Genomic DNA, 227,031 nt, shown 5'->3' with positions numbered 1-227,031 from the left:
CGGAGAGGGCTCGCATCGGGCGGTGAACGCCCTGCGCGGCGCGGCGGACGTCGGCCAGGGAGCGTTCCTGGACTACCTGGACGTGCTGTACGAACGGCAGCCGGACGAGTCGACGGACACCTTCGCCGACCCCGACTTCCTGCTGGACGCCGCCGGCGAGGTGCCGGGGCTGCGCGGCGCCGACTTCGACCACGTCGTGCGCGGGTTCACCCATCGGGCCTGGGTGGACCGGGTACAGGCGGACTTCGCCGAATCCGGGGTGACCGGCACCCCGACCGTACTGCGCGACGGCACCCCGCTGACCGTCCTGGACGCCTCGGGCAAGCCCCTGCGCCCGAAGGTGTTCCTGGCCCAACTGCACTGACCGCGCGCGGTGTTCGACCGGCCGAAACCTCGTGGGCGCGGCCTCCGGAGAGGGCGCGCCCACGAGGTTTCGGTGGTGCGGGAGGTCAGACGCCGACCGGGACCTTCGGGGCCGGGGTCTCCGTCGCCGCCTGCGCACGAGCGCGCGGGATCAGCGCGGCGGTGACCGAGCCGACACCGGCGAGGGCGACGCCGACCCACAGCGCCGGGACGAGGCCGTCGACGAAGCTCCGGGGCGAGGCGAAGCCGCCGTTGGAGCTGAAGACCGAGGCGAGCACCGCCACGCCGAGGACGCCGCCGAGTTCGCGCAGCGCGTTGTTGGCGCCGGAGGCGACGCCCTGCTGGTCCGTACGGACCACGGACATCAGCAGGCTCGCGGTGGGGATGAAGTACAGCGACATGCCCAGCCCGCACAGGATCAGGGCCGGGATCTGCTGCGCGTAGGTGACGTCGGTCGACGCGGTGAGCGCGAACCAGGCCAGACCCGCCGCGCTGAGGGCGAGACCCGCGACGACCAGCGGCCGGCCGCCGATCCGGGCGGACAGCGGGCCGGCGAGCGGGGCGATGACCACGGGCATCATCGTCCACGGCAGGATCCGCAGACCCGCGTCGAGCGGCGAGTAGCCCTGGACACCCTGGAGGTACTGGGTGAGCAGGAAGATCGAGCCGAAGACGCCGGCGAACATGAGCAGCCCGGAGAAGGTCAGGGCGGTGAAGGCACGGTTGCGGAACATCGTCATGGGCAGCATGGGCTGTGCGGCGCGGCGTTCGTAGCCGACGAAGACGGCGATCAGGGCGGCGCCGACGGCCATCGGGGCGATGACGCCGACGCTGGACCAGCCGTGGCCCTCACCGCGGACAAGCCCGAAGACGAGGCCGAGCAGGCCGAGGCTGACCAGGACGGTGCCGACCAGGTCGAGGCGGCTGTTGGGGCCGTGGCTCTCGTCCACCTTGCGCAGCGTGAGCGGGACCAGGACCAGGCCGAGCGGGACGTTCAGCCAGAAGATCCACTGCCAGGAGCCGTGTTCGACGACGGCGCCGCCGACCAGCGGGCCCAGGGCCACCGCGAGCCCGTTGATGCCGCCCCACAGCCCCAGGGCCATCGGACGTTTCTCGGGGGCGACGGCGCGGGTCAGGATGGTGAGACTGAGCGGGAGGATCGCGGCGGCCCCGGCACCCTGGAGGGCGCGGGCGACGATCAGCGTCTCGGAGTTCGGGGCGATCGCGGCGATCGCGGAGGCGACGGTGAAGATCCCGATGCCGGTCGCGAACATCCGGCGGCGGCCGAACCGGTCGCCCAGCGCGGCGCCCAGCATGAGCAGCACCGCGAAGCTGAGGGTGTAGGCGTTCACGGTCCATTCGAGCTCGGATATCCCGGCGTCGAGGTCCTCGCGGATGGACGGCAGCGCGGTGGTGACGACGAGGTTGTCGAGCGAGGCCATGAAGAGGGCGAAGCTGGAGGCGAGGAAGGTCCACAGGACGGTGCGCGATCCGGTCGCGGGTCGCGCCTGCTGCTGGCTCATGGGATCCCTTGGGTCGAGGTTCCGGATGTAGTGATCGATGACTAACTTTGACGCTCAGGATTAGTTATTGATTACTAACTATTGCGGGCAGGGCTCTGCTCTTCGGCGCCGGGGCGGACGGAGAAGGGCCCGCGCGTGGTGCGGGCGGGTCGGGTGGGGGGTGGGTCAGTCGGACGGTGCGGACGCGGGCGACTCGGGGGCGGGCGGCTCGGGCGCGGGCAGCTCGCCGAACCGCTCGGAGTCCTCGCACAGATCGCAGTGGAGCAACTTGCCGTCCGCGGAGAGAACGTTGTCGAAGTACCGGGTGCGGGGCAGGTCGAGTGAGGCGATGACGTTGCAGAGCATGCCGCGCGCGAAGAAGTTGGTCAGCTCCTCGCCGTCGACCCCGGTGACCTCCCGGGCGAACGCGTCCAGCCGGTTCCAGAACCCGCGGATCTCGGACCGCAGTTCGGCGTCCTCGGCCGCGGCGTAGGCCTGCAACTGGATGCGCAGCAGATCGGTGTCGGTGTCGAGGAAGTCGTGGTAGGCGTGCGCCATCGCATGCATCGCCGGGTAACCGGTGAGGCCTTCGGTGGCCCGGCGGAAGCGCTCCTCGACCCGATCGAAGGCGTACTCCACGGTGGCGAGAAAGAGCGCCTTCTTGTCGTCGAACAGACGGAACAGGTACGGCTGCGAAACGCCGACACGCTTCGCGATCGCCGAGGTGGAGGTGCCGTTCAGACCGCCCTTGGCAAACTCGGTCACGGCGGCACGAATCACCGCAACGCGACGCTCGTCCGCACTCATCCGAACAGTGCCGGCCACACGACTGGTAGGAGCTGCCATGCCAAGTAAGTTATTACTCAATAACTACGCCGTCAACCCCCCGCCGGCTTTGATGCCCGCCGTCCTGGTCGGCCTGCTCGATCTCGGGCGCACCGCTTTCGCAGCCGCACAGGCTCCCGGCGGGGGCCGGGATGTGCCATCCGTCCGCCGCGAGCGCCGCGAGCCACCCGGCGTACCGTCCCTGAACGTCGAGGTCGGTGCCCACCCACATGACCGTCGTCAGGTGGGCGGCACGCGGACCGAACGGCAGCACCCACAGGCGCACGACCCCGGGCCGTTCCTCGGTCCATTCCCTGATGATCGACACCATCGACCCGCCGGGGCACATCTCCGTATCGAACACGCCACCGCCCTCCGGGTGGACGAGCACGTCTCGGAGGTACACCCCGCTCGGTGGCCTGACCTCGAACTGCCCGCCGGACACGTCCCTGATCGCGTCATCCAGGCGCCGGAAGGTCTGCTCCCGTGTCTCCGTCACCGGTTCACCCATCGTCCGCGTCCGGCGTTGACGAGCCGGGTCAATGCCCGGGGCGAACAGAAGCGAGCCGGTTCCGCTTCCGCCACGGAGACGACCCACCACGGGCTCGTACGCTCCGGCGTGTACCGATCGGGCGCGGGGAGCAACATGGGCCGGGGAGCCGGCTCCACCGTCGTCAACGGCACGCGCCAACGGCGGCCCACGGAGCAGGACACGAGAGCGGTGAACGTGTCGTCGTCGCGCCGGTTCGTCCTCGGCCGATAGAACATCGGCCCGTCGATCACCGCCGTGAGATGGTTCGCGAACTCGCCCAACAGCCGACTCCCGAGGGCGGCGTGCACGGCCCCTGCCGGGAAGGTCACGGCGGAGAACACCCTCCCGGGCGTGAACCACCCGTCCCCGGCGTGGGCCCACTCCGCGCGCGCCTGCGGCGCCACTGGTGCCGCGTCCAGCAGCCACGCCCACGGCTCACCCCCTCGCGGCGGCACGTCCGAAGGGACAACAGGGTCAAGGGACATCGTGGATTCCTTCACGACCGGGGCGGAGTGCTTCGTCATGCGGTGGCGCGCTGCTCCAGGTAGGCGCGGATGTGCGATTCGAGCCGGCGGATACGCGGCTCGCAGCCGTGGAACAGGTCACTTCGGCCCACACCCGCTTGCCGACGGGCAACGGCTCCACCCCCCACCGGCCTTCGGACAACGCGTCCACCAGGGTCAGACCCCGCCCGTCGACGGAACCGGTGTCCGCACGCCGGACCATCGGCATGTCGTCCGACCGGTCCACCACGAACACCCGCACCACCCGCGGCCCCATCCGCCGCACGCCGACGCGGATCGTCGGCGTAGCGGCGTGACGGTGGGCGTTCGACATCAACTCGGTGACGACAACGACCGCCCGGCCGTCGTCGACGAGCCCCCACCCGGCCAAGGCGGACGTCACCAACCGACGCGCCTCCCGAGCGGATTCCGGCAGGGACGGCAACGACCTCGTGTAGACCCGACAGCCGACGGCGCGAGGGGCGCTCGCCGTCGACGGGCCGTTCCTCACCAAAGCGGTGGTCTCGCCGGTCGGCTGCGCGGTCCGGCGGACCGGGCCAACTTGCCGAGCTTCAGCGCCCCCCCGACCCGCAGGACGCCTAAAGCCCTGTCGGTGTGCCTCGCGGGGGTGGCGGGGGATACGCCACCGATCGTGTTCGGGACGTGCGGCATCGCAGCTCCAGGCGGTGATCGCTCACCCGGCCGGCGACCCATGGTGCCCGGCCAGGTCAAAAAGGGAGGAGGGACGGCCGACGAGACGGTGCAGGCCGTCGGCCGGACAGCGCTCGCGACACGTCGGGGGTCGCGGGGGACGGAACGGTTACTACTCAGGCGCAACCAGGAAGGCCGACATCTCCCCGTGGCCGAGGTCCCGGCGTCCGCCCGATCCACACCGCGTCGCAGTACCGGCCCGCGACGACTTCCGCCGGTTCGAGGGCGGCCGAGGGAACACGATCGAAGGGTGATGTGGCGTCATGCCTCCAGCATCAATGCCGCAGAGCTACCGTGACCAGTGGTCGACCCGGCACAGTGCGTGCACACGTGATCCGGGGTCCGGCCGCACGCGGAACATCCCTCCACGCCGCCGACACCGCACCGATACGCGGTGAGACGGCCCTGATACAGGAGGGGACGCCGCTGGCACAGGGGAGGTACATCACGTGACAGCAGAGAACAGGGACATCGCGGCCCAGATGCTGGGCGCGCAGATGCAAGCTCTGCGCGAAGATCTCGGCTTGAGCCGTCTTCAAGTCGCCGACTACATCGGCAACTCGGAGTCCACGGTCAGGTCATGGGAGAGAGGAGCACGGTTCCCGGACGCTCGGACGTTCGCCGAACTGGACACCCTGCTCAAAGCCAGAGGCGTGGTGTCGGCGGCGGCGGAGAAGTTGAGGTCACATCCCAAGATCTCGCCCCGCTTGTTCGGCGAGTACGCCGCCAAGGAGGCGGACTGCCTGAGTCTTTGCTCGTACAACACCATGGTTCTCCCCGGACTGCTGCAGACCGAGGAGTACGCCAGGGCCACGCTCGACGCGTTCGTCCCGCCGCACGACGACACACAGGTGGACAAGTGGACGGCAAAGCGGTTGGCTCGGCAGCCGCTGCTCACCCGGCGCAATCCCCCCGAACTGTCGTTCGTGATCGAGGAACACGTCCTGCGCCGGCCGCTCGGCGGTAAGCCGGCATTGCGACGTCAGCTTGAACACATCGTCGAGTGTGCCAAGTTGCGGTACCTGTCGCTCCAGGTGATGCCGCAGGGAACAGAGGAGCACAGCGGCCTCGAAGGGCCCATGATTCTCCTGAGGACGTGCGACGGGCAGGATCTCGGCTACATGGAAGGGCAGGGTGGTGACCAGTGGATCAGCGAGCCCGAGCACGTCGCCATCCTGGCCCAGCGCTACGGGCGAATCAGGTCTCAGGCGTTGTGGAAGGACCAGAGCGTCGAATTGATCGAAGGGATTGCCAAGAGTCTATGAACGAGCAGCAGCAGATGGGGATATGGCGTAAGAGCTCCCACAGCGGAGGATCCGGCGGCGAATGCGTCGAGGTTGCGCACCTGACCAATGTGGTCGGTGTTCGAGACAGCAAGATCCCCGAGTCGCCCGTGATCACCCCCGGCGCCCAGGCATGGTCCGCGTTCCTGGCAGCCACTGCCCACTAGACGGCAACCGCCCCGCCCTCAGATCCGCCAGGGGCGGGGCGGTCGCTTGTCCGGACCCATCCCTCATGCCCGCCCGCAACGACACAAGCGGGCGGGTTGCGCGCATCGGGCCCGTCGGGTGATCGAGCCGCGTTTGCCGGGCCTACATTGACCAATGTGCCCACGCACGGCAACCGTCCGCGTCCGACCTCGCGCGCACGGTCAGGCGAGCCACGGAAGAACAGCCGCCTCCACATCTGGTGCGGTCCGGACGTGATCCAACGGCCTTGGCCTGGCTGGGACTTGCGGGATTCGGGCCTGTTCGTGCCGGCCGCCGGTTCAGACCGCCGGGCGGGCGTCGGCGAGTTCGCGTAGGGACTTTTTGAGGACCTTGTCGAGGGTGCCGAGGGGGAAGGTGTCTACGAAGTAGATTGCGCGGGGGACCTTGTAGTCGGACAGGCGTTCTCGGCAGGCCGACAGGATGGTTTTTTCCAGGGTGTTCTCGTCCGGGGCGTTTGCCGCGCGGATTACGAAGGCCACCACGACCTCGCTGAGGAAGTCGTGTTGTTTGCCGACCACGGCGACCGAGGTGACGCCTGGGATCGCGCCGATGACGTCCTCGACCTCGCGGGCCGAGACGTTTTCGCCGCCGACCTTGAGCAGGTCCTTGTCGCGTTCGCGGTAGAACACGTTGCCGCCGGCGCCGAGTAGGACCATGTCGCCGGTGCGGAACCAGTCGCCGACGAACGCGGCCTCGGTGGCCTCTGGATCGCCGTGGTACTCCAGGAACAGCTGCACGCCGCGTTGGCCGCGCAGCCACAGCTCGCCCACCTCGCCCTCGGCGCATTCCCGGCCGGTTTCGGGGTCGACCACGGCGCAGGCGTACCCGGGTGCGGGGCGGCCCATCGAGCGGGCGGGCAGGTACTCGGTGGGTTTGCCGGTGATCGCGTGGGTGACCGTCTCGGTCATGCCGAACGCGGCGTACACGCGCAGTCCGAGCATCGTGTCCAGGGCCGGGGCGACCTGGCCGAACACGCCCACCCGCAGGGCGGTTTCCGGGCGGTTCGGGGCGGCGAGTACGCCGAAGCAGAACGGCATCAGCGACATGTGGGTGATCCCGTGCCGGCCGACCACGTCCCAGAACCGGCTGGTCGACCACTTGGGCGTCAGGACGGCGGTCGCACCCACGCCGAGTACCGAGAAGAACGACCAACTCTGCGCGTTGACATGGAAAAAGGGCAGGTGGATCAGGTAACGGTCGTCGGGGCCCAGGTCGATGCCGCGCGGACCCGAGCGGCTTGCCCAGATCGCGTTGGCATGCGTGTGTACGACGGCCTTGGGGCGGCTGGTGGTGCCGGAGGTGAACATGATCCCGAACGGGAGCAGCGGTTCGATCGGGCGTCCGGTCCAGGTCGCGGCGTCGCCGTACAGGTCGGCGAAGGGGACCGTGTCCGGGGCGGTGCCGTCGATGACCGCGACCCATTCCAACGTGGCGCCGGACTGTGCCAGCGGAGCCGCCAGGTGGGGTTGGGTGACGGCGGCCACGCACCCGGCGCGTTCGACGAAGTAGGCGATCTCGGCGGGGGTCGCGCGGGTGTTCGTGGTCACCGCCACCGCGCCGACGGTCGCGCAGGCCAGCCAGGCCAGCACCATCTCGGGGCAGTTCTCGCTGTGGACCAGGACCTTGGCGCCGCGGCCGATGCCGCGTCCGGTCAGGCCGGCGGCCAATCGTTCGGTGTCGCGCAGCAGTTCGGCGTAGGTCCAGGTGCGGCCGGTGCCGTCGGCGGGCTCCCAGACCAGGGCCGGATGTTCGGGGCGGTGCTCGGCCCAGTGCCGGAGCAGCCAGGGGATGTCCTGTCCGTGCACCTGGAATCCGTCGATCGTGCCGCCCGCCATGGTGATCCCCTCGTGCCTCGTCGTCCGCGCGACCCGCGTCGGCACGGGAACGATAGGCAAGGGTTTTTGACGACGTCAAGGATATGGCGAAAACAGGTTCTCGTGGAGGGCGTGCCCGCCTCCTTCTTTCGGGAGGATTTACCGACCGCCCTCGCCCGTGCGCAGATCCGCGAAGTCGTCCCCTGGGTCGCGTCGCGCCGGCATGCCGGCTGGTGCCGAGGGTGGGGAGCGGGTCCCGGTGGAGGCTGACGCGCGTGCCGTGGTGGTGGGGATCGGCCGGTTGGATGCGGTCGGTTCGGATGGGTGCGGAGGGTACGGAGGGGGCGCGCCGGCTTGGGCGGAGGCTGCCGCGGCGCTCACCCGGCTCGGGTATCGCACGACGGAGGTCCATACCGGCGTTCGGGGTGCGGAGTCGGGCAGCGGTGTGGCGGATACGATCGCCGCCGCCCGGGTGGTCTACGTCACCGACCACGGGCGGATCGGGCCCGGTGTCGCGGTCGGGCCGTGGATCGCCGATGCGGAACGGAGTGACGCGCCGACGCTTTTTCTGCTGGATTTGTGGTGGGCCGATGCGGCTGCGCTGCGGGCGTTGGTGGATCGTTCGGAAACGTCCGCGCGGGTGTGGGTGATTGCCGCCGGCGTGGGGGAGCCGGGTGTGTGCGACGGGGGGTTCGGGCGAGTCCTCGGCCGGGTTTTCGACGAGGTCGCGCGTACCGGACTGGATGCCGACCCGGCGCGCCCGCACGTCGCCTTCTCCGTGGCGGCCCGGCGGATCCGGCAGGCGATGGGGGAATTGCCCGGTCGCGGCCTTCCCGTGTACAGCACGGCGACGCCTTCGGCCTGTGCCACGGTCGCCGGCCGGCCGGTCGTGGTCACCGGCGGGCAGGGCGACCGGATCCGGATCCGCCGCCTCGACATCCCCGACCCGATCGACGCCACCCTGGCCGAACCCGTCTGGTGGGTGCACGCGATCGCCTGCACCACCGTGCGCGGCCGGCCGATCGCGGCCACCGGGTCCCGCGACAACGCGGTCCGGCTCTGGGACCTGACCGGTCGGGCCCGACTCGGCGAGCCGCTGACCGGACACACCGGGTGGGTGACCGCGTTGGCGTGCACCACGCTGCACGGCCGGCCGATCGTGGTCAGCGGCTCCGCCGACGCCACGATCCGGATGTGGGACCCGCTCACGGGCCGGCCGATCGGGACGTCCCCGACCGGCCACACCGGACCCGTGCACGCGCCGGCCTGCACCGTCCTCGACGGCCGCCCCGTCGTGGTCAGCGGCTCCGCCGACGGCACCGTTCGGGTGTGGGACCCCGCCGAGGGTCGGCCCGTCGGCGCGCCGATGACCGGCCACACAGGCGTGGTGCACGCGCTCGCCTGTACGACCGTGCGCGGCCGTCCCGTCGTGGTCGGCGCCGCCGGCGACGCCACCGCGCGGGTGTGGGATCCGCGCGCCGGCACCCCGCTCGGCCGGCCGCTGACCGGTCACGCGGACAGCGTGCACGCCGTCGCGTGCGGCACGGTCGGCGGCCGATCCGTCGCGGCCACCGGCGCCGACGACCACACCGCGCGAATCTGGGACCTCGACGCCGGCCGCCTCCTGGACCGCGTCCTCCTCCCGGCCCCGTCCCGCGCGCTCACCTTCACCCGCGAGGTCTGCTGATCGCCTTCGACATGGACCTCGGCCTGTGGGCCCGACAGCCCGCCGACACCTCGGGTCGGCGCGGCGCCGGGGGCGTCCCGTAGCGTCGGGGGTGCGAGGCCGCAGTGGGTGCGGCCGGTGCCGTGGATGTCGGCGGCGATACTCTACATAGGTGTAGAAAGCCCAGAGACGCAGAAAGCACGTAGGCGCAGAAAGCTCGGAGCACGGACGTGGAACGGCGGCGCGGCGCCACCTCGGCCCAACCTCGCCACCCCGGCGCCACATCACCACCACCCGGCACCACCTCACCACCACCCCGGCACAATCCGCAGCACGACTCCCGGAGGCGATATGACGGTCCGTCCAAATCCCGGCAAACCGTCGGCGCGTGGGGTGCGGCGTGGCCCGGGGGAACTGGAGTCGGAGGTGCTGGCGCTGCTGTGGGTCGCGCGTGGACCGCGGACCGCGGCCTGGGTCCAGGCCGAACTGGCCGGTGACCTCGCCTACACCACGGTGGTGACCATCCTGTCCCGCCTGCACGACAAGGGACTGCTCGCCCGGGCCCGCTCCGGACGGGCGTACGCCTACACCCCGGTCACCGACGAGGCCGGCATCGTGGCCCGCCGGATGCGCGCGCTCCTCGACCACGAGGCCGACCGCCAGGCGGTGCTGGCCAGCTTCGTCTCCGAACTCTCGGCCGCCGACGAGTCGATCCTGCGCGCCCTGCTCGGCGCCGCCGGACCGGCCGAGAGCCGGGGGTGAGCATGCCGCTCGCGCTCTACCTGCCACTGCTGCTGCCGCTCACCGCCTTCCCGGTGGCCCGTCTGGCCGGCGACCACCTGCACCCGCGCACCGCCACCCGGCTGCTCACCGTCGTCTCGGTGGTCCTGTCCGTGTGCAGCACCCTGTGCCTGGCACTGCTGGTCGTGGTCGGCACGGCCCAACTGCCCGGCAATCCGCTGCCCGACGGCTGGTCGGACACGGAGGTACGCGACGCCATCCCGCACGTCAGCCTGTTCGGGATCCTGGCCATCCCCACCTTCCTGGCCATCCTGATCGCCGTCGCCGTCACCCACCGGCGCGACCGGGTCGAGCACCGCCTGGCGCTGAACGCCGTCGCGGGAGCGCCCGCCGGCGGCGAACTGACCGTGCTGCCCGACCCGACGCCCTACGCCTACGCCCTGCGCGGACCGCCCGACCGCATCGTGGTCTCCACCGGCATGCTGCTCCCGCTCGACGACGAGGAGCGCCGCGCGCTGATCGCCCACGAGCGGGCCCACCTGAGGGGCCGACACCACCTCGCGCTCGCCGCCACCCGACTCGCGGCCTGCGCCCATCCGCTGCTGCGCCCGATCCACACCACCGTCGCCTACACGGTCGAACGCTGGGCCGACGAGGACGCCGCCGAAGCCCTCGGCGACCGGCGCACGATAGCCCGCGCGGTGGGCAAGGCGGCGCTGGCCGCCAAGGGCCGCCCGCCGTTTGCCGCACCCGCGTTCGCCGCGCCCGGCCCGGTGCCGCGTCGGGTCGCCGCCCTGCTCGGTCCACCGCCGCCGACCGCGTGGCCCACGCCCCGCTCCCGCGCCGGCGTCGCGGCCCTGGTCGCCGCGACGGGAACCACGGTGTCCGTACTGGCCTCGCTCAACGCCGCGGTCGCCCTGGTCCTGCTCCTGATCGCGGCGACGCCGTTGTAGCGCGTGTCTCCACGACACGCGCTCGGCCCAAAACCGGCGGCCCCGCCGACCGCGCGCTACTCGTGCGCCACGCGCTCGCGGGTGGCCGCGGAGGCGCGGTACATCCGGCGCCGTTGCCCGTCGACCGTCCGGTGCTCGGACACGAGCGTGCCGTCGCCCTCCATGCGGCGCAGCATCGCGTACAACCGCTCGGCGGCGACCTCGAACCCCTGCCGCCGCACCTCGTCGAGCAGCCACGGCCCACAAAACTCCCGCTCGACCGCGACGCGAACGATCTGCCGCCACATGGCACCTCGCTGAGCCCTACCCACCGCGCCCGAGCCTCCTTCCGCGAGTTCCGCGACTTCCGCGACTTCCGTGACCAAAACTTCTACAACGATGTAGAAACCATACAGCTCGCCTCCCGACCCCCATCACCCCGGTCGCGGAACGCGCGGCCGTTTCGGGCCGAGACACGCGGGGTGGGAAAGTGACTCCGGGCGGGGTGGGTAACGGAGAATGACGGGGTGCTTCCAGATGACGATTACCTGTTGAAGATCGGCCGACTGACCTATTCCGTGACGCTCGTCGAGGGGCTTGTGCTCTCCGAACTGTCCCGCCTGACCGGCCTGCCGCCCGGCCTGCGGGCGCGCAAGTTGACCGGACGTTCGGCCGGGGCGATCGGCAAGGCGCTCCAGGATCCGGGCAACATCGGCCACGTCACCGACCCCGCAGTGCGCGAGTGGTTGCGGGTGGCGGGCGAGGAACTCGCGGCGGTGGCCCGACTGAGCCACGCGCTGCTGCACGCGCGCCCCGCCGAGGCCGGCGAGGAACCGCGCCTGCATCGGTGGCCGGCCGAGGTGGGGGAGAGCTTCGACATCACCCACGCGTGGCTGGACACCGCGCAGTCGACCGTCGACGACGCGATCCGCCAGGTCGACCGCTCCCGCGTACCCAGCCGGGTCTGACCCGCCCGCCGCGCTCCCGACCTTCCGGCCGGCGGATCCGGCCCCGCGCCACCCGCCGGCCCATCCAGTCCCTCCGGGCCCGCCACCACGCCCGCCGCGCGCCCCGCCTCGTCGCGCCCGGCCCCGCGTCGCCCGGGTTTCCCGTTACCCGGGGACAATTCGCCCCCCCCGGCCTGCTGCCCGAGCCCACGACGCCGGCCGCACCCCCTCCGCCCGCGGACCCCATTACCCGCGCCTCGGTGGTCTCCGCTCATGCCGAGACGGCCGGCCGCACCCGGGTGAATGCCGGCGTGGCGCCGGGATGTTGACGGGTTCCGTCGCGAACGGGCTTTGGGGGTCCGGGGTGTTGTTTCGGGTGTGACGGTCACTCGTTTGGGTGCCGTGCTTTCGGGGCGGGTGGAGGCGGGCCCGCTTCCGTGGTGGGGGCCTCCTGGTGCGGTGACCGGTGGTTTCGTGGGAAAGCGCGTGCCGGCGGGGTGGGTTCGGGGCGGGTGGCCGGGGCCGGTGGGCCGGTCGGCGGTCGACTGAATGGGTGTCGACCCGGGTACACGCGGGCGTCCGACACGGAGGACGCGTTCGACGGAACGCGTGTCGGCACGGTCCCACCCGTCGACTTGGAGAACGCGTCATGGCAATCCCGTCCAACCCGCATGCGGTGGCGTCGCCCCGTACCCACCTCGATCCTCCCTCGTCCCCGATCCCCGATCCCGCCGCCGCCTCCTCGACCGTGCCGGCGACGAGAGATGGCGGTCCGGCCGACGAACTCCTGCGGTTGGCGGTGGTGAACCGGCCGATTCCGGACGTGGCCCGCGTCCTGGCGATCCTCAAGGACTGCTCGGACGTGAACGCCGACAACGCCCTGCGCGAGGTGGCGATCAAGCGGCCGATCAGCGATCTGGTGCTGTTGGCCGAGCTGTTGAACGATCCGGTCCATGCCGCACAGGGCCCGCGGCCCGCCTCCGATCGCCGCCCCGACGCACGGGGTGCGCGGCGGGCGCGGGTCGCGTCGGGGGCCTCCGGCCCCGGGCGCGGCGGCGGGGCGCGGGAGGCGGCCGGTGCGGCGCTGCGGTGGCCGACGGCCGCCGGGCTGGCCGTCTCGGGCCTGGCGTTGGCGAGCCTGATCCCGGACAGCCTGCGCCGACCGCCCTACGCCGCCACCTGGTTGGCCCTGCTCGGCATGGCCTGCCTGTTCCTGGCCGGCGTGATGGTCGTCGGCGCCGGCGTGGTGGCGTTCCGGGTCGCACTCGGCGCGGGCGCGGCGACGGTCGGCACGTTCCTGTTGCCGCGCCTCGTCGACCTCGCGGGTGGCGGCTCGCTCGGATGGCTCGACCCGCAGGGCCTGATCGTGCTCGGCGCGGGTCTGCTCACCTCGGCCTGTGCGGCGTACTACCTGCGGCGCCCGATCGCCCGCCCCCGACCATGGCCCGCCGTCCCGGTCGGACAGGCGCCCCTGGTGCCCGGCCGTCGCGCCGCCGACACCGGCGGCCTCTTCGGCTGACCCGACCCCGCCCCACACGACCAGGCCGACGCCCGTCGCCGGAAGCCCCGGCGACCGGCGTCGGCCGTCGCACACTCCCCAGACGGGTGCCTCAGGCCGCCATCGGCGCCGCCACCCCCGCCAGCCGCCCGGTCAGATGAGCGATGCGCGCCGACGCGAGCCCGTCCCCATACGGACTGGCCGTCTCGGCCAACCGAGCCAGCCGCTCCCCGGAGTCGGCCAGCCACGACCGCGCCGTGTCGCCCAACTCCGGGCCCGGCCGGACCAGCGCGGCGAAGCCCGCGTCGATCGCCTCCGGACGCTCGGTCGAGCGACGCACCACCAGCAGCGGCCGGCCAAGCACCGTGCACTCCTCCTGGATGCCGCCCGAGTCGGAGACCAGCAGCGCGGCATGCCGGGCCAGGGCCAGGAACTCGCCGTAGCCCACCGGCTCGACGGCGGTGATCCGCCCGAGCAGCGCGGCCAGGCCGAACCGGTCGACGGCGGCGCGGGTGCGCGGGTGCATCGGGAACAGCACCGGCGTGCCGGCCCGGGCGATGGCGTCCAACTCGGTCAGCACGGCCCGCAGCGCCTCGGCGGTGTCGGTGTTCTCGGGGCGGTGCACGGTGGCCAGGACGTAGCCGTCGGGCCGCAGACCGTACCCGGCGAGCAGCGCGGCCCGCGCGGTCCGGTCGGGGAGTCGGCGCCGGACCACCTCGACCACGGTGTTGCCGGTGACCTCGATGCGGCTCTCGTCTACCGACTCGGCGCGCAGGTTGGCCGCGTTGGTGGCGGTGGCGGCGCACAGGACGTCGGCGACGTGGTCGACCATGACCCGGTTGTGCTCCTCGGGCATCGCCCGGTCGAAGCTGCGCAGCCCGGCCTCGACGTGGACGAGCGGGATGTCGCGGGCGTTGGCCGCCAGCGCGCCGGCGAGGGTGGCGTTGGTGTCGCCCTGGACGATCACCGCGACCGGCCGCCGCTCGGCGAAGGCGTCGTCGAGCTGGTCGAGCGAGTGGGCGATCTGCCCGGCGCGCGGACGCCCGCCGACACCGGTCAGCAGTTCGGGGCGGGGCAGGTCCAGATCGCGCAGGAACCGCCCGGACATCGCCTCGTCCCAGTGCTGGCCGGTGTGCACCAGCCGGGCGGCGGGGCCGAGTTCGTGGATCAGCGGGGCGAGCTTGACCAGTTCGGGGCGGGTGCCGAGGACGACGGCGACACTGGCGGCGGGCAGGTGGGGCACGTTCACGTACGGATCTCCGAGCCGGGGGGCGGGCGGTGGCAAAGAATCGGGGTCAGGCTTCGAGCGCGGTGGGTACGCCCGCGAGCTCGATCTCGGCGTTGCGCCGGGTCTTCGCCCAACCGTTGCGGCCGCGCGCGAGCCGGAAGGCGGCCCGGCAGGCGACCACGAACAGGTGGTAGGTGTACAGCCACATCAGGACGCCCCAACCGAGTCCGGTGAGCCATCCGCGGTCGGCGTGCACCCGTTTGCGATAGGCCAGACCCCACGCCACCATCGGCACCGCGGCGAGTACGAACGCGGCGGCCATCACCGGCCCGAAGCGGAACTGGAAGTCGGCCGTCTCGTCGGGGAACACGATCAACCCGACCCCGGTGATCGCCAGGGACAGTGGCGTGAGCAGCACCAGCAGGACGCACACCAGCGGCTGGAGGAAGGTGTAGAGCACCTCGGCCTTGCCCGACCAGCGGTAGTGGGGGGACGCCAGCACCCGCCGCGTGTAGCGCAGGCACTGGAGGTTGCCCTGGGCCCAGCGGGTGCGCTGGGCCAGGAAGCGGCGGGAGGAGGGCAGGCCCTCCTGGGAGACCTGCGCCTCGGCGACGTGGGTGAGCCGCCAGCCCGCCAGGCGCAGTTCGAGGCCGGATTCGTAGTCCTCCAGCAACGCGCGCTCGGGCCATGGCCGACCGTCGTCGCCCGCGAGCGAGTCGAGGGCACTGAGCCGGACGAACTGACCGTTGCCGCCCAGTCCGACACTGCCGGTACGCCGGCGCAGCAGCTGCATGCCGGTGTTGTTGGCGCGGAACTCGATGTCCTGCATGCGGACCAGGAGCCGGGCCCGGGCGTTGGCGAACCGGCCGCGCTCGGGCAGCGGGCGCGGGTCGTCGACGTTGCGCATGCGTACGCCGATCTGTACGGCGCCGGTGTCGGGGCGGCCCATCGCCTTGTCGGTGCAGACCATCGCGAGGGCGCCGGGGTCGAGCCGGCCGTCGGCGTCGATCACGCCGACGATCATCCGCGCGGGATCGGCGTCGGCGGGGAGCCAGGCGCGGATCTCGCGGTAGGCGGCGTTGAGCGCGGCGCCCTTGCCTATGCGCGCGTCCGGGCGCCGGCGGTTGACCAGGTGCACCCGCTCGTCGTGCTCGGCGGCGGCCAGAACCAGCTCCGCGGTGCGGTCGTCGCTGTGGTCGTCGACGATCCACAGGTGCGCGTGGGGGGCGGAGCGACGCAGGCCGGCGAGGGTCTGCGCGACCACGGCCTCCTCGTCGCGGCAGGGGACGACCAGGTGCCACGCGAAGGCGGTCGGATCGCCGGGATCGGCCGGGCGGTTGTGCCGGAAGGCGTGCCGGGTGCCGGCCCAATAGATCAGGAAGCGGCCGAACACCAGCAGCATGTAGACGAGCAGGCCGAGGGACAGCGCGGTGGCCGCCCAGAGAATGCCGGTCTGGTGGGCCAGGACGTACTCACGCACAGCGCCGGGGATGAAACTACCTCCAGTTCGAATCCAAGGCACATGTGCTCACGTAGTTGTTATTTGGTGCACAAAACGCCTCATGCACCATTGAATCTAAGGCAAATTCGGACAATTTCCAACCCGGAAGCCACGTGGCGCGCCTCACCCCCGACCGACACGCAGGTGCCGACAGCCGCACCGGCACCCGCCCGACGGGTTAGTTTCGTCCCATGAGACGACCCGTCGGGTCCGGTTCACATCCCATGGTTCGGCGAGACGCCTCGGTGCCCCCGCGCCTCGGACCGGCCGCGGCGTGGGTGCGGTGGGGATGGCTCGGGGAGCGACGGCGGATCGTCGGATGGACCCTCGCCTGCGCGTGCTCGATCGCCGTATATCTGTATGTGCGCCACCTCAGCCACCCGTCCATGGTCGACCTCGTCGTCTACCGCGCCGAGGGTCTGGCGGTGCGCGACGGGATCGACCTGTACGGCCCGCTGAACACGCCGCACGGCCTGCGCGCCACCTATCCGCCGTTCGCCGCGCTGCTGTTCGTGCCGTTCACCTACCTGCCCCTGCGGGTGCTGCTCGGGGTCGGCGTCGCGGTGAACCTGGTGCTCGTCGCGGTCGTGGTGCGCCTGTCGATGCGGCTGGTGGATCCCGAGGGGCGTCGGCTCGGGCCGGCGGTGGTGCCGGCGGCCACGACGTTCGCCATCTGGTTCGAGCCGGTGTTCACGACCATGCGGTACGGGCAGGTCAACCTCGCCGTGGCGGCCATGGTCCTGTGGGACTTCACCCGGCCGCGCGGGGCCGCGCTGCGCGGGGTGGTGCTCGGGATCGCGACCGGGATCAAGGTCACCCCGGCGGTGTTCGTGGTGTACCTCCTCCTCACCGGGCGGCGCCGGGAGGCGGGCACGGCGCTGGCGACGGCGGCGGCGACCGTGGCGTTCTCGGCGATGGTGCTGCCGGGGGTCACCCGACGGTTCTGGACCGACCTGGTCTTCGATCCGGAGCGGGTCGGGCGGCTGGAGAACGCCGCGAACCAGTCGATCCGCGGCCTGCTCACCCGGCTCGCCGGCACCCGGGACCTCGGCCTCGGCTGGACCGCGGTGATCGTCGTGCTGAGCCTGCTCGGCCTGGGCTGCACGCTGATCGCGTACCGGCGGCGCGGGGACGCGTGGGGCCTGCCCGCGTGCGCGGTGACCGGGCTCCTTGCCAGCCCGATCTCGTGGAGCCACCACTGGGTGTGGTGCGTACCCATCGCCCTGCTGCTGTGGACCACGCTGCACGGCCCGCACGCCCGGGCGCACACCGCGCTGTTCGCCGCTCTCCTGGTCTTTCCGAGCTTCCTGGTCTGGTCGGTGCCACACCTGCCCGACCAGGAGTGGCACATGACGGATTTCGAATTGTTCCGCTCGTCCTGCTATGTGGCCTACGGCCTGGCCTTCGTGCTGGTGGCCGCCCACCCGGGTCACGTACGGCCGGCGCGCGGCTACACCATTGCGAGCACCGTCAGGCCGGCGGACGGCACGAGGGCGCAGAGCGCGCCGACGCGGCCGGCGCGGCGGGCGTCGGGCCGGTCGGCGACGGTGCTCAGGTGCGCCCGGGCGGCCAGGGCGAAGCCGAGGCCGCCGGCGAGGAACCACGGCCCCCACAGGTAGGTGTACCAGCGCCTGACGCTCCGCAGGTCGGGGTCGGCGGAGATGACGTCGGCCTCCACGAGCACGCCGTGTACCACGAACTCCATGCCGTGCCAGGCGAGCAGGAACACCGCGCCCCACACGAGGAATCGCAGCACCCGTTCGCGGCGACGCCCTCTCCGGCGACGAACTCATGGGAGGGGTCTGCTGGAGCCGCCGAACCCCGCCCCAGGGGGGCACGGTCGGCGGATCCAACCCGTGCCCGCGCGTATGCCGCGCTCTGGGGCCGAGTTGACTGCCGGGTTTCGGCAATGACCCGTGCGGGAGCGCACCCTAGGCTCGGCGGATGATCGTCGGGCCGGTTCCCGGGGGGAATCGGTCGAGGTACGGAGGACGCATGGGCAGGATCCGCATACGCTCGGTGGCCGTCGCCGCGTTGGCGCTCGGAGTGGCCGCCGTCGGGTGTTCCACGTCGGAGGACGAATCCGGCGGCACCCCCACCCGGGTGAACACGGCGATGGGCGCGACCACGTTCCACGCCAAGGGGTCGACCACGGCGGTGGCCGGCGGCACCCAGGAGATCTGGTCCGACCCCCACCAGGGGCTGCACATCGTGATCACGATCGGTGGGACCGAACGGGCCGGCGAGATGTTCTGCCACGGCACGGACCTGTACATGAGCACCGACCTCGCGGTGGAATCGCTGCGCAAGGCGGGCGGTGCGGCCTACGACGTACCCGCGGATCTGAAGCAGTCCTTTGTGCGGGGACCCGCCAGGGACGGGTGCGGCATGTTCTACGAGGTCGCCTCCTCGGCCAAGGAGGACAAGAAGCTCGCCGCCACCGTCGCCGGCGTGCCGACCACCGCGATCGTCGCCCACCAGGGCACCACCACCGACACCTACTTCATCGCCGCCAAGGACAAGCCCTACGTGCTGCGCCTGGACTCCAACCGCGCCGGCCACGTCTCCACCACGACCTACGACTCCTTCGGCGCCCCGGTGACCATGCAACTGCCGACCGAGGACCGGATCGTCTCCATGAAGGACTTCCAAACGAAGGTGACCGCCCTCCCCCGATGACCCCACGCCCCCCGCTGCCTCGTTGTCGGGGTGAGGGTCGGGGGGTGGGGGCGCATTAGGGTGGCGGCATGGTGAAGCGTGGCCCGTATGGGAAGGGTGAGGCGAAGCGGCGGGAGATTCTTCGGGTCGCGCTGGAAGTTTTCGCCGAAGAGGGATACCGGGGAACCTCGCTGCGCAAGGTGGCGGCGCGGTGTGACCTGAGCCTGCCGGGGCTGATGCACTACTTCGCGTCCAAGGAAGACCTGTTGACGCAGGTGCTTCGGGCTCGGGACGAGGAGAACGGGCGGCTCTGGAACGAGTACCAGGGGCCCGATCCGCATCTGGAGATCGTGCGCGCGGGGGCGCGGGCGGCCGGGTTGATCGAGTTGTTCGTGTCGATGGCGGCGGCCGGCAGCGATCCGGAGCATCCGGCGCATGCGTTCTTCGCCGAGCGGTATCCGCGGGTGCGCGGGCAGATCCGGGAGCTGTTGGCCCGGCAGGCGCGCAACGGCGTGATCGAGAGCACGATTCCGCCGGAGCGGCTGGCGTCGTTGGTGCTCGCGGTGGCCGACGGCATCCAGTTGCAGTGGCTCAACGATCGTTCCGTGGACATGGAACAGGCGCTCGAAGACCTGTTGGAACTGATCGCGCCGCCACGCCCCGACTAGGCCCTGTTCCCGGGCAAGGGTGGGCGGGGAGCCCACGGGGAAGGGGTCCCCGCCCACCCGACTCGCCGCGCTCAGCCGACGGGGGCGGCCACGCGGTCGGCGAGTTCCGCGAGTTGGTCGTGGGGGATGATGCCGCCGGCGAAGTCGGCGATCACCTCCAGCGGCACGCCCTGCGCGGCGCGCAGCAACATCGGGTCGTCCGCCAGGCGCGAGGCGATCGCATGCTCCGTCGCGGCCAGGCACTCCAGGAGCAGCGGGCCGCCGACGGGGTGGGCCAGCCATTCGCCGAGCGTGCTGCGCAGGTCCAGGCCGGTGCGCGAGGAGTCCTCGACGTCGACCTCGACGGTCAGGCGCACGTCCCGCAAGGACGCCGCCGCCTCGATCCGGTAGGTGCCGCCCTCCACCCGCCAACCGTCCTCGCGCACGCTGTAGTAGGCGAGGTCGGTCCGGGCGAAGGACACCGCGACCTCGCGGCTCTCGCCCGCCTCCAGCCGCACCGAGGCGAAGCCGCGCAACTCGCGGACCGGACGCTCCACGCGGGACCCCGCCGGGGCGGCCGAGTAGATCTGTACGACCTCGCGCCCCGCCCGGTCGCCGATGTTGGTCACGGTGACCCGGACCGTGAACCCGGCGCCCTCGTCGGTGCTCTCCACGCGCAGGTCGCCGTAGTCGAACGTGGTGTAGGACAGGCCGTGCCCGAACGGGAAGGCGACCTCGCGGCGGGCGGCGTCGTAGCCCCGGTAGCCGACGAAGATGCCCTCGGCGTAGCGCACATGACCCTCGGAGCCGGGGAAGGACAGGAAGCTCGGCGCGTCCTCCAGGCGCAGCGGCACGGTCTCGGCGAGCTTGCCGGAGGGGTTGACCACGCCGAACAGCACCCGGGCGAGGGCGCCGCCGCCGGCCTGGCCGAGCAGGAAACCCTCGACCAGCGCGGGTACCCGGTCGTGCCAGGGGGCGGTGCGCACCACGCCGCCGTTGGACAGCACCACCACCACCTGCGGATTGACCGTCAAAACCCGCTCCAGCAAAGCGAGTTGGTCTGCGGGCAGGTCGATGTGCCCGCGGTCGAAGCCCTCCGACTCGTCCTGGCGGGCCAGGCCGAGGAAGAGGACGACGGTGTCGCTCGCGGCGGCCACGCGCACCGCTTCGTCGGCCAACATGGCTGGATCGGCGTCGGGTTCGGGACCGTCCGGCAGCGGGTATCCGGCCGCGAACTCGACCCGGGCGCCGTCAGCCAGCGCGCGCAGCCGGTCCAGCGGTACGTCCACCCGGGTCGGCGTCACCTGGGAGCTGCCGCCGCCCTGGAAGCGCGGGGTGCGGGCCAGTTCGCCGAGCACGGCGATCCGCCCGGCGGTCGGGTCCAGGGGCAGCAGGCCGCCGTCGTTGCGCAGCAACACCACGCAGTTGTCGGCGGCTTCGCCGGCGAGGCGGTGGTGGTCGTCGTAGGGCGCGGTCGAGCCGTCGCCGGCCGGCCGGGCGCCCCGGTGGGCGAAGCGGATCAGCCTGGCGACCGAGCGGTCCAGTACGGCCTCGTCCAACTCGCCGGAGTCGACGGCGGCGACCACCTCGCGGTCGGTACGGCCGCCGGTCGGAGGCATCTCCAGGTCGAGGCCGGCGCGCAGCGCGGCGACCCGGTCGCGGACCGCTCCCCAGTCGGACATCACCAGGCCCTCGTAGCCCCATTCGGCGCGCAGGATGTCGGTGAGCAGCCGGGTGTTCTCGGACAGGGTCACGCCGTTGACGCCGTTGTACGCGCACATCACCGCCCACGGATCGTCGTCGCGGACGATGCGTTCGAAGGCGCGCAGGTAGATCTCGCGCAGCGGGCGCTCGTCGATGTCCGCGCTGACCCGCATGCGTTCGGTTTCCTGGTTGTTGGCCGCGTAGTGCTTCAGGGTGGCCCCGACGCCGGCGTCCTGGAGGCCCCGCACCATCGCGCCGCCGAGCGCGGCGGAGTGCACGGGGTCCTCGGAGAAGTACTCGAAGTTGCGTCCGCACAGCGGCGATCGTTTGATGTTGATGCCGGGTCCCAGGAGTACACCGATGCCGTGCGCGGCGGCCTCGACGGCGATCGCGCCGGCGACGCGGTGGGCGAGTTCGACGTCCCAGCTGCTGCCGAGGGCGACGGCGGGTGGATAGCACGTCGCGGGTGCGGCGGGGCGCAGGTCGAGCTGGCCGTTCTGCGGGTCCTCGCTCTGGAGCCGCAGTCCGTGCGGGCCGTCGGACATGGTGACCGACGGGATGCCGGCAGCGTCGAGCCCCTTGGTGGTCATCTGTCCCGCACCGCTGGTCAGCGCGGCCTTGTCGGCGAGGGTGAGGTCGTGCTCCACCAGGCGACTCCGATCGATGGCTCCGTGGGCGGGCCGGGGAGGGCACCGCCCGGTTCGAAAACCATAAGGTGATCGGTTTTCATGGTCAAGGGTGCCCGAAGGGCGTCAGATCCTGGTGACCTCGGATTCGGCGACGTGTGGTTGATTCGTCAAACAAGCGGCGGTGACGGGACCGGGACCGGTCCCGTCGTCGGGCCGGTCCCGGGAAGCGCCGTTCCTCGTATTCCCCGGTGGTGCCGTTCCGTAGGGTTGCTATTCCTCGATGACGCGGAGCGCGCCGGAGGGGCACAGGTCGGCAGCCTGGCGGGCGGCACGGTGGGCGCGGGGTTCGGGGTGCGGCGTCAGTACGGTGACGAGGCCGTCGTCGTCCTGGTCGAAGAGTTCGGGTGCGCTCAGCGCGCACAGGCCCGCGCCGACGCAGACGCTCCGGTCGCCGATCACCCGCAGCGCGACACGTTCGGGGGCGGTCACCACGTCACCGGGAGTTCGTTGACCCCCTGGATCGAGGCGCCCGGCCGCAGTTTCACGTCCTCGACCGGGACGGCGAGTCGCAGCGTCGGTACCCGGTCGAACAACGCGGCGATGATCACTTCGAGTTCGAGGCGGGCCAGGTTCTGGCCGAGGCACTGATGGATGCCGTAGCCGAAGGCGAGGTGGTGACGAGCCGAGCGCCGGATGTCGAAAGTGTCCGGATCCTCGAAGACCGAACCGTCCCGGTTGACAATGGAGTTGGCCACGATCACGCCGTCGCCCGCGCGGATCAGTTGCCCGTCGATCTCGATGTCGGCGACGGCCACGCGCCCGCCCGCGATGTCGGCGATGGCGAGGTAGCGCAACAACTCCTCGACCGCGCCCGGGATCAGGGTCGGATCGGCACGCAAGGCGGCGTGTTGCTCGGGGTGTTCGAGGAGGGTGATCACGCCGAGCGAGGTCATCGACGCGGTGGTCTCGTGGCCGGCCACGAGCAACAGGACGGCGGTGTCGACCAGTTCTTGGCGGTCGAGCGCGCCCTTGGCCACATACTCCGTCACCATGTGGGACAGCAGGCCCGGACCGGGGTCTAGTTCGAGTCGGGCGATCAGGCCGCCGAGGTAGTCCTCCAGCAGGTCGCGCGCGGCCACCGCATCCGGCCCGTCCACGGCCTGGAGCAGGCGCCTGCTCGCGTCCTGGAACAGGTCGTGGTCGGCGTACGGGACGCCGAGCAACTCGCAGATCACCATGGAGGGCACCGGTAAGGCGAGCCGGGTGACGAGGTCGGCGGGCGGACCGTCGGCGATCAGGTCATCGATCGCGGCGTGCACGATGCGTTCCACATCCGGGCGCATGCCCTTGATCCGCCGGACGGTGAACTCGCTGATGGTCATCCGCCGTCGCGGCCCGTGCTCGGGCGGGTCCAGGGCGAGGAAGCCGGGCCTGCGGTTGCGCAGCGCGTACAGGCGGGGCGAGGTCAGGGGGAAGTCGGGGTTCGCGCGATTCGAGGACAGCCGGGGGTCGGCCAGGAGTTTCCGGGCCGCCTCGTACCGGGTCACCACCCACGCCGGGCGGCCGTCGTACAGGGTCACCCGACGCAGCGAACTCGGCGCGTCGCGTAGCGTGTTGTAGGTGTCGGGCAGTCGGTAGGGGCAGGTGCGGTCGCTCGGGAAGGCGGGAGCCTCGTCGGGGCCGGCCCCGGTCGGGAAGGTCGGGGTCTCGTCGGTGGGGAAGGTCGCAGCGGTCTCGGTCATCGATCCCCTCGCAGCCTTGATCTGATAGAGAACGAGTGGTTCTCTGCTTGGGAGGCTAGGCTCATCCCACAGAGAACGCAACGATCTCTCGATAACTTTGAGGAGTTGACCTGTCACCGAATGTCGGCCCGGTCGAGGTGAGTGTCGACCATCGCAAGGGGCCACGACGCCGCGGCGAGGAGCTGGAGAACGCCATCCTGACGGCGACGCTGGCCGAACTGATGGATTTCGGCTACGCCGGACTGACCATGGAGCGGGTGGCCGCCCGCGCTCGCACCGGTAAGGCCACGCTCTATCGGCGCTGGCCCAGTCGCGCGGAACTGGCCATGGACGCCTGCAAGTTGATCGGCGTGGGCGAGGGCGAACCACCCGACACCGGGGACCTGCGCGCGGACATGCTCGCGCTGTTGCGGGAGATGGCGGCCAAGCTGGCCGGTCCGCTCGGCGGCATCCTGCGCGGCCTGCTCGCCGAGACCACGCACGACCCCGAACTCGCCCGCCTGGTCCGGGAGCGGATGCATACGGTCGGCCCGGAACGGACCCGTCGGGTGCTCGAACGCGCCGTCGAGCGGGGTGAGATCGACCCCGCGGTGCCGACCTCGCGCCGTGCGGGCGTGGCCACCGACCTGCTGCGCAACGAATTCCTGCTGTTCGGGGCGCCGATCGCGGACGAGGTGGTGATCGACATCGTGGACGAGGTCTACCTGCCGCTGTTGCGGATGCGTTCGGCTCCGGCCGTCGGGCCCGAGCCGGGGGCGTGAGGGCGGGCGTCGACGCGGGTCCGGCCGGCGGATCGCGGCCTTGTCGGGCACCGCCCGGATCCGCCGGACATCAGGCCCGGCCGGGTCGGTTCGGGGACCGGCCGACGATCGAGCGGACCTCGGCGATCAGGCGGGCGACCAGCGGCTCGGGCGCACGTTCGGTCCACACCACGGCCAGGACCGACGGTGCCGCGTCCACGACCGGGATCCAGCGCACGCCGGCGGCCGGCGCCCAGCGGCCGATCGGTTCCGGGGCGAGCCAGACCGCGCGGCCGCGGGCGACGGTGAGCAGGGCATCCTCGATCTGGGCCACCACCTGACCGCGCGGCGCGGGCGAGCCGTCGGGGCGCGGGTCGGCGATCCAGTGCCGCTCGGCCTCGGCGGAGGTGAACACGTCCGGGCAGACCACCGGTTCCTCCGCCAGGTCGGCCAGGCTCACCGTGTCGCGCCCGGCGAGCCGGTGGGTCGGCGCCACCGCGACGACGCGCCCGTCGGTACGCACCTCCGCGTACCGCAGGCCGACCTCGCCGATCGGCAGCCACATGAACGCGATGTCGGCCGATCCCGCGTCCAGGAGCACCAGTTCCTCGCGGGGCGTGCGAACGGTGGTCAACTCCACGGTCAGCCCCGGCACCGCCGCCTCCAGCGCGCCGGCCACCTCGCCGGCGAACAGGGACGTGGCGTAGGGGCAACACGCCAGGTGCAGGGTGCCGCTCTGCCCCCGGGCCACCCGCTGCACCCGCTCGATCAGGCCACCCAGTTCGGCGACCACCGCCTTGCCGCCGGCCGCCAGTTCGTCGCCGGCGGAGGTGAGCAGGACACCCCGGTGGGTGCGGACGAGCAGATCGACCCGCAGGGCCCGCTCCAACTGCCGGATGTGGCCGGAGACCGCCTGCTGGGTCAGGTGCAACCGGGCGGCGGCGCGGGTGATGTTCAACTCCTGTGCGACGGCGATGAAGGACTCCAGGAGCCGCACATCCAGATCGATCATCACGTAAGCATACGGACGGCTTTGTCCGGGACGGATCGGGGCGGGTCGCAGCGGGGTGGGGCGGAACGGACCGGCGACGCGGGCCGGGTCGGGTGTGAGCGCGGCGGCGCGGGTGTGTGTCACAACGGGTCGTTGTGGCGGCCGTCGCAGTCGTTGTTTCCGCCGGTGTGGCCCCTGCGGGAAGGTGGGGGAGACACGGCGACGGCCGTGCCGTCCCCGCGAGCCGATCCGCACGCGAACCCCCCTCCGACACCACCCGTGGTGTCGCCCTGCCCGGCATCACCCTTGCCGGCAGCACCCTGACCGGAAAGCGCACCTGTGAGCACCGAAGCCCGCGCCGCCACGCCTGCCGTCCTCCACGCCGAAACCGGACCCGTCGGCGGCACCACCGGCGAGGCCGAACCCGTCGACGCGGCGCCCGAGCGTGTCCCCCGCAAACGCTGGTTCGCCGTTGCCGCGGTGGCGGTCGGTACGTTCTCCGTGGTCACCGCCGAACAACTGCCCGTCGGCCTGCTCACCTCCGTCGGCGGCGACCTCGGCGTCTCCGAGGGCACGGCGGGCCTGATGATCACCGTGCCGGGCCTGGTGGCCTCGGCCACCGCACCGCTGCTGCCGGTGCTGATCGGCCGGCTGGATCGCCGCGTCGTGCTGCTCGGGCTGATCACACTGATGGTGGTCGCCAACATCGTCTCGGCCACCGCGCCGAACTTCCCCGTGCTGATCGCCTCGCGCTTCCTGGTCGGCGTCAGCATCGGCGGATTCTGGTCGCTGGCGGCCGGGTTGGCCGTCCGCATGGTCCCCGAGCGGTACGTGCCCCGGGCCACCGCGATCGCCTTCGGCGGGGCCACCGCCGCCAACGTGCTCGGCGTCCCGGCCGGCACCCTGATCGGCGGACTCACCGACTGGCGCATCGCGTTCGTCGCCCTGGGCGGTCTGGGACTGGTGGTCGTGGTCGCGCTGGTCCTCCTGCTGCCGCCGATGCCCGCGTCACAACCGGTGCGACTGCGCACCCTCGGCGAGCAGTTCCGCAACCCGATCGTGCGCGCCGGCGTGCTGGCCACCTTCCTCCTGGTGAGCGGCCACTTCGCGGCGTTCACCTTCGTCAGCCCGATCCTGCAGGACCGGTCCGGGATCGACGAGAACCTGATCGGCCCGGTCCTGCTGGCCTTCGGCCTGGCCGGGATCGTCGGCAACTTCCTCGCCGGCGCCGCCGCCGGCCGCAACGTACGCGGCACCATCATCACCATCAGCCTCGCGCTCGCCGCGCTGTTGGCCCTGTTCCCGCTCGCGGGCGGCACGCGGTTCACCGGCGTCGCACTGCTCGTCCTGTGGGGCCTGGCCTTCGGCGGTGTCCCCGTCGGCGTACAGACCTGGATCCTCAAGGCCGCGCCCGACGCCACCGAGGCGGCCACGGCGCTGAACACCTCGATGTTCAACCTGGCGATCGCGCTCGGCGCCCTGTTCGGCGGCATCCTGGTCAACACCGTCTCCACCGCCGGCGTACTGCTCTTCGGCGCCGCCCTGAGCGTGCTCACCTCGCTCGCCGTGTGGGGAACCCGCCGGATCTGAGCCGGACCTGCCCCGGCCGGAACACGCGCCCCCGACCCGGAACGGCCATTACCCGCAGGGAATTGTCGGCCCCGGACGCCGGACGGAAGATTGTCGTCACGGGCCGCCGCACCGGCGGGCCGCAACCCCCCCCACACCCCCTGGAGGTTCGCCATGTCCGCAGTCAAGTCGACGGCCGAAGTCATCGCGCGGTTCAACGACGCGTTCACCAAGCACGACCCGACGCTGATCGAGGGCCTGGTCGGCGAGGGTTGTGTGATGGTCACGGTCCAGCCCGCGCCGGACGGGACCCGCTACGAGGGGCTGGAGGCGTGCGAGACCTTCTGGAAGGAACTGGCGGCCGACCCGAACGTCAGCTTCCAACCCGAGGACGTCTACGTCTTCGACGACCGCGCGGTGATCAAGTGGCGGGTGACATTCGCGTCGGGCGAGGTGAACGAGGTGTTCGGCGAGGCGCACGCCGAGTCCACCACCGTGGCGGGCGTCAACCTCATGCAGGTGCGCGACGGGCGCATCGTCGAGGGGCTGGGGTACAGCAAGACGCCGTGATCCGTGGCGGGCCCGACACGGGGCGGGCCCGCCACGGGGAGGCCGTCGACCCCGGGCGAACGGGGTCGACGGCCTGCGACACCCACCCGGCAGAATTCCGGTATGACCCCCACCGCGCCGCGCTATCTGACCCCGGCCGAGACGGCCGAGCGCTCCGGCTTCAGCCTGGACACACTGCGCTACTACGAACGCATCGGCCTGCTCTCCGACGTGGGCCGCGCGCCCAGCGGGCATCGCCGGTTCACCGAGCAGGACCTGCAATGGCTCGGCATCCTGCGCTGCCTGCGGGACACCGGGATGCCGATCGCGGACATGCGCCGCTACGCCGAACTGGCCCGCACGGGCGACCGGGAGTCGCTGACCGAGCGGATCGCCCTCCTGGAACGGCACGACGCCGCGGTGGAGGAGCAGATCGCGCTGCTGCGGGCGCAGCAGGGGCACCTGCGGGGCAAGATCGACTACTACCGGTCGGTGCTGCCGGACTGATCCCGAAAGCGGCCGGCCCGGAGGGGTCGTGTGTGCTCCCGGCGGACGACGGATGACCGCGCGGCGTTCGATGGCGGAACAATCCGTGTCGACAGCTCCGAAACCGGGCGCGACGGTGTGCTCTCCCGATATGGATGTACGGGCACGGGTACGGCTGCCGGAGCACTCCGGCCCGTCCGGACGCCGGGACAGGAGAGGGTCGCCATGACCGATACCCACACCGATACCGCCACCGACGACTTCGACGGTGACCGGTTGCCGCCGACCGTCGCCGCCGACCACGCGACGACGCTCCTGGAATACCGCCGCGCCCGCGGCCGGCAGCACGTCCGGGATTGGTACGCCGGTCTGCGGATCAAGAAGTTTCCCGAGGACCTGCGTGTGTTCGAGCACGTGCTGTGGTCCTCGCGGACACAGGTGGTGGTGGAACTGGGTACCCATCTGGGCGGCTCGGCCCTGTGGTTCCGCGACCGACTGCGCACCCTGGCCGGCTACGGCCGCGTCCCCGAGGCGATCCGGGTGATCTCGGTCGACCTGGACCAGTCGCGCGCGGCGGCGCTGCTCGGCTCCGCCGATCCGCACTTCGCGCGCGACATCACCCTCGTCGCGGGCGACGTCCGCGACCCGGGGCTCGCCGAACGGGTCGAGCGGGCGATCCCGCCCGGCGCGCGCTGTCTGGTCGTCGAGGACACCCTGCACGAGTACGACACGACCGCCGCCGCGCTGCGCAACTTCGCCCATCTTGTGCCCGACGGCGGCTTCTTCGTCGTCGAGGACGGCATCGTGGACGACCCCGACCTGTGTCCGCCCGACATGCCGGGCGGCGTGGTCCCGGCGATCGGCGACTGGCTGGCCGGCGACCAGGGCAGCGCCTTCACCACCCGCCGCGACCTGGAACTCTACGGCGTCACCAGCCACCCCCACGGCTGGCTGCAACGGGTCCGGCGCCACTCGGCACCGTAACGGCCAAGTGCGCGGCCGGTTGCGCGGGCCGGGTGCGCGGGAAAAGCGTTTGCGGGGGACGGGTGTTGTTCGGTAGAAAGTGCGGCCGGACCCCCGGCGGCAGATCGCCCCGGGGGACGTGACGACGAGAGGAGGGACACGCGATGTACGCAGTCATCACCACGCCCGTGTCCTCCCGGGGAACCGACCGAGTCTGACCCCGGAACGGGACGGGCGCTCTTCACCGGAGTGTGCCACGGCGTCGACGGTGTCCCGGCGGCGGAGCGCCCGGAGTTCGCGGCGCGCCTGGTGCGCACCGCGTTGTCCGACATCCTGCCCGCCGGAACCCGCCCGCCGGAATACACCCGCTTCGTCCCGCCCGACTGGCGCGAGGACACGCTCGTCGGCCCGGCCGTCCGGGCCCGCATGACGGCGCTGGAAAGCCTCGGCGCCCGGCTGCTCGTGGAGCGGTTGCGGTTGGAATGGCGCCCCGGGACGCCGATTCCGGAGCCGCGCGGCCGGCTGACGTTCCGTCCGGTGCACGATGCCGACGAACTGGTGGCACTGATGACCGGCGTCCTGGCGGGGACGTTGGACGCGCACGGGCGGGACGAGCTGACCCGAATGACCGCGCGCGAATCGGCGGTCGCCCAGTACGACGACGAACTGGCCCGCTATGCCGGCCCGAAGGAGTGGTGGCGCGTCGCGACGCTGCCGGACGGGGAGCCGCTGGGATTCGTGATCCCGGCGCACAACGGCTACAACCCCGTCATCGCCTACATCGCGGTCCTGCCCGCGTATCGCGGCAACGGCTACGTCGACGACATCCTGGCCGAGGGCACCCGTGTGCCGGCCGCACAGGACGTGCCCCGGATCCGCGCGGCGACGGATCTCGGCAACGTCCCAATGGCGAACGCGTTTCGGCGGGCGGGGTATGTCAACTTCGAGCGTGAGATCAACATGACCTGGCGCTGACGGGCCGGCGGGCGGGGACGCCGAACACGTCGTCCCCGCCCGCCCGTTCCGCCGGGTCCCGGTCGCCCGGACGATCCGCCGCCCGGGATCCGGCTCAGTGCACGTTGTCCAGCCGGGCGCGCTGATCCGGCGTCAGTTCCAGGTCCACGGCCGCCAGGTTCTCCGCCAACTGCGCGACGGAGGAGGCACCGGCGAGCGGGATGATCGGGAACGCCCCGCCGATCTGCCAGGCGAGCACGACCTGGTTCACCGTCGCCCCGACTTCCTGCGCGACCTCGCGCAACACCGCCAGCCTGGCGGGCGTGCCCGGGTGGTCGTAGTCCGGCGGCAGCGGCTTGTCCGGCCGCGCGTACGCACCGCCGAGGAGCGGCGAATAGGCGACCAGGGTCAGATCCGGCTCGGCGCGCAGGTAGCTCAGCAGCTCCGGACCGGCGTGACCGAGGCTGCCCTCGGGGAAGAGCGCGTCGGGTATGTCGTAGCGCGGGCGCAGATGGCTGTGCTGATACTGGAGCACCTCGTACCCCGGCACCCCCGCCGCCGCGGCGAGCGAACGGGCCCGCTCCACACGCCACATGGCGTGATTGCTCGCGCCCAACAGGCCGACCGTACCCTCGGTCACCAACTCGCCGAATGCCTCCACGGTTTCCCGCGGCGGCACGGTCCGGTCCTCGATGTGCGCGTAGAGCAGATCCAGCCGCTCCACCCCCAGCCGCTCCCGGCTCCGCTCCGCCGCCTCGCGAATCGCCTTCGCGGACAGGCCCTCGGGGTTGTCGATGTAGCCGGTGCCCGCCGCCAGCGGCGCCGCGCCCAGTTTGGTGGCGATGACGATCTCGTCCCCGACGCCGCGGCTGCGCCGCCACCGTCCGAGCAACTCCTCGCTCTGCCCGCCGAGTCCTCCGTCGACCCAGAAGGCGTAGTTGTCGGAGGTGTCGATGAACGTGCCCCCGGCCTCGACAAAACGATCCAACACCGCGTAGGAGGTCTTCTCGTCGGTCACCGACCCGAACAACATCGCCCCCAGCGCAAGCACACTCACCTCCCGACGCGTGCCCGAATCGACCCCGATGGTGCGGTACTTCATGGTGACCCCCAACGCCGCGGCCCGTGATGTCCCGGGCCCGAGGGCACGAGTCAACAACCTGGACCGCGCTCCAGGTCAACCCGCCGGTGCCGGGGGAATGGCGAATCGCAGTTCCGGGCGTTCCCAGTCGACCCTCGGGGGCGACGGGGCGATCGTGCCCACGCGCGTCGCGCCCAGCCGCCGGTAGAAGGCCTCGGCCGGGGGATGGGCGACCACACGCACGGCGGTGAGACCGGCTCGGCCGGCCTCGCCGATCATGTGCTCGATCAGGAGCCGGCCGACGCCCGATCCCTGCGCGTCGTCCGCCACGAAGGCCAGATCCAACTCCGGCGGATCCAGCACGAGGGCGTAGAAGCCCAGCGGCTCGTCGCCCGCGCCGACGGCCGCGAAGACCCGATGCCGGGCGATGTACTCGGCCGTGACCCGATATCCGGCGATGATCGACGCGTAGTGCCCGCGATAGGCGCCGGACCGGCCGACCAGCGACGTGAGCCGGTCCGCGTCCGAGGCGACGGCCCGCCTGATGGTGATCGACTGCATCCGTCGAAGCCTACCGGGCACCGAGTCGCCGACCGCGAGGTCGGTCGGGTCGGGGCCCGCGTCGGTCGGTTGACCGACCCGGGACCGAACCGACCGCCTCGCGGGTGGTGCGTCAGTCGACCCGGAAGCCGTGTTGGCCGGCCAGGCGGGTCAGCGATCGTTGGCCGGGGATGCCGTTGGCGTCCTGGCCGGAGTAGCCGAGACGGCGTTGGTAGGCGGCGTAGGCGTGGATCGTGGCGGTCCCGAAGGAGCCGTCGACGTAGGCGGACGCGAGCAGGCCCTCGGCCTGGAGCGCCTGCTCGACCAGGAGCACGTCGGTGCGGTGCGCCGCCGAGCCCTGGGGCGCGGGTGGGTCGAGGTGCGCGGAGTCGAGGATGTTGGCCAGGCTGACGGTCGGGATCCCGTCGCCCCCGGACGTACCGCGCGGATCGTGCGGATCGGCGGTGGGTGGGCAGCCGTCGGGGAAGCGCGGGGCCAGATAGCCGGTCACCCGCGCGTCGGTGCGCCTGAACGTATGCGAGTAGACGCCGTTGCCCTGGCCGCCGTCGCCGCCGGTCGGGATCGTGTTGCCGCCCTTGGTGTACACGTGGACGTCGTCGAAACGGACCACGATCTCGGTGTGCGCGCCGTTGCCGAAGTCGACCCAGGCGCCCCAACTCGGGTATTCCGACCACTGGTCGTGCGCGCGGGCCCAGTTCGCGAACGCGGTGACGTTGTCGACCTTGGGCACGATGTCCGCGAGGCCGACGTCGTTGTACATGCACCAGTCGAAGATGACGCACCACGGCACGCCGTCCTCGCCGAACTCCCGTCCCCACTTGGTGCGGTTGTCGTAACCGTCACGGGGGTTCCAGCTCTCGTATACGCCTTCCGGTACAGCTTGCAGATGTGCGATCAGGTCGTCCCATGTAGCCATGGGCGGCCCCCATTTCACGCCGGGTGGAACGTATCTCGATGGCCGGGGTGGGAGGTCCCGTTCCGGTGGACCCGAGTACACCCCGGGCGCGTTTCGCGGCCGCGGCACGAAACGCGCACTGACGTCGATCGGGGCATACCCACTGACCTGCGACGTGTACCACGAGTATTTGTTCGATAACGTGGCGTAGTCATATGGTCGTATCATCGGACTACGAGAACGATCACGAGAATTGCTACCGCGCGGCGGAGTCCTCGATCAACTTCAGGGCCAACGCGCGCAATTCGGCGTCCGCCCGCTCCGGGCTGCCGGTGTCGTACGGCGGATCCGGGTCGTACTCGACCGCCAACTGCGCGGCCTGGGCCACCCGATCGTTCGTCAACCGGGAGGTGAGGTGCAGGGCCATGTCGATGCCGGCCGAGACACCCGCCGCCGTGATGATCTTCCCGGCCTCGACGAACCGCCCCGGGGTGTAGGTGGCGCCGAATGCGGCCAGTTGCCCGCGCGAGGCCCAGTAGGTCGTGGCAGGCAGGCCGCGCAGCAGACCGGCGGCGCCCAGGATCAGGGCTCCGGTACACACCGACGTGGTCCACGTGGTGGTGCGGTGCATCCGGCGGATCCAGTCGAGGGTCTCGGCGTCCTTGCTCGCCGCCACCATGCCGGGGCCGCCGCCCGGCACGAGCACTACGTCGGCGCCGCGCACCTCGCGTAACGACCGTTCGGCGATCAACGCCACCTGCCCGGTGTCGGTGTGAATCCGCCCGGCCCGGCGCGCGACCATGGTCACCCGGGCGCCCGGAACCCGGCACAGGACCTCGTACGGACCGATCGCATCCAGCGCGGTGACCCCCTCGTAGAGCAACACGGCGATCCGCACCCGCCCCGGGCCGCGGTCGGCGCCGTCCGCGGCCTCCGGCAGCCATTCCTCCGAGGCCCGGGCCGTCCCCGACGCCCCGGCTGCGAGCAACCCCGCTCCCACGGCGGCGACGACCGCACCCCTCAGAACCCCACGACGACCCTCGTCCCGCTCGTCGTTCACCATCAGGACACCTCTCACTCGGCACGTGCTCGGCGTTCCCCCGTCGCCCATCAGTCGGCCGGCGAGCCGGCGAAGTTCCCGCGGACAGTGGGCGGTTCGCCGCTCCGGTCCCCGAATACCCCCCAGAAATCTGGGATTTCGCCGCACCGTGCACAGTCGCGAGGATGGCGACAGTGCGGTGCACGCGAGCGCGACCGCGCGGTCCGGGCGGCGACCGGACCGGGTGTGTCGCCCGCGCGCGGGCACGGGGGTTGCCGAAGCGGCGACCTGGGGGCGGAAGTGGCGCGCGCGCCGACGAGGTCGGCGTCGTATCGAACGCGCAGGGGCCGTGCGATCCGACGGATCGACGCGCTCGGGGCGCGCGCCCTTTCGATCCGGGACACGCGGACCACACCTTCGTCGATCAGGCCGCCGGTTCGGCGACCTGGTCGTTCAGCGCGGCGCGCAACCAGGTGTCCGTGGCCCCCGGGGTGGGCTCGGCCGGGTCGGTCAGCTCGGCGGCCAGTTGCCAGTAGCGGTCGATCCGGGTCTCGCCGACGAGCAGGCCGGCCAGCCGGCGCCGGAACGCGGGGGTGTCGGCCGTGTCCCACGAGCGGGCGTAGGCCGCGACGAAGCAGTCCAGCGCCTCGCCGGGTTGCGGCGGACGATGGGCGCGCAGCCCGGGTGCGGCGAGGGTGTGGGCTTCGACGAGACCGCCGAAGAGTACGGCCGGCCTCGGCCCGGTCCGCGGCCGATGCGCCGCCGGCACCCGACCCCCGGGCCCCGCGCACGGCCGAGTGACGAGCGCGTGCAGGCGGGCGAACGCCAACACCTGGGCCGGCGTCGGATCAGCGGGCGGTTGCGGCACCGAGCGGTCCACGATGGCCGAGACCAGCCGGGCCGGGAGCCGGGCGGGCAGCCAGCCCCGCCAGAACCGGGCCACCGGCGCGGTACTGGGCGGCACGGACACGGCGCCGACCAGCCGCAGCCGCTCGGCCCGCTCGTCCGGCGCACAGTCCCGGAGCAGGTGCAGCGCCGCCTCGCGCCAACGCAGCTCGGCCAGCCGCGAGCCGACCTCCCGGAGCTGCCCGGCGATGATCTCCTCCAGCGTGTCCTCACGATCGAGGAAGCGCCCCACCTCCGGCACCGGCAGGTCGAGACCGCGCAGCGAACGGATGGTCCGGAGCCGGTCCAACGCCTCCGGACGGTAGCGCCGATGGCCGCCGGCACTGCGCCCGGCCTCGGGCAGCAGGCCGCGATCGGAGTAGAAACGCACGGTCTTGACCGTCACGCCCGCAAGCTCGGCGAGCTCTCCGATGCTCCAGGTGTGATCGGTGGCCACGACTTGAACCTCCCTCAGGGGGAGTTCCTACGGTAGCGGCCCGCCCGGACCGGCCCCACGGCCGGTCGGCGCCCCGCTCGTGGGGCGCGTCGAGCGCGGATTCGGTATGGAACACGAAGGGACGACCATGACGGCGTTCGTACTGGTGTCGGAGGCCCACACCGGCGGGTGGATCTGGCGGGACGTGGCCGCCCGGTTGTCGGCGGCCGGCGACGAGGCGTATCCGGTCACGCTCACCGGACTGGACCATCGGCAGCCGGCGGGCCCGGACATCGACCTGGAGACGCACATCCGGGACGTGGTGGCCCTGATCGACCGCATCGACGCCGCGCGGCCGGTGGTCGTCGTCGGGCACGGCTACGGCATCCACCCGGTGCTCGGCGCCGCCGATCGGCGCCCGGACCGGGTGGCCCGGATCGTCTACCTGGACGCCGGCCTGCCACAGGACGGGGACCTGGCGCTCGCCGCGATCGCGGACGCGGCGACGCGCGAACGGCTGACGACGTGGGACGGGGATCCGGCCCTCCCGGCCCCGACGACGCGCGAGGACTGGGCGCGCTGGGGCGGCGTCGCGGACCTGTCCGACGCGGCGCTTGCCCGGCTGACCCGGTCGGCCGCACCCCATCCGGTGGGCACGCTCACCCGACCGCTGCGCCTGTCGGGGGCGGCGGCCGGGCTGCCGACCACGGGTGTGTTGTGTACCGGGAACGGGGCGAGCATCGCGCTCGTCGAGTCGCTGGTGGGCATGGGGAACCCGGCGCTGCAACGGCTGGTCGACCCCCGGGTGAGCTTCTTCGAACTCGCCACCGGCCACTGGCCGATGGTGTCCGCGCCCGGGGAAGTAGCCGACGTACTGCGCCGCGCGGCGGCCGACGAGGGCCACCGCCTGTCGGCGAAGCGGGAAGAGCCGAGCCACCTCGGGCCGTTCCCGCTGGACGTCCCCGCGTGCGACCGGGAGCGCGTGGGGCGGGTCGACCTGTACCTCCCCGACGACGAACTCCCGTGTCCGGCGGTGCTGTTCGTGCACGGCGGGCCGCTGCCCGAGGGTGCCCTGCCGACGCCGCGCGATTGGCCGACGTTCGTCGGCTACGGCCGGTACGCGGCGAGTGTCGGGGTGGTCGGTGCGACCGTGGATCACCGGCTGCACCGACCGGGCGACTACGACCGCGCCGCCGAGGACGTGGTCGCGGCGATCGAGACGGTACGGGCGCACCCGCGCGTCGATCGGGACCGGATCGCGCTGTGGTTCTTCTCCGGCGGTGGCCTCCTGGCCACGGACTGGCTCGTACACCCGCCGTCGTGGTTGCGCTGCCTGGCCGCGACCTACCCGATCCTGGCTCCCATGCCGAACTGGGGCCTGGCCGACTCCCGCTTCCACCCGGCGACGGCGGTGCGGTCGGCGGGCGAACTGCCGATCGTGCTCACCACGGTGGGCCTGGAGCGCGCCGAAATCGCGGTGACGGTACACGAGTTCCTGGCGGCCGGCGAGGCGGCCGAGGCGAACGTCGAGGTGATCCACCTCGCCGAGGCCCGCCACGGCTTCGAGGCGATCGACCACACCGAGGAGACCCGAGCGGCCGTCCGCCGGGCGATGCGAGTGGTGACCGGCCATGTGACGGGCTGACCGCAAGCGGCCCCGACTCTCCGTTTCCGAAGAGCCGGGGCCGCCCCGCACGTTCCTTCGCTCAGCCCGCCGAAGCCGCCGAGCCCGACTCCGCCCAGTGCGTCCCGATCGCCTCGATGATCCGCGGCCGCAACTCCCGCGCCTCGATCACCGCGTCCACCGAACCCACCTCCACCGCACGGCGGATGTCGTGGACCCGGTCGAACTCCGCGGCCACCTCGCCCAGTTTCTCGGTCCGGACCGACGAACGCAGTTCGTCCAGCTCGGCGGTCAGCGTGGCCCGGTCCGCGCCGGAGGCCGCCGCCGCGCGCGACTCCAGGTCGCGGACCCGAGGATCGGCCGCGGTGCGCGCGTTGACGTCACCCGCGAAGACCACCGCCGCCGCGGGCGCTCCACCGAGGACCGACGCGAACGAGCCCTCGATGGCCAGCACGGTCATGTTCGGGTTCAGCGCCTTCGAGAACACCACGAACGCGCCGCCGTGGTAGCGCGAGATCACGCAGAACACGATCGGCCCGCGGAAGTTCACGATCGCCCGGCCGATCTCCGCGCCGTACTCCAGTTGCAGCTTCCGCATCGACTCGGGCGAGCCGTCGAACCCGGACAGGTTCGCCAGCACCACCAGCGGCCGGTTGCCGGACGCGGCGTTGATCGCCCGCGCGGCCTTCTTCGACGACTGCGGGAACAGCGTGCCCGCCGTGTAGGTGGCCGGCCCGTCCGTGGGCGGGAAGCCGCGCCGCGGCACCGCCCGGGACTCGATGCCGAGCAGGCACACCGGCATGCCGCCCAGGTGCACGTCCTGCACCGCCGCCGTGTCCGCGTCGGCCATGCCCGCCCAGCGCTCCAGGACCGGGTGGTCCTGGTCGGACAGTGCGCGCATCACGGTGCGGATGTCGAACGGCTTCTTGCGGTCGGGGTTGGCCTCGGCGGAGAAGATCTCGCCGACCGTGGTGAAGTCGCTGCCCTCCACCACGTGCGGGAAGCTCGACACGTCGCGGTCCGCCGGGTCGGTGGTACCGGTCCGACGCGGCGCGAGTTCGCCCGGGGCGACATAGGTGTGGTCGTAGTGCGACATCAACACGTCGCGCGCCGCGTTCAGGTCCGGCGCCCAGTACTGTGCCTGCCCGTTCGGGCCCATCACCCGGTCGTAGCCGCCGATGCCGAAGTTGTCCTCGGCCGACACACCCCCGGAGAAGTCGAGGGCATGCTTCCCGGTGAGCACCATCGCGGAGTCGGGGGTCATCACGAGGATGCCCTTGGTGTGCATGAGCATGGTGGCCTCGGCGTTCCAGTACGGCTGTGCGCCGACGTTGATGCCCGCGACCACGATGTTGATCTCGCCGCCGTCCTGGGTGAACGTGACGATGCGCTTGAGCGCGGCGGCCACCCAGTCCATGTTCTCCGTGCCCGACTCCATCGAGATCCGCGCACCGGAGGACAGCGCGTACCACTCCACCGGCACCCGCATACGCTCCGCCAGATCCAGCGCCGCGATCACCCGACGGCACTCCGGCTCGGACAGCGCGCCGAGCGACTTTGTCGGGTCGCCGAGCAGAACCACGCGGGTGACGCCCTCGGGGTGCCGCGCGGTGGCGGTGCGGACCACACCCGCCACGATCGCGGCGGAGTTGGTGCCCTTGGGCCGGTCGACCGGCACGAGGACGTGCTCGTCGTTCAGGTCGTACTCGACGAAGTCACCGAGGCGATCGGTGAGTTCGTACGGGTAGACGGTGTTGCGGCTGCTCGCGCGCAGCACCTTCAACCGGTAGCCGTCCAGCGGCTCGACCGGCTCGTCCGACGGCTCGCCGATGGTCAGTTCGGTACCGCCGGCGGCGTCGAACGGGATGCGGACCGCGATCTTGGTCAGCTCGCCGGTCTGCGGGTCGCGCTGGCGGGCGATGAACAGGATCTCCTCCAGGCCCGCGCCCGCGGTGGTCGGCCGCACGCGCCCGGCGATCATCTCCATCTCGGCGTGCGTGAGGCTGCTCGGCGGCCACACGTAGACCACGATCCGGTTGGTGTTGAAGCGCTTCGCCGACGGACGCCGCGACTGGGCGCGGCGGATCGAGTCGAGGCACGTGGCGAGGATGTCCTCGGCGGTCGGCAGGGCGACCAACCGGCCCTCGTGGTCGCGCAGTTCGGTCAGGTCGCGGACCTGGGCGAAGGCGACCAGGCGGTCGTCGGCGGGGTTCTCCCGGGCCACGCACTGGAAGAGGTAGACCTCCTCGTCCGAGGACGGCAGCCGGGTGAGGTCGAACTTGCTCAGCCGCTCCAACTGCATACGCTGCGCGATGTACGGGTGCAGGCCCCGGATCAACCGCTCCTCGACCATCCCGGTGTCGGACGGGCGGAACGTGAAGTGGTGGTGCATCACCGCGCCGCCGCGACCGGCCACCGTGGTGGTCAGTCGGCGCACCCGAGGCGGCAGCGGCTGCGCGGCCACCACCTCGTGCAGCGCGGCGGCCGTCGCGTCCGCGCTCTCCGGCTGGTTTTCCCAGGACAGGTAGATGTCCGCGTCGATCGGGTGGCCGTCGGCAGCCAGTTCGGCGAGGCCGCGCAGCGCGCCGCCCAGGGCCTCGAAGCCCACCGCGGCGGAGACCAGCGAGGAGCCGGCCCGCTCGGCGACCACGAACGTGCAGCCCGCGATCTCCCGGGTACGGACGTCGGTGAGGCCCTTGTTGCCGTAGTAGCGCCGGGTCAGCACCTCCAGCATGGTCGCGTTGTCGAGGTTGTCGCGGACCAGCCGCTGCCCGAGCAGCCGAACCAAGGGCTCGGTGCTGCGCACCATCTCGGCGACCCGCTCGGCGCGGTCCGGAGTGTCCGGGTGCGCGTCCAGATGCCGCAGGTGCTTGCGCACACCGGCGTACACGCGGGCGCGGTTGCGGCGCAGCAGCGGCCGGCCGAACCAGTCGTAGACCACGCCGCGCGCGAGGTCGGCGAGCACGGGGAAGCGCACCTGGGTGGCGGCGATCAGCCGCTCCAGGGCCAGACCCGCGGGCTCGTGCAGCGTCGCGTCCGGCGGCGCCTCACGCAGCCAGGAGCGCAACAGGGTGGCGATGACGGCGGCGTCGGCGGAGGCGCGCTGCTGGGCGAGGAAGATCCGGAACACCGCGGCTTCCAGCTCCGGGGACGGCTCCGGCTCGGTGACGCCGTAGTGGGCCAGGGCCTTGGCGAGCTTGGCCCGGAACGCCGGGGGCAGTCCGGCGCGTTCCACGTCCAGGCTCTGCAGGTAGCTGTGGAAGTACTCGCGGGCGCTGTGCAGGTGGCCGTCGCCGCCGACGTCCTCGCCGGCGGGCCGGTTGCGGCTCAGTTCGGCGAGGTCGGTGAACATCTCGACGAGTTCCAACTCGCGCACCAGCGGTCGGTGGCCGGCCTCGGCGGCGGCGGTGCGGGCGGCGAGGTAGTCGTCGAGGACACGGCGCTCGTCGTGCGGGTCGACGTCGAAGCCGAGCAGCAGGCTGCGCAGGTCCTCCTGGCCGCGCAGGGTGCGTGCGCGCACGGGGACGGTCTCGGGCGCGGCGGGCAGGTCCAGCTCGACGGATGCGCCGGCGGTGGTGTCCTCGGCCTCGCCGTCGTCGTCGGCGAGCGGTTCCAGGCGCAGCAGCGGGGCGCCGGTCTCCACCTGGCTGCCCACGGACACCGAGCATTCCTTCAGGCGTGCCCGGAACGGTGCGCGCAGTACCGTTTCCATCTTCATGCTCTCCAGCACCAGGACCGGTGCGCCGGCTTCGACCTCGTCGCCGACGGCCAGGGGGGTGGCGACGACCAGGGCGGGGGCGGGGGAGCGTACGACGCCGCCCTCGTCGCGGCCGACGCGGTGGGTGACGCCGTCGACCTCGACCAGGTGGGTCGGCCCGTGGGTGGCGGTGAGCAGGCGGTAGCGGGTGCCGTTGACCACGATCTGGCCGGTGTGCCGGTCGAACCGGTCGAGTTCGACATCGGCGGTACGCACCACCTCGCCGACCTCGATGCCGACCCGGAAGCGGTGCGCGCCGACGCGGGCGACACGGACGCGGTAGCCGACGCCGCGCAGCTTCAGGTCGAGCGGTCGGCCGCTCTTGTGCTGGACCTGCGGCCGGCCGCCGAAGGCGGTGGACAACAGCCGCTGGCGTTCGGCACGCTCCTCCTCCTCGTACGCCTCGATCGCGGCGGCGGCGAGTGCGACGGCGGAGTGGCGGTGCGAGACGAGGCGGCCCTCGCCGCGCACGCGGTCGATCCAGCCGGTGTCGGCGCTGCCGTCGATCAGCTCCGGCTGATCCAGCAGGTCGAGGACGAAGCTCTTGTTGGTGGCACCACCCTCGATGATCACCGTGGTCTGCGCCATCGCCCGCCGCAACCGGCCCAACGCCTCGTCGCGGTCGTGCCCATAGGCGATGATCTTGGCGATCATCGAGTCGAAGTCGGCGGGGATGGTGTCGCCCTCGCTGACGCCGGTGTCCACGCGGATGCCGGGCCCTGCGGGCAGGTCGAGGCGGGCGATCCGGCCGGGGGAGGGGGCGAAGTCGCGGTCGGGGTCCTCGGCGTTCAGGCGTGCCTCGACGGCGTGGCCGCGCTCGATCGGCGGGGCGCCTTCGAGCCGGCCGCCGCCGGCGATCCGCAACTGGGCCTTGACCAGGTCGAATCCGGTGGTGGATTCGGTGATCGGGTGTTCGACCTGGAGGCGGGTGTTGACCTCCAGGAAGGCGAACAGTCGGTCGCCGGGGTGGTAGAGGAATTCGACGGTGGCGGCGCCGCGGTAGCCGACGGCCAGCGCCAAACGTTCGGCGGACGTCTTGAGTTCGGCCACCTGGTCCGGTGCCAGGACCGGCGAAGCGGACTCCTCGACGACCTTCTGGTTGCGCCGCTGGATCGAGCAGTCGCGCACACCCAGCGCCCACGCGGTGCCCTGGCCGTCGGCGATCACCTGGACCTCGACGTGCCGGGCGCCGGTGACCAGGCGCTCCAGGAACACGATGCCGCTGCCGAACGCGCGCGCGGCCTCCTGGCTGGTGCGCTCGTAGGCGTCGACCAGTTCCGCGTCACTCGTGATCACGCGGATGCCGCGTCCGCCGCCGCCGGCGGTGGCCTTGAGCATCAGCGGGTAGCCGATCTCGGCCGCGGCCGTCAGGGCCGCGTCCAGGGTCTCCACCGCGCCGCGGCTCCACGGGGCGACGGGGACGCCGACCTCCTCGGCGATCAGCTTCGAGCCGATCTTGTCGCCGAGTTTGCGCATCGCCTCGGCGCTCGGGCCGACGAACGCCACGCCCAACTCCCGGCACAGCTCGGCGAACGCCGGATCCTCCGCGACGAAGCCCCACCCGACCCACGCCGCGTCGGCGCCGGTGGCCACCAGCGCCCGCTCCAGGGCCTTCAGGTCCAGGTACGGGCGCGCCGACGCGGGCCCCAGGTCATACGACAGATCGGCCTCGCGCACGAAGGTGGCCGTACGGTCGACGTCGGTGTACAGAGCGACGGTCTCGATCCGGGTGCCGGTCTCCGCGGCCAGCTCCCGGACGGCGTGGATGAGCCGCATCGCGGCCTCTCCACGGTTGACGATGGCGACACGACTGAACACCCGACCGAACCTCCTGCAAACCAACGCTTGTGCTCGCCGCGACGATGCGGCGACCCCCGACAGTGTTCACCATTTCGTGAACCGGTCGGCAACGCCATGTCGCGGGCAGTGCACACTGAGCGGCGCCAGTTGTAGGAAACATCCAAAAGGGCCGAACACCCCCGCCCCGACGGGGCCGGATCCGAAGGGCGAAAGATGCCGGTTTCCGAGCTTTGGTCCCTGGCTTGAAGTACACGGTCGATGTGGACTTCGATACATGCACCGGCGAGGGCCGCGCCCGGCCTCGACTCGACTCGTCCTGTCGGACGGGACTAATCGGCGCTGTCGGCGGAGTCGACGTGGGCGTCGGGGGCCGCGGGCGTCGCGTGGCGGCGCAGGCCCTCTTGTACCGCGCCCAGTACCACCCGGGCGATCACGCCGACGGCGATCAGGTTCACCACCATCTGGACCATCGCCACCACGCGCGCGCTCTCGCTCTTCGGGGCGATGTCGCCGAAGCCGACGGTGGCGAAGACGGTGAGGGTGAAGTAGAGGGCGTCGGTGCGGGTGAGCGCTTCGGTGAAGGAGTCGGGTCGGTCGCGGCCGATGACGAAGTAGGTCGCGGCGAAGAGCAGGAGCAGGAACGGCAGCGAGACGGCCAGCGCCTCGACGGCGCGCAGGCGCGGTCGCTCGGCGTGGGCGATGACGTTCACCTGCCACACCACGAGGGCCGCGAACAGGACGAGTCCGACGGCGAGTCCGATACCGGTCGCCGTGTCCAGGCCCCGATCCAGCGGCAGCACGTAGTACAGGACGAGCAGCAGGATCGACGAGCCCAGCGCGCGCAAGCCGCCGAACAGCGCGATGCGGCGCGGGGTGGGGGCCGGGGCGAGGTGCTGGGTGGCGCCTTCGGTCGGGCCGTCGAGCGTCACGATCCGCCTCCTCGGGGCTCCTCCTCGCGGCACACTCTAGATGGGCCTTTGGGATATATCAGAGCAAAACGCTGCGTGTCGCGGGTCAGGACGGGTCGGCCGGCGCCGGATCGGGCGGGCGGGGCGCCCACCGGGCGCGGGTCAGTTCGCCGACGACGAAGGCCACGACCGACGCGACGACCAGGACCGGCACCTGGTCCGTGCCGTGATCGCCGAGCAGCAGTACGGCGAGCACGGTCGCCGAGACCGGCAGCCGCAGCGTGGCCGAGCCCGCCGCCGCCAGACCCACCGCGAGCCCCGGCAGCGTGCCGAAGCCGGGAAGGTCCTGGCACAACAGCGCGGTGGCCGCGCCGAGCAGCAGCACCGGGAAGATCGGCCCGCCGCGTAGCGAGCCGAGCGAGACGGACCAGGCGAGCCCCTTGCACAGGACGAGCATGAACAGTGCGGACGTCGCCCACGAATGCGGGTTCGCCGCCAGCGTGGCCAGCGTCGACTGGCCGGAGAGTGCCGCCTCCTCGGGCGAGCGGCCCGTGCTCGCCGCGTATCCGGCCACCAGCGCGCCGACCACGATCGCGCACGCCACGATCCGGCGGGTCGGGTGCGGCGCGGTCCAGTCGGCGACGCGGCGACCGAGCGTCATCAGCAGCACCACCCCGCAGCCGATCACGGCCGCCAACGGCACGCCCCACAGGAAATCGCCCGCCCGCAACGAACTGCTCGGCGGCAACGAGGGCAGCGCCAACCCGCCCGTGGCCAGGCCGCTCCACGCGCCGAACCCGGTGAACACCACCGCCCCGACGCCGCTCGCCAGCAGACACGGCAGGATCAGCGCGATCAGCCGGGGACCGCCGAACCCCGCCGCCTCGATGAGCAGTACGGCCGCGACCAGCGGGCTGCCGAACACGGTGGCGATCGCGGCGGCGGACCCGGCCGCCGCGAGCACCGCGACCATCTCGGGCGCGGCGGCGCGCCGGGCGCTGCGTACGGCGGACAACGCGAGGGCGCTGCCGATCGCCATCAGCGGGCCCTCCGGGCCCAGGACCGCGCCGAACGACAGGCTCGCCAGTGCCGCGACGACCACGCCGGGCAGCGCCGACGGCAGGATGGGCGGGCCGCCGAGCCCGTTCACGGGCAGATGCCCGCCGGCGCCGGGCAGCCGGGCGGCGACCCCGGCCACGACCAGACCGGCCAGGGGGAGCAGGGGCAGCGGCCACCACCACGGCGCGACGGAGTAGCCCATCTGGTGCGGCAGGTGCTCCCACAGGCCCTTCTGCATCGCGTGTTCGAGCGCGACGAAGCCGAAGGCGGCCAGCGAGACGGGAACACCCACGATGGCGGCGACCAGCAGCAGTCGCAGATAGCCGGGTCGCAGAACGGGCAACCCCCGCGTCGCGGGCGCGGGCGGCGCCCGGTCGGGTGGATCCGGTGGTGGCTCGGGTGGGGTACTCAAGGTCACTCCGGGGGTGGCGGCAGCGGAACGGCCATGCCCGTCCATGAGTACACACGGTGACCGCTGCCGCACCTCGGAGTGATTCCTTCGGGTCCGTCGGGGGCGGGCCCGGGCGCGCCGACGCGCGCCCGGCGTGGCTCAGCCGAGCACCTTCTGCTTCGCCTGCTGGAACTCCTCCTCGGAGATGGCGCCGTTGTTGCGCAGAGCGGCGAGTTTGTCGAGCTGTTCGACCGGACTGGCGCCCCGGTTCGTCTCGCCCTCGGAGCCGGCCGCGTCGCGGATGTACGCCCGGACCGCCGCGTCGTTCTCCTTCGCCTGGGCCAGGTCGCGCCGGCTCATCGACCGGCCGCGCACGATCAGATAGACCAGTACGCCCAGATAGGGCAGAACGATCGTGAACACGAGCCAACCGGCCTTGCCCCAGCCGCCGAGGTCGTGGCTGCGGAAGATGTCGGTGATCACCTTGAACAGCAGGAAGAACCACAGCACCCAGAGGAAGAGCCACATCATCGTCCAGAACACGTTCAGCAGCGGATAGTCGTCCACGGGAACTCCACTCCTCGCAGGGCTGCGACCGGCGTCGTCGACGCACGGACACGGAGGGTTTGCGAGCGGGCCTCGAAACAGGTCCGCATTTCAGACTAATCACCGCTTTCCGCTGTCGGCATCCCGTACCGCACCCGTGGCATCTCTGTTCGTCGCCAACCAGTCCCTCGTCGACCTGCGCCCGCTGATCGAACCGCCCGACCGACTGATCCTCGACGGCGGGCGCTGACAGGCGCTTCGGGGCCCTTCTCGGCGCTACTTGTCGGCGGTGAGGGTTCCCGCGGCGCCCCAGCTGTCCGTAGGCGTCTCGTGGATCCAGACCTGGACCGCCTCGGCCGGGATCTCGTACGCCTCGACCATGGCGTCGGTGAGCCGGCGGACCAGGTCGCGCTTGAGTTCGACGCTGCGCGGGCCCTGCTGGACGGTGATGACGGGCACGACGGCCTCCTTCGGTGCGCCGCCGCCCGGTGATTCCGGGCCGCTGTGCGGCGTGGGACCACTCCATCGCAGGTCGTGGCGCGGACCCAGGGGCAATCGGCACCGACAGTGATCACGAATCGTGATGAGTACCGGGCGTGGGCGGGTCCTCGTCCTGGGCCCGGCACGCGTCCAGGAGCGCGGCGAGGCGGCGGGCGGGGGCGTCGGGGCGGATCGCCAGGTACGTCTGCATCGTCGGGACAGGGGCGGCGAACGGGCGGAAGACGGTGCGGGTGGTGGACAGGATCGCGGCCTTGCTCGCGTAGAAGACCGTCCACGTCGGCGGCCCCGCGCCGATCGCGGCGAGGGTGTCCTGGTCGGTGGTGAACGTACGGCCCACCACCGGCTCGAACCCGGCCGCCCGACACGCGCCGACGAGCAGGTCGACCAGGTGCGGATTGTGCTCGCGGGGGACGATGCGCAGCGGCAGCGCGGCCAGGTCCGCGAGCGCGACCTCGGCACGATCGGCCAGCGGATGCGCGGCGGGCAGCGCGACCACGAGCGGGTCGCGCCACACCGGCACCAAGTCCAGGTCCGGCGCCCGGTCCACCCCGCGTACCAGCGCCGCGTCCAGCGTGCCCTCGCGCACCCGGCGCAGCCGGTCGGCCGGTGGCAGGCTGACCAGTTCCACGCCGGTCTGCGGGGCGCCCTCGGCCAGGGCCGCCAACAGCCGATCCAGCCGGGTGCCCAGCCCGACGTTGGTGCCCAGGCGCAGGACCGCGGCCTCCTCGGCACGCAAGGCGGCCATCGCGGCCAGGCCCGCGCGTTCGGCGGCGAGCAGCGCGCGGGCGTGCGGCAGGAACGCGTCGCCCGCCGCGGTGAGTGTGACACTGCGCGTGCTGCGGTCGAACAGGGTCACCGCCAACTCGCGCTCCAGGCGCCGGATCTGCTGGCTGACCGTGGGCTGCACGATGTGCAGTCGCTCGGCGGCCCGCCCGAAGTGCAACTCCTCGGCCACCGCCACGAAGTACCGGATCTGGCGCAGCTCCATGCCCCGTGCCTCCGCACCGCGCGTCGTTCGTGATCGTCGACGAGTGTACGAACCCGGGCGGCCCGGGCGGCCCGGGCGCCGGGCGGCGCGGTCACACGGATGCCGCAGGGACGGGCATGATCGCCGCCCGGTCGGGAACTCTCCGCACCCGTCCGCACGCGCAATCGCCGGGCGTCCGCAGGGTGAAGCGGGCGCCGGCCGTCGTATCCGGAGGCACACCATGGACACCCGTCGCCGGCTGACCGAGGCGTTCGACACCGTGTCCGCGTGGGCCGACGCCCATCGGGAGGCCCCGCCCGAGGGGGGCGGCGAGCGCGCCGGTGACCGGTTCGAGGCGCACCTGGCCGCGCTGGCCGAACATCTGCGCGGCGGCCGGCCGTTCCCGCACCGCGCGTACGCCGGGCACCTGGTCAGGCCGCCGCACCGGGCCGCGGTCGCCGGTCGGCTCGCCACCTCGCTGGCCGGGCCCGAGGACCGGGTGTTCGACGGCGACCCGGCCGCGGTCGCGTTGGAGGAGGAGGTGATCGCCGACCTCGCCGCGATGCTCGGGCTGCCCATCGCCCACGGGCACCTCACCTCCGGCGGGACCGTGGCCAACCTGGAGGCGCTGTGGGCGGCCCGCGAGGCGCACCCCGACCTCGGCATCGCGCACGGCGCCGACATGTACCCCGCGCACGAACACATGTGCGCTGTGCTGCGCACCCCCGCGTACCCCGTGCCGACCGACGCGGCCGGGCGGATGGACCCCGACGCGCTGGCGCGGGAACTGCGTCGGGAGCGGGTCGGCACCGTCGTGGTCAGTGCCGGCACCACCACGCTGGGCGCGGTCGACCCGATCGCCGACATCCTGCCGCTGTGCCGGGAACGCGGGGTGCGGGTGCACGCGGACGCCGCCTACGGCGGCTTCTTCACGCTGCTCGTGGACGCGGACGAGCTGAGCGCGACGCCCGCGGCCCGGCATCTGCGCGCGCTCGCCGAGTGCGACTCGGTGGTCGTCGATCCGCATCGGATCGGTCTGTACCCCTCCGGCTGCGGTGCGGTGTTGTTCCGCGAGCCGGTGAACGGGGCCTGCGGGCGGCGGGATCCCCGGGCGGGCGACTTCTCCGCCGACGTGCTGCGTCCGGGCGAACTCGGCCTGGACCGCGCCCGCTCCGGTGCCCTCGCCGCGGCCCTGTGGTTGACCCTGCGCGCCCTCCCGCTCACCCCCGAGGGGGTCGGCTCGGGGCTCGCGGCGGGCCTGCGCGGTACCCGGCAATGGTGCGAACTGATCGAGGGCGAATCGGAGTTGATGCTCTTCCAGCGACCCGAGCTGGACATCCTGACCTATCTGGCGCTCACCGGCGAGCGGCACCCCCGGATGTCTTGGGTGGAGGCTTCCAGCGGGCACATCCTGCGGGCCGGCACCGCCGGTGCCGAACCCCTCGCGCACCCGAGCCACCTGAGCACGCTCTCGGTGCGGGTCCTGGACTTCCTGCGCCGCCACCCCCGGGCCGTCGCCGACCGCAACCGCACGCGGGTGTTGCGCAGCGCCCTCCTGGACCCCGCCGCCGAGTCGTGTGTGCCCGACCTGCACGCCCGGATCACCGCGCTGGCCGCCGCCGCGCCGCGCCGGGCGAGCGGCCCCGACCCGGGCGCGGCGGAGCCGGTGGCGGCCCTGCCGTAGCGGGTGGCGGTACCGCCGTCGCGCCACGTACGGGCCCTCCCCGCCGGGCCGGGCCGGCCACCGGGACTCGGACCGGGCGCGGGGCCGACCGGTGCGATCCGGGTGACGTGGCGGCGCGGGTGTGACCCCGGCGGGGAGGACGACTTCGGGCGTCAGGGACGCGGGGGGCGGGGCAGGAGCAGGGCCAGCGGGACGACGAGCAGGATGAGGAAGCCGTCGACCGCGAATGCGGTGTGGTAGCCGTCCAGCACGGCGGCCGGGTCGGTCGCGGAGTCCTGGGCGGCGACGGTCACCAGTACGGCCAGGCCGAGCGCGCCGCCGAGTTGGCGGGCGGTGTTGAGCAGGCCGGACGCGGCGCCCGCGTCGCGGGCCTCGATACCGGCCGTCGCGGCGACGGTGACCGGCAGCAACATCAGGCCCACCCCGGCACCGGCCACGACCGAGCCGATCACGAAGCGCACCGGGAAGCCGCCGTCGGCCGGGAGCCAGGCCAGGAACAGCACACCCACGGCCGCCGTCACCGCACCGCCGGCCAGCAGCGCGCGCGGGCCGAGCACGGCGATCAGGCGATGCGCGGCCATCCCGGCGGCGAGCATCGTCACGGTCAGCGGCACCATCGCCCCACCCGCGCGCAGCGCCCCGTAGCCGAGGATGCCCTGGAGGTAGAGGGACATGAAATAGAGCGTGGCCGTCATCGCGGAGCCCAGCACGAGCATCATCAGGTTGCCGAAGCGCAGCGCGGGCAGCCGCCACATCTTCAGCGGCACCAGGGGGCGGGCCGCGGTGCGTTCGATCAGGACGAACGCGACGGCGCACAGCGCGGCGCCGGCGAACGTGCCCAGGACGCCCGGCGAGGTCCACGCGTGGGTGGTGGTACGGGAGACGGCGTAGCCGAACAGGCCGGTGGCGCCGGTGACGGCGAGCGCCCCGCCGACGTCGATCCGGCGCCGCTCGCCGGGATCGGCCGCCGGGGTGGGCGCGAGCCCGAGGCCGGCGGTGAGCAGCAGCGCGATGCCGACGGGGGCGTTGACCAGGAAGACCCAGCGCCAGCCGAACTGCTGGGTCAGCACGCCGCCCAGGACCAGTCCGGCCGCGGCGGCGACACCCCCCGTCAGGCTCCACAGGGTCAGCGCCCGGCCACGGCGGATCGGGTCGTGGGCATAGCCGGCGGCGATCAGGCTCAGGCCGTTCGAGGCCAGCGCGGCGGCGCCGAGCCCCTGGGCGACCCGGGCGACCAGGAGGGTTGTGGTGTCCTGCGCGACGCCGCCGAGTACGCCGGCGGCGGTGAAGATCAGCAGGCCGGTCTGGAACATCCTCTTGCGGCCGAACAGGTCGCCCGCGCGGGCGGCGACCACGAGCAGGCCGCCGAGGGTGATCAGGTAGGCGTTGACCACCCACTGCTGCCCGGTGTCGCTCAGGTCGAGCGAGGCCCGCAGGTCCGGCAGGGCCACGGTGACGATGGTCGAGTCGAGCACGACCATGAACTGCGCCACGCAGGCGACCAGGGCGATCACGTCGCGCCGGGCCGGGCGGGTCGGGCGCGGGGCGGGTTTCGCGAGCGGGGGCGCGGCGTCCGGTCGACCGGGACTGTTCGCCATGGGGGGCTCCTGGGAGGTGGTGGATAGCATGGAGGCAGATGGAAACGCCGTTCACCGTGAACGATGTTCACGGTGAACGTTGTTCACGTTAGGATCGGATCACGAGTGCTGTCAACGGCACGGAAGCGGGAGTTCTCGATGTTGCGACGGCCGGATGTGGTCAAGGGCGCGCTCGACCTGCTCGACGCCGAGGGGCTGGACGGCCTCACCATGCGCAAACTCGGCACCGCGCTGAATGTGCGGGCGGGCGCGATGTACCGGCACTTCCCGAGCAAGGAGGCGCTGCTCGACGCGATGGCGGAGCAACTGCTCGAAGGTGTCGCGGCGCCGCTGCCCGAGGCGCCCTGGGACGAGCAACTGCGGCTGCTCGGCGACCGGTTGCGCGGCGCGCTGCTTTCCCGGCGGGACGGCGCGCGGGTGGTCGCGGGCACCTACGTGCCGGACGCCAACACCAACGCCACCGGCCGAATGGCGGTGGAGGTGCTGTGCCGCGCGGGCCTCGCCCCGGAACAGGCCGGGTGGATCACGTTCGCGATGTTCTACTACGTCCTCGGCCACACCATCGAGGAGCAGGCCCAGTCCCGCCTGGCCGAATCCGACGACTGGGCCACGCGCCGGGCCGCCGCGGGGCCCGAGGAGTCCGCCACGTTCGAGAAGGCGATGTCGGCACTGGTCGGCGCCGACCCGGCGGAGCGCTTCGCCTACGGCCTGGACGTCTTCCTGGACGGCATCGCCCAACGCCTGCCCTGACACCCGAGCCGCCCGCCCCGGGCGGCGGCGACGGCGGGCCGGTTGCCGGGCGGTGAGGGGTTGGCGGGCGCCGATCTCGGTGGGTGGCCGCCTTCTTGCGTGGGTCGGCTCAGGGGCCGGCGACGTGGGTTGTGTGCTCGTGGTTGTCGGGGGTGATGTCCGGGATTGCGCCGAGGCCGATCGTGGTGAGGAGTTCCGGGCCGAAGGTGATGATTTCGGTGATCAGGCCGTTGTCGATGCGCAGTACGTCGAGGGTCGTTGCGGTGAAGACGCCCAACCCCGGGCGGCGGACGTAGTGGCCCACCGCGGGTCGGCGGTTCATCGACAGCGGCAGCGCCTTGCGCTCGGTGTGGCCGGGTGCGTCGGTGGGGATGGGCCGGCGCATCTCCATGATGGCGCGGCGGCCGGTGTACACGAGCCGGGCCGGGGGGATCGCCTGGCGGGCGTCCGGGTGCAGCAGCGCGGACAACGCTGCCGGGTCGGCCCGGCGGGACGCGGTGACGTAGCGCTCCAGGCAGGCGCGTTCGGCGGCGTCTGGGCCGGCCGGCCGGTCGCCGTTGGCCGTGTGGCGGTCGGGCAGTTCCTCGCGCAGGGTTCGTCGGGCCCGTTGCAGGGCGCTTTTGACGCCCGCGACGTTCATGCCCAGCGTGTCGGCGGTGTCCGCGGCCGGCCAGCGCACGACGTCGCGCAGGATCAGCGTGGCGCGTTGGCGGGGCGGGAGGTGCTGGAGTACGGCTACGAAGGCCGGGTCGACGGTGTCGCGGTCGGCGGCGGCCCCGCCCTCGGGTTCGTCCGGGAGGGGCTGGAGCCAGGTGACCTCGGCGAGGGCCGAATGCACCGGCTCGCCCGCGCCGTTCGTGGCGATCGCGATCTCCCGTCGGCACTGCGCCGGGGCGGCCAGCGCGTCCAGGCACGCGTTCGTGGCGATCCGGTACAGCCACGACCGGAACGGCGCGTGCCCGGTGAACCCCCGGCGCGCCCGCCAGGCCCGCAGCAGGGTCCGGTCGAGGACGTCCTCGGCGTCGGTGAACGAGCCGAGCATGAGATAGCAGTGCACGCGCAGATCGTTGCGGTGGTACTCCGCCAGTCGTACGAACGCCCCCTCGTCCTCGGCCCGCACCGCCGCCAGGACCCCGCGCGCTACATCGTCGGACGTACTCACATCAACCTCACAGCCTCCGCCGACCCCCCTCGGAGCGCCGAACGGTCCAGTCGCGAGCCCGATTTCCCGGCACGCGGCCCCCGCCCCCGACATCCGGGACGCACGGCCGGCGCCCGGGAGCCGGCGGGAGCGCCGAAGCCGTCGGGACCGCCCGGGCGGGCGGTCGACCCGGCGGGCGGCGGTCCGCGCCGCGCCTGCCTGCGGACCGGCCCCCGGCGGCACCGACGGTTCGATGCGGACGGAACTCCCCCGTGTGAGCTCCGGTCGGGCACACCGGGGGACGGCGGCCCCCAGGTACCGACCGCCCACCGGTGTATGCGCACGACGGTAGGCAACCGGCGCGTGTCCGAGCGTCAAACGCTCGGTGGGGATCCGGGGAGTACCAGGGGTGCAGAGGTGCGCCGCGACGGTCAACCAGCGTGGTAGGCAAGCTCGGGCGTTCCGGACGTATCCGTCGCGCTCGCGGCGTTTCGGCGTCCCGATTGCGCCCGTTCAGCCGCGCCAGTCGGGGCCCTTCGACGGCAGCGGCACGCTGGCGAACACCCGGAATCCGCCGCCCGGGCACGGGCCGACCTCCAGCGTCCCGCCGTGCAGCGCCACCCGCTCCCGCATGCCCGTCAGGCCGTAGCCGCCGACCACGCCGGTCGCGGGGATGCTGCCCGCGCCGTCGTCGACCACCTCGATCAGGACACGATCGGGCAGATGCCGCACCTCGACGCACGTGCGCGCGTTGCCCGCGTGTTTGCGGGTGTTGGTCAGCGCCTCCTGGACGATCCGATACAGCGTCAGACCCGTGGCCGGGGGCAGCGGTTCACGCTCGCCGTGCTCGCGGTACTCCACCGGGAGGCCGGCCGCGCGGGACTCGGTGATCAGTGCGTCGATGTCGTCCATCCCGGGCTGGGGTTCGGAAGGCGCCTGCTCGGGGCCGTCGTCGCTGCGCAGTACGCCGAGCAATTGGCGCATCTCGCGCAGCGCGGCGCGCCCGGACGACTCCAGGGTGAACAGCGCCTCCCGGGCAGTGTCGGGGTCGCGTTCGAGGGTGGCCCGGGCGCCGCCGGACATCAGGTACATCGTGGTGATGTGGTGCGCGACGATGTCGTGCAACTCCCGGGCGATCCGCCGGCGCTCCTCGGTGACGGCCCGATCGGCGAGCAACTGCCGGTTGAGCGCGACCTGGCCCTGCCACTTGGCGGTGCCGAGCCCGACGCCGACGATCAGGAGGGTGGCCAGCAGGTCGGCGCCGACCATCGGGACGAATGTGTCGGAGTCGTACGAGTCGCGCAGCACCTGGACCGCCAGCGCACCGCAACCGGCGATCCAGAGGTCGCGGGTACTGCCGAAGCGGGCCACGGTATACAGCGCGACCAGAAGGGCGCCGCCGTAGGAGTGTGTGGTCGCGGTGGTCACCACGACAAGGCAGGTCTGGGTGGCGACGACCGCGGCGAGCACGCGCATCGGATGCCGGCGCCGCGCGGGCAGGATCGCGGCGGCCACCAGGGCCAGCGCGATGCCGACCGGTACGCGCCGGGGTTCCATGCCCTCGTCCGGGAGGAGGTAGGCGAGGGTGTCGATCGCGCCGGCGGCCAGCGATACGAGCAGGTTGGCGCGGTACCGCACCAGGAAGGCGATCGCGCGGTTGGCTCGGAGCCGTTGCCAGGCGGCGGCGCCGGGCTTCGGCACGGTGCGCCGGCGGTGCGCGGGTGCGCGCGGATCGCGCCTCGCGGCACCCTCCGTCGCGCGCGGCGGGGCGGCGGCGGGGGCCTGCGCGGGGGCCGCCACCAGGCCGTGATCGGACCCCATGCTCGGGTCTCCTTCGATTGTGCAGGTGGACGGTGAGCGGGGTGGGCGGGGGTCGGGGGCGGCTCGGGGCGTGCCGCGGGGCGAGTGCCGCGCGGGTGCCGGAGCGCGAGTATGGAGCGTCCGTTCCATTTCACCGCCTTCGGCGGCCCCGGCGGGCCGTTCGGCAGACGATCTCGACCCGGGACCCGGGTCCGGCGTCGATGCCCGACCGGGACCGAGGTCCGGGGTCGGGGTCATCCTTGAGGTCGACGGGGGCGTCGTTTCGGTGTCCGCCGAAGTGTTTCCGGGCCACGATGGCGGCATGACGTCGCGAAACCACGCCCTGCTCACCGATCCCGCCTACACGATGCCGGTGGTACCCGACGCGGCGCCCGCGGGCGTCGCGTGGTTGCGCGCCTCGGTCGCCCGGTTCAGCGCCGGCGCCGTGCACGAGCGGCGGCGGGCCCTGGTCGTCGCCGATCTGGACCGGATCGATCCGCGAGACCTTCGGGAGCGGGCCGCGCGGGACGGCCGGGGGCCGGTCGAGGTGTTGGCCGAGGTACTCGGCCTGCCCGGCGAACTCGCCGCGAGCATCGCCGCCGACGTCGCGGTGGTGGCGACGGCGTACCAGCCGCACACCACGATCACCGCCGAGGCGGACCGGGCCGTGGCGCGCCTGGTCCGGGTATGCGGCGGCGTCGCCGACGAGGCGACCGCCAACCGCATCGGCCTGCTCGTCCAGGCATGCGACGCGACCAAGGCCCTGGTCGCCCACCTGGCCTCCGGCCGCACCGACCCCCCGGTCCCACGCACCCGCCGAGTGGCACCGGACGGCACCACGATCGAAATCGACCTCACCGAGACCCCCTACGGCCTCGGCCCACACGCCTGCCCCGCCCACACCCACGCCCAATCCCTCGCATCAGGCCTCCTCGAAGCCCCCACCCCACACCCCACCAGCCCCAACCCGACCTGACCCCCAGCGGCGCGTCAGCGCCCCCGACCCGGGCCGCCCGCGTGATCGACGCGCGCAGCGCGGAGAGCGGCGGAGCCGCAAAGTTTGGGCTGGGTGACCCGGAGCGAAGCGGAGGGGCACCCAGCCCCGAGCGAGGGGCCGCTTTTCTGCGGAGGAGCGAAGCGGAGGAGCAGAAAAGCGGTGCTTCGCGAGCCGGCGCGAAGCGCCCAAAAAGAAGCAACACTGCCGATGCGAGTCCGGCCCCCCGACACGCTCACGCTGCGGCCGGGCCCGCGCGCCTTGGCGCACGCGACTGCGGCCCCCTGTAGCGCTCACCCGCGGCCGGGGCCCGCGCGCCTCGGCGCCCACGACTCCGGCTCCCCGTCGCGCCTCACCCGCGTCCCGGGCCCGCGCACCCCCGCGCCCACGACTCCGGCCCCCGCCCCGCTCACGCCGCGAGCCGGCCCCCGCGACCCGTCGGGCTCACGCCCGCACCGGCCTCCCCGGCAGGGCATCCAGGCACAACGTCCCGTCCTGAACCACCGCTACGCCGCCGACCAGGACGTGCGCAAAGCCCAGCGACGGACGCGTGCTGTGCTCATACGTCGCCCGATCGGTCACCGTCTCCGCGTCGAACACGATCAGGTCCGCGTCGCACCCGACCTGCACTCGACCCTTGCGCCGCATCGCGGGCACGCTGTCCTGGAGGATCCGCGCGGGCCCGAAGCTGCTGCGGGAGACCGCTTCCAGGAGGGTGAGCGCGTCGAGTTCGCGGACGTAGCGGCGCAGCACCTTGGCGAACGTGCCCGAGGTGCGCGGGTGGGTGACCGCCGTCGGGGGCAGCGGCCAGGCCAGCGGGTCGGGTTCGCCGTTCGTCCAGGTCAGCGGCATCGCGTCGGAGCCGACCACGGTCGAGGGGTGGAGCAGGGCCCGGTCGATCAGGCCCTGTTCGAAGGGGTCGGCCTCGTTCAGGAAGTGCGCGATGGCCAGGCCCGCCGGGTCCTTGGCGCGTACCTCGCGCAGCCGTTCCGCGTTGGCCATGCGCTCGCCGGTGGCGGCGTAGACGATGCCGTCGGGGGTGAGGCCGGTGGCGGCCAGCAGTTCGGGGGCGAGGAAGGCGGCGCCGATGGCGGTCATGCCCGCGCCGTACGGGTACGCCTCGGTGGAGATCCGGCCGCCCTCGGCGCGGGTGTCGTCCATCAGCTGCATGACCTGGTCGCTGTGCAGCCGCGACGTCGAGGTGATGTGGCAGAAGTGCGCGTGTACGCCCGTCTCCGCCGCGGCGCGGGCGATCTCCTGCGCGCCGTCGATCACGACGTCCGGGAACTGCTCGACCAGGTCCCGGGCGTGCGTATAGGTGGGGCGGCCCGATTCGGCGGCCAGGCGGGATACGGCCAGGTACTCCTCCGGCCGGACCCGCGGCGCGTAGCCGACCACGACGCCGATTCCGAGGGCGCCGGCGGCCAGGTCGAGGCGGAGGAGTTCGAGCATCTCGTCGACCTGGGTCCCGGTGGCCTCGCCCTGCCAGGCGGGGTTGCCGAGCAGGCCGAGGGCGACGTGCATGCCGCCGCCGTGCGGGAGGCCGCCGACGGCCGCCATCCGGGCCTGGCACCACGACGCGGAGAAGCCGTAGTTGAGCGGACGGCCCTCGGCGGCGGCCTGGCGGTAGCCCTCGTCGACGGGCGAGAGGCCGGCCTCGAGATCGAGCGCGGTGGTGACGCCGTCCATGGCCTGGAGCCGGTGGCCGGCCACGTCGTGCGAGTGGCTGTGCATGTCGATGAAGCCGGGCGCGACCACGAGGCCGCGCACGTCGATGGTGCGCCGGCCGACCAGCGGGCGCGCGGACACGGCGGTGATGGTGCCGCCGGTCACCCCCACGTCGGCGAGTGCGTCGTGCCCGGTCTCGGGGTCGAGTACCCGACCACCGCGCAGCACGAGGTCGTGGATCTGGGACGGTGGCCCGGCGGTTCGCGTCATGGCCACACGCTAGGAAGCCACCGGGTGCGCGGCGTTGTCCGCAGCGCCGAAATCTCCCGCACGACTTCGTGGTCGGGTACAACGCGGGCCGAGGCGGCGGTGTGCCGGGCTCGGGGCCTGTCCGGTTGGATGGGACGGTCGAATGTTCGATTCAGTGGTTGCTTGATTCAGTGCGTGCTGTAACGTCTACGCGTGCATACGTACGAAGAGGACGGGCCGGCCGTCGTGGTGGACGCCGCCGCGCTGGCCCGGGTGGGGACCGCGCTCGCGGACGAGAGCCGACGCCGGTTGTTGCTGGCGCTGTTGGCGGCGCCCGCGTACCCGTCGGAACTGGCCGAGCGGCTGGGGCTGACCCGGGGGAACGTGTCCAACCACCTCTCACGCCTGCGGGACTGCGGGCTGGTACGCACGGTCCCGGTGGGCCGCCGAGTGCGGTACGAGCCGGCCGATCCCAAGCTGGCCCACGTCCTCGCCGACCTCGCGGCGCTTCTGCCTCCGGCGGAGGTGGAGCGGACGTCGGACGGGGCGCCGGGTCGAGACGGCTCTGATCTCTCGGATCATGCGGATCTCTCGGATCACTCGGATCACTCGGAACGCCGGGGTCGTCCGGTCGACGATGCCAACGATCCCCACGCCGCGGCGATACCCGCGGGGGTGCTCCGTGGCTGAGACGCACGATCCGAGCGCCCGCCGGGCCTTGTCCCGCCCGGGGCCATCCCGGACCGGCGCCCCCCTCGGACAGCTTCCGGGCCTGCTCGGCGTGGACGTTGTCGTGGGTCGGCTCGCCCCCTTGTTTGTTCAGATCGTTCCGCGGATCGCCCTACGCGCCGCCCCGAGTTCAGCCGAGGAGACGCCGATGTCGGTTCCGGTCGGGAAGGTTCCGTTGCCCGTGTTCGTCGGGGGATTCGACGACGGACGGCCGTTGTTCGCGGCTGCCGGTCGCTCGGAGTCTCGTGCCGGGTGGGCGGCATGACGGCGATTCGGGCTCAGGCTCAGGGTGCGGTGCAGCGGCGGTTGCGGACCTGGGCCGGGGCGATCATGGCGGCCTCCGGCGGGCTGTTGCTCGCGCTCGCGTTTCCGCCGGTCGGGTTGTGGCCCGCCGCGGCCGTCGGGCCGGCGCTGTTGTTGGCCGCCATTCGGCATCGGCGGGCCAAGGTGGCGTTCCGGCTCGGGACGCTGTTCGGGCTGACGTTCTTCATTCCGCTGCTGTGGTGGCTGACCAACCTGGGCGTACTGCCGTGGCTGGCGTTGAGCGCGGCCCAGGCGTTGTTGCTCGGGCTGCTGTGCTGCGCCGTGCCGACCTTCGCCCGGCTGCCCGGATGGCCGCTGTGGGCGGCCTGCTGGTGGGTGACCACGGAGGCGGTGCGCTCCCGCGTCCCGCTCGGCGGCTTTCCGTGGGGGCGGCTCGGCTTCAGTCAGGCGGACGCGCCGACCCTGGGCTGGGCCTCCGTGGCCGGCGCCCCCGGCGTGAGTGCCGTCGTCGCGCTGACCGCCGCCTTCCTGGCCGCGCTGCTCACCGCGCCCCGCGCGTACCGCGTCCGGTTCGGCGCGGGCCTCGTCGTGGCCGGCGCGCTCGCGTCGAGCGGGGTGTTCCTGCTGCCGAGTACGCACGGCGAGCGCACCGCGAAGGTGGCCGTCGTCCAGGGCAACGTGCCGCGCGCCCGCAACATGGAGGAGCAGGCCCGGGTCCAGCAGGTCGCGGAGAACCACATCGCCGCCACCCGCGAACTGGCCCGAGACATCAAGCTCGGCAAGGCCCCGCGGCCCGATCTGGTCCTGTGGCCCGAGAACGCCACCGACCGCGACCCGCGCACCGACGTCGGTCTGCGCGAGGGCATCTCGCTCGCCGCCCGCGAGGTCGGCGCGCCGATCGTGGTGGGCGCCATCCTCGACGCCTCCCACGACCGCATCCGCAACACGAGCCTGCTGTGGTTCCCCGACACCGGCCCGGGTCGCTACTACGCCAAGCAGCAGCTGGTGCCGTTCGGCGAGTACATCCCGCTGCGCGACCTGATCGGCGGCCTCGGCGACCTCCAGCTGATTCCGCGCGACTTCGTCGCCGGCTCCGGTCCGGTGCGCCTGGACGTCGGCCCGATCCACCTGGCCTCCTCGATCTGCTACGAGGTCGCCTACGACGGCCAGGTCCGCGGCGCGGTCCGCACCGGCGCCAACCTCCTCGCCGTACCCACCAACAACGCCACCTACATGCGCAACGGCAGCCTCGCCGAGCCGAAGCAGCAGTTGGCCATGTCCCGGCTGCGCGCCGTCGAACACGGCCGGTCGGTACTGGTCGCCTCCACCACCGGGATCAGCGCGGTCATCGCCCCCGACGGCACGATCGTGAAGTCCACGGATCCGTGGACGCGCACGGTGCTCAACGCGACCGTGCCGCTGCGCAGCGAGACCACCCTGGCCACACGCCTGGGCGAACTCCCCGAGGGCGGGCTGGTGTTGATCGCCGTGGCGACGATGGCCGAGGGAATCCGCCGCACCCGGCGCGACCGGCGCGACGCGACTCCCGCGGCGGCGACGGCCGGCGATGCCGCGCCGGTGACGGACGCCGGCGCCGACTCGGCGACCGTGCCCGCGCCCGACACCGCGTCGGTGCCCTCCGCCGCCGCCCCGGAGGGTGCGTCCGGGGAGCGCTGAACCCGCCGACGGCGCGGGGCGGGTGGTCTCTCGGTACGTCTTCGTACCGAGACCACCCGCCCCGCGCCGCGTTCCGCGCCCGCTACGGCGTGCAGTTCAGCGTGCCCGCGCGCAGTGCGTGGCCGCCGTCATTGTCGTCGTCGGACCAGACGACGGGCTTGTGGCCGGACACGCAGGCCGTCTGCGGGGCGATGGCGAAGCCCTCGTTGTTGTAGTTCGACAACCCCGTGGGGCGGTTGTACCCGGCGGTGATCGCGAACCGGCCCTGGGCGTCGATGCCGAGGGTGGTGCTGCGGCCCTGGCAGGTGTTGTCGCAGACCGCCCACAGCCGACCGCTCGCCGGCTCGAACTGCAGCTCCATTACCGCCGGGAAGCCGCTCGCGAAGGTGGCGACGCGGTGGTATCCGCCGCCGGTCCGGTCGAGCGCGTAGGCGTACACCGTGCCGTTGGCCTCCAGGCCGACGAAGAACAACCCGCTCCCGTGGTCGGGGTAGGCGGCCGGGTCGTAGGCCGCGCCGGTGTGTTCGTCCCGGAAGCCGTGTCCGGTGAGGAACGTGTCGGGGATCCAGGTGATGCCCTCCAGGCCGCTGTTGGCCTCCACCGCGGGCAGGTCGGCGGTCAGGTTCCACTCGGCGGTCGCGTTCAGTGCGCCGGCCGTGGAGGAGGTGTCGAAGCGGGCGATCTTCGGCCGGCTGACGCCGCTGTCGTCGTTGTCGCGCTCGGTGGCGACGAACAGGCCGTCGGGGGTGTAGGTCACGCCCTCCGCGTCGGGATCGCCGCTGCCGTTGCGGTAGTTCAGCGCCTTGCCCGAGGCCCAGCCGCCGGTCGGATCCGGGCGCCACTTGCCGCCGGTGTCCGGCACGAGGCGGTACAGCGTGCCCGGACCGTTCTTCACCGCCCACAACACGCCGGCGTCCTGGAAGGAGAGGCCGCTGAGGTTGGTGCCGAACACGTTGGAGCCGTCGGCGACGGTGACGGTGCTGCCGCCGGGCCAGCCGGCCCACGAGGTGGGGCACGAGTTCGGCGCGCCCTTGGTCGGCGCGACGGTGGTGGTGAACGAGCCGGTGCCGTCGGCGCAGCGGCCGTACGTCGTGGTGGCGTGCGCGGTCCACTTGTACGAGTCGACGAGGGTGGTGCCGCCGGGGCCGAACAGGCGGGCCGAGTCGGAGCTGCCGAGACCGAAGGACGACTCGACGTCGAGCGCAAGGTAGCCGCCGGCGGGCAGCGAGGTGCCGGCGGCGATCGGGTAGGTGTGCGCGTCGTCGCTGTCCTTGACGACCCACCCGGACAGGTCCGCCGCGGCCGAGCCGGTGTTGACCAACTCGACCCAGTCGCCCGGGGTGCCGCCGTTCGACTCGACCTCGTTGATCCGTACGACGGCCTGGCCGGCGGCCTGTGTCTGCGGCTGTATGTGTGCCTGTGTCTGCGGTTGTGTCTGCGGCTGTGTCTGCGCTTGTGCGGACGCCGGCGCGCCCGATAGTCCGAGGGCGACGAACGACAGTGCGGCTACGACGAGTTGCACTCTTCCAGGCAAACACTTTCGCACGATGGCCAGTCCTTTGCTCGGGGATCGGCGGCGAGCGGCGCACTCGCCTTCGGATCGAAGCATGGGGCACATCGGCGGCGGCGTGCTGAACACTTTACGAACGCCGTGCGAAGCACACCGGGCGGGCGTCCGGCGCGGCGGAGCCGGGGGCGGGCTCGGGGTGGCTTCGGGGTGGCTTGAGGGTGGCTTCGGAGCTGCGGGCCCGTCCTATGACCGTCCGTCACAAAACGGCGGCGTGGTTCGTCATAACGGTGATGGAGCGGGACCGCCCGGGCGTGGGGATGCACCCGGGCGGGCACGTCCCGGTCCGTTCCGAGTCCCTTCCCAGTCCGTTCCGATGGATGACCGCACCCGCCCGCCCCGGCGCCCGTGCGGGCGTCGACCCCGAGGAATCGATCATGCCCCTCACGACGAATCGACCACGATGACCGCGCCGCCAATTCCGCGCGTCTCCGCGTATTGGGCGCCGTGGGAGCACGCGTTGCACACGTTCCTGGCGCGGGTCCACGGCGATCGCCGGTTGCCCGCCCGATTCCTGCCGGCCGCGGTGGCCGAGCCGCCCGTGTCCGCGGTGGAGGCGATCACCGTCCACCTGCCCGTCACCCTCGAACGCCGCCTGGCCGCCCGGGCCGTGCGGCACGCGGTGGTCCTGTACGCGGTGCACCAGGGCGCCATCGCCGGCGGCCTGCACCGCCCGGACGGCACCTCGATCGGCGCCGCCTGCCGCGATCTGGCCCGACTGATCGCGCCCGACCACACCCTGGTGCAACGCCGCGAACGCACCCGCTTCGACGACGCGGTCGAGGCCGAGACCCTGGACGAACTGTCCACCCGCCTGCACCCGTTGATGGCCGAACTGGGCCGACGGCGGATCGCCCTGGACCACGTCCGCCTGGCCAAGGACCTGCTGTGGTGGGAAACCCCGGTCGGCCGCCGCTACACCCGAAACCGCTGGGAGGAGGACTTCCACGACCTGACCCCACAACTCCCGCACCTCGAGGGCTGATTACACCGCCTCGGCACGGGGACCCCCAACTCACTCGCCCACCGCCCGATGTCCCGCCCCGCCGCCCGGGGAGGCCGCCGGCATGATCGGGCCATGACTGTGATCGAGATCGTGCAGGGTGACATCACGCTCCAGGGCACGGACGCCATCGTGACCGCCGCGAACGAGTCGTTGCTGGGCGGCGGTGGTGTGGACGGGGCGATCCACCGGGCGGCGGGTCGACGGCTCGCGGCCGCGGGGGCCGAGATCGGGCCGTGCGATCCGGGCGACGCGATGGCGACGCCGGCCTTCGACCTGTATCCGCCGGTGCGCCACGTGATCCACACCGTGGGGCCGGTCTGGGAGGGCGGCGACTTCGGCGAGGCCGAGATCCTGGCCTCCTGCTACCGGCGCTGCCTTGAGGTCGCGGACGAACTGGGCGTGCGGAGTGTGGCGTTCCCGGCGATTGCGACCGGTGTGTATGGATTTCCGGCCGAGGAGGCCGCGCGGATCGCGGTTTCGACGATCGTGGGGGCGTCGAGCGCCGTCGAGCGGGTGCGGCTGGTGGCGTTCGATCGGGAAGGGCGGGACGTACTGGAGGCGGCGTTTGCCTCGGTCGGTGGGGCGTCCGCGTCCGGGCCCGCCGCCGGGCCCGCGTCCTAGATGAGTGGGCGGCGGCGGGTGGTTGTCGGCCAGGGGCGGTGGGGGAGTGGGGTGGGGTCTATCGCGAAGACGCTGCGGCCGGAGGTGGCTTCGCCGATGCCGCCGCGTTTGATGACGCGGTAGTGGATCTCGGCGCTGCTGCCCTCGCAGGCGCGTACTCGGTCCAAGGGGATCTGCGCGGAGCCGTCGCCCCGGGCCCGTTCGACGGTGAAGCGGGTCTCGAACGGCTCGACGCCGGAAGGTCGTGGGGTCCAGGTGACGACGACGGTGTCGCCGCTGTCGACCGGGACACCGTCGTACGGCACGGTGACGGTCGCGCCGCGCGCGTCGAGTCGGTCCAGGCTGATGTGTCCGTTGCTCGCCTCGGTGACGTCGGCGAAATCGAGCAACGGCGGGTATTCGCTGACGCATTCGACGACGGCGCCGGTGGGCGCCTCCAGGGTTCTGCCGTCCGGTTTGATCAGCCGGTAGGTCACCTGCACGGCCGCGCCCGCGCTCCAGCAGACCTTGGCGTGCGGGAGGGTGACGTAGACGGCGCCGACCCGCGCGACGGCGGTGTGTACCTCGAACGCCCCGACGAGGGTGGGGGATCGCGGCGCCCACGTCACCACGAGGCCGTCGCCGGGCCCGCACACCGCCGCCGGGGCGGTGATCCGTACGCTCAGGTCGCGCCGCCCGTGTCGATCGAGGTCGACACGATCGTCGACGGCGTCGCACACCTGCGGCGGTGCCAACAGCTCGCAAACGGACATGGTGAACGTCCCTTCCACGAACGAAGATCACACGTCGGCCACTTCGCAGCGTAACCAGGAAAGCATCCGGTAACACCTCGTTGCCGGAATGAAGATGCCAGGTCGAGATCTTGGGTGCGGTCAGGGCTTTGCCGGGTCGTCACACGCGTGTTCCCGTGCCTCAGGAGGGTTCGCGGGTTGGGCCGATGCCGGTGCCGGTGTTGTTGTCGACGTCGCTGTTGGCGCCGCGCGGTCGCGGGCGTCCAGCAGGGCGCGTTCGCGGCGGTCGGCGTTGAGGATCGCGCGGATGAGGTAGGTGAAGCCGAACGCGACCACCAGGAACGGGGTGAGTTCGACGATCGCGCCGAGCACCTTCACCTGTTCACCCCGCCGCTGCACGGTGCGCCGGGTTCGGGCGATTGTGGCCCCTCCCGGTACGTCTTCAGGAACTCGTCCAGACGCGGGTCGCCGACATCGGTCAGCGGCAGTTGTACGCCCCAGGCACTGGCCACCACCGGTGACGGGAGGTCCGGGACGGGACTCAGGATCACGTACGACGCCTTGGCCTTGGCCGTGAGCAGGGCGAGCTGGTCGGCGGGCAGGCCGGGGCGGTGGGTGAGCCATACCGCGCCGTGTTCGAGCGAGTGCACCGCGTTGCGGGCCGGGACGGGTTGGGCGTATGTACCGCAGTTCAGCCACGCCGGATCGTGTTGTCCCCCGACGGGCGGCACCTGTTCGTAGCGGATCTCCCGCTTGGCCTCGTGGCCCTGGGACGCGGTGTAGGTGGTGACTCCCCGGATCGGGGAGGAGATCCCGGAGGTGGCCTTCACCTCGGCGACGAGCGCGCCGCCGCTCGAACCAGCCTTGTCCGCGCGGTTGTTCGCGTCGTCGTCGCTCCGCGATACGACGATGGCCAGGGCCGCGACCACGCCGGTGGCAAGCAGGGTCACGACGCCCCTGACCGCGAGGGTTCGGCGGCGCTGCGCCCGGCGCTGCCGGTCGCGTTCGGAGGCGACACGACGGCGGGTCTCGGCCATTTTGGCGGATCGTTCGGCTTTCGACTGCTTTTTGGATGGCTTGTCGGAGTACTTGTCGGGTTGGTTCCCCGGCTGGTTTCCCGGTTGGTTCCCCGCTTGGTTCGGCTCGCTCGGCTTGTTCTTGTCGGCTGCGGACGGGTGGGTCCGGTCCTGCTGGTCCATGGGTGTCCCTCGGGCGTCTCGGTGACATCGACGACGGATCCCGCTCGCCGGGGCGCGCCGGTGTCGCGGCGCGGACGAGTCGGGTGGTCGTGGTCAGGTCCGACTGACGCACAACTCCCGGGTGTCGGGCGGATCCCGGGGGACGGTCGAGGACGGGACGACGCGGAGAGTCGCGTGCGGCGCCGTGGTGTCGAGATCGGCGGGGGTGGGGGACGATTGGGGCGGGACGAGCGGGCTGCCGGTCAGTACGGCCACGCAATGGCGGTCCCCGGGGCGGCAGTCGGCGCCGAGCGCGCCGTGCGGGGAGCCCGGATCCGGGTGTCCGGCCGGTGCGGCGGCCATCGCGGCGGGGGCGCCGAGCGCCGGGATCGGCGCGGCGGTCGCCTCGTTCGCGCCGGATGTCCCGACCGAGCCGACCGTCGCGCACGCCATGAGCAGGAGCAACAGCAACGGGATCACCCGACGAAGCCCACGGCCACGGGTGCGGCCACGGCCGCGTCCACGGGTCCGGCCGGCGAAATCCCCTGCGGAGAACCGCCCTGCGGCAGACGAACGACCCACGCGGACCCCTCCGTCCCGAATCGCGACTGCTGCTCGATCGAGCGGCCAGCCTACCTCCTACGCATCGTAGGAGATGTGGCGGCGCCCCCGTCTCGGCGGAGTCGTGGCGTTCGGTCGCGGCTCCGGGATTCGCCCTACGATGTGCGCATGAGTACGGGCGAACGACACGCAGGTGCCTCGATGACGCGGGAGTCGGCCGCCGCTGAACGCCTGGAGGTCGCCGCTTCGGTCCTGGCCCTGCTCGCGGACCGTACCCGGCTCGCCCTGCTCGACCGGCTCGGCCGGGGTGAGGCCGACGTCACGACGCTGACCCGGGACTGCGCCGCGCCGCGCCCCTCCGTCAGCCAGCACCTCGCCAAGCTGCGGCTGGCCGGCCTCGTCACGGCCCGCAAGGACGGGCGCCGCGTCGTCTATTCGCTGCGCCACGGCCATCTGCGGCGGCTGGTGGACGAGGCGCTCCAGGTGGCCGACCACACGATCGGCGAACTGCCGCCGCACGACTGACGCGTGTGGGGCCTCGGGCCTCCGGTGGGACTCGTGATGATCAACGCGTGCATGTGTACGCACATGATGAGTACGCTGGTCTCGCTCCTCGACGCCGCCGAACGGGACGAGGTCGATGCCGATGCTTGCCGTATTGCGAAATCGCACCTATCGCCGTCTGTTCAGCGCGCAGGTCGTCGCGCTCGTGGGTACCGGGCTGGCCACGGTCGCACTGAGCCTGCTCGCCTACGACATCGCGGGAGCCGACGCCTCCGCCGTACTGGGCACGGCGCTCGCGATCAAGATGGTCGCGTACGTCGTCGTCTCACCCGTCGCCGGCGCGCTCGCGCATCGGGTCTCCCGCCGTGGCCTGCTGGTCGCGATGGACCTCGTCCGTGCCTTCGTCGCGCTCGCGCTGCCGTTCGTCACCCAGGTGTGGCAGATCTACGTGCTGATCCTGCTGCTCCAGGGCGCGTCGGCGATCTTCACGCCCACGTTCCAGGCCGGCATCCCCGAACTCCTGCCCGAGGAAGGCGAGTACACGGCGGCCCTATCGATGTCTCGGTTCGCCTACGACCTGGAGAGCCTGTTCAGCCCGGCGTTGGCCGCGCTGCTGCTCGAACTGGTCTCCTACCACTGGCTGTTCGCCGGTACGACAGTGGGCTTCGTCGCCTCGGCCACCCTGGTCGTCTCGGTCGTGTTGCCTCGGCCGGCGCCGGTGGAGCGGGCCGAGGGTGTGCGGGGTCGGTATGCGCAAGCGGGCCTCGGGTTCCGGCTGTTCCGGGAGACGCCGGGGCTACGGGCGCTGTTGGCGCTCGATCTGGCGGTCGCGGCGGCGAGTGCGATCGTCTTCGTGAATACGGTCGTTCTGGTTCGGGAGCACTTCGGGCGGAGCGCGGGTGCGGTGTCGCTGGCCCTGGGCGCGTATGGCGGGGGTTCGATGGTGGCGGCCCTGCTGCTGCCGCGCCTGCTGCGCCGTTTTGCGGATCGGGGCGTGATGTCGGCCTCGGCCTGCGCGCTTCCGGTCGTACTGGCCGCCGTCGCGGGGGTCACGGCGGCGGCGCCGAACACGCGATCGTGGGTGCTGCTGCTGGTCGCGTGGGCGGCGATCGGCGCGGCGTGTTCGCTGGTGCTCACCCCGGCCGGGCGGGTGATTCGGCGGTCGGCGGGGGCCGCGGACCTGCCCGCCGCGTTCGCCGCCCAGTTCTCCCTGTCCCACGGGTGCTGGCTGGTCACCTATCCGCTCGCCGGATGGTTGGCGGCGGGTGCGGGTATGCCGGTCGCCGCGATGGTGCTGGGCGGCATCGCCCTGGCGGGGGTGGTCGGTGCGGCGGCGTGTCGGCCCCGTCGTGGAGGTACCGAACTCGTGCACGTGCACTGCGACTTGCCCGCCGACCACCCGCACCTGGCCGATGCCGTGCCGTCGGCCGACGGGTGGCGACACCGGCACGCGTATGTGATCGACCGGCATCACCACGTCCGGCCCGACGCGCTGTCGGAGCGGGCCTGAGGGGGCTCGGTCAGTGGTACGCGTGTACGACCGCGTGGCCCTTGCCGCGGGCGATCAGCCAGCGGTTGACCGGGACGGTGATCACGAAGGCGACGGCGAACGACAGCGCGAGACTGGCCCAGAAGAGCGGGTCACCGAGTCCGGCGTGCATCGCGCCGGGCACGAGCATCATGACGCTGTTGTCCATCACCTCCATGACGATGATCGACACGGTGTCGGCGGCGAGCGCGACCTTGAGGGCCTGGCGCAGATCGACGCCCGCGTGTAGGACACCGCGCATGGTGAGGCCGTATCCGAAGACGAACGCCAGGATGATGGCGGTGATGATCGTGGCGGGGTTCGACCAGCCGAGGGCGGTGCCGATGATCATGCCCAGGACCTCGCCGATCGCGCAGCCGGTCAGGCAGTGCAGCGTGGCCGCGGCCGCCATTTTCCAGGAGGCGGGGTCGTGGTCCGGGTGGTCCGCGTGGTCCGCGTGGTTGGTGTGGCTGTCGTGGCTTCCGTGGTCCTCGTGACCCCCGTGGTGCTTTTCGTGACTCCCGTGGTTTGCGTGCTCCCCGTGCTCCCCGTGGTTGTTGCCGTCGTCGCCGTGGCCGCCGTGGGGGTGCTCGGAGTGGTGGTGTTCCGAGTGGTCGTGTCCGGCGGGTGATTCGTGGTGTGTGGTCATGAATGTCTCTCCCGTGTGTACTTGCGGCGCGACAGCGCCCGGCGAGTTTACGGGCCGGGGGTATGCATGACCAGAAGATCATTTCATCGGACCCCATTGGTCGATGTGTTGCTCCTGGGCCTAGTCTGGATACCAACGTGGGGTATGGGCGACGCGAGGCGGAGGGTGGGTACGTGGCGGCGCGGACGGCGGGACCGGTGGCACGCGCGCCGCGTGGCATCGACCGCGTCCTCGTGCGTGGCCTGCTCCTCCTGCTGCTGACCCTCGGCGTGATGGGCATGCACACGCTTGGCCATCCGGCGTCGGCGGCTGCGACGGGATCGGCGACCGAGGCCGCGGATGCGGTCGGTGCGGGCCGCGGCGTGATGGAGCCGATGGCGCCCGGCCATCACGGCGGTTGCCCGGACGGCGGCTGCTCCACAGACGGCGGCTCGCACCATGGCTCCGACCCGACCACGATCTGTCTGGCCGTGCTGCTCGCCGGCCTCGGCGTCGTGGTGGCCGCCCTGGCCGTACTCGCCCTGCGTCGCGCCCGGACCCGGCGCCGACGTCGGCCTCGGGCCCGACTGGCGGCGTTCGTACTGGGATTGCCGCCGCCGCGGACACCCGATCTCGCCCTCCTGCGAGTACTGCGCATATAGGCCGACGCCCGGTCCCGGGCCACGGCCGGGGACTTCGCGCCCTGTTCCGCATCGCCGAGCCCGCCGTACGGGCGGGCCGCGCACTCCCAGGAGAAGCACGACCATGAAGCGATTCACCCGTACCCGCACCCGTACCCTCGCGCTGACCGCCGCCGTGATGTCCGGTGCGCTCGTCCTCGCCGCGTGCGGTAGCGACGACAAGGACAAGTCCTCGGCGAAGGCGTCCACTTCGGCGTCCGCCCCGGCTGCGGCGTCCGCCTCCGCCTCGGCGTCCGCCCCGGGCGCGTCGGCGGGTGCGTTCAACGACGCGGATGTGATGTTCGCGCAGATGATGATTCCGCATCACGAGCAGGCCGTGGAGATGGCCAAGGAGGCGCCGGCCAAGGGGGCCGACACCGAGGTGAAGAAGCTCGCCGCGACGATCGAGGCGGCGCAGGCCCCGGAGATCAAGCTGATGAAGGGCTGGCTCACCACGTGGGGCAAGCCGACCTCGGCTCCGGGTGGCATGAACCATGGCGGCGGCATGATGTCCGAGGCGGACATGACCGCGTTCAAGGCGTCCACCGGCGCCGACTTCGACCGGCGGTTCCTGACCATGATGATCGAACACCACAACGGGGCGATCACCATGGCGGAGACGGAACTCGCCCAGGGCGTCGATCCCGCCGCGCGCAAGTTGGCCGAGCAGATCAAGAGTTCGCAGGCGGCCGAGGTGCAGCAGATGCGGCAAATGCTCACCGCCATGGGCGGTAGCACCCCGAGTTCGCCGTCGATGCCCGGCATGAACCACTAGCCGGCTCCGAACCCCGCCGCCGTCTCTCCGCCGCCGAATTCCCGCGCGGCGAGGGGCGGCGGCTCCTCGTGGCGTGCGACGTCGGCGGCGGCGCCGATCGTCACACGGCGATGCGGTCGGCCGTGCCGGGATCGATGCCGTCGGCCGGGGCGGACGCACAGTGGTGGGCCCCTGCGGCGTGCCCGAGCGGCGCCAACGCGAGCAGGGCGGGACCGGTGAGCAGGACGACGGCCAGCGCCATCGCCGCCGCGAGGCGCACGCGTCCCAACGGCGCGTCGGCACGGGCGAGTCGGCGTACCCGATGCAGCGCGGACACCCCACCGGCGCCGAGCCCGCGCGCGGTGGTCTCGGGCGTGGTGGCCTCGGGCGCGGCCACCACGACAACCGCCTCGGCCAGCGCCCGCCGGCCATGACGGCGCGCGGCCGCGTCATCCGCCGCCAGTTCGATCAGCAACGTGATCTCGGCGCGGGCACGGCGAAACAGCGGCGGGAACGGCAGGGCGCGCTGAAGCCCGGCGGCCAACCCGAGGGCAAGATGGTGCCGTTGGCGGATGTGGGCATGCTCGTGGGCGAGGGCCGCCCGCAGCTGACGCGACGTCAGCGCCGCCACCGCCGCCGAGGTCAACACGACCGTCGGCCGGCGCCCCGGCAGGCAGTACACCACGGGCTCGGCAAACGGAACGACAAGCGCCCCGAACGGCCCGGCCGGACACCCCAGCAGCCGCAACCGCTCACGATGCGCCCGCCGATCCCGCGCCGCCGCCACAAGCTCATACCCGACATTGCCCACGACCCACAGACTCACCCCACCGGCACCAACCGCACCCACAACCGGCGCTCCGGCAACCCCCGACCACCCGTAATGCCCACGCAAGCCGGCCGCACAAACCCCGAACAGCTCCCCAACGGCCCCACCCACCGCCCCGACCGGCACCACCATCACAGCCCCGACCAGCACCAATGCGCCCAAGGCCGAAAGACTGCCCACCTGCCACAACACAATCCCAACCCGCGGCGCCCGCTCGACCCACCGCCCCACCGACAACAACCAGGGCAGCCCAAAACTCACCCCCAGCCCATACCCGAAGAGCCCCAAGAGCAGAGCCCCCACACCCACCCCCAACGGTCACCCAGTCCAATCGACCCCCGAACCCTAACCACCACCCCGCCAACCGCCTCCGCCCCCGACCACAGCCACGCGACCCCTCAGGGCGGGCGCCGGTCACCCGTCGGGGCTGACGAGACGGGGGTGCGTTGCTCGGCGGGTCCGCCAGCGGCGGGGAGGGCGGGCGGCCGGGCGGGTCCGCCGACGCGCTTTCTGGGTGAGTCGGGTGTCTTCGACGGGCGTTGCGCTCGTGGTCGCGGAGGGCCGGTCCGGGGCGGGGCAGAGTCGCCGGGTCGGTCGCCGCCGGCGTGCGGGGCTCCGAGACTCCGGCCTCCCGACGAGGCGGGCGTGTGGCTCGGCGGAAAACCGGCCGGCAGCGGCGGGGAGGGCGGGGGGCCGGGTTGGGTTCGCCGACGCGCTTTCTGGGTGAGTCGGGTGTCTTCGGCGGGCGTTGCGCTTGTGGTTGCGGAGGGCCGGTCCGGGGTGGGTCAGAGTCGCCGGGTCGGTCGCCGCCGGCGTGCGGGGCTCCGAGACTCCGGCCTCCCGACGAGGCGGGCGTGTGGCTCGGCGGAAAACCGGCCGGCAGCGGCGGGGAGGGCGGGGGGCCGGGTTGGGTTCGCCGACGCGCTTTCTGGGTGAGTCGGGTGTCTTCGGCGGGCGTTGCGCTTGTGGTTGCGGAGGGCCGGTCCGGGGTGGGTCAGAGTCGCCGGGTCGGCCGCCGCCGGCGTGCGGGGCTCCGAGACTCCGGCCTCCCGACGAGGCGGGCGTGTGGCTCGGCGAAAACCGGCCGGCAGCGGGGAGGGGGAGGGCCCTCGGGTCGAGTCTGCTGACGAGCCTTCCCGGGTAAGTCGGTTGCCTTCGGCGGGCGTTGCGCTTGTGGTTGCGGAGGGCCGGTCCGGGGCCGGTCAGAGTCGGTGGTGGGCCGCCGCCGGCGTGCGGGGCTCCGAAGCCCGGCGCTCCCGACGAGACGGGCGCTTTGCTCGGCGAAAACCGGCCGGCAGCGGCGGGGAGGGTGGTTGGTCGGGTTGGGGTCGCCGGGGGCCTTCCCGGGTGGGTTGCGTGTCTTCGACGAGGGTCGCGTTTGTGCTTGCGGAGGCCCGGTCCGGGCGGGTCAGAGTCGCCGGGTCGGTCGCCGCCGGCGTGCGGGGCTCCAAGACTCCGGCATCTCGGCGAGGCGGGCGTGTTGCTTGGCGAAAACCGGCTGGCAGCGGGGGCAGAAGGGTGGTCGGGTTGGGTTGCCCGGGCGGCCTTCCCGAGTGGGTCGGGCGTTTCCGGCGGGCGTTGCGCTGTTGGTTGCGGGTGGCTGGTGCGTGGCGGGTCAGAGTCGGTGGTGGGCCGCCGCCGGCGTGCGGGGCTCCAAGACTTCGGGGCGTCTGGCGGGGCGGGTGTGTTGCTCGGTGGAACACCGGCCGGCAGTGGGGGAGCGGGAGGGTGGCCGGGTCGGGTTCTCCTGGGGCCTTCCCGGGTGGGTCGGGGTGCTTCGGGGCGTTTGGAGGGCAGTTGGGGTTCGGAACCGGATCGCGGTGGGCGGTTGTGGGCTTCGAGCTTCGGTGACCTGCGGTTTTGCGGGGTCGGGGCGGAAAGTCGGGTCTCGAGTGCCGGTTTCGTGCGCTTCGACCTGCGCAACGCCGGTGTGAAGGCCGAAACTGCGTAGTGAGAGTCGGTTGCGCGTGCTGCGAACTCTCGAAAGCCGTCGAGGAGACCGAAAGTGCCCAGGGAGGGCCGAAGCCGGATCCCGAGACGCTCCAGACGGCTTCCCTTCGCGCTGACCTGCGGTTTTCTCTCGCGCAGAGGCTCCAGCACTCCACTCGATCCGGTTTCGTGAACCGCCGTCACCCACACGCCCACTGCGCACCGAAACCAGCCGGCCCACTCGGGAAGGTTGCCTGGAGGACTCGACCCGAGCCTCCTCCTGCCCGCCGTTGCCGGCCGGGTTTCGGTGAGCAGCTCGCTTGTCTCGTCGAGAGCCCGGGTCTTGGAGCCCCGCACGCCGGCGGCGGCCCGCCCGGCGACTCTGGCCGGCCCCGCACCGGCCACCCGGAACCACAAGCGCAACGCCTGCCGGGAACGCCCGGCCCACTCGGGAAGGTTGCCTGGAGGACTCGACCCGAGCCTCCTCCTGCCCGCCGTTGCCGGCCGGGTTTCGGTGAGCAGCTCGCTTGTCTCGTCGAGAGCTTCGGGTCTCGGAGCCCCGCACGCCGGCGGCGGCCGACCCGGCGACTCTGACCAGCTCCGGATCGGCCCTGCGCAACCACAGGCGCAACGCCCGCCGAAGAGGCGCGGCCCACTCGGGAGGGCTCCCCGGCGGACTCGACCCGAGCGTCCTCCTGCCCGCTGCTGCCGGCCGGATTTCGCCGAGCAACACGGCTGTCTCGCCAGACGCTCCGAAGTCTTGGAGCCCCGCACGCTGGCGGCGGCCGATCCGGCGACTCTGGCCAGCTCCGGAACGGGCCTGCGCAACCACAAGCGCAACGCCCGCCGGAAACACCCGACCCATTCAGGAAGGCACCCCGGGCAACCCAACCCGACCAACCCTTCTGCTCCCCCGCTGCCAGCCGGTCTTCCGCCGAGCAACACACCCACCTCGTCGGGAACTCCGGGCCTCGGAGCCCCGCACGCCGGCGGCGGCCCACCACCGACTCTGACCCGCCCCGGACCAGCCACCCGCAACCACAAGCGCAATGCCCGCCGGAAACACCCACCCCACTCGGGACGTCCCCCCGGCGGACTCGACCTGAGCCTCCTCCTGCCCCCGTTGCCGGCCGGTTTTCGGTGAGCAGTTCGGCTGTCTCATCGGGAGGCTTCAGTCTCGGAGCCCCGCACGCCGGCGGCGGCCGACCCGGTGACTCTGACCGGCCCCGGACCGGCCTGCGCAGCCACAGGCGCAACGGTTGCCGGAGATAGCCGACTTACCCGGGGAGGCGCGTCGGCGGACCCGAACCGCCGTCGCGCTTCCCGGCGGGCAACGCAGCACTCTCGTTGGGAGCCCGGGGCCTCGGAGTCCCGCGCGCCGGGGGCGTCCCGGCGGACCACGGCTCGGGGTGGCTGCGCATCCCTCGTGTTTCTGGGGGTCGGTAGGCTGGGGGTGTGTGGGGGTTGGGGAGTCTTGAGGGTGAGGCCATGGACGTGGTTTGGTCCATGGGGCGGCCCGTCGTGGTGCATGACGTTGTTGCGGCGTTGAATGAGCGTCGGGAGAAGGAACTTGCCTACACGACGGTCATGACGGTGCTCAACAAGCTCGTTGCCAAAGGGTGGCTCGAGCGTCGGCTTTCGGGGCGTGTGGGTACCTACATGCCGGTTGAGGATAAGGACGCCTATACCGCGCGGATCATGGCCGAAACGCTTGCCGATAGTCAGGACCGGGCGGCGGCCTTGTTGGGCTTTGTGGAGCGGCTCGATCCGGTGGAATCGGCAGCTCTGCGTGCGGCGTTGAGGCGGGTTGGGGACTCCGGAGCGGTGGAGTGAGGTACGCTTGGCGCCGAGTGTGACGTGCCTTGGGTGGGGTTTATTACTACGCTGCATAGTAATAGGGTTGGCGGTGCCGTTGAGGTGCCGCCCCGGCGGTGTCTGCTTTGTGTGGGCGGCCGGACCGGAGGAGTGCGGCGTTTATGGGTGTGCATGCCAGATCTCGGCCTCGGGTTGCTCGGCGGGTCGGGGTTTCGATTGTTTCCTCGGCGGCGGTTGGGGTGATGGTGTTTGCCGCTTCGCCCGTGCAGGCCGAGCCGCAGCCGACGCTGCGGCAGGCCAAGGAGCAGGTCGACGCGCTGCACGAGGAGGCGGAGGCCGCGACCGAGAGTTACAACGGTGCGGCCGATGCGAATCGTAAGGCGCAGGAGCAAGTCGCCGTGTTGCAGCAGCGGTTGGCCGACAAGCAGGCCGCGCTTGCCCGTCAGCGGGAGATGCTCGGAGGCATCGCGTCGGCGGAGTATCGCGGTGGTGGCGTCGATCCGAGCCTGCGGCTGTTGATGACCGATGACCCCCGGGGATTCCTGAACCGGATCTCCCTCGATCGCCAACTGAGCGCGCGGCAGCAGGAGGCGCTGGGTCTCGTGCAGCGTCAGCGGCGCGAACTCGACCAGGAACGCCGGGAAGTCGCCGAGCGGATGGCGGAACTCGACCGTACGCAGCGGGAGATGACGGCGCGCAAGCAAACCGTCGAGGCCAAGCTGCGCCAGGCGCAGGACGTCGTCAACCGGCTGTCCGGCGCCGACCGGGAGCGGTTGCGCCGGGAGGAGCAGGCGGAACGTGACGGCAAGGCCCGTGAGGCCGCCGCGGCGAAGCGGCAGTACGCGACGGCGTCCCCGGCGACGTCGGACCGGGCAGCCGCCGCGGTACGGGCCGCTTACGCGCAGCTCGGCAAGCCGTACCGCTGGGCCGCCACCGGCCCCGACTCGTTCGACTGTTCGGGGCTGACCCAGTTCGTCTGGCGGACGGCGAACGTCTCGCTGCCGCGCACGTCCCAGGAGCAGGTCCGGGTGGGCAGGCCCGTCGCCAAGTCCGAACTCCAGCCCGGGGACCTGGTCTTCTTCTACTCGGACCTGCACCACGTCGGCATCTACATCGGCGGCGGCAAGATGATCCATGCCCCCAAGCCCGGCTCGAACGTCGAGATCCTGTCCATCGACGTGCGCGGCATGCCGTACATGACGGCCATCCGCCCATAACGCCGCCCTCGCTCAGTTCGGGGTCGGGGTCGTGGTGGCGTCGCTGTCGTCGACCCGGCGGACCTCCGGGGCGGGCCACTCCTCGAGGGAGTAGCAGACGGCGAAGTCGTCCACGTCCATCCAGCCCACGGCATGGCGTGGGTCGTCCTCAGCGTCGGCGATCAGGATCGCCGACGTGCCGTCGCGCGGATGGGTGCCGTGCGCGTGTCGGACGCCGAGGACCAGGACCAGGTGCGGCGAGAAGTCGGCGTTCGGCTCGAACTCCTCCCGTAGTCGCCAGGTTTGGCCCGGCGCGGCGATCAGCCACGGCGAGAGGTCGGCGACACGGTCGCAGGCCACCCGGGTGGCCGCGGCCGGGTCGAGGTGGTCGTCGGTGATCAGGGCGTCGATCCAGGCGTTGACGAGAGCTCCGGCGCCGAAGGCTCCGAGGAGATGGTCGATGCGCTTGTCGTTGGGGTTCATTGTCAGAACCCACGAGTGTGGACGGGGTATTGGTTCTCATCGGATCGGTTGGGGGTGGGATCGGGATTCTGATGGGTGGTACGAGTGGTGTACATGAGGCTCGGCGCTTCCTGTGGGGTCGGTCGACGGCGGGTGGACCGCCGGGCGGACGATCGTGGACGTCCTCCGTGGGTGTGAACCGGAACGGACGCCCGGGTATGCCGGGGTGGGGCGACACGATGGTGCGGATGCCGTCCGCGTGTGGTTCGCGCGCGGTCCGGGTGCGACCGGCGCGCGCCCCGCGTGCGGGTGCGGCGGCGACGTACGGCCCGATCGCGAGCGGTTTGTGCCGCCCCGGCCGCGTTTGGCCGGCCGCCGCGGTCACAGCGGCCACCCATGGTCGTGCATGGTTCGCCCATGAGTACGCAATACGAGGCGATTTGCTGATTTACCTGACGAACTGCCCACGGTGGTGTCAAGCTTGAGGGTCCGGGTGGAGGAATACCGACGACTTGGCGGGGGATCCGATGGGTGAGTGGGGGCAGGGCGTGGAAATCGGTGGGATCCGGCCGGTGGCGAGCGAGGACGGTGCCGGCGTGGGCGCCGGTACGCAGTCCGCCGAGCGGGCGTGATCCCGGAACCGCGGGGGGCCGAGGTCCTTCACTCGACCCCCGCCCGAGACGCCGCCCCCGAGACCGCCCCCGACGCCGGCTCGATCCCGGCGAGCCGCGCCGCGCGTTCGGCCGGCAACGGCGCCGGTCACGCCGACGACGTGCCCGCGCCCGCGCCGCCCCGCCGTCGACTGCTCCAGGTGCTCACCCTGGCCGAGTTGGGCCTCGAACGCCTCGACCGCCAAGGCCCCCTCCCGGAGCCGGCGGCCCGCCCCGACCCCGACCGCAGCGCCACCGAGCAGTTCGTCGTGGAGACCGCCCGCCTCGTGCTGATCGCCGACCGGATCCCGCACCCCGCGCCGGAGATCCGATCCGCGCTCCACCGCATCGCGACCCTGCTGGCCCCACTCGCCCGCACCCCCGAGCGCACCGCGCTGCTCGTCCGACACCCGCGCACCGCAGTGCCGCTCGGCATCACGCATCTGGCGCTGGAGCAACTCGGTATCCTTGACTCCCACTTCGCGGCCACGCTGCGTCGTGCCTTCGCCACCGGCCAGGTCGACGCCGTCGAACGGCCGCCGCACCGCCGCCTCGAGTCGGCCTGGCTGCGTGCCCAGTGCGGCGGCGAACCGGTCGACCACACCGCGTACCGCCAGGGTTCGATCCTGGCCGCACACCCGCACCCGCTGTACATGAGCCTCGCCGACGTGCACGCGCTCACGCACACCCTGTTCCACCTCACCGACTTCGGCCGCCGCGAACTCCCCGACGAAGCCGACCCGATCGAGTTGCGCCGCATCCTCAACGCCTGCCTGCTCTGGCAAGTCTTCGAGGAAAACGCGGACCTGGTGGCGGAGTTGCTGACCGCCGCGCTGCTCCTGCCGGGTCCGGTGTCGCGCACCGCGCTGCTGTGTCGGGACGCCCTCGACGCGTTGTGGACCGAGGTGGGGTTCCTGCCCGGCCCCGGCCCCGGTTCCAGCCACGGCCCCGATCCCGACCGGCAGCCGACGCTCTTCGGCACGCCCACCGGCTCGGAACGCGAGACCTACGCCTTCCGGCACGACTTCCACACGATGTACGCCGCCGGCCTCATGCACGCGGTGGCCCTCGCCCGCGCGCCGCACGACGTGTGGGCGCGGCCCGGGGCGCCGGCCGACCAGACGGGGGTCGGCGTGTATTCGGACCGATGGCCGCTGTGGATCCGCCTCGTCACCCGCGACGGACCGGGCCTGCCCGTCGCGTCGGCCGCCGAGGCGGCGATCATCCGGGCCGGCCGCAACGGCGCGTACGCCGAGATGGAGAACGCCCTCCTGTCGGCCCCCGCACACGGCGTCTCCCCGCTCACCGTCGCCCACGCCCGCGACCTGCTCGACCGCCACCTCACCAGCGACCGACCCGACCGACCCGACATCGACGCGCGGAGATGACGACCCGCGTCCCCGCCGAAGCCGAAGCCGAAGCCGAAGCCGAAGCCGGAGCCGGAGCCGGAGCCGGAGCCGAAGCCCAGGCCCAAACCCGAGCCCGCGCCGCTCCGGCACAGCCGCTACCTCACCACCGGCCCCGCGTCCGTCGGTGATTCCGCCGTCGTGGTGGCGTCGTGTGCGCGCGCCAGCGCTTCGACCGGGAGCGGTTTCACGGGTGGGCGGGCGGTGAAGGCGCCGATCGTCTCCCTTGGCAAGCCGGTTTCCCGGTGCAGGAGTTCGAGCAGTGCAGGGCCGCACATCCGGCCCTGGCAGGGGCCCATGCCGGCGCGGGTGATCAGTTTGACCGCGTCGGCGGTATCCAGGCCCGGGTTGTCCGCGAGCGTGCGGCGGACCTCGCCGAAGGTGATCTCCTCGCAGCGGCACAGCACGGTGTCGTCGTCGGCGAGCGCGTGCAGCCCGGCCCGGTGCGGCGCGCACGTGTGGTCCAGGAACGCCGCCATCCGCCCGGTGGCGGCCAACTCGCCCTCGATGGACCGCAGTTCCCGGTCGTATGGGGCGGATTCGAGCAGGCCCAGGCTGCGGACGATGTCGAGGCCCGCGCGGCGTCCGGTGGCCACGGCGTGTTCGGCGCCGGCCACGCCCGTGAGTTCGCCGGCCGCCCAGATGTGCGGCAGCGACGTGCGCATCGCGTCGTCGTGGTCGAGCACCCAGCCGCCGGCCGGACCGTTCCAGTGCGCCGCGCAGCCCGCCTGGCGGGCCAGTTCGGTGGAGGGGACGAAGCCGTAGCCGGTGCCCACGGTGTCGCAGCCGACGGTGCGGGCGCTGCCCGGGACCGGGCGCCAGTCCTGGTCGACGCGGGCCAACACGGCGGCGGTGACGTGCTGTTCGCCCTCGGCCCGCAGGAGCAGGGTGCGGGTGTGCACCGGTACGCCCGCCCGACGCAGTGTGCGCAGCGCGGCCAGGCCCTCGGCGACCTTGGCCCGGTTGCCGGGCAGCGCGGCGACGGCGCGGATCAGGTCGGCGGGGGCGGGCAGGTGCTGGGCGAAGGCGACTTCGGCCACGTCCGCGCCCGCGCGCACCAGTTGCGCGGCGGCGATCAGCAGCAGGGGGTGTGCGCCGGCCAGCACGATCCGCCGACCGGCGAGCGTGCGGTGGCCCTTGAGCAGGGCCTGGATGCCGCCGACGGTGAGAAAGCCGGGGAGGGTCCAGCCCGGGAGCGGCACCGGCAGGTCGTAGGCGCCGGCGGTGAGCAACAGGGCGCGTGGCAGCAGGACTTCCACCCCCTCGGGACCGTGCACCGCGACTCGGGGTCCGGCCGGGACGGGGGTGCCGGGCGGCGCCGCCCAGCCGTCGGGCGCGGTGCGGGTGGCGAACACGCCCCAGGCGGTGGTGCGGTGGGCGAAGTCGATGCCCGGATGCGCGGCGGCGCGGGTGAGCAGCGCGCGGCCGGCCGCGTACGCGGGGGCGGAGAGCGGGTCCGGGCCGGGGTTGCCCGGGTCGGGGCGGCGCCAGATCTGGCCGCCGGGGCGCGGCTGTTCGTCGACGACCAGGACCCGGGCGCCGTGCGTGGCGGCGGTGACGGCGGCGGCCAGCCCGGCGGGGCCGGCGCCGACGACGAGCAGGTCGGGGGTGGTGGTGTTCATCGGGCTTCCTCGCCGGTGGTGTCCACGGTCATGCCGGCGCGTACGGGTTCCTGGCAGGAGCGGATCAGGGGCGCGCCGTCGACGGTGACGGTGCATTCGAAGCACACGCCCATTCCGCAGTAGGCCGAGCGCGGCCGGCCGGCGCGGTCGTGCCGGGTGACGGGTTCGTCGATCGCGATCAGCGCGGCGGCGAGCGAGCGACCGCCCGGCACTTCGCGCGGGACGCCGTCGAGGGTGATGGTCACCTGCCCCGGACGGCCGGAGGGGGAGTGGTCAGACAAAGTTCAACGCTCCGAACCGTGCGGGGGAGTAGTCGTCCAGGGGCAGGGCGGTACTTCCGGTCAGGATCTGTTCGGCGAGCAGGCGGCTGTAGGTGGGGCCGAGGGTGAAGCCGGATCCGCCGGTGGCGACGAACAGGTCGGGGCGGCGCGGAACGGCGCCGAGCAGCGGGAGTTGGTCGGGGGCGAGCGAGGTGGCGCCGGACCACACGCGCAACACGGGCAGCCGCTGTACGGCCGGCACCACGCGGGCGGCGTCGGCGCCGGCGAAGACCGAGTCCAGGCGCAGTTCGGGGCGGGCGTCCAGGTCCAGGGTGCCGGCGTGCTGGACGAACTTGGCGGCCCGGCCGCCGCCGATCAGGATGTTGCCCTCCGCACTCTGCTTGAGCGAGAGCCGCCGGCCGGCGTGTTGCACCAGGTGCGGAACCAGCGGCCGGGTGGCGGCGGTGACGGTCATGGTCAGCGCGACGGGGACCACGGGCAGCCGGATGTCGGCCATCGCGGCGACCTCGGCGGTCCACACGCCGGCGGCGATGACCACGGCGCGCGCGCTCAGGCGCGGGCCGGCGGCGGTGTCGGCGAGCCAGTGCCGGCCGTCGTGGCGCAGCGCGGTCAGTCGTACGCCGGTCTCGATCCGGGCGCCGAGCCGCCGCGCGGCGCGGGCGTAGGCGTGCGTGACCAGGCGGGGGTCGGCCTTGCCCTCGCCGGGGCACCACGCGGCGCCGACGACCCGCTCGGACAGGTACGGGGCCAACTCGTGCGTGGCGCGGGCGTCGAGGAGTTCGACGTCGAGGCCGTGGCTGTGCTCCAGGTGCGTCTTGTGCGCGAGCAGGGCCAGGTCCTCGGGGCTCTCGGCGAGCATCAGGCCGCCGCCGCGGCGCACGCCGCACGGTTCGCCGAGTTCGTCCTCCAGGCCCGCCCACGAGTTCATCGCGTCCAGGTGCAGCGGCAGTGCCTCGGCGGCGCGGGCGGCGACCGCGTGGCCGTGTTGGATCATCCGGTATTCCAGCTGGAAGTGCAGGCTGCCGGCGTTCTGGCCGGAGGCGTGCCGGTTCAGCTGGTCCTTCTCGATCAGATGCACGCCGGCGCCGCCGCGGGCGAGGTGGTAGGCCACCGCGCAGCCGAGCAACCCGCCGCCGATGACCAGGACTTCGGTGCGTTCCATCAGGAGACGAGTCCCAACTCGACGAGGGTGGCGTGGACTTGGTCGGCCTCGGCGACGGTGAGCGGAAGCAGCGGGCGGCGCGGGTGACCGGCGGGCACGCCGCGCAGGGTGAGGGCGTGCTTGAGGATGGCGGGGGCGCTGGCGAAGCGCGGCCCGTAGTCGCGGGTGAACCATGCCCGCATCAGCACCCGGTCGCGGGCGCCGACCGCCAGCGCCGCGGCCTCGTCGCCGGCGGCGAGGTGGGTGAAGAAGGCGGGGTGGTCGCGGCCGAGCACGGCGCCGGCGCCCATCAGGCCGTCGCCGCCGATGCCGCGCATCAGGGCGGCACCGACCGCGTCGGTGGTGATGCCGAAGTAGCGCACCCGCTCGTGCAGGGCGACCAGGCCGCGGACGAAGCCGCCGAAGTCGCCGGTGGAGTTCTTGATCGCCACCACGGTGGGCAGGTCGGCGAGTGCGGTCAGGGTGTCGGTGTCCAGGTCGACGCCGGTGCCGCGCGGCCAGTTGTACACGCACAGCGGGATGTCGACGGCGGTGGAGACCTCCTCGTAGAAGGCGATGGTCTCGCGCGCGTTGGGCACCACGTACGGCGGCGGGGTGAGCAGGATGCCGTCGAGGCCGGCGGCCCGGGCGGCGCGGGCGTGGCCGATCGCGGCGGTGGCGGTGTAGGCGTTGCAGCCGCCGAGCAGGGTGTATCGGCCGCGGACCCGGCGGGCGGCATGGGTGAACAGGGTGGCGCGTTCGGTCGCGGTGAGCGTGTACCACTCGCCGGTGGTGCCGGCGATGACCACGCCGTCCAGACCCTCGGCGGCGAACCATTCCAGTTGTTCGTCCCAGGCGGTCAGGTCGAGGTCGCCCTGGGAGGTGAAGGGGGTGGTCACGGCCGGTATGTAGCCGTGCCAGTCGACGGTGGTGCGGTCCATGCCCTCGATCCTTTCGGGGACACAAACCCGGGATCCGACACACGCGGGCCGTTCGGCACCGGTGGGCCTGGTACGTGCGCTCCGGCCGTACGGCGCGGTCGGCCGGCGCGTCCGGGGTGTGGGGGAGCGACCACACCCCGGACGCGCAAGCCGACCGCGCCGCGCGAAACGGAGCCCGCACGTCGCGGGGCGTCGAGGGGACCCGCGCCTACGGCGACGGGTGTACCCGCGGGCCGTACGGCGCGGGTGACACCCATGCCGTACCACCTCGGGAACACCCGAAGTCGCGACGGCCCGAGAGCCCCGCCGCGCTACGGCGACGGGTGTACCCGCGACCACCGGCCCGCCGGGACCGCCCGCCGCGCTACGGCGTGGGAAGTACCCGCGTTCCGATGCCTCGGGCGCACCCGCGCCTCACGGCATCGGCGGCGTGACCGCGACCAGTAGCCGTGCCGGGGCGTCGGAGTTGTTGACGAACCGGTGCGGCAGACGCGAGTCGAACGTGATCGCGTCGCCCTCGTGCAGGTGGTGGACGCGACCGTCCACCTCGACGTCGAGTTCTCCGGCGAGTACCGTGGCGCATTCCGTGGAGGGATGGCTGTACGGCTCGTCGGAGGAGGCCTGGCCCGGCTCGATGTCCGCTTCCAACACTTCCAGATCACCCGTTCCGGGGGTGAGCCTGGAGTAGGTGATGTGCTGACGGGCGGCACCGAGCCGCATGCGCCGCTCACGCGTGGTGACAGCCACGCGCGGTACGTCGGGGTCGTCGAACAGGGTGGCGATGGAGGTGTCGAAGACGCGGGCGAGCTTGCGCAAGGTGCTCAGGCTCGGTTCCGCGGCGCCGTTCTCCAACTGGCTGAGCATGCCCGCGGAAATACCGGCTGCGGCGGCCAACTGACGCAAGGTCAGATCGTGCGCCTGCCGTAGTTCGCGCAGTCGGTCACCCAGCATGTCCGATCCCGTTCGCTTCGCTGCCGAGTACCCTCGACTCGTGGATCCTGGCTTGTGCTATCGACTTGTTCAACGTGATTGAACGCTTCGGGGCGAAGATAAGCACGGTGCCGATCCCCCGTCAAGATCGATTGGCTCGGTGCGGGGGTCAAGCACGCCCTCCCGGCGTACCGCGAGCGAAGTACGCGTCGGTGAAAGCGGGTTCGCCGCTTCCCGGTCGCCGCTGTCGGCATTTGTCCCCGACAACGCCTGTGAGCAGTCATCGAGCAGCCGGCGAGCAGTCATCAAAGCGTTATCAAAGCGGAGAATGATCGCTCCATGTGGATCCTTGATCACCAAACATAAATTTTTGGTCCCACATGTCGAGATGTGGAAAAAAGTCATTGACCACCACCTCGGCCCGCGCCTACTTTCGAGCCCACCGTTCAGCCAGATCAAACACTCGGTTCCGTCATCGGCCGATCGGGTGCCTTGAGAAAGGTGCGCCATGCAGGGCAATCAAGCCATCGGGGACAACAGCGGCAGCACGACCGCGGGCAGGTCGGCAGGCAGCAGATCCGCCCGCCGCCGGGCCGTGCGACGCGCCGCCGCGCCCGTCGCGGTCACCGTGGCCGCCGCCATGATGCTCGCCGCGTGCGGCGGCGCGAAGAAGAACACCGACGACAAGGGCGGAGGCGGCGGAGGCACCCTCGTGGTCGACACCTCCTTCAGCCTCAAGACCGCCGACCCGGGCCGCACCTTCGAGCCCACCGGCATCATGGTCACCCGGCCCGTCTACGACACGCTGCTCACCTTCGCCAACGGCGACGTGACCAAGCCCGTGCCGCTGCTCGCCTCCTCCTACGAGGCCTCGCCCGACGCGAAGACCTTCACCTTCCCGCTGCGCTCGGAGGCCAAGTTCTCCGACGGCACCCCGGTCACCGCGAAGGATGTCGTCTTCTCCTTCAACCGGGTCAAGAACCTCAAGGGCAACCCGGCCTTCCTGCTGGACGGCGTGACCGCCACCGCCAAGGACGAGCACACGGTGGTGCTGACCACCGCGGCCGCCGACCCCGCGCTGCCCTTCCGCATCGCGACCCCGGCGCTCGGCGTGGTCAACTCCAAGACCGTGGCCGCGCACGGCGGTTCCGACGCGGCCGGTGCCGACCAGGGCGACAAGGCCGAGCAGTTCCTCAACGGCGACTCGCAGGGCAGCGGTCCGTACAAGATCACCAAGTACGACGTGTCCACCGAGGTCATCCTCACCCGCAACGAGAACTACTGGGGCGCCAAGCCCAAGTACGCCAAGGTTGTGGTGCGCAACGTGCCCGCGAACACCCAGCAGTTGAACGTGCTCAGCGGCGAGAGCCAGATCTCCCTCGACATGTCGCCCGACCAGGCGGTCAAGGTCAAGGGCCAGGCCCAGGTGCTGCAACAGCCCACGCCCACCACCGCGTTCCTGTTCACGAACGACAACCCGGCGATCTCGCCGACCACCTCCAACAAGGACTTCCAGGAAGCCGTGCGCTACGGCCTGGACTACAAGAGCCTGTTGGACGTGGCCGGCGCCGGATCCGCCCAGGCGGCCGGGATCGTGCCCAGCTTCTTCACCGGCGCGCTCGACCCGGGCAAGGCCGTCCAGCGCGATATCCCGCGCGCCAAGGCCGCGTTGGCCAGGGGTGGGCTGAACAACCCGAGCGTCGACCTGTACTACGCGTCCGACGTGACGATCAACGGCATCAACTTCGGCGACCTCGCCGCCCGGGTGCAGGCCAACCTCAAGGAGGTCGGCATCACCATCAACCTCAAGCCGGCCCCCACCCAGACCGCGCTCGACTCGTACCGCAACGGCTCCGAGGCGATGGGCCTGTGGTGGTGGCAGGCCGACTACCCGGACGCCAGCGACTACCTCGCCTTCACCCCCGGCGAGCTGGTCAGCCTGCGCGCCGGCTGGAAGGCCGAGGCCAACCCGGAGGTGTCCGGCCTGGCGCAGAAGGCCAAGACGGCCACGTCCGACGCGGAACGCGTGACGGCCTACAAGCAGTTGCAGGAGTCGATGAACAAGACCGGCCCCTTCATGCCGCTGCTCCAGCCCGCCCAGGTGATCGCCGCGAACAACTCGGTCAAGAACCTGCGCTACAACCCGATCTGGTACATCGATGTCGACAAGCTCGGCTGACCCCACCGCCCGACCCGGCACTTCCCGGGCGGCCGCATCCCCCACGGGGGGTGCGGCCCCCGGGCCCCGGGCCGCGCGCGGCTCCCACCCCTTCGCCAGGTTCGTCCTGGTGCGCCTGTCCATCGGTCTGCTGCTGTGCGTGGGCATCACCATCCTGGCCTTCGTGCTGACCCACTCCGTGCCCGGCGACCCCGTCGCCGCGAACCTCGGCGACCGGGCCCAGAACGACCCGGCCGCGGTCGCCGCGTTCAAGGAGAAGAACGGGCTCAACGACTCGCTGCCCTCGCAATACTTCACCTACCTGGGCAACCTGCTGCAGGGCGACATGGGCACCTCCCAGCAGACCCACCGACCCGTGTGGGACGACCTGGCCGACAAGGTCCCCGCCAGCATCGAACTCGCGCTGTTCGCCATCGTGTTGGCCCTGGTGATCGGCGTCGGTCTGGGCATCGTCGCCGCCGTCACCCGCAACGGGTGGCCGGACCGGGTGATCCGGGTGGTCAGCCTCGCGGGCGTGTCCATGCCGGTCTTCTGGCTCGCCCAAGTCGCCTTCTACGTCTTCTCGTTCAAGCTCGGCTGGATCCAGGCGGGCGGTCGGCTCTCCCCCGGCGCGATCCCCCCGGACGAGATCACCGGCCTCTACACGCTCGACTCGCTCCTGGTCGGCGACACCGGCACCTTCGGTGAGGCCTTCTCCCGGATGATCCTGCCCGCCTGCGTGCTGGCCGCCTTCAACATCGGCGTGCTCACCCGCTTCACCCGCGCCGCCGTACTCGAAGCCCTCGGCAACGACTACGTGCGCGCCGCCCGGGCCAAGGGACTTCCCGAGAGCACGGTCATCCGTCGGCACGTGTTGCGCCCCGCGCTCACCTCGATCCTGACCGTCGCCGGACTCACCTTCGGCGGCATGCTCGCCGGCACCGTGCTCGTCGAGAACGTGCTGTCGTGGCCGGGGCTGGGCCAGTACGCCTACAAGAGCGCGCTCAACCTGGACCTGCCGTCCATCATGGGCGTCTGCCTGTTCGTCGCGGTCGTCTACGTCGTGATCAACCTCCTCGTGGACCTGCTCTACGGGGTCATCGACCCGAGGATTCGCCTCTCGTGAACGCCACGCGCCTGTTCCTCGGCGATCGGCTCGGAGCCGACCGCACCCCCAGTCCGGACGACGACGCCCCCCGGCGCAAGCCCCGGCGCGCCGGGAAGTCGCCCTGGCGCAGCCCGTTGGCCGTCACCGGCCTCGCCATCATCGGCGTCTTCCTGTTCGCCGCCGTGTTCGCCTCGCTGATCTCCCCCGAGGACCCCCTCGCGCAGAAGTGGCCCAAGTACCAATCCCCGTCCGGGGACCACTGGTTCGGCACCGACCAACTCGGCCGCGACATCCTGTCCCGGGTCATCCACGGCACCCGGATCTCGCTGCCGCTGGCGCTGCTCCTGGTGGTCCTGGCGATGGTCATCGGTACCGTCCTGGGCGCGGTCGCCGGGTACTTCGGCGGCTGGATCGACATGGTCGTCATGCGCTGCGCCGACCTGGTACTCGCCTTCCCGGCGATCATCCTGGCCATGGCCGTGGTCGCCGCGCTCGGGCCGAACCTGACGAACGCCGTCCTCGCCGTGGTGATCGTCAGCTGGCCGACCTACGCCCGCGTGGTACGCGGCCTGGTACTGACGCTGCGGCAATCGGACTTCGTCCAGGCCGACCGACTCCTCGGCGCCTCCGGATGGCGCGTACTCGCCGTGGACCTGCGGCCCAACCTGGCCGGGCCCGTCGCCGTGCTCGCCGCGCTCGACCTGGGCAACGCGGTACTGCTGCTGTCCGGACTGTCCTTCCTCGGCCTGGGTGCGCAACCGCCCGCCGCCGAGTGGGGCGCCATGGTCAACGCCGGATCGGCGAACTTCGACGCGTGGTGGGTCGCGGTCTTCCCCGGCGCGGCCATCCTGCTCTCGGTGCTCGCCTTCAACTTCCTGGGCGACACCCTGCGCGACGCGCTCGACCCGCGTACGGCCCGGGCGATTCGAAAGTGACTCCGAAAGTGACGGAGATGAACGAGAACCCCGCTTCGACGCCCGCCGCCTCGACCCGCGAGAAGTCGATATCCGGTGCGGAACCCGTGCTGGCGATTCGCGATCTGGTCGTCGAACTGCCCGGCCCCGACGGGCGCCCGCTGCGCGCCATCGACAGCGTCGACCTCACCGTCGGGCGCGGCGAGATCGTCGGCCTCGCCGGCGAGAGCGGCTCCGGCAAGACGATGACCGCGCTCGCCCTGCTCGGCCTGCTGCCGCAGGGCGGCACCGCCGCCGGGCAGATGCTCGTCGAGGGCGACGACGTCCTGAAGATGACCCCGCGTCAGGTCCGCGACCTGCGCGGCAACCGGGTCGCGATGGTCTTCCAGGACCCGATGACCTCGCTGCACCCGATGCTCAGCGTCGGCAAGCAGCTCACGGAACACCTGCGCCACCACAAGAAGTTGGACAAGCGCGCGGCCAACGCCCGCGCGGTGGAACTGCTCACCACGGTGCGCATCCCCGACCCCGAACGGGCGCTCGGCCGCTACCCGCACCAGTTCTCCGGCGGCATGCGCCAGCGCATCGCGATCGCCATCGCGCTCGCCTGCGACCCGGCGCTGCTGCTCGCCGACGAGCCCACCACGGCACTGGACGTCACCGTCCAGGCGGGCATCCTGCGCCTGCTGGACCGACTGCGCCGGGAGAACGGCCTGTCCGTGCTCATCATCACGCACGACCTCGGCGTGATGTCCGCCCTCGCCGACCGGGTCAGCGTGATGTACGCGGGCCGCATCGTGGAGAGCGGGCCGCGCGCCGACGTGCTGCGCGAACCCCGACACCCGTACACCCGGGGCCTGTTGGACGCGCTGCCGCACCCGGACGGGGGCAACGCCGCGCTGGTGCCGATCGTCGGCTCGCCGCCCAAGCTCGGCCAGGCGCCCAGCGGATGCGCGTTCCACCCGCGCTGCCCGCACGCCGTGGCCGCGTGCGCCGAGGAGCGGCCGAACCTGCTCGCGCTGACCCCCACCCACGCCGGCGCCTGCCCGATCGACCCCCTGGCCGTCACCGCCTCGAAGGTGGGTACCCCATGACCGCGCTCTCCACCTCCAACCTCACCGTCACCAGCAAGGACGTCGGCCTGCGGCTGCACGACCTGTCCGTGACCTACCGCTCGCCGGGCCGCCCGCACGTGCGCGCGGTGGCCGGGGTGAGTCTGGCGGTGGCCCCGGGGCAGGTGGTCGGCCTGGTCGGCGAATCCGGCTGCGGCAAGTCGACCCTGGGCAAGGCCGCGGTCGGGCTGCTCAAGCCCGCCGCCGGCCGGGTCACCTTCAACGGCCGGGCGGTCGACACGCTGGGCCTCAAGCCGCGGCCGAGCGACCAGCGCGGCCTGCAGATGGTCTTCCAGGACCCCTACGCCTCGCTCAACCCGCGCCGCCGGATCGGTGAACAGATCTCCGACGCCGTGGTGTTGGCCGGTGGCACCCGCGAACGCGGCCGCGAGACGGCCCGCGAACTCCTCGAACGCGTCGGCCTGGCCGCCGAGTTCGACGACCGCTTCCCGCACGAGTTCTCCGGCGGGCAGCGCCAGCGCATCGCCATCGCCCGGGTGTTGGCGGCCGAGCCGTCGTGCATCGTCGCCGACGAGCCGATCGCCGCCCTGGACGCCTCCGCGCAGGCGTCGGTGGCCAACCTGTTGCTCGACCTGGCCCGGGAGCGCAACGTCGGCCTGCTGTTCATCTCGCACGACCTGTCCATCGTGCGGCAGATCGCCGACACCGTCGCGGTGATGTACCTGGGCACCGTGGTCGAGAGCGGCCCCACCGCGCAGGTGTGGGACGACCCGCGCCACCCGTACAGCAAGGCGCTGATCTCCGCGGTGCCGCGCGCCGACGGCAGCGGCGAGTTGCCCGTCGACCTCCCCGGCGACGTCCCCGACCCCGCCTTCCCGCCCACCGGCTGCCGGTTCCACCCGCGCTGCCCGATCGCCACCGACGCCTGCGAGGTGGACGAGCCCGCACTGGTGGAATTCCTCCCGGAGCGCAGGGCCGCCTGTTCGATCCTCGCTCCCGCTCTCACGAAAGTCGGGTGACCGCACCCATGTGGTTGACCAACTGTCACGTCGTCGACGTTGTCACCGGCGAGGTCCTGCGCGATCGCAGCGTGCACATCGACAACGGAGTCATCGTCGAGGTGGCCGCCGCCGCGCCGGCGGACGCGGACGTCCACGACCTGGGCGGGCGGCACCTGCTCCCCGGGCTGATCACGTGCCACTCGCACATGTCGATCGTCTTCCCCTTCTCCGAGACGCGCGAGGACGAACCGGCCGAGTTGACCGCGTTCCGCGCCGCGCAGCGGGCCGCCGACGCGCTGCACGCCGGGGTGACCACGATGCGGTGCGTGCACGAGCAGAACCGGATCGACTTCGTGCTGCGCGAGGCGCGCGCCCGGGGCTTCATCCGCGCCCCCCGCGTATTCGGCGCCGGGCGTGCGCTGTCCACGCCGGGCGGCCACGGCGAGGGCTCGGACTGCGTCTACGTCAAGGGCGCGGACGCCTTCTACCACGCCGCCATCGGCGAACTGGAGGCCGGCGCCGACCACATCAAGATCTTCATCAACTCCGGCCTGGCCCGCGAGGGCGAGGACTTCGAGCACGCCGAGATGACCGACGCGGAGATCGCCGCCACGGTCAAGGCGGCCGACGAGCACGGCGCCTACGTGGTCGCGCACGCCGGCGAGTCCGCCGCGATCCGCCAGGCCGTCGAACTGGGCGTGCGCTCGTTCGAGCACATCTACGCCCTCGACGCGGAGACCGCGCGCCTGCTCGCCGAGCGCGAGGCGTTCGTCACCCCGACGCTGTGCGTGACCAACTCGCTGGGCTGGATGCGGGACAACCACTTCGACGAGGGCTCCGTCGTCAACGCCAAGAACGCCATCGCGCCGCACCAGGAGAGCTTCCGGCGCGCGGTCGAGGCGGGCGTACAGGTGGTCAACGGCACCGACGTGCCACCCGGCGACCGGGTCGACGGGGTGTCCGCCGTCGTGCACGAGATGTACCTGATGGCCAAGGGCGGCCTGGACAACCTGCGCGTGCTCCAGGCGGCCACCGTCACCGCGGCCCGGCTGATCCGGGCCGAGGACCGGCTCGGACGGATCGCCCCCGGCTACGCGGCCGACCTCATCGCCGTCGACGGCGACCCGCTGAGCGACCTCGGAGCGATGGGCCGGATGTCCTTCGTGATGCTGGAGGGCGAGGTCGTCCGCGAGGACGTACCGGTCTGACCTCCCGCGTGCCGCCCGCCCTCTCCGATAGGAACCCGCACCGATGACCACCCCTGCCACCTCCCGCGACGCCCACCGCCCCGCCGGGTCGGCCGAGGACCGCGCCGCCGTGTGGAGCGCCCTGCTCGACATCTACGCCGGCTTCACGGCCGGCGACCGGGAGCGGATCGACCGCCGGATTCACCCCGAGGCCACCATCTGGGACTCGGCCGCCCCCGAACTCCTGTTCGGCCGCGCCGACCTGGACCGCATCCGGGCCGAGCGCCCGGTCGGCCCCGACGCCCCGGTGGTCACCGGGATCCACGCGAGCGACGAGGTGATCGACATCTGGGACGACACCGCCCTCGCCCGCTACAACCTGCGCGTCGACTTCGCCCCCGCCGCCGACGGCACCGTCCTGCCCTCGGAACACATCCGCAACACCGCCGTGGCCCGCCGCTTCCCCCAGGGCTGGCTCGTCGTCCACAACCACGAGGACGTCCTCGGGTAACGCCGAACACCCGGCCCGGGTGACCCCGCACGCCCGGCCCGGACGGCCCCCGCCGCCCGAGCCGGGCGGCCGGGCTGCGCCGGGACTTGCTAAGGTGTGCGATTGCTCAATCCGCGCAGATGCGAGGAGCATGCCTCGGCGTGCGCCGGTCTCGGCCGGGCACGGCGCGCGGGAAGGACGTGGAGCGGTGAGCACACCCCTGTACGAAATGAAGGCCGAGTTCTTCAAGACGCTCGGCCATCCCGCCCGCATCCGGGTGTTGGAACTGCTCAGCGAGCGCGAGTACGCGGTCGCCGAGATGTTGCCCGAGGTCGGCATCGAAGCCTCACGGCTGTCCCAGCAGCTGGCCGTGCTGCGGCGGGCGAACCTGGTGGCGGTCAGCCGCCGCGAGGGCTCGACCGTCTACTACACGCTGACCAGTCCGCGCGTGGCCGACCTGCTCGCGGTCGCGCGGGGGATCCTCACCGGGCTGCTCACCGACCAGGTGGGCCTGCTCGAAGACCTGCGCGCGGCGACGCCCGGAGCATCCCCGGCCACCGCAGCGGCCGATGGGTCCGGGAGTTCGCCGTGCTGAGCCGGGGACGGGGCGGCGCGGAGCGGCCCGTGCCCAATCCCGCCTACAGCGTCCGGATCCACATCCCGCCCGACGCCGACGCGATCGTGGAGAGCGTGCTCGCCGACGCCCCCGGCACGGTCGCCCGCCGGGCGGACGAACCGGACGTGACCGGCGCACGGCGGATCACCCTGGACGCCGACGGCCCGCGCACCCTCGCCTGGCTCACCCGCACCCTCGCGCGCCGCCTCGGCGCCGACCTGCTGCACGCCCAGGACCCCGTCTTCACCACCGCCTCCACCGGCAAACTCACCCTGCGCGTATGCGCGGCCACCAGCACCGGACACGACGTCGCGCTCCTGGACGCCGACGCCGACCGCCGGGTGGTCTCGCACCTGGCCGCACACCCGGAACACACCGACCGCTACACCGGACGCGGCCACCGCGTCGCGCTGATCAGCGACGCCAGCGCCGTCCTGGGCTTCGACGAACTGCCCGCCGACGCGGTCCTGCCCGCCCTCGAATCACAGGCCGTGCACCTGCGCCGGGCCACCGGGCTCGACGTCTTCCCGCTGCCCGTGGCCACCCCCGACGTCACCGACATCGCGCGCGCGGTACGCATCCTGGCCCCCGGCTTCGCCGCTGCGGTGCTGGTACACACCCGCCTGGACCGGGTCACCGTCACGCACGCCGCGCTCGGCCCGACCCCGCCGGTGCTGCTCCTGGACACGATCAACGACGGCCTCGCGCCGGCCACCGCCGCCGCCACGGTCAACGCCCTGGTCAACCGTGGCCTCAACCCGCTCTCCGCCCGGGTGATCGTGGTCGACCCCGCCGCCGGCGGCGACCTCGCCGGACTGCTGATCGCCTGCGGCATCGCCGACCTGACCCTGTTCGATCCGTTCACCCACGGTGCCGACGCGCTGCACACGATCGCCGACGGCGCCGACCTGATCGTCGACCTCACCGCCTTCGCCACCCCGCCCCCGGGCGTCCCGGTCCTGCGAGCCCGTCCCGACACCCCGCCCGCCTTCGGCGCCACGACCACCGGGCCACGCCCCCTGCACGCCCTCCCGGGCCTGCTCACCGCGGCCACCACCACCCGCCGTGCGATCACCGGCCACGCCCGGGTCGCCGCCGTGTACGCGCTGATCGAGAACACCCCGCGCAACGCGCTCCTGCCCCCGACCGACCAACCCGGCCTCACCGCCGTGGTCGCCGCGGCCGCCACCCGGGCGCTCGACAACGACCCGGACCGGGATCGGGGCTGACGCCGGGATCGGGATCGAGACCCCGTCGCGGCGTCCCTTCGGTCACCCGCAGGCATGATCCGGTCGCGGTTCGGTGATGATTCGAGTGGTCGGGAATGGGCGTGTCCGGTGTCGGATCGGCGGGCCAACGGCCATCCTGGGGTCGGCGGGTCCGGTCGTTGCGGAGGAGACATCGGGTGGGCGATCGGGGCGAGTACACACGGGACACGCCGGCCCAAGGCGGCGGTCCCGGACACGGGTTCGCCGACGGGGACGGCCATCGGGCGCCGCCCGGAGGTGACTTCGGCGGTGTCGCCCTCGCGCCCGTGCCGACGCGGCTGATCCCCCGACAGATCCCGCCCTCGCATCGCGACTTCGTCAACCGCGACGCCGAACTCCGCGCCCTCGAAGAGGTCCTGGCCGGCGCACTTCGCGGACCGGGCCCCGGCGTGGTCGCCCTCACCGGTCTGGGCGGCGTCGGCAAGACCGCGCTCGCCGCGCACTGGGCCGCGCGCGCCGCCGGCCGTTTTTCCGACGGACAGCTCTATGTCGACCTCGGGCAGAGCCGGTTCGAGGGCACGATCGACGTCGGCAGCGTGCTCGGCGCGTTCCTGCGCGACCTGGGCGTCGACGAGGCGTACATCCCGCCCACCCTGGCCGGGCGCGCCGCCACGTTCCGCTCCGCGACCGCCGGCCGCCGACTGCTCGTGTTCCTCGACAACGCCCGGCACGCCGCCGAGGTCCGCGCCCTGCTGCCCGCCTCCGGCATGGTCATCGCCACCAGCCGGACCCGCATCGACGGGCTGATCCTGGACGGCGCCCGCGCGGTGGTCCTGGACCCGCTGAGCGTCCCGGCCGGCACGCTGCTGATCCGCCGTTGGTTGGGCGACGGCCGCGCCGCCGACGGCGAACTGGCCGAACTGGTGCGGCTGTGCGGGGGGCTCCCGCTGGCGCTGCGCGCGGTGGGCGCGCGCCTGATCCGGCGCCGCCGACTGAGCGTGGACCGCGTGCTGACCGAACTCGGCGACGCGGAGCACGGGTTGGACGCCCTGGCCAACCACGAGGGAGTGCACGTGGAGCGCGTGTTCGACGCTGTCTACGACAGCTTCTCGCCGGCGGCCCAGCGGCTGTATCGCATGCTCGCCGCCCACCCCGGCCCCACCTTCACCCCGGCCCTGGCCGCGGCGGCGACCGGCGAACCCGACGCCGCCGCACACCTGGACGAACTCGTCGACGCCCACCTGGTCGAGGAGATCGACCCCGACGGCACCGGCGAGGAGCGCCACCGCTTTCACGACCTGGCCCGCCTGCATGCCCGGCGGCACGCGCTGCGCGATCCGGAGCCGGAACGGGAGGCTGCGCTGCGCCGCATCGTGGCGTATCACCTGCTCGCCGCCGACGCCGCCGACCGCCTCGTGCTCGGCTCCCGGCTCAGGCTCGGCGGCGACGCGACCACGGCATCGGCCGCTCCGTCGACCGCCCCGCGGTTCGCCGGGCGCGCCGAGGCGCTGGACTGGTTGGACGCCGAACGCGCCGACCTGCTCGCGGTGCTGCGGGCGGCGGCGAGCCGGGGGTGGTACGACGCGGTGTGGCGCCTGTGCGAGTCGTTGTGGGCGCTGTACCACAGCCGCAAGCACTACGCCGACTGGATCGAGAGCCACCAACTGGGCATCGTGGCCGCGCAGTGGGAGCGCCGACCCGATGCCGAGGTCCGGATGCGCAATCAACTCGCCCGCGCGTTTCACGAGTTGCGCGACCACGAGCGGGCCGAGACGGAACTGCGGCGGGCCGAGGAGCTGTTGCCGATCGTGTCCGACCCGCGCCTGGGCGGGGTGGTGTGGGAGACCCAGGGCCTGCTGCACCTCGCCCGGTCGAGCCCCGAGGACGCGGTGCGCTCGTTCACCCGGGCCCGGGAGGCCAATACCGGCGACGCGCACGGCATCGTGGTGCAGAGCTACAACCTCGGCGGGGCGCTGCTGGCCGCCGGTCGGCCCGACGAGGCGCTGCGGGTGCTGGACGAGGCGCTGGCCACGGCCGAGGCGGCCGGCGACGAGGCGATGCGGCCGAGGATCGCCATCGTGCGCGGCCGGGTCCAGCACGCCCTCGGCGCCACGGACCGGGCCGTCGCGAGTCTGACCGAGGCGGTGCGGGCGGCCGCGCGGCTGGGGCAACACGTCAAGGAGGCCCAGGCGTTGGAGGCGCTGGTCGAGGTCGCGGTACAGGCGGGCGACGCCGAGCTGGAGCAACACGGCCGGACCCGACTGGGCGTGCTGTACCGCGAACTGGGCGTACCGGCGCCCGAGCCGGGAGCCGACCGACTCTGAGCGCCGACCGACTCTGAGCGCCGGCCGGGCCCGAGCGACGGCCGCACCGGGTTCGGGCCTGGAACCGCCCCGAACCACCGCCGTGGCGATGCCGATCAGCCCCGGCTCGGCTCCGTCCCCGGCCCCGGGGTGTCCGTGGTGAACGCGACCTCCACCTCCCGCTCGCCCGTGCGGATCCGGATGCCCTCGCGCAGCGTCGCGGGACGGCCGCCGGCCATCGCCCACAGATGCAGCGCGCAGCCGAGCAGCACGGGGTCCAGCCACGGCCGGTTCGTCCCCCACGTCCGCACCGTGGATGCCTCCAGCAGGGTCCCGCCGCGCAGGCGCACCAGATGCCGGCCCTCGTCCAGCGCGGCCACCGCCACGCTCAGCCCCGGCAGTTCGGCCGCCGTCTCGGCCGCCCACACGGGCGCGGCCGGTTCCGCGAACGGGTCGGTGCGTACCACCACTTCCGCGCCGGCGCGGCGCCGGAGATCCACCTCGTCGGCGGTCACCGCGTAGAACCCCCGCGCCTCGTCGTGCCCGGGCAACACCGGGAACCGCCGGACCGCCACCGTCGCCGTCGCCTCGTCCGGCACCACCGAACCCGTCACATCCCACCGGGTGGGACCGCCGCCGAACTCCGGGCGCGGATCGGCGACCGGCCGTACGACCGGCTCCTCGGCGGAGGCCGGCAGGCCGAGCTGCGCGTAGAGCAAATCCCGCAGCAGGCGCGGCGATTCGCCGATCGAACCCAACGAGCGGGCGGTGATCGCGTGCAGCGCCCCCGGCTTGTGCTCCTCGGCGGTCCGGAGCAGCTGCGCGTACAGATCCCCGTCCGGGTCCAACCGGGGCGCCTCCCGGGCGAACGCGGCCGTGGGCGACGCCGGATCGAGCTCCCCCTCGCCGGTCGCCGCGAGCAGCGTCACCCGATCCAGGCCCGCGCCGTAGAACGACACCGAACCGTGGTCGCCGACCACCCAGTCGGCGGCGATCAGCGCGGCCTGCCAACCCCGTTCGGGTGGCACGATCAGCAACCCGGCGTCCAGCGCGTCGGCCAGGAGCCGGTCCCGCACGTTGAACGGCCCGTGATAGCTCCACACGTTGGGGTGCAGCACCACCGCCACCACGAACTCGTCCGCCGGCAACTCGCCGATCAGCCGCAGCGGCAGCTCCGGATGCCGGCCCAGCAGCGAATGCTCGCTCCAGGTCGAGCTGACCACGACCAGCCGCCGACCGTGCACCGCGCCGAACGGCTGCCGGTAGCGCCGCCGCCGGGACAGGCTGAGCACGATCCGGTGGAAGCACGGATCGCCGATCACCACCGAGACCGGCAGCGCCTCGGGGCACGTGCGGGCGAGCAACTCCCACTGCTCCTCGTGGGACAGCCCGATCGCGGCCGGGAACACCCGCCCGTCGTGGGTCAACTCCCGCCGGGACAAGCCCGCCGGCGACTCGCCGTCCCCCGTCGACGCCGGCACCAGGCGGTTGTACCCGGCGCCGTGCGGCATCACCACCAGCGGCGCGTCCAGGTGCCGCATGTCCGCGTGGACCGCCGCCGCCACCGCGAGATCGAAGCGACGACTCGTCGCCTCGGCCCACGACAACACCCGTACACCGAGCGAACCCAGGTATTCCGGAAGCCCGTTGGCGAACGCCGAGCCGGGGTTGACGGTGAACGACACCTGGATGCCGTGCTCGGGACGCAGCAGGGGAAGCACGTCGAGCAGACGCGTGGCCGAGGTGAGCGTGCGGACGACGGCGAGCACTTCGAAGTCGGTCCGCAGGGTGCCCCAGCGGGAACCCTCGGGGCTATCGGATACCAGCAAGGTCACTCCGGGCGACGGCGCGCGTGAAGACGGGTGATCACGATGCTAGCCAAGTCCGCCCGCCTTCCGGCTCACCGGATCCCGCCACGCCGAGCCCGACCCGCTCCGGCGGCCGGGCGCGGGTGGCTTCGAGCCGAGTTTGGTCAAGTGGGCCTCGCCGGCGGGCGGCGGTGTCCAGGATGACCCCATACGCGCCGCGCGCCGGCAGGGCGACCGGCACACCTCTCGGAAAGCGGGGTCGCGATGACCGCACCCGAACGGGTCGTACCGCCGGAGGGCGACGACTTCTACGTTCCGCCCGTCCCGCTGCCGCCGGGGGAGTACGGGGACGTGATCCGATCCCGCCCGCTCACCGGCGTGGCCGCGCTCCGCTCGGCGAGCCACAACGAACTGGTGCTCTATCGTTCGGAAGCCGTCGACGGTACGCCGATCGCGGTGTCCGGCATCGTCGCGCTGCCGCCCACGCCCGCGCCCGACGGCGGCCATCCGCTGATCGGCTGGGCGCACGGCACCCTCGGACTGGGCGACAAGTGCGCCCCCTCGCGCGACAACGAGGAGATCGCGGCCGAACTCCCCGAGCACCACGAGATCAACCAGTCCCCACACGTGCTGCTGAACGCGCTGCTCGAAGCCGGTTGGGCGGTCGCGATGACCGACTACGAAGGCATGGGTACACCCGGCCCGCACCCCTTCCTGCTGGGCCGATCCGAGGCGCACGGCGTGCTCGACCTGGTCCGCGCGGCGCGCCGGCTGTACCCGGTGATCTCCGACCGGTTCGCCCTCGTCGGCCACTCCCAGGGCGGCCAGGGAGCGCTGTTCGCCGCCCACCATGCCGATCGCATCCCGGAGTTCACCCTGCTCGGCGTGGCGGCCCTGGCCCCGGCCTCGCACATCGTCGAGGACCTGATCGCCGGAAGCGACTACGACGGCTACACCGGCGGCCTCGCCTTCACACCCCTGCTGCTCACCGGCGCGATCATCGGCTCCCGGGCCGAGGCGACCGAGGAGCGGCCGGCCATCGATGCGCTGGAGGTGCTGAGCACCGAGGCGTACACGCTGTTCACCGCCGCCGACGACCGATGCCGGGTCGAGTTGTCCGCGTGCGAGGCGTGGGGCGGCATCAAGGGCAATGCCCAGTTCCGGGGCAGCCTCACCCAGGATCCCAATCCGCATCAGCGGGAGTTCGTGCGCCAGGTCGAGCGCACCAATCCCGCCCTGTCCATCCCGGTGCCGATCCGCGTCTCGCACGCGCAGCAGGACGAGCGGGTCAAGATCGCGTACAGCACCAGACTGGTGGCCGAACTCGGCGAGTTGGGCAACGACATCGTCTACCGGATCCATGCGCGGGTCGCCGACGGCGGCAGCCTGGGGGCGCACTTCGGGCTGATCGAGACCGACGTCCCGGAACTGCTCGCCTGGTTGCGCGACCGGGAGCGGGCGAAGCACTGACCGGCGCGGGAGCGAGTGCCGACGCCTACGTGCCGGTCGCCGTGCGGGCGGTGGACAGCAGTTCGCTCACCGTGCCGGTGAAGTCCGGCAACATCGCGTACGCGGTCGTCCAGGCGTCGGGGCTGCCCGCCAGGTGGGTGGCGACGAGCAGGTCCAGGGCCTCGTCGACCGCCCGGGGGACGACGCCGTAGGGCGCGTCGGTCAACGTGCGCAGCACGACGCGGGCGGGTCGGCCGTGTCGAAGCCACTGCTCGGGGTCGACCGCGCCGTCGGCGAGGGCGTTCGTGATCAACCCGGGCCAATCGGCGGCGGATCGGCGCCGGTCGAGGAACGGGTACACGGCGCGCAGGAGATCGCGAGCGAGGGGCCACGCATGCCGGGCGATTTCCGCCAGGTCGCAGTACTCGCCGGCGTGTTCGGCCAGTGCCCGGGTCGGTTCCTCGGGCAGGTCCGGCCGGACGTCGGCGAGCACTTCGAGCGCCTTGACGGAGAGCGGTTCGGCGCGGTGCGCGGCGAGGATCGCCGACCAGCCGGGGTCGGCGACGGTCTCCAGGAAGCCGCGCGCGCCCAGGCTCGGCAACAACTCGACCACGCCGCCCGCCCGGGCTCGCTCCTCCCAGTCGGTGATGGTTTCCGCCAGAAGCCGATCGGCATCGGCGGGTGTCGCCCGGTCCGCCCGGGCGACCACCCCGCTCGGGTCCGTGCCGAGGCTCTCCCGGGCGTGGTCGGCGCCGTCCGGGTGCAGGGTGTTTTGGGCGAGCATGGCGGTGACGCGCGAGTCTCCGACGGCCAGTGCCGCGCGGTAGGCGTGCAGCGACTCGTGGACGGTTGCCCGGTAGTGGTCGCGATAGTGCCGGGACGGCCGGGTGGTCGGGTCTTCGACGGCGATGGCGATCAGTGTCCGGCGCAGCGCGGGCAGCCGGGCCGGGTCGCGGAGCAACCGCTCCCGAACCCGCGGCGAGGTGCGCGGACGGGTGAAGATTCCCACGTCGACCGCGGGTGCGCCGGCGGCGAGCAGCGCGGCGTCGACGTCGGCGCCGCCGGGACGGCCGTACAGGTCGGCGGTGAACTCGGGCGGCAGGTGGGCGGCGACGCGCGCGATCGTGTCCGGGGCGGTCCCGCGCAACAGTGCGCACAGCGCGGCGTGGCGTTGCCGGCCGGAGTCGTGGCTGTAGGGCCGGAGGTAGTCGGCCCAGATCGGCGGGGCGGGGTCCGGGCCGTCGGCCGCCGCCACGGCCGCGTCGAGGAGATCGCGCAGGGTGCCGGGGTACTCCGGGCCGAGCCGGGCCAGGTGCAGCCACCCGGGGACGTCGTCGCCGAGCCGGTCGCGGACGAGTCGGGCCAGTTCGGCGTCGACCAGCGCGAAACGCTCCCGCCGGCGTCGCTGCGTCGCCGGTCGCGCCGCGGCCTGGACGTAGTTCTCCAGGAACGCCCACGCCGGCGCGGCCTCGGCGACCAGGTCGGCCGCGGCCGGAGCGTCGGCGGTACGGGTGGGCTCGCACGCGTCCAACAGGGCGGCGATGAGGTCGCCGTCGTCGGCGCCCTCGGCCGCGGGCCACCGCTCCAGTCGCGGCCGGCCGTCGGGGCCGACGCCGACCAGCGCCCGCAGCGCCGCGTGGTCGAGCCCGTACCGGCGCACGAGGCAGACCACGTCGTCGGAGAACAGGGGCGACCGGTGGTGGGCGTCGAGGACCGGGCCCCACGCGAAGGTGTGCGGGGCGACCATGACCCGGTTCACCGCCGGGGACAGGCGTGAGCGCGACGGGTCCTCGATTGCTCGCAACCGCCGGGCGAAGCCCTCCGGTCGGGCCGCGTCGAGGATGGTGGTCTCCACATCGGCCCGGACCTTGGGCCGGTCGAGCGCTTCGCGCATCTGCCGGTGCAGTCCCCGATAGGCGCCGTCGAGGTCGCGCGTCCACGGTCGCACGGCATCGGGCCCCTCCAGGTCCCACAACCGCAGCAGGGCCAGAGCCCGTTCGGCGCGGGTGAGCCGACCGTCGGCGCCGAGCGTGCGCAGCGTGTGCCGGACCAGGTCGGGATCGGCCGCGACCACGGCGGGCGCGAGCACCGTGTACTCGGTCGTCGCGAGCAGGCGGGCCCGCAGCGCGGGATGCACGGGTACCGGTCCGACCGGCACGAGCCCGGCCGCCACCCGCTCGGTCGGCGGCAGGCACCCGGGTGGACCGCCGGCCAGGATCAGCCGGCACATCAGCGGCGAATCGGGTTGGTAGAGAAGGGCGTTCGTTTCCGGGTCGGCGCGGCGGTACAGGTCCCACAGCGGACTGTCGTAGTGGGTGAGCTGCCCCGGCTCGGCCCGGAACTCCAGATCGCCGGCCAGTACGATCCGGTCGAAGTCGTCGCCGTGCGCGTACATCCAGTCCAGGAGGGCGTCGGGGCTGCCGAGTGCCCCGGCCACGAGCCCACCGCGGGTCGAGGCCCCCAACCGCTCGGCCACCGCCTCCACTTCGGCGGCGTCGGCGTGGCACAACAAACGGATGAACGCCGCCTCCGCCATGCCGTGCCGTTTCTCTCGCGCGCGCGTCCCGGCCGCCCGCCGACGTTACGCGCCATCCGTCGGGGACACCCCACCCAATCATCCGCCGCCGGGCCGTCGCGGGCGGGGTCGCACTCGGGTACTCCGCGGCGGCCGCGCGAGGCGTGAACACCCCTCGGGGCGGCCGGATGTCCCGAACGGCAGAGCACCCGGGACATCCGGTGCACCGGTGGCGCGGTGGCGCCGTCGGGCGGCCGGCTCACGCGAACGGCACGCCGATCCGGCTCCGCGACTGCGACGCGGGAGGGGCGGTCCTGGATCGTGGAGAAGGACGGCACGCCGCGCGCGATGGGGGCAACTCCGGACCGTCCCGAAGTAGCCGCCCACCGCCGGGTGAATCGGGTGTGACCCGGACCTCCGCCGGCATACCGATGAGTTCGCGGTGGGCCGGCGGTCCTACCCTCGACGGCATCGGAACGACCGCGTGAGGAATACGGACATGAGCGACAAGCCGAAGGGCCCGGCGACCTACTTTCCCTCGATCGAGAAGAAGTACGGTCGGCCGATCGAGGAGTGGCTGGGCCTGGTCCGCTCCTCGCCGCTGACCAAGCACATGGAGCTGGTGTCCTGGCTCAAGACCGAGCACGGCCTGGGCCACGGCCACGCCAGCGCGCTGGTCGCCCACGTGCGCGCCGAGCAGTCGATCGCCGGGTAGCCGTCGGTCGTCGCGACCGGGGTCAGGCGCTCCCCGGCGTCGTCGTGGTGGGGCGGGCGCGCAGGTGGGCGCGCTCGCCCTGGGTGCCGAACAGGCTGAGGAATTCCACCGGTCGGGCGTCGACCGCGTCGAACCAGTGCGGCACGCGGGTGTCGAACTCGGCCGCCTCGCCGGGCGCGAGCACCAGATCCCGCTCGCCCAGGATCAGCCGCAACCGCCCGTTGAGCACGTACAACCACTCGTAGCCCTCGTGGGTCTGCGGGTCGGGCTCCCCGCGCAGGCCGCCGGCGGAGATGACCAGCTTGTACGCCTGGATGCCGCCCGCCCGGCGGGTCAGCGGCACCATGGTCATGCCGAAGCGGGTGATCGGACGCAGATGGATGCGCGGGTCGCCGGTCGGCGGGGCGTCGACGAGTTCGTCGAGGGTGACCCCGTGTGCCCGGGCCAGCGGGAGCAGCAGTTCCAGGTTGGGGCGGCGGGAGCCGGATTCCAGGCGGGACAGCGTGCTCACCGAGATGCCGGTGGCCGCCGCCAGGTCGCCCAGGGTGATCTGGCGGTCGCGGCGCAGTGCGCGCAGGCGCGGGCCGACGGCGGTGAGGGCGGAGTCGAGATCGTCGTCCATGCCGTCGAGTTTGCCATATCGGCAAGTAACGTTGCCGGAATCGCGGATGCGTCGCATGGTCGTCATCGGAGGTGGTCGCAATGACCGATCGACTGATGGACGGCTATGACGTGGTGGTGATCGGTGGCGGTGCCGCCGGATTGAACGGGGCGCTGATGCTGGCCCGGGCGCGCCGCTCGGTGGTGGTGATCGACGCGGGCGCGCCCCGCAACGCCCCGGCCGAGGGGGTGCACGGCCTGCTGGCCCGGGAGGGCATGCCGCCGGCCGAACTGGTCGAGCGGGGCCGGGCGGAGGTGCGCGGATACGGGGGCCACGTGGTGACCGGCGAGGTGGACGCGGTGGCCCGGGAGGCCGACGGGTTCACGGTGGCGCTGGCCGACGGGCGTACCGTGCGGGCCCGGCGGCTCCTGGTCACCACCGGGCTGGTGGACGAACTGCCCGAGGTCCCCGGGCTGCGCGAGCGGTGGGGGCGGGACGTGTTGCACTGCCCGTACTGCCACGGCTGGGAGGTGCGCGACGGGGCGATCGGCGTGCTGGCGAGCGGGCCGCTGTCGATGCACCAGGTGTTGCTGTTCCGGCAGTGGAGCGACGACATCACCTTCTTCCCGCACACCACGGCGCCGCCGACCGAGGAGGAGGCCGAGCAGTTGGCGGCCCGGGGGATCCGGGTGGTGGCCGGCGAGGTGGCTTCGGTGGAGGTCGTCGACGACCGGCTGGTGGGCGTGCGGCTCGCGGACGGAACGCTGATCGAGCGCGACGCGCTGGCGGTGGCCACGCGGATGGTGGCGCGCGCCGACTTCCTGGCCGGCCTCGGCCTGCGGGCGGTGGCGCATCCGTCGGGGGCGGGCGAGTACGTCCCCGCCGACCCGACCGGACGCAGCGAGGTGCCCGGGGTCTGGGTCGCGGGCAACGTCACCGACCTGATGGCGCAGGTCGGCGCCGCGGGCGCCGGAGGCGCGGCGGCGGGCGCGCAGATCAACGCCGACCTGGTCGCCGAGGACACCCGGCGCGCGGTGGCCGCATACCGGGACGTGTTCTCGGCCGCGAACGAGGCGCGGGTGTGCGAGAAGGTGCTGGGGGAGCGTCGGCACGGCCTGTGACGCCGGGGGCGTCGGGTCCGCCCGTGACGACCGGGGGCGTCGACTCGGCTCGTGAGGGTCGGGGAGCGTCGGACCCGGTCCGTGACGGCCGGGGGCGTCGGCCCGGCGCGTGGCCGGTCGGGGAGCGTCGGACCCGGTCCATGACTGTCGGGGGCGTCGGCCCGGCGCGTGCCGGTCAGGGGTGTCGGTTCGGTAGCTCCTGCGGTGTCGGGTCGGTGCCCCAGCTGGCGAGCAGGCGCAGGTTTTCCGCGGCGATCGGGTCGGTCGGGACGTGGTGGATCGTCAGGCACTGTTCGGGGTCGTCGGGCAGGCGCAGGGTCTCGAACGGGAGGGTCAGCTCGCCGATCACGGGGTGGTGCAGACGCCGGCTGCCGTGACTCTGCTCCTGGACGTCGTGCCGGGCCCACAACCGGCGGAACTCCTCGCTCCCGGCCGAGAGTTCGCCCACCAGCGCGGTGAGGCGCGGGTCGTCGGGATAGCAGCCGGCGTCCAGGCGCAGGGTGCCGACGACGTCCACCGCCTTCGCTTCCCAGTCCACGAACAGGCGGCGGTACCCGGGGTTCAGGAAGACCAGCCGGCCCCAGTTGCGCTCCCGGTCCGGGAGTTCGTCCCAGTCGCCGAACAGGGCCGCCGCCGGGCGGTTCCAGGCGAGCACGTCCAGCCGCCGACCGGTGACGTACGCGGGCATCGTGTCCATGGCGGTCAGCAGTGCCCGCAGGCCCGGCCGCACCTGCTGGCGCCGCGACGCGGTGTAGCGCCGGTGCGGCTGGTGCCGGCACTTGGACAGGTGGGTGAGGTGGGCGTGCTCGGTCTCGGTCAGCCGCAGCGCCCGGGCGATGGCGTCGATCACCTCGGTCGACACGTTGTGGCCCTTGCCCTGTTCGAGCCGGGTCAGGTAGGCGACCGACACCCCCGCCAGCTGGGCCAACTCCTCACGGCGCAGCCCCGGTACGCGCCGATGCCGCCCGGTCACCGGCAGCCCGACGTCCTCCGGGCCGAGCCGGGCCCGCCGGGTACGCAGGAACTCGCCGATCCCGTCGCGCGGATCGATCGACCGCCCGCCGCCGGGGCGTGCGGCCTCGTCCGTACCGATGCGGTCGTGGACGTCGTTCGTGCCGTTCATGTCGTTCATTGTCCACGGCCGGGCGGACGAGTGCGGGGGCCGAGACTGACCCTGGCAGTGGTAGGAACGGCGGTCCTGAGCGGAACGGAGGTCTGGCAGCGCGGACCCGGGGCGGGCAGGGTCGAGTGCAGGTACATGCACACGATCGGTGCCGCTACCGCCCCCGTTTCCGGCGAAGGAGCCTCCATGCACTCTCCCCTGCTCGACCCCTATCGCGGCCCGAACCTGCACCTGCCCAACCGGGCGGCGATGGCGCCGATGACCCGCTCGCGCGCCGACGATGTCACCGGGGTCCCGACGCCCATCATGGCCGCCTACTACGCCCAGCGCGCCGCCGCCGGCCTGATCGTCAGCGAGGGCATCTGGCCGCATCGCCTCGGCAAGGGCGGCCCCGGCGTGCCCGGCCTGACCGACCCGGCGCAGGTGGCCGGCTGGCGGGAGGTGACCCGCGCGGTACACGCCGAGGGCGGGCGCATCTTCGCCCAGTTGTGGCACGTGGGCCGGGTCAGCCACCCCGATCTCCTCGACGGGGCGCGGCCGGTCGCCCCCTCCGCCGTGGCGATCACCTCCGGCACCATCCACACCGCCGACGGCCCGAAGCCCTATGTGCGCCCGCGCGAGTTGTCCGCCGCCGAGGTGGCCGCGTCGGTCGAGGCGCATGCCGAGGCCGCGCGCAACGCCGTCGACGCCGGCTTCGACGGGGTCGAGATCAGTGCCGCCTACGGCTATCTGCTCGCCCAGTTCCTCGCCGACAGCGCCAACCGGCGCACCGACGGCTACGCCGACCATGTGCGCTTCCCGATCGAGGTCGTCGAGGCGGTCGCCGCCGCGATCGGGCCGGAGCGCACGGCGTTGCGGATCTCCCCGGACAACACGCAGCTCGACATCTTCGAGGCCGATCCGGCGACGCGCTACCGCCGACTGGTCGGCGCGCTGGACGGGATGGGGCTGGCGTACCTGCACGTGGTGCAGTCGGGGGCCTATCCGGCGCTGGCCGACCTGCGGCCGCGCTGGGGCGGCACGCTGATGGCGACCTACGACGGCGCCGAACCGGGCGGCCACGAACGGGCGGAGCACGCGGTGCGGACCGGGCTCGCCGACGTGTACGCCTTCGGTCGACTGTTCCTGGCCAACCCCGACCTGCCCCGACGCCTGGCCGCCGGCGCCGCGTTCAACCGGCCGCTGAAGACCGGTCACTACGGCGGCGGCGCCGAGGGCTACCTGGACTACCCGCGCCTGGACGGGTGATCGGGGTCGGTCCCGCCCCAAGACGGCGGCGATTCCCGGAGTCGGGCGCGGGGGAGGATTCCGGGCATGACTGTGTCCGGGCACTACTTCGACGGTGCGTCCGAGCAATTCGACGCGATGGTGGACCTGTTGCGCGACCTGGTCACCTGCGAATCCCCCTCCGAGGACCGGCGGGCACTCGACCGCTGCGCCGATCCGGTCGCGGCGGCCGGGGAACGCCTGCTCGGACGTCCGCCGGAGCGGGTGGTCCGCGAGGGCATCACCCACCTCGTCTGGCGCCCGAGCGGGAAGGGGCCGCTGCTGCTCGGGCACTACGACACGGTGTGGCCGGTGGGCACGCTCGACGAGTTGCCCTTCTCGGTGCGGAACGGCATCGCACGCGGGCCCGGCGTGTTCGACATGAAGGCCGGGATCGTGCAGATGATGTACGCCGCCGCGCTGTCCGGCGCGGCCGATCGGATCGGCCTGCTGCTCACCGGCGACGAGGAGACCGGCTCGCCCACCTCCCGCACCCTGGTGGAGGAACTGGCCGCCGAGTCCGGGGCGGTACTGGTGGGCGAGCCGAGCGGGGACGACGGCGCGGTGAAGACCGCCCGCAAGGGGGTCGCGGGTTTCCGGGTGGCGGTACGCGGTCGCGCGGCGCATGCCGGCCTGGAACCCGAACTGGGGGTGAACGCGACGGTGGAACTTGCCCACCATGTCCTCACGTTGGCCGGCGTGTCCCGGCCGGACCTCGGCACCACGGTCACCCCGACCGTCGCGGCGGCGGGATCCACCACCAACACCGTGCCCGACGCGGCGACGCTGTCCGTGGACGTACGCGCCTGGACTCGTGCGGAACTCGACCGCGTGGCACGACACATGCGCGAGCTGAGCCCGGTGTTGCCCGGGGCCGGGCTGGTGGTGACCGGTGGGGTGAACCGGTATCCCCTCGAAGAGGCCGTGTCCGCCGACCTGTTGCGTCTGGTCCGCGCGGTGGCCCGGGACCTGGGCATGCCCGAACCCGACGCCGTGCGCTCCGGCGGCGGCTCCGACGGCAACTTCACCGGCGCGCTCGGGATCCCCACCCTCGACGGGATGGGCGCGGTCGGCGGACACCCGCACGCCCGGGACGAGTTCGTGGACCTGGCCCACCTGCCCGGCCGAACCGCCCTGCTGGCCGCGGTACTCGCTTGGCTGTGCGCGAACCGGCCGAACACGGCGGCGAGTTCGCGCACGACGGCCGATCGGTAGGGACGGGCGTGGTTTCGGAGGTTTCGCCGACTCGGACCCCGCGCCTGCCGTGAGCCGGTTAGCGTCGGACGGGGAGTCCGCCGACGCGGTCGGCGGCCGGCGGCCGGCACAGGAGAGGGCACGCGATGAGGACGCAGTCCCGCTTACCGCTCGACGCGCGATCCCGCTTATCGGTCGGCGTGTGGTCCCGCCCGTCGGTCGACACGCAACCACGGGCGGTGGCCGGGGCGTTCCAGCGATGAGCGAGGAGTCGCGGCGGCCGATGATCAGTCGGGAGCAGGTCGTCGCGTGTCTGCGGGTGCTGGGTGTGGACGTACCGGAACCGGCGGACGACCCCGATGCGATGTCGCGACCGATGGCGCTCGGGTTGTTGCTGTTCCTGATCGAGGCCGCCGCGGCCGGCGACGTGGACCGGCTCGATCAGGAGGTGTTGCGCAGCGGCTACCAGGCGGGCGCGCGCTCGGCGGCGGCCGACCACCCCCGGGCCGATGACGCGTGGGTGACCACGTTCGTCTGGACGCGGGCGATCGAGGATCGCCTGCGCCGGACCGCGCTCGACCTCGCCGACACCGCGGTGCCGACCCAGGAGGGGGTGTGGGGCGCCGCGCCGGCGATCACCCACGGTCTGGACGCGGTGCTGGCGCTGCTCGCCTCCACCAGCCCGCCCGACCCGCACACCCTCGGCCAGGCCGAGGTGGTCGAGATCGTCCGGACAAGCCTGCGCAGCGCCGACGCGCATCTGGTGGCCGCGCGGGCCCAGATCGAGAAGGGGCGCGCGGCGATCCGCGAACTGGGCTACGAGCCCTGAGCATGCCCGCCGACGGCGGGGCGTCAGCGCGGGGCGCCGGCGCGTTCCGAGGCGTCGAGGTAGGTGTGCAGCGCCCGGCGGGTGTGGGTGAGCGCGTCGATGCGCTGGTCCAGTCCGTCCAGGCGGGTGCGCAGGAAGTCGGTCAGCTCGCCGCAGGGGGCGAACTCGGGGGCCGCGCCGATCGCGCAGGGCAGCAGATACGCGATGTCCTCGGTGGACAGACCGGCTTCGAGCAGGCCGCGGATCTGGGTGACGGTGAGAACCGCGTCGGCGTCGTACTCGCGATAGCCGTTGGCGCCGCGCGCGGGTTCGAGCAGGCCCTGGGCCTCGTAGTAGCGCAGTTGGTGGGTGTGTACCCCGGTGCGTCGACTCAGTTCCCCGATCAGCACGTGTGCGCTCCTGGTTGACGTTCGTGGTCGACCTGCGTGGTCGACCTTCTCGGTTGACCTTCATACCGGTGTGAACGTCGATGATCCTGCCACAGGCATCGCGTCACACGAAGGAGCCACGATGGAAACGCACGACGTCGACCGCACACCCGTGACGGTCATCGGTCTGGGGCACATGGGTCGGGCACTGGCCGACACCCTTCTGCGCGAGGGATACCCCACCACGGTGTGGAACCGTTCGCCGGCCAAGGCCGACGACCTTGTCGCGCGGGGCGCGCGGCTCGCCCCCTCGGTCGCGGACGCCGTCGCGGCCGGCGCGCTCGTGGTCGTCTGCGTCACGGACTACGCCGCCGTGCGCGAACTGCTCGACCCGTCGGCCGGGACGTTGGCCGGTCGGACCCTGGTCAACGTGACCACGGGCACCTCGCAGGAGGCCCGGGAGACCGCCGCGTGGGCCGCGGGGCACGGCGCGGACTACCTCGACGGGGCGATCCTGGGCGCGCCGACCGCGATCGGTACGCCCGAGGGGGTGATCCTTTACAGCGGCCCGCCGGCCGCTTTCGAGCGGCACGAGTCGGCGCTGCGGAGCCTGGGCGGCGGGACCGCGTACCTCGGCGCGGACCAGGGTCTGTCCGCGCTCTACGACGCGTCCATGCTCGGTCTGATGTGGGGCATCCTGAACGGATTCCTCCAGGGGGCCGCGCTGCTCGACACCGCCGGGGTGAGCGCGGGCACGTTCGCGCCGGTGGCTCGGCAGGGGCTGGCGACGGTGGCCGAATGGCTGGCCGGCTACGCCGCGCAGATCGACGAGGGCAGGTATCCGGTGCTCGACGCCAGTATCGACACGCACCTCGCCTCGATGGAGCACCTGGTGCACGAGAGCGAATCGCTGGGCGTCGACGCCGCGTTCCCGAGGTTGGTGCGGGCCGTGGCCGAGCGGGCGGTGGCCGACGGACACGGCGGCAGCGGCTACGCGGCCGTGATCGAACAGCTCCGGGCGCCGGCCGGGACCCGCGCGTGATCGGCGATCGGGCCGGGCGCGGGGGGAATACGCGGCGCCCGATCGGGAATTGGGCCCTGACATGAGCACCTCATCGTTCGACCCGCATTCGCTGCTCGCGCAGAGCCGCCTCGGCGTGCTCGCGACCATCAAGGCGGACGGCCGCCCCCAGCTGTCCCCCGTGATGCCCTTCTACGATCGAGCGGCCGGCGTGCTGCACGTCTCGATGACCGAGGGCCGGGCCAAGACCGCCAACCTGCGCCGCGACCCGCGCGCGACGCTCGAGGTCACCAGCTCGGACGGCGGCTCCTGGGCCACCGCCGAGGGTGTCGCGACGCTCATCGGACCGGGCACCGACCCGGACGGTCCCGAGGTCGACGCGCTGGTGGACTACTACCGCGCGGCGGCCGGGGAGCACCCGGACTGGGCGGAGTACCGGTCGGTGATGGTGTCCGATCGTCGGGTGCTGATGACGATGACGGTCGACCACGTCTACGGGGCCAGAATCCGCTGACCCGTCCGGCCCGTTCGCCCGTCGAGCGTGGCCGGCGGGGGTCGGGCCGGGGCCGACCGCCGCGCGGGTGTCCACGACCCCTCCGTCACCAAATGATCACCGGCCGCACCACGCGCACGGCAGGCGATTCGTACCCCTATATTGATCTGCGCTCTGCCCGGGGAACCAACAACCGGGCACTACACGGGGGAATCACCATGTCTGTTTTCGTGCGCCTCGGCGCGGTCGTGATCGCCGGCTGTGCGGTGCTGGGCCTGTCCGCCTGCAACGACGAGGACAAGGAAAAGAAGGCCACCACGGCGGACCCGGGAGGCCGGGCCATCACCGCCCCGGCCACCGTCGCCGCGACCGGCACCACACCCTCCCCGACCGCCTCCGGCGCCGCGACCGGGCCCGCCGGCACGCCGACCTCGACCGCCAAGTCGACCGGCACCCCCGGCGGGGAGTGCGCACAGGACCAGATCTCGCTCAAGGTCGACTACCCGGCCGGGCACAAGGACGTGCTGCTCGTCGTGGGCACCAACACCGGCGCCGCGGCCTGTGTGCTGCCGGGTTGGCCGCAGGTGTACGCGGGCGGTACGGCCGGCCGGGACGTCGAGCACGGCAACGACTACCAATACCCGTTCCAGACGCTCAAGCCCGGCGGCACCGCCTACGCCGCCTTCCACCCGGCACCGCCGGCGCCGGGCGGCGGCTCGGAGATCGCCGACATCCAGGTGGCCGTGGAGGCGAACAAGGCCGGGCAGACCGGCAAGCGGCTGCCGGTGCACGCGCTCGACAAGCCGAGCGGCGAGCTGTTCGTGAACGCCGATGCCTTCATGGGTGGTTGGTATCCCACGACGGCCGCGGCGATCGCCGCGAAGTAACCCTCGGCAAGGTGGGCGGGATCATGATCCCGCCCACCGGTGGGTCAGCGGGGGCCGTTGCCCTGTTCGACGCGCTTCCGGGCGTCGGCGAACAGTTCCGCCGCACGCGCCCGGGACGCCGACCACCGACTCGCTGATCGCGGCCCTCGACGACGCCCTGCGGCCCGAGCGGGCCCAGCGCGCCGCGGCGGTCGCCGGTCAGGTACGGACCGACGGGGCGCATGTCGCGGCGCTGCGCCTGCTCGCGGCAGAGCGCCAAGGGCCGTGTTGAGCCGTCGGGCGCGGCAACAGCCGTGGCGGGCACGGCGGTTGCCTGAATCGGGCCCGCCGCCGAACGCGTCGGCTAGTCGACGCCCGGGTAGCGCACCCCGATGTGCTCGCGCACGGTGTCCAGCGTGCGCATCACGGCCAGCGTGCCCGCCGGCGGCACCAGCGGGGACTCGGTCTCGCCCGCGCGCAGGCAGCGCATCACCTCGATCGCCTCGTGCCGCATCGTGCCGCGTTCGGGATCGTCGGTGACGTCCGCGAGCAGCACGGTCCGAGGCTCCTCGCCCCGGCGGTGCACGACGAACCGGTCCGGGTAGTAGAAGCCGTCGGCGAACTCGATCCGCCCCAGGGTGCCGGCGACGGTCGCGGGCGCGTCGGTGTCGGCCGTCATGGAGCAGCCCAGGGTGGCCACGGCACCGCTGTTCCAGCCCAGGACGATGCCGGTGTTCGCGTCCACCCCCTCGGGGGTCCGGTGGGCCCAGGCCCGGATCGTGTCGGGCTCGCCGAGCAGCAAGTGGGCGAAGGAGACCGGGTAGACCCCCAGGTCGAGCAGGGCGCCGCCACCCTGCGCCGGGTCGCGCAGCCGGTGCTCGGGCGGGAGGTCCCCGGCGAAGCCGAACGCGGCGGATATGCTGCGCACCTCGCCGATCACGCCCTCCCGGACCAGTTCACACATCCGGCGGATCAGCGGGTGGCAGTACGTCCACATGGCCTCCATCAGGAACAACCCGCGTCCCCGGGCCAGTTCGACCAGTTCGCGGGCCTCGCGCGAGTTCAGCGTGAACGCCTTCTCGCACAACACCGCCCGCCCGGCCGTCAGACACAGCCCCGCCGCCTCACGATGCGCCGAGTGCGGGGTGGCGACATAGACGATGTCGATGTCGTCGTCGGCGGCCAACTCGGCCCAACTGCCGTACGCCCGGGGGATCTCGTGCCGCTCGGCGAAGGCCTTCGCGCTCGCCGTGCCGCGCGACCCGACCGCGATCACTTCGGTATCCGGCAGGCTCCGCAGCGCCTTGGTGAACTCGGCGGCGATACCGCCGGTCGACAGGATGCCCCAGCGAATGGTCCGTACGGCAGCACTCATCGTCGCACCTCACCCTTGGTCCGGCCGCCCCGTGTCCCCGCCAGGATAGGCACCCCCTCGGCGCCGCGACCCAACGGGGGAGCGGGCGGCGGCGTGCGCGGCGGTCCGGGCCGGAAGGCGCGGGCGGGAGTCGTTCGTCGCGCGTCACCCCGGCCGGCCGATGCGCCTCCCGGGCACGCCCGGCGCGCGGTGCGGTCGATCGGGCGAGCGCGCGTGTGGTGGGGTGTCCGGCGCCGATCGGTCGGCGGAGCCGGGCAGCGAATCGTTTGGTCGAGCGCCCGTTCGAGGCGCCCGGTTCGGCTCCACGCCTCGCTCTCACACCGGTGCGCTCTGCCGGGGTGTCACCCCACCGCACCAGCATTGGCGGACGCTCCGCCGAGCGATCCCACCCCGCACGATCGGAAGGCGCCGTCGTGACCGCGAAACCCGCCGGAGAAGATCCCACCCCCCTGAGCGACGCCCGCTCGAAACCCGGGCCGAACGCCATCCCGCACCAGAGCGCCACCACGCCGGAGGCCCCCGCAGAGACCCCGCCCGAGGACCCCGCCGAAGCCCCGACCGAAGACCCCGCCGAAGCCCCGACCCGAGTCCCGACCCGAGTCCCGCCCGACACCCCCGCCGAAGCCCCGACCCAAGACGAACGCCCGGACCAGGAACTGGCGTTCGCACCCCCCGGCCGGGACACCGCGGTCGCGCTGACGAAGATCACCACCCGCGCCATGGCCGCCCGCCTGCCGCACCTGCTCGTGCGCGCCATGCGCCTCGCCTGGAAGGCCGATCCGCGAGCCCTGGTCGCGCTGATGGTATGTCAGGTCCTGGCCGGCGTCCTCGAAGCCGGCGGACTGCTCGCCACGACCGGAACGATCACCGCGCTGATCGCGTCGGGCGACGTCACCGACCGGTTGCGCGACGCGCTGCCCTCGATCCTCCTGCTGAGCGCGGCGGTCGGGCTGCGCGCCGTGCTCGGCATCGCCGTGGTGGCGCTGTCCGCGCGGGTGACCCCGCGGCTGACCCGCGAGTCCGAATGGCTGCTGCTCCAGGCCGCCTCCCGGGCCGAGTTGGCCGCCTACAACCACCCCGGCTATCAGGACCGGTGGGACGCCGCCGATCGGGGCCTGCAATCGATGCGCGGCCTGATGCCGCAGTCCCAGGACGTCCTCGCCGCCTGCGCCTCGCTGATCGCCGCCGCGTCCGTACTCACCCTCCTGCATCCGGTGCTGCTGCCCCTGCTGCTCCTGGGCGCGCTGCCGCGCGGAGTGGCGGCGGTACGCGGGGCGCGGGTCGAATACCTCACCACGCTGCACACCCAGGACGAGCGGCGGCTGCTCAACATGCTGCGCTGGCACATCTCCGACCAGCGCTGGGCCGACCAGCTCCGGGCCGGCACCATGGCGCCGTTCCTGCTTGGCCGCTATGCCGTCGCGGCCGATCGGGTACAGCGGGTCACCCAGTCCGGCGCCTGGACCACCGCCAAGATCGGCCTGGTCGGCGCCGCCGTCGGCGGGCTGGCGGCAAGCCTGGTGTGGGCCGCGCTGGCGTACCTGCTGTCCACGGACCGTATGTCGGTGGCCGCCGCCGGCACCGCGGTGATCGCGCTGCGCACGGTCGGTACGGCCCTGGGCGGCCTGGTGGTCTCCGGCAGTCGGCTCTACAGCGTCGGCCTGTACCTCGACGACTGGGCCCGCTTCCTCGACGAGGCCGGCGGCCACGCGATGAAGCGCGGCGACCTCGTCCCCGAGCCGCCCGTCGTGGTCCGCGCCGAGAACGTCACCTACCGCTACCCCGGCAAGGCCGCACCCGCCGTCGCCGACATCGACCTGGAACTGCGCAGAGGGACCATCCTGGCCCTGGTGGGGGAGAACGGCTCCGGCAAGTCGACCCTGTCCCGCCTGCTGTGCGGCCTGTACCTGGCCCACGAGGGCCGGGTCACCTGGAACGGCGACGACGTGGGCGACCTCGACCCGCACGCGGCCTGGTCCCACGTCGGCTACGTCCCGCAGGAGATCGCCCGCTGGCCGCTGTCCGCCCGCCTGAACATCAACCTCGGCCAACCCCGCGAGGACGACGACGAAGCGATCGAGCGCGCGGCCGGCGCCTCGGGCGCGGACGACGTGATCGCCGGCCTCCCGCGCGGCCTCGGCACCCTCCTGGCCCGCGAATGGTGGGGCGGCGTCGACCCGTCCGTGGGCCAGTGGCAACGATTCGGCATCGCCCGCGCGCTGTACGGCGAGCCGGGGCTGATCTGCCTGGACGAACCCACCTCCGCCCTCGACCCCCGAGCCGAACACCGCATCTTCGCGGGCCTTCGCGAGATCGCCCGGGACAGCGCCGTCGTCCTGGTCACCCATCGACTGGCCAACGTCGCGGTCGCGGACCACATCGTGGTGATGGACTCGGGGCGGGTGACCCAGCAGGGCACGTTCGACGAACTCCTCGCGGAACACGACGGGTTGTTCGCCGAACTGTGGCGGTTGCAACAGGACCGGGGCGCCGAATCCGCGCCGCGCGCGTAGTCGGCCCGCCCGGACGGAGGAACATCCCATGGACATCGGTACCAGGGTCGAAGCGGTCGGGGACCTGGGCGGCGGCCTCACCCAATCCGTCCCCGCCGGGGCTCGCGGCGTCGTCGTGGGCAGCCGGTTCGACGGCCGACTGGAGGTCACGTTCACCCTGGCGGGCCTCCTCGGCGGCACCCGGTCGGTGACGGTCGCGGTCGCGCCGAACAAGGTGAAGCCACTGTGAGGGAGGCCGGGGCGACCGGGGGCACCCGCCGCACCCGCCATACCGGGGCATAGAGCTCGCAGACCCGCCCTATCGGGGCTCGTCTCCGGATTCCACCCGGTCCGCCGCCAAGCTGCCGAGCAGGCACAATGCCTGCTCGGTGGCGCTGCCCGGCTCCGCCTGATACACCACCAGCTGCTGCCCCGGCGCGCTGTTCACCGTCAACGACTCGTAGGACAACACCAGTTCGCCCACCGCGCGATGCCGGAAACGTTTGGCCTCGGTGCTCTTGCGGCGCACCTCGTGCCGGGCCCACAGCCGGGCGAAGTCCTGGCTGCGCAGCGACAGTTCGCCCACCAGCGAGGCCAGCGCCGGGTCCCCGGGATCGTCGCCCGCGCACGAGCGCAGCGACGCGACGGTGTTGCGCGCCGCCTGCTCCCAGTCCGGGTAGAACGTGCGCCCGGCCGGGTCGAGGAAGAGTAGCCTGAGCAGGTTGCGTTCGGGCCCGTCGAACAGCGCGGCGCCCAGCGTGTTCGCGGCCAGGATGTCCATGTAGCGGCCCAGCACGACGGCCGGCTGCCGATCCCAGGACTGCATCATTTGCACCAACAGCGGACTCACCCGCTCGGCCCGCCGTACCGGCGAGCGGCGGCGCGGCGCCGGGCGGGCCAATCGGCGCAGGTGTTCCGCCGCGTCGTCCCCCAGGCGCAGTGCGTGGGCCAGCGCGTCGACGACCTGCTCGGACGGGCCGCGCTCGCGACCCTGCTCCAGGCGTACGTAGTAGTCGGTACTGACTCCGGCCTGCGCCGCGACCTCCTCCCGGCGCAGTCCGGGCGTGCGGCGGCGACCGGCGTGCACGATCCCCGCCGTCGCCACGTCGACCGCCTCGCGGCGGGCGCGCAGGAAGGTGCCGAGGGCGTTGTCGCTGTCCATGCCTCGACGGTACGACGAGGGGAGGCGGGGAGCCAGGGTGCGGTACTCCCAGGGTGGGCGGCGGCCTGGTTGGGCCGGCGGACTCCGGCCAGCCTGGAGCCATGACACACACCGAACGACACAGCGGCACCGCCGGCGGCACGACCCCTCGGCTTCCCCTGCACGGCCGGGTGGCGGTGGTCACCGGCGCCTCCAGCGGCATCGGCGCCGCGACCGCCCGCGTACTGGCCGCGGCGGGCGCCGACGTCGCCGCCCTCGGTCGCCGTGCGGACCGACTGGAGGCACTGGCGAAGGAGCGCGTCGACGCCGACACCGGCGGCACGATCCTCGCCGTGCCCGTCGACGTCCGCGACCTGGCGGCGATGCGGCACGCCGCCGGCGTCGTGCACGAGCGGCTCGGTGCCGTCGACCTGGTCGTGGCGTCGGCCGGGGTGATGCTCGGCGGCGCGTTCGAGCAGGCGGAGACGGTCGAGTGGGACCGGATGCTCGACGTCAATCTGACCGGACTGCTCTACACGGGCCGGGTGTTCGTCGACGACCTGCTGGCCGCCGCGGCGGCCGGACGCCCCGCCGACCTGGTGCACATCGGCTCGTTGGGCGGCCAACGGCCGTTCCCCGGTTGGTCGGTGTACTGCGCGACCAAGGCCGCCGTGGCGCACCTGAGTCGGGGACTGCGCGCCGAGCTGGGCCCGCGCGGCGTACGGGTCGCCAACATCGAACCCGGCGTCACGCTCACCGAGTTGGGCGACGACATGCACGATCCGGCGAGCCGCGAGCAACTGGCCGCGATGCGCACCGCGAACACCCCGCTGTCCGCCGAGGACGTGGCCGCCGCCGTCGGGCACGCCGTCGCCGCGCCCGCGCACGTCAACTTCGCGGAACTGCTCCTGATACCGACGGGCCAGGGGTGAGTCCCATACCGCCCGAGAATCGATCCATGAAGGACATTTCGATGGACATCCCCGCTTCCTCCGCATCCACTCCCGTCTGGTTCGTCACCGGCTGTTCGTCCGGCCTGGGGCGCGCGATCGCGTTGCACGCGCTCGAACGCGGGGATCGGGTCGTGCTGACCGCCCGTGATCCGGGTGCCGTCGCCGAGGCGGTCGGCGGGTACGGCGATCGGGCGCTCGTGCTCCCGCTCGACGTCACCGACGCCGACGCGATCGCCGTCGCCGTGGCCGCCGCCGAGACCACGTTCGGCCGGATCGACGTGCTGGTCAACAACGCCGGCTACGGCTACCTGGCCGCCGTCGAGGAGGGTGAGGACGACGAGATACGGCGGCTGTTCGACACCAATGTCCTCGGTGTCGCCGCCGTCACCCGGGCCGTGCTGCCCGGGATGCGCGCCCGGCGGTCCGGCCACGTGGTCACCATCGGCTCGATCGGCGGCCTTGTCGCGTTCGGCGCGACCGGCTACTACCACGCCACCAAGTTCGCGCTGGAGGGCCTGTGCGAGTCGTTGGCCGCCGAGGTCGCGCCGCTGGGGATCCGGGTGACCATCGTGGAGCCGGCCGCGTTCCGGACGAACTGGTCCGGCCCTTCGATGCGGGAGTCCGCCGTCCGGATCGCCGACTACGCGGACACCGCCGGCGCCCGTCGGGCCGCCACGCGGGCGACGTACGGCCGGCAGCCGGGCGACCCGGACCGCGCCGCCGCCGCGATCGCCGCCGTGGTCGACGCACCCGAACCCCCGCTGCGGCTGCTGCTCGGCGAGGCCGCGGTGCACATCGCCGACGCCCGACTGGATGCCCTGCGTGACGGGTTCGCGGCATGGCGGCAGGTGAGCCTGGGCGCGGACTTCCCGCCGGAGAGGTGAGGCGGGCGGGTGTCCGGGCCGGGTCGGGCGGCGCGCGGCCGGTGCCCGACCCCGGGTGCGGCCGTGGCGGTTTTCCGGTGGCCGGGTACATTCCTGCCATGCACATCGTCGCCATCCTCGCCCTGGACGGGGTGATCCCGTTCGATCTGGCCACCCCGATCGGGGTGTTCACCCTCTCCCGGCTCCCGGACGGCCGGCCCGGCTACGACGTGCGGGTGTGCGCCGAGCAGCCGGAGGTCGACGCCGGCCTTTTCACCCTGCGGGCGCCGTGGGGGCTGGACGGGTTGGCGGGCGCGAACACGATCATCGTGCCCGGGACCGCCGACCCGCTGACCCCGCTCAGCCCCGCCGTGCGCGAGGCACTGCGCACGGCCGCGCGGAACGGCACCCGGATCGCGTCGATCTGCGTGGGCACCTTCCCCCTGGCCGCCACGGGGCTGCTGGACGGCCTGCGCGCCACCACGCACTGGATCGCGGCCGACCTCCTGGCCGAACACCACCCGTCCGTCGAGGTCGACCCGGACGTGTTGTACGTGGACAACGACCGCATCCTCACCTCGGCCGGCGCCGCCGCCGGGATGGACCTGTGTCTGCACATGATCCGCCGCGACTACGGTTCGGCGGTCGCAGCCGACGCCGCCCGACTGTCCGTCATGCCGCTGGAACGCGAGGGCGGGCAGGCGCAGTTCATCGTGCACGACCATGTCCCGACACCGCAGGGTTCGGCCCTGGAACCGCTGCTCGCGTGGTTGCGGGACAACCTGGGCGCCGAACTCACCCTCGCCGACATCGCCGCCCGGGCGGGAACCAGCACCCGGACCCTGATCCGCCGCTTCCGCGAGCACACCGGCACCACGCCGCTGCAATGGCTGCACCGCGCGCGCATCCGCCAGGCCCAGCACCTCCTGGAGACCACCGGCGACCCGGTCGAACGCATCGGCGCCCAGGTCGGGTTCGGCTCGCCCACCGCCTTCCGCGACCGCTTCAAGAAGACCACCGGCGTCAGCCCCCACACCTACCGCCGCACCTTCGGCTCGGCGCAACCGGCGTGTCCCTGACCCTGCTTGGCGTCCGGCCCCGGCCGCAGATCGCGGCTCGCGGCTCGCGGCTTAGGACGGCCGCGACTCGACCGCCGGGAGCATGGCCAGCAGGTGCCGGCCGTCGGTGTCCTCGTGGTGCAGGAACACCACCTCGCACGTGCCGAACACCCGCAGCCGTACGTGGTGGCGCGGTCGCGGACTGCACGGCAGTACGCACCGGTGCCAGCGGGTCGCGGCGCCCGGATGGGCCAGCAGGGTCCGTACCAGTGCGGCGACCGTCGGGTCGTCGCCGTAGCGTATGTAGGTGAGTTGCGCGGTGGTGACCGCGTCGCGGCGGACCGCGTCGATGTCGGCGAAGGTCGCCGCCGCCTCGTCGCCGAAGATCCAGTCCAGCACGTTCGGCGGGCCCGCCGGTGCCCGGCGGTGGTGCAGTGCGGGGAAGCAGGCGAACACCATGTCGTTGGCGGCGAGCACGTTCCAGGCGTGATCGGTGAGGATCGCCGGATTGGGGGACAACCGGCACAGGGTCTCCCGGTCGTCGTGCGACACGTCCGGGGCCGGCCTGGGGACGGGCCGGGGGAACACCGTCGAGTCCGGCCCCGTGGCCAGTAGGTGCAGCAGTCCGCGCTCGCGGTGCGGGACGCGCAACGTGTCCGCGACCCGGGCGAGCCGATGCGGGTCGAAGGCGACCCGGTCGCCCCGTTCGAGATGCCCGTACCAGCGCAGACTCACCCGGGCCTGGCCGGCGACGTCCTCCTGGCGCGGGACCCGGTTCGCCGCGCCGGCGAAGCCGCGCCCGGGTACGGCCGGGACCAGCCGGGTGCGGTATCCGATCAGCATGCGGTGCAGGAGGGCGCGTCGAAGTCCCTCGTGATCCACGATCGACCTCCCGAGCCGGGGCACGGCGACAAGACGGCAGCGGCGGAGCCGGCATCACGGGTCGGCGCGGGAGGCACCGAACGCCTCCCCCTCGCGATGAGTGCGACCATCAGACACGCCCACGCCCCAAGGTCACAACCCCCCCGACCACCCCCGACTCCGCCCGCCGGTGGGGCGAGGGAGTCTCGTGTCGGTCAGGCGGGGTTGCGGGTCGTGGTGAGGGTCAGCGTGCCGTAGTCGACGGGGACGCTGCCGCCCGCCGCGTCGATCGCGGCGCCGAAGGCGGCCAGGAGTTCGGTGGAGACGTCGGGGGCCAGGCGGGTGTAGACGCCGATGGTGGGGACCTGGTCCAGCCACTCGTCCCGGGTGTAGGTGTGCCGCCGGTCGAGCCGCCACTGTTCCGGTTCGGCGAACACGCCCGCCGCCCGGAGGCCGTCGGCCGCGTGGGCGCACATGGTCGCGTACGCCCGGTCGATGTCCCCCGGGGTCGGCAGCGCGGCGGGGGAGTCGGGCAGCAGCCAGCGGTGGATCCCGGCGAAGGACGCGGCGAGTTCGGGCTCGGGCATGGCGGTGTTCCAGAACAGGGCGAGCCGGCCGCCCGGACGCAGCACCCGCGCCGCCTTGGCCGCGCCCGCGACCGGGTCCACCCAGTGCCATGCCTGGCCGCAGACGAGCGCGTCGAACGTGCGTCCGACCGGGTCCCAGTCCTCGAACGTGGCGACCTCGACGTCGAGTCCGCGTCCGCGCGCCCAGTCGGCCATGCGCGGGTCCGGGTCGACGCCGAGCACCGTACATCCGGCCGCCCGGAAGCGGCGGCCGACGATGCCGGTGCCGCAGCCGACGTCCAGGACGTCCGGGCCCGGGGCGGCGGCGACGATGCGGTCCACCAGGGCCTGCGGGTAGCGGGGGCGGGTCCGGTCGTAGCGCTCGGCGTCCACGCCGAACGACTCCGCCGTCTCGCGGTGCCGGTGGGGTGGGATCGGGGGTTCGGGGCGGGGGGTGTGCTCGTGCTCCGACGGTATAGTGGGCATGTGCCCACTATGAATGGGCGCCTGCCCACTCGTCAATCGCCTCCCGGTCGAGCGCCGGGTGCGGGGGTGGGGCGATCGAGCCGGAAGGGGCGAGTGACGATGCCGACGGGAGTGGCCCTGCGCGACGTGCGGGAGCAACTGTTCGACGCGGCCGAGCGGGTCCTGCTCCGGGACGGGCCGAGCGCGCTGACCAGCCGGGCGGTGACCACCGAGGCGGGCTGCGCCAAGGGCGTCCTGCATCGGCACTTCGCCGACTTCGACGACTTCCTCGCCGAACTCGTCCGCGACCGGGTGGCCCGGATCGACGGCCGCGCGGCCGCGCTGCACGGCCTGGCCGGGTCGGGCGACGTCGCCGATCATGTCACCGAGGCGCTGATCGACCTGTTCGGATCGGTCGCCGTGGCCATCGTCGGCCTGGTCGTCTCCCGCGACGAACTGCGCGCCCGGCTGCGCCGCACCACGCCCACCGGCGTGCCGATCCTGACCGAGGCCACGGCGATGATCGCCGGCTATCTCGCCGCCGAGCGCGCCTTGGGCCGGCTCGTCCCGGACGCCGATCCCGACACGCTCGCGCCCATGCTGGTCGGCACCGGGCACCTGCTCTTCGCCGACCGCAAGGGCCCCCCGCCCACGCCCGAGACGGTGCATCGGGCGGTGCGTACCTTCCTGGCGGGTGCGCTGTCGCAGGCCCCGCGCTGATCACGGGTGCGCACCTGTGGAAGAAGGGTTCCGGAATGCATTGACGCGGGTTTCGGGGCGTCCGATGCTGGGAGCAGACCAACCCGACAGATGTCAACGAAACACGCATACGGTACGCAAGGGAGTCGACCATGTCTCGACGACCGCGTCGCCCCGAGCCTCGCGGCGGGGGTGGATCCTCCGCGCCACCGCCGCGGCCGAGCCGACCCGAGCGGTACCAACAACCCGTGCCCGCCTCGGAACTGCTGTGCCTGCACGTCACCGCCGACGGGGAACCGGTCCTGCTCCGGGTCGCCGGCGAGATCGACGTGGCCACCGGTCCGCGACTGTGCCGGGCGCTCGGCCGGGCGCTCGACAGCGGCGCGGAGCACGTGCACGTCGACCTGGCGGACGTGACCTTCTGCGACAGCACGATCGTGCACGCGTTGTTGCACGCGCGCACCCGGGCCGGCACGCGGGGCACCACGCTGACCCTGGATTTGGGCGAATGGGCCCGCCGCCTGCTCGACATCACCGGAACGACGCATCTGTTCACGCTGCGCCGACACCCCGAAGCGCCGCGCTCCGCCGATCCCTGACCCACTCGCGTCCTCGCCCGCCGGTGGTTCGGTGGACTCAGCCGCAACAGCCGTCCCGCTGCAACTCCAGGGCGATGGCCAACCAGCCGTCGGCGGGCTCGGGTTCGGGGCGGGCGTGGTGGCCTGCCGCGGGCGGCGTCACCCGGGCCTGGCCGGCGGCGGGTGCGGAGGCGGCGGGCGCCGGGAAGGAGCGGACCAGGTCGTCCCGGTGGAAGGGGGTGCCGCCGCGTACCGCCGAGACGGTGCGGACCAGGGTGTCGAAGTCGGTGAACGGATCGCCGTCCACGATGGTCAGGTCGGCCAGTCTGCCCGGCTCCAGCGTGCCCAGGTCGCGGTCCACGGCGAAGAGTCGGGCCGGCAGCACGGTGGCGGTGCGCAGTGCCTGGGCGGGGGACAGGCCGTGCGCATGCAGCGCGCGCAGTCCGAGGTGCAGGTGCAGACCCACCGGGACCAGGGGCGCGTCGGTGCCCATGGCGACCCGGCCGCCGGCGCTCAGGATGCGGCGGTAGGTGTCCATCTCGGTGCCCAGCGCGGCCAGTTGGGCGGGGGTGGGTGGGCGGCCGGCGAGTTGGCGGACCAGCGCGGTGTGCCAGGGCGGCATCAGCACGGTGACCCGGTCGTCCGCGGCCAGGGCCGGGTCGGCGCCGATCAGGGGCAGTGCGGTGAACGGCGTGGCGATCATGGCGAAGTCGCCGGTGGTGTAGATCTCGTGCACGTCCTGGTACGAGTGGCCCGTCGCGGAGACGGCGCGGCCGAACTCGATGCGCTGGGTCGCGTTCAGATGGGTCGTCAGGTCCTGGCCCACCTCGATTCCGGGCGAACACAGGTGACTTCCGGCGGGTACGCCCAGCTCGTCGTGGGCGTACCGTGCCGCCTCGGCCATCAGCCACGTGGGGGCCCGTACGTACGTCTTCACGAAGTCCCAGTCGAGCGCGGCGGCGCGGGCCAGCGACCGGGTGAGCCCGGCCGGCGTGCGGTGGCTGCGGCCCATGCTGTACGCCACCCGTGCCCCGTCGAGGAGTTCCCCGGTGCTCAGCAGGCGGGGGCCGGCCAGTTCGCCGGCGTTGATCGCCTCCTTGAGCCGGGCCTGCTCGTAGGCGAAGCCGCCGAGCGAGACGGCGGTGGTGATGCCGTAGGCGAGTTGGGTGGCGGTCTGCCGGCCGCCGAAGGTGTACTGCCACGGGTGGGTGTGCGCGTCCCACAGGCCGGGGAGCACGGTGCGCGCGGACGCGTCGAGGGGCGGGGCGGCGGACGGGCGGCCGGGGCGATGCGGTTCGATCGCGGTGACCCGGCCGCGGTGCACGAGGATGTCGACGTCGTCGCGGGTGCGCTCGCCGGTGCCGTCCCACAGGCGTCCGGCGTGCACGACGAGGTCGGCCGGGGTGGGGTGGCGGTGATCCAGCGGCACCCGGACGGTGCGGGCGGTGCCGGCGGCCACGTCGAACAGGCGCAGCCTCCCGGCGGACAGGTAGAGCAGCCGGCCGCCGTCGGCGGACCAGGACGGATGGTCGGCGGCCTCGGTGGTCAGCTGTCGCGCCTCCCCGTCCGGAGCGCCGTCGGCGCGAACGGGCAGCAACCACAGGGCGGATTCGACGATCACCGCCATCGAGCGCCCGTCGGGGGACCAGACCGGCCCCGAGTCGTAGCGGTCGGCGATCGAGGTGTGCGGGGCGACCGCGTACAGCCGGCTCGCGCCGGGCGCCTCGTGTGCGTCGCCGGCGGGCGCGTCGACGTCGATCACCCGGATCAGGTTGTAGCCCTCGCGGAAGCGCCGGTTGAGCCGGTTGCGCTCGCACAGCGCCACGCGGCGGCCGTCCGGCGACCAACTCGGCCGCCCCGGCAGTCCGCTGCCCGACAGCGGCGGCGCGAGGACCCGTTCGGTGCCGCCGGCGAGGTCGGTCAGGACCAGGTTGCCGGACATGTCGAGGCTGACGAGCCGGCGTCCGTCGGGGGACAGGGCCGGATGCGTGCGCCCGCCGGCCGCCAGGACCGTTTCGGTGCCGGACGCCAGGTCGAGACGGCGTACCGCGTAGAGGCCGTCGCGGTCGTCGGCGAACACCAGGCCCCGGCCGTCGCCGGTCCAGGTCGGCGCCATGACGTAGCGCGTGGGTGCGGCGGAGAACACCCGGCGCGGCACTCCGCCACCTGAAGTCGGCGCGATCCAAAGCGTGTTCAGCGCCGCGAAGGCGACCTCGCGGCCGTCGGGGGACAGCGCCGGCAGGTGGATGCCGCGGACGGGCCGCACCCGGTCGGTGTCGAACTCGCGGTGTTTGGCGTGGTATCGCGGTCGGTCGAGCGGCAGGGTGGCGTCGAAGGCGAACTCGGCGGCCGTCGTGGGGTCCTCGGGGCGGAGCAGCCGGAACCGTCCGTCCACGTTGAGCAGCAGCTCGCCGCCAGCATTCCAACGCGGCGGCACCGGTAGCACGTCGCCGTCGATCGGGATCCGCGCGCCGTCGACGATCAGGGCACACTCCCCGTCGGGCCGTTCGCTTTCGGGCCCGCCCATGGTGCGCAGATACGCCAACCGCCCGGAGGCGGACAGCGCCGGGGTCATGATCTGCGTGCCGGGCGTGGTCTCGGTGTGCTCGACGGTCACCGGTCCGGTGCCGTCGGGGGGCACGGAGGCGACGGTGCGGGCGTCCGGGGACGCGCCGCCCGCGGCGGCCCGGACGAACAGGATCCGGGTGCCGTCGGGGGCCCAGGTCGGGTCGAAGTCCTCCCAGGGTCCGTCGTGGAACGGGCCGTCCTGGCCGGGCAGTCCGGTGATGCGGGTGAGCGCGCCGCCGCGCACGTCGAGGACCCAGAGCCGGTACGGGCTGCCCGTGATCGGGTCGCCGTCGCGTTCGGACGCGAACACGAGCCGGGTGCCGTCCGGGGACCAGGCGGGCGCGCGGTCGTCCCACGGGCCGTCGGTGAGTTGCCGAAGTCCGCCGCCGTCGGGGCGCATCGTCCAGACGTGGAACCGGCCGCCCCGATAAGCGGAGAAGGCCAGGAGCCGGCCGTCGGGGGCGAACACCGGTCGGCAGGGCTCCAGTTCGGGCGCGGTCAGCGCGCGGGCCGGGCCGCCGTCGGGTGGGATCGCCCACAACACGCTCTGCACCTCGGCGACCAGGCCGCCGCCGACGGGATCGAGCGTCGCGGCGCCGTTGGTGGCGGCGGTGAAGGACAGCGAGTCGCGGCCGGCGGCGACCTCCGCGAACGGGTCGTGGGCAGGCCGGGCGCCGGGCCCGATCGCGTCGCCGATCAACGCGCCACCCACCGCGACACCGCCGGCGGCGATCACGAACCGGCGCCGGGTGAGTCCCGAGCGGGACGAACGGCCTTCGTCGGCCGGGTCGATGGTGTGCACGGAGCCTCCTGGTATACGACGCGCGGGGTCGGGAGGGCGGACTTCGGCAACGTATCGGTTTGTCCGGTATGGCGATCGTCGATGCGGCACGGGAGGCCGGATAAACCATCCCAACGGGTGAGTCGCGGTGTGGGCTTGTGGGTCGATCGGTGTGCGCGGGCGAGCGGGTGCCGCTTGGGCGGGTTACCCAACTCGCGGGGTGTGCAGCCGAGTTGGTTTGCGGGGAGGGGTGGCGAGCGTCGGGGGCGCCGCGATATTGCGTTGGCGTCTCGTGTTAGGTAAGGCTAACCTAAGTGGATACTGCTCAATCCGTGCGGCCGGGTGGGCGCCGCGTGCGACGCGTCGAGGCCCGGGCCGGCCGCAGTATCCGAGGACGGTGCATCCCATGACCATCGCCGCCGCGCCCGCCGATGCCGCCGCGACCGATCCACGCCGACTGTGGGTGCGCCACGAGGGGGAGTTCGATCCGCTCGACGTCGTGGTGCGGTTGGCCGAGGCCGGGGGGTTCGACGAGTCGGTCGTATACGAGGGGGAGGGGCGCTGGTGGTTCGCGGGCGGCGCCGTCGCGGAGGTGGCCGTGCATGCCGACGCCGTGGTCGGGACGAGTGAGGGGCGATGTACTCGTGTGCCGTGGGTGGGGTCGCCCGCGAGGGCGATCGAGGCGGTCCTGGCCGGGCTGCCGATCGAGGACTGGCGGCTCTACGGGTGGGTGGGCTTCGAACTCGGGCGGGCCGTGGCCGGGTTGCCGGTGGGCGCGGATCTGCTCGGGCGGCTGACGGTGCCCCGGGTCGAGGTCGGGGTGGACGAGACGGCGCTGACCGTGTGGGCGTGCGACATCCAGGAGTTGCGGCGGGTGACGCGGATCGTGCTCGACGGCGATCGGGCGACGGCCGCGCCGAGTTGGCCGGTCGACGTCGAGGACGACGATCCCGCGCCGTTCACGGCGGCGGTGGCGGCCACGGTGGGGCGGATCCGGGCGGGCGAGGCGGACAAGGTGGTGTTGTCCCGGCGGGTGGCCGTGCCCTATGCGGTCGACTTCCCGGCCACCTACCTGCGGGGGCGCCGGGCGAATACGCCGGCCCGGTCGTTCCTGCTGGATCTGCCGGGACTTCGGGCCGTCGGGTTCAGCCCGGAGACCGTGGTGGAGGTCGCCGGCGATCGGACCGTCACCGTGCGACCGCTCGCGGGCACGTGTCCGCGCGACGGCGACCCCGCCTTCGACGCCCGACGGCGCGGCGCGCTGTCGCGGGACGCCAAGGAGGTGCACGAGCACGAACTGGCGGTCCGCGCCGCCGAGGTGGAACTGCGCGCCCTGTGCGAGCCGGACAGCGTCGGCGTGGACGAGTTCATGGCGGTCCGGGAGCGGGGCAACGTGCACCACATCGGCTCGCGCCTGTCGGGCCGACTGGCACAGCCGTACAGCGCCTGGGACGCCCTCGTCGCGACGACCCCCGGCCTCGCCGCGACCGGTGCCCCCAGGGCGGCGGCCTACGCGGTGATCGACGCCCACGAGCCGGGCCCGCGCGGCCTCTACGGTGGCGCCGTGATCCGGGCCGGCCGGTCCGGGGAGTTGGACGCGACCCTGGCCCTGCGGATGATCCACACCCGGGACGACACCACGTGGCTACAGGCCGGCGCCGGCATCGTCCGCGATTCCCGCCCGCCCCGCGAATACCGCGAGACCTGCCACCAACTGACCACGACGGCGCCCCACATCGTCCCCCTCCCGAACGGCGCCCCGAAGCTCCGCTGACCCTTCGGATCCGCGCCCGCCGGTTCGTGGCGGATCGTGGTCTTCGTCACCCGGAGGGACGCCGACCCGTTTTCGGGGCCGGTCGGGCCTGCGGCGCCGGGGCTTGTGCGGATCGCCGAAGTCTCGGTTGCAGCATGTTCGGCTCGACCACTGTCCGTCGCGTGGGGACATGCCGGAGAATGTCCCGCAGCACTGGTTCGCGAGTCGGCGGGAGAGGAGCAGGTCGTTGATCGGTTTCGCGCACCGCGCCAAGGGCGGGGCCGTCCTGGGGGCCGCTCCGGGCCACCACGGGCCGTTCGGCGCCGACGCCCCGAGCGGTCCGGGCGACATACGCCTCGTGCCGCGTCCCTACACGCATCCCGACACCCAGCGCCTGCTGCACGCGCTCTATGCCCAGCAGGTCGCGCTCTACGGCTTCGCCGACCACCCCGACACCACCGAACCGCGCGATCTGGAGCCGCCCGAGGGGCTGTTGGTGGTGGCCTACGCCGGCACCGAACCGATCGGCTGCGGCGGCTGGCGCACCCTGCCCAGTCGCACAGCGGAGATCAAGCGGCTGTATGTGGTGCCCGAACATCGGGGCCGGGGTTGTGGTCGCCGCCTGCTGGCCACCCTGGAGCACACCGCCGCCGAGGCGGGGGCGCGGCGCCTGGTGGTGGAGACCGGCGCGCGCAACATCCGTGCGCTCGCGCTGTTCGCGGCGACCGGGTACACACCCCGCATCCCCTATGTCGAGGGCCGTGACCCGGCGATCAACCGGGCCATGACGAAGGAGTTGTTCCGCACCCTGGGCACCCGCCCCCTGTCGGCGCCACCGCGCTGAGCGGGGCCACGGCGCCGAGCGCCACCGGGCCGAGCGCCACCGCGCCGAGCGGCGGCGCGCCCCGGGCCGGGGTCAGCGTCGGGGGGCTCCCCGGGCGGTGGCGACGGCGAGTTCGCGCGGGAGGGTGGGGTCGGGCACGGGTACCTCGCCGAAGTCGGGCGCGGCCGCGTCCACCGGAAGGCCGTGGATGACCCGCTCGACGGCCGGCGGCAGCCGAGGATCGGCGCCGCGATGACTGGCGGCGATCAGCGCGTGCCGTACGGGATCGGTGAGCAGCGGGCGGGCGGCGCACGGCACTTCGCACGGCGCGTCGGGGGCGGTCATGCGCTCGGCCCGGCGGCGCCAGTGCACGGCGTCGCGGGTCTGGCCGTGGCTGCGGTGCAGGAGGTACAGGCAGTGGGCGGCGGTGCGGTTGCCGCAGCCGGCCGCGACCTGCCACCAGAAGCGGGCGCCGTCCCCGTGGTGGGCCAGATACAGCAGCGAGGCGAACACCAGCGCGCCGTCCGGCCCGCCCTCGTGCAGCGTGGACAACCGCTGGAGCGCGTCGGTGGCCTGGTCGGCGTTGAGCACGACGGCCGCGGCCAGGGCGAGTTCGTGGGCGGCGCGCTCGCGGACGGCCCGGGGGCCGGACTCGGCGTCGGCGTCCGTACCGGCCTCGGCCGGGGTCGACGCACCGAACAGGGCGGCGGCGATGGACCGTTCCGCCTCGGCGTGGTCGTAGTCGTCGTATTCGTGCGCGAGGACGCCCTCCGCGCCCAGCATCTCGTCGATGGTCGGCCGGTGTTCGCGACGGTCGGGGTGAGTGCTCACGGAATATCCTCGCTGGGGTCGGTCGTGCCCGGATGGGTGGCCGATCGGCGCAGCGCCCAGCGCAGATCGCAGCGCACGCCGTCGGCGGTCGTACCGAGCAGGTCCGCGACCTGCTCCGCGGAGCAGCGCAGTCGGGTGCGCAGGATCAGTACGTCGTAGTGCCGCCCCGGGAGCGACGGGATGTGCGGCGAGGCCGCGACGGCGATCCGCGCCGGATGCGGGCCGTACTGGTCCAGATGTCGCCGGAACAGGGCCCAGGCGTACGCGTGCACGTTGGGGCGGCGCAGCGCGTGGGCCCACGTGCGGGCGAGGTCGAGGAGCGCTCGGGTGACGAGGGTTCGGGCCCGCTCCGGGTCGTCGAGGTGCACGCGCGCGTAGTCGAGCCAGGTCCCCGCGTGTGCCAGACGGTAGGCGTGGAACGACACGGGCAGCGTGCGGGGTTCGCCGCCGATCGCGGCGTCGGTGGGGCTCATGGGCGGGTCGGAGGGGGACGGTCTGGGCGCCGATGGTCGCTCATGGGTGTCCTTGCCTGTTCGGGGCGCGTGTCGAGACCGGATCCGCAAGGCCGTCGATGCGGACATCGACAGGACTTCGGGATGCGCTCGAGGGGGCTTGACACACAGCCAAGCGGACGCGGATGCCGTCTGTGCAAGTGCACGGGAAGTATTTTGTCCCATCCGGGGGGTTCGCCGCGCCGAACGGCGGACCGCGGTCCCCGGATGCGGCACACTCGGTACCCGCCCGACGGAACCGTGTTCGCCGGGTCACCCGACGCCGGGTGGTGGTCACCCGCTCGGTGTGCGATCGGCTCGCGACCGTGGTGCGGGCACCGTGTGACAGGGCTCGTCGATTCCGGATAAACGATCGTAAACATGTCAAAACCTGGCCTGTTCGATCAACGGACAGCGAATATGTACTTACGCGCAGTTAGCCTTCATCTTGCACACCCGGGCTCTCCACAGGGTTTGCTGTGCCTGGGAGCGCGCCGCGCCCCGCATCGACGCCCCGGCCCACACGGGCCGGGGAGCCAACAGAGAGGTCTCCGCGTGGAGACGCAGAACCACCCTCCTCTGCGGGTCCTCGAACCCGGCTCGCGGATGCCCCTCCCCGGGCCGGGGACGGGAGTTCCCCGCCGGACCCCACCGCGCAACAGGAAGGACGGGTCGTGACGAACCCGGGGGAACGATCCGCCGAAGGCCAACTGCCGCCCGATTTCGTCCGGTTCCACCGCAGGTACGCCACCCTGTGGTTACGGGTCGCACACCTGGAACTGGGCGCGCGCGAGCCGGCCGCGGAAGTCGTCGAACAAAGCCTGATCGAACTGGCCACGGAATGGGAGCGCGCGTCGGGACCCGTCGAACCGCTCGCCTGGCGCATGTTGCGCCGACACATCGTGCGCCACATGCAACGCACCGGTCGAACCTCGGCGTTCGTGTCCACCGCCGCATTCGATCCGGCCGCCTTCGAGGCGCTGCGCCTGCCGCCGAAGGTATTCGACACCCTGGAACACCGCATCGCGCTGTTCACCGCCGTGCACGAACTGCCCCGGGACCACCACGAGGTCTTCCTGCTCACCCGGGTCCTCGGGCAGAGCAACCAGGACGCCGCCCGGCTGCTGGGCATCCGGGAGAAGACCGTGCGCGAACTCCGGCGCGACGCGATCGCGCTGCTGATGCAGGGGTTGAGCGAGGACGACCCGGATACCGCGACAGCCGCCCGCCGCGTCCTGCACCTGTCCCGCGACCAGCTCGCCGAACTGGAGGGGCCCATCGGCCTGTTCCGGGCCATCGCCCGACTGCCGGACCGGCAGTTCGAGGCGATGACGCTGCGCTACGTCCTGGAGTACTCCGACGAGACGGCCGGTCGCCTCCTGGGCATGACCGCCGCCACCGTGCGCTCGAACGTGCGCCACGCGAAGGAGACGATCGCCCGCGCCCTGGGCCTGCCGGAGATCCCGGATCCGGACTGACGCGCGGTGACGTCCCCCCGATCTCGGGTAGTTTCCCGATGCGCCCCGCGGGCGGGGCCGGTTCGCGATGATCGGGCGGACGACGACCGGTACCGCGCGGAGGATCCGGTCGGCAACCAGGGGGAGACGACGGTGGCGGACGAGCCCGGACACGGCACGGACAGGTCCTTGGAGATCGGCATCGAACGAGCCCACCCGGCCCGGATGTACGACTACTACCTGGGCGGCAGGACCAACTTCGACCCCGACCGCGAGGCGGCCGAGGCGGCGCTCGCGGCCTTTCCCACGCTGCGGATCACCGCCCAGGAGAACCGGGGGTTCCTGCTGCGCGCGGTCGAGCACCTGGCCCGGTCCGGCATCCGGCAGTTCGTCGACGTGGGCAGCGGCATCCCGGTCGCCGGCCGCAACACGCACGATGCGGCCCAGGCCGTGCGGGCCCAGGCCCGGGTGCTCTACGTGGACAACGATCCCATCGTGCTCGCGCACGCCCAGGCCCTGCTCACCAGCGGCCCCCGAGGCCGCACCGCCTACCTCAACGCCGACCCGCGCCGGCCCGAAACAATCGTCGAGCACCCGGAGTTCGCGCGCTCGGTGGCCTGCGACGAGCCGGTCGCGATGTTGCTCGTGGCGATCCTGCACTTCGTCGCCGACCATCAGGACCCGCTCGACCTGCTGCGCCGGCTGACTCGGCGGCTGCCCTCGGGCAGTCGGCTGGTGATCGCGCACGTGACCGGCGACTACGACCCGAAGGGCTGGGCCGGCCTGGTCCGCGCCTACGCCGACGCGGGCATCACCGTGCGCCCGCGCAGCCGCGCCGAGGTGGCCGAACTCCTGGACGGCTGGGACGTGGAGGCGCCCGGCGTGGTCCCGGTGTCCCGGTGGCACCCCACCGCCGAGCCGTCCGCCGAACCCGCCCTCGTCTCCTGCTACGGGGCGGTGGCCCGGAAGCCGTGAACGCACCGCGGACGCGCACTCGACGCGGGTCGTCCGCATTCCGGTACTCCCGGGCGCCCGGCGCGGTCGAACTCAACGGAGGTTCGGCACGGTGCCGCTGCCCGTGGCCAAGGTGCGCATCCCGTGGGCGAGTTGGGTCACGATCGGCCCAGGGCGGATCGACAGGGCCTGCGCCGGAAGGTTTTGGAGCCACACGCGGGCCCGGGCCGAGGCGTGGCGGGGGACGACCAGAACGACGCGTTGCGCGCCCGAGTGCCACGGGCCCTGGTTGCCCGGGTTGCCGGGGAAGGTGAGCAGATCGATCCCCGGCGGCGGAGCGGGCAGCAACACCCCGTTGGGTACCGGGAATTCGAGGGCGGCCCGGCGCGGGTGCGGCGCCGGCGGCATGCGGCCGAGCACCGCGGCGACATGGGCGGCGTGCGGATCCAGGCCGGTGCACGCCCAGCTCATGTTGGACACGCCGCCGCATCGGCCGTTGAGCTCGATCAGGTGCAGGCGGCCGTCGTCGGACACGGCGAAATCGATCTGCCAGGGCCCGAACGGGCGGGCCGCGCGCACGATATCGGCGATCACGCGGGCGAGTTCGCGTCGGGCCCGCTCGGGCACGGTCGCCGGTTGCACCCGGGCCCGCCGGCCCGGCGCGCACTCGGCGTCCAACGGGCCGAGGGAGGCGATCGGCCAGGCGATGGTACGGGCCGGGCCGCTCAACAGCTCGACGGCGAACTCCTCGCCCCGGACCGCCTCCTGCAGCAGCAGCGGATAACGCAGCTCGGTCCGGATCCGGTGCAGCACCCGGCGGTCGGGCACGTGGCGGCGCCCCGCGAGCGACTCGCTGCGGGCCTCCTTGACCACCGCGGGCAGCCCGATTCGGTCGGCCGCGGTGATCAGCTCGCGGGGACCGGCACAGACCGCGCCGCGCGGAGCCGGCCAGCCGCGCCGCTCGGCGACCCGGTGGAACGCCACCTTGTCGGTGGCCAATACGGCGAACTCACGGGAATGCACCGGCATTTCGTGCCCGCTCGCGCGCCGGCGCGGGCCGATCCGGGCGTAGCCGCGCAGCGCCTGCTCCTGACCGGGCGAGCACATGTTCGGGATCGTGATGTCGGCCCGCCAGTCGTCGAGCAGCGCCAGGATCGTGTCGTCGCTCGCGTCGGCCGGCAACCGCCCGCACAACACGTCGGGGCCCAGGTACGCCGCCAGGTCGAGGAAGCCCAGGACCACCACCTCCGCACCGGCCCGGCGCAGCGGCCCGACGAGGCGATCCGCCCGATACTCGCCCAACACCACGACGCGGATCACGCGACCGTGTCCGGGGCCGGCACCGATATGGATCACGGCTCTCCCCTGCCGGTCGTTCGGATGGCCCTTCCACGATGTGCGCCGCCGACGGCCGGTTCCAGTGCCGGCCACCGGCGCATCGGAGCATCCCGGCGCGCGGGGAACTCCCCCTGCGCGCCGCGGGAGTCGGCGGCCGGAGGGCGGAATCCGGGCGAACGGGCGAGGGCCGGCGGGCCGGTACGGAACGCGCGAATCCGCCTGCGGGGTACGGCGGAACGCCCCGCGAGGCGCCCCCGTCCGTACCGGTCGGGGGCGGGGTACGGCACGGCCGATTCCGTCCGGCGCGCAGGATGGGCCGCCGTGCTTCGGGACGCGGGCACACCACCCCCGCGCGCCCTGTCGCCGACCCGTGGCGGGATGTTGCACTGGCGGGACGGCGGTGAGCCGCGCGGGCCGTTCCCGTCGTCGATCCTGCCCGCCGCGACATCCCGTACAGCTGCCACGTCGGCGGCGGCGCCGCCCGTACACGGCCGGTCGGCGTCGCGCGGAACAGGAGTCGACGATGCCCCTCGGCCCGGCCCGCTTCCTGCTCGCCACCTCCCGACACCTGCTGCGCGCCCACCCCGGGCCGCCGCTGCGGGTCCGGCCCGGTCCGGGTCAGTTCGCCCGTGTCGCGCAGAGCGCCGAGCGGGCCCTGCGGCACGCCGGGCCCGGCCGGTGTGTGGTCGGCGCGCTCCCCTTCGACGAGAACACCCCCGCCGTGCTGGCCGTCGGCCGCATGTACAGCACGGCCCGCACCACCGTCGCGACCTGCGGAGCGGCCCCGCCCCGGCCGGCCGGACCGTCGGCCGCCGACCCCGCCTACCTGGCCGCGGTCGCCGAGGTGGTGCGGCGGCTGCGCGCCGGCGACGCGCGCAAGGTGGTGCTGGCCCGCAGCCTCACCCTGGCGGGCCGATTCGACCCCACGGTGACGCTGGATCGGCTCTACCGCAACAATCCCGGCGGACACGTCTTCCGGCTCGACCTCGACCCCTGCGCGCCCGGACCCGACGCCCACCGCCCCGGCGTGCGCGGGCCCCGGCGCACCCTGGTGGGGGCCTCGCCGGAACTGCTCCTGTCCCGACACGGCGACCGACTCCTGCTCAACCCGATGGGCGGCAGCGCCCCGCGACACCCCGATCCCGCACTGGACCGGGCCCGGGCCGCCGAGCTGCTCGGCTCGGCCACGGAGCGGCGCGAACACGCCCTGCTGGTGGACGAGTTGCGCCGAGTGCTGACCCCGCTGTGCACGAGGCTGGACATCCCCGACCGGCCGGACGTGGTGGCCACCGCACGGGTGTGGCATCTGTCCACCCGGATCCAGGCCAGACTGCGCCCACCGGTGCCCAGCGCACTGGCGCTCGCGGCGCTGCTGCATCCGACCCCGGCGGTGTGCGGACTGCCCCGCGCGGCGGCCCGGACCCTGATCGACCACCTGGAGACCCACCCGCGCGGCTACTACAGCGGCCTCGTCGGCTGGATGGACCGGCACGGCGACGGCCGCTGGATCATCGCGCTGCGCTGCGCGGTGGTCGGCCGCTACGGCATCCGGCTGTGGGCGGGCGCGGGCATCCTGCCCGAATCCGACCCGGAGGCCGAACTCGCGGAGACCAGCGCCAAGTTCGCCACCATGCTCGACGCCCTCGGCCCACTCCCGGTGGAACACCGCCTGGTCCCGATGCCACCGCGCCACGCGTGAAGGCACGCCGGCGTGCGAGACACGCCCTCGCCCAGACAAACCGATCGGTTGTGGCGTGGGAGGGCGGTAGACCAGTCCACGACCCGGCCCTCCCGGGTCCCGTGACGACCACCCCGATTCGGAGATCCGTATGTACTCGCTGAAGCGGTTGGGCCGGTCTTGCCGGACTCGGGTGTGCTCCGTCTCGGCGGCATCCTCCGGGTGGTGTTCGCGGTCCCGCTCGCGGTCCCGTTCGCGCAGGTCGTCGGGTATGTCGGCAACCGGCGGTAGCGTGGGCGGCATGACTCCGGAAGAGCTGGCCGATCTGGCCCACCTGCGGCGTGCGCGGGACCTGATCGACCGGGACTACGCGCGACCGCTCGACGTGCCGACGATGGCCCGCCGGGCGCTCATGTCGCCGGCGCACTTCTCCCGGCGCTTCCGGGCCGCCTACGGCGAGACCCCGTACAGCTACCTCATGACCCGCCGGATAGAGCGGGCGATGGCGCTGCTGCGCGGCGGGATGACGGTGACCGAGGCATGCATGGCCGTCGGCTGTACCTCGCTCGGCTCCTTCAGCTCACGGTTCACCGAGATCGTCGGCGAGACCCCGAGCGCCTACCGCGGCCGGGAACACCCGGCGGTGGCGGCCATGCCCGCGTGCGTGGCCAAGGTGCGGACCCGGCCGGCCCGAGGCGGACCGAGCAGGATTCGAGAAGCGGGTCCCGACGACGCCGGCTAGCGTGGGGCGCATGAAGATCGCACTCCAGTACTGCCACATCACCGTCAACGACGTCGACGAGTCGCTCGGCTTCTACCGCGACGCGCTCGGCCTCGAACTGCGCAACGACGTCGCCTCCGGCGACTTCCGCTGGGTCACCCTCGGCAGCGCCACGCAGCCCGACCTCGAGATCGTGCTTTCCGAACCGCACGCCGGCCGCTCCCAGGCCGACGGCGACGCCCTTCAGGAGCTGCTCGTCAAGGGCATGCTGCCGATGACCGTCTTCAGCACCGACGACCTCGACGCGACCTTCGAGCGGGTCCGGGCGTCCGGCGCCGAGGTCCTGCAGGAGCCGATCGATCAGCCGTGGGGACCGCGCGACTCCGCGTTCCGCGACCCCTCGGGCAACATGGTCCGGATCCAGCAGGCCAAGGAGTAGCACCGCTCGCCTTCCCGGTCGGCTCAGCGCAGCCGGCCCACACCCGCGAACATGTTGGTGTCCTCGACGCCGACCGGCTCCTCCCCCTCGACGGGGTGCCAGTGCTGCATCGGCACGACACCCGGCTCGACGAGGTCGCACCGGTCGGCGAACAGGGCGGTCAACTCCTCCCGGGAGCGCAGATACATCGGCACGCCCCGGCGGTTGTACACCTCGGCCAGCGCGGTCGAGCCCTTGGCCAGGTCGGCCGTCGCGGCGGTGATGGCCAGGTAGCTGCCGGGGACCAGCGGCGCGGTCAGCTTCTCGATCAGCCCGGCGGCGTCCTCGACGAACTGCAACATCGCGATGACCGTCACCGCGACCGGTTGGCTCAGGTCGAGGGTGTCGCACAACTCGGGAGTCGAGAACAGTGCGTCGGGCTTGCGCATGTCGGCCTCGACGTAGGAGGTGCGGCCCTCCGGGGCGCTGCTCAGCAGCGCGCGGGCGTGCACGAGCACGATGGGGTCGTTGTCGACGTACACCACCCGGGACTCCGGGGCGGTCTCCTGCACCACCTCGTGCAGGTTCGGCGAGGTGGGGATGCCGGTGCCGATGTCGAGGAACTGGCGGATGCCGGCCTCGGCGGCCAACCAGTGCGCCATGCGGCGCATCACCGCCCGGTTGACCCGCATGCTCGTCCACAGCCCCGGCCACACCTTGAGGGCTTCCTCGGCGGCCTCCCGGTCGGCGAGATAGTTGTCCTTGCCGCCGAGCACGTAGTCGTACATCCGTGCCGAATGCGGCACCGTCGTATCCACCTGAACCATCCTCGGCCACTCCTGACTTCCGACTGGTAACGCGCTTGGGCCGGCAGGCACACGGTCCTGCATCTCAGGAACGTATAAGCGAGTTTCGAATCCGACAACCGCGCCGGGCCGTTCGTCCGCTTTGCCGACCGCGTTCCGTTGTTCGGGCCCGTCCGGCGCTGCCCGGCGGCGTCCCGCGCGGCCCGGCACCGGTCAGCGGTGGTGCGCCGCCGGGTGCGGGTCGAGGGCTTCGCGCCAGTACCCGACCATGGCCGCGCAGGGGCCCGCCGGGCCGTCCGCCGCCACCCGGTCCTGGACGCCGGACAGATACACGGGGCGGCCGTGCCGGCGGCGGACCAGGATGCGGCGGGTGAGGTAATTCGGGGCAATGGCCCGGATCGAGAGGTCGGTGACCTCGGCCCAGCGAACGAACCGGGTACGGAAGAGCCCGCGGTCGGTGATGCCCTCGGGAGTGAGCCGGGTACGCGCCACCGCGCTGCGCACCATGAGGGGCGGGACGAGCGCGAGGACCACCAGGCCCATCCGGATCGGGATGTACCAGCGGCTGACGCCACCGGCGACCGAGCGGCGCAGGAAGTGCGCCCACCCCCGGATCCACGGTCACCCACAGCGCTGCGGCGAGCCCGACGCCGGCCGCGGCGGCAGCGGTGATCCACTCCCGTCGCCGAGGGGTGATCCGGTATTCGAGCGTGTCCATTCGCCCAGGTTGGAGGCCCGAAGCGGCCCCGTCGGCGCGCCTTGACGGGTGCCTGAGAAGTCTTCCCACCTTCGGCGACGACGGGGTATGCGACGTTGCCGGGATCTCAGGCGGCGCGGCGGCAGTGGAAGATGCCCCAGCTCATCCGGCCGCCGCGGCAGGCGTCGACCCACAGCGGCAGGTTCTCCTGGAGAGTGGCCAGGTAGGTCGGGTCGATCACGTCGCGGAGTTCGTCGGCGCGCCGGCGGGTCTCCTCGGTCAGGCGCAGGTAGTGGGTGAGCGCCTGCTCGCTGCGGTCGTCGAAGTCGATGTGGGTCAGGCCCAGCGCGGCGATCTCGTGCAGGTAGAACGACGGCGTGGCGAACTCGGCCACCTCGAGCCGGGCCAGCACGGAGCGCAGCGCCTCGGGCGGGGTGCCGTCGGCGGCCATCAGGTCGGTGAAGACCAGGTCCCCTTCCGGGGCCAGCACACGCGCGGCCTCGGCCAGGAGTTGCCGCCGATCGCCGGAATGGCAGAACGCCTCCTGCGACCACACCACGTCGAATTGCCCCGCTGGATACGGGATGTCCTGGAACGACCCGGTGACGACCTCGATCAGCCCGTCGAGACCGGCCTCGACGTTGGTGTCGCGATGCCGGGCGTTCTGCGTCGGACTGATGTTGAGCGCAACGACCCGACACCCGAACCGCCCGGCCAGGTAGCGAGCCGGCCCGCCATACCCGGAGCCCAGGTCCAACACCGTATGCTCCGGCCCGAGCCGCCCGGCGACCCGATCCGCCGCCAGCTCGACGGCACGGCGTGACGCGACCGCCACGGATTCGTCGGCGCGGGCGTACACACCGGTATGGATGTCCTCGCCGCCCCACACGGCCCGATAGAACCCGTCGACGTCACCAGTACCGTAGTAACGCCGCGCCGCCTCGGCAGCCGCGACCGCGCTCTCGTGACTCATCACCGCCACCTTCGCCCTTCACTCATGCGCCGCCGTCGGGGTTCGCCCGACGGCAGGGGCGCTCGGATGTACCGAATTCGACGTTAGTCGGCTTCATCACCGGTGACCGGGATTCGGCAATCATCAGCTTTTTGGGGGTGGGCGGGTCGCCCCAACGCACCTATCCGAAGTGCGAATCGGAGAGCGGAAAGACCGCGCGTCGCCGCGTCAATCAAAGCCCCTGCGATTGCCGACGCGAAGCCCGGTTGTTCTCACGGGAGTTCGCGCTACGATCCAGCGATCGTGGCGATGAGCGGGGGAAACGTGGGGCGTTGCGCCTGGTGGCGAACGGTGGTGTCGCGGGCCGTGCGCGGCGCCACACCGGCTTTGGCAGCCGCCGTGATGGTCTCCTGCTCGGCGTCGGGGGCCGACTTCGACCGCCCGTGGCACGACACCACGCGCGACTACCTGCACGCGGTCGCCGCCGGCCGACCGGCGACCGCGTTCCACGGCGCCTGCGACGGCGCGCGCGAGGAGGACACCCGCCGCGTGGTGGCGGGCGAGGGCGCCGACTTCACGTTCTCGTTCGTCAACTCCACGAGGGAGGACGACCTGGCCACGGTGAACGTCTCGATCACCGGCGCCGACCATTCGCCGTCGCCCTACTGGGTCGACCTGCGCCGAGAACACGGCAAGTGGGTGGTCTGCCGCCTGGCCCCAGGCAACGTCGCCATCGACGCCGGCCTCCCAGGAGACGCCCCAATCGGCTGACGGGGCCAAGGCCGGCGCGGTGCGCGTGGCGCGTTGGGCTGCGGGTGGCCGGTGCGGGGCGGGTCCGGGTCGGTGGCGGGCCGCCGCCGGCGTGCGGGGCTCCGAGGCTCGGGAGTTCGGGCGAGCCGGGTGTGTCGGTGGGCGAAAACCGGCCGGCAGTAGTGAGCCTGCCGGGGGGCTTCCCGAGTGGGTCGGGTGCTTCCGGTGGGCGTTGTGTTTGTGGTTGCGTGGGCTGGTACGGGGCTGGTCTGAGTCGGTGTTGGGCCGCCGCCGGCGTGCGGGGCTCCAAGACCCGGGCTCCCGACGAGACGGCCGTGTTACTCAGCGGAAAACCGGCCGGCAGCGGCGGGCAGGGCGGTGGTCGGGTCGAGTCCTCCGGGGCGCGTTCTCGGGTGGGCCGAGCGCTTTCGGCGGGCGTTGCACCTTGGGTTGCGTGGCCTGGTCTGGGGTCGGTCTGAGTCGGTGTTGGGCCGCCGCCGGCGTGCGGGGCTCCAAGACCCGGGGTGCCCGACGAGACAGGTGCGTTGGTCGGCGAAAACCGGCTGGCAGCGGCGGGCAGGGCGGTGGTCGGGTCGAGTCCTCCGGGGCGCGTTCTCGGGTAGTCGGGTGTCTTCGGCAGGCGGTGGCATGTGGGTGACGAAGGTGCACGAATCCGGATGGCGCGGGGTGTCGGGGCCTCAATGAGCGAGAAAACCGCAGGTCAGTGCGGGCGGCGGCTGTTTCGGATGCCTCGGGATCCGGTTTCGGCTCTTACTGGGCACTTTCGGTCTCCTCGACGGCCTCTGTGAGGCCGTGGCGCCCGAAGCCGGCTCCGATGGAGCAGTTCCGGTTTTTGCTCCGGCGTTGGGGGGTCGGAGCACACGAAACCGGCGCTCGGCGCCCGAGTTTTTGTCCCGACCTCACAAAACCGCAGGTCACGGAAGCTCGAAGCTCAAGACCACCCGCCGAGATCCGGTTTCGAACTCCAACCCCTCGCCAAACGCCCCGAAACCCCCCGCTCTCTCAAGAAGGCCCCCGGAGGACCCAACCTGACCACCCTCCCCGCCCCCGCTGCCGGCCGGTTTTCGCCGACCAACGCACCCGTCTCGTCGGGGGCTTCAAGTCTTGGAGCCCCGCACGCCGGCGGCGGCCCACCGTCGACTCTGACCAGCCCCGGACCAGCTACCCGCAACCCAAGGCGCAACGCTCGACCCGCTCGGGAACGCGCGCCCCGGCGGACTCGGCCTGCTGCCGGGCGGTTTTCGCCGAGCAACGTGGACGTCTCGCCGAAAGCCCCGGGTCTCGGAGCCCCGCGCGCCGGCGGCGGCCCACCTCCGGCTTGGAGCCGCCCCGCACCGGCCATCCTGTCCCGAGGCGCGCCGCCCGCCGGGCACGTCCCACCCCCTCGGCCAGTCCCCGGTGGGCTCTCGCCCCGATCGCCCCCGGCACCCCCGCCCCCGGAGGTGCGTGGGCGGGGGATACTCCCGGCGTAGGGTCCGACCACCTTGGGCGGGCCGGTGAGTTTGGGGTGATGGCGGGTGGTTGAGGGGGAGGGGGCTGTGGGGGCGGCTCGGGTGTTGGTCGTGGATGACGATCCCGCCATTCGGCGCGCCCTTGAGCGGGGGCTGCGGTTGGCCGGCTATCGGGTGCAGTTGGCCTCGGATGGGGCGGCGGCCCTGGCTGCGTTCGGGACCGGGGAGGGGCTCGGGGGGCAGGCGGCGCCGCAGGCGATCGTGTTGGACGTGGCCATGCCCGGGCTTACCGGGATCGAGGTGTGTGCCGCGTTGCGTGAGCGCGGGGTGGATACCCCGGTGCTGATGTTGTCCGCTCGGGACGAGACCGTCGATCGGATCACCGGGCTGGAATCGGGTGCGGACGACTATCTGGTCAAGCCCTTCGACCTGCGTGAACTCGAACTCAGGCTGCGTGCGCTGCTGCGTCGTCGACCGCCCGCCCCGCCCGGGGATCGGGTGTTGCGGGCGGGGCCGCTGATCCTGGACGGTGCCGCGTATCTGGCCACCTACGACGGTGAGCCGGTGAACCTGACCGCTCGCGAGTTCGCGGTGCTCGACGTGTTCGTGCGCAATGCCGGGCTGGTTCTGACTCGGGACCAGTTGCTGGCCCGGGTATGGGGCTACGACTTCGAGGTGCGGACCGATGTGGTCGACACCTTCGTGAGCTACCTGCGCCGCAAGCTGGAGGCCGGTGGCAGGCCGCGCCTGTTGCACACCGTGCGCGGGGTGGGCTTCGTGCTCCGGGTGTCGGACGGCCGGCGGTGAAGGCGGCGGAAGCGGTGGACATGGCGGGCGGGGTCCCCCCGACCACCGAGGGCGACCGCCGCCCTCCGGGCGTGCCCTCCCCGCCCCGGCGCCGGCAACTGTCGATGCGGTTGTCCACCCGGATCGCGCTTGCCGTCGGCGTCCTGGTGCCCCTCCTCGTGATCGCGGCCGGGAGTCTGGTTGTGCGGTGGGTCACCGCTGATGTGACTCACCGTCAGGACGTCACGTTGCGGGAGCGCGCCGATCGGCTTGCTCCGGATGCGCGGGCGCTGCTGCGGGCCGTCGAGAACGACCGGGAAAACGCCGTGCGGGCCCGGGAGACCAGGCTGTTCGACGGGGCGCTCGACGTCGGGGTGCGCGTCGAGCTGCCCGGTGGGCCGGTCGCCGCCGGGCCGCAACCGCCACCCGAGGTGGCGCTGCCGGAGAATCGGCGGTCCGGGCGGCCGGTCACCGTGCGCTCCGGCGGCAAGGCCTGGCGCGTGATCACCCGACCGCTGGGCGCCACGCGCTCCGGGGCGCCCGCGACGCTGCGGGTGTTCCAGCCGACGGCGGAGACCGAGGCCCGTACCGCGCTGCTGCGCCGCCGGGTGTTCGTGGTCGCGCTGTTCGCCGTACCGATATCCGCGCTCGCCGGCCTGATCGTCGCCGGCACGACCACCCGCTCGTTGCGGGCGCTGCGTCGACGGGCGGCGGCGATCGAACCGGACGACCGGGCGCGGCCCGACGTACACGTCCCGTCGGGGGTGGCCGAGGTGGACGAACTCGGTCGCACCCTCGCCGACGTGCTCGGGCGCTACGACGTACAGACCGCGCGGACCCGGGACGCCCTGGACACGGCGCGCGCGTTCGCCGCGACCGTCGACCACGAACTGCGCGGGCCGCTCACCGGGATGCGTACCGACCTCGACGTGCTCGCGGCCTACCCCGACCTGGCGGCGCACGAGCGCGTCGAGGTACTGGCCGACCTGACCGCCGGCCACGAGCGGATCCTGTCCCTGCTCGCCTCGCTGCGCGCACTCGCCCAGGGCGACCTGGCCGACGCGCAACCCTTCGAACAGGTGGACCTGGTCGAACTCGCCCACGAGGCGGCCCACGACGCGCGGATCCGGCAGCCCGGCGCGGAGGTCGAGGTGGTCGGCGCCGGCGAGGTCCGGGTCGACGGCCTGCGTCCGGGACTGCGCCTGGTCGTGGACAACCTGATCGGCAACGCACTCGTGCACGGGCGCGGCCCGCACGGGCCGACCCCGATCCGGGTCGCCGTCGAGGCGGTACCCGACGGCGCCCGGATCCGGGTGGACGACGCCGGCCCGGGGATTCCGGTCGACCGCCGCGCGGCGGTCTTCGAGCGGTTCCGGCGGGGACCGGACAGTCCGGGAGCAGGTCTGGGACTGACCCTGGTCGCCCAGCAGGTCGAGCTGCACCGGGGCCGGGTCACGGTCACCGACCCGCCCGAGGGCGTCGGTACGCGCGTCGAGGTCGTACTCCCACTGCGGCACCCGGCGGCGGAAGCGCCCGGCGACGACGGGATCCGGCACGACTGGCTGACCCGCGAACCGGGGGCGGTCCCCACCGCGAAGTGAGCCTCGAAACGGCCTGGGGGAAGAGCCGCGAAACGGCCCGGAGACCGACGGGATCCGGCGACTCCCCGGCCGGGTCCGGCTTCACAAGAACCGCACAGACGGCTCACAAGAACCCCACAGATCGGCGACCTACTCTCGCGGCACGCCACCCCGCAGCGGGGCGGTGAACCGTGAACTCGGGAGATCCACCATGTCTCGCCGTACCACCACTTCGCGCGCCCGCGCGCCCCGACGCCTCGCCACTCTGGGCGCCCTCGCCGCCCTGACCACCGTCGGCGCCCTGGTCTCGGCACCGGCCGCCCAGGCGGGCCCGACGCCCGCCGGCGACAAGCACAAGCCGGGCATCTGCAAGCGGGTGCCGACCATTGACACGCGCCTGACCAAGTCGATCGAGCGGCTGGGCGGCGACGCGACCGTCAAGGGGTCCATCGCACACCTGCAGGCGCGCATCGCCGAGGCGGACAAGCTCAACCGCCCGGCCGTGAAGACCTACCTGAACGACAAGTTGACGACGCGTCAGCGTCTGTTGCCGGAACTCAAGCAGCGCAAGGCCGACCTGGCGAACGTCAAGACGTGGTGCGACACGCAGCCGTCCGCCGCGGGCAAGTGACCGGCGTGCGCCGCCGGATCGGCGGACTCGTCGTGGCGGCGCTCGCTCTCGGTGTCACCCTGACCGGGTGCGGCGGCTCCGACGGCGGCGACAACGGGTCGAAACCGGCCGGCAGCCAGGCCACGCCCGCCGACGCGCCCTCGGACATGTCCTCGATGGTGGCCGAGGCGGAAAAGGCCGCCGACCGCGCCGACCAGGACGCCACGGCGGCAGAGGACCCGCCGGGCTGACGGCCCCGCAGGACCTCGCGGCCGGGGACCTCGCGCGCCCGGAGTCTCGCGGCCCCGGGACCTCACGGCCCCACCGGCCCACGACGCTTGGTACGTACACCCCGGCGGGCCGCACGAGCGGCCCGCCGGCCCCACATCCACCCGCCGGTCCCTGCCTACCTACCGCGCATTCACTCCCGCAACAGGCTCGTCGGCCGGAACCCGTACCCCCAGGAACGTCGGGGTGTGCCGTAGCCGGAAACCCAACGACTCGTACAGCCGTATCGCATTGGCATTGCCCGCCGAGGCATGCAGGAACGGCGTCTCGCCCCGACCGCGTATCCCGGCCACCAGCGCCAGGACCAGCCGCGTCGCCAACCCCCGCCCCCGGTGCGCCGGATCGGTACACACCGCGCTGAGTTCGGTCCAGCCGGGCGGATGCAGGCGCTCCCCGGCCATCGCGATCAGCGCGCCGTCGTGGCGGACGCCGAGATAGGTGCCCAGCTCGATGGTGCGGGGCAGGAACGGCCCGGGCTCGGTGCGGGCGACCAAGTCCAACATCTCCGGTACATCGGCGGCGGTAAGCCGCACCAGCGAGTCGTCGGGGATGCCCACCACGACGTCGCCCAGGAGCTGTACGCCCGCCACCCGCATCACCACATCCCAGCCCTCGGGCGGCCGCAGGGTCTCCCCATCGGCCAGTGGTACGACCACGCCGGGACCGGCCAGTACGGCCAGGTCCGCCCAATCCGCCGCGCCCGGATCGTCCGGCAGCGCCGCGAACGGCGATACGTCGACGGGATAACGCCGCACCCGACCCTTGCTCTCGGCGAGGCGGGCATGCGGTCCGGTCAGGGACGTGTAGACCGCGTTGTCCAACACCCGCAGGTCGCTCACGCGGCACCGCCCGGCCATCGGGACTGAGACATGATCCGCAGGCTACGAGCATGATCCCGCTCCGTCAAAGGGTGTTCACGGTTCGAAACGACGCCCGGGGCCGGCCCCGACCGGGTCGATGGACAAGACCGGACGGGCTGCGTTAGCGTCGCGACGTCGACCGATATCGGGGGAACGATCGCATGAGCGGGTGGATGAGTACGGCGAATCGCCGCGCCACGCCTGCCGCGTACCCCCGCACCGCCGCCGGCGCGATGTCGCCCCGAGCGCGGTTGACCCGGCGCCTGTTCATCGACCTGCGCCGTTCCGCCGGCTCCCTGTGTCACTGACCGGGTAGCACCCTCCACCCACCCGGGCCCACCCGGCCGCTCCACGAGACCGCCCGTTCCGTGCGCGACATCGCGTGCGGCAGGCCCTGTGGTCGGCCGATTCCGCGCATGAACTTCCGCCTGTAGCAGGCGACTTCGGCATGCCCCAGCGGGCTGTCCGGCGCCGCCGCGCGCCCGGGCCGAATCATGGCGCGCGTCTTCCCGGCCGGGATCCACCTTCGCCACCGTCACCCGCCGTGCCCGTCGAAAGCGAGAACCGAGCCCATGTCATCCGTACCGAACCCCGCAACCCCCCTCCACCTGGCCGTGGCCCTCGACGGCGCCGGTTGGCATCCGGCCGCCTGGCGCGAACCCGACGCCCGCGCCGACGAGTTGTTCACCGCCCGCTACTGGACCGACCTGGTCGCGGAGGCGGAGGCCGGGCTGCTCGACTTCGTCACCATCGAGGACGCGCTCGGCCTCCAGTCCACCGCGTACGACCGCATCGACGACCGGATCGACCAGGTGCGCGGCCGACTGGACGCCGTGTTGATCGCCGCCCGCGTCGCGCCGTCGACCCGGCACATCGGGCTGGTCCCGACGGCGACCGTCACGCACACCGAGCCGTTCCACGTCTCGAAGGCGATCGCCACCCTCGACTACGTGAGCCTGGGCCGGGCCGGCTGGCGGGCGCAGGTCTCCCGGCCGGTGGACAACGCCCACTTCGGGCGGCGCGAACAACCGGCGTTCACCTTCGCGGACCTCGGGCAGCCCGAGGCGGTGGCCGCGGTCGCGGAAACCTTCGCCGAGGCGCGGGACTTCGTCGAGGTGGTGCGCCGACTGTGGGACAGCTGGGAGGACGACGCGGAGATCCGCGACGCGGCGACCGGCCGCTTCATCGACCGCGACAAGCTGCACTACATCGACTTCGTCGGGCCGAGGTTCCGGGTCCGCGGACCGTCGATCGTGCCGCGCCCGCCGCAGGGGCAGCCGCTGGTCACCGTGCTGGCCCACGACACGGTGCCCTACCGGCTCGGTGCCGACTCGGCCGACGTCGTGTACGTGACCCCGCGCGACCACGACCACGCGCGGGCCATCGTCACCGAGATCCGAGCCGAACAGCGGGTCGCGGGACGGGAGTCGGAGACCGTACACGTCTTCGGCGACGTGGTCGTCGTCCTCGACGAGAGCACCGCGGCGGCGCGCGAGCGCAAGGCACGCCTCGACGACCTCGACGGCGCGGAGTACCAGAGCGACGCGTTCGTATTCACCGGCACCGCCGCCGAGTTGGCCGACCTGCTCCAGGACTGGCAGCGCGCCGGGCTGACCGGATACCGCCTGCGGCCGGCCGCGCTGCCCCACGATCTGCGCGCGATCACCCGGGAATTGGTGCCCGAACTACAGCGCCGCGGCGTCTTCCGCACCTCCTACGACGCGGGCTCCCTGCGCTCCCGCCTCGGCCTGCCGCGTCCCGCGAACCGCTACGCCGCGCCCGCGCCGGCCGCCGCCGCGTCGTGACTCCGCCGCACCCACCCGCCTCGTCGCCCGCCCCGCCACCCGTACGAAGGAACCCATCCCGATGAGCAAGCCGCACAAGCAGATCATCCTCGGCGCCTACCTTGGCGGGGTGAACCACCACACCCTGTGGTCCGACCCCGACGCCGGCAGCCAGATCGACTTCGCCTCCTTCCGGCACCTGGCGCAGACCGCCGAGCGCGGCCGGTTCGACTTCTTCTTCCTCGCCGAGGGCCTGGCGCTGCGCGAACGCCTCGGCCTGATCTTCGACCAGGACATCGTCGGCCGCCCGGACACCCTGCCGGTGCTCGCCGCGCTCGCCGCCGTCACCGAACACCTGGGCCTGATCGGCACGATCAACGCGACCTTCAACGAACCCTACGAGCTGGCGCGCCAGTTGAGTTCGCTCGACCACCTGTCCGGCGGCCGGGCCGGGTGGAACGTGGTCACCTCGTTCGACGCCTTCACCGGCGCCAACTTCCGCCGCGGCGGCTTCCTGCACCGGGACGACCGCTACACCCGGGCCGGCGAGTTCCTGGCCGCGGCCCGCGAACTGTGGGACTCGTGGGCGGCGGACGCGGTGGCCGCCGACCGGGAGGCGGGGGTGTTCCTGCGCGAGGACAAGACCGGCGAATTCGCGTTCACCGGCGAGCAGTTCGACATCTCCGGCCGGTTCACCACGCCGCGCGGCCCGCAGGGCAGGCCGGTGATCCTCCAGGCCGGCGTCTCCCCGCAGGGTCGCGACTTCGCGGCCGGCGGGGCCGACGCGATCTTCTCCCCGTACCACCGCCTCGACGAGGCCCAGGAGTTCTACCGGGACATCCGGGCCCGGGCCGTCCGACTCGGCCGGTTCGCCGACGCGGTCAAACTGCTGCCGCACGCGTCCTTCGTACTGGGGGAGAGCGAGGCCGACGCGATCGAACGCCACCGCGACATCACCCGGCGGCAGATCGGCGGACGTACCGCGCAGATCCTCCTGGAGACGGTCTGGAACCGCGACCTGTCCGGCTACGACCCCGACGGGCCGCTGCCGGACGTGGATCCCGACCCCGAGGGCCCGCCGGTGGTCCGCGGCCGGGCCCGGATCGCCGAGGACGCGCACCGCCGGGTGGCCGAATGGCGTCGACTGGCGGAGGCCAACTCGTACTCGCTGCGCGACCTGGCGATCCACGTCTTCGGCCGCACCGAGTTCGTCGGCACACCCGAGCAGGTCGCCGACCGGATCGACACGTTCGTCCAGCAGGACGGCTCCGACGGGTTCATCCTCGGCTCACACCTGACCCCCACCGGCCTCGACGAGTTCGTCGACAAGGTCGTGCCGCTGCTCCAGGAACGTGGTTCGCTGCGCACCGACTACACCGGTACGACGCTGCGCGACAATCTCGGCCTGCCGTACCCGGACGCGCCCGCGGACGCACGACCGGACACCCGACCGGACGCGACCCGGGTGGCCTGAGCCACGACGTGCCCATGCCCGGTCGTCGCGGACGACGACCGGGCATGGGCACGCGCGAGGATGGTTCAGCGCGAGCCCGTCAGGTGCGCGAACAGGATGGTGTTGTCCTGGTAGCCGCCCTTGTCGGGGTCGTACTCGCCGCCGCAGGTGATGACCCGCAACTCGGCGCGGTTCAGGTCGCCGTAGACCCGCTGGGTGGGGAAGTCGGTCTTGGTGAAGCGCTCCACCGCGTCGACGGTGAAGATCGCGGTGCTCTGGTCGGCCCGGCGGATCTCGACGGTGGCACCCGGACGCAGGTTGCCGACCTCGTAGAAGACGGCGGGGCCGGTGGCCGAGTCGAGGTGGCCGACCAGTACGGCCGGGCCGAGTTCGCCGGGGGTGGGTCCCTGGTCGTACCAGCCGGCGTGGCGCTCGTCGTCGGGGGGCGGCACCTGTACGGCACCGTCGGCGTCGAGGTCGACCGAGGTCAAGGGGGCGTGCACGCCGATCTCCGCGATGTCGATCGTGACCGGCTCGGAACGGGCCAGGATCGGGCCCTCCGGCGGTGCCGGCGCCGCCGCGGGGCCGGCGGGATCGGCTGGGCCTGCGGGATCGGCGGGTGCGCCGGCGGCCGGGGAAGGGGCCGCCGTGGCAACGGACTTCGGCGCGGCCGTGGCCGTCGCGGGCGGGCGACGGTTCTGGTAGCCGATCACGCCGAGCACGACACCGCACACCACCGCCGCGACGGCCACCACCAGCAGGAGGCGGCGGCCGGCGCGACGAACGAAGGACGTGTCAGCCACGCAGGCTGCCCCGACGCAGCGCGAACGCACCAGCGCCCGCACCCGCGACGGCCAGCGCGCCGCCCAGGGCGAGCAGACCGGTGTCGGACCCGGTGGTCCCGCCCGAGCCACCGGCAACGGCGCCGACCGGCATGGTCTTCGTCTGCGTCCCGTGCTGGACCGCCGGCTTGGCCATGTGGTGCGGCTTGGTCATGTCGTTCTTGTGGTGCACGTGCTTGGGCTGCTCGTGCTTCGGGCGCTCGTGCTTGGCGTGTTCGGGCCGGGACTGCGCGGGCTTGTGGTTGTGCACGATGTTCGTCGTGTGGTGGTTGTTGATGTTCACCGTGTTGTTGGTCGTTTCATTGACCGTCACGTGCGACGTGTTCACGGTGGTGTTCGTGACGTTGTTGATCACGATCGGCCCGGGGGTCGGCTTGTGGTCGGGCCGGCCGGTCGGCTTGTGATCGGGCTTGTGGTCCGGCTTGCCGGTGGGCCGGTGATCCGGCTTGTGGTCGGGCTTTTCGACCGGCTTCCCGGACGGCTTGTGGTCGGGCTTCTCGGCGGGCTTCTCGGCAGGCTTTTCGGTGGGCTTGTGGTCGGGCTTGCCGGCCGGCTTGTGGTCCGGCTTCCCGCTCGGGCAGTCGTGCGTGGGCCGGGGGCAGCGGTCCGCGCCGTCGGCGGTCCGCGCCGCCTGGTCCTCGTCGGACCCAACACTGGTGCCGGTCGCCGGCGCCTTGAGGGTCTTGCTCTGCGGGCCGAGACCTTCGGCCGCGGCGGCCGTGCCGCCCAGGGCTACGGCCAACAGGCCGGCGGCTACCGTGCTGCTAAGGACACGAGTGGTACGCATCAGCGTTGTTCTCTCCTTCGCGGCCGGCGCGTGATCGGTGATCCGATGGGGAACGCGGCCGGCGCATCGGAGAATTGCCTCGCTTTATGCGAATATCACTCTTTGTAGCTTTTTTGACACATATGGGCGATCGTGTCGGTGGTCGGCGGCGGGGGTGTGGCCGGACGCCCCCGAAGGTCCCGTCGAGGCGAGCCGGACCGACGGGGGCGGTGCCCGGGAACCCGGATGGACGAGCGGGCCGCCGTGGCGATCCAGAGGTTGGCGCGTTCCGGCGGGGTCGGTCAACGGCCCTACGAGGCCCCGCCGTCCACAGGCGACGACGGCCCTCGACCGGCAACGGCGAACACCCGCGGCACCCGCGCCGACCTGCGCCGACGCACCTCGGCCGGCCGAACCCGGCGGCCAATTCCGTGGATTCGCCAGTGAACGGACCGGCGATCGACCCGGGGCGTCCGTCCACTGGCGAATCCAGGGAATTGACCCCGCCCGACGAGCGATCGGGGGACGCGCGGGGAGCGCTCGACGACTTCCCGACCCGCTCCCGACGAGCCCCGCCGAGCACCCGGCGACCCCGCGCCCCCCGGTCCCCCGACCCCGCGCCGTCCACAGATTTGCCGGGCCGTCGACAGAAAGGCGTTCGGCCCCCGACGACGCGTTGACGTGTGCTCCGCCGGTGCGGGACCTTCGTCGGCACCACGCCCCGGCCGGCCGACCCCGTGTCGCGAGCCGGGCGGGTCCCCCCCACTCACTCATCGGAGACAGGCATGCCTTTCGCATTCGCCGAGGCTCGTTCCCGTACCCGCTCCCGAGACCGGTCCGGTTCCTGCGACCGGACGCCCCGCCCCCGCTCCCGGTTCCGCTCCCGCGTGTCCCTCCCGCTCGCCGCCACCGCCGCCGGCGGCCTCGCGCCGGCCACCCTGTCCGGGGCCGGCCCCGCCTCGGCCGCGACCACCCCGGCACCGGACCACATCGTCGTGGTGATGATGGAGAACCACGCCTACGGGCAGATCATCGGCAGCGGCAGCGCCCCGTTCATCAACTCGTTGGCCACCGGCGGCGCCCTGCTCAAGGTGTCGTACGGGATCACCCACCCCAGCCGGCCGAACTACTTCGCCGTCTTCTCCGGCAGCACCCAGGGAATCACCGGCGACTCCTGCTACCAGGTCGGCTTCTCGCACGCGGCCGACCTGGCCTCCGAGGTGATCGCCGCCGGCAGGACCTGGGGCAGCTACAGCGAATCATTGCCCAGCGAGGGCTCGACCACGTGCAGCAGCGGCAAGTACGCCCGCAAGCACGTGCCGTGGTTCGGCTTCGACAACGTGCCCACCTCCAGTGCGCACACCTTCGGCCAGTTCCCCGGCGACTACGCCAAACTGCCGAACGTCTCCTTCGTGATCCCGAACCTGTGCAGCGGCATGCACGACTGCGGGGTGTCCACCGGCGACAGCCGGCTGAAGAAGAACCTGGGCGGCTATTCGGCGCGGTACTGGCGGTGGACCGCACCGGCAAGGGGATGCGCACCGCGCCGCGCGACGCGCTGATCTCGGCGGCCACCCCGCCCGAGCGGCGGGGACGCGCGTTCGGCGTGCATCGGGCGATGGACACCGTCGGCGCGCTCGCCGGTCCGGTACTCGCGTACCTGATCCTGCGCGTCGCCGTCGACGGGTATCACGCGGTATTCGTGGTGAGTTCGAGCGTGGCGGCGTTCGGCGTACTGGTGCTCGTGTTGTTCGTACCGCGCGATCCGCGGCCGGCTTCCGCGGACGCGGGTACGAGCGAGGTCGGAACAGGCCCCCACAGGCGCCTTCCGGCCGGGGCGGGGTGCGGGTGCTGCTGGGCCGGCCGCGGCTGCGTCGGCTCACCGTGTGCGCCACGCTCCTCGGACTGGCCACCGTCAGCGACTCGTTCGTGTATCTGCTGCTGCAACACCGGTATCGGCTGTCCGCCGAGTGGTTCCCGCTGTTGCCCATCGGCACCGCCGCCGTGTTCCTGCTCCTGGCCGCTCCGTTGGGAGCGGTCGCCGATCGTATCGGCCGGCGGCGGATGTTCCTGCTCGGACACCTGGCGCTGCTCGGGGCGTACGTGGTGCTGCTGCGTTCCGGGGCGGACGGCGGGGGGTTCGCCGGTGCGGCGCCGGTCGTGGTGCTCGCGCTGCACGGGCTGTACTACGCGGCGACCGACGGGGTGTTGCCGGCCGCCGCCGCGAGTGCGGCGCCGCCGGGGAGTTGCGGTGCGAGCCTGGCCCTTGTCGGTACCGGGCAGGCGATCGGGCGCTTCGTATGCTCGCCGGCCCTGGGCGCGCTGTGGACCCGCTGGGGTGATCGGGCCGCGTTGTCCCTGACGGCGGCGGCGCTGGTGGTGGCCCTGGTCGTGGCGCGCCACGTGCTGCGGGCGGCCGAACCGGCGGACGCGCGGGGGACTTGCCCGCCCGTCGCCGCGTCCCAGCCCCCGAGGCACCCGACGACGCACCCTGGCGGTTGTACGTGCTCGACCTGCGCACGATGACCGAGACCGCCACCGCCGAACGACGCGACGTCGACGACCAGGCGTTGTGGACCGACGCCGCCACGCTGCTGTACGCCCTGCCCGGCGACTACGGCGCCGACCTGTGGACCGTCCCGGCCGACGGCACCGGCGCGCCCCGGATGCTCGCCGCGAGCGCGCTTGCCCCGGCCCTGGTGGGGTGACCGGAAGGCGCGCCGGCACCGGCGCCGGCGACGACCTCCCGCGTGGATCACCGCGAGCACCGTATGTATCTGCTTGGCTACTGTGTGACGTGACAGGCGCGTCGTGATTCGGGAGGCAGCGATGAGCACAACCGAGTACGAGCAGACCAACCCCGCCGTCCGGCTGGACCTCGAACCCGGCCAGATCGTCCAGGAATTGGGCTACGACGACGACGTCGACCACGACCTCCGCGAGGGCATCGAGTGGCTGACCGGCCACGACCTCGTCGACGAGGACTACGACGACATCGCCGACGCCGTGCTGCTCTGGTTCCGCGCCGAGGACGGCGACCTCGCCGACACGCTGCTCGACGTCGTCGGCCTGCTCCCCGAGGACGGCGCCGTCTGGCTGCTCACGCCCAGGGCCGGCCGGGACGGCGCGGGCGATCCCGACGCGGTCGAGGAGGCCGCGCGCAACACCGGCCTGAGCCGCACCCCGGCCGTCGACGTCGGCCCGGGCTGGGAGGCCACCCGGCTGGCCGTCGCCGGGAAGTAGCCGTCCGGGTACCGACGCGGGGGTGTGGCGGACGATCGACCGCCACACCCCTTCGGCATGCGCGCCGGACGGCCTCAGCCGGATACCGCGCCGTCCGCCGGCCCGTCGTCCCACTCCCAGTGCAGGCCGTAGATGCCCGGGGTCACCTCGGGAAAGACCGTGCAGGCGTGGCCCGTCGCCGCGATTCGGACCTCGCGGGGATCCTGCGCGGGCGCGTCGTGCCGGGGCCGCCACCCGGCCGTACACCGCACCGGCATCATGCGGTGATCGAATCGCGCACAACACCATGGTCCGGCCGGGGAAGCGCACCATCCGCGCGTAACCGGTGGAGACCACGGAGGACGCGTAGGCGTAGCTGTACTCCACGACGGTCGTCTCATCCTGCTGCAACGGCACGTCGAGGAGCAACTCGACGGCGGCGAAACCGTGTTCACGATCGACCCGACGGCGGCCGAGCCGGCAGCCGACCAGCCGGGACAGGCCCGGGTCGGCGCCGAGGGACATCTCCGGCTTCGCCTCGGTGAGCAGGATCAGCCGGTCCCCCCGGGTGGCGACCGCGCGCAACACCTGGACGACGTCGATGCGTTGCTCCTCGCGGGCCCGGCCGATGTGCACGTCGACCGCGACGCGCTGGTGCTCGGCGGGGGTTCGGGCCGACCGTTGCCCGGATTCGCCATGCCGACCGGCGACTGACGCTACTCGGAGTCGGCGGCGGCGCGGGGTTTGGCGCGTACGTGCATACGTTCGCCCTGGCGGCCGAAGAGGCTGAGCACCTCGACCGGTCGTTCGTCCGCGCTGCTGAACCAGTGCGGGACCCGGGTGTCGAACTCGGCGGCCTCGCCCGGGCCGAGGACCAGATCGTGCTCGCCGAGGATCAGCCGCAGCCGGCCCTCCAAGACGTACAGCCACTCGTAGCCCTCGTGGGTACGGAAGGTGGGCTCGGTGCCTCGGAACGGGATGATCATCTTGAACGCCTGGAGCGGGCCCGGGGTTCGAGTGAGAGGGATGAACGTACCGCCGCTGGGCAGCGGATGCGGGTTCAGCCGGATCCGGGGATCCCCCACCTCCGGGGCGCCGACCAGATCGTCCAGCGGCACCCGGTACACGCCCGCCAGCGGCAGCAGCAACTCCAGCGTGGGTCGGCGCTGCCCGGACTCCAGTCGGGACAGCGTGCTCTTGGAGATGCCGGTCGTCTCCGACAGCGCGGCGAGGGTGAGACCACGCTCGGCCCGCAGCCGCCGAAGGCGGGGCGCGACCTCGTCGAGGACCGTCCGGTAGGGGAGTGAGTCGTCCGTCATGCGGGCATTCCACCGCGCCGTCCCCATCTTGGCAACACGAGTTGCCGGGTCGCGGGAGCCGCTGCAGCCTGCTCGCCATGACCTCAGAGATTTCGCGGGATGCGCCGGTGAAACACGATGTACGGCCGGCCTCGGGCTCGGTGCGGTGGGCGCTTGCCGGGCTGTGCCTGTCCATGTTGTTGTCCTCGCTGGGCACGAGCGTCGCCAACGTCGCGCTGCCGACCCTGGCCGATACGTTCTCCGCCTCCTTCGCCCGCGTTCAGTGGATCGTGCTGGCCTATCTCCTCGCCATCACCACCGTGATCGTCGGCGCCGGCCGGCTCGGCGACCTGATCGGGCGCCGCCGGCTGCTCCTGGTCGGGATCGGTGTGTTCACCGGGGGCTCGGTGTTGTGCGGCCTGGCACCGACCCTGGAGACGCTGATCGCCGCCCGCGCCGCGCAGGGCCTGGGGGCGGCCGTGATGATGGCGCTCACCATGGCGTTCGTCGGCGAAACGGTGCCCAAGGAGCGGACCGGGAGCGCGATGGGCGTGCTCGGTACGATGTCCGCGATCGGGACCGCGCTCGGTCCGTCGCTCGGCGGCGCGCTGATCGCCGGGCCGGGGTGGCGGGTGATCTTCCTGGTCAACGTGCCGTTGGGGATCCTGGCCCTGCTCCTCGCACACCGACACCTGCCGAGCGACCGCCGCGAGCCCGGGACCGACCGACCCCGCTTCGACCACGTGGGCACGCTGCTGCTGGCCGGGACGCTCGGCGTGTACGCCCTCGCGATGACCGTCGGGCGCGGCGGGTTCGGCGCGCTGAACGCGGCGCTGCTGGTGGCGGCCGGGCTCGGCGTCGTGCTGTTCGTACGGACCGAGGCGCGGGCGACGAAGCCGCTGATCCGGTTGGCGATGTTCCGCGAGTCGGCGTTGAGCGCGAGTCTGGCCACGAGTGCGCTGGTGTCGACGGTGATGATGGCCACGCTCGTGGTGGGCCCGTTTTACCTCGCGCGGGCGATGGGCCTCGGTGACGCGCTCGTCGGACTCGTCATGTCGGTCGGCCCGGTCGTCGCCGCGCTCACCGGGATACCGGCCGGCCGGATCGCGGACCGCTTCGGCGCACGGCGGATGACCGTCGTCGGGCTGATCGCGATATCCGTTGGCGCGTTCGCCCTGGCGCTGACCTCGGGACACCTCGGACCGGCCGGCTACCTGGTCCCGATCGTGGTGACGACCGCCGGATACGCGGTGTTCCAGACCGCGAACAACACCGCCGTGATGGCCGATGTCCGGCCCGATCGACGCGGTGTGGTCTCCGGCATGCTCAACCTGTCGCGCAACCTCGGCCTGATCACCGGCACATCGGTGATGGGCGCGGTCTTCGCGCTCGCCTCGGGCGCACACGACGTGACCACGGCACGCCCCGACGCGGTGGCGGCCGGCACCCGGATCACCTTCGCCGTGGCGGGAGCCCTGATCGTCGCGGCGCTCGCCATCACGCTGCTCGCCCGACGCCCCGCCGCGCGCCCCGCCCCGACGGCGTGAACCGAGCTGCGTGAACCCATCCGCGCGAACAGGACCCCGTGAACCGCCCGCGCGGCTCGGGAACTTTGTCGGTGGGGCGCGCGACTGCTCCGATGGAACGACGAGGGCGGGGGCGCCCCACCGGCGCCATCGGACCCCGCCCCGATCCCTCCGCAGCCGACGCCTCGACCGAAGGACGGATCACGCATGTGTGGAATCGCCGGCCGGGTGTGCCTCCGGCCCGACGGGCGCCCGCGCCGCCCGGTCGTCGAGGCGATCCCCTGGCTCCTGGTCACCGGCGACGAGGCCGCGATGCCGCTGTATCCCGATGTCGCGCGCACACTGCGGATCGGCGAATACCGGGCGGACACCTACCGCACCGCGCTCGCGGCCGTGCCGCACGCCGCGCACGAACTGCCGTGGGGACACCGGCTGCGCCTGGAACGTGTGGTCGACCCGGGTCTGTGGTTGGACCCGTACCGACCGGAGATCACCATCTGAGCCCCGACCGACACCCGACCCACACCCGCCTGCCCAATCACCGTCCCGCAAGGCCCGCACCGCACCGCCAGGAGACGCACCCCGTGACCCGGATCGAACCCGGTACGAACCGCCCCGACCGCACCACGAACGACCCGCCCGCCGTCGAGCTGTACGGGCGCGAGTACAAACGCGACCCCTACCCCCTCTACGCCAAGCTCCGCGACGCCGGCCCGATCCATCGGGTGCGCTTCCCCAGCGGGGTGGGCGCCTGGCTGGTCACCGGATACGACGCGGCGCACGCCACCCTCAACGATCCCCGGCTGGGCAAGAACCACGACCTGGGCAACGATCGTTGGCGGGCCCTCGCCTCGATCATGCCCGAGCCGCAACACACCGAACTCCAGGTGCATTTGCTCCACCAGGACCCGCCCAGGCACACCGCCTTGCGCCGCCTGGTCACCGACGCCTTCGCACCGCGTCGGGTCGACGCGCTGCGACCCCGGATACAGGAGATCGCCGACGACCTCGTCGACGCCATGCCGGCCGGCGGCGGAGCGGACGTCGTGGCCTGCTTCGCGGCCCGCTTCCCGTTCCGGGTCCTCGCCGAAGTCGTCGGCCTGCCCGAGGAGTTCGCGGCCCGGTTCCGGCGCGAGTGGTGCAAGGTCGTGCAGCCCGTCGGTCCGAGGGACCCGCGCCGGGCCGGGTACGAGGCGCTGCTGCGCGAACTCCAGGGCTATATCGCCGACCTGGTCGCCGACCGCCGGGCCGACCCGGACGACGACGGCCTGCTCGGTCGACTGGTCGCCGCGCACACCGCCGGCGAGCTGACCCGGGCCGAGTTGGACTCGATGATCTTCCAACTCCTGGTCGCCGGCCAGGAACCCGTGACCAACCAGATCAGCACCGCCCTGGTCACCCTCCTGCGGCACCCGGGGCACCTGGACCGACTCCGCGAGGACCCCGCGCTCCTGCCCGCCGCCGTGGAGGAACTGCTGCGTTACGACAGCGCGTTCGAACTCACCACCTGGCGCTTCCTCGCCGCGGACGACGACCTGCACGGTACCGTCGTCCCCGCGGGCGACTCGGTGATCGTCTCGCTGTGCGCGGCCAACCGGGACCCGAAACGTTTCCCCGACCCGGACACCCTCGACTTCGACCGCAGCCCCAACCCGCACCTCGCCTTCGGCCACGGCATCCACTTCTGCCCGGCCGCCGCGTCGGCCCGGGTCGAACTCCAAGTCGCCCTCGGCACGCTCCTCGCCCGCCTGCCGGGCTTGGCCCCGGCCGTCCCGGTCGACGACGTCGAGTGGATCCCCGCCGTGCTCGCGCGTGGCGTCGACACGCTGCCGGTCACCTACACCGAGCGGGCGTGACCACGCCATGCACGCCATGCCCGCCACGCCCGCCGTCGATCGCCCGGGGCCCGCGCAGACCGCCGCGATCAGTGCCGCGATCCTGGAACTGCTCCTGCCCCACCGCCGCGCGGCCGAACGCGACCTCGACCAGGGCCGCGAATCGGCCGCCGACTTCCCCGAACAACTCGACCGAGTGGCCGACTTCGTGGCCCGGGGCGAACCCGTCGTGTTCGCGCTGCCGGGATTCCCCTGCAAATCGCCCAACCCCGCCAAGGTCCTGGGACATCTGCCCGACGAGGGCGAACGGCTGAGCCTGGCCTTCCTGGACGGGCTGTGCGCGTCGGTGGCCGCCGTACACCCGCCCGGCGCCCGGATGTTGATCTGCTCCGACGGCCACGTCTTCGCCGACCTCGTCCGTGTCCCGGACGCGCACGTCGACGTCTACACCGACGAACTACGCGCCGTCATCGCCGACAACGCCCTGGACCGGCTGAGCGTGTTCGACCTGCGCGACGTGCTCGGCGACGGCCCGACCGGCCCGACCGGCCCCCGCACACACGCGGACAAACGTGCCTGGCTGCACGCGCGCCACGCACCGACCCTGGCCGAACTGCGCGCCCAAGTCCGTTCCGACGAGGACACGTTGCGGCTGTACCGGGGCATCACCCGGTTCCTGTTCGAGGACACCGCCGACTTCCCCGGCACCCGATCCGCGCTGCAACGCGACTGCCGCGACCGGGCCTACGGCGTCATGCAGCGCAGCCGGGCCTGGAGCGACCTGATCGCCGAACACCACCCGCGCGCGGTACGCCTGTCCATCCATCCGCAGCGGCGCGGCGCCGACAAGTTCGGGATCCGCCTGCTCGACGCCCCCGACGTTTGGGCCACCCCGTGGCATGCCACCGTGCTGCGTCACGCCGACGGCCACGCGCGCCTGCTGCACCGCGCCGAGGCGGCCCGCCTGGGCACCCTGGTCCACCACGACGGCCGCCCCAGCCACTTCCACCAAGCGGCCCACTGAGCGACGGGTCACCCCGCATCCTCGCCGGCCAGTGTTTCCAGGGTCCGGTAGGCCCGTTCGAGGGACTGCTCGGCGAGCGGCTTCAGAGCGGCCATCTGCGGCACGACGGCGGCGAGCGTCAACTCGGCGGGTACGAAGGTGGTCAGGTCGTCGGTGAGGCCGATGGCCCCCAGGACGGCGCGCAGGTAGGGCTCCTGGTGGTCCCAGCCCGCACGCGGCGTGCCCGGGGCGTACGAACCGCCCCGGGGGCTGATCACGATCACGGACGTGCCCGCCAGGGGCCCGGGTTCGCCGCCGGGCATCGCCATGGTGGCCGGGGAGACGACCCGGTCCAGCCAGGTCTTGATCGTGGACGGGATCGAGTAGTTGTACATCGGCACGCCCATCACGACCGTGCTCGCCGCGCGCAACTCGGCGTTGAGCGCGGTGGTCAGCGCCCATTCGTCCGCCGGCGCGCCGTGTTCGGTGCCCGGGTCGACGAGCGCTTCGCGTACCGCGTGGGTCAGGTGCGGGATCGGCTGGGCGGCCAGGTCGCGGTAGGTGTACGCGCCGCTCGGGTGGCGTTCGCGCCAGCGGGCGGCGAAGTGGGCGGACAGGTCCCGGGATACGGATCCGGTCTGACGCATGCTCGCGTCGAGATGCAGGAGGGAGGGCACGCACGGCCTCGAATCGTCGCAGTGTCGGTCGGCACGATGCCGGACGCCGCCGCGTGGACGATCCGATTCCGGGATCGGCCCCGCGGCGGCCGGCGATGACGACCGTAGACATTGACGCCGGCGTGAAGGCAAGCGTGCCCGGCGACCTCGGACCAGGCGTGCGGACCCGGTGTTCAGACCAGGTGTTCGCCGAGCACGGCGAGTTGGGTCACCCGGGCCTGCTCGTGGAGGGCGCGGCCCTTGTCGGTGGCGATGACGAAGACGCCCCGGCGGTCGCTCTCGCACATCGCGCGCTGGACCAGGCCGCACTTCTCGAGGCGGGCCACGGCGCGCGAGGAGGCACTCTGGCTCAGGTGCAGATCGACGACGAGGTCGTGGATGCGGGACTTGCAGCCCTCGGCGTCGACCAGGCGATCGAGGACCTCGTAGTCACTCATCGTGAGGCCGTGCCGGGCCTGAAGGGCACGATCGAGTTCATGCGCCACCCGGCTGTACTGCGACAACAGCTCGCGCCAGCTCTCGATCAGCGGGTCCTTCGTCTTCATTGCGTCACGGTAGCGCCGCCCGGCGTAACATGCAAGCAAATTTATTGCACTCACATTTAATGCGTAGACATTCAATGCGTGCGCATGTACGTTCTTGCCCATGGCTTCAACAGTCGAGACCTACGCGGGACCGTCCTCCCGCGAGCACTCCGTCCCCTCGTCCTCCTCGTCGGCCGAAACACCGTCCGGTTCGCACTGGACCCCCAGACTCTGGGGCGTCCTGGCCGTGCTGTGCCTCGTGCTCTTCCTGGATGGCCTCGATGTCTCGATGGTCGGCGTCGCGCTGCCGTCGATCGGCCACGAACTCGGTCTGTCGGCGACCTCCCTGCAATGGATCGTCAACGGCTACATCCTCGGCTACGGCGGGCTGCTGATGCTCGGCGGTCGCACCGCCGACCTGCTCGGCCGCCGCCGGGTCTTCCTGATCGCGCTCGCCGTGTTCGCCGGCGCCTCGCTGCTCGGCGGCATGGTCGACAGCGGCGGCCTGCTGATCGCCACCCGCTTCATCAAGGGCCTGGCCGCCGCGTTCACCGCGCCCACCGCCCTGTCCATCCTCACCACGACGTTCCCCGAGGGCCCCGCCCGCAACCGGGCGCTGTCCGTCTTCTCCGTCTTCGGCGCGAGCGGCTACTCCTCCGGCCTGATCCTCGGCGGCCTGCTCACCGAGTTCGGCTGGCGCTGGACCTTCCTGATCCCCGTGCCGCTCGCCATCCTGGCGCTGATCGGCGGCTGGTTCCTGATCCCGCGCGACCGTCCCGCCGACTCCGGCGGCCATGACGTGGTCGGCGCGATCACCCTCAGCGGCGGCATGCTGTTGGCCGTCTACACCGTCGTCTCCGCCCCCGAACGCGGCTGGGGCGCACCGCTGACCCTCGGCTCGATAGTCCTGGCCGCCGCCCTGCTCACCGCGTTCGTCCTGGTGGAGAAGCGCATCGCGCACCCGCTCGTGCGGTTCGGCATCCTGCGCGTCGGCACCGTGGTCCGGGCCAACCTGAGCATGGTCGCGCTGATGGGCTCCTACATGAGCTTCCAGTTCATGATGACCCTCTACCTCCAGGACGGACTGGGCTGGTCCGCGCTGCGGATGGCGCTCGCGCTGCTGCCCGCCGGCCTGGTCGTGGCCTTCGGGTCGCCGTTCACCGGCAAGCTGATCAACCGCTACGGCACCGCGCCGCTGCTGATCGCCTCGATGGCCTCGATGAGCCTCGGCTACGTGTGGTTCCTCGCCACCGCCGGCACCACGCCGAACTACGCGTTCGCGGTGCTGCCCACCATGCTGCTCCTCGGCGGCGGCTTCGCCTTCGGGTTCAGCGCGATCATGGCCCAGGCCACCGAGGGCATCGAGGACTCCGAACAGGGTCTCGCCTCCGGCCTGGTGCAGACCTCCGGCCAGGTCGGCGCGGCGCTCGTGCTCGCCGTGGTCACCGCGCTGACCACCGGCGCCAAGGCCGGCGACGCCGACTTCGGCTCCTACCGCCCCGGCGCCAACCTGGTCACCGCCGTGGCCGTGGTCGGACTCCTGCTCAACCTGGTCCCGCTGCTCGGCGCCAAGCGTCGCGCCACCGACAAGGGCGACTCCATCGCGAACGTCCGGTAGCGCGGACGGCGCGCGGACGGCTCGATGTCCGCCACGGGGAGGCGGGTGCCGGCCCCGGATTCCGAAACACGAATCCGGGGCCGGCACCCGCCTTTTCCGGTGGTTGGGGCGCTGCTCGTCCCGTCCGGGTGCTACTTGTCGTCGGGTTCGATCCGCCCGGACCACGTGCGCCGCAGGTTCGCGAGCGCGATCTGCTCGGCGGGCGGGGCGCCGACGGCGCACAGGGTCCGTGCGTGCGCGTCGGCCAGGGCCAGATGCGCGGCGGTCACCCGCCCGTTGGCGGCGGCGTCCTCCCGGGCCTGACGCAGCGCGGACGTGCCCAGGTCCAGCGCGACGGCGACGTCGTACTCCCGCGCGGCCTCCAGGATCGTCACCCATCTCGCGAACACGGCGGGGAAGCCCGGTGGGATCCGCCCGGCGAAGTGCGCGGCCCGCGCCACGAGTTCCCGGCGCCCTCGCTCCACGGCCTCGTCCCGCGGCTGCCCGGCGAGCCGCTCCCGGACGTTGGCCAACTCGAGGAGCATCAGGTCGAGCAACCGTTCGTGCTGCTCACGCAGGAGGTACGCGGACCGCGGGTAGGCCGCGGTCCCGCGTCTTCGGCCCCGTCCGAACACCGCCACACACCCCACGTTGCCCCCTGTGACCGGTCGGCGACAAGCCGAATCGACAGGGTGGTCCGAATCGCATGACGACCGGCACCGCGCGGCCCGCCGGAATGTGCCGATGCCCGCCGCCGGCGTTGACCACGCCCCGGCGGGGTGTGAGCGTGTCGTTCGCCCGCGTGACGAACCCGCCTTCCATCCCGGGGAGTTCGGATGCATCGCAGCACGCCGACCTTCGGCTCGTGCCTGGCCCTGCTGATCGCCCTGCTGCTGGGCACCGCGCAGACCTCGCACGCGGCCGCGAGCGGTCAGCCGGCGAGGTCCCAGACGGTGACCTCCATGCGTACCGGGGCCTCGCCGGCGGGTACGGAGGTCAGTTGGAAGTACGCGATGCGGCCCTCGTCGGTCACGGCGCAGAAGCGGGAGCCCAGGGCCAGTTCGCCGCCCAGGTAGGAGCCGCGCTTGCGGACCGCCTCGGCGCAGTCGGCCGCCGTCGGGTCGACGCTGCCCCCGGGGAGCGGGGCCAGGGTGGGGCTGGACCCCTCGGTGACCAGGTCGGGCTTGCCGAAGAGGAAGCCGAAGACGAGGTCGGCGGACTTGCCCGACGGGGTGACCAGCGGCGGGCTGGTGTCCAGGTCCACATAGCGGGACGAGGCCGTGGCGGTGACCGTGCCGGGGCCGAACAGCACCTTGGCCGTCCGGTTCACCGGGCCGGGGGTGCCGGCCGGCGACTGGCCCGTCTGTCCGGTCTGCCCGCTCGGCGACGCCGCCGACCCGGATGTGCCGTCGCCCGGCGGCGTGTTCTGCCGCTCCGGTGCCGGGGCGGTGTTCGCGGACGGCGCCTTGGAGTCCCCGTCGGAGCCGGATCGGCTGACGGCGACGGTGACGAGGATGCCGATCAACGGGATGGCGATGCCCACGACCCACCACGCCCACCTGGGCTGGGTCGGGTGCGGCGGCGGAGCGGGAGGGTAGGGCGGTGGGTATCCCGGATCCTGGTGCAAGTCGCCTCCGTGGAACGTGTGGCCGTCGGGCGGGCGGCACTCTATCCAAGAGTCACCGCGCGGCCCAAGGATTTCCGCATACCCCGTGACGCCGGCGGCATCCGGGTGCCGCCGGCGTCCCGGGGCGGATTCGGGTCGTCCGGGCGAACTACCGGTCGACCAAGGCGACATCGGCCTCCACGCAGGCCAACGCGTCGCGCAGCTCCGGCGACACGGTGTGGCAGCGCGAGCGCAGGCCGAGGAGGAAGGCGTGTCGGCACGCCGAGCCGATCGCCGCCGCACCCGCCGCGTCGAAGACCTCGGTGCCCGACAGATCGAACGCCAGCTCGACCACGTGGTCGGGCAGCGCGTTGATCTGCGACACGAGGTCCTTGCGCAGATGGTGGGCGACGGAGACGTCGAGCACCCTGGGCGCGGTCACCCGCGCGTAGCCCTGGCGCACGTGACAGACGCAGTCCCGGTCGTCGGTCATTCGGTCTTCCCCGATCACACGTCGACGGCCAACGCTCCCGCAGCGCGCCGGCCCTGTTCGTACGATCCCGCATGCCGGCGTTCCGCGTACGCACCGAAACGCAACCGAGACATGCGTGTCGCCACCGGACCGATGGCGGTGCCCCGACAGGGACCGATGCCCCGCTAGGGGATGTCCTGTTCGGCCCAGACGATCTTGCCGGTGGGGGTGCGACAGGAACCCCAGCCCCGGCACAACATGTTGATCAGTTGCAGGCCGCGCCCGCCCTCGTCGCTGAGCGACGAGTGCTGGATCTGCGGCAGGTCCGGGCCGGTGTCGGAGACCTCCACCACCAGACGATCGTGCCGGAGCAGCCGCAACCGGCCCGGGGCGTGGCCGTAGCGCAGCGCGTTGCCGACGAGTTCGCTGACCACGAGTTCGGTGACGTCGGAGAGGTCGCCGAGTTGCCACTCGTCGAGTCGGCCGCGCACCAACCGGCGGGCCAGGCCCGCCGCCGAGCCGTCCGGGGGCAGGTCCCAGACGAACAAGTCGCCGCCCAGGAGCGGCGGTTGGGTCGCCGCGACCATCATCACGGCCTCGTCGAAGCGGGCCCCCGCGCCTGGCGTCGGATCGCCGAGCACACCGGCGTCCAACTCGTCGGGGCCGAGCCGGGCGGCCCGGTTGCGCAGCCGGGCGAGCTGTACGTCGATGTCCTCGGTCCGCGACTTGACCAGCCCGTCGGTGTAGAGCACGAGTCGGCTGCCCGGCGGAACGGTCAGGCGCAGCGGGTCGTACGGGATGACGCCGGCGCCGATGGGCGCGCCGATCGGCACGTCCACGAACGACGCCTTGCCGTCGGCGTCGACCAGCAGCGGTGGCGGATGTCCGGCGCTGACCAGGGTGTACGCGCCCTCGGCCGGGTCGTAGACGGCGCACAGACACGTCGCGACCTGGTCGTCCTCCAGGTCGCGGGCGGCGAGGTCGAGGCGGGCGAGCATACGTTCCGGGGTCAGGTCGAGCGCCATGAGCGTGCGGGCGACCGCGCGCAGTACGCCGGTGGTGGCCGCCGCCGCCATGCCGTGGCTCATCACGTCGCCCACCACCAGGGCGGTCCGGCCGCCCGGCAGCGGGGCCACGTCGTACCAGTCGCCGCCGACGCCGAGCGGGTCGGCGGTCGGGATGTACCGGGAGTTCACCCCGAGGCCCGGGGTGCGGGGGGTGACGCGGGGCAGCAGGTTTCGCTGGAGCCTGGCCACGTGTTCGCGTTCGCGGTCGTACAGCCGGGCGTTGTCCATGTCGATGGCGGCCTTGGAGGCGAGCTGCATCGCCAGCGCGAGGTCCGCCTGGGAGAAGCCGGGTCGGTCGCCCGCGCGGATGAAGTCGGCCGAACCCAGCTGCACGCCGCGCGCGATCAGCGGCACCATCATGTAGCTGTGCACGCCCGCCTGCCGGAGCTTGGCCGCGGCGCTGGGGGTGGGCGCGATCTCGTCGAAGTCCTCCGGCCCGAAGGCGCTGATCAGTAACGGCCGGCCGTCGGCCAGGGCCCGGGTGAAGCGCGAGTCCCGCTCGGGGGGGGAGGTGGAGAGTTCGCCGATCTCGTCCGGCTCCAGGTCGGCGAGTCGGTCGATGTGCGCCACCGACATCGCCCGCCGGGCCGGTCTGCCGAGGCCGCTGGGGCGGCGACCCTCGTCGCCCTGGAGTACGGACTCGAGCAGATCGACGGCGGCGGCGTCGGCCAAACGGGGGACGGTGAAGTCGGCCAGTTCCTGGGCGGTGGTCTTCAGGTCGAGCGTGGTGCCGATGCGCAGGCCCGCCTCGTTGAGCCAACTGAGCTGATCGCGGGTGGCGCGGGTGCGGGAGGCGAGGCTCCGTGCCTTCGCCGCTCCGCGTCGCCGCACGTGTTTCCGGCCGTGACCGCCATCCACTCTCCCGCTCACCCGCACCTCTTTCCCTCGGCACCTGACCGTCGCACGCGACTCGGCCGCCCGTCGTGTCCCGACACCCACTCTTCGAGCGGGCCGGCGGGCCGACATGTGGGATGCGACTGTACCGGCGCGGGGTTGCGATTGCATCGAATCGATCGAGGTCGACGGAACCGAGCCAGACGGCGCGATCGCCCTTGTCCTACCCGCCCGGACCGCTCGCGATGCGAGGCGTGTGGGGGGCCGGCGGCGGGCGGGTGTATATCGGTTGAGGGGGTTGGCGGGGGCCGGCTAGTTTGACCGGATGGGCGAACATTCGGTGGTCGAGGACTGGCGGGCGGTCAATCGGGCCAACTGGGACGAACGGGTCCCGATCCATACGGCCAGTCGGTTCTACGACGTGGAGGGGTTCGTCGCGGGCAAGGACCCGCTGCGGGACTTCGAGACGGCCGAGGTCGGGGACGTGGCCGGAAAGAGCCTGCTCCACCTGCAATGCCACTTCGGGCTCGACACGCTGTCGTGGGCCCGGCGCGGGGCGACCGTCACCGGGCTCGACTTCTCCGCGCCGGCGGTGGCCGCGGCCGGCGCGCTCGCCGCGCGGATCGGCGCCGACACGGCCCGGTTCGTCACCTCCGACGTCTACGACGCGCCGACCGCGCTCGGTGGACGCACCTTCGACATCGTCTACACCGGGCTCGGCGCGCTGTGCTGGCTGCCGGACCTGGAGCGCTGGGCCCGCACCGCGGCGGCGCTCGTCGCCCCGGGCGGTTTCCTCTACCTGGCCGAGTTCCACCCGTTCGCCGACGTGCTGGCCGAGGACGGCCGCACGGTCGAACTGGACTACTTCCGGCGCGACGGCAACGTCTGGGAAGAGCCGGGCACCTACGCCGACATGAGCGCCGAGACCACCGCCAACGTCACGGTCGAGTGGCAACACGGCATCGGCGAGGTGGTCAGCGCACTGACCACGACGGGCCTGCGCCTGGAATTCCTGCACGAACACGACCACACCCTGTTCGCCCGCTTCCCCGACCTGGAGGAACGGTCCGGCATCTACCGCTACCCGGCGGACCGGCCGAGGGTGCCCCTGATGTACTCCCTGCGCGCCGGCAAACCGGCCTAGGGCGAACAGCCCTTCCCCGCAGGCGATTTCCGGCCGGGGACGGCTGCGGTGGTCGCGCCGGCGGGGTGGGTCAGGGGGTGGATCCCGGGGAGATCAGGCCGGATTCGTAGGCCAGGACGACCGCCTGGACACGATCGCGAAGGTCCAGTTTGTTGAGAATTCGGCCGATGTGGGTTTTGACCGTGGTCGGGCTCAGGGTGAGGCGGTCGGCCAGTTCGGCGTTGCTGAGGCCGGTGGCGAGCAGGCGCAGGACTTCGAGTTCGCGCGGGGTGAGGTCGGACAGGTCGCGATGCAGGGCTGCGGGGGGTTCGTCGCGGTGGGCGAAACGTTCGATCAACCGGCGGGTGATGGTGGGGGCGAGCAGAGCGTCGCCGGAGCGCACCAGGCGCACCGCCGCGACCAGGTGTTCAGGGGTGACGTCCTTGAGCAGGAAGCCGCTCGCGCCGGCGGTGAGCGCGGCGTAGACGTAGTGGTCGAGGTCGTACGTGGTCAGGATGATCACCCGGGTGCCGTCGGAGCCGTCCGGGCGCTCGGCGAGGATGCGGCGGGTGGCCTCGATGCCGTCCATGCGCGGCATCCGGATGTCCATCAACACCACGTCCGGACGGGTACGCCGGACCGCGGCCACCGCGTCGGCGCCGTCGGCCACCTCGGCCGCGACCTCGATGCCGTCCGCGCTCAGGATCATCCCGAACCCGGTGCGCACCAAGGCCTGATCGTCGGCGATCACCGCGCGCAGCGGCGCCCCGCTCACGCCGTCCGCCACGGGATGTGCGCCCGGATCCGGTAGCCGCCGGTCAGCGTCGGCCCGGCGGTCAACTCGCCGGCGTAGACCGCGAGCCGTTCGCGCAGCCCGAGCAGGCCCCGCCCGCTGCCGCCGCCGACCGGTGTCGGCCCGGCGGGCGCGACGCCGGTGTCGGTGACCTCGATCTCCAGCCGCTCCCCGGTGTAGCCGATCGTCACGTGCGCGTCGGCGCCGGGCGCGTGCTTGATCGTGTTGGTCAGCGCCTCCTGGACCACGCGGTAGGCGGTCAGGTCCACCCCCGGCGGCAGCGGCTGGGGCGGCAGCGACACGGCCAGGCGTACGGGTGTCCCGGCCGCGCGGACGCGTTCGATCAGCGCGTCGAGCCGGTCCAGGCCGGGCTGTGGTTCGAGTTCGTCGGGGCGTTCGGTGTCGGGGGCGGCGAGCAGCCCCATCACGTGGCGCAGTTCGGCCATCGCGGCCCGCCCGCCGGCCTCGACCGCAAGCAGCGCCGCCTTCGATCGTTCCGGCGCCGCGTCCATCACCGTGCGCGCCGCCCCCGCCTGGATCACCATCACGCTCACATTGTGGGTCACCACGTCGTGCAACTCGGCGGCGATCCGGGAGCGTTCCTCCTCGACGGCGCGGCGGGTGGCCTCGGCCTGGGCACGTTCGAGGTCGGCGTATCGTTGCCGACCGGCCGCCAGTTGCCGCTGCCAGAACAACACCAGGCCGGCCAGGCCGCCCGCGATCAGGATCACCACCCCCGGGCTGGACCAGCCGGGCAACATCGGCGGGGTGTCCCGGAAGGCGGCGCCGGCCAGCACGGCGGCCAGGCCCAGCCCGACCACCGCGCGGCCCCGGTAGCGGCTGTGCACCACCGCGCTGTAGGCGCCCAGGACGCAGGTGGTCACGTTGATCCAGGACGCGTGGTCCTCACCGATGCCCACCGTCGCGCCGAGGATCACGCCGAAGGCGACCAGCGGATACCGGCGGCGGACCGCCAGGGGCAGTGCGGACAACACGACCAACGGCCAGGCCCCCGAGTCGAGTCCGTGCTCCTCCGGCGGCGGCGGGAACCAGGGCTCGGGCGGCTCCGGTGGCATCGGCTGATCGCCCATCGGACCGACCGGCCCCGGCCCGGCGTCCGGATAGCGCACCGCGACCACCAGCGCGATGAAGGTCAGCACCACCGCGAGCAGCACATCGGCGTACCGCGCCCGCCGCGACAGCGGCGCCGGCTCGGCCTCCGGGCGCAGCACGACCCCCAGTTGCCCGCGCCATCGGCGCCAATCGTCCCTGAACACCGGCCCATTGTGCGACCCGTCCGCCGGCCGCCGCATCCCCCCGCACGACCGGTGCCCCGGGCCGAGCGGCGTACGTCGCAGGGATGACCCCGCCCGCGGGTCCTTCCCGGGAAGGGCCGGATGTCGGCGCGGCGGCCGACGCGCCGCGAGCACCCGCGCACCTAGCGTCGCCGAGGCCGGCAGACACGCAACCCCCCACAACGCCAAGGACGGACAACTCCCATGACCCCTGTGATCGAACTCGCGGGCGTGGCCAAGCGCTACGACAGCGGCGGAGCGCCCGCGCTCGGCCCGCTCGACCTCGGCGTGGCCCGCGGCGAGGCGCTGGCGGTGACCGGCCCCTCCGGCAGCGGCAAGTCCACGCTGCTCAACCTGATCGCCGGCCTCGACCGGCCGAGCGAGGGCACGGTGACCGTGGCCGGGCAGCGCGTCGACGGGCTGAGCGAGCACGCGCTGGCCCGCTTCCGCCGCGAACACATCGGCATGGTCTTCCAGTTCTTCAACCTGCTCGACGACCTCACCGTCGCCGACAACATCCAGCTCCCCGCGCAGTTGACCGGAACCGGCCGACGCAAGGCGGCGGCGCGGGCCGGCGAGCTGATGGAGGTGCTGGGCATCGGGAAACACGCCCGCGCCTACCCGGGCCGGCTCTCCGGCGGAGAGCGGCAGCGGGTCGCGGTGGCCCGGGCGTTGATCAACCGGCCCGCTCTGCTGCTGGCCGACGAGCCGACCGGCGCGCTGGACAGCGCCTCCGGCGCGGACGTCCGGGAGTTGCTCACCGAGTTGCACCGCGACGGGCAGACCATCGTGCTCGTCACCCACGATCCGGCGCTGGCCCAGGCCTGCGCGAGCCGGTCGATCCACCTCGTCGACGGGCACCTGGCGCTCGACCCGCGCGCGGAGGCGGTCCGATGATCGGGCGCGGCGCGCTCGGCCGGGTGGTCCGCTCCGGGGTGTCCAGGCGTCGGGTACAGACCGTGGTGATCGCGTTGGCCACGATGATGGCCGTGGCCTCGGCGGTGGTCGCCGGATCGCTCGTGGTCGCCGCGAACGCGCCCTTCGACCACGCCTTCGCCCACCAGCACGGGGCACACCTGAGCGCCCAGTTCGACCCGGGCAAGGTCGGCGCGGCGGACCTCGCGGCCACCGGGCACCTGGCCGGCGTCACCGCGAGCGCGGGACCGTACCCGACCGCGACGATCCACCCCACCGACGGTCGCGGCGGGCACTTCCCGGCACTCACCGTGGCCGGTCGTGCCGGTCCGCACGCGGCGGTGGACGACCTCGACCTCACCTCGGGCCGCTGGGCGGAGAAACCGGGCGAGATCGTGCTGTCCACCGAGTTCGCCGGCCCCGACATGCCGCCCGGGTTCACGCTGGCCGGCTCCGACGCCCCCGGTGCGCCGATCCTGGCCGTGGTCGGCATCGCCCGATCGGTGAGCCGTACCGCCGGCGCCTGGGTCACTCCGGACCAGGTCGGCGCGCTCGCGTCCACGAACGAGCCGGCGGGGCTGCAGATGCTCTACCGCTTCGCCGCCGCCGGGACGGACGGCAAGGTCGCCGACCGCCGGGCCGAACTCGTGTCGGCCGTACCGGCGGGGGCGTTCCTGGGCGCCCGGTCCCACCTGGACACCAAGCGCGCCGCCGACGGCAACGCCGCGCCGACCATCCCGTTCCTGACCGCCTTCGGCGTGCTGGGCATCGCCATGTCGGTGATCATCGTCGGGAGTGTGGTCAGCGGCGCGGTCGGTACCGGGCTGCGCCGGATCGGCATCCTCAAGGCGATCGGCTTCACCCCGCGCGAGGTGGTGCGGGCCTATGTGGCCCAGGCGTTGGTGCCGGCCGCCGTCGGCATCGGGCTCGGTGTGGTGCTCGGGAACGTGATGGCGCTGCCGCTCCTGGCGGATACCGAACAGGTCTACGGCGACGCCTCGTTGTCGGTGGCCTGGTGGGTGGACGTGCTGGTCGCGGTCGGCGCGCTCGTCGTGGTCGCGGTCGCCGCGCTGGTGCCGGCGCTGCGGGCGGGTCGACTGCGTACGGTCGAGGCGATCGCGGTCGGTCGGGCGCCGCGGACGGGGCGGGGGCGGTGGGCGTACCGGGCGACCGGGCGGCTGCCGCTGCCCCGGGCGGTGACGTACGGTCTCGCGAGCCCGTTCGCGCATCCCGTGCGGACCCTCGCGATGGTGCTCGCGGTGGTGTTCGGCACCGTCGCGGCGACATTCGCCGTGGGCCTGACCGCGTCGCTGAACGCGGTCGGGGACGCGCGCGACCCGGAGAGCCGGGCGGCGGTCACGGTGCTCGTCGGCGCCGCGGGCGGACCGGGCGGGGCGCCGGCGATGAGCGCGGGCCCGGCGGGCGGCAACGCCCCCGCCGGCGGCGCGGGGCCGGGCGGCGGCAACGCCCCGGCCCCGGGCGGGAGCGCCGACAACGCCCCTGCCGGGGGCGGCCCTTCCGCCCCCGCCGACGCGGCCCGGATCCGGGCCGCGGTGGCGGCCGCGCCCGGCACCGCCACGAGCTACGGCGTGGGACACGCCGACGTCACCGTGACCGGCATCCCCGGCTCGGTCCGGGCCGCGCTGTACCAGGGCGACTCGCGGCCCGGCGGCTACCCGATGATCGCCGGGCACTGGCTCGACGGGCCGGGGCAGGTCGTGGTGCCCACCCGGTTCCTGGCCCGCACCGGCACCCGGATCGGCGACACGATCCGGGTCACCCACGAAGGTGACGCCCAGGCCCTGCGGATCGTCGGCGAGGCCTTCGACACCTCGGACGACGGCACCCGGATCCACGCCGACATGGCCTCCTTCGCCTCGGCGCGCCCCGACGTGTACCTCATCGGCCTGAAGCCCGGTGTGGACCGCGACCGCTACGCCGCCGATCTCGCCCGCGTGGTGGAGCCGTCGGGCGGCGCGGTGCTCGGCGACGCGTCCTCGGGCGAGGGCGGCCTGATCCTGGTCCTGGACGCGATGGCCGTGCTGCTCACCCTGATGCTGGTCGCCGTGGCCGGGCTGGGCGTGCTCAACTCGGTCGTGCTCGACACCCGGGAGCGGGTGCACGACCTCGGCGTGTGCAAGGCGCTCGGGATGACCCCGCGACAGACGGTGGGCCTCGTGCTCGCCTCGGTGGTCGGAATCGGGGTGGCCGGCGGCCTGATCGGTGTCCCGGTCGGCTACGCGCTGCACGGCTACGTGGTGCCCAGGATGGGCCACGCCGCCGGCACGAACCTGCCGCCGAGCGTGCTCGACGTGTACGACCTCCCCGAGTTGGCCCTCCTGGGCCTGGCGGGCGTCGCCATCGCGGCCCTCGGCGCGCTCCTCCCGGCGACCTGGGCGGCCCGGACCCGCACGGCCACGGCGCTGCGCACCGAGTAGGGCGGCGCCACGCACCGGCACGGCGTACCGCCCGTCCGCTCCGTCCCGCTCGATCCACCCTGCCCCGATGCCGAGTTCGGGGCCGGGTGGGCCGGTCTCGGGGGCGGGTGGGTCGGTAGGCTGCGTGTGGGGGGTTTGCGAACGTGGGGGCGGGTCATGACGGGGCGGGACGAGCCGGACTGGGATGCGTTTCTCGCGCGCGAGGTCGCGCGGGCGAACGACGCGGCCGGCCGAGCGGGTGGGGACTTTCCCGGCGCGGGAGCGAGCGGGGGTGCGGGCAGAGGCGGTGACCGCGGCGGGACCGGCGCACGCCGGGGCGGGGCACGATCCGGTGCGCGGCCGCCCGGGCACGTGTCCCCCGGATGGCTCGCCGCGTCCGTCGTGGGCTCGGTGATCCTGTCGGTGGGCGTGTACGGCTTGGTCCGCCCGGCCGACAGCGGGCCGAACACGGCGGACGTGTCGGTGGTCTCCACCGCGCGCCCGACCCTGGTGATCGGACCGGTCACCCCGACCGCGGGTATCCCGGCGAGCCCTCCCACCGGGGGCGGCGCGAGCACGCCGCTCCAGGTGGGCCGGGCCGAGGCGGCGCCGCCCGTGCCCGAGACAAGGGCGTTTCCCGAGGCGCGGGTACGGCTGCCGTCCGGGGCCGAGTTCCAGCGGGTCGACGTGCATGTGCCCCGGACCTGCGCCGAGATGTTCGCGCCCGACCTGGCGGCCGCGGTCGCCCGGGGCACCGGCTGTACGCGCCTGTCCGCCGCGCTGTACACCGACGCCGACCGGCGGATGCGGATCAGTGTCGCGGTGGTCACCATGAACCGTGCCGAGGACGCCGCCGCCCTGTTCGCCCTGACGGGCACGGATCCGATCCGCTACCAGGTCGTCGCGCTCGACCCGCCGGCCGGCTCGACCCTGAAGCCGGTACCGCCGGGCGGCACCGGCGACTTCGGTCGCCTCATGGCGGTACGTTCCCTGGTCGTGTCGTCGGCCGAGTGGAGCGACGGCCGGACCGACGGCGCCAAGGAACTCAGAAGCGCGGCAGGCGAGTTGCTGAAGTACGTGCACACCCGCGTGGCCGACTACGAGGAGCACGTGGGCTGATCGCGGGAGGCGGCCGGGATCGAATCCGGTCGGTCTTCGCATACCTCCGCCATCACGACGGGACGACCCGGCCGCCCCCCGGGTGTCGGTCGTCCCGTCCGTCTGGAACCATGCCCCGCGTGAACCCGGAGAGCCCGCCATCCCCGCCCGACCACCTCCCGGACTCCTTCTGGGAGCGCGTCGAGGACGTGTGCCGGGACCCCGAGCACGTCGACGCCGCGCTGCGCGCCGCGGACCCGGCCGACCTCGTCCGCTTCCACCGCGAATTCCTGGACGCCGTGGTCGAGTTGCTCGACGACCCGTTCACCCCGTACCTGCCGGACTCGGAGGACGGCGCCGAGGACGTCGCGCACTGGGTGGTGAGCCGGGGCCGGGCGTACTACCGCTCCCTGTGGGCCGATCCCGAAACCTTCCCGGCCTGGCGACCAGGACTGCCCGGGGTGCATGTCGGGCAGATCGCGAGCGTCTACCACGACCTCACCGGCGAGACGCTCGACTGGGATTGGGAGGACTGAGTCCCCCACCCGTCCCGCCCGTCCCGCCCGCCCTACCCGCCCTCCCGCCTCGGCCGATCGTGGCCGGATCCCACCGCGGGTTCGCCGGCCTCGCGGCCCGCTTCGCATCCCCATCGGGCAGGGTTTACGAACATAAGGACGACCCCGTACAACGTGTTGTGATCATGACATCCGACCGGCGCGTTTCCGTGTGTCGGCCATTCCTGAAAGGCGCCGACCGGCACAAGATGGTGCCCGTCGTCTCCGAGGCCATCGGAACGGTTGACAGCCCGCGAGGAGAGGACGCGCCGATGAGCGACGCGCCGGACAGCACGGACACCGCAGACGCCGTGGACACCGCAGACATCACGTACGGGAGCTATCTGCGGCTGGACACCCTGCTGTCCTGCCAGCAGCCGGCCACCGACGCGCACGACGAGATGTTGTTCGTCGTCATCCACCAGGTCTACGAGCTGTGGTTCAAGCAGATCCTGCACGAGGTGGCACTGCTCCAGCGGCACCTGGAGACCGGGAACAGCGCGGGCGCGCTGCATACCGCGCGTCGGGTGGCCAAGATCCTGAAGACCGTGGTCGGCCAGCTCGACATCCTGGAGACCATGACACCCCGCCAGTTCGCGTCGTTCCGGGACGCGCTCGGCACCTCCAGCGGGTTCCAGTCGGCCCAGTTCCGCGAGCTCGAAGCGGTGCTCGGGCGCCGCGAGTTCGGCGGCTACGACCTGGACCTGGACGACCGGCTCAAGGCCGCCGCGCACCGCCCGTCGGTGTTCGACTCGCTGCTGCGCCACCTCGCCGCCCTCGGCTACCCGGTGCCCGCGCGGGTCCTGGACCGCGATCCGAGCCTGGCGTGGCGGGCCGACCCGGACGTGCAGGCGAGCCTGGAGGCGGTCTACCGCGACGAGACCGGACACGCCGCGCAGGTGTGCGAGGCGCTCGTCGACATCGACGAGGGCCTCCAGGAATGGCGCTACCGGCACATGAAGATGGTCGAGCGCACCATCGGCGCCAAGCTCGGCACGGGCGGCTCGTCCGGCGCGGCCTATCTGCGCTCCACCCTGTTCAACCCGGTCTTCCCGGACCTGTGGGAGGTCAGGTCGAAGGCCTGAGCCGGGCCGCGATCAGGCCCCGGCCAGGACCGCGTCCAGCCGGGCCGCGCGCGCCGGGATCTCGTCGACGGTGATCGGCTCGGCCAGGTCCGGCGCGATGCCCGCGACCGCGCGGTGTGCGGCGGCGGTGAGCCGGACCGTGCCGTCGGCGTCGATCCGGTCGATGCCGTCGCCGGCGGCGAGGCGCTCGTTGAAGGCGATCGCGTCCGCCTCGGCCAGGCCCGGCGGCAGGTCCAGGGACACGGCACCGTCGACGATCCGGACCGGGTACCCGCCGGGCAGGCCCGCCGGCGCGGCGGTGGAGTGGCGCAGCGCACCGGCGCCCGGCAACAGCGCCTCCAGGACCGGGAGTACGGCGGCGCCGGTGACCACGTTGTGCCGCAGGCCGGGCGCGATCGGCGGCGCCTGGTAGGCGAGGGCGTCTTCGCGCCGGCCGTCCTCGCCGAGATGCACCCGGCAGCCCAGGTCCGGGTCGGCGGGGCGTTGCGCGGCCATCACGCCGAGCACCTGCGCGTGGTGGGCGAGGACGCGGATCAGCGGCAGCGGCCGATCGGGGTCCGCGGCCCGCAGCGCGGCCCGCACCCGCAGGTGGACCATCGCGGCGTTGCCCAGGCCGACGGTGGGAGCCAGGCCGAGGCGGGCCAGTACCGGGCCGGTCACGTCCGGGAAGGACAGGTTCGCCACGGGGCCGGTGTACCCGGCGGCGCGGGTGGCCCGCATGACGGACAGGATCAGCGGCAGCTGGTACGGCAGCCGCAGGCCGAGACCGGCGGCGACGACCGCCTCGGCGGCGGGATCGGTACGGCCGGCGAGCGCCCAGGGGCTGCGCAGCGACGCGCAGTGCACGATCAGGTCGGGGCGGAGCCTGTCGATCAGCCCGGCCACCTCCTCCGACCGGGACGCGTCGAGCCGGACCGCCTCGACGAGGCAGTCGCGGGAACTGGCCACCGTCGCCGCCGCCGCGTCGCCCGTGGTCGAGCGGCCGGCCAGCACCAGCCGCCGCCCGGGCCCGCCCGCGGCCAAACCATCGGCGACCCGCTCGCCCATGTCCCCCACGCCGATGATCAAAATCGTGGTCATCGGCCGATCGTAGGGGCCGGATCGGCCCGCCGTAAGGCCAATGCGGGCCACGTCCCCGAGCCCGGCGCCCGCGGCGTCGCACCGCACCCGGAACCGGCGTCGGGACCGGACCGGGACGTGCGCGGGACCCCCGCCCCACGCGTTCGGGACGCCCGTGCGCCCACCGTGGAGAGCACAGGTCGCCGGTATCGCCGGCGAACGACGCGCCCCCGTGGACTGGGAGAGACACGATGACCACCGACGAGCAGGTATGGGCATGCCCGTTCCGGCACGACGAGGCACTGGAGCCCGATCCGACGATGGCCCGGATGCGCACCGAGGCACCGGTCGCCCGGGTCCGCATGCCCTACGGCGAGGGGCGCTGCTGGCTCGTCACGCGGCATGCGGACGTACGCCTGGTCACCTCGGACCGCCGGTTCGGGCGGGCGGCGCTGGTGGGTACCGACTTCCCCCGGATCACCCCGGCGCCGATCGCCCAGTCCGAGTCGATCAACCTGATGGACCCGCCCGCCCTCAACCGGGTCCGCCGGCTGGTGGTCAAGGCGTTCAGCAACGCGCAGGTGGACAAGCTGCGGCCGTGGACGCAGCGTGTGGTGGACGAACTGCTCGCCGGGATCACCGGGCACGGCGCACCGGCCGACCTGATGGAACTGCTGGCCGGGCAACTGCCGTTGCGCACGATCAGTGAACTCCTCGACGTCCCGGAGGAGGACCGGCCCCGGATGCGTCGGTACGCCGTCGCGATGATGTCGATGAAGCCGGCCGACCAGGCGTCGGCCGCCGAGGGAAAGGCCGGTCTGCGCGCCTACTTCACCGAGCTGTCCGCCGCGCGGCGCCGCGAACCGGGCGACGACCTGATCAGCGCGCTGGCGAGCGCCCGCATCGGCGACGAGATGTTGGGCGAGGACGAACTCGCGGTGCTGGCCATGCTGTTGATGGTCACCGGCCACGACACCACCACCTACGAGATCGGCAACATCGTCTACACGCTGCTGACCCATCCGACCCACCTCGCCGAACTGCGCGCCCATCCGGACCGGTTGCCCCAGGCCCTGGAGGAGTTGTTGCGCTTCATCCCCTTCCGCCAGGGCGTCGGCATCCCGCGCGTGGCCCTGGAGGACGTGGACTTCGACGGCGTCACGGTGCGCGCCGGCGACACCGTGCATGTGTCGTATCTGACCGCCAACCGCGACGAGGCGGTGTACGAGCGGCCCGACGAACTCGACTTCGACCGGGACAAGCCCGCCTCGCACATGGCCTTCGGGCACGGCACCCACCACTGCCTGGGCGCACACCTGGCCCGGATGGAAATGGAGGTCTGCATCGGTTCGTTGCTGGCCGCGTTCCCCGATCTGCGACTGGCCGTACCGGCCGAGCAGGTGCGGTGGAACACGGTGTCCATCTGGCGCTTCCCACTCGCCCTCCCGGTCGCCTGGTGACCGCGCGCCCGGGGTGACCTCGACGGGGTCACCCCTCGGGGGCCCAGCGTCCCGGGACCGATCCGGTGCGCAACCGGCAATTCGGTAGTAGGTCATCCGAACGGCCCAACGAGGATCACCCGATGGAGCGGCCTACCAGGCGACGGCCTCGGTGTCCGCGAGCCTCGATAGCCTGTCGCAATGGGCAAGAGTTTGATGTATCTGGAGATGACCGCGCCCGACGAACTGCGGCCGTCACGGCCCGTCGAGGCACTGGGACTGCGGCGGGTCGAGCCCTCGCCCGAGGTGTACGCGCTCCAGGCGCGGATCGGCGCGCCCTACGGCTGGCGCAGCACGGAGCGAACCGAGCGCGACTGGGCCGAACTTCGCGCCGCCCACCCGCTGCGCGAATCCTGGCTGATCACCCATCGGGGGGAGAGCGCCGGCATCGGCAACCTCGAACCGCAACCCGGCGGCGTGGTCGAGGTGGTCACCTTCGGCCTGCTCCCCGAATACGTCGGCAAGGGCCTGGGCGGCTGGGCCCTGACCCTGGTGCTCCGTCAGGCGTGGGCCACCCCGCCGCTCCCGGACGCCGCCGCGGTGCGCCGGGTCTGGCTGCACACCTCGTCCGAGGACCACGCCAACGCCCTGAAGAACTACCGCAGTCGGGGCCTGCGCCTGTACGGCGTGGAAGCACACGCGTAGGCCCTGTCCGGTCCTACCCGGTGAGCGACTGGGTGCCGAGCACGCCGAGGAGGGCGAGGCGTTCGGCGTCCGGGGTGTCGGGCTCGGCGGTGTAGACGATGACGCGCAGATCGCTGCCGGCCGCGTGCAGGACGTCGCAGTCCAGGGTCAGCGTGCCCACCTGGGGGTGGTCGACGACCTTGCAGGTCACCCCCTCCTGCGGCACCACGCCCGGCGACTCCCACAACGCGGTGAACCGCTCGCTCCTCGCGCGCAGTTCCGCGATCAGTCGGCGCAGCCGACGGTCCTCGGGATACCGGTTCGCCGTCGCCCGCAACTGGGAGACCTGAATCTCCTCCAACGCGCGCCGGGACTCCGGGGTGTGCCGGACCCGGCTCTCGGAGCCGAGGAACGCGCGCCACACCGCGTTGCGCTCGTCGCCGTGCTGCTCACCCATCAGCGCCGTGTACATCGGATTGGCCAGGAGCAGGGTCCACGCCGCGTCGCTCACCGCGACGGGGGTCCCGGTCAGCCGGTCCAGCATGCGCTGGATGCCCGGCGTGAGGTAGGCGGGTACGGTGCCGCGCCCCGGCGGAACCAACCCGGCGACATGGAACAGGTGCTCGCGCTCGGCGCGGGAGACCCGCAGCGCCCGGCCCAGTGCCTCGACGACCTGCTCCGACGGATTGCTCGCCCGGCCCTGTTCGAGGCGGGTCACGTAGTCGACCGATATCCCGGCCAGCAGCGCCAGTTCCTCACGGCGCAGCCCCGCCGCGCGCCGGTGCCCGCCCAGGGGCAGCCCGGCCGCCTCCGGGGAGACCCGGTCGCGCCAGCGTCGTACCGTGCGGCCGAATTCGGTGGTCGTCATGCACACCACTGTGCACCCGTCGACGCGGATGTGCCTGGTACCGGCAGTCCCAGGAAGGCGGGACGCCTGGCTGTCGCCGGACGGCGCCCGGAGGGTGGGGGCATGACAACGACATTGATCACCGGAGCCAACAAGGGTCTCGGCTTCGAGACCGCCCGCCGACTCGTCGCCGCGGGCCACACCGTCCTGCTCGCCGCCCGGGACGCGGAACGCGGTCGCCGGGCCGCCGAGGAACTGGGCGTGCGGGCGATTCGACTGGACGTCACCGACGACGCGTCCGTGCGGGCCGCGGCGGCGGAGGTGGCGGCGGCCGGCGGGCTCGACGTCCTGGTCAACAACGCGGGCATCCAGCGGGAGATGGATGCCCGGGGTGTGGTCAGCGGCCCGGGCAAGCTGTCCGTCGACGCGCTGCGCGCCACGTTCGAGACCAACGTCTTCGGCACGGTACGGGTCACCGACGCGTTCCTGCCGCTCCTTGAGGCGTCCGCCGCGCCGGTGGTGGTCAACGTGAGCAGCGGCCTGGCCTCACTGACCCGGGTCACCGCGGCGGGCACGCCGACGCACGCCTATCCGGGCGTGGCGTATCCGGCCTCTAAGGCCGCGGTCAACATGATCACCGTGCAGTACGCGAAGGCCTTCCCGCGGCTGCGGATCAACGCGGTGGAGCCCGGCTTCACCAAGACCGACCTGAACGCGCACACCGGGCTCCAGACCGTCGGGGAGGGCGCCGAGGTCATCGTGCGGATGGCGTGCCTGGGCCCCGACGGCCCGACCGGCGGCTACTTCGACGCCGACGGCACACTCCCGTGGTGACCGGGCCGGCGTGCGGCGCCCGCCGCATCGGGCATTGGGCCTGGTGGGGCGACAACGTGTAGTCGTTCGGACGCGTTGCGCGAGATTTTGCGGTTTCGGCTTGGACGGCGGGTGGTCGGCCGGCGAGATAGGGGGTGAGAGGCCTTCGGGTCTCGTGGACACCGTCGGGCGCAACGGTCGGCGCGCCCGCCGGTGTTCGCGCCGGACTTCACGGAAGGAACCGCTGCCTTGAACAACATCCTCGGCCCCGAGACCAGACAACTGTGGCTGCTCATAGGCGTGTTGGTCGTCGTCGTGCGCGCGCCGCTCGGTGCCCTGATGCGTGGCTTCGCGCTCCCCGAGCCGCACCGCCACTGCGGCCACGGGTATCGCAGCACACACTCCGCGCGCGGCAAGGGCGGCGGACGATGACCGAACCCCGACACCCCGAACAGGCCCAAGCCGTGGACGTGGACCTGGTGGACCTCCTGCGCAACGACTTCGTCGCCTTCTGCCACAGCCACCAACTCACGCTCACCCGCTTCGCCTACGACCACCTCGGATCGCGCCCGGAGGCCGAGGACATCGTCGCCGACGTGCTGCTCGCCCTGTTCCAGCGCTGGGACGACGTACTGCGCGAGCCCGCGCCGCCCGTCAAGCGCGCGTTCCGGATGCTCACCGACGCCCTGGAGGACCGCCGGCTGCGGCGCGACCTGGTCCGGGACACCGTGGACCGCCGGCGTCCCGCCCCCGGCGGTCCGGTGATCGACGCGCCCGCGGACTTCGTCCGGTTCTGCCGGGAGCACCAGCAGACCCTGATCGACCACGCCTGGAAGAGCCTGGGCTGCGCGCACGACGCGGACGAGGCGGTCGCCGACGTGCTGCTCGCGCTGTCCCGGCGCTGGGCGGAGATCGTGCGCCACCCCAGCCCGCCGCTCGCGCTCGCCTTCGGGATCCTGCGCCGCCGGGTGGTGGACATCCGTCGGCGGCGCGGGCGCACCCCCGAGGTGCTGTTCGACTTCACCGCGCCGGGCGCCCCCGACGTGGCCTCGACCGGCAGCGGCGACCCGGCCGCGGTGGTGCCCCACCTGGACATCCTGGATCGCACGATCGCCGCGATGCCGGTCAAGCGGGCCACCTGCGCCCGCCTGCACCTGGTCATGCAACTGCCGCTCCAGGACGTCGCCGACTACCTGGGGGTGACCATCTCCACCGTCCGCAGCCACGTACACGCGGCCCGCAAACAACTCGCCACCGCGCTGGAGCGGGCCCGCCACGTACATCCCGAACCCACCCCGTCGTCCCCATCGCACCCTCGGGAACCGAATACATGAACCACCACAATTCCCTCGACCACGCCCTCCAACAGCGTCGGCGCGACATGGACGCGGCCTTCGCCGACTACGACGCCGGCGCCGCGACCCGCCGGCTGGCCGACCGCATCGTCCAGGAGCAACTGTTGGCCGCCCTGGTCCGGCCCGGCACCATCGGTCCCCAACGCGGCACCGGCTTCGCGGACGCGCACGCCGCGCAGAACGCGGCGGCGGCGGACCTGGAACAGCTGTGCCAGGCCGTGGTGGCCCGGCCGACCACCGGTCCCCTCCTCGGCGAGTTCGTCCACGAACGTGAGGCCGACGGGGCGCTGGTGTTCGGCTGCCTGCTGTATCTGACCGGGCGGCCCGCGCCGGCGGCGTTCTGGTGGCGGTACGCGGCCGGCGCCGACGACGTCGAGGCGATGCGCCTGTTGACCCTGCACCACCGGATCGAGGGCGAACCGCAGGACGCCCACCACTGGGCGGGTCGACTGCACGCGGCCACGCCCACGCCGGCTCCCGCCGAGATCGAGGGGGCGGGCGACCCGGAGGCGTATGTCGCCCGGGTGGAGCCGGGCATCGAGGAGGTCGACGACCCCGACCTCGGCGAGATCTGTAGACCCAACGACCGCTTCCCCCGTCTCCTGGCCGCCGCCGGCCACGGATGACCGTCATGTGGCGGGCGCGCTCCGGATCTCCCGGACGCGCCCGCCATGTTCGTGTGGGGACGATGCGGCCGCGCCGCGTCGATGGCCGAATGTGACAGATACCCGTCATTGCGGCCATCGGGGGTGGGCGCCACGATGGACGCATGTCCACTCCACACCGCGTCGTGATCGCGGTCTTCCCCGACGTCGACCTGCTCGACGTCACCGGCCCGGCCGAGGTCTTCGCCCTGGCCAACCGGGAGACCGCCGGCGCGGCGGGCTACGTGGTTCGCCTGGCGGGCCCCGAGGCCGGCCCCGTCGGTACGTCGGCCGGCGTACGGATCCTCGCGGACGTCGCCTTCGCCGACGTGGGGGCCGCGGTGGACACGCTGCTCGTCCCCGGCGCGGTGGCGATGGGCCCGGAGGGTCCGGTGGCCCTGGTCGACGACGCCGTCGTGGCGTGGGTCGCGGCCACCGCGCCGCACGCCCGCCGGATCGCGTCGGTCTGCGTGGGCGCGCACGTGCTCGCCGCCGCGGGCCTCCTGGACGGGCGCCGGGCGACCACACACTGGTCCACCGCCGCGCAACTGGCCGCCGACCACCCCGAGGTGCGGGTCGACGCCGACCCGATCTTCGTGCGCTCCGGCCGGGTCTGGACCGGGGCGGGGATCAGCGCCTGTATGGACCTGGCACTGGCCCTGGTGGCCGAGGACCACGGCGAGGACCTGGCCCTCGCGGTGGCCCGGCAGTTGGTCGTGTACCTGCGTCGGCAGGGCGGCCAGAGCCAGTTCAGCGTGCCGCTGAGCCGGCCCGCGACCGGCCGGCGGGACATCGACGAACTGCGCGTGTACATCACCGAGCACCTGGACCACGACCTGTCCACGTCGGCGCTGGCCGGACGGATGTGCCTGAGCGAGCGTCAGTTCGCCCGGGTCTTTCGGCAGGAGACCGGCACCGGCGCGGCGGCCTACGTGGAGGCCGCGCGGGTCGAGGCGGCCCGCCGCCTCCTGGAGAGCACCGACGAACCGCTGGAGGCAGTCGCGGCGGCCACCGGATTCGGCTCGGTGGAAACCCTGCACCGGGCCTTCCGCAAACAACTCACCACCACCCCGGCCGGCTACCGCCGCCGCTTCCGCACGGTGTCCTGACCCCGGCGTACGAACCCGCGTGGTTCGGCGGCTTCGCCCTGCCCGAAAACCATGCAACCGGCTTCTAACGAAAGGTACTTCCGACCATGCACCCCTCCGCGACCCTGCGCGAGATCGTCGGCTTCGACAACACGCCGCCCCGCCTCGGCGGCGCGTGCACCCTGATCATGATCGACTTCCAGAACACCTACCGCACCGGCGTGATGGCCCTCGACGGCGTCGAACCGGCCCTGGCCGCCGGGGCCCGACTGCTCGCCGCGGCGCGGGCGGCGGGTACGCCCGTCGTGCACGTCGTCAACGACGGCGGAGCGGGCACCCCGTACGACATCCGCGCCGAGATCGGCGCGATCAGCGGCGAAGTGGCGCCGGCCGACGGCGAATCGGTCGTGGTCAAGCAGGTCCCCAACGCCTTCCACGACACCGACCTGGAGCGCACGCTCCGCGACCTGGACGCGGGCCCCGACCTGATCCTGGCGGGCTTCATGACGCACATGTGCGTCACCTTCACCGCACAGGGCGCCTTCAACCTCGGCTACCGCCCCACCGTCGTAGCCGAAGCCACCGCCACCCGAGCCCTTCCCACCCCCGACGGCGCCGTCACCCCCGCTGAAACCCTCCAGTCGGCAAGCCTGACCACCATCGCCGACCTCTTCGGCCTGGTGGTACCAACGGTCGCGCACCTGGTCGACTGATCCGCCGGCGCGCGGGCCCTGCCGGTCAGCGGCGGCCGGTGCGGGACTGGGGTTCGAGTTTGCGGATTCTGGCGAGGCGGGCCGTGTCGTCGTGGTCGCCGCGGTAGCTGTACGGGCCGGTGAGCGGGGGCTCGTGCAGCGGGTCGGTGAGGGCGACCAGGAAGGGTAACTCCTCCTGGCGGTCCGCCGGTTCCTCGAACTCCACGTGCCGACCCGCCACCACGACGACCGGTCCGGAGCGGCGGCACCTGGTGTAGTCGATCAGGCCGGACAGGTCCTCGATGGAGGGCACCCCCTTCGCCCCGGACGGCAGATGTCCGCGTCGGTACGCCTGCCGTTCCCGGGCGGACGCGTCGGCGTATTCGGGCACCCGGACACTCCAGTAGGCGTGGATCGCCGCCCACAACACCGATTCGGGCGCGGTGACCACTCCGTCGGTCCAACTGCGCCGGCCGCCGACCGCGAAACTCAGGAAGCCGCTGTCCCAGTTGTTCGGCTTGATCTCGGCGATGCCCCGCGCGCCGGAGTCGTCGAAGCCGAGGAGGTGGTGCGGGACGTCGATGTAGAGGGCGAGGCCCTTGTTGACCATCGAACGCTCATGTTTTTGTCCGTCGGCGGTGAAATATTTCCGTTGCCGGTCCGCGACCTCCTGGCAACCGGCCACCGCCCGCGCATAGTTCGCCGACGTGTCCGAGCGCTGGGTCCACTCGCCGTACAGCTGAATGATCACGCGTGACTCCTCACCCCACCGTGATAACCGACGGAAGTCAGCCAATCACTATCCGCAAAGGGCGCGCAGGTATGTTTTGCGCCAAGCTCCACGCGAAGAACACGCCGAAGACCCCCCGCACGCCGGTGTGCGAGGGGTGGTGCGGTTTGCCGGCGTGACCGCTACGCGCGGGTGTCCGACACCGCCTCGTCGGCCGCCTCGACCGCGGATTCGGCGGACAGCAGCGGGCGTTCGAAGACGGTGCGCAGCACGATGGTGGTGCCCGTGCCGCGGATGACCGGGATCGCACGGATCCGGTCGAGGGTGTCGGCGAGCGCGGCGGTGGATGCCACCCGGACCTTGATCCAGAAGCAGTCCTCGCCCGCCACCTCGTGCGCCTCCAGGACGGCGGGCTCGCGGTGGATCGCCGCCTCGACCTGATCGCGCGCCGCCCGCCCCGCGTCGAAGCGCAGCGCGATGAACGCGGCCGTGCCGGCGTCGACCTGCGCCGGGGCCAACTCCGCGTGATAGCCGGTGATCACCCCGTCGCGCTCCAGTCGTTGGATGCGCTCGCGCACGGCGGGCTCGGACAGATCCACCGATCTGGCCAGGGCGCGCACGGTGCGCCGGCCGTCCGCGCTCAGCGCGCGAAGGAGCGCCCGGTCGATCTCGTCGAGCTGCCGCGTCATGGAAAAGCCCCTTGTTCCGGAGATCGTGTCTGACCTACCCTAAAAAAGGTTAGCAGCCTGGATCCCCTAATTTAATGAGGTGTGCTGGTCGTGTTGTCTCCTCAAAAGAGGGATCGGCTGTTGCCGTGGGTCGCCCTCGTGACCGTGTGGATCGTGTGGGGCTCGACCTATCTGGGCATCCGCTACGCGGTCGAGACGATCCCGCCGCTGCTCTCGGCCGGGACCAGGTTCCTGGTCGCGGGACTGCTGATGTTCGCGGTGGTCGGCCCGCGACACGCACGCGGCGAGCAGCGACCCACCTGGCCGCATCTGCGCTCGGCGGCGATCATCGGCGGGCTGCTCCTGGTCGGCGGCAACGGGCTGTTGAGCCTGGGCGAGCAACACCTCGACTCGGGCTTCGCCGCGCTGGTCGTGGCGACGGTGCCGGTGTGGATGGTGCTGATCAACGCGCTGGCCACCCGGACCCGGGTGTCGGGCGCGATCCTGCTCGCGCTGCTCCTGGGCACGATCGGCATCGGCGTCCTGGTCGGCGGCCCGGGCGGCGACGTGCACATCGGCGGCGTGGTGATGGTCCTGATCGCGTGCGTGTTGTGGGCGGGCGGCTCGGTGTACGCGCGCACCGCGCCGCTGCCTCGGCATCCGCTGGTGGTGACCTCGTTGGAGATGATCACGGCCGGGGTGATGTTGTTCGTCCTGGCCGCGCTGCGCGGCGAGTTCGGGCAACTGGACGTGGCCGGCATCTCGACCGCCTCGTGGCTGGGGCTGGCCTGGCTGGTGTTCGCCGGGTCGATCGTCGCGTTCAGCGCGTACATGTACGTCAACAGTGTGCTCCCCAACGACACCGTGGCGACCTACGCGTACGTCAACCCGGTGGTGGCGGTGCTGCTGGGCGCGGCGATCGCGGGCGAGTCGGTGGGCCCGAACGTCTACCTCGGCGGCGCGATCATCGTCGCGTCGGTGGTCCTGATCGTCGCCACGCGCCCGCGCCCGGCCAAGCCTGTCGAGCAGTCGGCCGGGCAGTCGGTCGAGAAGCCGGTCGAAGCGCCCGCCCGCGTCGCGGACGTCGGCTCGTCGGAGGACGTCCGGCGGGGGTGACGACCCCGGCCGCGCTCGCCGATGCCCTCGACGCGCCGGGGCCCGAGGGCGCACGACGCCCGGCGCTGTTCATACGATGCCGTATGGACGCAGGTCGGCACCCACGAGTACGACACCGTACGGCGGGGCGTGACGCGAGGACGAGAGGAACCACATCGTGGGCGTGACCCGTACACCGCGCGGCAGATGGGTCGAGGAGGGGCTGCGCGCGCTGGCCGCCGGCGGTCCCGAGGCGGTCCGGATCGAGCCGCTGGCGCAGGCACTGGGCGTCAGCAAGGGCGGGTTCTACGGGTACTTCGGCAACCGGGGCGTCCTGCTCGCCGAGATGCTCGACACGTGGGAGCGCGCGGTCACCGAGGACGTGATCGAGCGGGTCGAGGCCGGCGGGGGCGACGCCAGGGCCCGACTGGATCGACTGTTCGAGCTCGCGTCCACGAGCGAGGGGCCGGTCCTGGGTACCGCCGCCGACCTGGCGGTCCGGGGCTGGGCCCGGCGCGACGAGGCGGTCGCGGAGCGGCTGCGCAGGGTGGACAACCGGCGGATGGACTACCTGCGTTCGTTGTTCGCGACGTTCTGCGCCGACCCGGGCGACGTCGAGGTGCGCTGCCTGCTCGCCTTCTCGCTGCGAATCGGCATGCACTTCGTCGCCGCCGACCAAGGCCCGTACAGCCGCGCGGAGGTGCTGCTGCTGACCCGGAAGTGGCTGTTGAGATAGCCGACTTCGGGTTCGGGTTCGGGGTCGCCGTCAGCCCGGCCGGCGGGTGCCCTGGTGCGGGATCCGCGGCCGGTGTGCGGCGACGTGGTCGGCGAGTTGTTCGGCCAGGCGCAGGGTACGCAGGCGGGCCAGGCACTGGCGCGCCCATACGGTGGCCGCGACGGAGCCGGCCAGGACGACGGTGAGCCGATCGCAGCGGTGTCCGGCGAGCAGGTGTACGAGGGCGACGACGGTACAGGCGAGCACGGGTACGCTCGCGGCCAGCACGGCGGTCGCGGCCCGGCGCCGGGGCGTGCTCGCGGTCGCGGATATGCCGGCCGGGCGGGTACAGGGCCCGCACACGATCATCACCATGCCCACGACCCTGGTGGCGGTCGACAGGCGGCTCACCCGGTCGACCGCGTCGGACACGAGGACCTCGATGCCGCCGAGGCCGATCACCGCCACGGCCACCAGCGTCACCAGGGCCGCGCCGCCGCGCCGTCCCCGGGTCGGCGCGCCGTAGAGCAGCGGGGCCAGGCACACCCACACCACGTCGACGCACAACCAGCCCACCGGAACCCAGACGGTCGACGCGGTCCCGTGCCGAGGGTCGCCGGCGGCGCAGTGCAGCGCGGTCATCCGGCCCAGGGTGAGGACGGACGCGACCAGCAGCCAGGCGTCCAGGGCGGTGCGCAGTCGCGGTGCGCGGCCGCCCGTGACACGCACGACCTCGGTCAACAGGCGGACCGCGGCGGCGAGTACGACGGCGAGGGTGATCGCGAGGAAGGCGAGCAGGGGCCACGGGGAGAGGGGCCGCCCGGTCGGTTGCGGGACGGCCTGGAGGGCGCCCGCGCCGATGGTGAGCGTGCCGAACGCGATCGCGCGCGAGCGGTTGGGTCGGCGCGCCGTGCGCAGCAGGACGGCGAACGCCAGACCGGCGGCGAGCAGGACCGGGAGGCCGGATCCCGAGCGACCGCCGATGCCGATGACGACGGCGAGCGCGATCAGGCCGGGCTCCGGTGCCGTGGCCGCCCTGGCGATCGACGGGAGGCGCCGTCGACCGGCCCTCATCGGCACCCGCCGTCGTCCGGGCCGGAGGAGGAGTGGCGGTGGCGGCGGACGGCGCGCGGCGGTGGCAGGTCGGGCCCGGCGCACGGGGGTTCGGGGTTCGACGGGTGTCGGGTTCGCTGCGTGGCGGGCTCCTGACTCGGGCGGTGGCCGAAGGCGGCGGGCGTCGGGTGCCGACCGCGTGATGAGCGGGTGCGCCGATTCCCGAAGCGGGATCCGGCGTCGGAGCGGACAACGAGGAGCCCGCGATCGATACACGCCGGCTACCGAGTGTTCACCCGATCGACACGCGGTGCCACTCCTTCGAGTGACCTTGGGCGTGGCGCCGGGCGTGCCTTCCCGGTGCCGATCGACCAGGCCCGACAATGAGCGACTCTGCCGCGCATCCTCCCGTGCCACGCACCCGCACACCCGACGAGCGGTGCGGGCATACGCCGCCCGCACCGGCCGCGATCGTGGCGCCGGTGACGGTGAGCGGCCGGATGCCATGAAGGTTGGACAGACGGACCCGGACGATGTCGCCGCCGACGCCGACCCGGACCACCTGACGGATCGTCTGCCGCGCGAAACCGGCCTCCGACCAGTTCGGGACGGATCGGACGCTGAATACCCTGCTGTCCGGATTTCTTGTCCGATCGTCTGGCCCGACGCACACTAGAGTGCCGACATGGACGTTCTCGGAGATGTGCTCGCGGCGATGCGCGCCGGTCGGCCGTACGCGGGGCGCAGCATGTGTCGGCAGCCGTGGGGCGTACGTTTCCCGGCGGGTGACTCGGCCTGCTGCCATGTGGTGCTCCAGGGGACGTGCGCGCTGATTCCGCCCGACGGCCCGCCGCTGACCCTCGGCGTCGGCGACGTGTTGTTCACCGCCCCGGGGCATGGTCACGTGCTGGCGGATCGGCCCGGCAGCCCGCCGATCGACTTCCGCCCCGCCCGCGACGAGACGTCGTTGATCACCGAGTTGCACATCCCCGGCCCGGGCGCGCTCACCGAAATGGTCTGCGTCTGCTACACGTTCGATCGGTTGCGCCCGCATCCGCTGCTGCGCGACCTGCCGCCGGTGATCCACCTGCCCGCCCGGGTCGGGCAACACCCGGCGATCCGGGCCACCGTCGACCTGATGGGCGCGGAACTGCGGCGGCCCCGGGTCGGCAGCGAGGCGATCCTGATCCCGCTCGTCGACGTGCTGCTGCTGTACGTACTGCGCGCCTGGATCGAGGAGGAGGCCGCACACGCCGGAACGGGTTGGGCCGCCGCGCTGACCGACCCGGCCGTCGCGGGCGCCCTGCACGAGATCCACAGCCGCCCCGAACACCCTTGGACCGTCGAGGAGTTGGCCACCCGATCCGGGGTTTCGCGGGCCACCTTCGCCAAACGCTTCAGCACCGTCGTCGGCCAACCCCCGCTGGGCTATCTCACCTGGTGGCGGATGACCACCGCGGCGCGCCTGCTGCGCGGCACCGACGCGTCGCTGCCGACCGTGGCCGAACGTTGCGGCTACGGCTCGGAGTACGCCTTCGCCAAGGCGTTCAAACGCGCATACGGCATCCCGCCGGGCCGTTTTCGGCGGCACGTGCCGACGCCCTGACCGACCTCGGCGGACGTCGACCGATGGTGGTGTCGGAATGCGCGGCGGGTCCGTACCATGGCGCGGCATGACGGGGGTCGGGGATTCGAAGCGGCAACAGGGCAATCTCGTACTGCTGGTGGCGGCACTGCTGTTCGCGGTGATCGTGCTGCCCCGCGTACTGGAGGACGACAAGGGCGGCAAGGGCGCCGGGGGCGCGCCGGCGGCGTTGACCGCCGCGACGAAGGGGGCGCCGAGGGCGGGGCTGCCGACCGGGCTGCCCACGGGGTTCCCGACGGTGCGCGGGCTGCCGGCGGATCCCCGGCAGACGCCCGGGCGCACGCCGAGCGGGAGCGATTCCCGGCCGGGCGGCTCGGTGCCGACCCCCGTGCGCGACCCGCGCGCGGACGCGTTCGCGGCGGTGGCCCACAACGGGATCTGCCTGAACGCGTGGCAGACCGGGACGGAGCGCGGCAGCGGTTGGAACACCGACACCCCGCGCGCGGTGGACTGCGACTCGGACAGCGCGTATGTGCGCGTGGCCGGGGTGAACGCCACGAACTGCCCGATCAGCGACCCCGGGGTGACCAGTTGGCGCTATCGCGACGTCGACCTGTGCCTGGAACGGCAGTTCCGCAAGGGTCAGTGCTTCCTGGTCTCCCGCTCGGGCGGGACCGAGAACACCCCGCGCTACTCCGCCAACCTGTTCACCTGGATCGACTGCGACGCGGCGCGCATCCCGGCGAGCTTCGATTCGCTCCTGGCCGTCACCGGCGTCTACCGGGCCCCGGCCGAAGTCCGCGCCGGTGCGTGTGCCAGGGTGGCCAACGACCGTACGTACTACTGGTATTGGGTCGCCCACAACGACACCACGCTGATCTGCGCGACCTATCCGAATCGCTGACCGACGCGCCGAACCCCCGTCCGCACCCGGTCATTTGCGGGTCGCGGTGTGCATCACTCCGAAGCCGATCCCGAGGGCGAGCAGCACGATCGGCCCGGACGCGAACAGGTAGTACGTGCCGACGGCGCATGCCAACGCGCAGTACACGGCGGACACATAGGACAGGGTTTTCTGCAGTTCCGGCGACCCGTGCCGGTTGAGGCGTACGACCAGGGCACAACACACCGCCGCCCACAACGCCGCCCGCTCCTGTCCGAACGACGCCGTCTCGAACAGGTCCGCCGCCGTCTTGTGCAACCCGTTGTCGGCCATCGACGCGGCCGCCCGGGCAAGCGCCTGGACCCGGTCCGGCGGCGCGGTGCCCGTCCGCACATCGTCGATCACCGACCGCCAGTATTCGGACAGGAGCAACACGGCCAACCCGAGGGCGTGAAACACCTTGGCCGTCCCGTCCGCGGACCCCAACCGCCCCTGAGCGGGCGTCTGTTCGATCCCGGCATCCCCCGAACCCCCGTCAGTCGCCATCTGCGCAGCGTAGCGAACGACGAACCGGCGCGAGGCCGGGATCTTCGAGGCGGAACCGACGGCCGCCGGCGCCGGGACGTACTCCCGGCGCCGGCGGTTTTCGGTGGGCCGACGATCAGCGGCCCGAACCCGCGTGGACCAGGGCCTCCTCCGTCGTGTCGAGGTCGAACGCGGTGTGCAGGGCGCGCACCGCGTCGACCACCTGGGCGGTGCGGCACAAGACGGAGATCCGGATCTCCGACGTCGACATGATCTCGATGTTGACGCCCACGGCCGCCAGCGTCTCGCAGAAGGTCGCGGTGACCCCCGGACCGGCCCGCATGCCGGTGCCGATCAGCGAGACCTTGCCGACGTCCGCGTCGTGGCTGACCCCCTCGAAGCCGAGTTCGGCGCGCATCGCGCCGAGTGCGGCCAGCGCGGCGGCCACGCCCTGTTCGGGCAGGACGAACGTCAGATCGGCGCGGGCGTCGTCCGGTCGTGCCGCGTTCCGCACCACCATGTCGATCTCGCCCCCGGCGTCGGCGACCGCGCGGACCAGCCGGCCCACCGCCCCCGCGCCGTCCGGGACCCCGTGCACGGTGACCTTCGCGCCGGACAGGTCGTGCGCGACGGCGGTGATCCGTGACGGTTCCGCGCCGGCGTCGTCGGGGGCGCCGGAAACGGTGGTTCCGGGCTTGTCCCCGTACGAGGACCGGACCTGGATCGGTACACCCCAGCGGCGGGCGTACTCGACCGAGCGCAGGGCCAGCACCCGACTCCCCGACGCCGCCATCTCCTGCATGGCGTCGTAGGTGACGTGGTCGAGCAGCCGCGCGTTCGGCACGATCCGGGGATCCGCGCTGTACACGCCGTCCACGTCCGTGTAGATCTCGCAGACGTCGGCCTTGAGCGCGGCGGCCAGCGCGATGGCCGTGGTGTCGGAACCGCCGCGGCCCAGCGTGGTGATGTCGTCGGTGTCCCGGTTCAGGCCCTGGAATCCGGCGACCAACACGATCCGGCCCCGGTCGAGTTCGCGCCGAACCCGATGTGGGACCACCTCGACGATCTGCGCCCTGCCGTATTCGGCGGTGGTGAACACGCCCGCCTGGGGGCCGGACAACGAACACGCCCGCGCGCCCAGGTCGCGGATCGCCATCGCGGCCAGCGCGTTGGAGATGCGCTCGCCCGAGGTGAACAACATGTCCAGCTCGCGCCGGTGCGGGAAGGGCGAGATCTGCCGTGCCAGGTCGAGCAGTTCGTCGGTGGTGTCGCCCATGGCGGACAACACCACGACGACGTCGTGACCCTCGTGACGCGTGGCTACCACGCGTTCGGCGACCTGCTTGACGCGCTCGATGCTGTGCACCGAGGAGCCGCCGTACTTCTGCACGATGAGAACCATGGAGTGAGATCTCCTCGAGACCGCCCCGGACGGGCGGCCGGTCGGCGCCGGGTCGGCCGGTGGCCCGGTGCGGATGGGCCTACGGGTGACCGGCTTCGACGGCGTCGACGAGGATCGTGCACGCGGTGTCCACGACCTCGGCGGTGACGTTGAGCGGCGGGAGGATCCGCACCACGCAGTCCTCGCGTCCGCCGCGCTCGACGATCAGCCCCCGGCGCAGCGCCCGGGCCTGGATCGCGCGGGCGAACTCCGCGGCGGGCAGTCCGGTTTGCGGGTCGGCGATCTCGATGCCCCACATCAGGCCCCGGCCGCGCACCTCGCGCACCCAGGGGTCGGCCATCAGCGGCGTGAGCCGGTCGGCGATCTGCGCGCCGCGCCGACGCACGTTGCCGAGGATGTCGTCGCGCCGGACGATGCGCACGGCCTCGACCCCCGCGGCGAAGGCGAGTTGGTTGCCGCGAAAGGTGCCGATGTGCGCGCCGGCCGCCCAGCCGTCGAGCGCGTCGTCGTACAGGATCACCGCGATCGGGGTGCCGATGCCGCTGAGCGCCTTGGAGGCGACCACGACGTCCGGTTCGATCCCGTACTGCTCGAACGCGAACCAGGTACCGGTGCGCCCGCAGCCGGTCTGCACCTCGTCGACGATCAACGGAATCCGCAACTCCCGGGTGAGCGCACGCAGTCGGCGGACGAAGTCTGCGGTCGCGGGCACCACGCCGCCCTCGCCCTGTACGAGTTCGAGGAGCACCGCGGCGGGCAGCGGGATGCCGGCGTTGCCGTCGGTGAGCGAACGCTCCAGGTAGGCCACGCAGTTCGTGGTGCATGTGGCGGGGCTCAGGGCCAGCGGGCACCGGCCGCAGTAGGAGAACGGGAAGAAGTGGGTGCCGGGCACGCTGTTGGCGACGGGCCGCTTCGCCGAGACCAGACCGGTCAGCGCCATGGCGGCGTGTGTGCTGCCGTGGAAGCCGCCCTGGAAGGTGACGACGTCGCCGCGACCGGTGGCGATCTTGCAGAGCTTGATCGCCGCCTCGATGGCGTTGGCCCCGGTGGGACCGCAGAAGTGCACCTTTGTGCGCTCGCGCATCCCGGCGGGCAGCATGGACAGCTGAGCCTCCAGGAACGCGTCCTTGACCGGCGTCGGGAAATCCAACCCGTGGGTGAGCACGCCCAGTTGCGTGGTGACCGAGCGGACCAGCTCGGGATGGTTGTGGCCCAGGGAAAGCACGCCGGCGCCGGCGAGGAAGTCGATGAAGACGTTGCCGTCGACATCGCGTACGAAGCTGCCGGCCGCCTCGGCCAGCGCGATGGGCAGATTACGCGGATACGTACGGGCGTTGGACTCGCGCCGGGCCTGGCGCGCGAGCAGTTCGGCGGAGCGCGGACCGGGTAGGTCGCACGCCACGTGGGGCTCGGTCATGGTGACCTGGGCAAGCGTCATGGGTATCTCCGATGGGGACTACGGGACATGGGGGATGGGGATTGGGGGGCGGGGACGGGACCGGGACGCCTCACCCGGGGCGGGCCGGGATGCCGCGCCACCGGGTCTCGTCGGGCAGGTGTTCGCCCTTCATCACCAGGGACAGTGCGTCGAGCGAGGCCCCGGCGCCGACCCGCGCGTCGTAGAGCACGACCGACCGGGTGCCGACCGAGGCGCCCGCGCCGATCCGGACCTCGGACATCTTCATCACGCGGTCCTCGAACAGGTGGGTCTGCAGCGACGTCACCTCCGCCACCGCCGCGTCGTCGCCCACCTCGACAAGGTCGAACTCGGTCAGATACGTGGTGCCGAGCCAGACCCGCCGGCCGATCCGGGCGCCGAACAGCCGCAACACCGGGCCCATCAGGGGAGTGCCGGTGAGGAGGTTGAGCAGGCTCGGCACGACCAGGTTCTCGTACAGCCCGGTGATCAGCTCCGTGCGGCGCACCCAGATGCTCCACAGCGGTTCGACCCTGGCCCGATAGCGGCCGATGACAAGCCACTTCAGCACCACCGCGGCCAGCGTGGAGCCCACTCCGACGGCCACGAACAGGGCCGGACCGAGCAGGAACAGCACCCACGGCGGGCACACCCCGGCGAGCCGGACGGCCGCGTACAGACTGCCCAGCGCGCCCAGCGCGGCGATCGTGGCGGGCAGCGTCACCCGGAAGTACTCGATCGCGAGCCGGGCCGCGATCAACCCCCGGCTCGGGTCGTACGTCAACTTCGCCGGGAACTCCCGGCTCTCCTCGCGACGCGGCAGGAAGATCGCCGGCGAACCGAGCCAGGTGGTCTCGGGGTCGATCGGCCGGGTCGGCGCGAGCGAGTGCACGCCGAGCAGACTGTTCTCGCCGAGCCGGCACGAGCCGGGAACGAGCGCGCCGTTGCCGACGAAACTGCGCGCGCCGATCTCGGCCGGGGCGAGCGCGACCTGCCCGTGATGGAACACCGCCGGGCCGACCACGCTGACGTCCGCCACGAAGCTGCGCTCGCCGATGATCAGCATCTCGGGGTCGACGAAGCTGACCGTGGCCACCTCGGACCAGCGCCCGGTACGGGCACCGAGCAGGCGCAGGAACGGGACGAGGTACAGCGTCGAGTAGAGCGCGTGGGTCAGCGTCAGACTGGCCGTCATCATGCCGTCGCCGATCCACTTGCGCACGCCCAGGCCGCTGCGTTCGGGATGGATGCCGGCCCGCGAGCGCGGCAGCACCACCCGCTTGACCACCAGCACCAGGACACACGTGAACAGCACCACCAGCGGCCCGGCCGGGAGCGTGGCGACGATCGCCCAGCCGAAGCCGTACCGCCAGGCGACGACCCCCACGAGCGCGCCGGCGGCGCCGGCGACCAACAGCGGGACCAAGGCGAGCAGTACGGCACCCGCGCCGAAGCCGATCAGGACCCGCAGTGGCCAGGCCCGGCCGTCGTCCTCGGCCGCCATCGCGTCGAGCAGCGCCGGCGCCCCTTCCTGGCGGGTGACGGGTGAGCCGGCCCAGTGCTCGTCGGCGGGCAACACGTGGTCCGCCGGAACCAACGACTGCTCGCCGACCGAGGTGCGGTCGCCGATCACTGCGCCCGCGAGCACGACGCTGTTGGTGCCCACGAAGCAGCCGGCGCCGATGCGGACCGGCGCCAGCCGCAACCACCCGTGCTCGACCACGTACGGCTGGAGGCGTGCGCCGTAGCCGATGCTCGCCCCGTCGCCGATCTCCACGAACGCGGGCAGCCCGAGCACCGCCGACACATGGCAGCCGCGACCGACCCGGGCGCCGACCAGCCGCAACCACGGGGCCAGGAGCGGGGATCCGGTGAGGAACGCGAGCGGACTGAACGCGAGCATCCGGCCGTACAGCCAAAACCGCAGGTAGGTCACGCCCCACAGCGGATACCACCCGGGGCGTACGCCGAGCATCAACAACCGCGCGGCGAACAGCGTGACGAGCAGGCTCGCGACGATCCACCCCACCTCCAAGGCGATGAACCCGGGCAGGTACAGGTGAGTGAGGCGGTCGAGCAGGCCGCCGGGCGCGGGCTCGTGGATCGGCAGGTCCCAGGCCAGGAACACCCGGTACAGCAGCACGACCGCGGGCAGGCCCAGGGCGAGCAGCCACGCGTACAGCGTGACGCACTGCGCGACGCCGCAGGCGAATACCCGCCGGCTGCGGTGCCGGAGCGGTGCCGGCGCGGGGGTGGCGGGTTGCCGTGCGACACCGGCCGCCGGATCCCCGGCCGCCGCCTCGGCCTCGACGTGCCGGGCCAGGCCGCGAATGGTGGGGTGGGCGTACAGGTCGCCCATCGCCACGCCGCGCAACTCCGGTTCCCGGCGTAGTCGGGAGATCAGCCGGGCCGCCGCCATGGAGTGGCCGCCGAGGTCGCAGAAGAAGTCGTCCTCGACGGAGATCTCCGCGCCGCCGAGCACGTCCGCCCAGGCCCGGGCCAGGTGCCGTTCCAGTGCCGTCTCGGGTGCGACGTGGGTACCGGTGCGCCGGTTCAGCGGCGCGGAGGCCGGCGCGGGCAGTGCGGCACGGTCGACCTTGTCCGCGGCCAGCAACGGGAATTCGGGCAGCACCTCGACGTAGGACGGGATCATGTACGCGGGCAGCCGGCTCTGCAGCGCCACCCGCAACCGGGCCCGCAACGCGTCACAGGCCGGGGTCGACGCTCCGTCGCCGCCGGCGACGAGTGTCACGTAGCCGACCAGGTCCTGCACGACGCCGTCCCGCTCCAGCGGGGTCACCACCGCGTTCTCGATCGCGGGATCCTCGCGCAGCACCTCCTCGATCTCGGCCGCCTCGATACGATAGCCGCGAATCTTGAGCTGGGTGTCGACCCGGCCGAGGTATTCGATCTCGCCCGTCGCGGTGAACCGGCCGAGGTCGCCCGTGCGATAGATCCTCGGCACGTCGGCGCGTTCGGCCTCGATCGGGTTGGTCACGAACCGCTCGGCGGTCAGGTCGGGGCGATTGACGTAGCCGACCGCCACACCCGGACCGCCGACGCAGATCTCCCCGCCGGCGCCCTCGTCGACCGGGCGCAGTTGCTCGTCGAGGATGTAGACCCGGTAGGTCGGCAGCGGTATGCCGATCGTCACCGGCCGGTTCGGGCCCAGTTCGCCGCAGGTCGCGGTGACGGTGGTCTCGGTGGGTCCGTACGCGTTGAGGATGCGCCGATCGGGTCGCGCCCAGCGCCGGACAAGGTCCGGCGGGCAGGCCTCGCCGCTGACCAACAGGGTGCGCAGGAGCGGAAATTCGCCCTCGATGGTGGTCAGCAGGGTGGGTACGCAGCACAGCACCGTGATCCGGTGCTCCAGCAGGAAGTCGCTCAGCCCCTGGCCGACCCGTCCGCCGTCGGTGGGACCGGAGATCAGGGTCGCCCCGGCGATCCAGGCCGGCCAGATCTCCTCGACCGAGAAGTCGAACGCGATCGAGAGTCCCTGGTAGACCCGGTCCCGGGCGCTCACCCGGTAGATCGGGGTGACCACGTGCAGGAAGTTGGCGATGCTCGCGTGCGATACGGCCACGCCCTTGGGGCGGCCCGTGGTCCCGGAGGTGTAGATCACGTAGGACCACGAGCCCGGGTCGATGCGGACGTCGGGCCGATCGTCGGGTTGTCGGGCCAAGTCCTGCGCCGCGACGTCGAGTTCGAGCAGGGGGCAGGTCGCCTCCGCGGTGCGCCCGCGCATCTCGGACGTACTGACCAGATCGCACAGGTCGGCGTCCCGGGCGATGAAGGCGACGCGTTCGGCCGGGAACGACGGGTCGAGCGGGACGTAGGCGGCGCCCGACTTGATCACGCCGAGCAGGGCGACGTAGGCGTCGAGCGAGCGTTCCAGGAGGATTCCCACGGTGCGGCCCGGCGCGGCCCCTCGGCTTCGGAGCAGACTCGCCAAGCGGTTGGCTCGGCGGTCCAGCTCCGCGTAACTCAACGAGGTGTTCTCGCAGACGACGGCGACGGCCTCGGGATTGCGGTCGCAGGATCGCTCGAAGAAATGGGGAAGTACGCGGATCGGCGACTTGTCGAGAGTGGCCGTGGGGGGTGATGCCCCCGGGGTCACGACCGAGTTCGCCGGTCCGGGAGTGGTTCTCATACGGGTCATGACTCGTCCTCGTCGGGGATTTATGTAAACCCGGTTGAATAATGAGATTCCATCGGGGATGTCTGAAGATCGACATACACGACAGGTGTGGAGGGCCGCTGCGACACCGCCCGCGCGTGACCGGCGCTACGGGGAAAGGCGCGACTTACCGGCGCCATCGGTGCAGGTGAAGACGTATTCAAGGACCTGGAAGCACCCGCCGAAACGGCCCGAGGCGAGCCGACGCGGCCGTTTCGCGCGGTGGATTCCGGCGAACGGCCGGAGAGCCGAAGAACGCCGTGGCGGCGCCTTGGGTTCGGCTCTCTGTGCAATTCGAAGTCGTGATCATTCTTGACCGGGAAGATCACGGTCGTGCCGCCTATTGCGACTCGTGCCGGGCCTGAGATTTGCCCGATAGCGCATGGAAGGCGAAATGAAAACTAGGTTCGCGAGCCGTCTCCGGAACAGGTGAATACGAGCCAACGTGAGATGGCCCATTGCGACGGGTGAGGTTTACCACGGGTAACCGGAGGCCGGTGCCGCACTCCACCGCGACGCCGCCCGGTCGGACATCCGGAGGCGGAACGGAGGCGGAACGGAGGCGGACATGGGTGGGGGAGGTATGCGCTCGACGGTCGGCCGGCGCCGCGTGCGGGCGCCCGAGTGAATGTTACCCACCGGAAATATACAGCTACACAGTGTTGCGGTGATGTCGATGCAGGGGCGACATCGAGCCGACCGCGGAGCGGCGAAAGTCGTCCGTGGGCTTCGAGAACCTCCGACGGCGCGTAAAGACTCGCTCACGGTTGGTTCTCGGTTGCCTCTTGACGCACCGGGAACGGCCGTGGTCGATCATGCGGTCGGCCGTGGATGGATCAACCGCCGTCGTGCGCGGGCCACTCGTCGCCGCCCTCCCAGGCGACCTGGTCGCGGTCGGCGGGGTCCAGGCCCAGTTCGGCGGCGAGGGCGTCGAGTTCGCCCCGGTCGTGCAGTCGACGGTAGGTGCCGTCGGCGAGCATGACCAGCCGATATGTGTCACCGGGACGGTACGCCTCGACGACGAGGTCGAAGCGGCCGTGTGCCTTGTCGCTCATGTCGTCCAGGGTCGCGCACCCGAGTGCGATCGGCCGGCGCCGGCGGGGGCGTCGGCGGGGGCGGGATCCGCCGGCCGATGCCATCCTGGGGAGAGTGCACCTCGGGCGACACCACATCACGTTCGAGCGGTGGAGGTGTGGGGGATGGGTGGTGCGGGGAGAGCGGCGCGGCTGGTCTGCGGACGGCGTGCCAAGTGGATCATCCTTGTGCTCTGGATCGTGGTCCTCGCCGCGGCCGGTTCGGCCGCGAGCAAGCTGACCGACGCGGAGAAGAACGACGCCTCCGCGTGGTTGCCCGGCAACGCCGAGTCGACCAGGGTCGTCGACGCATCGAAGGCGTTCCTGCCGCAAAACGTCACCGCCGTCGTGGTGTTCGCGCGCGACTCGGGCCTGACCCCGACCGACGACGCGACCATCGCCGCCGACGCCGAGCACCTGCGCACCCTGACCGCCCACGGCATCGTCGGCTCCCAGGTACAGGGTCCCCTGCCCGACCGCCTCGCCGCTCCGCGCGCGAAGGTGATCCTGGTTCCGATCACCTTCGGCGACAACGGCTGGAACAGCATCGCCGAGGCGGTGGATCAGATCCGACCGATCGTCAAGGACCACCCGGACGACGGCCTGGAAGCGCACATCACCGGCCCCGGCGGCGTCGCCGCCGACAGCAGCGACGCCTTCCAGGGCATCGACGGAACCCTGCTGTTCGCCGCCCTGGGCGTGGTCGTGGTGATCCTCCTGTGCACCTACCGCAGTCCGACGCTGCTCCTGGTCCCGGTGGTCTGCGTGGTCGGCGCGCTGTTCGCCGCACAGGCGGTGGTCTACGTACTGGCCCGGCACGCCTCGCTCGTGGTCAACGCGCAGAGCGCGGGCATCCTGACCGTGCTGGTCTTCGGCGCCGGCACCGACTACGCGTTGCTCCTCGTCGCCCGCTACCGGGAGGAACTGCGCCGGCACGAGGATCGACACGAGGCGATGGCGCTGGCCCTGCACCGGGCCGGACCCGCCGTGATCGCCAGCGCCTCCACCGTGATCGTCGGCATGTTGTGCCTGCTCGCCGCCGAGATGAACTCCACCAACGGCCTGGGACCGGTGGCCGCGATCGGCGTGGCGGTGGCGCTGCTCGCGATGTTGACCCTGTTCCCGGCGGTGTTGCTGATCACCGGGCGGTGGATCTTCTGGCCCGCCGTCCCGCACCTGGGCTCGCCCGAGCCGACCGAGACCGGCCTGTGGTCCCGGATAGGCCGCCGCATCGCCCGCCGCCCGCGCACCGTGTGGATGACCACCGTCGCCATCCTGGCCGCGCTGTCCTTCGGCCTGATCTCGCTGAACGCCTCGGGCCTGACCACCGCCGAGAGTTTCACCGGCACCCCCGACTCGGTGGTCGGCCAGAAGGTCCAGGCCCGCTACTTCCCCGCCGGCACCGGACAACCGCTCCAGGTGGTCGCGAACACCGCGTCGCTGGACGCGGTCCGCGCCTCGCTCGCCGCCGTCCCCGGAGTGGTCGCCGACAGCGTCACCATGCCACCGGGCGTACCGGCGGAGCGCGACGGACGCTCGTACGTGGAGGCGACGCTGACCGACGCCGCCGACAGCGGCGCGGCCCGGGACACGGTCGACGCCGCGCGCTCCGCGGTGCACGCGGTGCCGCACGCCGACGCCCTCGTGGGCGGCGGCACAGCGGCCCAACTCGACAGCAACCGGGCCTCGGTCCGGGACGAGAAGGTGCTGATCCCGGTCATCCTGGCCGTCGTACTGATCATTCTGGCGCTGCTGTTGCGGGCCGTGGTGGCGCCGGTGGTGCTGATCGCGACGGTGGTGTTGTCGTTCGCCACGGCGCTCGGGATCAGCGCGCTGGCGTTTCGCCACGTGTTCGACTTCGCGGCCGAGGACACCTCGTTCCCGCTGCTCGTGTTCGTCTTCCTGGTCGCCCTGGGCATCGACTACAACATCTTCCTGAGCACCCGGGTGCGGGAGGAGAGCATGCGCACGGACACCCGCACCGGTGCGCTGACCGGCCTGGCCGCGACCGGCGGGGTGATCACCTCGGCCGGCCTCGTGCTCGCGGGTACCTTCGCGGCGCTGGCCACGCTGCCGATCGTCGGATTCGCCGAGATCGGCTTCGCGGTCGCGCTGGGTGTCCTGCTCGACACCCTGGTGGTGCGGTCTGTGGTGGTCACGGCGCTGACGCTCGACCTGCGGCACCGGATGTGGTGGCCGAGCGCGCTGTGGCGACGCGAGGCGGAGGCGGCGGATCGAGCCGCGACCGGGAGCGAGGACGGGCGATAGCCGAGGGCCTTCGGTGGGGCCGGGGCCGGAGTTACAGTGGGGGAGCAGGGAGTGCTCGGGGACGCCCGCATGCTCGGGACAGTCGTTTCGGCACCGGAGTCGGCCATGACCGTGGCGCTCGTGATCATCATTCTCGTCGGCGGCATCGTCGCGCTGGTCGGGCTGCTCGCCGCGACCGGGTTGCGCGTGGTCCGCCAATACGAACGCGGCGTGGTGTTCCGCCTCGGCCGCGTGCAGGAGCCGATCCGTACGGCCGGGCTGACCCGGATCGTGCCGGTCGTGGACCGTTTGCGGAAGATCAACACGCAAATCGTGACCATGCCGATTCCCGCCCAGGACGGCATCACCCGGGACAACGTCACCGTCCGGGTCGACGCCGTCGTGTACTTCCGGGTGAACGATCCGATCAAGGCGACGGTCGAGGTGCAGGACTACGAGTTCGCGGTGTCGCAGGTCGCGCAGACGTCGTTGCGCTCGATCATCGGCAAGAGCGACCTGGACGATCTGCTCTCCAATCGTGAGGCGCTGAATCAGGGGCTGGCGCTGATGATCGACTCGCCCGCGGTGGGCTGGGGCGTGGAGATCGACCGGGTGGAGATCAAGGACGTAACACTGCCCGAGTCGATGAAGCGCTCGATGTCGAGGCAGGCCGAGGCGGAGCGGGAGCGGCGCTCGCGGATCATCACCGCCGACGGCGAGTTCCAGGCGTCGCGCAAGCTGGCCTCGGCGGCGACGGTGATGTCGAGCAGCCCGGCGGCATTGCAGCTGCGCCTGCTCCAGACCATCGTCGAGGTGGCGGCGGAGAAGAACTCGACCGTCGTACTGCCGTTCCCGGTGGAGCTGTTGCGGTTCCTGGAGAACGCGACCGCCGGATCGGCGCCGGACTCGGGCGAGACGGCGGCGGGCGCGCCGGCCGCGACGGGTACGACCGGCGCGAACGGTACGTCGGCGTGGTCGCGGGAGGGGCACGCGCGACCGCCGGTGTCGACGCATCCGCATCACCTGAGGAACCGGCGGTGACGACCGCTGCCGCGAAGCCCGTCGCGCCCCGCCTGCCTCGGTGCTCGCCGGCTGCTTCGTAGGCTGGGGGGCGCGAGGGTCGAGATCGGCTACGCGACCCCGCCGGGGCACGCGTGGCGGCGGCCCCTGGAGGTGTTGGCCGGGGCCCTGCGCACCGGGCTCGACGAGGGCCGGCGTCCGGCCGGTGCGGGTGACGCTCAGCCGGCCTTCGTGGGTTCCCGGTTCTGGATCAGGGCGCGGGCGTAGTTGGTGACCGAGCGGGTGTAGCGGGGCAGGTGCGGCGCCAGGGCGCCCAGGGCGAGGCCGAGCGCTTCGCGTTCGCGCCCCGAGTCGACCAGGGACAGGGCCAGGAACGCGGCCAGCGCGTCGTCGAGCCGGTCGGATCCGGCCTCCCGCTCGGCGGTCAACAGCGCGACGCTCTCGGCGAGTTCGCCGAGATTGCGCAGCGTGCTGGCGAACTGGATGGTGGCGGGGCGCCGCATGTCCTCGGGCAGCCCGAGGGCGAACGCGCGCCGATAGTGCGGCGCCGCCTCGGCCTCGTAGCCGGTCGAGTCGTACGCCGACCCCATCCAGTAGGCCGCGACCGCGTCGTCGTCGGGCCGCTCGTCGACCAGCGCCCGAACGGCGGCCACGAAGTCGTCCGGCTGATGCGCGTCGAAGTCGGCCCATAGATCGTCCATGCGCCGCGTCCAGGTGTCGGTGCCGTTGTCGCTCATGTGTGCAAAGCCTCCGCGGAATCGGGACGGGTGGTACCGCACCGCGGCCGGGCCGCGGTGAGGACGATCCTGCCCTGTGCCGGGCCGGGTGGTTGGCGTGGGGTCGACCCGCATCGGGGTGAAGCGCTGTATGGCGATCTGACGGCCTGAAAGGCCGGTTTGAGTAGGGGGATTTGGCTCATGGGATTTCAGGCGCTCAGAAAGGCGTATAGAGACCCTGGAGATCTGGTGTTCGGGTCCACATTCGGTATGCTGGACCAGTTCCCGGGGCGAGGAAATCTGCGTGCCCCGGGGCTTGTTCGGCCTGTCCGGGGCCGGTGTATCACCCGACGACACGACCGCTCCCGCCATCGCGGCGGGAGCGTGATTCGTGATGCCAGAAAAGAGAGCCTTGTGACTGATTCCGGCAGCCTTTCCGCCGTCGCGTCGTCCGACGGCGGCGGGAGGCAGGGCCCGGCGTACGACGCCGGCGCGATCACCGTGTTGGACGGGCTGGACGCGGTGCGCCGCCGGCCGGGGATGTACATCGGCTCGACCGGCGAGCGCGGGCTGCATCACATGGTGCAGGAGATCGTGGACAACTCCGTCGACGAGGCCCTCGCCGGTGTCGCGGATCGCATCGATGTCACGCTCCTGGGCGACGGCGCCGTGCGGGTGGTGGACAACGGGCGCGGGATTCCGGTCGGGCTGCACCCGGAGAAGGGGCTACCGGCCGTGGAACTGGTGCTGACCGTGCTGCACGCGGGCGGCAAGTTCGGGGGCGGCGGCTACGCGGTCTCCGGCGGGTTGCACGGTGTCGGGCTGTCCGTGGTCAACGCGCTGTCCACGCACCTGTCGGTGGAGATCCGCACCGACGGCCGGCGGTGGACCCAGGACTACCGCCGGGGTGTGCCCGTCACCGAACTGGTCCGGCACGAGGCCGTCTCCGACACCGGCACCTCGCTCACCTTCCGGGCCGACCCGGACGTGTTCGAGAGCACCGAGTACTCGTTCGAGACCCTGGCCCGTCGCCTCCAGGAGATGGCCTTCCTCACCAGGGGCCTGACCCTGACTCTGACCGACGAGCGCCACGGCGTACGCACGCCCGGCGCCGACGAGCCGGCCCGGTCCGTCGAGTACCGCTATCAGGGCGGCATCGTCGACTTCGTCACCCACCTCAACGCCGGCAAGGGCGAGCCGGTGCACCCGTCGGTCGTCTCCATCCGGGCCGAGGACGCGGGGCAGTCGGTGTCCGTCGAGGTCGCGATGCAGTGGAACTCCCGGTTCAGCGAAGGGGTGTACTCCTACGCCAACGCCATCCACACCCGCGAGGGCGGCATGCACGAGGAGGGTTTCCGCGCCGCGCTGACCGGCGTGGTCAACCGCTACGCGCGCGAGCGACGGTTGTTGCGGGACAAGGACGAGAATCTGCCCGGTGAGGACATTCGCGAGGGGCTGACCGCGATCGTCTCGGTCAAGCTGGGCGAGCCGCAGTTCGAGGGGCAGACCAAGACCAGGCTGGGCAACACCGAGGCGCGCACGTACGTACACAAGGCCGTGCACGAACAGTTGACCGATTGGTTCGCCCGAAACCCGGTCGACGCGACGGAGATCGTGCGCAAGGCGGTCCAGGCCCGGACCGCCCGGCTCGCCGCGCGCAAGGCCCGTGATCTCACCCGCCGCAAGAGCCTGGTGGAATCCATCGCACTACCCGGCAAACTCGCCGACTGCCGGTCCACCGATCCGGCCGCCTGCGAGATCTTCATCGTCGAGGGCGACTCCGCCGGCGGTTCGGCCAAGTCCGGCCGCAATCCCGAGTATCAGGCGATCCTGCCCATCCGGGGCAAGATCCTCAACGTCGAGAAGGCCCGCGTCGACAAGATCCTGGACAACCAGGAGATCCAGGCCCTCATCTCGGCCTTCGGCACCGGCGTGCACGACGACTTCGACATCGACCGGCTGCGCTACCACCGGATCATTTTGATGGCCGACGCCGACGTCGACGGTCGGCACATCAACACGTTGCTCCTGACCTTCCTCTTCCGCTTCATGCGGCCGCTGATCGAGGCCGGACACGTCTACCTCTCCCGCCCGCCGCTGTACAAGATCACCTGGAGCCGGGGCGACATCGAGTACGCGTACGCCGATCGGGAACGCGACATGCTCGTCGAACGCGGCCGGCGCGAGGGCAGGCGACTGCGGGAGGAGAGCATCCAGCGCTTCAAGGGGCTCGGCGAGATGAACGCGGAGGAGTTGCGGGTGACGACCATGGACCGCGACCACCGGGTGCTCGGTCGCATCACGCTGGAGGACGGCGCACAGGCCGACGCGCTGTTCTCGATCCTGATGGGCGAGGACGTCGAGGCGCGGCGCGGATTCATCCAACGCAACGCCGCCGACGTGCGGTTCCTGGACATCTGACGCGGGGGTGTCGGTGCCTCGCGCGGCGGCGACCGTCGCGGCGCGAGGCACCCGACTCCCGTGGGTCCTACACCTCGGCGTGCTCGTCCTCCCACAGTTCGCCCGCGTGCGCCGCGACGAGGGCGGCGATCCGGGCGAGTACGTCGTCCGCCGGTCGCGCGTCGAGCCGGCGGCCGTCGCGCAGGCGCAGCGCGACGTGGTCGGCGGCGGCCTCGCGGGCGCCGAGCACGGCCTGGTACGGGACCAGTCGCGCCTCCCGGATCCGGGCGCCGAGGCTGCCTCGTTCCGGACCCGCGACCTCGGCCCGCAGTCCGAGCTCGGCGCAGCGGCGGGCCACCTCCTCGGCGCCCGGCCACTCGGCCTCGGTGATCGGCAGGACCACCACCTGGGTCGGCGCGAGCCAGGCGGGGAAGGCCCCGCCGTGCTGCTCGATCAGGTGTGCCACGGCCCGTTCCACGCTGCCGATGATGCTGCGGTGGATCATCACCGGCCGATGCCGGGCCCCGTCGGCGCCGATGTAGTGCAGGTCGAACCGCTCGGGCTGATGGAAGTCGACCTGGACGGTGGACAGGGTGGACTCCCGGCCGGCCGCGTCGGTGACCTGGACGTCGATCTTGGGGCCGTAGAACGCGGCCTCCCCCTCCGCCGCCTCGTACGGCAGGCCGGAGCGGTCGAGTACGTCCCGCAACAACGCGGTGGCCCGACTCCACTTCTCCGGCGCGGCGACGTACTTCCCGCCCGGACCCGGGAGGGAGAGCCGGTAGCGGCTCGCCTCGATGCCGAGCGCCTCGTACGCCCGGCGGATCATCTCCAGCGCGGCCCGCGCCTCGTCGGCGACCTGGTCGATGGTGCAGAAGATGTGCGCGTCGTTGAGCTGGATCGCCCGCACCCGGGTCAGCCCACCCAGCACGCCGGACAGCTCGGAGCGATACATCCCGCCCAACTCGGCCATCCGCAACGGAAGTTCGCGGTAGCTGTGGGCGCGGGATCGGTAGATGACCGCATGGTGCGGACACAGGCTCGGCCGCAGCACCACCTGCTCGCCGCCGAGGTCCATCGGCGGGAACATGTCGTCGCTGTAGTGCGACCAGTGGCCCGAGATCTCGTACAACTCCCGCTTGCCGAGCACCGGCGAGTAGACGTGCCGGTAACCCGCCCGGCGCTCCGCGCCCCGGATGTACTCCTCGAGGGTGTGCCGCACGGTGGCGCCGTCGGGCAGCCAGTAGGGCAGTCCCGCGCCGATCAGCGGGTCGGTGTCGAACAGGTCCAACTCGCGGCCGAGCCTGCGGTGGTCGTACATGGGGGTCTCCTCGCTGATGTGGGGCGAGTGACCACAAGCCGAAGCCCCGGGGCACTCGCCCCGGGGCTTCTTGACCAAGACATCTGTCAGCGCGCCGGGACACTCTCCGGCGTCGTCGTCATCATGGCAGCGCGCTTCATGCCGGCAACCGTAGCAGAGAGGCGATCGGCCGGGTATACGGTGAGTCGATGATCATTTCCCTGCCGCCCGGTGAGTTTCGCGCGTACCTGTTCGACTGCGACGGAACCATCGCCGACTCCATGCCGCTGCACTATCGGGCCTGGAAGCAGGCCCTGGACGAGTGGGACTGCGCGTTCCCCGAGGACCTGTTCTATGCCTGGGGCGGCCGAACGGTGACGGACATCATCGCCTCGCTCAAAGCGGACCAGGGTCTGGCCATGCCGGTCGAGGCGGTCGCCCGCCGGCGGGAACTGCTCTTTCGGGAGTATCTGCCGCAGCTGACCCCCGTACCGGGGATACTCGCGCACATCGACGACGCGTGCGGGCGGATACCCACCGCCGTGGTCTCCGGCAGCACCCGCGACTCGGTCACCTCGTCGCTGGACGCCCTCGGCCTGCTCGACCGGTTCGACGTGCTGGTGTGCGCCGAGGACTACACGCGGGCCAAGCCCGACCCCGAGGGGTTCCTCCGCGCCGCCGCGCACCTGGGCGTCGCCCCCGCGGACTGTCTGGTCTTCGAGGACACCGAGATGGGGATCCGGGCCGCCACCGCCGCGGGCATGGCGTCGGTGCGGGTACCGCAGAGCCGGCAGGGGTGAATCCGCCTTCCGGGTGAGGGCGCGGACACGGCGGGTGGGGCATGGCCGCGTGCCGGCGGCGAATTCACCCGGTCGTCGGCCGTTGTTGGCGGTGTGGATGATCTTCGTGGGTTTTCCAACCAATACCGTGCGCATGCCCCCACCCCGCCTGCGCCCGGAGAAGCACCATGTGCGAGCAGCACGACGACGATTGCCCCCAGCCCGTCACGCCCCTGTCCGGGCCCGCCCGCCGGGCGTTCCTGCGCTCTGCGGCGCTGGCCGGAGCCGGTGCCGCCGCGGTGGGGGCGGTCGGCATCTCCCCGGCCGTCGCGGCCGGGACGGACGGCGGCGCCGAGGGCGCGGCCGCCGACGCGCCGGTGGACGCGCAGGGCATGCCGGCGTGGCGTCCGGACCGCGACAGTCGGCGATTCACGCTGGTGGTGATGCCGGACACGCAGTACATGTTCGACGAGCCGAGCATCACCACCGCGCCGATCGAGGCGTCCTTCCGGTACATCCTGGAGCACGCGCGCGAGGACAACATCGTCTTCATGGCGCACCTGGGCGACCTCACCCAGAACGGCCGCAAGCCCGAATTCGACGGCATCGGCCGGGCGTTCGAGGTGCTCGACCGCAAGGGCGTGGCCTACAGCGTGCTGGCGGGCAACCACGACATCGATTCCAACACCGACGACCGGCGCGGCCGGTCCGCGTACCTGGACACGTTCGGTCCGCAACGCTTCCGCGGCAAACGCTCGTTCGGCGGGGCCACCCCGGACGGCTACAACACCTACCACCTGTTCCAGGCCGGGGGACGGGAATGGCTCGTCCTCGCCCTGGACTGGCGGCCCTCGCCCGCGAGTATCGCGTGGGCGCGCAAGGTGATGGCGGACCACCCGCATTCGCCGGTGATCCTGACCAGCCACGAACTGGTCTCCGCCGACGTCCCGGGCCGGGAGGCGGAATTCTCCGACCACGGCCGCCGGTTGTGGGACGAACTGATCAAGGGCAACGACCAGATCTTCCTCACCCTCAACGGCCACTACTGGCCGGCCGGCCGCAGCACGCGTCGCAACGACGCCGGCAACGACGTACACCTGCACATCACCAACTACCAGAACCGCTACTTCGGCGGCGCCGCGATGATCCGGCTCTACCACTTCGACCTGGACCGCGACACCATCGACGTGGAGACGCTGTCCCCGTGGATCCTCGGTCGCAACAGCCGCGACCTCAACGAACTCGAGCGCCGCGAGATGGAGTTGACCGGACCCGACGACTACTTCTCGGTGCCGGTCGACTTCGACAAGCGGTTCGCGGGCTTCGCGCCGATCCCCCAGCGCCCGGCCCGTCCGGCCGCCCGCATGGTGGTGCCCGGCACCGTCGCCTACTGGCGCTTCGACGGCTCGCACCGGGAAGGCTCGCCCGTACCCGGCGGGCAGCGCGTCAAGGACCTGTCCGGACGCGGCAACGACCTGACCCTGATCCCGGCGCCGGGCGCGGCGGCCGGGTCGGTGAGCTGGTCGGGGCAGTACCACCCGGACCAGCCCGGACACGGCAGCGTCCGGCTCGCGGGCGGCAAGTCCCCGCTGCGCGGCGGCCACTTCCAGACCGCGAACGACGCGCCGCTGAACCGGGCGACGTTCCGCTCCGGATACACCGTCGAGGCCTTCTTCAAGCTGCCCGCCGACTGGGACGGCGGCAAGGACGCGTGGTCGGCGCTGCTGAGCCGCTGGGGGATGAGCGGCGAGGCGCGCAAGCCCAAGGGCGACCCGCAGGAGCCGGTGGTCACGCTGAGCCTGTCGGGCGGACGCGAACTCCAGTGGTGCGTCTACCCGCTCGACGGCGACGGCTCGGCCACCAACTGGGGCCACGAACTGGCCCTGGACGCGTGGTGGCACGTCGCCGTCGTGAACGACTCCCGGCAGACCACGATGTACATCGACGGCTGCCCCGTGGTGCGCAACCCGACGGCCCGCGCGAACGGCCTGACCACACTCAACCTCCCCTGGATGCTGGGCGGTTACGCGTACGACGGCAAGCTCGACCAGACCGTCAACGCCTGGGTGGGCGACGTCCGCATCGTCGACCGCGCGCTGCGCCCGGACGCCTTCATGATCGGTCGCTAGCCGGCGAGGTGACGGCCGCTACTGCTTGAGCTTGCGCCAACCGCCCGCGCGGTTGTTGGCGATGATCTGCTCGAACATCGCCTTGAGGGCGGGACCGTTGATGGTCTCGCCCTCGCGGACGGCCACCGTGCGGGCGGTCTTGTTGTCGTGGCCGCCGGTGATGATCCCCTCGGGGTCGGGGACGATGGCGCCGTCGTACAGGAACACGTTGACGTGGTCCTTGGCCGCGAGCAGTGCGCAGATGTTGCCCTGGAGGACGAAGTAGGGCCGGACGGTGCGCTTGATGGTCTCGACCACCTCGTCGTCGGCGGCGTGCACCAGGTCCCGGACCTCGCGACAAATGACCTGTTGCCATTCGGGCAGGGCGTCGATGTAGGTGTCGACCCGCGGATCGGTGACATACGTCATGGCCCGTAACGGTAGCCGAAGCGTCGCGTTTCCTGCCCTCCGCAATGCCTGCTGTGTCGCGGAATCTCCATGAGGCGAGCACATGCCGGCTTGCCTGGACATTCTTTTCGCAAAACGCTCATCGGCCGACCGGGATGCGGAGTCGACGTCATGTCCCGCCCCGCTCCCCCTGACCGAGGGTCAGGATGGCGCATAGGATCCTTGCCCATGTCAGCTTGGGGTCGTTTCACGTCGCCGCGATCGTCGGCGCCGGTGCCTGTGTTCGTGTCGGACGCCGCGCTCGACGACGCCGAGGTTCGCGCGGTCGCGCAGGGCCTTGCGCGTAACGGCGATTTCACGCCGGCCGCCGCGTTATTGGAGCGGGTGGGACGCGACTGGGCACGGCGGGTGGTCGCCGTGACCGCGTTGGGCGAGGCGGCCGCGCTGCACCCCGAATGGGTGTGGAAGTGGCGCGCGGAGCGCCCCGAATCGGCGGACCCGCTGGTGGTGATGGCCGCCGCCATGGTGCGCGCGGCCTGGAACGCGCGCGCCGCGAAGCAGGCGAGTCTCACCGGCGGACGGCAATTCGCCGATTTTCGGGCGTTGTTGGCCGACGCCGACCGCGCCTGTCTGCTCGCGACCGAGGCCGCCGGCGACGATCCCACCCCGTGGGTCTCGTGGTTGTGGGTCTGCCGCGGACTCGGCGTCGCGCGCGATGTGTTCGACGCCCGTTGGGCGGCGTTGCGCGAGCGCGATCCGTACCACCGTGCCGGGCACGACGCGGCATTGCAGTACCTGTGCGAGAAATGGTGCGGATCGCACGACGAGATGTACACGTTCGCCCGCACGGCCGCGGCCGAGGCGCCCGACGGCTCGCCCCTGGTGATCCTCGTGGTCGAGGCGCACATCGAGTACGCGCTGCACACGCACGGCAGCGGGGACGGCGCCGCCGACGACACGGCCTTCTGGCTCGCCGAGTCCCGGCAGCGCGACCTGGACACCGCCCTGGACCGCTACCCGGTCGACGGCTCGCCGCGCTCGCCGAGCGCGCTGTCCGATCACAGCGCGCTCGGCTACGCCCTGGCCAAGTCGCAGCGCTGGTCCGAACTCGCGATGCGGTTCGACGCCACCGACCACCACGGCTTCCATCTCCCGTGGAGCTACGGCGGCGGTCGAACCTTCTTCGAGCGTTCGCACACCGAGGCCACCCGAGGCTGCCCGCGCCGCTGAGCGGACCGTCCGCATCCGCGAACGCGGGCGCCCGAAAGCCCGGTCAGGTGGTCGCCACCAGCAGCTCCTCGCCGCTGGAGGTGCGCAGTCCGTCCGCGCGGTGCGCGAAGTAGCGCTCGTTGAGCTCGGCCGCCGACACGTGTCGGGCCGTGGCGAAACCGACCTCGCGGGCCGACTCCGGGAGTTCCTCCGGTGGGTAGAAGCTGACGAACGGCGTCCCGGCCGCCTTGGCCCCCTCGATCGCGATCCGGAACGCGGCGCGATGTTCGTCGGAGTCGAGGAGTTCCGGCGGCAGTTGGAACGTCATGGCCAGCGTGGAGCCCGGGGCCAGCGACGCGAGCCGGCGCAGCGTGTCGGTGTTGGCCTGCCTGGTCAGGTACAGGGCGACGCCCGTCGAGGCCACCACGGTCGGCCGGGTCGGGTCGAATCCTGCGGCGGTCAACTCGTCCCACCACGAGGCGCCCGATTCGAAGTCGACCGGCACCAGGTGCAGTCGGTCCGGGACGCCGTAGCCGAGTTCCTCCAGTCGCCGACGCTTCCACGCCTGGGGGCCGGGTTGGTCGACCTCGAACACGCGTATCCGGGCCGCGACTTCCGGTCGACGCTGGACGAAGGTGTCCAGTCCGGCACCGAGGACGAGATATTGCTCCGCTCCGCGCTCGACCTGTTCGATCACCAGGTCGTCGATGAAGCGGGCCCGGGCCACGATCGCGGCCCGGAACCAGCGGGTCAGGTCCGGATCCATGTCCGGCCGTTCGCGCCAGTCCGGGTCGGGATCGGCGATGCGCAGGCCGATCTCGTCCTCGAAGACGTGCGGCGCCGGATCGAGGCGCAGGTGCAGGGCCCGCCACAGGGCCACCCGCAGCGCCGTGTTGTCCGGCGTCGCGAAACGTTCGTCGGGCACAGGTCGCTCCGTTCGGTCGACGTCGGAGGTGTTCACGGCCGGGCCGGCGCCGACAGGGTCCACTCCCGCCCGTCGGGGTCGCGGACGGTCATCTCCCTGGTCCCGTAATGGGTGTCCTCGAACGGGGTGACCACCTCGACCCCGTCGGCGGGCCGGAACGTGTCCTCGTCGGGCACCCGCAGGACCAGCCGCATCCCGGGCTCCCGGGTCTCGGGCACCTCGGCGATGAATACGAACGGCCCGTCGCCGTTGCGCAGTTGGCCGGAGTTGTGCCCGGTCGAGAACTCCAACTCGTAGCCCAGTCCCTGGAAGAACTTGGCGGCCCTGCCCCAGTTGTGCGTCTCCAGGAACACGGCCTCGATGCCCTCGGTCGTCATGTCAGCTCTCCTTTTCGGACGATGGCTCTCGTTCACCCGGAGTGTCGTCGAGGTAGGCGCGCAGCGCGGCGGCGACCAGCGCCGACAGCGACAGCTCCGACTCGATGGCACGGTGTTTGACCTGCTTGATCAGTGAGATCGGCAGATACACGTTGAACTGCTTCACATCCTCGTCACCCACGACAGGGATGCTAGCACACTAGCAATCTATCCGTCGGCTTGGTTTCGGGTCGGCACGACGGGCAGGACGAGGGCCGATCCCGGGTGGAATTCCACGCTCGTGGGCACGATCTCCCGTGCGGTGTGAGCGGGTTCCCCCGATCCGGTGTTGCGGGCGAAGCGCGGGTGGGCGCCGCCGCTCAGCTGGAGGCGGATGCGATGGCCGGGCCCGAAGCGGTACGCGGTGGGGCTCATCGCGACGGTGATCCGCGCCGGGGTGGAGCCGTTCGGGGTCAGCCGGAGGATGCCGTCGCACACGTTCGTGGACCGGCCGCGTTCGTCCACGTCGCACAGGCGGGCGAAGACGTCGATGTGGTCGGTGCCGGTGGCCGCGTACAGGTCCGCCGACACCGGACCGCAGACCTCCAGTGGTTCGGTCAGTGGCGGTGTAGTGAACGTCAGCACATCGTCGCGGGCCTCCAACGCGGTGTTGTCCCGGGGTCCGGCCGCGGGCGAGAGGGTCGCGCCGCCGACGGAGGGGGTCGGGTCGGCGGGGTCGTAGCGCAGCACCGCGGGCGCCGTGGCCGCGTCGGGCTCGCAGCTCAGCGTGCCGTCGGCGGCGATGTACCGGCGCTGCGCCACCGCCTCGGCCGGCGGCCAGTCCGGCAGATCGCGCCACTCGTCGGCGCCGCCGACGTGTATCCGCACCGGTGCCTCGCGCAGTGCCGACCGATCGCCGTACAGGTGCGCGCGCAGCCAGGCCAGGCTGTCCGCGAAGACCGACGGCCACCCCTGTTGCAGCATCGAGGCGTGCGTCCACGGCCCGACGAGCAGCCCCGTCTCGCACCCGGCCCGCCGCAGTCGGCGGTGCTGCTCCAGGTTCTGCTCGAACATGACGTCGTGCCGGCCGGCGACCAGCAGCGTCGGTACGGACAACGTCTCGGCCGCGCGGCCCGCGTCCGCGCCGGTCCAGTGCGGGTCGGCGGGGTCGGGGTGGGCGAGTGCGTCCTCCAGGAACGGCACCCGCTCGCCGAGCCCGAGGGCGCAGGCGTCCGGGAGGGGGAGCGTGCGCGCGACCCGGCGCAGGGTGCGGTGCAGCCGGAGGGCGGCCTTGGCGAAGTGCCGGTTGCCCCGGTGCTGGTGCACGAAGCCCGCGGTGCTCGCGAGCGCGTTCTCCAGGTGGAAGACGCCGCCGGCGTGGAAGTAAGCGTGCGGGTCGTGCAGACCGGCGTGGATCACCATCGCGCGCAGCTCCGGCGGCGGATTCAGCGCCGTCGCCCACTGTGTGTAGCCGAGGTGGCTCGGCCCGATCGTGCCCAACACGCCCGTGAACCACGGCTGTTCACGCAGCCAGGCGACGGTCGCCGACCCGTCGGCGGCCTCGTTGGTCCACAGCGCGAAGGTGCCGTCGGATCCGCCGGTGCCTCGGCAGCTCTGCAGGACCACGTGGAATCCGTGCTCGGCGAAGGCGAGACCGTACATCGGTGCCCACGGGAACCCGCGTCCGTACGGCGAGCGCAGCAGCAGGGTGGGGAAGTCGCCGGGAATGGACGGGAAGTAGTGGTCGGCCACCAGCGCACCGCCGTCGGCGGCGGGGATGCGCAGGCCGCCCTCGTACCGGACCCGGTGCGGGGCGGCGGGCATGCCGCGCATCGTGCGCCGCATCGCCCGCACCAGGCGTGGGGGCTTTCGCGGCGGGCGGTTGGAGGGTGTCGGGTGGGCTGTGGTGCTCGTCATGGTGCTCTCGCCTTCCGCACGGGCCGGGCCGTGGTCGCTATTTCCCGTACTAAGTACGAGAATAACCCATGCTTGGATGGGGGCCCTTGGCACCCACCTGCGAAAGGAGCCGTCGTGGCCGTTCCGGAGGCCGATCGCAGCGGCGGCGTGGACCCCGAGGCGTTGTGGCTGGAGCGAGCGCAACCGCGTCGGGGCCGCCCGCCGGCGCATACCCGCGCCGAGGTCACCGCCGCGGCCGTGGCGATCGCCGACGCCGACGGGCTCGCCGCGGTGACCATGCGCGGCGTCGCGGCGCGCGTCGGCGTCGGGGTGATGTCGCTGTACTCCTACGTTCCGAACAAGGAGACCCTGCTGGAGCTGATGATCGACCGGGTGGCCGGCGACCAGCCCACCCCGCCCGCGCCGACGGGGGCCTGGACCGCGGATCTGCGCGCCATGGCGCATGCCCAACGCGATCTGATGCTTCGTCATCCATGGTTGCCGGCGGCCCTGCAGGAGCAGCAGACGCTCGGCCCCAACACGCTCGCCTTCACGGAACACGCGCTCGCCGTGCTCGAACCGGCCGGGTTCGACGGGCAGGGCGCGCTCGAAGTGTTCAGCCTGGTGACGGGATTCGTGGCGAGCCATGTCGGTTACGAGGTCGCCCGGGATCGTGCCGCGGTGCGCGCCGGGCGGACGACCGGCGAACTGGCCGAGGCCCAGGGCCGCTACCTGCGCGCGGTCGCCGCGAGCCCGGACCATCCGCGCCTGGCCCGGATCCTGGCGGAACCGGCCCGGTCCGCCGATCCGGACGCGACGTTCGATCGACTCCTGGGACACCTCCTGGACGGACTGGCCGCGACGCGCGCCGCGCGCGAGGGGTAGCGGGCCGCCGCTATCGGGCCACGCGGACCTGCGGGTCGGGATGCGAGTCGGGAAGCGGGTCGGCCGGGTGGGCGGGTTCCGGCACGGTGGTTCGGGCGCCGGTGCGGGTGGCGCCGATGCCGGCGAGGACCACGAAGACGACGCCGGCGGCCGGGACCGCACCGGGTATCTGGTCGAGGACCACCAGGCCCATCAGGAGCGCGATCGCCGGTTCCAGGCTCATCAGCGTGCCGAACGCGGAGGTGGTCAGCCGGCGCAGTGCGAGGAATTCGAGGCTGAACGGCAATACGGCGCTGAGCGCGGCCAGCCCCAGCATGATCAGCGCCAAGTGCCAGGTCACCCGACCCAGGCCGGTCGGTGCGGCGGCGATGAGGGCGACGAGTGCGGCCACGGGCATCGAGACGGCCAGTCCGCTCAGGCCGGTGACCCGGTCGCCGACGTGTTGGGTCAGCAGTATGTACGCCGCCCAGCAGGCCGCGGCGGCCAGCGCGAAGGCCAGGCCGAGCGGATCGATGCCGGCGTGCCAGGGCTCGGTGAGCAGTACCACGCCGACTCCGGCCAGGGCGGTCCAGCGCCGCCGCCCGGCGCCCGAGCCGTACAGGGACACGGCCAGGGGGCCGAGGAACTCCAGCGCGCTCGCGGTGCCCAGCGGCAGGCGCGCGACGGCGAGCATGAAGAACACCATCAGGCACCCGCTCACCACGCCGAGCATGGTGCACGCCCACAGGTCCCGACCGCCGAAGTCGCGCGGCCGCGGTCGGACCAGAACCAGCAGGAGCACCCCGGCCCACGCGAGTCGCAGGGCGACCGTACCGAGGGCGCCGAGGTCGTCGATCAGCGGCACGGAAAGGGCCAGTCCGAGCTGCACGGTGGACATCGCGGCGACGGCCATCAACGCCCCGGTCGCGGCGTCGGGCAGCCTCGCCCGACCGCCGTTGGGACGCCCGATCTCGGGGCGGGTGCGGGGATCCGGAATGCTCATGCGCCAAGTAGAGGCCCCGCGTATCGTTCGTGTCCACGTGCCGATCCGAAAGATATCGTTCAGGAATCATGGACGATCCGCAGCGTGGAACCTCGGAGAACGACGCATGGAGACCCGACGCCTGCAGGTGCTGGTGGAACTGGCCCGACTCGGGTCGATGCGCGCGGTCGCGGACGTGTTGAACACGACCACCTCGACCGTCTCGCAGCAGATCGCGGCGTTGTCCCGGGACATGGGCGCCGCGCTGATCGAGCCGCAGGGGCGCCGGGTCCGGCTCACCCCGGCCGGGCGCCGACTGGCCGAGCACGCGGTGACCATCCTCGCCGCAGTCGAGGCGGCGCACCACGACCTGTCGCCCGGCGCGGAGCCCAACGGCACACTGCGGATCGCCGGGTACGCCACCGCGATCCGGGCCCACCTGCTGCCGGTGGTCGCGGAGTTGGCGGTGAGCCATCCGCGCGTGCATGTGCTGATCCGCGAGCACGAACCGGCCGAGGCGCTGGCATTGCTGGCCGAGGACGCCACCGACCTGGCACTGGCCTACGACTACAACCTGGCGCCGGCGGCCGAGGATCCGACGGTGCGGGCCATGCCGCTGTGGACCGCGCGCTGGGCGCTGGGCGTCCCGGCGGACGCCGACGCGCGCGAGGGCACGACGCTCGACGTCTTCGGCCGCTTCGACACCCACGACTGGATCGTCAACTCCCGCAACACCGCCGACGAGACGGTGATCCGTACGCTCGCCTCGATGGTGGGCTTCACCCCTCGGGTGACGCACCAGGCCGACAGCCTCGACCTGGTCCAGGGCATGATCGCGGCCGGCCTCGGCGTGGGCCTGCTGCCCCTGGACACGACCGTGGCCCCCGGCGTACGGCTGCTCCCCCTCACCGCCCCGCCCGTCGAGATGCGCGCCCGAGCGGTGGCCCGCCAAGGCCGCCTGAACTGGCCCCCGTTGGCCCTGATGACAACCCTGCTACGCCAACGCGCAGGCTTCCGGGAGTGACCGGGGCGTCGGGTCAGTACGGGAAGGTGTACGGGGCGGCTTTGACGCGGTCGTAGATCTCGCGCAGCCACGGGAGGCGCACGGCGGGCAGGCCGGCGAGGGTGCGGAGGAACAGGGGGCCGGCGGGCCGGAATCGGCTCGCCGGGTTGCGCGGCGGCGGGTCGTCGTGGAGCACGCCCTCGGGCAGGCCGCCGGTCGCCGGAATCGGCAGGCGGTCGCACCGCCGGCGGCGGTCCCGGTGCAAGGCCAGGTACATCCACACCCCGGCGGCCAGGGGCACTCCCGCGACGGGGGCGAGCGGCGGCCATGCCTCGCCGGTCCGCGGGTGGCGCGGGACCAGGAGGATGTCGGCGTCGGTGGGGTCGGGCAGGCCCGGGCCGGCCAGGACCAGGCGTTTCGCCGGCGGGCCCGGCGGCAGGAGGACGTCGAGCCAACGGCCGAAGGTCTCGGTGAGCAGGCCGCCGGGCACCGTGACGGGGCGGCCCGCCGAGGCCGCTACCACGTGGGCCAGGGCCACCCCCACCGCCGCCTCCCAGCGGGGATTCCACCACCCCTGCGCCTCGATCGGCTCGGTGGCCGGGTGCTCGTTGGCGAACATGGCCCAGTCGAGCGGCGGGGGTTCGCCCTCGTCGTCGGCGAGGAGGCGTACGGCCTGCGGGGCGAAGCGCACCTCCTGCCAGGCTCCGCAGTCGTCGATCCGGGTGGCCACCGGTCGACCACAGCCGGTACAGGCCAGGTTCGGTCCGGCCCTGCCGTCCACTCCGTAGCAGGAGCCCTCGCATCGTTCGGGAATCAGGGCGGTGTTACGGGCGTCACCGGGTGTGATGACCACCGTTCCGGGGGTGCCGAAGCACACGGCCTGGGTGGGCGCGAACAGACCCCGGGCCGCCGCCTCTTCCGGCCCCACCTCGTCCCAGGGCCGCCAAGGCGGCCCGAAGGGTGCGGGGTCGACGGCGTAGGTCCCGGATTCCATGAGCGGGGGGAGCAGTTGGTGGCTGAAATCGTGGCCTGCGTGGACGGGAAGCGCCACCTGTGACACAGACGCGGACAACACCGCGCCGCACTCGGCGCAGACGAACCGGGCCATGCATCCCCTTACTTCGGTCACGGGGGATTGTCCCGGCTCGCCCGTCGCCGGCCAACGGGTTTTTCGGGGCGGTGGCGATTACATCGGGGTCAGCTCGGTGGGGATGGAGGATTGTAGGGCCCTCGTGGTGGCTTGGATGGCCGGGTGGTGGGTGGCGCCCTCTCGGTGGGCGATTTTGGTGCGGCGGTGGAGGGGGAGGCGGGTGAGGGATACGGCGGGGGTGTGGGTGGGGATGCCCAGGTGGGGGACGACCGCTACGCCCTGGGCAGCGGCGACCAGGGACAGCACCGTGGTGAAGTCGTCGACCTGGTGGCGGACATGCGGGGTGAAGCCGGCGGCCTGGCAGGCGCGGATGGTCATCGCGTGGCACAACGTGCCCGGAGTGGCGGTGATCCAGGGGGAGTTCCGGCAACCGGCGAGCACCGAGTCGGTGGGGGTGCCCGCCGGCGGTGGGGATTGGCCGGCCAGGTACATCGGTTCGGTGCACAACGGGCTTGTGGCGATGCCCGGTTCGGCGACCGTCGGGACGAAGTCGTATTCGTGGATCAGCGCGACGTCCAGGTCGCCCGCGCGCAACGCGTCGGCGACCCGGGCCGGGTCGATCTCCATCACCATCGGCTCCAGGCCCGGATGGCGGTCCACGAGCGAGGTCAGGGCCGGGAGGATCATCGCCCGGGTCGCGGTCGGGAAGGCGCCGATCCGCAGGGGTCCGGCCGGGCCGCGGCGGGTGTCCGCCAGCTCCGCCGCGGCCTGCTCCAGGCGGGCCAGCACGGCCTCGGCGTGGCCGACCAGGGTGTGCCCGGCCGGGGTGAGGGTGACCCGTCGCCCGGTGCGTTCGAGGAGCGGGACGCCCGCCTCGCGTTCGAGGGTGGCGAGCTGCTGGGAGACCGCCGAAGGGGTGAACGCGAGGGCTTCGGCGACGGCGGCGATCGTGCCGCGCAGGGACAGTTCGCGCAGCAGGCGCAGGCGGCGGACGTCGAGCATCGGCTCAGCTTACGCTCAGCTTCACGAATGTGAACTGGACCTGCATGATCGGTGCGGGCCACCCTCGTACTCATGACTCGGCAACCACGGCAGAATCGGCAGACTCCGCAGGCTCGGCAACGGCATACACCCCTGACCGGAATCCTCGTCCCGCTCGTCACCCCCTTCGCCGCCGACGGCCGCATCGCGGTGGACGCGCTCGCGGACCTGGCCCGCTCCGTCCTGGCCGCGGGCGCGACCGGCCTCGTCGCCCTGGGCACGACCGCGGAGGCCGCCACGCTCGACCCCGACGAGCGCACCACCGTGATCGACGTCTGCGCCCGCGTCTGCGCGGAGCGCGACGCGGTCCTGGTGGTCGGCGCCGGCGGCAACGACACCCGGGCCAGTGACCGCGCGCTGGCCGACCTCGCGCACCGGCCGGAGGCCGCCGCCGCGCTGGTGCCGGTGCCGTACTTCAGCCGCCCCTCGCAGGCCGGCGTACTGGCGCACTTCACCCACCTGGCGGAGGCCGCTCCGCTGCCGCTGATCGTGTATCACGTCCCGTACCGCACCGGCCGACCCCTCGACGCGGCCACGCTGCGCGCGCTGGGCCGGCTTCCCGGCGTGGTCGGGGTCAAGCTCGCGCAGGGCGGCATCGACGGCGAGACGGTGGACCTGCTCGGCGACCTCCCGGCCGACTTCGCGGTCCTGGTCGGCGACGACCCGTTCCTGTCGCCCCTGCTCGCGCTCGGCGCGTCCGGTGGCGTACTCGCCTCGGCACACGTGGCCACGGACCGCTTCGTCGAACTGACCGCCGCCTGGCAGCGCGGCGACCTCGACCGGGCCCGGCCGCTCGGGCACGCCCTGGCCCGACTGGCGGCCGCGCTCTTCCGCGAACCGAACCCCACCGTGATCAAGGGCGTGCTGCACGCACAGGGCCGAATCCCGACCCGAACGTGCGCCTGCCACTGCTGCCGGCCGGCCGCGAGGCGGTCGACGAGGCCCGGAAGGTCCTCGCCGACCTTTAGCCGGGGTGCGGCTACTCGGCCCCGGCGCCGGCGTCCGGGATGCGGCGCATCGCCCGGCCCACGTGCAGGAATTCGGCCCGCTCGCCCTCGCCGAGGAAGAGGAACTGCCGGTGCCGTCCGCCCATCCCCTCGGTGCTGATCAGCATGCGCTCGCTCGTCGGCACCACCCGCATGGCGATCGTGTCGTCGCCCAGCAGCGCGCCCAGCTTGCCGAGCATTCGCGCGGTCACGACGAGCCCGTCCTCGGTTTCGGCGACGTCGAACCGCTGCGCGGGCGAGGCGTAACTGCCGACCAGGTAGGTCGTGTCGACGGCCGGCGGCTCGGCGGGCGGGAGCGGCGGGGCCGGCGGGCGCACGTCGGCGAGGGTTTCGAGGAGTTCGCAGATCAGGTCGTACACGCCGTACAGGGCACCGCCGTTGGTCAACAGCGCGATCGACACGTCGCGTTCCGGCACCACGCGCAACATCGCGCCCTGGCCGATCGTGCCGCCGTCGTGGCCGATGACCTCTCCGCCGGACCAGTCGTACAGGATCCAGCCGAGGCCCCACAGCCGCGCGCCGAACGCGCCGTCGCCGCCGATCTCGATCTGCGGCTCGCGCATCGCCCGCGCCGACTCCTCGGACAACAGGCGCTCTCCGTCGGGGAGTTGCCCGAGCCGGATGTGCGCGGCGGCGAATTCGAGCAGGTCCGTCGCGGTCATGGCGAGCGCCGAGCCGGAGGGCGCGCCGTTGCGGTCGGTGTGGTGCACCGGCGCCTTGGCGTTGGTGCCGTCGGGACGGCCGATGTGTCCGATCGCGCTGCGCATCAGGATCGACTCGGTCGCGTTGTTGGCCACATGCGTCAGACCGAGCGGGGCGACGATGCGATCGCGCAGCGCCCGCTCCCAGGTCACTCCGGTGCGCACCTCGACGAGGCGGCCGAGCAGGTCGAATCCGGCGTTGGAGTACGAGAACGTCTCGCCGGGCGGGAACAGTTGCTCGCCGACCGTGGCCAGACTGGCCACCAGGCGCACGAGCGAGTCGTCGCCGTTGCCGTGGTCGTCGAACAGTTCGCCCTCGAAACCCGCGGTGTGGCACAGAAGGTGACGGGTCGTCACCCGTGCGGCGGCGTCCTCGTCGACGAGTCGCAGGTCGGGGATGTAGGTACGGACCGGGACGTCGAGGTCGATCAGTCCCTCGTCGACCAGTTGCATCACCAGGGTCGCGGTCCACACCTTCGTGATCGAGCCGATCTGGAAGACCGAGTCGGTGGTCGCCGGATACTCCGTCTCGACGTCGAGCACGCCCACCGCGGTGGCGACGGTGCGATCGCCGACCCGGACCGCGAGGCTCGCCCCCGGGATCCCCGACTTCTCGACCAGCTCCGCCAGGCGTGCCCGCAGGTCTTCGGCGGTCGGCAGGGGCGCGGTCGAACCCGCTGCGACCGAACGGTCCGAGCGGCCGGAAGCCGGTGTGGCGGCATCGGGCGGGGTGGGTCGTCCCATGGGTCGGGCACCTCCTCCAAGGGCGGCGGTCTGCCGCGGGGAGCGCTCACGCTAGGCAGCGTGCGCGGCGGTCGGATCGTCCGGGAGGACGAACAACGCCATCCGAACCTGTCCGAATCGCCGACGCCTGTCGAGGCCGAGGTGCGTGATGCTCACCGGACGGGCGACGCCCGACGGGCGGTACCCGAAGGGCGGTGCCCGACGGACATCCGGCACTGGGCGGCGGGCAACCGGCGACGAACGGGAGACTCCATGGACGTATACATCTCGATCGACATGGAAGGAGTGGCGGGCATCGCCACCCTCGACCAGATCGTGCGCGGCGGCGGTGGCTACACCAGGGCGCAGGAGATCATGACAGGCGAGGCCAACGCGGCCATCGAGGGTGCCTTCGCGGCGGGCGCGGACAGCGTCCTGATCAACGACAGCCACGGCACGATGGACAACCTGATCGTGCAGCACCTGGACCCGCGCGCCCGGGTGATCCTGGGCAGCCCGAAGGCCCAGTGCATGGCGCACGGCCTCGGCGCGAACCACGGCGTCGCGCTGTTCATCGGCTACCACGCGGCGGCCGGCGCGCCGGGGGTGCTCGCGCACACCTTCTCGTCGGACTTCACCTCGGTACGGCTGAACGGCAAGCCCGTCACCGAGGCCGAGGTCAACGCGCTCCTCGCGGCCCGGCACGGCGTCCCGATCGGACTGGTCACCGGCGACAACGAGGTCTGCGCCGCCACCGCCGCGGTCTTCCCCGGCGTGATCACCGTCCCGGTCAAGACCGCCGAGGGCTTCACCGCCGCGAACAACCTGCACCCGACCGTCGCCCAGGACCTCATCCGGGCCGGCGCGGCGGCGGCCGTGGAGAAGGCCGCGGTCCTGGAACCGCTGGCGCTGCCGGAGAAGTTCGTGTTCGAGGTGGGCTTCCAGATCCCGCTGGCCGCCGAGCTGGCGGCGTCGGTCCCGGGCGCGGAGCGGATCGACCTGCTCACGGTGCGCTGCGAGGCGACCGGCCCGGACCAGCTGATGGACCTGGTCAACCTCTGGTACACGGTCGCCGCGCACTCGGCCCGGTCGCGGCTGCCGATGCTGGAGCGGCGCTGATCGCTGTCGGCCGGGGCCGGGTGGCGGTGCGGGGCGAGGAGGGGGCGTCCCGCACCGCCACCCGGCTTCGGCGCCCGAGGAGCGGGGGTGGGGGCGGAAGTCGGGGGTAAATGGCCGGCGTGCGGCTCGATACGGCGGGATGATCCGGGGTGTCCGGGGCGACGCGGGCTCCTCCGCCGTGCTTCGGGCCCGAAGCCGTGCGCGGCCGACCCGCTCCGAAAGGCAGTCGTGATGATCCTTGGCGCGTCCGAGCCGTCCGATGTCGTGCGGCCCGAAGTGCGGGCGGCGGTAGGGGTGGTGCGGGGCAGGCGGGAGGCGGGGGTGGCGGTCTTCCGGGGCATCCCGTTCGCCGAGCCGCCGGTGGGTGCGCTGCGGTTCGCCGCGCCTCGGCCGGTGCGCCCGTGGGACGGGGTGCGGCCGGCCCTGGCGTACGGACCGCCGCCGCCGCAGGGCGGCGCTCTCGGGATGGCCGAGTTGGCGCGGGGCGCCGTGGGCGACAACTGGCTGACGGTCAATGTCTGGTCGCCCGATCCGGGTCCGGGCGCGGGGCTTGCGGTGATGGTGTGGATCCAGGGTGGTGCGTACACGGTCGGCATGTCCGGTCTGCCGGAGTACGACGGCGCACGACTGGCGCGGGACGGCGGCGTCGTGGTGGTGACGTTCAACTACCGCGTGGGGTTCGAGGGTTTCGGCCTGATCGAGGGCGCGCCCGCCAACCGGGGGCTGTCGGATCAGATCGCCGCGTTGATGTGGGTACGGGACAACATCCGGGCGTTCGGCGGGAATCCGGACCGGGTCACCGTCTTCGGCCAGTCGGCGGGCGGAGGGTCGGTCGCGGCGTTGTCGGCGATGCCGCGCGCGGCCGGGCTGTTCGGTCGGGCCGTGGCGCAGAGTGTGCAGGGCACGTTCTTCGCGCCGGAACTCGCCGCCGACATCGCGGCGAGCTGTGCCGCCGAGTTGGGACTGCGCGCCACGACGGCCGAACTCTCCGAGGTGGAGCCCGAGTTGTTGGCCGCGGCCGGGGACGCGGTGGCCGCCGGGATCACCCGCTGGGCCGGGCGGTGGGGACGGGCCGCCCACGGGTCGACCCCGTTCGCGCCGGTCGTCGACGGCGACACGCTGCCGGCCACACCGTGGCGGGCCCTGACCGACGGCGTCGGGCGGGACGTACCGCTCCTCGTCGGCCACACGCGCGACGAACAGCGGCTGCTCACCGTGCTCGACGGGCTGCTCGGCGAGGTGACGGAGGAGCAGGCGGCGACCGCCCTGGACGTGTTCGGCCCGGAGCGCGACGGTGCGCGCCGCTACCGCGACGGGTATCCGCACGCGAGTCCGGAGGAATTGTACGAACTGGTGCGCTCCGACCGGCTGTTCCGGATGCCCAGCCTGCACCTGGCGGAGGCGCGGATCGCTGGCGGCGGCCGGGCCCACGTGTACGAACTGACCTGGCCCGCACCGGGCATGGGTGGTGTTCTCGGCGCGTGTCACGGCCTCGATGTCCCGCTCGTGTTCGGCAACCTGGATCGGGGCCAACCGGCCCTGTTGTTCGGCGACGGCCCGACCGAGGAGGCGGAGGCGCTGTCCGCCCGCATGCGCGCCGCGTGGACGGCCTTCGCGAGGGACGGCGACCCGGGATGGCCCGCGTACGAGCCGGAGTCGCGCGCGACCCGGGTCTTCGCGGCCGAGCCGACGGTCGCCGCCTATCCGGAGGAGGCGTCCCGGCGGATCTGGGCGGGGGAGCCCATGTCGGCGTTGTCGATGGTGGCGGGGTAGCACTCGCCGGTCGTGCGGATCCCATACCCACGACCGCCGGGTGCGTGCCGTACCCCCGCTCGGGACGGGTGCCGTCCCGAGCGGGGCGGGCGGTTACGACGCGGCGGCGCCGGTGGAGCGGCGGTCCAGGGAGTCGCCGACGAGGTGGTAGACGGCGTTCTGGGCGGCGATGTGGCGGTCCACCTCGCCGGCTTCGCGCTGCTTGCCGTCCGCGCGGCCGGATATCGCGTAGATGTAGTAGCGGTAGAGCGATTCGTTGACCCGGCTGAAGGTGGCGTCGGGCGCGAAGCTCTCGGCGCCGGACGCCGTCGGCGGCGTGACCTGCCGGAAGCCGTCGGGGTCGTCCACCGCGAGGGTGGCGGCGGCCACGGCGGTGGGCATCTGGAGCACGCCGACCGTGGTCTGGACGTTGTTCGCCTTGTCCACGTAGAGCGCGACGACGCCGCGTTCGCAGCCCAATCGCGCGATCTGCTCGGCGGCCTTGTCGAAGGCCACGGCGGCGCAGTCGTCCACGGTCTTCACGCAGGTCCGGGTCAGCATGCCACCCGCGTATTTGTACGGGAGTTGCGCGAGGCCGAAGACCTCGTCGCCGGTGACGGGCCTGGGGTCGCGGGACGCGAAGCGCAGGTCCTCGCGGGTGAGGGTGCCGCGCGTGGGCTTGTCGGTCGCGGTGACCGGTACACACGGCCGCAGCGAAGACTGGGACGCGGACGCGCTGGGTGTGGCGCTGCCGGCGGCGGGCGGCGGCGTCGAACCGGGGGTCTGCGGGCCGGCGCTCGGCGGCGGCGCGGCGGCGGCCTTCTTGTCGTCGCCTCCGCCGCACGCACTCGACGACGCCAGGACGGCCACCGCACACGCGGTCACGGCAAGAGCGCGCCACGGCCGGCGGGCCGGGGTGCGGGTGGCGGCGCGTGGCGTGTCCGGTGCGTCGTGTTCGAACATCGGGGACTCGTTTCGAATCACGGCCGACGCGCGGTACGACGTGGCACGGTACGGCACCGATGCTCTCCGGCGGTCCGGGCGTCCGGCCTGAGGAACCCGCCGGATGGTGTCGTACCGGCTGACAATCGGTGAAAACCTAGCATCGGGTGCCGCACCAAGATCAGCCGTTCGCGGCCGATGTGGGGATCTCCGCGCGAAATGGATATTCCGACGCCGCGGGACCGGATCGGCCGAGGTCGTCGGCGCGATCCGGTCCCGCGTCGCGGCGGCGGGTGCCGATCGTACGGATGCGTCATCCGAGCGGCCCGCCGTGACACGTCCTACTTGAGGGCGGTGAGCGCCTTCTCGTAGTCGGGCTCCTCGGCGATCTCGGCGACCAGTTCGGAGTGCACGACCACGTTGTTCTCGTCGAGTACGACGACGGCGCGCGTGGCGACGCCCGCCAGCGGGCCCTCGGTGAGCGCGACGCCGTAGTTCTCCAGGAACTCGCGGCCCCGCATGGTGGACAGCGTCACCACGTTGTCCAGGCCCTCCGCACCGCAGAAACGGCCCTGAGCGAACGGCAGGTCGGCCGATATGCACAGGACGACGGCGTTCGTCAGGTCGGCGGCCGACGCATTGAACCGACGCACCGACGCGGCGCAGGTGCCGGTGTCGATGCTCGGGAAGATGTTGAGCACCTTCCGCTTGCCGGCGTAGTTCTCCAGCGACACGTCGGACAGGTCCTTGGCCACCAGGGAGAAGTCGGGCGCGCTGTCGCCGGGCTGCGGGAGGCGGCCGGCGACGGCGACCGGGTTGCCCTTGAAGTTGACCGTCTGTGACATGGGAACCTCCGAGTTGGTAGGGGATGCGAGCCGGCCGTGTCGGGCCGCGTGCCGACCGCGGGACGACCGCGACCGGCACGTGTCCCGGGTCCCGACACGGCCGCTCCCGGACCGAAGCCCAATCGGCGACCGACATCCGTGGAGCGGGACGCCCGACGGCCGGGAAGCGTGCGCCTCAGGCTATCGGGCGCCCGATCGGGGCCGAGGGGCGGCGCCGGTCGGCCCGTGTTGTCGGCGCCCCTGCGCGGTGTCGGCCGGCGTCCGGGGCGCGGCGCCGGCGGCCGTACGGGTGGAATCGCCGGGCGGTGCCGGTCGGCGCGCGGTCCGGTGCGCGGACGGGTGATCACCTTGGCCGAGCGGGTCCCCTCCGCTGTCCGGTCCCCTCGCTGTCCCGTCCCCTCACCCCCGGAAGAGACATATCGCCATGCGCCGTGCCTCCGGCTGCCGCCTCGCCACCGCCCTGTTCGCGCTATCCGCCCTCGTCCCGCTCACCCTGGCCGGCCCCCTGGCGCAGGCCGCGCCACCGACGATCGTCGTCGCCGGCGATCCGCGCGTCGACGCCTCGGACCCCGGCGACCACGCGTCGCACGGCCTGGATCCGGCGATCGTGGCCCGTCTCGACGAGGTGATCGCGCAGACCCGTCGGGAGACCGGGGTACCCGGGGTGACGGTCGGTCTGTGGTGGCCCGGTCGGGGCAGTTACGTGCGATCGACGGGGGTGGCCGACATCGCCACCGGTGCGCCGATGACGCCCGATCTCAACATGCGGATCGGCAGCGAGACCAAGACGTTCACCGTCACCGCCCTCCTGGAACTGGTCGACGAGGGGCGGCTCTGGCTGGACGATCCGATCTCCGTGTATGTCGACGGGGTGCCCGACGGCGACCACATCACCCTCCGCCAACTGGCGGAGATGCGCAGCGGCCTGTTCAGCTACACCGCCGACCCGGACTTCGTACAGGCGCTGCTGAGCGACCCGACCCGTGCGTTCACCCCGCAGGAGTTGTTGGGCTACGCCTTCCGGCACCCGAACGTCTTCGCGCCGGGCAGCGCGTTCCAGTACTCCAACACCAACACCGTCCTGCTCGGCCTGGTCGTGGAGAAGGTGGGCCGGATGCCGCTGGCCGAGTTCATCCACCGGCGGGTCACCGGACCGGCGCACCTGCGGCACACCCTGTTCCCGTGCGGCGCCGAGTTCCCGGCGCCGCACGCGCACGGGTACACCGACCAGACCTTGACCGGCGAGGTCGCCGACACGACGGACTGGAACCCGAGTTGGGGGTGGGCGGCCGGCGCGATGATCTCCGACCTGCACGACTTGCGCCGCTGGGCGAAGGTGGTGGCCACCGGGACACTGCTCTCCCCGGCCGTGCAGGAGCAGCGGGAGAAGTTCGTGCCCGTGCCCGGCTTCGACGACGCCGGGTACGGGCTCGGGCTGTTCCGCGTCCGCGGCTGGGTCGGGCACAACGGATCGCTGCCGGGTTACGAGAGCGTGACGATGTATCTGCCCGAGCAGGACGCCACGATGGTCATCCTGCTCAACACCGACATCCTGCACGACGGCAACGAGCCCAGCACGCTGTTCGCCAAGGCGATCACCTCCGTCGTCACGCCGGAGAACGTGTACGACCTCCCGGCCGAGCGCTGACCCCGGCGCACGCGGCAGCGCGGCACACCGCCCCGAGGGGCTCGTGCCGCGCTGCCGGCGCGTTTTCGGGCCGGGTGGGTCGGGGCGGATACCCGGACAGCCGGCCGGAGTTGTGGCGGCGGACCGGCGCGGCGGGGATGCGCGGCGGGCCGCCGTGGCCACTGCGGCCTCCCGAACTCCCGCCCGGTGCACGGCGGTACGGGCCGCCGATCGGGGTCGGCCTCGTGGCCGTGGGCGCGCGGTCGGTGTCGTGGGCGCGGGTGGTCCGGTCAGCCGGCGGCGGTGAACAGGCCCCGGCCGGCCTTGCCCGCGCGGCCCGCCTTGACCAGGCCCTCGGCGGAGGTGCGGACGCTCTCCAGGCGGCTCTTCGTGGGCTCCTCGCCCAGGGCTTCGGTGAGTCGGCGCACGTTCATCGGCTGCCCGCTCGCGCTCAGCAGCGCCGCGATCTCGTCGCGCAGGTGCGTGCGGACCCGACGTTCGGCGGCCGGTGCGGGGGCGGCGGCCTTCGGGGCGCGGGCGGCCTTCCGGCGCGGGCCCGCCGGTGCCGGGGCGGCGGCCTTGGGGCGGGGCGCGGCCTTGCGCCGGCGCGGCGCGGGGGTGGTGCGCTTGGTCTCGGCCGCGGCCTTGGGCGCGGCCTTGGCCGCGGGTGCCGGGTCCGGAGCGGCGGCGGGCGGCGCGGACTTCTGTTCCCTGCGGGGCTGCGGTACGGGCGCGACGAGGGGGCGGATCAACGTCAGGTGTGCGACCGCGTTGCGGCGGGCCTCGAGTTGTCGCTCCACCTCGGCCAGTTCCGTCTCCAACTCCTCGCGACGATGGGCCAGTTCATCGGCCTCCCGTTCCAGCGACACACGCAGTTCCTCAACCGACGACGCCATCCGGCGACTCCTTCGCTCGACGTGCCCGGTGCGCGGAATACCCACACCCGGGATGCCGACATGATCGCGCGTCGGAGTGCGCCGTGTGTGGGAAAGCCCGGTTTCCCCTACGAATGATGCTTTCGTGCTGTTGGATCGAGGAGGCCGAACGCCGGTCGGCGGTGTCGGTCGCCGGGCGTCAGGCCTTGTCCGGATCGGGGCCGAGTCGGGCGCGCACGTGGGCCGGCAGCACGCGGGCGTGCTCGGTGAGCGTGTCGAGGAACGCGGTGGTCAACGGATCCGGCCGGGGGCGGGTGTACGCGGCGAGGGCACGGCGCACGGGCGGGTCGGGGCGCAGCAGTCGGCCGGGAAAGTGCGGCGGGATGACGTTCGCGGGCACCAGGGTGGGACCGAGGCCGGCCGCG

General features: G+C 72.6%; 203 protein-coding genes and 6 pseudogenes (2 of these 209 only partly in view). 113 read left to right on the top strand and 96 right to left on the bottom strand.

The genetic code is table 11. The annotated features are described in order from the left end of the window. On the top strand, positions 1 to 364 hold the 3' portion of the coding sequence (locus tag ACMXN5_RS37000; protein ID WP_395797342.1) for a DsbA family protein. 212 nt of this gene lie to the left of the window's left edge; the window shows 364 of its 576 coding nt (coding positions 213–576); its start codon lies off the left edge, out of view; the stop codon is at positions 362 to 364. Between the two features lie 85 nt (positions 365 to 449). Here ACMXN5_RS37000 and ACMXN5_RS36995 read toward each other — a convergent pair whose 3' ends face one another. The 5 genes from ACMXN5_RS36995 to ACMXN5_RS36975 all read right to left on the bottom strand — a co-directional run bounded on the left by ACMXN5_RS36995 (position 450) and on the right by ACMXN5_RS36975 (position 4,236). Further along, complete coding sequence (locus ACMXN5_RS36995) at positions 450 to 1,886, bottom strand: MFS transporter (protein WP_439679274.1); 1,437 nt, start codon at positions 1,884 to 1,886, stop codon at positions 450 to 452. Between the two features lie 165 nt (positions 1,887 to 2,051). Beyond that, positions 2,052 to 2,630: a TetR/AcrR family transcriptional regulator gene (locus ACMXN5_RS36990; RefSeq protein ID WP_439679273.1), complete on the bottom strand. Its 579-nt coding sequence runs from the start codon at positions 2,628 to 2,630 to the stop codon at positions 2,052 to 2,054. Between the two features lie 94 nt (positions 2,631 to 2,724). Next, the gene (locus ACMXN5_RS36985; RefSeq protein WP_439679272.1) at positions 2,725 to 3,189 is read right to left on the bottom strand and encodes a hypothetical protein; all 465 of its coding nucleotides are present in this window, start codon (positions 3,187 to 3,189) and stop codon (positions 2,725 to 2,727) included. Further along, positions 3,186 to 3,707, bottom strand: a complete 522-nt coding sequence (locus tag ACMXN5_RS36980) for a hypothetical protein (RefSeq protein WP_439679271.1) — start codon at positions 3,705 to 3,707, stop codon at positions 3,186 to 3,188. The genes ACMXN5_RS36985 and ACMXN5_RS36980 overlap by 4 nt, the downstream gene beginning before the upstream one ends. After that, a complete protein-coding gene (locus ACMXN5_RS36975) occupies positions 3,697 to 4,236 on the bottom strand; it encodes an ATP-binding protein (RefSeq protein WP_439679270.1) in 540 nt (179 codons plus the stop codon). The genes ACMXN5_RS36980 and ACMXN5_RS36975 overlap by 11 nt, the downstream gene beginning before the upstream one ends. Positions 4,237 to 4,885: 649 nt before the next feature. Between ACMXN5_RS36975 and ACMXN5_RS36970 the strand changes: the two genes are divergently transcribed. Both ACMXN5_RS36970 and ACMXN5_RS36965 read left to right on the top strand, forming a co-directional pair. Next, positions 4,886 to 5,701 (top strand): helix-turn-helix domain-containing protein, encoded by an 816-nt coding sequence (locus ACMXN5_RS36970; protein WP_439679268.1) that lies wholly within the window; start codon positions 4,886 to 4,888, stop codon positions 5,699 to 5,701. After that, positions 5,698 to 5,886: a DUF397 domain-containing protein gene (locus tag ACMXN5_RS36965; protein WP_439679266.1), complete on the top strand. Its 189-nt coding sequence runs from the start codon at positions 5,698 to 5,700 to the stop codon at positions 5,884 to 5,886. Before ACMXN5_RS36970 ends, ACMXN5_RS36965 begins: the two co-directional genes overlap by 4 nt. A 318-nt stretch (positions 5,887 to 6,204) precedes the next feature. Here ACMXN5_RS36965 and ACMXN5_RS36960 read toward each other — a convergent pair whose 3' ends face one another. Next, the gene (locus ACMXN5_RS36960) at positions 6,205 to 7,761 is read right to left on the bottom strand and encodes a class I adenylate-forming enzyme family protein (RefSeq protein ID WP_439679264.1); all 1,557 of its coding nucleotides are present in this window, start codon (positions 7,759 to 7,761) and stop codon (positions 6,205 to 6,207) included. A 424-nt stretch (positions 7,762 to 8,185) separates the two neighbouring features. On the opposite strand from ACMXN5_RS36960, the gene ACMXN5_RS36955 reads away from it, so the two are divergent. From ACMXN5_RS36955 to ACMXN5_RS36945, 3 genes are all read left to right on the top strand, one after another. After that, positions 8,186 to 9,427 carry a WD40 repeat domain-containing protein gene (locus ACMXN5_RS36955; RefSeq protein ID WP_439679262.1) on the top strand — a complete coding sequence of 414 codons (1,242 nt, stop codon included), beginning with the start codon at positions 8,186 to 8,188 and terminating at the stop codon, positions 9,425 to 9,427. A gap of 330 nt (positions 9,428 to 9,757) precedes the next feature. Beyond that, the gene (locus ACMXN5_RS36950) at positions 9,758 to 10,168 is read left to right on the top strand and encodes a BlaI/MecI/CopY family transcriptional regulator (protein WP_380026928.1); all 411 of its coding nucleotides are present in this window, start codon (positions 9,758 to 9,760) and stop codon (positions 10,166 to 10,168) included. Between the two features lie 2 nt (positions 10,169 to 10,170). After that, positions 10,171 to 11,100 carry a M56 family metallopeptidase gene (locus ACMXN5_RS36945; protein WP_439681355.1) on the top strand — a complete coding sequence of 310 codons (930 nt, stop codon included), beginning with the start codon at positions 10,171 to 10,173 and terminating at the stop codon, positions 11,098 to 11,100. Between the two features lie 56 nt (positions 11,101 to 11,156). Here the strand turns inward: ACMXN5_RS36945 and ACMXN5_RS36940 are convergent, their stop codons facing one another. Further along, entirely contained in the window at positions 11,157 to 11,387 is a 231-nt protein-coding gene (locus ACMXN5_RS36940) for a helix-turn-helix transcriptional regulator (protein ID WP_439679261.1), read from the bottom strand. A gap of 219 nt (positions 11,388 to 11,606) precedes the next feature. Between ACMXN5_RS36940 and ACMXN5_RS36935 the strand changes: the two genes are divergently transcribed. Both ACMXN5_RS36935 and ACMXN5_RS36930 read left to right on the top strand, forming a co-directional pair. Continuing rightward, entirely contained in the window at positions 11,607 to 12,047 is a 441-nt protein-coding gene (locus ACMXN5_RS36935; protein WP_439679260.1) for a hypothetical protein, read from the top strand. A gap of 628 nt (positions 12,048 to 12,675) precedes the next feature. Continuing rightward, positions 12,676 to 13,545, top strand: a complete 870-nt coding sequence (locus ACMXN5_RS36930) for a hypothetical protein (protein ID WP_439679258.1) — start codon at positions 12,676 to 12,678, stop codon at positions 13,543 to 13,545. A 91-nt stretch (positions 13,546 to 13,636) separates the two neighbouring features. Here the strand turns inward: ACMXN5_RS36930 and wecB are convergent, their stop codons facing one another. Both wecB and ACMXN5_RS36920 read right to left on the bottom strand, forming a co-directional pair. Then, positions 13,637 to 14,773 carry a non-hydrolyzing UDP-N-acetylglucosamine 2-epimerase gene (gene wecB / locus ACMXN5_RS36925; RefSeq protein ID WP_439679257.1) on the bottom strand — a complete coding sequence of 379 codons (1,137 nt, stop codon included), beginning with the start codon at positions 14,771 to 14,773 and terminating at the stop codon, positions 13,637 to 13,639. Between the two features lie 46 nt (positions 14,774 to 14,819). Then, positions 14,820 to 16,232 (bottom strand): glycosyltransferase family 2 protein, encoded by a 1,413-nt coding sequence (locus tag ACMXN5_RS36920; protein WP_439679256.1) that lies wholly within the window; start codon positions 16,230 to 16,232, stop codon positions 14,820 to 14,822. A 245-nt stretch (positions 16,233 to 16,477) separates the two neighbouring features. Between ACMXN5_RS36920 and ACMXN5_RS36915 the strand changes: the two genes are divergently transcribed. Further along, on the top strand, positions 16,478 to 17,872 hold the full coding sequence (locus ACMXN5_RS36915; protein WP_439679254.1) for a glycosyltransferase 87 family protein: 1,395 nt from the start codon (positions 16,478 to 16,480) through the stop codon (positions 17,870 to 17,872). 17 nt (positions 17,873 to 17,889) lie between these two features. Here ACMXN5_RS36915 and ACMXN5_RS36910 read toward each other — a convergent pair. Then, positions 17,890 to 17,982, bottom strand: a pseudogene (locus ACMXN5_RS36910) (hypothetical protein); the annotation flags it as partial. 266 nt (positions 17,983 to 18,248) lie between these two features. Here ACMXN5_RS36910 and ACMXN5_RS36905 point away from each other — a divergent pair. Then, positions 18,249 to 18,932 (top strand): hypothetical protein, encoded by a 684-nt coding sequence (locus ACMXN5_RS36905; RefSeq protein ID WP_439679253.1) that lies wholly within the window; start codon positions 18,249 to 18,251, stop codon positions 18,930 to 18,932. Positions 18,933 to 19,000: 68 nt separating this feature from the next. Next, positions 19,001 to 19,579 carry a TetR/AcrR family transcriptional regulator gene (locus tag ACMXN5_RS36900; RefSeq protein ID WP_439679252.1) on the top strand — a complete coding sequence of 193 codons (579 nt, stop codon included), beginning with the start codon at positions 19,001 to 19,003 and terminating at the stop codon, positions 19,577 to 19,579. Between the two features lie 71 nt (positions 19,580 to 19,650). Here the strand turns inward: ACMXN5_RS36900 and ACMXN5_RS36895 are convergent, their stop codons facing one another. From ACMXN5_RS36895 to ACMXN5_RS36885, 3 genes are all read right to left on the bottom strand, one after another. Beyond that, entirely contained in the window at positions 19,651 to 21,852 is a 2,202-nt protein-coding gene (locus ACMXN5_RS36895; protein WP_439681354.1) for a beta-glucosidase, read from the bottom strand. 309 nt (positions 21,853 to 22,161) lie between these two features. After that, positions 22,162 to 22,380 (bottom strand): ferredoxin, encoded by a 219-nt coding sequence (locus ACMXN5_RS36890; RefSeq protein WP_439679251.1) that lies wholly within the window; start codon positions 22,378 to 22,380, stop codon positions 22,162 to 22,164. Continuing rightward, a complete protein-coding gene (locus ACMXN5_RS36885) occupies positions 22,377 to 23,633 on the bottom strand; it encodes a cytochrome P450 (protein ID WP_439679250.1) in 1,257 nt (418 codons plus the stop codon). The genes ACMXN5_RS36890 and ACMXN5_RS36885 overlap by 4 nt, the downstream gene beginning before the upstream one ends. Positions 23,634 to 23,770: 137 nt before the next feature. Between ACMXN5_RS36885 and ACMXN5_RS36880 the strand changes: the two genes are divergently transcribed. Then, on the top strand, positions 23,771 to 24,394 hold the full coding sequence (locus ACMXN5_RS36880; protein WP_439679249.1) for a TetR/AcrR family transcriptional regulator: 624 nt from the start codon (positions 23,771 to 23,773) through the stop codon (positions 24,392 to 24,394). Between the two features lie 70 nt (positions 24,395 to 24,464). Here the strand turns inward: ACMXN5_RS36880 and ACMXN5_RS36875 are convergent, their stop codons facing one another. Further along, positions 24,465 to 25,385 carry a LysR family transcriptional regulator gene (locus ACMXN5_RS36875; RefSeq protein WP_439679248.1) on the bottom strand — a complete coding sequence of 307 codons (921 nt, stop codon included), beginning with the start codon at positions 25,383 to 25,385 and terminating at the stop codon, positions 24,465 to 24,467. Between the two features lie 318 nt (positions 25,386 to 25,703). Between ACMXN5_RS36875 and ACMXN5_RS36870 the strand changes: the two genes are divergently transcribed. The 5 genes from ACMXN5_RS36870 to ACMXN5_RS36850 all read left to right on the top strand — a co-directional run bounded on the left by ACMXN5_RS36870 (position 25,704) and on the right by ACMXN5_RS36850 (position 29,906). Next, on the top strand, positions 25,704 to 26,954 hold the full coding sequence (locus tag ACMXN5_RS36870) for an MFS transporter (protein WP_439679247.1): 1,251 nt from the start codon (positions 25,704 to 25,706) through the stop codon (positions 26,952 to 26,954). Between the two features lie 153 nt (positions 26,955 to 27,107). Then, positions 27,108 to 27,503, top strand: coding sequence for a nuclear transport factor 2 family protein (locus ACMXN5_RS36865; protein ID WP_439679246.1), 396 nt, complete (start codon positions 27,108 to 27,110; stop codon positions 27,501 to 27,503). Between the two features lie 102 nt (positions 27,504 to 27,605). Then, positions 27,606 to 27,989 (top strand): MerR family transcriptional regulator, encoded by a 384-nt coding sequence (locus ACMXN5_RS36860; RefSeq protein WP_439679245.1) that lies wholly within the window; start codon positions 27,606 to 27,608, stop codon positions 27,987 to 27,989. A 204-nt stretch (positions 27,990 to 28,193) separates the two neighbouring features. Then, the gene (locus tag ACMXN5_RS36855) at positions 28,194 to 28,952 is read left to right on the top strand and encodes a CmcI family methyltransferase (RefSeq protein ID WP_439679244.1); all 759 of its coding nucleotides are present in this window, start codon (positions 28,194 to 28,196) and stop codon (positions 28,950 to 28,952) included. 228 nt (positions 28,953 to 29,180) lie between these two features. Beyond that, a complete protein-coding gene (locus ACMXN5_RS36850; protein ID WP_439679243.1) occupies positions 29,181 to 29,906 on the top strand; it encodes a GNAT family N-acetyltransferase in 726 nt (241 codons plus the stop codon). 94 nt (positions 29,907 to 30,000) lie between these two features. Here the strand turns inward: ACMXN5_RS36850 and ACMXN5_RS36845 are convergent, their stop codons facing one another. From ACMXN5_RS36845 to ACMXN5_RS36825, 5 genes are all read right to left on the bottom strand, one after another. Then, the gene (locus ACMXN5_RS36845; RefSeq protein ID WP_439679242.1) at positions 30,001 to 30,987 is read right to left on the bottom strand and encodes an aldo/keto reductase; all 987 of its coding nucleotides are present in this window, start codon (positions 30,985 to 30,987) and stop codon (positions 30,001 to 30,003) included. 75 nt (positions 30,988 to 31,062) lie between these two features. Then, a complete protein-coding gene (locus tag ACMXN5_RS36840; RefSeq protein WP_439679241.1) occupies positions 31,063 to 31,527 on the bottom strand; it encodes a GNAT family N-acetyltransferase in 465 nt (154 codons plus the stop codon). A 112-nt stretch (positions 31,528 to 31,639) separates the two neighbouring features. Then, positions 31,640 to 32,443, bottom strand: a complete 804-nt coding sequence (locus ACMXN5_RS36835) for a peptidoglycan-binding domain-containing protein (RefSeq protein WP_380009577.1) — start codon at positions 32,441 to 32,443, stop codon at positions 31,640 to 31,642. Positions 32,444 to 32,678: 235 nt separating this feature from the next. Next, positions 32,679 to 33,485 (bottom strand): DJ-1/PfpI family protein, encoded by an 807-nt coding sequence (locus ACMXN5_RS36830; RefSeq protein WP_439679240.1) that lies wholly within the window; start codon positions 33,483 to 33,485, stop codon positions 32,679 to 32,681. Between the two features lie 400 nt (positions 33,486 to 33,885). Beyond that, on the bottom strand, positions 33,886 to 34,803 hold the full coding sequence (locus tag ACMXN5_RS36825; protein WP_439679239.1) for a MerR family transcriptional regulator: 918 nt from the start codon (positions 34,801 to 34,803) through the stop codon (positions 33,886 to 33,888). 127 nt (positions 34,804 to 34,930) lie between these two features. Here ACMXN5_RS36825 and ACMXN5_RS36820 point away from each other — a divergent pair, with 127 nt between their 5' ends. Next, positions 34,931 to 36,427, top strand: coding sequence for an alpha/beta hydrolase (locus ACMXN5_RS36820; protein WP_439679238.1), 1,497 nt, complete (start codon positions 34,931 to 34,933; stop codon positions 36,425 to 36,427). 61 nt (positions 36,428 to 36,488) lie between these two features. Here ACMXN5_RS36820 and ACMXN5_RS36815 read toward each other — a convergent pair whose 3' ends face one another. From ACMXN5_RS36815 to ACMXN5_RS36790, 6 genes are all read right to left on the bottom strand, one after another. Next, the gene (locus ACMXN5_RS36815) at positions 36,489 to 41,981 is read right to left on the bottom strand and encodes a carboxyl transferase domain-containing protein (protein WP_439679237.1); all 5,493 of its coding nucleotides are present in this window, start codon (positions 41,979 to 41,981) and stop codon (positions 36,489 to 36,491) included. A gap of 311 nt (positions 41,982 to 42,292) precedes the next feature. After that, positions 42,293 to 42,892, bottom strand: coding sequence for a potassium channel family protein (locus ACMXN5_RS36810; RefSeq protein WP_439679236.1), 600 nt, complete (start codon positions 42,890 to 42,892; stop codon positions 42,293 to 42,295). Between the two features lie 85 nt (positions 42,893 to 42,977). Next, positions 42,978 to 44,348: a chloride channel protein gene (locus tag ACMXN5_RS36805; protein WP_439679235.1), complete on the bottom strand. Its 1,371-nt coding sequence runs from the start codon at positions 44,346 to 44,348 to the stop codon at positions 42,978 to 42,980. Positions 44,349 to 44,480: 132 nt separating this feature from the next. Next, positions 44,481 to 44,888 (bottom strand): SHOCT domain-containing protein, encoded by a 408-nt coding sequence (locus tag ACMXN5_RS36800; RefSeq protein WP_395800463.1) that lies wholly within the window; start codon positions 44,886 to 44,888, stop codon positions 44,481 to 44,483. A 255-nt stretch (positions 44,889 to 45,143) separates the two neighbouring features. Continuing rightward, a complete protein-coding gene (gene dmpI, locus ACMXN5_RS36795) occupies positions 45,144 to 45,326 on the bottom strand; it encodes a 4-oxalocrotonate tautomerase DmpI (protein ID WP_380037949.1) in 183 nt (60 codons plus the stop codon). A gap of 112 nt (positions 45,327 to 45,438) precedes the next feature. Beyond that, a complete protein-coding gene (locus ACMXN5_RS36790; protein ID WP_439679234.1) occupies positions 45,439 to 46,356 on the bottom strand; it encodes a LysR substrate-binding domain-containing protein in 918 nt (305 codons plus the stop codon). Positions 46,357 to 46,576: 220 nt separating this feature from the next. Here ACMXN5_RS36790 and ACMXN5_RS36785 point away from each other — a divergent pair, with 220 nt between their 5' ends. Further along, on the top strand, positions 46,577 to 48,019 hold the full coding sequence (locus tag ACMXN5_RS36785) for a pyridoxal phosphate-dependent decarboxylase family protein (RefSeq protein ID WP_439679233.1): 1,443 nt from the start codon (positions 46,577 to 46,579) through the stop codon (positions 48,017 to 48,019). Positions 48,020 to 48,171: 152 nt separating this feature from the next. On the opposite strand, the gene ACMXN5_RS36780 is transcribed toward ACMXN5_RS36785, so the two are convergent. Then, positions 48,172 to 49,617: an MFS transporter gene (locus ACMXN5_RS36780; protein WP_439679232.1), complete on the bottom strand. Its 1,446-nt coding sequence runs from the start codon at positions 49,615 to 49,617 to the stop codon at positions 48,172 to 48,174. Positions 49,618 to 49,755: 138 nt separating this feature from the next. Here ACMXN5_RS36780 and ACMXN5_RS36775 point away from each other — a divergent pair, with 138 nt between their 5' ends. Next, positions 49,756 to 50,367 carry a TetR/AcrR family transcriptional regulator C-terminal domain-containing protein gene (locus ACMXN5_RS36775; protein WP_439679231.1) on the top strand — a complete coding sequence of 204 codons (612 nt, stop codon included), beginning with the start codon at positions 49,756 to 49,758 and terminating at the stop codon, positions 50,365 to 50,367. A 109-nt stretch (positions 50,368 to 50,476) separates the two neighbouring features. On the opposite strand, the gene ACMXN5_RS36770 is transcribed toward ACMXN5_RS36775, so the two are convergent. Continuing rightward, positions 50,477 to 51,529 (bottom strand): RNA polymerase subunit sigma-70, encoded by a 1,053-nt coding sequence (locus ACMXN5_RS36770; protein ID WP_439679230.1) that lies wholly within the window; start codon positions 51,527 to 51,529, stop codon positions 50,477 to 50,479. A 492-nt stretch (positions 51,530 to 52,021) separates the two neighbouring features. Next, positions 52,022 to 53,329: a sensor histidine kinase gene (locus ACMXN5_RS36765; protein WP_439679229.1), complete on the bottom strand. Its 1,308-nt coding sequence runs from the start codon at positions 53,327 to 53,329 to the stop codon at positions 52,022 to 52,024. Positions 53,330 to 53,630: 301 nt separating this feature from the next. Between ACMXN5_RS36765 and ACMXN5_RS36760 the strand changes: the two genes are divergently transcribed. Next, positions 53,631 to 54,284: a hypothetical protein gene (locus ACMXN5_RS36760; RefSeq protein ID WP_439679228.1), complete on the top strand. Its 654-nt coding sequence runs from the start codon at positions 53,631 to 53,633 to the stop codon at positions 54,282 to 54,284. Between the two features lie 462 nt (positions 54,285 to 54,746). Here the strand turns inward: ACMXN5_RS36760 and ACMXN5_RS36755 are convergent, their stop codons facing one another. Beyond that, entirely contained in the window at positions 54,747 to 56,240 is a 1,494-nt protein-coding gene (locus tag ACMXN5_RS36755; RefSeq protein WP_439679227.1) for an amidohydrolase family protein, read from the bottom strand. A gap of 192 nt (positions 56,241 to 56,432) precedes the next feature. Here ACMXN5_RS36755 and ACMXN5_RS36750 point away from each other — a divergent pair. Continuing rightward, positions 56,433 to 56,756, top strand: a pseudogene (locus ACMXN5_RS36750) (ArsR/SmtB family transcription factor); the annotation flags it as partial. 453 nt (positions 56,757 to 57,209) lie between these two features. Continuing rightward, positions 57,210 to 58,889 (top strand): apolipoprotein N-acyltransferase, encoded by a 1,680-nt coding sequence (gene lnt / locus ACMXN5_RS36745; RefSeq protein WP_439679226.1) that lies wholly within the window; start codon positions 57,210 to 57,212, stop codon positions 58,887 to 58,889. Positions 58,890 to 58,971: 82 nt separating this feature from the next. Here the strand turns inward: lnt and ACMXN5_RS36740 are convergent, their stop codons facing one another. Then, on the bottom strand, positions 58,972 to 60,411 hold the full coding sequence (locus ACMXN5_RS36740) for a lamin tail domain-containing protein (RefSeq protein WP_439679225.1): 1,440 nt from the start codon (positions 60,409 to 60,411) through the stop codon (positions 58,972 to 58,974). A gap of 448 nt (positions 60,412 to 60,859) precedes the next feature. Here ACMXN5_RS36740 and casB point away from each other — a divergent pair, with 448 nt between their 5' ends. Both casB and ACMXN5_RS36730 read left to right on the top strand, forming a co-directional pair. Beyond that, positions 60,860 to 61,441, top strand: a complete 582-nt coding sequence (gene casB, locus ACMXN5_RS36735) for a type I-E CRISPR-associated protein Cse2/CasB (RefSeq protein ID WP_439679224.1) — start codon at positions 60,860 to 60,862, stop codon at positions 61,439 to 61,441. Positions 61,442 to 61,534: 93 nt separating this feature from the next. Further along, positions 61,535 to 62,083 carry a macro domain-containing protein gene (locus ACMXN5_RS36730; protein WP_439679223.1) on the top strand — a complete coding sequence of 183 codons (549 nt, stop codon included), beginning with the start codon at positions 61,535 to 61,537 and terminating at the stop codon, positions 62,081 to 62,083. On the opposite strand, the gene ACMXN5_RS36725 is transcribed toward ACMXN5_RS36730, so the two are convergent. From ACMXN5_RS36725 to ACMXN5_RS36710, 4 genes are all read right to left on the bottom strand, one after another. Further along, a complete protein-coding gene (locus tag ACMXN5_RS36725) occupies positions 62,080 to 62,835 on the bottom strand; it encodes a hypothetical protein (RefSeq protein WP_439679222.1) in 756 nt (251 codons plus the stop codon). The two genes, ACMXN5_RS36730 and ACMXN5_RS36725, sit on opposite strands and share 4 nt — an antisense overlap. Positions 62,836 to 62,955: 120 nt before the next feature. Further along, entirely contained in the window at positions 62,956 to 63,192 is a 237-nt protein-coding gene (locus ACMXN5_RS36720; RefSeq protein ID WP_439679221.1) for a hypothetical protein, read from the bottom strand. Then, complete coding sequence (locus ACMXN5_RS36715; protein WP_439679220.1) at positions 63,189 to 63,851, bottom strand: DUF3105 domain-containing protein; 663 nt, start codon at positions 63,849 to 63,851, stop codon at positions 63,189 to 63,191. The genes ACMXN5_RS36720 and ACMXN5_RS36715 overlap by 4 nt, the downstream gene beginning before the upstream one ends. Positions 63,852 to 64,106: 255 nt before the next feature. Continuing rightward, on the bottom strand, positions 64,107 to 64,472 hold the full coding sequence (locus ACMXN5_RS36710; RefSeq protein ID WP_439679219.1) for a hypothetical protein: 366 nt from the start codon (positions 64,470 to 64,472) through the stop codon (positions 64,107 to 64,109). Positions 64,473 to 64,721: 249 nt separating this feature from the next. On the opposite strand from ACMXN5_RS36710, the gene ACMXN5_RS36705 reads away from it, so the two are divergent. After that, positions 64,722 to 65,078: an ArsR/SmtB family transcription factor gene (locus tag ACMXN5_RS36705; protein WP_439679218.1), complete on the top strand. Its 357-nt coding sequence runs from the start codon at positions 64,722 to 64,724 to the stop codon at positions 65,076 to 65,078. A gap of 121 nt (positions 65,079 to 65,199) precedes the next feature. Beyond that, the gene (locus tag ACMXN5_RS36700; protein WP_439679217.1) at positions 65,200 to 66,567 is read left to right on the top strand and encodes an MFS transporter; all 1,368 of its coding nucleotides are present in this window, start codon (positions 65,200 to 65,202) and stop codon (positions 66,565 to 66,567) included. A gap of 10 nt (positions 66,568 to 66,577) precedes the next feature. On the opposite strand, the gene ACMXN5_RS36695 is transcribed toward ACMXN5_RS36700, so the two are convergent. Continuing rightward, positions 66,578 to 67,234, bottom strand: coding sequence for a DUF4396 domain-containing protein (locus ACMXN5_RS36695; protein ID WP_439679216.1), 657 nt, complete (start codon positions 67,232 to 67,234; stop codon positions 66,578 to 66,580). Between the two features lie 173 nt (positions 67,235 to 67,407). On the opposite strand from ACMXN5_RS36695, the gene ACMXN5_RS36690 reads away from it, so the two are divergent. Together ACMXN5_RS36690 and ACMXN5_RS36685 are read left to right on the top strand one after the other, a co-directional pair. Then, complete coding sequence (locus ACMXN5_RS36690; protein WP_439679215.1) at positions 67,408 to 67,875, top strand: DUF6153 family protein; 468 nt, start codon at positions 67,408 to 67,410, stop codon at positions 67,873 to 67,875. 103 nt (positions 67,876 to 67,978) lie between these two features. Further along, complete coding sequence (locus ACMXN5_RS36685) at positions 67,979 to 68,668, top strand: DUF305 domain-containing protein (RefSeq protein ID WP_439679214.1); 690 nt, start codon at positions 67,979 to 67,981, stop codon at positions 68,666 to 68,668. 100 nt (positions 68,669 to 68,768) lie between these two features. Here ACMXN5_RS36685 and ACMXN5_RS36680 read toward each other — a convergent pair whose 3' ends face one another. Continuing rightward, positions 68,769 to 69,473, bottom strand: coding sequence for a M56 family metallopeptidase (locus ACMXN5_RS36680; protein ID WP_439679213.1), 705 nt, complete (start codon positions 69,471 to 69,473; stop codon positions 68,769 to 68,771). Positions 69,474 to 72,860: 3,387 nt separating this feature from the next. On the opposite strand from ACMXN5_RS36680, the gene ACMXN5_RS36675 reads away from it, so the two are divergent. Beyond that, on the top strand, positions 72,861 to 73,238 hold the full coding sequence (locus ACMXN5_RS36675) for a BlaI/MecI/CopY family transcriptional regulator (protein WP_439679212.1): 378 nt from the start codon (positions 72,861 to 72,863) through the stop codon (positions 73,236 to 73,238). A gap of 224 nt (positions 73,239 to 73,462) precedes the next feature. Further along, complete coding sequence (locus tag ACMXN5_RS36670) at positions 73,463 to 74,437, top strand: NlpC/P60 family protein (RefSeq protein WP_439679211.1); 975 nt, start codon at positions 73,463 to 73,465, stop codon at positions 74,435 to 74,437. Positions 74,438 to 74,449: 12 nt separating this feature from the next. On the opposite strand, the gene ACMXN5_RS36665 is transcribed toward ACMXN5_RS36670, so the two are convergent. Next, positions 74,450 to 74,899 carry a hypothetical protein gene (locus tag ACMXN5_RS36665; protein ID WP_439679210.1) on the bottom strand — a complete coding sequence of 150 codons (450 nt, stop codon included), beginning with the start codon at positions 74,897 to 74,899 and terminating at the stop codon, positions 74,450 to 74,452. A gap of 607 nt (positions 74,900 to 75,506) precedes the next feature. Here ACMXN5_RS36665 and ACMXN5_RS36660 point away from each other — a divergent pair. Then, the gene (locus ACMXN5_RS36660; protein WP_439679209.1) at positions 75,507 to 76,916 is read left to right on the top strand and encodes a DUF6895 family protein; all 1,410 of its coding nucleotides are present in this window, start codon (positions 75,507 to 75,509) and stop codon (positions 76,914 to 76,916) included. Between the two features lie 116 nt (positions 76,917 to 77,032). Here ACMXN5_RS36660 and ACMXN5_RS36655 read toward each other — a convergent pair whose 3' ends face one another. The 5 genes from ACMXN5_RS36655 to ACMXN5_RS36635 form a co-directional block, all read right to left on the bottom strand. Continuing rightward, positions 77,033 to 78,556: an NAD(P)/FAD-dependent oxidoreductase gene (locus ACMXN5_RS36655; protein ID WP_439679208.1), complete on the bottom strand. Its 1,524-nt coding sequence runs from the start codon at positions 78,554 to 78,556 to the stop codon at positions 77,033 to 77,035. After that, positions 78,553 to 78,837 (bottom strand): (2Fe-2S)-binding protein, encoded by a 285-nt coding sequence (locus ACMXN5_RS36650; RefSeq protein WP_439679207.1) that lies wholly within the window; start codon positions 78,835 to 78,837, stop codon positions 78,553 to 78,555. The genes ACMXN5_RS36655 and ACMXN5_RS36650 overlap by 4 nt, the downstream gene beginning before the upstream one ends. Beyond that, positions 78,830 to 79,999 (bottom strand): NAD(P)/FAD-dependent oxidoreductase, encoded by a 1,170-nt coding sequence (locus ACMXN5_RS36645; RefSeq protein WP_439679206.1) that lies wholly within the window; start codon positions 79,997 to 79,999, stop codon positions 78,830 to 78,832. Before ACMXN5_RS36645 ends, ACMXN5_RS36650 begins: the two co-directional genes overlap by 8 nt. Continuing rightward, positions 79,999 to 80,919 (bottom strand): dihydrodipicolinate synthase family protein, encoded by a 921-nt coding sequence (locus tag ACMXN5_RS36640; RefSeq protein WP_439679205.1) that lies wholly within the window; start codon positions 80,917 to 80,919, stop codon positions 79,999 to 80,001. The genes ACMXN5_RS36645 and ACMXN5_RS36640 overlap by 1 nt, the downstream gene beginning before the upstream one ends. A gap of 414 nt (positions 80,920 to 81,333) precedes the next feature. Next, positions 81,334 to 81,870, bottom strand: coding sequence for a helix-turn-helix domain-containing protein (locus ACMXN5_RS36635; protein ID WP_078980568.1), 537 nt, complete (start codon positions 81,868 to 81,870; stop codon positions 81,334 to 81,336). A gap of 487 nt (positions 81,871 to 82,357) precedes the next feature. Between ACMXN5_RS36635 and ACMXN5_RS36630 the strand changes: the two genes are divergently transcribed. The 10 genes from ACMXN5_RS36630 to ACMXN5_RS36585 all read left to right on the top strand — a co-directional run bounded on the left by ACMXN5_RS36630 (position 82,358) and on the right by ACMXN5_RS36585 (position 93,928). Beyond that, a complete protein-coding gene (locus ACMXN5_RS36630; protein WP_439679204.1) occupies positions 82,358 to 84,028 on the top strand; it encodes an ABC transporter substrate-binding protein in 1,671 nt (556 codons plus the stop codon). A 109-nt stretch (positions 84,029 to 84,137) separates the two neighbouring features. Continuing rightward, positions 84,138 to 85,133 carry an ABC transporter permease gene (locus ACMXN5_RS36625; RefSeq protein ID WP_395796089.1) on the top strand — a complete coding sequence of 332 codons (996 nt, stop codon included), beginning with the start codon at positions 84,138 to 84,140 and terminating at the stop codon, positions 85,131 to 85,133. Further along, the gene (locus ACMXN5_RS36620) at positions 85,130 to 86,050 is read left to right on the top strand and encodes an ABC transporter permease (RefSeq protein WP_380009462.1); all 921 of its coding nucleotides are present in this window, start codon (positions 85,130 to 85,132) and stop codon (positions 86,048 to 86,050) included. The genes ACMXN5_RS36625 and ACMXN5_RS36620 overlap by 4 nt, the downstream gene beginning before the upstream one ends. A gap of 17 nt (positions 86,051 to 86,067) precedes the next feature. Continuing rightward, positions 86,068 to 87,123 (top strand): ABC transporter ATP-binding protein, encoded by a 1,056-nt coding sequence (locus ACMXN5_RS36615; protein ID WP_439679203.1) that lies wholly within the window; start codon positions 86,068 to 86,070, stop codon positions 87,121 to 87,123. Further along, the gene (locus ACMXN5_RS36610; protein WP_439679202.1) at positions 87,120 to 88,121 is read left to right on the top strand and encodes an ABC transporter ATP-binding protein; all 1,002 of its coding nucleotides are present in this window, start codon (positions 87,120 to 87,122) and stop codon (positions 88,119 to 88,121) included. Before ACMXN5_RS36615 ends, ACMXN5_RS36610 begins: the two co-directional genes overlap by 4 nt. Further along, positions 88,118 to 89,311 (top strand): amidohydrolase family protein, encoded by a 1,194-nt coding sequence (locus tag ACMXN5_RS36605; RefSeq protein ID WP_380009453.1) that lies wholly within the window; start codon positions 88,118 to 88,120, stop codon positions 89,309 to 89,311. Before ACMXN5_RS36610 ends, ACMXN5_RS36605 begins: the two co-directional genes overlap by 4 nt. Positions 89,312 to 89,354: 43 nt before the next feature. Further along, the gene (locus ACMXN5_RS36600) at positions 89,355 to 89,801 is read left to right on the top strand and encodes a DUF4440 domain-containing protein (RefSeq protein WP_439679201.1); all 447 of its coding nucleotides are present in this window, start codon (positions 89,355 to 89,357) and stop codon (positions 89,799 to 89,801) included. Positions 89,802 to 89,988: 187 nt separating this feature from the next. After that, positions 89,989 to 90,375, top strand: coding sequence for an ArsR/SmtB family transcription factor (locus tag ACMXN5_RS36595; protein WP_439679200.1), 387 nt, complete (start codon positions 89,989 to 89,991; stop codon positions 90,373 to 90,375). A 29-nt stretch (positions 90,376 to 90,404) separates the two neighbouring features. Next, on the top strand, positions 90,405 to 91,625 hold the full coding sequence (locus ACMXN5_RS36590; protein WP_439679199.1) for a malic enzyme-like protein: 1,221 nt from the start codon (positions 90,405 to 90,407) through the stop codon (positions 91,623 to 91,625). Between the two features lie 176 nt (positions 91,626 to 91,801). Continuing rightward, positions 91,802 to 93,928 (top strand): tetratricopeptide repeat protein, encoded by a 2,127-nt coding sequence (locus ACMXN5_RS36585; protein WP_439679198.1) that lies wholly within the window; start codon positions 91,802 to 91,804, stop codon positions 93,926 to 93,928. Between the two features lie 95 nt (positions 93,929 to 94,023). Here the strand turns inward: ACMXN5_RS36585 and ACMXN5_RS36580 are convergent, their stop codons facing one another. Further along, complete coding sequence (locus ACMXN5_RS36580; protein WP_439679197.1) at positions 94,024 to 95,736, bottom strand: hypothetical protein; 1,713 nt, start codon at positions 95,734 to 95,736, stop codon at positions 94,024 to 94,026. Positions 95,737 to 95,979: 243 nt separating this feature from the next. On the opposite strand from ACMXN5_RS36580, the gene ACMXN5_RS36575 reads away from it, so the two are divergent. Continuing rightward, the gene (locus ACMXN5_RS36575) at positions 95,980 to 97,185 is read left to right on the top strand and encodes an alpha/beta fold hydrolase (protein ID WP_439679196.1); all 1,206 of its coding nucleotides are present in this window, start codon (positions 95,980 to 95,982) and stop codon (positions 97,183 to 97,185) included. Positions 97,186 to 97,210: 25 nt separating this feature from the next. Here ACMXN5_RS36575 and ACMXN5_RS36570 read toward each other — a convergent pair whose 3' ends face one another. Next, complete coding sequence (locus tag ACMXN5_RS36570) at positions 97,211 to 99,700, bottom strand: hypothetical protein (RefSeq protein ID WP_439679195.1); 2,490 nt, start codon at positions 99,698 to 99,700, stop codon at positions 97,211 to 97,213. A gap of 478 nt (positions 99,701 to 100,178) precedes the next feature. Between ACMXN5_RS36570 and ACMXN5_RS36565 the strand changes: the two genes are divergently transcribed. Continuing rightward, positions 100,179 to 100,394, top strand: a complete 216-nt coding sequence (locus ACMXN5_RS36565; protein ID WP_439679194.1) for a DUF4287 domain-containing protein — start codon at positions 100,179 to 100,181, stop codon at positions 100,392 to 100,394. 22 nt (positions 100,395 to 100,416) lie between these two features. Here ACMXN5_RS36565 and ACMXN5_RS36560 read toward each other — a convergent pair whose 3' ends face one another. Beyond that, positions 100,417 to 101,016 carry a helix-turn-helix domain-containing protein gene (locus tag ACMXN5_RS36560; RefSeq protein WP_439679193.1) on the bottom strand — a complete coding sequence of 200 codons (600 nt, stop codon included), beginning with the start codon at positions 101,014 to 101,016 and terminating at the stop codon, positions 100,417 to 100,419. An 80-nt stretch (positions 101,017 to 101,096) separates the two neighbouring features. Here ACMXN5_RS36560 and ACMXN5_RS36555 point away from each other — a divergent pair, with 80 nt between their 5' ends. Then, positions 101,097 to 102,116 carry an NAD(P)/FAD-dependent oxidoreductase gene (locus ACMXN5_RS36555; protein ID WP_439679192.1) on the top strand — a complete coding sequence of 340 codons (1,020 nt, stop codon included), beginning with the start codon at positions 101,097 to 101,099 and terminating at the stop codon, positions 102,114 to 102,116. A 175-nt stretch (positions 102,117 to 102,291) separates the two neighbouring features. Here the strand turns inward: ACMXN5_RS36555 and ACMXN5_RS36550 are convergent, their stop codons facing one another. Further along, positions 102,292 to 103,239, bottom strand: a complete 948-nt coding sequence (locus tag ACMXN5_RS36550) for an MmyB family transcriptional regulator (protein ID WP_439679191.1) — start codon at positions 103,237 to 103,239, stop codon at positions 102,292 to 102,294. 186 nt (positions 103,240 to 103,425) lie between these two features. Here ACMXN5_RS36550 and ACMXN5_RS36545 point away from each other — a divergent pair, with 186 nt between their 5' ends. From ACMXN5_RS36545 to ACMXN5_RS36535, 3 genes are all read left to right on the top strand, one after another. Next, positions 103,426 to 104,487 carry an alkene reductase gene (locus tag ACMXN5_RS36545; protein WP_439679190.1) on the top strand — a complete coding sequence of 354 codons (1,062 nt, stop codon included), beginning with the start codon at positions 103,426 to 103,428 and terminating at the stop codon, positions 104,485 to 104,487. 66 nt (positions 104,488 to 104,553) lie between these two features. Next, complete coding sequence (locus ACMXN5_RS36540; protein WP_439679189.1) at positions 104,554 to 105,720, top strand: M20 family metallopeptidase; 1,167 nt, start codon at positions 104,554 to 104,556, stop codon at positions 105,718 to 105,720. 238 nt (positions 105,721 to 105,958) lie between these two features. Beyond that, on the top strand, positions 105,959 to 106,528 hold the full coding sequence (locus ACMXN5_RS36535; RefSeq protein ID WP_439679188.1) for a hypothetical protein: 570 nt from the start codon (positions 105,959 to 105,961) through the stop codon (positions 106,526 to 106,528). 23 nt (positions 106,529 to 106,551) lie between these two features. Here ACMXN5_RS36535 and ACMXN5_RS36530 read toward each other — a convergent pair whose 3' ends face one another. Continuing rightward, entirely contained in the window at positions 106,552 to 106,917 is a 366-nt protein-coding gene (locus tag ACMXN5_RS36530; protein ID WP_395796073.1) for a MerR family transcriptional regulator, read from the bottom strand. Positions 106,918 to 107,038: 121 nt separating this feature from the next. On the opposite strand from ACMXN5_RS36530, the gene ACMXN5_RS36525 reads away from it, so the two are divergent. From ACMXN5_RS36525 to ACMXN5_RS36515, 3 genes are all read left to right on the top strand, one after another. Further along, positions 107,039 to 107,938 (top strand): NAD(P)-dependent oxidoreductase, encoded by a 900-nt coding sequence (locus ACMXN5_RS36525; RefSeq protein WP_439679187.1) that lies wholly within the window; start codon positions 107,039 to 107,041, stop codon positions 107,936 to 107,938. 61 nt (positions 107,939 to 107,999) lie between these two features. Next, a complete protein-coding gene (locus ACMXN5_RS36520) occupies positions 108,000 to 108,431 on the top strand; it encodes a PPOX class F420-dependent oxidoreductase (protein ID WP_439679186.1) in 432 nt (143 codons plus the stop codon). A 197-nt stretch (positions 108,432 to 108,628) separates the two neighbouring features. Beyond that, entirely contained in the window at positions 108,629 to 109,297 is a 669-nt protein-coding gene (locus ACMXN5_RS36515) for a DUF4232 domain-containing protein (RefSeq protein WP_439679185.1), read from the top strand. Positions 109,298 to 109,640: 343 nt separating this feature from the next. Here ACMXN5_RS36515 and ACMXN5_RS36510 read toward each other — a convergent pair whose 3' ends face one another. Then, positions 109,641 to 110,651 carry a Gfo/Idh/MocA family protein gene (locus ACMXN5_RS36510; RefSeq protein WP_439679184.1) on the bottom strand — a complete coding sequence of 337 codons (1,011 nt, stop codon included), beginning with the start codon at positions 110,649 to 110,651 and terminating at the stop codon, positions 109,641 to 109,643. A 413-nt stretch (positions 110,652 to 111,064) separates the two neighbouring features. On the opposite strand from ACMXN5_RS36510, the gene ACMXN5_RS36505 reads away from it, so the two are divergent. Both ACMXN5_RS36505 and ACMXN5_RS36500 read left to right on the top strand, forming a co-directional pair. Then, on the top strand, positions 111,065 to 113,164 hold the full coding sequence (locus tag ACMXN5_RS36505; RefSeq protein WP_439679183.1) for an ATP-binding cassette domain-containing protein: 2,100 nt from the start codon (positions 111,065 to 111,067) through the stop codon (positions 113,162 to 113,164). 28 nt (positions 113,165 to 113,192) lie between these two features. Continuing rightward, positions 113,193 to 113,393 carry a hypothetical protein gene (locus ACMXN5_RS36500; protein WP_439679182.1) on the top strand — a complete coding sequence of 67 codons (201 nt, stop codon included), beginning with the start codon at positions 113,193 to 113,195 and terminating at the stop codon, positions 113,391 to 113,393. A gap of 69 nt (positions 113,394 to 113,462) precedes the next feature. On the opposite strand, the gene ACMXN5_RS36495 is transcribed toward ACMXN5_RS36500, so the two are convergent. Next, positions 113,463 to 114,305 carry a helix-turn-helix transcriptional regulator gene (locus ACMXN5_RS36495; protein WP_439679181.1) on the bottom strand — a complete coding sequence of 281 codons (843 nt, stop codon included), beginning with the start codon at positions 114,303 to 114,305 and terminating at the stop codon, positions 113,463 to 113,465. Between the two features lie 101 nt (positions 114,306 to 114,406). Here ACMXN5_RS36495 and ACMXN5_RS36490 point away from each other — a divergent pair, with 101 nt between their 5' ends. The 3 genes from ACMXN5_RS36490 (at position 114,407) to ACMXN5_RS36480 (ending at position 117,179) form a co-directional block, all read left to right on the top strand. Next, complete coding sequence (locus ACMXN5_RS36490; protein ID WP_439679180.1) at positions 114,407 to 115,216, top strand: SDR family oxidoreductase; 810 nt, start codon at positions 114,407 to 114,409, stop codon at positions 115,214 to 115,216. 26 nt (positions 115,217 to 115,242) lie between these two features. Then, a complete protein-coding gene (locus ACMXN5_RS36485) occupies positions 115,243 to 116,121 on the top strand; it encodes an oxidoreductase (RefSeq protein WP_439679179.1) in 879 nt (292 codons plus the stop codon). Positions 116,122 to 116,219: 98 nt separating this feature from the next. After that, positions 116,220 to 117,179 carry a GlxA family transcriptional regulator gene (locus tag ACMXN5_RS36480; RefSeq protein WP_439679178.1) on the top strand — a complete coding sequence of 320 codons (960 nt, stop codon included), beginning with the start codon at positions 116,220 to 116,222 and terminating at the stop codon, positions 117,177 to 117,179. A 51-nt stretch (positions 117,180 to 117,230) separates the two neighbouring features. On the opposite strand, the gene ACMXN5_RS36475 is transcribed toward ACMXN5_RS36480, so the two are convergent. Then, entirely contained in the window at positions 117,231 to 118,040 is an 810-nt protein-coding gene (locus ACMXN5_RS36475) for an MmyB family transcriptional regulator (protein WP_439679177.1), read from the bottom strand. Between the two features lie 194 nt (positions 118,041 to 118,234). Next, complete coding sequence (locus ACMXN5_RS36470) at positions 118,235 to 119,071, bottom strand: class I SAM-dependent methyltransferase (RefSeq protein ID WP_439679176.1); 837 nt, start codon at positions 119,069 to 119,071, stop codon at positions 118,235 to 118,237. A 99-nt stretch (positions 119,072 to 119,170) separates the two neighbouring features. Between ACMXN5_RS36470 and ACMXN5_RS36465 the strand changes: the two genes are divergently transcribed. After that, entirely contained in the window at positions 119,171 to 119,770 is a 600-nt protein-coding gene (locus ACMXN5_RS36465; RefSeq protein WP_439679175.1) for a TetR/AcrR family transcriptional regulator, read from the top strand. Between the two features lie 227 nt (positions 119,771 to 119,997). After that, entirely contained in the window at positions 119,998 to 120,348 is a 351-nt protein-coding gene (locus ACMXN5_RS36460) for an STAS domain-containing protein (protein WP_439679174.1), read from the top strand. 37 nt (positions 120,349 to 120,385) lie between these two features. Here the strand turns inward: ACMXN5_RS36460 and ACMXN5_RS36455 are convergent, their stop codons facing one another. Next, positions 120,386 to 123,697: an amidohydrolase family protein gene (locus ACMXN5_RS36455; RefSeq protein WP_439679173.1), complete on the bottom strand. Its 3,312-nt coding sequence runs from the start codon at positions 123,695 to 123,697 to the stop codon at positions 120,386 to 120,388. Positions 123,698 to 124,082: 385 nt separating this feature from the next. Here ACMXN5_RS36455 and ACMXN5_RS36450 point away from each other — a divergent pair, with 385 nt between their 5' ends. Both ACMXN5_RS36450 and ACMXN5_RS36445 read left to right on the top strand, forming a co-directional pair. Continuing rightward, positions 124,083 to 125,450: a salicylate synthase gene (locus ACMXN5_RS36450; RefSeq protein ID WP_439679172.1), complete on the top strand. Its 1,368-nt coding sequence runs from the start codon at positions 124,083 to 124,085 to the stop codon at positions 125,448 to 125,450. 169 nt (positions 125,451 to 125,619) lie between these two features. Beyond that, positions 125,620 to 126,273: a GNAT family N-acetyltransferase gene (locus ACMXN5_RS36445; protein WP_380009354.1), complete on the top strand. Its 654-nt coding sequence runs from the start codon at positions 125,620 to 125,622 to the stop codon at positions 126,271 to 126,273. 72 nt (positions 126,274 to 126,345) lie between these two features. On the opposite strand, the gene ACMXN5_RS36440 is transcribed toward ACMXN5_RS36445, so the two are convergent. Together ACMXN5_RS36440 and ACMXN5_RS36435 are read right to left on the bottom strand one after the other, a co-directional pair. After that, positions 126,346 to 127,083, bottom strand: coding sequence for a hypothetical protein (locus ACMXN5_RS36440; RefSeq protein ID WP_439679171.1), 738 nt, complete (start codon positions 127,081 to 127,083; stop codon positions 126,346 to 126,348). Next, entirely contained in the window at positions 127,080 to 127,556 is a 477-nt protein-coding gene (locus tag ACMXN5_RS36435; RefSeq protein WP_439679170.1) for a hypothetical protein, read from the bottom strand. The genes ACMXN5_RS36440 and ACMXN5_RS36435 overlap by 4 nt, the downstream gene beginning before the upstream one ends. A 692-nt stretch (positions 127,557 to 128,248) precedes the next feature. Between ACMXN5_RS36435 and ACMXN5_RS36430 the strand changes: the two genes are divergently transcribed. Together ACMXN5_RS36430 and ACMXN5_RS36425 are read left to right on the top strand one after the other, a co-directional pair. Beyond that, positions 128,249 to 129,052: an RNA polymerase sigma factor gene (locus ACMXN5_RS36430; RefSeq protein WP_439679169.1), complete on the top strand. Its 804-nt coding sequence runs from the start codon at positions 128,249 to 128,251 to the stop codon at positions 129,050 to 129,052. 132 nt (positions 129,053 to 129,184) lie between these two features. After that, positions 129,185 to 130,006: an SAM-dependent methyltransferase gene (locus ACMXN5_RS36425; protein ID WP_439679168.1), complete on the top strand. Its 822-nt coding sequence runs from the start codon at positions 129,185 to 129,187 to the stop codon at positions 130,004 to 130,006. Between the two features lie 72 nt (positions 130,007 to 130,078). Here the strand turns inward: ACMXN5_RS36425 and ACMXN5_RS36420 are convergent, their stop codons facing one another. After that, positions 130,079 to 131,341, bottom strand: coding sequence for a hypothetical protein (locus tag ACMXN5_RS36420; RefSeq protein WP_439679167.1), 1,263 nt, complete (start codon positions 131,339 to 131,341; stop codon positions 130,079 to 130,081). A gap of 505 nt (positions 131,342 to 131,846) precedes the next feature. Between ACMXN5_RS36420 and ACMXN5_RS36415 the strand changes: the two genes are divergently transcribed. The 3 genes from ACMXN5_RS36415 (at position 131,847) to ACMXN5_RS36405 (ending at position 134,161) form a co-directional block, all read left to right on the top strand. Then, positions 131,847 to 133,022, top strand: a complete 1,176-nt coding sequence (locus ACMXN5_RS36415) for an isochorismate synthase (RefSeq protein ID WP_439679166.1) — start codon at positions 131,847 to 131,849, stop codon at positions 133,020 to 133,022. A gap of 280 nt (positions 133,023 to 133,302) precedes the next feature. Next, the gene (locus ACMXN5_RS36410) at positions 133,303 to 133,743 is read left to right on the top strand and encodes a helix-turn-helix transcriptional regulator (RefSeq protein WP_380009333.1); all 441 of its coding nucleotides are present in this window, start codon (positions 133,303 to 133,305) and stop codon (positions 133,741 to 133,743) included. A gap of 10 nt (positions 133,744 to 133,753) precedes the next feature. Further along, positions 133,754 to 134,161, top strand: coding sequence for a VOC family protein (locus tag ACMXN5_RS36405; protein WP_395796050.1), 408 nt, complete (start codon positions 133,754 to 133,756; stop codon positions 134,159 to 134,161). A gap of 23 nt (positions 134,162 to 134,184) precedes the next feature. Here ACMXN5_RS36405 and ACMXN5_RS36400 read toward each other — a convergent pair whose 3' ends face one another. The 3 genes from ACMXN5_RS36400 to ACMXN5_RS36390 form a co-directional block, all read right to left on the bottom strand. Beyond that, positions 134,185 to 134,967: an SAM-dependent methyltransferase gene (locus tag ACMXN5_RS36400; protein WP_439679165.1), complete on the bottom strand. Its 783-nt coding sequence runs from the start codon at positions 134,965 to 134,967 to the stop codon at positions 134,185 to 134,187. A 192-nt stretch (positions 134,968 to 135,159) separates the two neighbouring features. Further along, complete coding sequence (locus ACMXN5_RS36395; RefSeq protein ID WP_439679164.1) at positions 135,160 to 135,489, bottom strand: PH domain-containing protein; 330 nt, start codon at positions 135,487 to 135,489, stop codon at positions 135,160 to 135,162. A gap of 281 nt (positions 135,490 to 135,770) precedes the next feature. Then, positions 135,771 to 136,616: an SAM-dependent methyltransferase gene (locus tag ACMXN5_RS36390; protein ID WP_439679163.1), complete on the bottom strand. Its 846-nt coding sequence runs from the start codon at positions 136,614 to 136,616 to the stop codon at positions 135,771 to 135,773. Positions 136,617 to 136,904: 288 nt separating this feature from the next. Here ACMXN5_RS36390 and ACMXN5_RS36385 point away from each other — a divergent pair, with 288 nt between their 5' ends. The 5 genes from ACMXN5_RS36385 (at position 136,905) to ACMXN5_RS36365 (ending at position 142,044) form a co-directional block, all read left to right on the top strand. After that, positions 136,905 to 137,366 (top strand): hypothetical protein, encoded by a 462-nt coding sequence (locus ACMXN5_RS36385; RefSeq protein ID WP_439679162.1) that lies wholly within the window; start codon positions 136,905 to 136,907, stop codon positions 137,364 to 137,366. Between the two features lie 1,562 nt (positions 137,367 to 138,928). Further along, positions 138,929 to 139,624 (top strand): response regulator transcription factor, encoded by a 696-nt coding sequence (locus ACMXN5_RS36380; protein WP_439679161.1) that lies wholly within the window; start codon positions 138,929 to 138,931, stop codon positions 139,622 to 139,624. Between the two features lie 71 nt (positions 139,625 to 139,695). Beyond that, positions 139,696 to 141,204 carry a sensor histidine kinase gene (locus tag ACMXN5_RS36375; RefSeq protein ID WP_439679160.1) on the top strand — a complete coding sequence of 503 codons (1,509 nt, stop codon included), beginning with the start codon at positions 139,696 to 139,698 and terminating at the stop codon, positions 141,202 to 141,204. A gap of 190 nt (positions 141,205 to 141,394) precedes the next feature. Next, complete coding sequence (locus tag ACMXN5_RS36370; protein ID WP_439679159.1) at positions 141,395 to 141,814, top strand: hypothetical protein; 420 nt, start codon at positions 141,395 to 141,397, stop codon at positions 141,812 to 141,814. After that, the gene (locus tag ACMXN5_RS36365) at positions 141,778 to 142,044 is read left to right on the top strand and encodes a hypothetical protein (protein WP_439679158.1); all 267 of its coding nucleotides are present in this window, start codon (positions 141,778 to 141,780) and stop codon (positions 142,042 to 142,044) included. The genes ACMXN5_RS36370 and ACMXN5_RS36365 overlap by 37 nt, the downstream gene beginning before the upstream one ends. Positions 142,045 to 142,203: 159 nt before the next feature. On the opposite strand, the gene ACMXN5_RS36360 is transcribed toward ACMXN5_RS36365, so the two are convergent. Beyond that, positions 142,204 to 142,920: a GNAT family N-acetyltransferase gene (locus ACMXN5_RS36360; RefSeq protein WP_439679157.1), complete on the bottom strand. Its 717-nt coding sequence runs from the start codon at positions 142,918 to 142,920 to the stop codon at positions 142,204 to 142,206. 194 nt (positions 142,921 to 143,114) lie between these two features. On the opposite strand from ACMXN5_RS36360, the gene ACMXN5_RS36355 reads away from it, so the two are divergent. From ACMXN5_RS36355 to ACMXN5_RS36345, 3 genes are all read left to right on the top strand, one after another. Then, the gene (locus ACMXN5_RS36355; RefSeq protein ID WP_268812566.1) at positions 143,115 to 143,249 is read left to right on the top strand and encodes a hypothetical protein; all 135 of its coding nucleotides are present in this window, start codon (positions 143,115 to 143,117) and stop codon (positions 143,247 to 143,249) included. A gap of 264 nt (positions 143,250 to 143,513) precedes the next feature. Beyond that, entirely contained in the window at positions 143,514 to 144,746 is a 1,233-nt protein-coding gene (locus tag ACMXN5_RS36350; protein WP_439679156.1) for an LLM class flavin-dependent oxidoreductase, read from the top strand. Between the two features lie 61 nt (positions 144,747 to 144,807). Beyond that, positions 144,808 to 146,199: an NtaA/DmoA family FMN-dependent monooxygenase gene (locus tag ACMXN5_RS36345; protein WP_439679155.1), complete on the top strand. Its 1,392-nt coding sequence runs from the start codon at positions 144,808 to 144,810 to the stop codon at positions 146,197 to 146,199. Between the two features lie 65 nt (positions 146,200 to 146,264). Here the strand turns inward: ACMXN5_RS36345 and ACMXN5_RS36340 are convergent, their stop codons facing one another. Together ACMXN5_RS36340 and ACMXN5_RS36335 are read right to left on the bottom strand one after the other, a co-directional pair. Further along, a complete protein-coding gene (locus ACMXN5_RS36340; RefSeq protein ID WP_439679154.1) occupies positions 146,265 to 146,981 on the bottom strand; it encodes a class F sortase in 717 nt (238 codons plus the stop codon). Next, positions 146,974 to 147,807, bottom strand: a complete 834-nt coding sequence (locus ACMXN5_RS36335) for a hypothetical protein (RefSeq protein ID WP_439679153.1) — start codon at positions 147,805 to 147,807, stop codon at positions 146,974 to 146,976. The genes ACMXN5_RS36340 and ACMXN5_RS36335 overlap by 8 nt, the downstream gene beginning before the upstream one ends. An 866-nt stretch (positions 147,808 to 148,673) precedes the next feature. Here ACMXN5_RS36335 and ACMXN5_RS36330 point away from each other — a divergent pair. The 4 genes and pseudogenes from ACMXN5_RS36330 to ACMXN5_RS36315 form a co-directional block, all read left to right on the top strand. Then, positions 148,674 to 149,285 (top strand): annotated as a pseudogene (locus tag ACMXN5_RS36330) (alkaline phosphatase family protein); the annotation flags it as partial. Then, a pseudogene (locus ACMXN5_RS36325) lies at positions 149,285 to 150,207 on the top strand (MFS transporter); the annotation flags it as partial. The pseudogenes ACMXN5_RS36330 and ACMXN5_RS36325, both read left to right, overlap by 1 nt. Positions 150,208 to 150,263: 56 nt before the next feature. Beyond that, positions 150,264 to 150,494, top strand: a pseudogene (locus tag ACMXN5_RS36320) (TolB-like translocation protein); the annotation flags it as partial. A 121-nt stretch (positions 150,495 to 150,615) separates the two neighbouring features. Next, positions 150,616 to 151,029: a DUF3052 domain-containing protein gene (locus ACMXN5_RS36315; protein ID WP_439679152.1), complete on the top strand. Its 414-nt coding sequence runs from the start codon at positions 150,616 to 150,618 to the stop codon at positions 151,027 to 151,029. A 74-nt stretch (positions 151,030 to 151,103) separates the two neighbouring features. Here the strand turns inward: ACMXN5_RS36315 and ACMXN5_RS36310 are convergent, their stop codons facing one another. Continuing rightward, positions 151,104 to 151,289, bottom strand: a complete 186-nt coding sequence (locus ACMXN5_RS36310; protein ID WP_439679151.1) for a hypothetical protein — start codon at positions 151,287 to 151,289, stop codon at positions 151,104 to 151,106. 166 nt (positions 151,290 to 151,455) lie between these two features. Here ACMXN5_RS36310 and ACMXN5_RS36305 point away from each other — a divergent pair, with 166 nt between their 5' ends. Next, positions 151,456 to 151,722: a hypothetical protein gene (locus tag ACMXN5_RS36305; protein ID WP_439679150.1), complete on the top strand. Its 267-nt coding sequence runs from the start codon at positions 151,456 to 151,458 to the stop codon at positions 151,720 to 151,722. 2 nt (positions 151,723 to 151,724) lie between these two features. Here the strand turns inward: ACMXN5_RS36305 and ACMXN5_RS36300 are convergent, their stop codons facing one another. Continuing rightward, positions 151,725 to 152,327, bottom strand: coding sequence for a helix-turn-helix domain-containing protein (locus ACMXN5_RS36300; protein WP_439679149.1), 603 nt, complete (start codon positions 152,325 to 152,327; stop codon positions 151,725 to 151,727). A 77-nt stretch (positions 152,328 to 152,404) separates the two neighbouring features. On the opposite strand from ACMXN5_RS36300, the gene ACMXN5_RS36295 reads away from it, so the two are divergent. From ACMXN5_RS36295 to ACMXN5_RS36280, 4 genes are all read left to right on the top strand, one after another. After that, complete coding sequence (locus ACMXN5_RS36295) at positions 152,405 to 153,853, top strand: MFS transporter (protein ID WP_439679148.1); 1,449 nt, start codon at positions 152,405 to 152,407, stop codon at positions 153,851 to 153,853. 186 nt (positions 153,854 to 154,039) lie between these two features. Further along, entirely contained in the window at positions 154,040 to 154,333 is a 294-nt protein-coding gene (locus ACMXN5_RS36290) for a hypothetical protein (protein WP_439679147.1), read from the top strand. A gap of 83 nt (positions 154,334 to 154,416) precedes the next feature. Continuing rightward, positions 154,417 to 155,688, top strand: coding sequence for a cytochrome P450 family protein (locus ACMXN5_RS36285; protein WP_439679146.1), 1,272 nt, complete (start codon positions 154,417 to 154,419; stop codon positions 155,686 to 155,688). Between the two features lie 16 nt (positions 155,689 to 155,704). After that, on the top strand, positions 155,705 to 156,691 hold the full coding sequence (locus ACMXN5_RS36280) for an L-tyrosine/L-tryptophan isonitrile synthase family protein (protein WP_439679145.1): 987 nt from the start codon (positions 155,705 to 155,707) through the stop codon (positions 156,689 to 156,691). A gap of 8 nt (positions 156,692 to 156,699) precedes the next feature. Here the strand turns inward: ACMXN5_RS36280 and ACMXN5_RS36275 are convergent, their stop codons facing one another. Both ACMXN5_RS36275 and ACMXN5_RS36270 read right to left on the bottom strand, forming a co-directional pair. After that, positions 156,700 to 157,347, bottom strand: a complete 648-nt coding sequence (locus ACMXN5_RS36275) for an FMN-dependent NADH-azoreductase (RefSeq protein WP_439679144.1) — start codon at positions 157,345 to 157,347, stop codon at positions 156,700 to 156,702. A 173-nt stretch (positions 157,348 to 157,520) separates the two neighbouring features. Then, positions 157,521 to 157,892 (bottom strand): MarR family winged helix-turn-helix transcriptional regulator, encoded by a 372-nt coding sequence (locus ACMXN5_RS36270; RefSeq protein ID WP_380009245.1) that lies wholly within the window; start codon positions 157,890 to 157,892, stop codon positions 157,521 to 157,523. Positions 157,893 to 157,992: 100 nt separating this feature from the next. Here ACMXN5_RS36270 and ACMXN5_RS36265 point away from each other — a divergent pair, with 100 nt between their 5' ends. Next, positions 157,993 to 159,489, top strand: coding sequence for an MFS transporter (locus ACMXN5_RS36265; protein ID WP_439679143.1), 1,497 nt, complete (start codon positions 157,993 to 157,995; stop codon positions 159,487 to 159,489). A gap of 131 nt (positions 159,490 to 159,620) precedes the next feature. Here ACMXN5_RS36265 and ACMXN5_RS36260 read toward each other — a convergent pair whose 3' ends face one another. The 4 genes from ACMXN5_RS36260 to ACMXN5_RS36245 form a co-directional block, all read right to left on the bottom strand. Next, positions 159,621 to 160,109 carry a hypothetical protein gene (locus tag ACMXN5_RS36260; protein ID WP_439679142.1) on the bottom strand — a complete coding sequence of 163 codons (489 nt, stop codon included), beginning with the start codon at positions 160,107 to 160,109 and terminating at the stop codon, positions 159,621 to 159,623. A 290-nt stretch (positions 160,110 to 160,399) separates the two neighbouring features. After that, positions 160,400 to 161,011 (bottom strand): hypothetical protein, encoded by a 612-nt coding sequence (locus ACMXN5_RS36255; RefSeq protein ID WP_439679141.1) that lies wholly within the window; start codon positions 161,009 to 161,011, stop codon positions 160,400 to 160,402. A gap of 232 nt (positions 161,012 to 161,243) precedes the next feature. Then, positions 161,244 to 161,567, bottom strand: coding sequence for a hypothetical protein (locus tag ACMXN5_RS36250; RefSeq protein WP_439679140.1), 324 nt, complete (start codon positions 161,565 to 161,567; stop codon positions 161,244 to 161,246). 164 nt (positions 161,568 to 161,731) lie between these two features. Then, positions 161,732 to 163,444 carry an ATP-binding SpoIIE family protein phosphatase gene (locus ACMXN5_RS36245; RefSeq protein WP_439679139.1) on the bottom strand — a complete coding sequence of 571 codons (1,713 nt, stop codon included), beginning with the start codon at positions 163,442 to 163,444 and terminating at the stop codon, positions 161,732 to 161,734. A 328-nt stretch (positions 163,445 to 163,772) separates the two neighbouring features. Between ACMXN5_RS36245 and ACMXN5_RS36240 the strand changes: the two genes are divergently transcribed. Then, a complete protein-coding gene (locus ACMXN5_RS36240) occupies positions 163,773 to 164,591 on the top strand; it encodes a class I SAM-dependent methyltransferase (protein ID WP_439679138.1) in 819 nt (272 codons plus the stop codon). Positions 164,592 to 164,661: 70 nt separating this feature from the next. Here the strand turns inward: ACMXN5_RS36240 and ACMXN5_RS36235 are convergent, their stop codons facing one another. Together ACMXN5_RS36235 and ACMXN5_RS36230 are read right to left on the bottom strand one after the other, a co-directional pair. Continuing rightward, positions 164,662 to 165,357 carry a response regulator gene (locus tag ACMXN5_RS36235; RefSeq protein WP_439679137.1) on the bottom strand — a complete coding sequence of 232 codons (696 nt, stop codon included), beginning with the start codon at positions 165,355 to 165,357 and terminating at the stop codon, positions 164,662 to 164,664. Then, on the bottom strand, positions 165,342 to 166,676 hold the full coding sequence (locus ACMXN5_RS36230; protein WP_439679136.1) for a sensor histidine kinase: 1,335 nt from the start codon (positions 166,674 to 166,676) through the stop codon (positions 165,342 to 165,344). The genes ACMXN5_RS36235 and ACMXN5_RS36230 overlap by 16 nt, the downstream gene beginning before the upstream one ends. 186 nt (positions 166,677 to 166,862) lie before the next feature. Between ACMXN5_RS36230 and ACMXN5_RS36225 the strand changes: the two genes are divergently transcribed. From ACMXN5_RS36225 to ACMXN5_RS36205, 5 genes are all read left to right on the top strand, one after another. Then, positions 166,863 to 167,555, top strand: a complete 693-nt coding sequence (locus ACMXN5_RS36225) for an ABC transporter ATP-binding protein (RefSeq protein ID WP_439679135.1) — start codon at positions 166,863 to 166,865, stop codon at positions 167,553 to 167,555. Then, positions 167,552 to 170,011, top strand: coding sequence for an FtsX-like permease family protein (locus ACMXN5_RS36220; protein WP_439679134.1), 2,460 nt, complete (start codon positions 167,552 to 167,554; stop codon positions 170,009 to 170,011). The genes ACMXN5_RS36225 and ACMXN5_RS36220 overlap by 4 nt, the downstream gene beginning before the upstream one ends. Before the next feature lie 351 nt (positions 170,012 to 170,362). Next, positions 170,363 to 171,109 carry a hypothetical protein gene (locus ACMXN5_RS36215; protein WP_439679133.1) on the top strand — a complete coding sequence of 249 codons (747 nt, stop codon included), beginning with the start codon at positions 170,363 to 170,365 and terminating at the stop codon, positions 171,107 to 171,109. 119 nt (positions 171,110 to 171,228) lie between these two features. Then, positions 171,229 to 171,624 carry a hypothetical protein gene (locus ACMXN5_RS36210; protein ID WP_439679132.1) on the top strand — a complete coding sequence of 132 codons (396 nt, stop codon included), beginning with the start codon at positions 171,229 to 171,231 and terminating at the stop codon, positions 171,622 to 171,624. Between the two features lie 290 nt (positions 171,625 to 171,914). Continuing rightward, a complete protein-coding gene (locus ACMXN5_RS36205; RefSeq protein ID WP_395796012.1) occupies positions 171,915 to 172,727 on the top strand; it encodes a tryptophan 2,3-dioxygenase in 813 nt (270 codons plus the stop codon). Between the two features lie 12 nt (positions 172,728 to 172,739). Here the strand turns inward: ACMXN5_RS36205 and ACMXN5_RS36200 are convergent, their stop codons facing one another. Further along, positions 172,740 to 173,807: a KR domain-containing protein gene (locus tag ACMXN5_RS36200; protein ID WP_439679131.1), complete on the bottom strand. Its 1,068-nt coding sequence runs from the start codon at positions 173,805 to 173,807 to the stop codon at positions 172,740 to 172,742. Positions 173,808 to 174,037: 230 nt separating this feature from the next. Between ACMXN5_RS36200 and ACMXN5_RS36195 the strand changes: the two genes are divergently transcribed. Both ACMXN5_RS36195 and ACMXN5_RS36190 read left to right on the top strand, forming a co-directional pair. After that, positions 174,038 to 175,246 (top strand): cytochrome P450, encoded by a 1,209-nt coding sequence (locus tag ACMXN5_RS36195; RefSeq protein ID WP_439679130.1) that lies wholly within the window; start codon positions 174,038 to 174,040, stop codon positions 175,244 to 175,246. A gap of 180 nt (positions 175,247 to 175,426) precedes the next feature. Continuing rightward, positions 175,427 to 175,930 carry a GNAT family N-acetyltransferase gene (locus ACMXN5_RS36190; RefSeq protein ID WP_395796009.1) on the top strand — a complete coding sequence of 168 codons (504 nt, stop codon included), beginning with the start codon at positions 175,427 to 175,429 and terminating at the stop codon, positions 175,928 to 175,930. Positions 175,931 to 175,943: 13 nt separating this feature from the next. On the opposite strand, the gene ACMXN5_RS36185 is transcribed toward ACMXN5_RS36190, so the two are convergent. Further along, positions 175,944 to 176,777, bottom strand: a complete 834-nt coding sequence (locus ACMXN5_RS36185) for a helix-turn-helix transcriptional regulator (protein ID WP_380012027.1) — start codon at positions 176,775 to 176,777, stop codon at positions 175,944 to 175,946. 102 nt (positions 176,778 to 176,879) lie between these two features. Here ACMXN5_RS36185 and ACMXN5_RS36180 point away from each other — a divergent pair, with 102 nt between their 5' ends. From ACMXN5_RS36180 to ACMXN5_RS36155, 6 genes are all read left to right on the top strand, one after another. Further along, entirely contained in the window at positions 176,880 to 177,590 is a 711-nt protein-coding gene (locus ACMXN5_RS36180) for an SDR family NAD(P)-dependent oxidoreductase (RefSeq protein WP_439679129.1), read from the top strand. A 228-nt stretch (positions 177,591 to 177,818) separates the two neighbouring features. Beyond that, positions 177,819 to 178,001: a hypothetical protein gene (locus ACMXN5_RS36175; protein WP_439679128.1), complete on the top strand. Its 183-nt coding sequence runs from the start codon at positions 177,819 to 177,821 to the stop codon at positions 177,999 to 178,001. Next, positions 177,998 to 178,903, top strand: a complete 906-nt coding sequence (locus ACMXN5_RS36170) for a sigma factor (RefSeq protein ID WP_439679127.1) — start codon at positions 177,998 to 178,000, stop codon at positions 178,901 to 178,903. Before ACMXN5_RS36175 ends, ACMXN5_RS36170 begins: the two co-directional genes overlap by 4 nt. Further along, complete coding sequence (locus tag ACMXN5_RS36165; RefSeq protein WP_439679126.1) at positions 178,900 to 179,550, top strand: hypothetical protein; 651 nt, start codon at positions 178,900 to 178,902, stop codon at positions 179,548 to 179,550. The genes ACMXN5_RS36170 and ACMXN5_RS36165 overlap by 4 nt, the downstream gene beginning before the upstream one ends. A gap of 143 nt (positions 179,551 to 179,693) precedes the next feature. Next, positions 179,694 to 180,677 (top strand): GlxA family transcriptional regulator, encoded by a 984-nt coding sequence (locus ACMXN5_RS36160; protein ID WP_439679125.1) that lies wholly within the window; start codon positions 179,694 to 179,696, stop codon positions 180,675 to 180,677. A gap of 86 nt (positions 180,678 to 180,763) precedes the next feature. After that, on the top strand, positions 180,764 to 181,369 hold the full coding sequence (locus tag ACMXN5_RS36155) for an isochorismatase family protein (protein WP_439679124.1): 606 nt from the start codon (positions 180,764 to 180,766) through the stop codon (positions 181,367 to 181,369). Between the two features lie 25 nt (positions 181,370 to 181,394). Here ACMXN5_RS36155 and ACMXN5_RS36150 read toward each other — a convergent pair whose 3' ends face one another. Both ACMXN5_RS36150 and ACMXN5_RS36145 read right to left on the bottom strand, forming a co-directional pair. Then, on the bottom strand, positions 181,395 to 182,099 hold the full coding sequence (locus ACMXN5_RS36150) for a hypothetical protein (RefSeq protein WP_439679123.1): 705 nt from the start codon (positions 182,097 to 182,099) through the stop codon (positions 181,395 to 181,397). 161 nt (positions 182,100 to 182,260) lie between these two features. Next, positions 182,261 to 182,767, bottom strand: a complete 507-nt coding sequence (locus ACMXN5_RS36145) for an Lrp/AsnC family transcriptional regulator (protein WP_439679122.1) — start codon at positions 182,765 to 182,767, stop codon at positions 182,261 to 182,263. Positions 182,768 to 182,857: 90 nt separating this feature from the next. On the opposite strand from ACMXN5_RS36145, the gene ACMXN5_RS36140 reads away from it, so the two are divergent. Together ACMXN5_RS36140 and ACMXN5_RS36135 are read left to right on the top strand one after the other, a co-directional pair. Further along, on the top strand, positions 182,858 to 183,862 hold the full coding sequence (locus tag ACMXN5_RS36140; protein ID WP_439679121.1) for an EamA family transporter: 1,005 nt from the start codon (positions 182,858 to 182,860) through the stop codon (positions 183,860 to 183,862). Between the two features lie 157 nt (positions 183,863 to 184,019). Then, positions 184,020 to 184,577 carry a TetR/AcrR family transcriptional regulator gene (locus tag ACMXN5_RS36135; RefSeq protein ID WP_439679120.1) on the top strand — a complete coding sequence of 186 codons (558 nt, stop codon included), beginning with the start codon at positions 184,020 to 184,022 and terminating at the stop codon, positions 184,575 to 184,577. A gap of 30 nt (positions 184,578 to 184,607) precedes the next feature. On the opposite strand, the gene ACMXN5_RS36130 is transcribed toward ACMXN5_RS36135, so the two are convergent. Then, on the bottom strand, positions 184,608 to 185,630 hold the full coding sequence (locus tag ACMXN5_RS36130) for a hypothetical protein (protein WP_439679119.1): 1,023 nt from the start codon (positions 185,628 to 185,630) through the stop codon (positions 184,608 to 184,610). Between the two features lie 664 nt (positions 185,631 to 186,294). Here ACMXN5_RS36130 and ACMXN5_RS36125 point away from each other — a divergent pair. Both ACMXN5_RS36125 and ACMXN5_RS36120 read left to right on the top strand, forming a co-directional pair. Continuing rightward, positions 186,295 to 187,215: an AraC family transcriptional regulator gene (locus ACMXN5_RS36125; protein WP_439679118.1), complete on the top strand. Its 921-nt coding sequence runs from the start codon at positions 186,295 to 186,297 to the stop codon at positions 187,213 to 187,215. Between the two features lie 67 nt (positions 187,216 to 187,282). Beyond that, positions 187,283 to 188,098: a hypothetical protein gene (locus ACMXN5_RS36120; protein ID WP_439679117.1), complete on the top strand. Its 816-nt coding sequence runs from the start codon at positions 187,283 to 187,285 to the stop codon at positions 188,096 to 188,098. A gap of 30 nt (positions 188,099 to 188,128) precedes the next feature. On the opposite strand, the gene ACMXN5_RS36115 is transcribed toward ACMXN5_RS36120, so the two are convergent. The 5 genes from ACMXN5_RS36115 to ACMXN5_RS36095 form a co-directional block, all read right to left on the bottom strand. Next, a complete protein-coding gene (locus ACMXN5_RS36115) occupies positions 188,129 to 188,623 on the bottom strand; it encodes a hypothetical protein (protein ID WP_439679116.1) in 495 nt (164 codons plus the stop codon). A gap of 115 nt (positions 188,624 to 188,738) precedes the next feature. Next, complete coding sequence (locus ACMXN5_RS36110) at positions 188,739 to 190,004, bottom strand: aspartate kinase (RefSeq protein WP_439679115.1); 1,266 nt, start codon at positions 190,002 to 190,004, stop codon at positions 188,739 to 188,741. 79 nt (positions 190,005 to 190,083) lie between these two features. Beyond that, positions 190,084 to 191,442 carry a diaminobutyrate--2-oxoglutarate transaminase family protein gene (locus ACMXN5_RS36105; RefSeq protein WP_439679114.1) on the bottom strand — a complete coding sequence of 453 codons (1,359 nt, stop codon included), beginning with the start codon at positions 191,440 to 191,442 and terminating at the stop codon, positions 190,084 to 190,086. A gap of 70 nt (positions 191,443 to 191,512) precedes the next feature. Further along, positions 191,513 to 195,580: a Pls/PosA family non-ribosomal peptide synthetase gene (locus tag ACMXN5_RS36100; RefSeq protein ID WP_439679113.1), complete on the bottom strand. Its 4,068-nt coding sequence runs from the start codon at positions 195,578 to 195,580 to the stop codon at positions 191,513 to 191,515. Positions 195,581 to 196,434: 854 nt separating this feature from the next. Continuing rightward, positions 196,435 to 196,653, bottom strand: coding sequence for a hypothetical protein (locus ACMXN5_RS36095; RefSeq protein ID WP_439679112.1), 219 nt, complete (start codon positions 196,651 to 196,653; stop codon positions 196,435 to 196,437). 144 nt (positions 196,654 to 196,797) lie between these two features. Here ACMXN5_RS36095 and ACMXN5_RS36090 point away from each other — a divergent pair, with 144 nt between their 5' ends. Next, positions 196,798 to 198,939 (top strand): MMPL family transporter, encoded by a 2,142-nt coding sequence (locus ACMXN5_RS36090; RefSeq protein ID WP_439679111.1) that lies wholly within the window; start codon positions 196,798 to 196,800, stop codon positions 198,937 to 198,939. A 105-nt stretch (positions 198,940 to 199,044) separates the two neighbouring features. Continuing rightward, positions 199,045 to 199,959: a slipin family protein gene (locus ACMXN5_RS36085; RefSeq protein ID WP_439679110.1), complete on the top strand. Its 915-nt coding sequence runs from the start codon at positions 199,045 to 199,047 to the stop codon at positions 199,957 to 199,959. A 197-nt stretch (positions 199,960 to 200,156) separates the two neighbouring features. Here the strand turns inward: ACMXN5_RS36085 and ACMXN5_RS36080 are convergent, their stop codons facing one another. Next, a complete protein-coding gene (locus ACMXN5_RS36080) occupies positions 200,157 to 200,675 on the bottom strand; it encodes a tetratricopeptide repeat protein (RefSeq protein ID WP_439679109.1) in 519 nt (172 codons plus the stop codon). A gap of 393 nt (positions 200,676 to 201,068) precedes the next feature. Between ACMXN5_RS36080 and gyrB the strand changes: the two genes are divergently transcribed. After that, positions 201,069 to 203,075 (top strand): DNA topoisomerase (ATP-hydrolyzing) subunit B, encoded by a 2,007-nt coding sequence (gene gyrB / locus ACMXN5_RS36075; RefSeq protein WP_439679108.1) that lies wholly within the window; start codon positions 201,069 to 201,071, stop codon positions 203,073 to 203,075. Between the two features lie 67 nt (positions 203,076 to 203,142). Here gyrB and thrS read toward each other — a convergent pair whose 3' ends face one another. Then, positions 203,143 to 204,393, bottom strand: coding sequence for a threonine--tRNA ligase (gene thrS / locus ACMXN5_RS36070; protein ID WP_439681353.1), 1,251 nt, complete (start codon positions 204,391 to 204,393; stop codon positions 203,143 to 203,145). 170 nt (positions 204,394 to 204,563) lie between these two features. On the opposite strand from thrS, the gene ACMXN5_RS36065 reads away from it, so the two are divergent. Continuing rightward, positions 204,564 to 205,154 carry an HAD family hydrolase gene (locus ACMXN5_RS36065; RefSeq protein WP_439679107.1) on the top strand — a complete coding sequence of 197 codons (591 nt, stop codon included), beginning with the start codon at positions 204,564 to 204,566 and terminating at the stop codon, positions 205,152 to 205,154. Between the two features lie 167 nt (positions 205,155 to 205,321). Continuing rightward, positions 205,322 to 207,262, top strand: a complete 1,941-nt coding sequence (locus tag ACMXN5_RS36060) for a LamG-like jellyroll fold domain-containing protein (protein ID WP_439679106.1) — start codon at positions 205,322 to 205,324, stop codon at positions 207,260 to 207,262. Positions 207,263 to 207,280: 18 nt separating this feature from the next. On the opposite strand, the gene ACMXN5_RS36055 is transcribed toward ACMXN5_RS36060, so the two are convergent. Continuing rightward, positions 207,281 to 207,670, bottom strand: coding sequence for a DUF1801 domain-containing protein (locus ACMXN5_RS36055; RefSeq protein ID WP_439679105.1), 390 nt, complete (start codon positions 207,668 to 207,670; stop codon positions 207,281 to 207,283). Between the two features lie 252 nt (positions 207,671 to 207,922). Between ACMXN5_RS36055 and ACMXN5_RS36050 the strand changes: the two genes are divergently transcribed. Continuing rightward, positions 207,923 to 208,879 (top strand): hypothetical protein, encoded by a 957-nt coding sequence (locus ACMXN5_RS36050; RefSeq protein WP_439679104.1) that lies wholly within the window; start codon positions 207,923 to 207,925, stop codon positions 208,877 to 208,879. A 43-nt stretch (positions 208,880 to 208,922) separates the two neighbouring features. Here ACMXN5_RS36050 and ACMXN5_RS36045 read toward each other — a convergent pair whose 3' ends face one another. From ACMXN5_RS36045 to ACMXN5_RS36030, 4 genes are read right to left on the bottom strand one after another with little or no spacing between them, the layout of a single operon-like run. Next, a complete protein-coding gene (locus ACMXN5_RS36045) occupies positions 208,923 to 209,783 on the bottom strand; it encodes a class I SAM-dependent methyltransferase (RefSeq protein ID WP_439679103.1) in 861 nt (286 codons plus the stop codon). Positions 209,784 to 209,815: 32 nt separating this feature from the next. Further along, positions 209,816 to 210,160, bottom strand: coding sequence for a VOC family protein (locus ACMXN5_RS36040; protein WP_439679102.1), 345 nt, complete (start codon positions 210,158 to 210,160; stop codon positions 209,816 to 209,818). 1 nt (position 210,161) lies between these two features. Beyond that, positions 210,162 to 210,341 carry a ribbon-helix-helix protein, CopG family gene (locus ACMXN5_RS36035; protein ID WP_380012165.1) on the bottom strand — a complete coding sequence of 60 codons (180 nt, stop codon included), beginning with the start codon at positions 210,339 to 210,341 and terminating at the stop codon, positions 210,162 to 210,164. Between the two features lie 26 nt (positions 210,342 to 210,367). Next, positions 210,368 to 212,056, bottom strand: coding sequence for a CocE/NonD family hydrolase (locus ACMXN5_RS36030; RefSeq protein WP_439679101.1), 1,689 nt, complete (start codon positions 212,054 to 212,056; stop codon positions 210,368 to 210,370). A 114-nt stretch (positions 212,057 to 212,170) separates the two neighbouring features. Between ACMXN5_RS36030 and ACMXN5_RS36025 the strand changes: the two genes are divergently transcribed. Further along, entirely contained in the window at positions 212,171 to 212,920 is a 750-nt protein-coding gene (locus tag ACMXN5_RS36025; RefSeq protein ID WP_439679100.1) for a TetR/AcrR family transcriptional regulator C-terminal domain-containing protein, read from the top strand. A gap of 10 nt (positions 212,921 to 212,930) precedes the next feature. Here ACMXN5_RS36025 and ACMXN5_RS36020 read toward each other — a convergent pair whose 3' ends face one another. Continuing rightward, a complete protein-coding gene (locus ACMXN5_RS36020; protein ID WP_439679099.1) occupies positions 212,931 to 213,902 on the bottom strand; it encodes an EamA family transporter in 972 nt (323 codons plus the stop codon). Between the two features lie 106 nt (positions 213,903 to 214,008). Here ACMXN5_RS36020 and ACMXN5_RS36015 point away from each other — a divergent pair, with 106 nt between their 5' ends. Beyond that, positions 214,009 to 214,905: a LysR family transcriptional regulator gene (locus ACMXN5_RS36015; protein ID WP_439679098.1), complete on the top strand. Its 897-nt coding sequence runs from the start codon at positions 214,009 to 214,011 to the stop codon at positions 214,903 to 214,905. A 13-nt stretch (positions 214,906 to 214,918) separates the two neighbouring features. Here the strand turns inward: ACMXN5_RS36015 and ACMXN5_RS36010 are convergent, their stop codons facing one another. Both ACMXN5_RS36010 and ACMXN5_RS36005 read right to left on the bottom strand, forming a co-directional pair. Then, positions 214,919 to 215,992 carry a hypothetical protein gene (locus ACMXN5_RS36010; protein WP_439679097.1) on the bottom strand — a complete coding sequence of 358 codons (1,074 nt, stop codon included), beginning with the start codon at positions 215,990 to 215,992 and terminating at the stop codon, positions 214,919 to 214,921. Positions 215,993 to 216,070: 78 nt separating this feature from the next. Next, positions 216,071 to 216,976, bottom strand: coding sequence for a LysR family transcriptional regulator (locus ACMXN5_RS36005; RefSeq protein WP_439679096.1), 906 nt, complete (start codon positions 216,974 to 216,976; stop codon positions 216,071 to 216,073). A 72-nt stretch (positions 216,977 to 217,048) separates the two neighbouring features. Between ACMXN5_RS36005 and ACMXN5_RS36000 the strand changes: the two are divergent. Continuing rightward, a pseudogene (locus ACMXN5_RS36000) lies at positions 217,049 to 217,849 on the top strand (dihydrodipicolinate synthase family protein); the annotation flags it as partial. Between the two features lie 145 nt (positions 217,850 to 217,994). Here ACMXN5_RS36000 and ACMXN5_RS35995 read toward each other — a convergent pair. Next, positions 217,995 to 219,467, bottom strand: coding sequence for a serine hydrolase domain-containing protein (locus ACMXN5_RS35995; protein ID WP_439679095.1), 1,473 nt, complete (start codon positions 219,465 to 219,467; stop codon positions 217,995 to 217,997). A gap of 252 nt (positions 219,468 to 219,719) precedes the next feature. Here ACMXN5_RS35995 and ACMXN5_RS35990 point away from each other — a divergent pair, with 252 nt between their 5' ends. Next, the gene (locus ACMXN5_RS35990) at positions 219,720 to 220,565 is read left to right on the top strand and encodes a M55 family metallopeptidase (RefSeq protein WP_439679094.1); all 846 of its coding nucleotides are present in this window, start codon (positions 219,720 to 219,722) and stop codon (positions 220,563 to 220,565) included. 231 nt (positions 220,566 to 220,796) lie between these two features. After that, entirely contained in the window at positions 220,797 to 222,338 is a 1,542-nt protein-coding gene (locus tag ACMXN5_RS35985) for a carboxylesterase/lipase family protein (protein WP_439679093.1), read from the top strand. Between the two features lie 93 nt (positions 222,339 to 222,431). On the opposite strand, the gene ACMXN5_RS35980 is transcribed toward ACMXN5_RS35985, so the two are convergent. Both ACMXN5_RS35980 and tpx read right to left on the bottom strand, forming a co-directional pair. After that, a complete protein-coding gene (locus tag ACMXN5_RS35980; RefSeq protein WP_439679092.1) occupies positions 222,432 to 223,280 on the bottom strand; it encodes a hypothetical protein in 849 nt (282 codons plus the stop codon). 320 nt (positions 223,281 to 223,600) lie between these two features. Further along, positions 223,601 to 224,104: a thiol peroxidase gene (gene tpx, locus ACMXN5_RS35975; protein ID WP_380033561.1), complete on the bottom strand. Its 504-nt coding sequence runs from the start codon at positions 224,102 to 224,104 to the stop codon at positions 223,601 to 223,603. Positions 224,105 to 224,528: 424 nt separating this feature from the next. Between tpx and ACMXN5_RS35970 the strand changes: the two genes are divergently transcribed. Next, on the top strand, positions 224,529 to 225,752 hold the full coding sequence (locus ACMXN5_RS35970) for a serine hydrolase domain-containing protein (RefSeq protein WP_439679091.1): 1,224 nt from the start codon (positions 224,529 to 224,531) through the stop codon (positions 225,750 to 225,752). 269 nt (positions 225,753 to 226,021) lie between these two features. On the opposite strand, the gene ACMXN5_RS35965 is transcribed toward ACMXN5_RS35970, so the two are convergent. Both ACMXN5_RS35965 and ACMXN5_RS35960 read right to left on the bottom strand, forming a co-directional pair. Continuing rightward, entirely contained in the window at positions 226,022 to 226,627 is a 606-nt protein-coding gene (locus ACMXN5_RS35965; protein ID WP_439679090.1) for a hypothetical protein, read from the bottom strand. Positions 226,628 to 226,805: 178 nt separating this feature from the next. Next, positions 226,806 to 227,031, bottom strand: the 3' portion of a protein-coding gene (locus ACMXN5_RS35960; RefSeq protein WP_439679089.1) for a LysR substrate-binding domain-containing protein. It continues 701 nt past the right edge of the window; the window shows 226 of its 927 coding nt (coding positions 702–927); the start codon falls outside the window, past its right edge — the gene reads right to left on this strand; its stop codon occupies positions 226,806 to 226,808.

The sequence above is a fragment of the Embleya australiensis genome (assembly GCF_051903075.1).
In the GTDB taxonomy this organism is placed as follows: domain Bacteria; phylum Actinomycetota; class Actinomycetes; order Streptomycetales; family Streptomycetaceae; genus Embleya.
Note: the sequence above shows the minus strand (reverse complement) of the source record. Positions and strands in the feature narration are given on the sequence as shown.

Bases quoted from the DNA above. Each gene is read 5' to 3' on its own strand.
- ACMXN5_RS36995 (WP_439679274.1), bottom strand. From the start codon at position 1,886: ATGAGCCAGCAGCAGGCGCGACCCGCGACCGGATCGCGCACCGTCCTG.
- ACMXN5_RS36980 (WP_439679271.1), bottom strand. From the start codon at position 3,707: ATGTCCCTTGACCCTGTTGTCCCTTCGGACGTGCCGCCGCGAGGGGGT.
- ACMXN5_RS36965 (WP_439679266.1), top strand. From the start codon at position 5,698: ATGAACGAGCAGCAGCAGATGGGGATATGGCGTAAGAGCTCCCACAGC.
- ACMXN5_RS36960 (WP_439679264.1), bottom strand. From the start codon at position 7,761: ATGGCGGGCGGCACGATCGACGGATTCCAGGTGCACGGACAGGACATC.
- ACMXN5_RS36950 (WP_380026928.1), top strand. From the start codon at position 9,758: ATGACGGTCCGTCCAAATCCCGGCAAACCGTCGGCGCGTGGGGTGCGG.
- ACMXN5_RS36945 (WP_439681355.1), top strand. From the start codon at position 10,171: ATGCCGCTCGCGCTCTACCTGCCACTGCTGCTGCCGCTCACCGCCTTC.
- ACMXN5_RS36940 (WP_439679261.1), bottom strand. From the start codon at position 11,387: ATGTGGCGGCAGATCGTTCGCGTCGCGGTCGAGCGGGAGTTTTGTGGG.
- ACMXN5_RS36930 (WP_439679258.1), top strand. From the start codon at position 12,676: ATGGCAATCCCGTCCAACCCGCATGCGGTGGCGTCGCCCCGTACCCAC.
- ACMXN5_RS36915 (WP_439679254.1), top strand. From the start codon at position 16,478: ATGGTTCGGCGAGACGCCTCGGTGCCCCCGCGCCTCGGACCGGCCGCG.
- ACMXN5_RS36905 (WP_439679253.1), top strand. From the start codon at position 18,249: ATGGGCAGGATCCGCATACGCTCGGTGGCCGTCGCCGCGTTGGCGCTC.
- ACMXN5_RS36900 (WP_439679252.1), top strand. From the start codon at position 19,001: ATGGTGAAGCGTGGCCCGTATGGGAAGGGTGAGGCGAAGCGGCGGGAG.
- ACMXN5_RS36895 (WP_439681354.1), bottom strand. From the start codon at position 21,852: ATGACCACCAAGGGGCTCGACGCTGCCGGCATCCCGTCGGTCACCATG.
- ACMXN5_RS36885 (WP_439679250.1), bottom strand. From the start codon at position 23,633: ATGACCGAGACCGCTGCGACCTTCCCCACCGACGAGACCCCGACCTTC.
- ACMXN5_RS36875 (WP_439679248.1), bottom strand. From the start codon at position 25,385: ATGATCGATCTGGATGTGCGGCTCCTGGAGTCCTTCATCGCCGTCGCA.
- ACMXN5_RS36865 (WP_439679246.1), top strand. From the start codon at position 27,108: ATGTCCGCAGTCAAGTCGACGGCCGAAGTCATCGCGCGGTTCAACGAC.
- ACMXN5_RS36860 (WP_439679245.1), top strand. From the start codon at position 27,606: ATGACCCCCACCGCGCCGCGCTATCTGACCCCGGCCGAGACGGCCGAG.
- ACMXN5_RS36855 (WP_439679244.1), top strand. From the start codon at position 28,194: ATGACCGATACCCACACCGATACCGCCACCGACGACTTCGACGGTGAC.
- ACMXN5_RS36845 (WP_439679242.1), bottom strand. From the start codon at position 30,987: ATGAAGTACCGCACCATCGGGGTCGATTCGGGCACGCGTCGGGAGGTG.
- ACMXN5_RS36840 (WP_439679241.1), bottom strand. From the start codon at position 31,527: ATGCAGTCGATCACCATCAGGCGGGCCGTCGCCTCGGACGCGGACCGG.
- ACMXN5_RS36835 (WP_380009577.1), bottom strand. From the start codon at position 32,443: ATGGCTACATGGGACGACCTGATCGCACATCTGCAAGCTGTACCGGAA.
- ACMXN5_RS36830 (WP_439679240.1), bottom strand. From the start codon at position 33,485: ATGGTGAACGACGAGCGGGACGAGGGTCGTCGTGGGGTTCTGAGGGGT.
- ACMXN5_RS36820 (WP_439679238.1), top strand. From the start codon at position 34,931: ATGACGGCGTTCGTACTGGTGTCGGAGGCCCACACCGGCGGGTGGATC.
- ACMXN5_RS36790 (WP_439679234.1), bottom strand. From the start codon at position 46,356: ATGGAGCTGCGCCAGATCCGGTACTTCGTGGCGGTGGCCGAGGAGTTG.
- ACMXN5_RS36785 (WP_439679233.1), top strand. From the start codon at position 46,577: ATGGACACCCGTCGCCGGCTGACCGAGGCGTTCGACACCGTGTCCGCG.
- ACMXN5_RS36780 (WP_439679232.1), bottom strand. From the start codon at position 49,617: ATGGCGAACAGTCCCGGTCGACCGGACGCCGCGCCCCCGCTCGCGAAA.
- ACMXN5_RS36775 (WP_439679231.1), top strand. From the start codon at position 49,756: ATGTTGCGACGGCCGGATGTGGTCAAGGGCGCGCTCGACCTGCTCGAC.
- ACMXN5_RS36765 (WP_439679229.1), bottom strand. From the start codon at position 53,329: ATGGGGTCCGATCACGGCCTGGTGGCGGCCCCCGCGCAGGCCCCCGCC.
- ACMXN5_RS36760 (WP_439679228.1), top strand. From the start codon at position 53,631: ATGACGTCGCGAAACCACGCCCTGCTCACCGATCCCGCCTACACGATG.
- ACMXN5_RS36755 (WP_439679227.1), bottom strand. From the start codon at position 56,240: ATGACGCGAACCGCCGGGCCACCGTCCCAGATCCACGACCTCGTGCTG.
- lnt (WP_439679226.1), top strand. From the start codon at position 57,210: ATGACGGCGATTCGGGCTCAGGCTCAGGGTGCGGTGCAGCGGCGGTTG.
- casB (WP_439679224.1), top strand. From the start codon at position 60,860: ATGACCGCGCCGCCAATTCCGCGCGTCTCCGCGTATTGGGCGCCGTGG.
- ACMXN5_RS36730 (WP_439679223.1), top strand. From the start codon at position 61,535: ATGACTGTGATCGAGATCGTGCAGGGTGACATCACGCTCCAGGGCACG.
- ACMXN5_RS36725 (WP_439679222.1), bottom strand. From the start codon at position 62,835: ATGTCCGTTTGCGAGCTGTTGGCACCGCCGCAGGTGTGCGACGCCGTC.
- ACMXN5_RS36715 (WP_439679220.1), bottom strand. From the start codon at position 63,851: ATGGCCGAGACCCGCCGTCGTGTCGCCTCCGAACGCGACCGGCAGCGC.
- ACMXN5_RS36705 (WP_439679218.1), top strand. From the start codon at position 64,722: ATGAGTACGGGCGAACGACACGCAGGTGCCTCGATGACGCGGGAGTCG.
- ACMXN5_RS36700 (WP_439679217.1), top strand. From the start codon at position 65,200: ATGCTTGCCGTATTGCGAAATCGCACCTATCGCCGTCTGTTCAGCGCG.
- ACMXN5_RS36695 (WP_439679216.1), bottom strand. From the start codon at position 67,234: ATGACCACACACCACGAATCACCCGCCGGACACGACCACTCGGAACAC.
- ACMXN5_RS36685 (WP_439679214.1), top strand. From the start codon at position 67,979: ATGAAGCGATTCACCCGTACCCGCACCCGTACCCTCGCGCTGACCGCC.
- ACMXN5_RS36670 (WP_439679211.1), top strand. From the start codon at position 73,463: ATGGTGTTTGCCGCTTCGCCCGTGCAGGCCGAGCCGCAGCCGACGCTG.
- ACMXN5_RS36665 (WP_439679210.1), bottom strand. From the start codon at position 74,899: ATGAACCCCAACGACAAGCGCATCGACCATCTCCTCGGAGCCTTCGGC.
- ACMXN5_RS36655 (WP_439679208.1), bottom strand. From the start codon at position 78,556: ATGAACACCACCACCCCCGACCTGCTCGTCGTCGGCGCCGGCCCCGCC.
- ACMXN5_RS36645 (WP_439679206.1), bottom strand. From the start codon at position 79,999: ATGGAACGCACCGAAGTCCTGGTCATCGGCGGCGGGTTGCTCGGCTGC.
- ACMXN5_RS36640 (WP_439679205.1), bottom strand. From the start codon at position 80,919: ATGGACCGCACCACCGTCGACTGGCACGGCTACATACCGGCCGTGACC.
- ACMXN5_RS36635 (WP_078980568.1), bottom strand. From the start codon at position 81,870: ATGCTGGGTGACCGACTGCGCGAACTACGGCAGGCGCACGATCTGACC.
- ACMXN5_RS36630 (WP_439679204.1), top strand. From the start codon at position 82,358: ATGCAGGGCAATCAAGCCATCGGGGACAACAGCGGCAGCACGACCGCG.
- ACMXN5_RS36615 (WP_439679203.1), top strand. From the start codon at position 86,068: ATGAACGAGAACCCCGCTTCGACGCCCGCCGCCTCGACCCGCGAGAAG.
- ACMXN5_RS36610 (WP_439679202.1), top strand. From the start codon at position 87,120: ATGACCGCGCTCTCCACCTCCAACCTCACCGTCACCAGCAAGGACGTC.
- ACMXN5_RS36600 (WP_439679201.1), top strand. From the start codon at position 89,355: ATGACCACCCCTGCCACCTCCCGCGACGCCCACCGCCCCGCCGGGTCG.
- ACMXN5_RS36575 (WP_439679196.1), top strand. From the start codon at position 95,980: ATGACCGCACCCGAACGGGTCGTACCGCCGGAGGGCGACGACTTCTAC.
- ACMXN5_RS36570 (WP_439679195.1), bottom strand. From the start codon at position 99,700: ATGGCGGAGGCGGCGTTCATCCGTTTGTTGTGCCACGCCGACGCCGCC.
- ACMXN5_RS36565 (WP_439679194.1), top strand. From the start codon at position 100,179: ATGAGCGACAAGCCGAAGGGCCCGGCGACCTACTTTCCCTCGATCGAG.
- ACMXN5_RS36560 (WP_439679193.1), bottom strand. From the start codon at position 101,016: ATGGACGACGATCTCGACTCCGCCCTCACCGCCGTCGGCCCGCGCCTG.
- ACMXN5_RS36555 (WP_439679192.1), top strand. From the start codon at position 101,097: ATGACCGATCGACTGATGGACGGCTATGACGTGGTGGTGATCGGTGGC.
- ACMXN5_RS36550 (WP_439679191.1), bottom strand. From the start codon at position 103,239: ATGAACGGCACGAACGACGTCCACGACCGCATCGGTACGGACGAGGCC.
- ACMXN5_RS36545 (WP_439679190.1), top strand. From the start codon at position 103,426: ATGCACTCTCCCCTGCTCGACCCCTATCGCGGCCCGAACCTGCACCTG.
- ACMXN5_RS36540 (WP_439679189.1), top strand. From the start codon at position 104,554: ATGACTGTGTCCGGGCACTACTTCGACGGTGCGTCCGAGCAATTCGAC.
- ACMXN5_RS36535 (WP_439679188.1), top strand. From the start codon at position 105,959: ATGAGCGAGGAGTCGCGGCGGCCGATGATCAGTCGGGAGCAGGTCGTC.
- ACMXN5_RS36525 (WP_439679187.1), top strand. From the start codon at position 107,039: ATGGAAACGCACGACGTCGACCGCACACCCGTGACGGTCATCGGTCTG.
- ACMXN5_RS36520 (WP_439679186.1), top strand. From the start codon at position 108,000: ATGAGCACCTCATCGTTCGACCCGCATTCGCTGCTCGCGCAGAGCCGC.
- ACMXN5_RS36515 (WP_439679185.1), top strand. From the start codon at position 108,629: ATGTCTGTTTTCGTGCGCCTCGGCGCGGTCGTGATCGCCGGCTGTGCG.
- ACMXN5_RS36510 (WP_439679184.1), bottom strand. From the start codon at position 110,651: ATGAGTGCTGCCGTACGGACCATTCGCTGGGGCATCCTGTCGACCGGC.
- ACMXN5_RS36500 (WP_439679182.1), top strand. From the start codon at position 113,193: ATGGACATCGGTACCAGGGTCGAAGCGGTCGGGGACCTGGGCGGCGGC.
- ACMXN5_RS36495 (WP_439679181.1), bottom strand. From the start codon at position 114,305: ATGGACAGCGACAACGCCCTCGGCACCTTCCTGCGCGCCCGCCGCGAG.
- ACMXN5_RS36490 (WP_439679180.1), top strand. From the start codon at position 114,407: ATGACACACACCGAACGACACAGCGGCACCGCCGGCGGCACGACCCCT.
- ACMXN5_RS36485 (WP_439679179.1), top strand. From the start codon at position 115,243: ATGAAGGACATTTCGATGGACATCCCCGCTTCCTCCGCATCCACTCCC.
- ACMXN5_RS36480 (WP_439679178.1), top strand. From the start codon at position 116,220: ATGCACATCGTCGCCATCCTCGCCCTGGACGGGGTGATCCCGTTCGAT.
- ACMXN5_RS36470 (WP_439679176.1), bottom strand. From the start codon at position 119,071: ATGCCCACTATACCGTCGGAGCACGAGCACACCCCCCGCCCCGAACCC.
- ACMXN5_RS36465 (WP_439679175.1), top strand. From the start codon at position 119,171: ATGCCGACGGGAGTGGCCCTGCGCGACGTGCGGGAGCAACTGTTCGAC.
- ACMXN5_RS36450 (WP_439679172.1), top strand. From the start codon at position 124,083: ATGACCATCGCCGCCGCGCCCGCCGATGCCGCCGCGACCGATCCACGC.
- ACMXN5_RS36445 (WP_380009354.1), top strand. From the start codon at position 125,620: ATGCCGGAGAATGTCCCGCAGCACTGGTTCGCGAGTCGGCGGGAGAGG.
- ACMXN5_RS36435 (WP_439679170.1), bottom strand. From the start codon at position 127,556: ATGAGCCCCACCGACGCCGCGATCGGCGGCGAACCCCGCACGCTGCCC.
- ACMXN5_RS36415 (WP_439679166.1), top strand. From the start codon at position 131,847: ATGCCCCTCGGCCCGGCCCGCTTCCTGCTCGCCACCTCCCGACACCTG.
- ACMXN5_RS36410 (WP_380009333.1), top strand. From the start codon at position 133,303: ATGACTCCGGAAGAGCTGGCCGATCTGGCCCACCTGCGGCGTGCGCGG.
- ACMXN5_RS36405 (WP_395796050.1), top strand. From the start codon at position 133,754: ATGAAGATCGCACTCCAGTACTGCCACATCACCGTCAACGACGTCGAC.
- ACMXN5_RS36400 (WP_439679165.1), bottom strand. From the start codon at position 134,967: ATGGTTCAGGTGGATACGACGGTGCCGCATTCGGCACGGATGTACGAC.
- ACMXN5_RS36395 (WP_439679164.1), bottom strand. From the start codon at position 135,489: ATGGGCCTGGTGGTCCTCGCGCTCGTCCCGCCCCTCATGGTGCGCAGC.
- ACMXN5_RS36390 (WP_439679163.1), bottom strand. From the start codon at position 136,616: ATGAGTCACGAGAGCGCGGTCGCGGCTGCCGAGGCGGCGCGGCGTTAC.
- ACMXN5_RS36385 (WP_439679162.1), top strand. From the start codon at position 136,905: ATGAGCGGGGGAAACGTGGGGCGTTGCGCCTGGTGGCGAACGGTGGTG.
- ACMXN5_RS36370 (WP_439679159.1), top strand. From the start codon at position 141,395: ATGTCTCGCCGTACCACCACTTCGCGCGCCCGCGCGCCCCGACGCCTC.
- ACMXN5_RS36355 (WP_268812566.1), top strand. From the start codon at position 143,115: ATGAGTACGGCGAATCGCCGCGCCACGCCTGCCGCGTACCCCCGCACC.
- ACMXN5_RS36350 (WP_439679156.1), top strand. From the start codon at position 143,514: ATGTCATCCGTACCGAACCCCGCAACCCCCCTCCACCTGGCCGTGGCC.
- ACMXN5_RS36345 (WP_439679155.1), top strand. From the start codon at position 144,808: ATGAGCAAGCCGCACAAGCAGATCATCCTCGGCGCCTACCTTGGCGGG.
- ACMXN5_RS36335 (WP_439679153.1), bottom strand. From the start codon at position 147,807: ATGCGTACCACTCGTGTCCTTAGCAGCACGGTAGCCGCCGGCCTGTTG.
- ACMXN5_RS36315 (WP_439679152.1), top strand. From the start codon at position 150,616: ATGAGCACAACCGAGTACGAGCAGACCAACCCCGCCGTCCGGCTGGAC.
- ACMXN5_RS36310 (WP_439679151.1), bottom strand. From the start codon at position 151,289: ATGATGCCGGTGCGGTGTACGGCCGGGTGGCGGCCCCGGCACGACGCG.
- ACMXN5_RS36300 (WP_439679149.1), bottom strand. From the start codon at position 152,327: ATGACGGACGACTCACTCCCCTACCGGACGGTCCTCGACGAGGTCGCG.
- ACMXN5_RS36295 (WP_439679148.1), top strand. From the start codon at position 152,405: ATGACCTCAGAGATTTCGCGGGATGCGCCGGTGAAACACGATGTACGG.
- ACMXN5_RS36290 (WP_439679147.1), top strand. From the start codon at position 154,040: ATGTGTGGAATCGCCGGCCGGGTGTGCCTCCGGCCCGACGGGCGCCCG.
- ACMXN5_RS36280 (WP_439679145.1), top strand. From the start codon at position 155,705: ATGCCCGCCACGCCCGCCGTCGATCGCCCGGGGCCCGCGCAGACCGCC.
- ACMXN5_RS36270 (WP_380009245.1), bottom strand. From the start codon at position 157,892: ATGAAGACGAAGGACCCGCTGATCGAGAGCTGGCGCGAGCTGTTGTCG.
- ACMXN5_RS36265 (WP_439679143.1), top strand. From the start codon at position 157,993: ATGGCTTCAACAGTCGAGACCTACGCGGGACCGTCCTCCCGCGAGCAC.
- ACMXN5_RS36250 (WP_439679140.1), bottom strand. From the start codon at position 161,567: ATGACCGACGACCGGGACTGCGTCTGTCACGTGCGCCAGGGCTACGCG.
- ACMXN5_RS36240 (WP_439679138.1), top strand. From the start codon at position 163,773: ATGGGCGAACATTCGGTGGTCGAGGACTGGCGGGCGGTCAATCGGGCC.
- ACMXN5_RS36230 (WP_439679136.1), bottom strand. From the start codon at position 166,676: ATGCGGCGGCCGGCGGACGGGTCGCACAATGGGCCGGTGTTCAGGGAC.
- ACMXN5_RS36225 (WP_439679135.1), top strand. From the start codon at position 166,863: ATGACCCCTGTGATCGAACTCGCGGGCGTGGCCAAGCGCTACGACAGC.
- ACMXN5_RS36220 (WP_439679134.1), top strand. From the start codon at position 167,552: ATGATCGGGCGCGGCGCGCTCGGCCGGGTGGTCCGCTCCGGGGTGTCC.
- ACMXN5_RS36205 (WP_395796012.1), top strand. From the start codon at position 171,915: ATGAGCGACGCGCCGGACAGCACGGACACCGCAGACGCCGTGGACACC.
- ACMXN5_RS36200 (WP_439679131.1), bottom strand. From the start codon at position 173,807: ATGACCACGATTTTGATCATCGGCGTGGGGGACATGGGCGAGCGGGTC.
- ACMXN5_RS36195 (WP_439679130.1), top strand. From the start codon at position 174,038: ATGACCACCGACGAGCAGGTATGGGCATGCCCGTTCCGGCACGACGAG.
- ACMXN5_RS36190 (WP_395796009.1), top strand. From the start codon at position 175,427: ATGGGCAAGAGTTTGATGTATCTGGAGATGACCGCGCCCGACGAACTG.
- ACMXN5_RS36185 (WP_380012027.1), bottom strand. From the start codon at position 176,777: ATGACGACCACCGAATTCGGCCGCACGGTACGACGCTGGCGCGACCGG.
- ACMXN5_RS36180 (WP_439679129.1), top strand. From the start codon at position 176,880: ATGACAACGACATTGATCACCGGAGCCAACAAGGGTCTCGGCTTCGAG.
- ACMXN5_RS36170 (WP_439679127.1), top strand. From the start codon at position 177,998: ATGACCGAACCCCGACACCCCGAACAGGCCCAAGCCGTGGACGTGGAC.
- ACMXN5_RS36165 (WP_439679126.1), top strand. From the start codon at position 178,900: ATGAACCACCACAATTCCCTCGACCACGCCCTCCAACAGCGTCGGCGC.
- ACMXN5_RS36160 (WP_439679125.1), top strand. From the start codon at position 179,694: ATGTCCACTCCACACCGCGTCGTGATCGCGGTCTTCCCCGACGTCGAC.
- ACMXN5_RS36155 (WP_439679124.1), top strand. From the start codon at position 180,764: ATGCACCCCTCCGCGACCCTGCGCGAGATCGTCGGCTTCGACAACACG.
- ACMXN5_RS36145 (WP_439679122.1), bottom strand. From the start codon at position 182,767: ATGACGCGGCAGCTCGACGAGATCGACCGGGCGCTCCTTCGCGCGCTG.
- ACMXN5_RS36130 (WP_439679119.1), bottom strand. From the start codon at position 185,630: ATGAGGGCCGGTCGACGGCGCCTCCCGTCGATCGCCAGGGCGGCCACG.
- ACMXN5_RS36125 (WP_439679118.1), top strand. From the start codon at position 186,295: ATGGACGTTCTCGGAGATGTGCTCGCGGCGATGCGCGCCGGTCGGCCG.
- ACMXN5_RS36120 (WP_439679117.1), top strand. From the start codon at position 187,283: ATGACGGGGGTCGGGGATTCGAAGCGGCAACAGGGCAATCTCGTACTG.
- ACMXN5_RS36115 (WP_439679116.1), bottom strand. From the start codon at position 188,623: ATGGCGACTGACGGGGGTTCGGGGGATGCCGGGATCGAACAGACGCCC.
- ACMXN5_RS36110 (WP_439679115.1), bottom strand. From the start codon at position 190,004: ATGGTTCTCATCGTGCAGAAGTACGGCGGCTCCTCGGTGCACAGCATC.
- ACMXN5_RS36105 (WP_439679114.1), bottom strand. From the start codon at position 191,442: ATGACGCTTGCCCAGGTCACCATGACCGAGCCCCACGTGGCGTGCGAC.
- ACMXN5_RS36100 (WP_439679113.1), bottom strand. From the start codon at position 195,580: ATGACCCGTATGAGAACCACTCCCGGACCGGCGAACTCGGTCGTGACC.
- ACMXN5_RS36095 (WP_439679112.1), bottom strand. From the start codon at position 196,653: ATGAGCGACAAGGCACACGGCCGCTTCGACCTCGTCGTCGAGGCGTAC.
- ACMXN5_RS36090 (WP_439679111.1), top strand. From the start codon at position 196,798: ATGGGTGGTGCGGGGAGAGCGGCGCGGCTGGTCTGCGGACGGCGTGCC.
- ACMXN5_RS36085 (WP_439679110.1), top strand. From the start codon at position 199,045: ATGACCGTGGCGCTCGTGATCATCATTCTCGTCGGCGGCATCGTCGCG.
- ACMXN5_RS36080 (WP_439679109.1), bottom strand. From the start codon at position 200,675: ATGAGCGACAACGGCACCGACACCTGGACGCGGCGCATGGACGATCTA.
- ACMXN5_RS36065 (WP_439679107.1), top strand. From the start codon at position 204,564: ATGATCATTTCCCTGCCGCCCGGTGAGTTTCGCGCGTACCTGTTCGAC.
- ACMXN5_RS36060 (WP_439679106.1), top strand. From the start codon at position 205,322: ATGTGCGAGCAGCACGACGACGATTGCCCCCAGCCCGTCACGCCCCTG.
- ACMXN5_RS36055 (WP_439679105.1), bottom strand. From the start codon at position 207,670: ATGACGTATGTCACCGATCCGCGGGTCGACACCTACATCGACGCCCTG.
- ACMXN5_RS36040 (WP_439679102.1), bottom strand. From the start codon at position 210,160: ATGACGACCGAGGGCATCGAGGCCGTGTTCCTGGAGACGCACAACTGG.
- ACMXN5_RS36030 (WP_439679101.1), bottom strand. From the start codon at position 212,056: ATGACGAGCACCACAGCCCACCCGACACCCTCCAACCGCCCGCCGCGA.
- ACMXN5_RS36020 (WP_439679099.1), bottom strand. From the start codon at position 213,902: ATGAGCATTCCGGATCCCCGCACCCGCCCCGAGATCGGGCGTCCCAAC.
- ACMXN5_RS36015 (WP_439679098.1), top strand. From the start codon at position 214,009: ATGGAGACCCGACGCCTGCAGGTGCTGGTGGAACTGGCCCGACTCGGG.
- ACMXN5_RS36010 (WP_439679097.1), bottom strand. From the start codon at position 215,992: ATGGCCCGGTTCGTCTGCGCCGAGTGCGGCGCGGTGTTGTCCGCGTCT.
- ACMXN5_RS36005 (WP_439679096.1), bottom strand. From the start codon at position 216,976: ATGCTCGACGTCCGCCGCCTGCGCCTGCTGCGCGAACTGTCCCTGCGC.
- ACMXN5_RS35995 (WP_439679095.1), bottom strand. From the start codon at position 219,467: ATGGGACGACCCACCCCGCCCGATGCCGCCACACCGGCTTCCGGCCGC.
- ACMXN5_RS35990 (WP_439679094.1), top strand. From the start codon at position 219,720: ATGGACGTATACATCTCGATCGACATGGAAGGAGTGGCGGGCATCGCC.
- ACMXN5_RS35985 (WP_439679093.1), top strand. From the start codon at position 220,797: ATGATCCTTGGCGCGTCCGAGCCGTCCGATGTCGTGCGGCCCGAAGTG.
- ACMXN5_RS35980 (WP_439679092.1), bottom strand. From the start codon at position 223,280: ATGTTCGAACACGACGCACCGGACACGCCACGCGCCGCCACCCGCACC.
- tpx (WP_380033561.1), bottom strand. From the start codon at position 224,104: ATGTCACAGACGGTCAACTTCAAGGGCAACCCGGTCGCCGTCGCCGGC.
- ACMXN5_RS35970 (WP_439679091.1), top strand. From the start codon at position 224,529: ATGCGCCGTGCCTCCGGCTGCCGCCTCGCCACCGCCCTGTTCGCGCTA.
- ACMXN5_RS35965 (WP_439679090.1), bottom strand. From the start codon at position 226,627: ATGGCGTCGTCGGTTGAGGAACTGCGTGTGTCGCTGGAACGGGAGGCC.